Here is a 181,494-nt window from a genome sequence, read left to right as displayed (position 1 = left end):
TAGGTCCTGGATGGTGCGAAGATCTGGTAACCGGTTAGGTCTTAGAGGGTGCAACGATCTGGTGATTCAGATATTGGTGGAAGCGGATTAATCCTGAGCTTTTACAACTCTGCGCCAAGCCGATGCCGCTCCTCTGCGCTCCGGAATTGGTTCTAATAGACCGCTATTTTTTAGTCTTAGGAAGACGTTTTTCATAGAGTTTTCACTCTTAATACCTGTTAACTCTCTTGCGGTAGAGTTAGTGATTTCTTCGTTATGGTTCATATACTCCATTACAATTTCTTCAGGCGAACCGAGAGATTCGTGTCGAATAATTACCAATACAGAGTTTTCAGATTCATGAATAACAGGTTTTTTCAACCTTAGCAGCTCCATTGCTCTGAAGGCTGTATTCAGACCCTCGCCAACGTCTTTATTTGGTGGGTCAGGAAATTTATTAATTAGCCTTACAAGTGATGGGTTGCGGGCACTTTGCGTATGAAGAATATTTTTAGTTGTAACATGGCCGGGAAGTTTCCCCGGGCTTTCAACTTCTACTCGGTTGTCAAATATGCGGATTTGTACATCTGCAACGATACTATAATCTCTATGCAGTACCGCGTTTGTTATTACTTCGTGAAGGGTTTCATCTGGATACTTGATTGATTCCAATCCGTTTTCGGTAAGTTTTTGTATTCCTTCAAGAATGTCTTTTGTCTTTGATACGGAGTTGAAAATAAGATTGTATACGTCGCCTTCAATTGTTAAAGGGTTTCCATCTAAAAATTCTCTTCCGATGTCGTCCTCTTTTGTGCGGTACCGCATTATTTTTATGCTGCTACGTTTGGGAAGATAAATAGCTGGTTCGTCGCAGAATAACAAAACTCCACAGACCTTCGCATGGTTCGGTTTTATCAGCTCTTGGTTTTCAAGATAAGTCTTTGGCTCACCACTAGGAATAATATTCAATAAAAAATTAAGGATGGAAAGGCTGTTGTTAATTCGTCCTTCGCTAACTTCAACCCATTCATTTTCGAATGTGATGATTCCTTTGTCGAGTTCTAATCTTTTTAGAGCGTCTTCTGAATCGATTTTCTGCTTTCCAGCATTTATGCGTATAAAAATTTCTTTAGAGGAAGATCTGACTAATTCCTTCACTTTTTTGACGGTGATATGTAGTACTAGTCCTGGGAGCCCATCACAATGAAGATATTCAAATAATAAGTGATTTCCAAAAGGGTGCGCTTGCAGTAAAACCTGGGGAATATCGTTTGCTTCCTCTGGCTCAAAGAAACCGTTCCATACCTTCGTGTTATTAGTCTTATTTTCCGCTATTCCTATATATAGGTCTCCGCCCGCAGCATTTGCAAATGCTGAGACTGTTTCGGAAAGTTTTGAGGGTTTTATTTCTTTGGCTTTTACATCGTTTAGAAAATCTTCTCTCAAGGTCAAGAGTTTTGCGGCTTGATCTGGTGTGATTTCATATATTGGATACATGCTAAATCCTTTAGATATCTCTTGTTTTGGCCAGACCAAGTCGAGGAGTATTTGGCCGTTTCCTTGCATAGAGTCAACCACTAGCCTTGTTCCTTATAGAGATAGAGGCAAGCATGATTAGGTGCTAGCTCATGCTCAGTTAACTGTAGTGCATTCTTTCGTATCGCCACCAAATACAGGGCACCGTATTGCATAGCCTAAAACTTCTGTAGCGCCCTAACGACTACACCAACGATACGACAATTTTCATCCACTTGCTCAATTGGGTAGCCCGGATTCAGCGGTTTTAGGAAAAGCCGACCTCCGTCGCCTACCAGCTTCTTGAAGGTGGCTTCATTGCTGTCCGGCAGCTTGGCCACGACCAGCTTACCGGGTGCAACCTCAGCTTCAGTGTCCACCAAGATCAGCGTGCCTTCGGTGATGCTTTGTCCGGCGGGCGCTGTCATCGAGTCACCTTTGACTGTCAGCCAAAACGCCGGGCCTTTGGCGTCGTACTCCGAAAACTCGTAGGTGTCCGAAATTCCGGCCGGGTAGGGCTCCACTGCTTCCGCCCAGGCGCCAGCGGCCACCCAGCTCACTACCGGGTAGCGGAATGATTTGGTGGGTTGGGCGGCAGGGGAGACATTCGATTCACCAGAGCCGGACGTTAACCCAAGAACCAGCATTGGCCCGATCTCGTCTGAGAGCCATTTGGCGCTCACCCCACACGCGTCGGCGATCTTCACGACGTGTGCGGTGGCTTTCGATTTTCCACGCTCAAGGTCAGAAATCGACGTCTGCGTGATACCAGCTTTAGCGGCCAGTTCGCCCTGATTGAGCTTGGCGTGTCGGCGCGCTGCCTTTAAACGATCTTTGAATTCCATCCGGCGAGTATTACGGGTGCTCCCATATCCTTGCAAATCGGTATTCCCGTAACCTACTATATGGGTATTCCCGTATGGAGGGGCAGCATGAACACTATTTATAAGGACCTCGTTGCCTTCTTCGGCACGCAGGAGGTCACGGCTGAAAAGCTCAAGGTTGATCAAAGCACCGTTTCCGGTTGGGTTCGCGAGAAGCACGGCATGTCTCCAGTGGTTGCCAAGCGAGCGGAGGCGTTGACCGGAGGTGCTTTCAAAAAAGAATCCCTTTGTCCGTCGTTTCCGTGGGCCGAGATGGCCGCCTAAGCGACATCCCTGTCCGCCATTCCATTGAAGCAATTCTGACCGCAACCGACCCAAGGAAAAACTAGGACATGAAAACGCCCGTACTAGAGACCCGCCGCCAAGTAATGGCGGCCGTGTCCAACGCTTTCCCTGGCGGGATGGATTGCGCAGCTGCTCGCCTTGGCATCAAGGACAAGCGCCTGGAGAACCAGATCTATGAAACCGCCGGGTGCAAGCCGCTGAGCGATGCCGAGATCTTCGTGCTTGAAAGCGAAACGAAGACCGAGCACCTGCCGGACTACATCTGCGCGATGTACGGCGGCGTGTTCGTGAAGATTCCGGAAGCGGGGGAGTTGGACAACGTCGATCTGTATCAGCGCTCGCTGGCGGCATCCGCACAGCGTGGCGCTCTTGACCAGATGGTGGCTTCCGCCTTGGAAGACGGCGAGATCGACTCGAACGAAGCAAAGAAGATCCGCGCCCTGCACGCCAAGTACATGTCGGCGAGCCTTGAAGCTATCGGGGCGGTAATTGAGTTGCACAAAGCCCGCACATAAACCGCAGGCACAAAAAAGCCAGGTTCGTGGCCTGGCTCATTGCTACTTCAGCGAGGCAATAATGAATACACAATCCATCCCCGTCAATACCCCCAACAATCTCGCGCCACGTTTTTCGCAATCTGAAAACGTGGCGCGGACTATGTCTTCGCGTGAAATCGCCGACCTTACCGGCAAGCGGCACGACAACGTCAAGGCAGACATTCGCAACATGCTTGCTGACCTCAAAGAAGATGTCCTGACTTTTCAGGGTATCTATTTGGACGGGATGAACCGGCAGCAAACCGAATATCTGCTAGACCGGGAACACACTGACTGCCTGCTGACCGGCTACAGCGCAGCAATGCGTATGGCGGTGATAAAGCGCTGGCGTGAGCTTGAAGGTGGTCGTGTCATTGTAACGCTCCCTGACTTCTCCAATCCGGCAGCAGCCGCGCGCGCCTGGGCTGATGAGGTGGAGCAGAAACAAGCGGCTGAGCAGGCTCGCCTGCAACTCTCGGTGGAGGTTCGGGCCCAGGCCACCAAGATTCACTCCTTGGAGAACCTGTTCAAGGAAGGCATGACCCATACCCAGTTCTGCAAGGGCCTCAATGGGGTCAACGTCATGCAGGTGGGCAAGTACCTGGAGGCGCGCAATTGGCTCTACAACGAGAGCAAGTCCGGCACCCGCCACCGTGTTGGCTCATACGCCCGCGACAAGTACATGACCGAGCACCAGCACGAAGTCACCCCGCACGGGAAAGACCCATTTATCTCCTATACGCCGATCCTGCTCAAGAAGGGCGCCGTACGCCTATACGACCCATACCTGGCTGGCGAGCTGCCAATGAAGAAGACTTGGGACGGCCGGTTCACTCACGACAAAGCAACGCGAGGTGCCGCGTGAGCATGGGCCTTATGGTCGCCGCGATGAAGCTTCGTGTCGGCAATCCATTGCGCAAGCTTGTCCTGATCAAACTGGCCGATAACGCTAGCGATGTAGGCGAATGCTGGCCGTCCTACCAGCACATCGCCGATCAGTGCGAGATCAGCAAGCGCTCCGTCATGAACCACATAGCAGCCCTATGTGACTCGGGGCTGCTGCGTAAGGAAATCCGTAAGGGTGGTCCGAAAGGAAACTCGTCAAACGTTTACTTCCTCACTCTCGATGGTGGTGGTGCACCTCCTGCACCAGGGGTAGTGCAGCAGGTTCACCAGGGTAGTGCAGCAGGTTCACCCCCTAGTGAATCTCCTGCACCAGGGGGTAGTGCAGCAGTTGCACCCAGAATCAGTAACTCTCTTGAATCAGTCAATGAACCGGTCATTGAACCGATTACGCCCCAGGCTTCCGCCAAGGTCGTGACCGGTCAGGTCGTGCCTTTCGCCCCCCAGCTGCCACGGGTTGAGATACCCGCTGACATGCCAGGCCCCAAAGACCAGACGTGCAAAACCTTCAAGGTTTGGGCGAACTACGCCATGGCCTACCGCAAGCGCTATGGCGCCTGGCCTGTTTGGAACGCTAAGGCCGGCAAGCAGATGGCTCTACTCGTCGACAGGCTCGGCGCCGATGTCGCCCACCACGTCGCTGCCCACTTCCTGAAAACCAGCGATGCCGCTGTGCTGCGCAAGTGCCACAGCCTCAACGAACTGCTGGCGAATGCCGAGAGTTACCACACCCAATGGGTGACCGGGCAGCGCATCAACGGCACAACCGCCCGCCAGATGGAACGGACCGAGGCAAACCACTCCGCAGCCGAGCAGGCCGCGCAGATGGTTCTCGCCAAGCGCCAAGCAGGTGACCGCAATGAATACCTTTGAAATGAACGACCAGCAGGTCGCCGGGCTGGCCTCTGCCATCTGTGCGACGGCCGAGGCGATGGGTCAGGAAATGAATCCAGGGACTGCCGCCATGATGGCCGAAGATCTCTGCGCCTATCCGGTGCCTGTCGTGAAAGCCGCGCTGAAGGCCTGCCGCTTCGAGGTGAAGGGCAAGCTGGCGATGGCTGACATCTTGCAGCGTGTTCAATCCTCTGACGGCCGACCAGGCAAGGACGAGGCATGGGCCATCGCGATGACCACCAACGATGAATTTGAAACCGTTGTGCTTACCGACGAGATCCAGCTGGCCCTGGCGGCTGCCAAGCCCGTCCTCGACGCCGGCGACAAGGTGGGCGCTCGTATGGCCTTCATCAGCGCCTACGAGCGGTTCGTTGGTCAGGCGCGCGAAGACGCAAAGCCGGTGAGCTGGCATGTCTCTGTTGGATTCGACGCAAACCGCCGTGTCCAGGCCGTCACCAAGGCCATGGAGCTGAAACGCATCCCCCGCGAGCACGCCCAGAAGTATCTGGCCGACCTGAGCGTCGAGCCAATCTCGGAGGATGGCCGCGCCATCGCGGGTCTGCTCACCGGCACGGTTACCCGCCCAGAGCCTGCACTTCGCCAGAAACTGGAACTCGTGAAGATATCAATGCTGGAGATGCGGAAAGCCAGCGCAGTGCAGAAAGACGAGATACGGATTGCGGCCGCCAATGATCTGGCCGATCGCCGCGCGTTGCTGATCCAGCAGGCGCAGGACTTGGAAGAGAAGAGGGCAGCGCAATGACCAAGCCAGTCAAACCCCGACCAATGCCCGTGTACCTGGTGCTGCGCCGATTGGTAGATCCAGCCACCGGCAAGGAGGTGGCCGCATTTGTGCCGTCCTCCGACGCTGATCGGTCGATCCTTCGCGAGCGGGATTTCCGGATCAACACCAAAATCCGCGCCGACCTCAAGCAGCCCCGCAACCCGCGGTTCAATGGCCTGGTCCACGGCCTTGGCCGGGTGCTGAGCCAGAACATCGACCGGTTCTCCGGCAAGCAGTCCCACGACGCGATCAAGGCCCTGCAACTGGAGTCGGGCGTGTACTGCGACGAAGAGGCGTTCGATATTCCCGGCCTGGGCCAGCTCACCCGCAAGACACCCCGCAGCCTCTCCTACGACTCGATGGGGGAGGAGACATTTCAAGACTTTTGGCGCCAGTGCTGCGCGTACCTAGTGCTGCATGACTGGCCGACGCTCACTGAAGAGCGTCTTACCGAAATGGCGGAGTTTGAAGCGTTTAAGGAGGCCGCATGAGCCACGACAACGGATATGGAAAGCCTTGCCCTGACTGCGGCGAACCGATGACAAACCTACCTAGCATCAACCTGCGCCAGTGTGCGACAGGCTGCAAGGAGAAGTTCAACTGGAAGCTGGCCAAGGGGCAGGCACCGTTGTTCGGCAACAACCGACAAAAAGCCAAGGAGGCAATATGAAACGGACTCCAATACAGAGGAAAACTCCACTGGTCTCAAGCGGGCCGCGGCGCAAGCGCTGCCCATCATGCCGAGTGATGTTCAAGCCTGAACGTACCTCGCAAGCCGTGTGCGGTGAGATTGAGTGCGCCATCGCTCATGGTAAGTCAGAAAAGGGGCAGGCAAGCGCTCGCAAGGCCCTGGCGGATTTGGGGCGCCGCGAAATCAAGCTCAGAAAGGAGGCGCTTAAAAGTCGCAGCGACCACCTCAAGGATGCCGAGAAGGCCATGCGCGACTACCGTCGTACCTATGAATTGAGCATTGGCAGCGGCTGCATCAGTTGCGGTGAATCGCAGGAATCGATCCTGGCTGCCCAGGGCTGGAAGACAGGCGGCGCGTTCGATGCCGGCCACTTCCTCGGTAAGGGCGCCCGGCCAGAGTTAAGGCTAGTGCCGCACAACATCTGGTTGCAGTGTAAAAGCTGCAATGCCGGATCTTCCAAGTACGCTCGCAAGGGCCTGACGGTTTCGCAGGGATTCCGCGAAGGGCTGATTGCCAGGATTGGCCTGGAGGCTGTAGAGACGCTGGAGGCCGATCACGAGCCGCGCAAATACACCGTGGAAGAACTCAAAGCGATCACCGCCGAATACCGGGCAAGGACAAGAGAACTGAAGAGGGCTGCGGCATGAAGATTAATTCAGCGCGCCAAGCGTGGCATGACTGCAACTACAACCCAGCACCCGGGCAGTCATCAGATGCCGCGGAACTTGGGGTGGTGGTGCAGAGCAGTGAGCGGGGGCCTACGGCAAATCATGCGGTGCACGGTGCTTTGGCCGGCCATATCCAGTCGGCGATAGCGCGTCTCCACTACCAGTTACGAGCCTTCGGCAACGCCATGTACGCGGCAGAGCCGACCGATGATGATCGGGAGGAGGCGGAAGATGCGGTTTTCAACCTGGCGTGCTCTCGGGTAGAGCGCATGACTGCCAGTAAGCGTGAACGTGCTGCGTACGTAGCGAAGGGGGTGTTTCGCCGCTATCGGTATATGCACCAGGGAGGGCAGTCTTCCAACCCTGATCCGCTCATCAAGCCGGAGATCTTTCGTGCCTGGGTGGAAGGGGAGTACGGCATCAAGCTCCCGTCGGCAGCTTGGGCGAGGGATTGGGAGCCTTTCGTGCAGCTATGTTTCGATGCCTGCTATGACATCGATGCCAAAGCACTGAGTCCAATTGGCGGGATAATTTACAAGATGAAAGAGGCCGCTTGACTTCCCGCACGGCTGAGGGCATTATTTCCCCACAGTTAGTATTTTGCCTTCGGCAACTTGCACTGGAAATTCAAGAAAACCCGGCCATTGCGTCGGGTTTTTTATTGCCCAAGGAAAGGGCGATTCAGCAAAAGGAATTTGCAGATGTTGAAAGAATTCAGATGCGGTAACTGCAAACGACTTCTCGCCCGCACGGGTGGGTTTACAGAGCTCCAGATCAAATGTTCCCGATGCGGGACGTTGAATCATGTGAAGGCCACGAGCCTCGAGCAATCGCCTTTGAGCGACATGAAAGCGGAATCCTCCGCGACAAATCATTCGACTCAATAGGTGAAAAAATGGAACCAGTACAAATCGGCAGCCGTTTCAAATCGATCGCAACCAGCTACGCAGAGGCAGTTTTCACTCCGGCGCAGAACGTCAATGGCGCGGTAGTTCGAACAGCTACCATGATCAGCCCAGTCGGGAACGGATTTATTAGTACCGGCACGACCATTCCGGAAGGGCGCTGGGTGACCAACGTGCCCGTTATCTTGTCCGCCGTTAGCGGTTCTTCCACTCTTCCGTTCTCTGTGACCATTCCTGCGGGTCAGGGCCTGTGGGTAGCAATGACTCAGAACGGCGGCGGTACGGCCTACGTGACCTACGACCTGTTGCCGTAAGTAGTAGTTTCTCGGACCCAACAACCAGAAGGTCATGAGCCTCTCCCCATCGCCTTTGAGCGACATGAAAGCGGATCTCCGCAAATAATCATTTGACTCAATAGGTGACAATATGACTGTACGTACACTCGGTAAAAAATTTCAAAACATCACTATCAACGGCAACGCGGTCTTTATCGCAACATTGATCGCGCCGCAAGACAACCCGCATGGTCTAATTCTGCGATCCTGTTCTAACGGCCGCGAAATTACCTATGGCACAAGTCGCCCAACCGGCGACCGGTTTGACTTGACCCAAATTCGAATTCCGACTGCGTATTTGCTTACGAACGATGTATTTGTTCCCGCAGGAAATGGTGTATTCATGAATACAAGTGCGGATTTCGTGATCCCAGTCCAAATGTCTTGGGATGTACTGAACGCCGACGGTACTGTTGCATAAGTTACGACGAAGGACGAGCCCTGCAGCGGTATAGCGATGCAGGGCTTTCAAGCAATACCGCGCAGCTAAGGTCGCGCACCCATTCAAGGCCCAGCCGTCGTGCTGGGCTTTTTCGTTTTCGGCCCCACCACACCCTTCGCACTTAGCAGGGAGTGCCGACGGGGCCGACCTATTTCAAACATGCCCCACGGAGTCGAGCGCATGGAGTATCTACAGCGCCTGCTCGACAAGATCGACAGGTTCGAACTACTGATTGCGGGCCTCGTCGGCGCCGTAATCGCCAGTTGGTGGCACAAGGACGACTTGAACGACTGGCGTGCCTGGATGATCTTCCTCATCACCGGCATGGCCTGCTCGATCTACCTCACCAGCATGGTCAGCACCTACCTGGGCGTTACCGAGCCGAAGATCGTCGCCGGGATTGGGTTCCTTCTGGGGGCATTCGGCGGCTCGCTCCTGGCGGCCATCAACAGAGCTATTAAATCCGCTGACCTCTGGGCGCTCATTCGCCAGCGGTTTGGGGGAGGCAATCCACCATGAATCTTGAATTGATAAATTCCATCGCCTGCGGCCTTATCGCGCTGTGGGCAGCCTGGTGCGTACTGAGCGGTAAGGTGAGGGACGGCATTCTCGGGAAGCTGATCTACTCGGCCATCGCCATCAGCGGTTTCGTCGTTATGGTGCGCAGCCAGAACATCTTCTTCGGCCCGACCACTGCTGGCCTAACGTTTCACCTCGCTCTGGCTCTGGCTGGCGTCCGCCACATCTTCATGGTCACGTACTGGCAGCGGGTGAAGGCCTGGCTGTGCCGGACTCTGAACTGCGAGCACTGCCTGCAATGTGACAAGGCGCCTGGGGGTATGGAGCGCCGAGCCAAGTAATCCGCGCCACGTTTTCGAAAGCGCCAAATCGTGTTGAAAGATGGCTGAAGTCAGTGGCTTTTACTCTCTATACTTTTGAAAAGTGACTTGAGATTGGAAGGGTCTAGGCAGTCAGGTGCTATCGTCTGCGACTGCTTGAAATAGGCCTGAACTTTCGGGTTCGCGAAATCGCCCATAACGGCCAACAGGTAATACCCGTCGGCGCGAAACTGTTCCAAGCTCAGAGACACTGGTTCGAAGAAGTCCCTCATAGTGGTCAACGGTAGTTGACGGTTGGCTTCCGTTTTCAGTGAATCTTTGAAGCAGTACGAGCGTATTGCAGGCAATGGATAATGGTCAGAGTACAGATCTGGTCGCTCTAGGGCATTGGCTAGCTGGCTATACTTGCGAAGAAACTCGGGGTCATCGAACTTGAATCGCAGGAACGCCTCGTCACAGTCGCGCAACAGCATTATCGCTCCGGCAACCAAGCCTTGATCCGCAGCGGTCTGGTAAAGCGAGCAGGCTTCTACATGCATAGCCTTATAGCCATTTAGAAAGGTTGCCGCTTTACTCTCTTGCATATTCGCCAACATGAAAGTCGCTACACCGTGCCCTCCGGCGCTAGCTTTACGCAGCTCGTCCTCATAGGTCTCAAGTCCTTTAGTAGCCTCCTGTATGGACTGGCTCAGTGTGAGCTTGTCAGTTTTGCCCTGCTGTTCTTTTTCAACCAGCTGATTAGCTCGTTGCTGTATTTCATCAGCTAAAAGCATTGCGTGTTGAAAGACAGCTTCGGCTTCGGAGGATGGCGCAGTCTGCACCTCAGCACACAGAGCGATGCTGGAAAGTAGGACTAAAAGACGAAGTTTCAAAGGCGTTTCTTCCGTGATTGCAGTTGTTCGAGTCTCCATTACTGTAATGGATTCAATCAGGGTGGGGTATTTCACGTGCTTGACCGTCACTCCAGTATGAGTCGGAGTTAGGGCGAGGTTTCCGATTGGTGCAGAGTTTCATTGCAGAGGGTCATACATGACCAACGGCACCCGCCTGAGGCACATGCTGCCAATGAGCCCAGAAATCAACGCTGCGGTAGTCGCTCTCGACAAGGCCATTGTCGATGCTGTGGGCGCTGCCAAGTCTGCCGGATTGCCGCAGGGCCTGATCGTTGGATTGCTCCAGGGCCGCGCCCATGCACAAACCCATCTGATGGTGAACGAATGACAGTCAAGGTTCTTGAGTTCAAGCGGGAAGAATGGCGCGATGCAGCCAAGACCCTGCGCAAGATTGCCGACGACCTCGATGCCGGTGAGCATCCCGAGTGCACGGTAGGCGCATTGACGCTGATCGGAGCAAAAGGAGAGGTAACTGTGTTCGGCCTTGGCCCTAAGTGCGATGACCTGCAATGTCTGGGCGCCATGCGCCTGGGCGAGCAGAAGTTGATTGATGTGCTGCTGGATATCGGGGAAGGGTAGGTGTGCCGCAGGTGAGTGCGGCACGGGTGTGTCACTTCACCTTCAGCGCTTCCTGAATCTCGTCTGCATAACCTGAAAGTCGGCTTAATTCGCCCTCTAGATCGGTAGATGCGCCAGCAGAAAGTTTTGCAGAGATTAGCTCTAGTGCTATTCCGACTGCGAATGCGCGTCGATCCTCGGCATTGTATCCGGGGTTGTTGGTATTAAGCGTGGCTGCGTGAATATTGGCGGACATATAAATTTCCTTGCGGTTGATTGATCACCACCAATACCGGCAACGCGCCACTATTTCAATCCCGCCTTTAGGCTTACCTGAGACAATTTATGACAACCAAGCAACCCGACTGGGAGGCAATCGAACGCGCCTACCGGGCAGGTTCGCTTTCCATCAGGACCATCGCAGAGCGCCAAGGCGTGAGCGACACCGCGATACGGAAGAAAGCCAAGGTTCAAGGATGGGCGAGAGACCTTTCCGACCAGGTGCGCAAAGAGGTTCGCAGCAAGTTGGTTCGCGGAGAGGTTCGCAACGACCAAGGCGCGAACTGCGAACTTGACGCCGAAATCATCGCAGAGGCCGCAGAAGAAGGCGCTCGGGTGGTTCGCAGCCATCGGCGAGACATTCGGAAGGCGACGAACCTTGCGAACCTGCTGATGGATGACTTGCTCAATACCATCCAGCGCCGCGAAGAGATCGAAGACGCGATCATCGACGAGACTGACGAGGACAATAACGGCATGCGCCGGGCCTCGATGCTCGCTGCTGTCGCGCTACCCAGCAATTCCAAAACCTTGTTTCAGCTTTCCTCTGCAATGAAGAACCTGCAGGTTCTGGAGCGTCAGGCATTCAGCCTGGACGAGAAGGAGAAGACGGACGACGCCGACGAGATCTCGAAGATGATGGACGAATTATCACAGGACGCCTGAAATGAAACCCGAGCACATGAAACTGCTTCGGGATCGGTTCTGGCGACTGAATAATCTCTACTTCATCACCGACAAGCAGGGCAAGAAGGTTCGCTTCCGCATGACGCAGGAGCAGATCGATTACTTCCAGGGGATGCATACCCGGAACATCATCCTGAAAGCACGCCAGCTGGGCTTTACGACGTTGGTGTGCATCGTCCAGTTGGATGCAGCGTTGTTCGAGGCTGCCAAGTGCGCCTTGATCGCTCACACACTGAACGATGCGAAGCGCCTGTTTCGTGAAAAGGTCAAGTACGCCTACGACAACTTGCCGAAGGAGCTGCGCGCTGCTAACCCGGCGAGAAACGACGCTGCCGGCGAACTGGTGTTCAGCAAGGGCGGCTCGCTTTACGTCTCCACCTCGTTCCGGGGCGGCACGCTGCGCTATCTGCACGTGTCCGAGTTCGGGAAGATCTGTGCCAAGTTCCCGCACAAGGCGCGGGAGATCGTCACCGGTGCTTTCGAGGCTGTCGCTGCTGAGTGTTTCGTCACGATTGAATCGACAGCGGAGGGCAGGGCCGGCTACTTTTTCGACTACTCGCAGAGTGCGGAACGGCAGCAACTTGCCGGCGTGGCTCTGGGCCTGCTGGATTGGAAGTTTTTCTTCTTCTCATGGTGGAAGAACAAGGCCTACTGGCTTGAGCCGACTGATGTGGTCATCCCACAGCGCCTGACCCACTACTTCAACGAACTGTTCGCCAAGCACGGCATCGACACGAACCCTGGCCAGCGCGCCTGGTACGCAGCCAAAGAGAAGACACTCGGCGACGACATGAAACGGGAATACCCGTCGATTCCCGTCGAGGCCTTCCAGCAGTCGGTCGAGGGCGCCTATTACTCGAAGCAGTTCACCAAGCTGTACGGTGCACAGCGCATTGGTCCGCTGCCGGACAACAGCCACCTTCCGATGCACACGATTTGGGACATCGGTGTGGGCGACTCCACGGCGATCTGGTTCGTCCGGATCGTTGGCGAGGAGTATCACGTCATCGACTTCTACGAGAACAGCGGGGAAGGCCTTCGGCACTACATGAAGGTGCTCAAGGATCGCAAATACACGTACGGCGATCACTGGGGCCCGCACGACATCGACAACCGCGAATTCGGCAGCGACGGCAAGACCCGGCGCGAACTGGCCCGGGAGGGCTACGAGATCGACGGGCAAAAATACAGCCTCAAATTCAGCGTTGTTCCAAAGCTCGGCATCGACGAGGGCATTGAGCAGGTTCGGGAGATCCTTCCGGCCTGCTCCTTCGATGAGTCCAAGTGCGAATTGGGTATTTCCTGCCTGGAGAACTACCGAAAGGAGTGGGACGACAAGCGGGGCTGCTGGAAAGACAAACCACTTCACGACTGGTCATCGCACGGCGCGGATGCCTTCCGCTACTTCGCCGTCTCGATGGGCCGACGCAAACGCACAGGCGGAACACGCCGAATTGGAGGCTTGGCCTGATGCCAGTGCAATCGACAAACCCCGACTACGACGCGCATATCGCTGAGTGGGAGATGATGGACGACGCGCTCGAGGGTGAGTGCGCCGTAAAGCGCAACGAGCGCAACCTGCCCAAGCCGAGTGGCATGGTCGAGGCCGAGAAGATCGACGCCACCGGCAACAAGTACCTCTACGAGAACTACACGAACCGGGCTCAATACGAGCACTGGGTGCGCGACTCGCTACGTTCGATGATGGGCCTAGTGTCTCGGTTGATCCCGGAGATCGAGCTGCCTGGCGGCCTGAAAGGGCTGGAGGATAACGCCACTGCCGACGGCTTCGGCCTGAAGCAGTTGTTCTTCCGTATGGTGCGCCAGGCTATTTCGCACGGCCGGGTGCCGCTGGTGGTGAACATCGATGAAAGCGGCGAGCCGTACTTCTCGACGTATGCCACCCGCAACGCCATCAACTGGGACACTGCTGATCAAGGTGGTCGGCAGGATCTCGTTCTCTCGGTGTTCCGTGAGTTTCGCAAGAAGGGCGGCGATCGCTACAGCCACGACTGCGATACGGTCTTCCGTGAGTTCTTCATGCTCAACGAGGTCTGCTACACCGCCGTGCGGAATGAAGGCGGTGAGCTGGTGGAGGACGAGAAGCCGCTTGGCACCACTGGCACTGATAACCGCTTGGTTAAAGGCCTGGCCTATTTGCCCGTCATCTACTGCGGCTCGACTGACAACTCGCCGGACGTCGATGAGGTGCCACTGCTGACCATGGCGCGGGCCGCGCTGAAGTCCTACCAGTTGAGCGCTGACTACTTCACATCACTGCACCAGACCAGCCACCCGCAGCCGTGGGTTTCTGGCCTGGATGAGGCGGTGGAGTTGAGCGTCACCGGCCCTTCGGCGGCATGGGATCTTGGGCCTTCCGGTTCCTGCGGCTACCTGGAATTCCAGGGCGCCGGTATCGAAGCAGTGCGCAAGGCCATGGACGACCAGAAGAACGCCGCGCTTGAGGCCGGTGCCAAGGTCATGGACGTGGCCGGCACCGAGTCGGGCGAGGCGCGCAAAACACGCCAGAACGATCAGCACGCCACGCTGCACAGCATTGTCATCACGGTGGCCGAGGCGGTGGAGCAGGGCTTGCGATACGCCGCCGAGTGGAAGGGCTACGACCCCAAGCAGGTCAAGTTCAAGGTGAACCCAGAATTCGTGACCCCGGTGGTCGATGCCCAAGTGCTTGCCGAGCTGCTCAAGGGCGTAATGGCTGGGACGATCAGCGCCGACACCTACTGGCAGTATCTCACCACCGGCAAGCTGCCGGAACGCCCTTACGAAGACGAAGCCGAACTGATCAGCGATGAGCGCGAGTCGGCCGGCATCAACTTGGACAAAGACGATGCCATCGACAAACCAGGTACAGGCGGACAGCCAACTGCTGGAGCAGACGACCCGACACTCGGTAATGCTGGAGCGGCTTAAGGCCGGCGAGGTCAAAAAGTTCGAGAAGTACCTGCGCCAGATCGACAAGCTGGTGCGGGAGCAACTCACCCGCAAGGAGCTGACCACCTACAGCCGGGACCGCCTCGAGCAGTTCCTGGCCCGGGTGGACGGTAAGCTGCTGGATATCTACAAGGCCTACGGTGACCTGGTACAGGCCGATCTGGTCGACATCGCGCTGTATGAGTCGAGCTTTGAGGCCAAAAGCCTGAGCAATGCACTCTCCATCGACGCGGTGGTGCCGACCAACACGGTGATCCGTGCGGCGGTGTTCTCCTATCCGCTGCAGGTGAAGGGCATCGATGGCGGGAAGCTGCTGAAGAGCTTCGTCAGCGGCTGGACGCGGACCGAGACAATGCGTGTGACGAACACTATCCGGCTCGGCTTCGGCCAGGGCCAGACCAATGCCCAGATCATCCAGGCGATTCGCGGGACCGCGGCGCAGAACTTCACTGACGGCGTCCTGGCGGTGAGCAACCGCAACGCTGCCGCCGTGGTGCAGACGGCAATCCAGCACGTAGCCACCACGGCACGAATGGAGACTCTGAAGGCCAACAGCGACGTGGTGCTGGGCTATCGCTGGGTGTCGACGCTCGACCGCAAGACCTCGCAGCAATGCAAGGGCCTGGACGGCATGCGCTTTGACCTGGGCAAAGGTCCGCTGCCGCCGGCGCACATCAACTGCCGGTCCACCACGGTGCCGACCACCAGGCTTTCGGAAATGTTCGCCAAGGACGCCACGCGCGCTTCGGTAGGCGATAACGGCGGGGCCCAAGTCGACGCCGGCCTAAATTATTACGAGTGGCTGGCAACGCAACCGGCGAGCTTCCAAGACCATGCTCTTGGGCCGGTCCGGGGCAAGTTGTTCCGCGATGGCGGGCTGACGCCGGAGAAGTTTGCCAAGCTGCAGCTCGATAAGTCATTCAAGCCGCTGACCCTGGCGCAACTGAAGGATGCAGAGCCTGACATGTTCACCCGAGCAGGCGTTACACTCGGCGCTCAACCAGGTTGAGATAGCACATGCAGATCATTGTTGAGGATGGGAAGGGCAGGCCAGACGCGAATAGCTTCGTGCCGCTGGAGAAGCTGACCTTCTACCGCGACTACTACGGGTTCCGGATACCTGAAGCTGAGGCTGAGCAGGTCGAACTGCTACTGCGCGCTGCGGCCGACATCAACGGTCGCCAGTGGAAGGGCCGCAAGGCCAAGCCTGAGCAGGCAATGGCCTGGCCCCGACGTGACTGCAAGATCGAATACCAAACTCTTTCCGAGACATTCGTGCCCTTTGAGCTTGAATGGGGCCAGGTACGGCTGGCGGTCGAGCTATACGCTTCCGAGCAGGGCTTCCAGATCGAAGATCCAACCCACTGTACCGAGCCAAACGGGCGGCGGACTCGATTGAATCGAGATACGCCAGGCCTACGTATGCGACCGCCGCCATATGCGCCGAGCAGGACGCAGTTCGCGGATTACCTGGTCATGCGCGGGCTTTCGATAGTCCGATAAACCACAGAATTCACACCAAACCGCCCAATGGGCGGTTTTTTTATGCCCGTCAGGCGGGCCAACCAAGTCCCCAGGGGATACCCATGCCATTTGAATTTGACCCGGCCGCCGCTGGCCTCACCCTCGACGCAACTCAGACCGCAGCCCTTCAGGAGGCGCTAGGCGGAAAGGTTCAGGAGTATCTGGATAAGGAAGTAACCGGCCTCAAGTCCAAGAACCAGGAGTTGCTGGGCTCGAACCGGACCATCAAAACCGAACTGGACAAGCTGAAGGGGCAGTTCGAAGGCCTGGACATCGAAGCGGTCAAGGGGCTGCTTGCGAAGGTTGGCCAGGACGAAGAAACCAAGCTGATCGCTGAAGGCAAGCTGGACGAGGTGATCACCCGCCGCACCGAGCGCCTACGCAGCGACTACGACACCAAGCTGAGCGCCGAGAAGACCCGCGCCGACAAGGCCGAGCAATTCGCCGCCAAGTACAGCGACAAAGTGCTGGCCGATTCCATCCGCGCTGCTGCCATCAAGGCCGGCGCGCTCCCTGAGGCTGCCGAGGACATCATCCTGCGCGCCCGGGGCACTTTCAAACTCAGTGAAGACGGCGAGGCAATTGCCACCGACCGTGACGGCGAGGTCGTTTACGGGAAGGACGGGAAAACCCCGCTGTCCCCGCTCGAATGGGCGGAATCGCTGCGTGAAACAGCAACACACCTGTGGCCAAGGGCTCAGGGTGCCGGGCAGACCGGCGACAACGGTGGCAAGGCCACGAAAAAGTGGGGTGAGTACACGGAAACCGAGCGCGCTGCGATCGCCCGTGACAACCCCGAGCTATTCAAGAAAATCCAGGCCACCAAAGGAACCTAATCCATGGCAACTACCCAACTGACCGACATCTTCGTCGGGGATTACTACGCCACCCTGGCGCCGGTTAACAGCCCGGAAAAGACCGCTGTATATGAGTCGGGCATCGTGACTCGCTCGCCTGTGCTGGATGAGATCGCCTCCGGCAGCCAGGGCACTGCAGAGATCAGCTACTGGCAGGATCTCAACGCTGATGAAGCGCCGAACATCAGCAACGACGACCCGAACGACCAGGGCGAGGTCGGTAAAGTCACCCAGGACAGCATGCGCGCCCGGGTTCTGTATCTCAACAAAGGCTACGGCGTCGCCGACCTGACCGCTGAGCTGGCGAACACCGAACCTCAGCAGCAAATCCGCAACCGCTTCGGTACCTACTGGACCCGCCAGTGGCAGCGTTACACCTTGGGCGCAGCTCGCGGCATCATCGCCTCGAACATTGCGAACAACGGTGGTGACATGGTCATCGACGCGGGTGCGACCATCAGCGCGAATGCCTTCCAGGATGCTGCGTTCACCGCCGGCGATGCCGCTGACCAGTTTGGCGCGATCGGCGTGCACTCGGTGGTGATGAACCAGATGGTCAAGCAGGACCTCATCGAGTACCTGCGTGACTCTGACGGCAAGATCATCCTGGCCACTTATCTCGGCAAGCCAGTGTTCATGGACGATGCCCTGGTGTATGGCGCAGGCAAGTACCTGTCCGTGTTCTTCGGCCAAGGCGCTTTCGGCTACGGCGAGGGCACGCCGAAGGTACCGGTAGAGCTGGAGCGCAAGCCGGGCGGCGGTAACGGTGGCGGTGCCGAAGTGCTGTGGGAGCGGAAGACCTACATCCTCCAACCTGCCGGCTTCAGCTGGAAGGGTTCCGAGGCTCAGAACCTCAGCCCAACCGCCACTCAGTACGCCGCGGCTGCGAACTGGCAGCGTGTCTTCAACCGTAAGCAGGTCCCGTTCGCCGCTGTGATCAGCGGTACCACCACGCCGTAATCCGGCCCACACAGCCTGGCGCCCTTATGGCGCCGGGATGCTTTTGAGGTGACTCATGAAAGTGATCTACACGAACAAGCCGGGCAAAGAGCGCGGCGTGTGCTACCGCCTGCTGAGCGAATTCTTCGGTGTCATCGGTTCCGCCACTGAGGTGGTCGTCGATGGCGATGCGCCGGATATCTTCGATGCTTACCAGGCCGCCGGCATCAAGGTTTCCGACGGCAAGGATCAGGAAACCCCGGAAACCGACCCTCTGAAAATGAAGGTCCCTGAGCTGAAAGAGTGGCTGACCGTGAAGGGCATTACCTTCGACGCGACCGCCAAGAAAGAAGACCTGCAGGCCCTGGTGCCAGCGGAATAAGGACAAGCACATGACCGACTTCATCATCGTTGCCGATGTTGACGCCCAGCTCGGTCCTGACTGGGCTGGCACCGGTGATCCGGTCCTTGCTGTGACCATGGCCAATGCCTGGCTCACGGCCAAGATTAAGCGGGCTGTTCCCGATCCGGTCCCGACCGAGATCAAAACAGCCGGCGCCCAGGTTGCCAAAGAAGCGGTGGCGGGCAAGCTGTACACGGCCACGCAGAAGGAAGTGCAGAGCAAGACGGTATCGGCTCAGTCCGGCACATCGGTGAGCAAGACCTATGTGGCAGGCTCTACCGATCAGTCGGCGGGCGTGAACTTCGCCCTGGCCTTACTGGAGCCGTGGATCAAGCGCTCCGGCGTGATGATGCTGAAAAGGATCTGATCATGGGAATGCGCGAAGAGATCCAGGCCGAGCTGGCTGAAGCGTTCGACGATCCTGATGGCCTGGCCGACGCGGTGAAACCGATGACAGGCGTGCGCAAGGTCGCGGGCGAGTACGATCCAGACTTGGGTGGCGAAACGCCGGAGACCACCGTGATGTACTCGGGGCGCGGCGTTCTTGGCAGCTACTTGTCCAAGGAAATCGACGGCTCTCTGATCCAGACGACCGACAAGAAGCTGCTTGTGCTGCAAAACGAGCTGTTCGTGTCACAGGGCGGCGTGCCAACGGCTGTGCCGGCAGCTCCTGCCATTGGCGATATCGTCAATGGGCTGCGGGTGATGAACGTGTCTGCGGACCCTGCTGATGCGACGTGGACGGCGCAACTGAGGAAATGATATGGCGATCCAATCCGGCAGCTTCGCGCTGAGCCTGGCAGAGTTCGCCGCCCAGACGGGTGAAGCCATCGATGCCAGCGTGCGCGAAATCATCATCGAGGTCGGCAGCAGCCTGATCCGCATGTCTCCCGTGGGTCACCCGGAGATCTGGGCGCAGAACGCAGTGGCCACCCAGTACAACAAGGCCGTCGACGATCACAACAGCGCGCTGCGCAGTGACCCGGCGAACCTCACGAAGGGCGGTAGGCTTAAGAAAGGCCGCAAGCTCAACGACGGCATGGACATCAAGGCCCCTGAAGGCTACGTCGGCGGCCGGTTCCGTGCGAACTGGCACATATCGCTCGGCGTGGTCGAGAGCGTCACGTTCGATGAGGTAGACCCGAGCGGCACCGAGACAGTAGCTGCCCTGGTCGCCGCGATGAGCGATTTCACCGCCGGCCAGATGGCCTACATCATCAACAACTTGCCCTATGCGATTCCGCTGGAGTTCGGCCATTCCACTCAGGCCCCCGGGGGCATGGTCCGGGTAACTGTGGCTCGCTTCCAGCAGATCGTGCTGGAGGCCATCAGGAACAACCAGGTATGAGTCACGCAATTATCGCCTCGATCTACGAGGCCAAGCTGATCGCCTGGAATGCTGCCAGGTCGGAGAAGCTGAAGATCGTCTTCGAGAACACGGCCTACACGCCGGCGGCGGGCGAGACCTACTTGCGAGCCTTCACTATCCCGGGCGACACCGCGAGCAACACGCTCGGCGGTGATCACCGGCTGTTCACCGGAGTCTTCCAGGTGAGCATCATCGCGCCGGCGGGCACGGGTAAGACCAAGACGAACCCTGTAGCAGCTGAGCTGACCGATCTGTTCCCGCTATACGCCCGAGACACGAAGGGGGCGGTCACCGTGGTGACCATGTCGCCGGTCGACCCAGGCCCTGGCATCACCGGCGATTCCACCTACACCGTCCCGGTTTCGTTCTTATACCGAGCCGACACGAACTGATCCCGCCCACTGGGCAAACCCACGAACCCGCCATTGAGCGGGTTTTTTCATATTTGCAAAGAGGAAATACCCATGGGCTACAAAATTCCGGACGGCGGCACCTTCCAGCACGGTGCCACCTATGGCCCGGACATCCCGTTTTCGGCACTGAGCAACGCGGCTGAGGCTGTGGCCACTGTGACTGGCGGCACACTGTCGGCTGGCGACATCGTGATTGTCACCTCTGGCTGGACTCGCTTGGGTAATCGGGTTGTGCGTGTGAAAGCTGCCACTGCCACCGCCATCACCCTCGAAGGCATCGATACCACCGACGTGCAGGTCTACCCGGCCGGCTCCGGCATCGGCTCGCTGAAGAAGGTGCTGACCTGGGTGCAGATTCCGCAAATCACTGACGTGGCTTTCGCCGGCGGCACCCAGAACTATCTGGACGTGGTGTTCCTGGAAGACAAACAGGGCCGCCAGATGCCAACCGACAAAGCGGCGGCCAGCTTGGCGCTGACCATTGCGGATGACCCGGCCCAGGCGTTCAACGCCATCCTGCGTGCGGCGGATGCCAGCCAGACCATTCAGGCTGCGCGTCTGAACCTGCCGGGGAACGACACGCTGTTCTACGGCGCTTTCACCTCGTTCTCCAATCAGCCGACTGTGTCCCGCAGCAACTTGCTGACCCGCACCGTCAATCTGGCGCTGCAGGGCGAACCGACCCGTTACCTGACGGTGGCGTAACCCATGGCAAAGATCAGAATCGCCCAAAACCCGACGTTCAAGGCCTTCGTGTCGATCCCTATCGTTGGGGGTGAGCCCGAGAAAATCGAGTTCACCTTTAAGTATCGGGATCGCCCGGGGCTTGCCGCTCTGTTTGATGAGTGGAACTTGAAGCGCGATGAAGCTCGGACCGCCCTGGGCGAAAGCCCAACGCTTTCCGAAATCGTTGCTGCTGACACTGAGCAGCAGTCGCAGCAGATCAAGGACCTGGTAGTCGGCTGGGGCTTCGACGACAAATTTGACGACAAGAGCATTCGGGCGTTGGTGACGTCCTGCCAGGGCGCTGCTGAGGCGGTCGTGAATGCCTACCAGAGCGCATTCAATCAGGCCCGCTTGGGAAACTGACGGACGCCGCCCGCGCACTCTACGCGCCGGCGGCACCTGCTGAGTTGATGGGCCTGTTCGGGCTCACCCCGGGTGACCTTGAAGATGTGACCGAGGTCTGGCCCTGCAACTGGCCGGCGTTCTTCCTGTTCAACCGGATGTCGACTCAGTGGCGGGCGGGCGCCGGTGGCGCGATCGGTCTCGACTACACCTGCATCCGCGACGTGGCCGGATTCCTCGGCATCAAGAAAAAGAAACTCGCTGAAATCTTTCCTGACCTTCAGGTGCTGGAAGGCGAAGCCCTGCGCGTCATGGCGGAGGAAAGGGAAAACAGCCCGTAACCACGGGCACTTATTCAAGGTGAGTCGATGAATATCGCAGAGCTCGGCGTCAAGATCGACTCGGCCGATGCAATCCAGGCAAAAACGAGCCTGGATGAGATGGCGAAGGCCGGTGGCCGGGCCGAGCAATCCGCCGTTTCGCTGATGAACGAAATGCAGGCGCTGGAGAAATCGCTTTCCACTAGCGCCAAGACCACGCAGGACCTGGCAAAGCAGCGGGACGCGCTCGCCAAGCTGACGAAGACCGGCGCCTATGGCGAGGCCGAGGCCGCGAAGATCTCGGCGCAGCTCGACAAGCAGCAGGTGGCCTTGGCCAAGTCGGCCATGGATGAGCAGAAGGCCCTCAACAGTCTGTTGGGTGCCATCGACCCGGCTCGCGCGGCCCTGGCCAAGCTGGATACCCAGGTAGAGCAACTGGGCAAACATCTGGATGCTGGGCGCTTGAGCCAGGAGGATTACAACAAAGCTCTGAGCAATATCGATAAGGATTACGCAAAGCTCGAAAAAACCAATACCGGTTTCGACAAGCTGCGCCTGGGCACCCGGCAAGCTCAGGAAAACGTTGTTCAGTTGGGCAATGCATTGTCTTCGGGCGACTGGGGTAGTGGTGTTCGCGCCGTGGCTCAATTGGGCGCTGGCGCGGGTGCAGGGGCTGTTGGCTTGCTTGCCATCCTGACACCGCTGGCTTTGGCTACCGCCGCCGTAGGCGGTCTTGCATACGCCTACCATCAAGGCAGTGAGGAGCAAGATAACTACAACAAGGCGCTGATCCTCACAGGCAATTACGCCGGTGTGAGTGCGGGCCAACTGAGCGATATGGCGCGTCAGATCAGCGCAACGGTCGGCACTACTGGCCAGGCCGCAGAGGTGCTGTCGACGCTGGCAGGCAATGGAAAGATTGCGGGTGCGAGCTTCGTTGAAATTTCAGAAGCCGCCTTGGCGATGGAGAAAGCGACGGGGAGGTCTGTTGATGCGACGGTAGCGGAGTTCGTAAAGATTGCTGAGGACCCAGTTGCTGCTGCGAAGTCTCTGAATGATCAGTATCATTTCCTGACCGCCTCGGTTTACTCACAGATTGTTGCGCTTAAGGAGCAGGGCGACACCATCGGTGCAGCGAAGCTCTTGACCGACACTTACGCCGACACCGTAAAGGGCAGGGCTGGTGAGATCACTCAGAATCTCGGCACTATCGAAAGGGCGTGGAAAGGCATTACGGATGAGGCCAAGAAGTCCCTCGACGCGATAAAAAATATTGGTCGCGATGAAGGGCCGGCCAAAAGGATCGCTGAACTTACCCAAAGTGCGGCTTACGCTCGAAGCGCGCTCAAAGCTGACCCGGATGACACTGACGCCCAGAAGAAACTCGCGGCTTCTGAGAAGGAGCTGTATCAGCTCCAGCTTATGGTCTTTGTTGGTGGTCAGCGAACCAAAGCCCAAGAGGATCAGGTGCGTGTTCAGCAGGAAGGGATTGAGGCCGAGCAGAAGCTCAAGGCAATCAGCGATTCAAACCTGACCAATGCAGAGAAGCGCAATAAGCTGATCAAAGATTACCAGCGGTCAGTCGAAAATCTCCGCAAAGCAAACCCGGACAGTCCGCTCGTCCAGCCAGACTATGTGGCTAAGACGATCCAAAACATTAAAGACAAGAACAAAGACCCCACGGTTGCTGCCGGCAGCGTGGATCTGACCGGCTTCAATGACGCGAAGAACAACCTAGCGGCCATCGCTACCGACTACAAAAACTACCAGAAGCAGTTGGACGCAGCGCAAAAGGCTGGGCTTATTTCAGAGGCAGACTACCTGTTGCGGCGCCAAGCCCTGATCGGTAATGAGCGCGACCAGGTAACGGCAGCCTACGAGGCCGAGATATCCACTCTGGAGGCCGCCAAGGGCAAGAAGTCCGCCACTGCCGCGCAAAGTATCCAGCTCGACCAGAAGATCGCTGACGCGCGTGCGGGGATGGTCAAGGCGCAGAAGGATGCCGACAGCCAGCTTGAAGTGCTGGCAACCAACGAGACCGGGCGCCTGGCGAAGCAGGAGCGGGCGATCAGTACCTACGTGCAGGCACTGGGGCAGCAACAGCGAGCCCTGGAGCTTGCCGGGCAGCGCGCGGTTCTTGGCGTGGGGCAGGGTGACCGCCAAAACGCACTCAGCAGCGAGCTGAACAGCCAGCAAGACCGGTTTGCTCAGCAGTCGCTGGAGCTGGCCAACCAGAAGTCCGATCCGTCGCGCAATATGTCGGAGGAAGAATTCAAGCGTAAGTCGCAGGCGCTCGCCGACGCGAACAAGGCCGCTACTGACCAGATCCGGCAGAACTACGCGGACGTGGAGAACGCCCAGGGCGATTGGACCAAAGGCGCGACAGCGGCTTGGGACAACTACCTGGACTCGGCACGAAACGTCGCCGGGCAGACGAAAAGCCTGTTCGGCAACGCCTTCAGTTCGATGGAGGACGCGGTCGTTAACTTCGCCACGACAGGGAAGTTCTCGTTTGCTGACTTCACGAAGTCGGTTCTCGCAGACATGGCACGCATTGCAACACGGCAGGCCAGTTCGGCATTGCTGAGCAGCCTGGTGGGCTCGGCAGCGAGTTACCTCGGTGGTAGCGCGGCCGGCGGCAACGGACTGGCGGCCGGGTCTGCAGGTGCCGCGTCGTCAAACCTTGGCGCCTCGGCTGGCGGCTATTCCGGCACCTACTTCCCGCAAGCTTTGGGCGGCGCCTGGTCGGGCGGTGTGCAGATGTTCGCCGACGGCGGCGCCTTCACCAATTCGGTCGTCAGCAAGCCCACAGCATTTGGAATGGCCAACGGCAAAACCGGAGTCATGGGGGAGGCTGGAGCAGAGGCGATCATGCCACTGACTCGCACATCCAGCGGCAAGCTGGGTGTTATGGCCATGGGCGGTGGCGGGGCGGGTGCAACGCAGATCAACGTCGAGGTGCATATCGACGGAGACGGCAACGCATCATCCTCCGCCGACGCGCCTGGCTACGACCTGTTCGGCAAGGAGCTGGCGGCTTTTGTGGAGCAGAAGTACCAGCAGATGCGCAACAAGGACATGGGCCAGGGCGGCGTCATCAACAAAGCAATCAAGGGGCGCTGATGGCAATCGAACGATTTACATGGGCAACGGAGAAGGGCGCGGAAGGGGAGATTACCCAGCGCGTCCGGACCAAAAAGTTCGGCGATGGCTATGAGCAGTCGGTCGAGGACGGACTGAACAATCAGTCGGAATCCTGGCCGGTGACGTTTACCGGTATGGCCGCGCGAATCCTGGAGATCAGGAAGTTCCTCGACAAGCACAAAGGGGCAAAGGCGTTTCTCTGGACGCCACCACTCGGCGTGCTTGGGCTCTACAAGTGCAACGGCTACAAGCCTGTTCATCGTGGCGGCCAGGTCTACGCCATCACCGCCACCTTCCAGCAAACCTTTCACCCCTGAGATAACCGCCCATGGCACTGATCACGGACATCCAGAAACTGGAGCCCGGCGGCGAGATTCGCCTGTTCGAAATTGACGGGACCGAGTACGGCGCGGATTACCTACGCTTCCACGGTCATGCCATCCCGCACACGCCAGAGGAATTGCTGGCCTACGAAGGTTCCGAAGAGGATCTGCCTGCCAAGGCGATTATCTGGCAGGGCCAGGAGTACGCGGCGTGGCCGGTGCAGATTGAGGGTATTTCCTCGAGCAGTGACGGCACCGCTTCTCGGCCGACCTTCGCCGCGGGCAACGTGAATGGACGGGTTACAGCTTTGTGCCTGGCCTTCGAGGACATGCTCAAGTTCAAGCTAACAGTCCGCGAGACTCTGGCCCAGTACCTCGATGCGGCCAACTTCCCCGACGGCAACCCAGCCGCAGACCCGACTCAAGAGGCGCTGGAGATCTGGTACATCGACCAGAAAACCAGCGAGGACGGGGAAGCCGTGGTCTGGGAGCTTTCCTCCCCGGGAGAGATCGACAACCACGGATTGCCCGGCCGCCAGATGACAACGTTTTGCCACTGGGCCATGACAGGGGGATACAGGGGCCCTGACTGTAACTACACGGGGACAGCGATGTTTGATGACGAAGACAACCCCACGGATGCCCCCTCGAAGGATCAGTGCAAGGGCTGTCTGTCGTCCTGCAAGCTCAGATTCGGCGAAAACGAAGAGCTAAATTTCGGTGGATTTCCCGCTGTGAACTTGATTAGCAGGAGTTGACTATGCGCAAGCACATCATCGCGGCGATCCAGGCGCACGCTGCAACCGAGTACCCGAAAGAGTGTTGCGGCCTGCTGCTGGCAGTCGGCCGGGCGCAGAAGTATTTCCCGTGCAGGAACATCGCGACCGAGCCGAACGAAGAGTTCCGGCTGGATCCAGAGGACTACGCGTCAGCGGAAGACCTGGGCGAGGTGATCGGCATCGTTCACTCTCACCCGGACGCCACCAGCAGGCCGTCACCCCATGACTTGGCCATGTGCGAGGCCACGGCCTTGCCCTGGCATATCCTGTCCTGGCCGGAGGGCGACATGCGCACGATTACGCCAACTGGCAGCACTCCATTGCTCAATCGCCCCTTCGTACACGGCGCCTGGGACTGCTGGCAGGTCTGTGCTGACTGGTACCTGCGCGAGTGGGGGCTGGAGTTCGAAGCCTTTCAGCGCGTCGATGGCTGGTGGGAGAGCTCGGAGAACGTCAGCCTGTACGAGCAGCACTACGAGGCAGCGGGCTTTGTGCGCGTCGACCGCCCGCAGCGGGGCGACCTGATCGTCATGCACGTAGGTCGGACGGTTCACCCGAACCATGCAGGGATTTACTTAGGCACCGACCCGACGTTACCAGGGGAAGAGTCGGGCACCTTCGGGCCTGGCCCCTTTCTGCTGCACCACCTGTACGGCAGGCCGTCCGAGATCATCGTCTACGGCGGGCCCTGGCATGACAGAACGCGCCTTGTGTTGCGTCATCGGGACGTGAAGTGAAGTTGAAGGCGGTGTGCCATATTGGCGTCCGCTAACCCGAATTTATCCACGTCATTTTTCGCAAATGACGATCTTCTCGAGCTGCCCGCCTTATATTCGCAGGTCTGAATCCAAGTCAAGTACTGAGCGAGGGAGAATCAAACTTACATAAAGGTAGTGGGCATTGCCCTAAAAACTCTCCCACTAATCCGAATCTATTTAATCTTTATGCTGTTATTCGCGAGCTTTTCTATAAAATTTCGGAATGTTCCAAATACTTTTTTGGAGATTGGGCGGGGCTTCAAGGCACTAACGCCAATTCGAAAAACATCGCCATCTAGTTGTTCTGTGAATCCTTCACCCGACGCGAGCTCTTCGTCGTGCTTGAGAACTTTTTCTGCGAATTCTCTGGCAAAAGGTAGAACATGTTCGTCGAGGTAAGTGCTCAGGTAGTCTTCGTGAACTACATCAATGGCCCAAAAGCGGCTCTTGTTGCGATCGTAATTGTCGCCATCATATTCGTGGCGAGTAACTCTTACCCAAGGAGTGAACTGAGTTTCTCCGTCTGACCTTGCAATCACCATTGGAGCACTCAATACGGCAACAGGGAGGGTCAGGTTGGCTTGAAAGTATCTATATGTCGGCTTGGGGTATTCCGAAATCTCATAATGAGTTGCCGCTTTTATTAGAGGCATGACTACGCTGTTGTATGCGTCCTCTCCTGAAAGCTCCAGTGAACTTCCGCGACGACCGCACTTGCTAAAAGTGTTGGAAAAAGGAGGGCGCGTTATGAAGTCGTGATTGCTAAGTCCCAGAGCTGTTAGGATGGAAAGAATGTATACGGAATGGTCTTCGTTAGTTGCAACTTCAATGCTATGGCTTTTCAGTCCTGCTATTGGAGGGAAGCCAGTTAGTCTGGCGGGGTGTTCAGTTTCAAAGAATATGAATGGTAGTTCTGACTGTTTGCATTCCAATAAAATGCTTAGGTGAGGCGAAGTGCGTGGTTGGGGGGCGCTATAATCGACTAGCGGCATATTGGCGAAGATATCGAGTGCGCGTAAAGTGCCGCTGTCCCTGTCTTTGAATGACCATTCTTCATGGAGGTTGAAGCGGTCGCTTAATTTTTTTGCTACTCTCGTCTGTAGTGGGTATCCAGATTTTTTTATTGCTTCTAGTAAATCCGCCTCTTTGATTCCCTGGGGTAGGTTGTTTTGAATAGGGTTGTTCGGTGTGGCATCCATGAATTAAGTTCCATATTTCTTTATTGCTAAGGAGGCACAGAGCAAGTGGGTGAAAGCGCCGAACGCTTGAAATTTGGTGGTTAACAAACGAGCGGCTCTAGAGGGGAGATCACAGGTCGTCAAACCAGATGGAGAGATGCTCCGAACCATCCCATTCAATTCGGTATCCGGCTGTTTCCAACCAGTTCGTGAAGGCTTCCATGATGCCGTTCATGTCTGCCTCAGGCATCGCCTCAATCTCTAAGTCCTTCAAGTCAACATGGGCAGAAGCATGGCCCATCGCAACAGCCTGGTTGATACCGTCCAGCACGCGCTTCTTCACGACGCTAGGAACGCTCTGTCGTGCAATCGTCGCCATCTCCTTGGCTCTTGATGCTGGAATCAGCTCTTGCTGAGGCGCCTCACCAATAAAGCTCAGCTCAAGCCGAGCAAGTATTTCGGCAGTCGCAGAGCGGCCTTTCTCTTTCGCGGCAGCCATAACCTGATCACGCAGGGCTTCTGGGATTCGGAGATTGAATTGTGGATCGGTGCGGCTCACGAATACCTCGAAACAAAAAGTTTACAGTCATTCGTCAAGAATGCATCACGGTGGTATTGACGACAATGCATCACCGTTATACATTTGAGTTGTGAACAACGGTGATGCACAAGGTGAGATATGAAAGTCAGAGAAATGCAGCAGGTGATTTTTCGTGCGGAGCCAGAAATTAAGGCTTGGCTGGAAAGGAAATCGCAGCAAGAGGAGCGCAGCCAGAACTGGCTGGTGGGGAAGGCGCTAAGGGAGGCGATGCAACGAGATGAACAAATCAAGCAGGCATAAAAAAACCCCAGCGCTGGCCGGCGCTGAGGTTGGGGTTAACGAGATCAACTTCGAGGAAGAAATCGTCATGGGCGATATTAGCACAGCTACATCCAATGTCATCCCTTTCAAATTTGGCGAGCAACAGGTACGGACGCTGCTGATTAATGATCAGCCGTGGTTCGTTGCCGCCGATGTGTCGTCTGCACTGGAATACCGTATTGCTGGTGACATGACTCGAAACTTGGACGAAGACGAAAAGGGTACGCAGATTGTGCGTACCCCTGGCGGCGACCAAGAAATGCTGGTCATAAACGAATCCGGCCTTTATTCGGCAATCCTGCGCAGTCGTAAGGCGGAAGCCAAACGCTTCAAAAAATGGGTGACCGCTGAGGTTCTTCCTGCGATCCGTAAGCACGGCCGGTATGAAGACACCCAGAGCGTTATGACGCCTATGGTTGATGAACTTCTCGGCAAGGTCGGAGCCCTTCGGCTTGGCAACGTCATGCGATGCCGTGTTGCCAAACTTGATGCTGAGCATCAGCGCAGCGCTACTGCCAAGCTGGCATCCGCACTTCACGCTCGCTTCGATGTTCCGCGCATGGAGCTGATCCCCGCTGACCAAATGGATGCAGCCTGCAATTTTGTCGCGAGCTACGCGATCGAGGGCGAATACTTACCGAAGGGCGATGGTCAGTCCCTCGACATCCCAATCGATCTTTCTGAAACCCAGCGTTACTTGGTTTTCACTGACGGCTCTGGCAAGCGTCAGGTGCAGCCTGTTCCGTTCGATGCGTGCGTGATGTCGCCAACTCAGTTCCTGGCGGCAGTCACTGGATCGAACGGACTTCATATTTCGCCTACTGCGCTGTTCGACTTTGCCCTAGCGGCGATGGAGAAAGTGAAGTGGAGGGTGGCAGCATGAACTTCACCCTCAAAGCAGGTGGTCGCGCCTTGCTACTGATGCCGGAGCGGCCAAATCTGGTCGGCCGCTCCGGCCAGCTGATCCGCAAGACCGAAGAACACTGGTTGATGCTGGTCGAGGGCAAGCGCTACTCGGTCAGCGAGAAGAGCCAGATGCCGCTGGACGGCTTCAATCCTGGTGCAGCAGCCTCGGTCGAGTGGAGGAAAACAGTATGAGCAATATCGTTCCGTTTGATTACGAAGGCCATCCGGTGCAGCTCAGCGCGGATGGCTGGCTGAATGCGACAGCGATATCAAAGAAATTTGGCAAAAGGCCAAGTCACTGGCTCGCGCTACCGACCACGTCGGAATACCTGGAGGCTCTGGCCAAACGACTATGTGTCGGATCCTCCGACACATTAATTCGTAGGAAGATGGGGCGGAACGGCGGGGTATGGCTGCACCCTAAGTTGGCTGTCGCATTTGCGCGGTGGTTGTCCGCCGACTTCTCGGTGTGGTGCGACCTACAAATCGACGCTCTTCTCCATGGCGACGTAGATGTTCGTAAGCGCTTCGATTCCGCATGTCTTGCACTTGAGCGCGGCCAGAAACTCGCAAGCCTAAGCGGAAAAGAGCTTTCGGGGTGGCGCTGGTCAAAGCCAGGACTAGAGCACAACGTAGATTATTGGCGCGAGCAGCTACAGTTGACTCTTGCTCTTGATGCGGCCTAGCCTCATTGCAACACGAAGATCCCCGTTAATTCGGGGCTTTCGTGCAACCGCAAGATATTCAAGGAGCGAAAAATGAACCCGGTCAGTCGCAGAGAAAAAGCGCGAGACGCTAAAGGGAACGAAGTTTTGAAGGTTGAGTATCTCGGAAAGGTAATGAGAGCCAACGTCATTCTTGGATCTAATCAGGCTGAAATTGATAATTCCAAGATCCCTGAAGGCGCGGAAATGCAGCTCAACATGATTTTGGACCGTGCAGTGGTCGCCAAGGAAGTTCGCGAGATGCTCGATGAGGCCAAAAACGGCAATCACATGCTGTTCATGTGCAGGACGTTCAACATCAGAAAGGACGTGTTGAGCGCTCTCGGTTTTGTCGAAGGCGCGCTCACCGCGTAGGAAGGCCGAGTTTGTAGTGATACGCTCCCTCCTTTAACAAGGAGGGATGTCATGCGTATTTTATTGACTGCGGCTATGGCCGGCGTTGTGATGCTGTCCGGATGCACTACGTCAGGAATGCAAAAGGATAAGCCCGCGTTTTCTGCGTCGTCACAGAAGACACCGCAGCAGTTTGCTCGATGCCTTGGCCCAAAGTGGCAGGAGTTCAACCCATCGACCACATCCATCGAAACAGATAGCGGCTACAAAATCTCGGCATCCTCGACATTTTCCGGGGTAGTGGCGCTAGCGGTCGTGGACAAATCAAATAGCGGATCACTGGTAAAGGTGTTTCTACCCATGGATTGGGCTGGAACAAGCGGGTGGAAGGATGCCGCCAAAACCTGCATCTGAATATCGGTATATACCGAACCGCCTAAGGGCGGTTTTTTTGCATCTGGAGATATCAATGGCAGTCGTCTCGATTGAATACACCCCGTTAGAAACCGTACGTCTCGGCGGTCTACTACGTGAATTTGGGAAGGAATATAAATTCTCTGTCAGGAGTCCGGCGGAGGCAATCAAAGCTCTTTGCGTGCAGATCCCTGGGTTCGAAAGGTTTCTGTCCAATGCCAAATCGAGGGGTCTGGAGTTTGCAGTGTTTCGCGGCAAGAAAAATATAGGAGAGGGAGAGCTGGGCTTCCAAGGTAGGGGTGAAATCAGAATAGTGCCCGTCATCACCGGATCCAAACGGGCCGGGCTACTGCAAACAATCGTGGGTGCGGTGATGGTTGTTGCCGGTATCGTTGTTAGTGGTATGTCTTTTGGCCTCGCATCGCCTATTGGTGCAGCCCTTATCGCTGGCGGCATCGGAATGGTCGCCGGCGGCGTTATACAGATGCTCAGCCCCCAGGCCGGCGGACTCAAGACGAGCGCGGCGCCGGAAAACCAGCCGTCTTACGCATTCGGATCGGCTCGAAATACCACTGCGTCCGGTAATCCCGTGCCACTTTGTGCGGGTAGGCGACGCTGGGGTGGTGCGGTTGTCAGCGCCTCCATTTACGCCGAAGACCAAATGTAGCAAAATTCTCATCTTTTAAGGATTGAAGCTTATGGATTTTTTTCGAAGGATTACCTTTTTTTATTGGCTTGAATCCATGGTCAAGCCAGGCGAAAAAATCAACATAAAGCCACTTCATAACTTGCTGGTTTTTGCAATTTTTTTCGTTCTTACAGTACTCTTTATAGATGTTTATCTGACCTTTAGTGTTGCGGGGGACAAGGCAGGGCATGGAGAGTTTGGAGATTTTTTTGGAGGGGTCGTCAATCCAGTGCTGACCTTCCTAACCTTCATGGGGTTGTTGATGACAATTGTCATTCAGCGGGTAGAGTTGAAGGAGACGCGAGATGAACTACAGCGTTCAGCAAATGCGCTTGTAAGTCAAGTTGATAGCTCTAGGCAGAAAAACTTTGAAGACATTTTTTTACGGATGCTTGCTCAAGTTTCGGAGATAGTTTCCTCTTTCAATTTAACATCATTACAACGGCAACTTCATGGGCAGGCTTGTTTTAGTAAGTATCTGCGGTTGTTGCTGGCAAATTTTACAGGGTTAGATAGAGCTGATGATGAGCTCGAGCAAAATCAAGCGAATATTACTCAAGGGTGGTCGGACTTCTGGGATCAGAATTCACAAGAGTTATCCAGATATTTCTCTATATTGTTTGTTCTGATGAAATATGTTGATGATAAAGGTTACTTGGTTGATCCGTACATTTCGTTATTGAAGGCTAGTATTTCTCCTGATGAATTAGTTTTGATCTATTATTATTGTGTGTCGTTCAAGCATACAAATGAAAAGCTTGATCTTGCTAATCGGTTTGGCATTTTTGATGATATAGATATAAATAGAATGTATATACCTGAGCACCATATATTAATGTCAAGACAGATTTCTTAAGGGTTTAAACCGCCAACGGCGGTTTTTTTTCGTCTGGAGAAAAGCATGGGCGTAGCAAGTAAGATTGATATCCACGGCGCCAAGGGCGGCGAAGACAAGCCAAAGACGCCGACCGAGGCGCCGGACAGCCTGCGCTCTGTCGCAATTGCCAAGATGCTGATCGCCGTGGGCGAGGGTGAGTTTGAAGGCACGCCAACTGCTCGCGATATTTGCCTCGACAACACTCCACTGCAAGATCCTCAGGGCAATATGAACTTCCCGAACGTGAAGTGGGAGTGGCGTACCGGGGCCGTGGATCAAACCTCGATTGGCGGAATTCCTTCAGTCGAAAACGAGACGACGATCAGCACAGAATTGCGCAGCGGAACACCCTGGGTGCGCGCCATAACCAACACTCAGCTTTCTGCTGTTCGTGTGCGTTTTGCGTGGCCAGCCCTTCAATCCGTTGACTCTGGCGGCAATATTAATGGCTACCGCATCGAGTACAAGGTCGAACTGGCTACCGACGGCGGCGCCTACCAGCAAGTTCTGAGCGAGGCTGTCGACGGCAAGACCACCAGCACCTACGAGCGCACACGCCGCATTGACTTGCCAAGAGCGACAACTGGTTGGTTGATGCGCATCACCCGCCTGACGATCAACCAAAACAACAACAAAATCTCCGACATCATGCAGATCGCCGGATTTACCGAGGTGATTGACGCAAAGATTCGTTACCCGAACACGGCCCTGCTCTACATCGAGTTCTCGGCCGAGCAGTTCCGCAATATCCCGGCTGTCACCGTTGAATGTGATGGTCGAAAGTGGCAGGTGCCAAGCAACTACGATCCGCGCTCCCGCAGCTACACCGGAATTTGGGATGGTACGTTCAAGGAGGCGTGGACGGATAATCCCGTCTGGCACACCTACGGCATCACCACAAACGATCGGTTCGGCCTTGGACGCCGCATCAAGCCGTGGATGGTGGACAAGTGGGAGTTGTACCGGATCTCGCAGTACTGCGACCAGCTGGTGCCGGACGGGAAGGGTGGGCAGGAGCCGCGCTTTATCTGCAATTTGAATCTGCAGAGCAAGGCTGATGCCTGGTCGCTGCTGCGCGACATCTCGGCGATCTACCGAGGGATGACCTACTGGGCCCAGGGCCAGGTATTCACCCTTTCGGATATGCCGCGCGCCACTGACTACGACTTCGCCTATAGCGGTGCGAACGTCATCACTGAGGGGCGTCAGCCATTCACCTATTCGAGCGCATCGGAGCGCACTCGCTACAGTCGGGCGCTGGTCAGTTACGACAATCCGGCGAACAACTACGACACCGACGTCACGGCGGTGACCGATCAGAAGCTGCAGCGGCGCTACGGCGATAACCCGCTGGAGATCAGCGCGATCGGCTGCACGCGTGAGTCTGAGGCGCAGCGCCGCGGCAAGTGGGCGTTGCTCACCAACTCCAAGGACCGGGCGGTAACGTTTCGTGTCGGCCTGGACGGACGTATCCCTCTGCCTGGCTACGTCGTTCCGATCGCTGACGAACTGCTGGCCGGTCGGCCCGTGGGCGGGCGCATCTCAGCCGTAAATGGCAAAGTCATCACCCTGGACCGCGACACCCAGGCCAAGCCCGGTGACCGGCTGATCCTCAACCTGCCCGACGGCAAGTGCGAGGGGCGCACCGTGCAACTGGTCAGTGGTCGCCAGGTCACGGTCACCACAGCATACTCCGTGGCGCCTGAGCGGGAACTGGTGTGGGCGCTCGATGCTGACGACCTGGCCATCCCGCTCTACCGGGTGACCAGCGTTTCCCGGCCAGAGCCTGGCGTGTTCGAAATCTCGGCCGTGCAGTACGACCCGAGCAAGTTCGCGCACATCGACACCGGTGCACGGCTGGAGGAGCGCCCCATCAGCGTGATCCCGATCACCGTGGTACCGGCTCCGGCCAGCGTTACGCTGACATCCAGCTACGCCGTGAACCAGGGCATAGCGATCAGCACCATGAACATCTCGTGGCCTGCCGTGACCGGCGCAGTCGCCTATGACGTGGAGTGGCGCAAGGATAACGGCAACTGGATCAAGGTGCAGCGCACCGGTTCGACCAGCGTGGATGTCACCGGCATCTACTCAGGCGCTTACCTGGCTCGAGTGCGTGCTGTGAGCGCCTTCGAGATCTCGTCGATATGGAAAAGCTCAATCCTGACCAACCTTGAGGGCAAGACAGGCCTACCGCCGGCCGTGTCGTTCCTGACCACCACCAGCCTGATATATGGCATTGGTATCCAGTGGGGGTTTCCACCTGGTGCTGAAGACACCCAGCGGACAGAGATTTGGTACAGCCAGTCTGCTGATCTGACGACGGCGGCCAAGCTGAGCGACTTCAGCTACCCGCAGGCCTCCCACGAGATGCATAGCCTTTTGGCTGGGGCCAGTCTGTTCTTTTGGGCCAGGCTGGTGGACCGGACTGGCAATGTCGGCCCGTTCTTCCCGGTGCCTGGGGCCGTCAACGGCCAAGCCAGCACCAAGCAGAGCGATTATGAGGCGTACTACGCGGAGAAGATTGGCAAGGGCGCTCTGTACCAGAGCTTACGTCAGGAGATCGAGCTGATCACCGGCGATGGGCCAGGCTCAGTAAATGAGCGCCTTGAGGAGGCCAAGCAGGAACTGGAGGACCTGATCAAGCAGGTGAACGACGCTCTGGCCTACGCCCCGGCGAAGCCATATTTGAAGGGTGACATTGTCCGGCTTGATCAGCGCCTCTACCAAGCCAAAGGGCCGGTGCCGGTGGGGGCCGCGCCGCCCAACGCTGATTACTGGATCGATATCGGCACCATTCTTGAGACCACCGATGCACTGGTGTCCCAAGTTCAGATCATTGAGACCAAGATCGAAGAGATCGACGGAAAGGTATTAGCGACTGCCACCTCGGTCGAGGCGTTGCGCTCAGCCGCTCGTGGAAATGACGGTGCTGGCGATCTTGCGGACGCAATCAAGGGGTGGACGTCCACGGCCGATCTTGCCGTGGAACGTAAAACCCGGGCAACCGAGACCGATGCGCTGGCTCAGCAACTTCTCACCCTGGGTGCCCAGGTAGGTGACAACAAGTCGTCGCTGACCGTTCTGGAGCAGGTGGTTGCCAGCAACCGCGAGACGTCCGCGGCGCAGATCACGCAGCTGAAAAGCGATCTATCGGAAGTCGATCAAAAAGCGAACGGCAATGCCCAGGCCATCACAAGCCTGGACACCAAGGTCACCAACCTGGACGGGAAGATCACATCGCAAGCTTCGAGCAATGAGGCGCTGCGAGCATCCGTCCGCGGGGATGATGGGTCCGGCGACCTGGCTGGCGCTATCAAAGCTTGGGACTCCACGGCAGCTATCAGCACCGAGAAACGGGTGCGAGCATCTGAAACCGAGGCTCAGGCCAAGGTTTCGGAAACGCTGCAGTCGAGCATCGGCCAGACAAGTGCATCCGTGCAGGCCGTCAGCGAGACTGTGGTGCAGCTCAACGGCAAGGTGCTGGCTCAGACGACCATGAAGGCGCAGACCATCGTTGACGGCCGGAAGGTTGTATCTGGTTTGGCCTTTGGTTCGAACGGTGATCAGTCGGAGTTTCTGATCTTTGCCCAACGGTTCGGCGTAGTGAATGAGGTCAACGGCAAGGTTGATCCGATGTTCGTCATTGAGAACGGCCAGGCCGTATTCAACACAGCCATCATCAGCAAGGCGATCATTCAGGAAATCATCCTGGGAATGGTACTGCGCTCGCCGGCTGTGGATGCAAAAGGTCGGCCGCTGCTGGAGATCAACATCCCTGCAGGTACGTTCACCCTCCGTAGCGCGGGCACGGGTGGTTCGTCGCTGCTCAATAACGATGGCCTGACCGTGTTTGATGGAAATGAAGATAAGCGCGTAATGGTGGGGAGACAATCCTGATGGAAGAGTACGGTATGTGGACTTGGGGGCCTGGAAACGTTCCTGAAATCACACCAAGTTCCTTCACCATGAGAGTCGTGTATACCGCGGTTCTCACACCTTCGACATGGGGGAATGTCAAATACCTGGATATTGCCGTTACGGGCGTCACCCCTGATAACGCGTCAGCGTTTTGTGTCCTTGCTCAAGCTGCGTCACCTCTGAATGACAAACAGCTTGAACCCGAGGTGCTAAATGGGGTTGTAAGGGTCTGGAAGACTTTGAGGGGAGATCCCTGGGGGAACTCAGGGAGATCCTCAACGGTTATGCGATTGTTTGTAGTGAGGTTTAAATAATGGCTGACTCGTATGGTCTTTCTTTCACCGCACCGCCAGATGATCGTGTAATTATTGACTCGGAATTTTTCCGGTTAATGGTTATTCACAAAGGTAGATATACCGGGACTGAGGAAAGCGGAAATTCTTCTATGACCTATTTCCCGACTCCATTTACAACCCAGGAACAACCTCTAATTTTTATACGCCCGGACAGTGCCGCTGGAAATATCGGTATGGCGAATATAGAGGTGTACGGCAGTCCGGGTAACTGGACAGGATTCCGCATCCGGATATTCAACAACTACACAATCAAACCAGTTGGGCGATGGTTTGCTGGCATATTTGGCAGTGCCCCAGTTGCAGAGTTTGGGGCTCGAATCTGGGGGGCGGGGAAGAAATTGGTCTTCGACAGCGGCACCCCCGCGGCGCTTTTCGTAAGGGCGACCAATAACTGGGCGTACACGGGCAGTGGACAGACTGGGCAAGGTCAAACCATTACGTACTTTCAGGCACCTTTTACTATGGCCGAGGAAGAATATGTGTTGATAAATAATATGGGAGTAGGGGTTAATACGGTTGGGATTGAGAACAACAGACAAATAAGTTTTATTTGGGATTATCCTAATCGGACTATAACCGTTGCGGCTATAGGTATCTCAGGTTACAACGCGACATTCATAGGGATAACTATTCTTGTTGCCCGTATGACATCTTGATCAATTTTTTGATAACGCTGGCCCGTCATGCACGGGCTTTTTTATTGCTCGGAGAATCTCATGGCTTCTTGGTTTACAGAAGGGACCGTAACCGTTGCAAATGGCAGTACTTCCGTTACTGGGTCAGGTACGAAGTTTTCTAATTGCCGATCAGGCGATATGTTTGTTGGTCCGGATAACGGTATCTACCAGATAATTAACCCTTCCAGCGATACGTTGGTATCTATCTCGCCCGCGTACCGCGGAGCCAACACCGCTGGCGCTGTTTACGGCATCGTACCGGTGAACGGCTATCCAAAGGCTTTGGCCGATGCGGTAAACGTGCTGGTTCAGCAGTGGGGGGCAACGCTTGCCGGACTTGGGCCGGTGGCGAGCATGACTACCGTTCCTGTTGCAAATGGTGGCACTGGGGCAACCTCAGCCGCGACCGCGCGCGCTAATCTTGGATTGGGAACGGCGGCGCTGAAGGCAGTGGGTAGTGCTGCGGGGAACATCCAGGACGTGAGCTCACCAGCACCCATGGTGGGTAACTCCGCATTTATCGAGCAAGGCAGTCACTTCATTAACTACGGGGACAGCACGACGGTGGTACCCGCAGGCGGTGCTTACTGGGCGGGTATTCGCGCTCAGTACCCTTTCCAAAACTGCGCTATGGATCTTGTTGCACAAGTGGTTACGGGAAACAGCATGAACTTGATGTTCCGGACCGTCGCACCAAGTGGGGCGGGCGACCCGTGGCGCAAGATCTACCACGACGGCAACACCACCCGTGCCCAAGACGGCACCCTCAAGGCGATTTAATCATGGCAAGAGCAGCAATAAACGTCGTGGGCGCTACTGGCGCGATGTACGACCTGACCTCGCTCGGCGGGATTGAAGTGGGCAGCTACCGTAAGGATGTGGGTGTGTACTGCGTGACCGGTGCGCTGGGCATGGTTCCATTCCCGCCTTTGGATCAGGGCTGGGGCTTCTCGCTGCACCCTTCGGAAAGCCAGGCGCGCGTTGATACATCATTTGCCGACGGGCTGTTGACCGTAACCGTCACGATGGATGACCAGCCGTATGACCTGAAAACAATGATCACGCTGCACATCCTGGTCCCGGACCTGGAGGCAATCGTCGTTCCGCCTCCGATTGCTGACCCTCTGATAGACGCGCAGAACGAAATCAGTCGCTTGCGTGCTGCAGCCGACTACGCGATAGCTCCACTTCAGGATGCGATTGATGTTGATGAAGCCACCGATGCAGGGCTCGCCGCTCTAAAAGCGTGGAAGAAGTACCGAGTGGCGCTCAGCCGCGTTCCTGACCAACCGGATTACCCACGAGCGATTGAATGGCCTGACATTCCCGCGTAACTGCCGACGCAGATCACCATCCGCCATGTGCGGTTTTTTTTCGCCTGGAGAAAAGCATGCCTATCGCTGAGCAGCAATTGCTGCAGATACTTCCGAACGCCGGCCGCCAAGCCGGCGTTTTTGTTCCTGTGCTGAATGCGGCCATGAGCCGCTATGGAATCGTCGGCACGGCGCGGGCCGCCGCATTTATCGCCCAAGTCGGGCATGAGTCGGGCCAGCTGCGGTACGTTCGTGAGATTTGGGGGCCGACGGCGCAGCAGGCCGGTTACGAAGACCGCGCCGACCTGGGCAACACCGTGAAGGGTGACGGCTCTAAATACCGCGGGCGCGGCCTCATCCAGATTACCGGCCGTGCGAACTATGCGGCGTGCGGTGAGGCCCTGGGCCTAGATCTGATCAACAACCCTCAGCTGCTGGAGCTGCCACAGCACGCGGCTATGTCGGCTGCTTGGTTCTGGTCGACCCGCGGGCTGAACACCCTCGCAGACCAAGGAAAGTTCGCGATGATCACCCGGCGTATCAATGGTGGGCTCACCGGACAGAAAGATCGCCAGGCGCTGTACGAAAAAGCGCTGAAGGTGCTGGCATGACGCCGGTGCAAAAGCTGGGACTGGTCCTGCTGGCCATGGTCGTGAGTTTTGGCGCTGCCTGGCAGGTGCAGGACTGGCGCATGGGCAAGAAGCTCGCCGAGCAGGCCGGCCTGCACAAGGATGACCTGGCTGCGATCAACAATGCAGCCGCCGCCCAGGCCCGCGCCGAGCAGAGCAAACGCCTGGACCTTGAGCAACAGCTCGCAGGCCAGGACCAACAATACACACGAGAACTGTCCGATGCCAAACGCACCCAGGCTGCTCTGCGCGATCGCCTTGCCACTGCTGATGTCCGGCTGTCAGTCCTCCTTGACGAGGATTCAGCCAGTAACTGCAACGTGCCTTCCACCCCCGGCGCCGCCGGCGTGGTTCATGCAGCCCGTCGAGCCCAACTTGACCCAGCGCATGCTCAAAGAATTGTCGCCATCACCGACGATGGGGATAACGCCGTGATAGCGCTGCGGGCGTGCCAGGCGTATGTCAGAGCTATTGCTCACTGAGTGGTCTGATCAGCTCAGGCCCTTTGTTGCGTACGTTGCCCACGGCTTTATCGACCTTTTATGCGGTCAGTCCCATCCAGCCATGAATGCCCACGTAGAGGCCCACGCCGATGATCAAAACACTGGACAGATAAGGTGCACGACGAGCAACCGTGCCCAACCACGGCCAGCGATTAGAAGCTTGCTTGGCGCCAATGGCCGCAGCAGCACCAACAGCCACCAGCGTGATCGCCAGGCCAATGCTGAAGCACAGAACGAGCAAGCCTCCCAGCGCGACCTCTTTAACCTGAAGGCACAGCAGCAGGACAGTGATGGCGGCAGGGCAAGGAATCAAACCGCCAGTCAAACCGAACATGACGATCTGGCCCGTGGTCACCTCGCGGTTGGTGAAGCGTTTACGGATATCATTGGCATGTGCACGTTCGTGAGCATCCTGATAGCCATCAATCGACAATTCCAGGCCTTCCAGTTCGGAATGCGCGTGCCCGTGATCATGCTCCTGGTATTCCAAATCATAATCATGGGAGTGACCCGCATGGCCCAGACTCAAGCGGGCACTGAACTCATGAGGCTCCGGGATATCGACTACCGACTCCAGGTAGCCTTCGCGCTCTACGAAAGAGAATGATTGAGTGCTGCCGTCCGGACGAGTAGTCACTAGACAAACATCTGATGCAGCCCAAGTGTGTCCGGTCAATGTTTTCAGGCGCCAATGCGGTGGCATGCCTTCTTCGAAGATCGACAGTTCGACGCGGCCATGGCCGGTATCGATTCGGTGGGTCTCATCATGATGGCCGTGCTCATGCTCGCCATGGTGGTGATCATCACCTTGTTCGAACTTGAACATCTGCTCACCGCGCCAAGTACGCCACAGCATCCACAGCGCAATTACGATAATCAGGGCGGAGGATGCGAGCTGGAAGTATGGCTCAGTGGTTTGAGCGTCCAGGCCTTTGCCCAGATACATGCCGCCGATGGCGACCAGCCACACTACGGCGGTGTGCGATAGCGTTGCAGCCAGCCCCAGCAATACGGCTTGTTTTACCGAGCCACGGATGGCCACGATGAAAGCCGCCATCATAGTTTTTGAGTGGCCAGGTTCCAGGCCATGCAAAGCACCGAGCAAGATAGCGCTTGGGAAGTAGAGCCAGGCGTGAGCCCCGCCTTGTTGCAACAGTTCAGCAAAGTTGGGCATGTCAGACCTAGAGATACTTGGTGATTTGTTTGAAGGCTTCCAGCGGTGCGCGCTCGCCATTACCCAATGCCGAAACGGTGTCCTCCAGGCAGTGATCGATGTGATCCTGGATGAGCGTGCGCTTGGCTTGACACACTGCTTTTTCGACAGCGTGCAACTGCTGAGCAATGTCCACGCACTCACGACCCTCTTCGATCATGGTGATGATGCCGCGTAAATGGCCGTCCGCCCGTTTGAGACGTTTGATGATCGCTTCATGGCTTTGGTGGGTGTGTTCGTGTTCGTGCTCACTCATGACTTGAGCCTCAGGCCTCAATGAATTACATCGGCATCCTATCCCCCAGGGGGGGATATAGTCAAACCGATGAGTACCTCAAAAACAGTGCTATTTAGCCAAGCAGGTGGACAGAAACGAGCCCGACCCACCCAAGCAGGAAATCTGCTGTAGCCGGATGTTTGGAAAGCGCCTTACCGAGCTGCCGCCGATCAAGGAGGCGGTGGCCACCTACATGATGCGTGCCTCTGAAAAGCTGCGAGCCCAAAACTCGCTGTGCAAAAAGGTCCGTGTCTGCATCCGCACAGGCATGTTTAACCCTGAAGAAGCCAAGTATGCCAATGGGGTAGTGGTGGATATGCCGTACCCGACCGACGACGTGCGCCTGCTGACCAAAGCCGCCGTCGATGCGCTCGACCACATCTACCGCCCAGGCTTCAAATACAGCAAGGCCGAGGTGATGTTGCTCAACCTGTGCCAGCCAGGCGAATACACTGACGATCTATTCGCGGTGTCTCAGCCGGCCGAGGCCACGCGAGTGATGACCGTGCTGGACCAGATCAACGACAGGTGGGGAAGAGGGACGCTGCGGTCGGCCAGTGTGCCGACGAACCCCGACTGGGGAATGCGCCGGGAAATGATGAGCCAGAGCTACACCACGAAGCTCGATCAGCTGTGGTCGGTTGCTTGCAAGTAGTGATGCGCTCAGCGCCAGATCAACTTCACTCGGGCGACATGAGGACCGCCAGAGTGAGCTTGATGAACTCCTCGTTCTCATCGATGGTGTGCAGAGCGCCGCGCACGTTCTCGGCTACATCGGCGGAGCCACGCTGCTCGACCCAGTTCGATATCTCCATGATGGAGGCCTCAAGGGCCAGCTGGTTTTCGTAGAGCTTGGACAGAAGGGAGGGGAGTAGGTCTGAGTTGGGCATCGGCGTTCCTCTGGTGGAGTGAACAGCTTAGCAGCGGTGCTTTGGGTTGGTTTGTGTTCGTCGGCAGGACGCCGGGGAGGGTAGGAATCTCGTACCAATTTTTGTACCAATGTCCGCGTTTTGCTATCGAGCGGCGAGTATCACAAAGTAGGCAACCCCCCGATTTTGCTAGGGATTGCCACTTTGCACAACCTTGCAATACTCAAAATTAATATTAGGAGTATGGATGAAGAACTGTCGAATGTTCTTCTGAAACCGGACGAAAGTGCTTAAAAACAAACAATAAAAGGTTTTATTACGTGCATTAAAAAACCCCGCGATAAGGCGGGGCTTTTTCAGTGCGGCAGGTTATTAGCCATGCAGGGTTTCGGCTGCGTACAGGGTATTTTCCAGCAGACAGGCCCGTGTCATCGGGCCGACGCCGCCCGGCACCGGAGTGATCCAGCCGGCACGGGGCAGGGCGGTCTCGTAGACCACGTCACCTACCAGCTTGCCATCTTCCTGACGGTTGATGCCCACGTCGATCACGATGGCGCCTTCCTTGATCCACTCACCCTTGACCAGGCCCGGCTTGCCGGCCGCGACGACTACCAGGTCGGCGCGGCCGACGTGGCCGGCGAGGTCCTTGGTGAAGCGATGGGTGACGGTCACGGTGCAGCCGGCCAGCAGCAGCTCCATGGCCATCGGGCGGCCGACGATGTTGGAAGCGCCGACGACCACGGCGTCGAGGCCATACAAGTCGACACCGGTGCTTTCCAGCAGGGTCATGATGCCTTTCGGAGTGCAGGGGCGCAGCAGCGGGATACGCTGGGCCAGGCGGCCGACGTTATAAGGGTGGAAACCGTCGACGTCTTTGTCCGGGCGGATGCGTTCGAGCAATTTGGAGGCGTCCAGGTGCTCGGGCAGCGGCAGTTGCAGCAGGATGCCGTCGATGCACGAGTCATCGTTGAGGCTGTCGATCAGGTCGGTAAGGGCCTGCTGGGTGGTGTCGGAAGGTAAGTCGTAGGCCTTGGAAATAAAGCCGACCTCTTCACAGTCTTTACGCTTGTGCGAGACATAAACCTGAGAGGCAGGATCGCTGCCGACCAGGATCACCGCAAGGCCCGGCGTGCGCAGGCCTTGCTGGCTACGCTCGCTGACGCGTTTGGCGATCTGCTGGCGCAGGCTGGCGGCGATTGATTTGCCGTCGATAAGTTGTGCAGTCATTACGCGTGATTAACCATCGAGAGGGGGAAGAAAAGTGCGCGCATTCTCGCACGCCAGGGCGTGAGGGCAAAGGCGCTTGGTCTGCAAATTGCCCTAACTCCTTAAATAAAATGAATTTTTTTCAAAAAAGATTTGACGAGTTTTCGGCGCCTCTATACTATTCGTCGCACTTGTCGGGCACAGCCTAGCACTGGTTAAGAAGGTCAAGCAGAATAGTTGTTCTGCAAGGCTGGAAGCACTTAGTTTGTAATCCTCCAAGAGTACAGATTAATAAGGCGCCCGTAGCTCAGCTGGATAGAGCATCCGCCTTCTAAGCGGATGGTCGCAGGTTCGAGTCCTGCCGGGTGCGCCATTAGGCAGCTTTGGCACAAGTAGCGCAATATGGTGGGCGTAGCTCAGTTGGTAGAGCACGGGATTGTGACTCCCGTTGTCGAGGGTTCGATCCCCTTCGTCCACCCCATATTTAGAAAAGGCGCCAGATTAATCGTCTGGCGCCTTTGCTTTAAGAGCTTCAAGCGCGGATGTGGTGGAATTGGTAGACACACTGGATTTAGGTTCCAGCGCCGCGAGGCGTAAGAGTTCGAGTCTCTTCATCCGCACCAATTTCCAGGCGTCGCCCTGCCGCAAGGCGAGGTGAGGTTAAACAAAGAAGATGTTCGGGTTCTTTGTTGATGCAATATGGTGGGCGTAGCTCAGTTGGTAGAGCACGGGATTGTGACTCCCGTTGTCGAGGGTTCGATCCCCTTCGTCCACCCCATATTCGAAAGGCGCCAGATTTAACAGTCTGGCGCCTTTTTTGGTTTTAGCGCTTCGAATATTCACCGGCTGCAGGTAGTGGGTCGCAACGGCAGGGCGTTTCGTCGTATTTATGTATCTCGATGATGCCGCACTGCCTGTCGGCCTTCAGGGTCGGCCGTCAGGGCGATGAACTGCCACTTCTATATATAGAAGGGTTGGCGCAGGGCCTTGGCGTGATGGGATGAATTTGTCACCGGGGCGAGGTCGTTCAGTGCCTTCGTGCCGATAAATTGCCGGCTGTTTTCGGGCGTATTTCCAGTAGGGTGACTTCTTGAGTTTGACCCACTAGAATGCATGCCCTTGATTGGGGTCGGAAATGGCCGGCTAACGTCTGTGCAACGAGGAATATCCATGCAAGTTTCTGTTGAAAATACTACTGCTATCGAGCGTCGCCTGAGCATCACCGTGCCGGCTGAGCGTATCGAGACTGCGGTCAACAAGCGTCTGCAGCAGACTGCCCAAAAGGCCAAGATCGCTGGTTTCCGTCCAGGCAAAGTGCCAATGAGCGAAATCAAGCGTCGTTTTGGTGCTGATGCGCGTCAGGAGGCTGTGGGTGACGTGATCCAGGCTTCTTTCTACGAAGCAGTGGTTGAGCACAAGCTGAACCCGGCTGGCTCGCCATCGATCGAGCCTAAGTCCCTGGAAGCTGGCAAGGACCTAGAATACGTTGCCGTATTCGAAGTGTTCCCAGAATTCACCGTTGCCGGCTTTGAAGATATCGCCGTTGAGCGCCTGAGCGCTGACGTAGCTGATTCCGACCTGGACAACATGCTGGAAATCCTGCGCAAGCAGAACACCCGTTTCGAAGTGGCCGACCGTGCCGCCCAGAACGAAGACCAGTTGAATATCGATTTCGTGGGCAAGGTTGACGGCGAAGCTTTCGCCGGCGGCTCCGCCAAGGGTACTCAGTTGGTGCTGGGCTCCAACCGCATGATCCCTGGTTTCGAAGATGGCCTGGTTGGCGCAAAAGCCGGCGAAGAACGCGTTCTGAACCTGACTTTCCCTGCTGACTACCAGAACCTGGACCTGGCCGGTAAAGCCGCCGAGTTCACCGTTACCGTCAACACCGTATCCGAGCCTAAGCTGCCAGAGCTGAACGAAGAGTTCTTCGCTCAATTCGGCATCAAGGAAACCGGTATCGAAGGCTTCCGCACCGAAGTTCGCAAGAACATGGAGCGCGAGCTGCGTCAGGCCATCAAGTCCAAGGTCAAGAACCAGGTCATGGACGGTCTGCTGGCTGCCAACCCGATCGAAGTGCCTAAGGCGCTGCTGTCCAACGAAGTGGATCGCCTGCGCGTTCAAGCGGTTCAGCAGTTCGGTGGCAACATCAAGCCTGACCAACTGCCGGCCGAACTGTTCGAAGAGCAAGCCAAGCGCCGCGTTGTGCTGGGTCTGGTCGTGGCTGAAGTGGTCAAGCAGCACGACCTCAAGCCTGACGAAGATCGCGTTCGCGAAATGATCCAGGAAATGGCTTCGGCCTACCAGGAGCCTGAGCAGGTCGTGGCTTGGTACTACAAGAACGACCAGCAACTGAACGAAGTACGTTCGGTTGTGCTGGAAGAACAAGTTGTGGATACTGTTCTGCAGAAGGCTAAGGTGACCGATAAAGCGGTCTCTTACGAAGAAGCAGTCAAGCCGGCGGAAGCAGCACAAGCCGACTGATTGTCCAACTCGTTGGAAATACAACCATAAGCCAGCCTCGCGCTGGCTTATGCGTTTTCAAGACATGACTATTTGGGAGTAACTGCAGAGCATGTTCCGTAATTCCTATATTCAGCAGAACTCTGATATCCAGGCCGCTGGCGGCCTGGTCCCGATGGTTGTCGAGCAATCTGCTCGTGGCGAACGCGCCTACGACATCTACTCGCGCCTGCTCAAAGAGCGAGTGATCTTTCTGGTTGGTCCCGTAGAGGACTACATGGCCAACCTGATCTGTGCGCAACTGCTGTTCCTTGAAGCGGAAAACCCGGACAAGGACATCCATCTCTACATCAACTCTCCAGGCGGTTCGGTGACGGCTGGTATGTCGATCTACGACACCATGCAGTTCATCAAGCCGAACGTGTCGACCACGTGCATCGGCCAGGCGTGCAGCATGGGCGCATTCCTGCTGACAGCCGGTGCCGAGGGCAAGCGTTTCTGCCTGCCTAACTCCCGCGTGATGATTCACCAGCCGCTGGGCGGCTTCCAGGGCCAAGCGTCGGACATCGAAATCCACGCCAAGGAAATCCTGTTTATTCGTGAGCGTCTCAACACGCTGATGGCCAAGCACAGCGGGCGCACCCTGGAAGAAATCGAGCGCGATACCAATCGCGACAACTTCATGAGTGCCGAGGCCGCGCGTGAATACGGGCTGATCGACGCAGTGATCGACAAGCGCCCCGCTTAATATAAGCCGCTCAAAATAGGGCTGGTCGGCATGTCCGACCACCGGCGGGCTTGAAAAAGCCCGCATAAGCCTTCATCTTGTGTTGCAAGCCTATCGGATTTGGATCGAACGAATGACTGACACCCGCAACGGCGAGGACAACGGCAAGCTGCTCTATTGCTCCTTCTGTGGCAAAAGCCAGCATGAAGTACGCAAATTGATTGCCGGCCCCTCGGTGTTTATCTGCGACGAGTGCGTCGACCTGTGCAATGACATCATCCGCGAGGAGGTGCAGGAAGCCCAGGCCGAGAGCAGTGCGCATAAATTGCCTTCGCCTAAAGAAATCAGCGGCATCCTTGACCAGTACGTGATTGGTCAAGAGCGTGCAAAGAAGGTTCTGGCCGTAGCGGTGTACAACCACTACAAGCGCTTGAACCAGCGTGACAAGAAAGGTGACGAAGTTGAACTCGGCAAGAGCAACATCTTGCTGATCGGCCCTACAGGCTCGGGTAAAACCCTGCTTGCAGAAACCCTCGCTCGCCTGCTGAACGTTCCGTTCACCATCGCCGACGCCACCACCCTCACCGAGGCTGGCTACGTGGGTGAAGACGTCGAGAACATCATTCAAAAGCTGCTGCAGAAGTGCGACTACGACGTAGAGAAGGCCCAGATGGGTATTGTCTACATCGACGAAATCGACAAGATTTCGCGTAAGTCGGACAACCCCTCCATCACCCGGGATGTTTCCGGTGAAGGCGTGCAGCAGGCCCTGTTGAAACTGATCGAAGGCACGGTTGCTTCCGTTCCGCCCCAAGGTGGTCGCAAGCATCCGCAGCAGGAATTCCTTCAGGTTGATACGCGCAATATCCTGTTCATCTGTGGCGGTGCGTTCTCCGGTCTGGAGAAAGTTATCCAGCAGCGTTCCACCCGTGGTGGCATCGGCTTCAGTGCCGAAGTGCGCAGCAAGGAAGAAGGCAAGAAGGTGGGCGAGTCCCTGCGTGAAGTCGAACCTGACGATTTGGTCAAGTTCGGTCTGATCCCGGAATTCGTTGGCCGTCTGCCGGTCCTGGCCACGTTGGACGAGTTGGATGAGGCGGCTCTGATTCAGATCCTCACCGAGCCGAAAAACGCCCTGACCAAGCAATACGCCAAGCTGTTCGAGATGGAAGGTGTGGACCTCGAGTTCCGTACCGACGCGCTCAAATCAGTGGCCAAGCGCGCATTGGAGCGCAAGACCGGTGCACGTGGTCTGCGTTCGATCCTTGAAGGCGTGTTGCTCGACACCATGTACGAAATCCCCTCGCAGTCCGAGGTGAGTAAAGTGGTGATCGACGAAAGCGTTATCGAAGGCAAGTCCAAGCCACTGTATATCTACGAAAACAGTGAGCCGACTGCCAAGGCTGCGCCGGACGCGTAAGCGTTTTGCAGTTGCAGTACAAGCAAGGGGCCTTTCGGGGCCCCTTTGTTTTTTGGGGGTGGTTTTTCAGGACGGCTTTTAAATTCATGTCTATTCATGCGTTTAACTGCAGGCATTGAGCTTGTTTTTTTTGCAAGCAGCCCCCATCTTGGCTTCAAGCTTATTTTTCAACTGTCATAGAGGCGAAATCATGAAGACAACCATCGAATTGCCTCTCCTGCCGTTGCGTGATGTCGTCGTCTATCCGCACATGGTTATCCCGCTGTTCGTGGGGCGCGAGAAGTCTATCGAAGCCCTCGAGGCTGCGATGACGGGCGACAAGCAGATCCTGCTGTTGGCCCAGAAGAATCCTGCTGATGATGATCCAGGCGAAGATGCCCTGTATCGCGTCGGTACTGTTGCTACCGTGCTGCAATTGCTCAAGCTGCCTGATGGCACCGTCAAGGTGCTGGTGGAGGGCGAACAGCGTGGTGCTGTCGAGCGTTTCATGGAGGTGGACGGCCACCTGCGTGCCGAAGTCGCGTTGATCGACGAAGTCGAAGCGCCTGAACGCGAATCCGAAGTCTTTGTTCGCAGCCTGCTCTCCCAGTTCGAGCAGTATGTGCAGTTGGGCAAGAAAGTCCCGGCTGAAGTCCTGTCCTCTCTCAACAGCATTGATGAGCCAAGCCGCCTGGTCGACACCATGGCTGCGCACATGGCGCTGAAAATCGAGCAGAAGCAGGACATTCTAGAAATCATCGACCTGCCGGCCCGTGTTGAACATGTACTGGCACTGCTGGATGGCGAAATCGACCTGTTGCAGGTTGAGAAGCGCATCCGTGGGCGCGTGAAGAAACAAATGGAGCGCAGTCAGCGCGAGTACTATCTGAATGAGCAGATGAAGGCCATTCAGAAGGAGCTTGGCGACAGCGAGGAAGGCCACAACGAAATCGAAGAGCTGAAAAAGCGCATCGATGCCGCCGGTCTGCCTAAAGACGCCCTGGCCAAAGCCACCGCCGAGCTGAACAAGCTCAAGCAAATGTCGCCGATGTCGGCCGAAGCCACCGTGGTTCGCTCTTACATCGATTGGCTGGTGCAAGTGCCGTGGAAGGCCCAGACCAAGGTGCGCCTGGACTTGGCGCGTGCTGAAGATATCCTCGACGCCGACCACTACGGCCTCGAAGAAGTCAAAGAACGCATCCTTGAATACCTCGCCGTGCAAAAGCGCGTGAAGAAGATTCGGGGTCCGGTGTTGTGCCTGGTCGGCCCTCCTGGCGTGGGTAAAACCTCCCTGGCCGAGTCCATCGCCAATGCCACCAACCGCAAATTCGTACGCATGGCCCTCGGCGGTGTGCGTGATGAAGCGGAGATCCGTGGTCATCGTCGGACTTACATCGGTTCGATGCCAGGAAGATTGATTCAAAAGATGACAAAGGTGGGTGTGCGCAACCCGCTGTTCCTGCTCGATGAAATCGACAAAATGGGCAGCGACATGCGTGGCGATCCGGCGTCGGCTTTGCTGGAAGTGCTCGACCCTGAGCAGAACCATAATTTCAACGACCATTACCTGGAAGTCGATTACGACCTGTCCGATGTAATGTTCCTGTGCACCTCCAACTCCATGAACATCCCGCCGGCCTTGCTGGACCGGATGGAAGTGATTCGTCTGCCGGGCTACACCGAAGACGAGAAGATCAACATCGCTGTCAAATACCTCGCGCCCAAGCAGATTTCGGCCAACGGCCTGAAAAAGGGTGAGATTGAATTTGAGGTCGAGACGATCCGCGACATCGTCCGCTATTACACCCGCGAGGCCGGTGTGCGGGGGCTTGAGCGCCAGATTGCGAAGATCTGCCGCAAAGCCGTGAAGGAACATGCGCTGGAAAAACGCTTCTCCGTGAAGGTGACTCCGGACTCCCTGGAACATTTCCTGGGCGTGCGTAAATTCCGTTACGGCCTGGCTGAGCAGCAGGACCAGGTAGGGCAGGTGACTGGCCTGGCGTGGACCCAGGTGGGCGGCGAATTGCTGACCATCGAAGCGGTGGTAATCCCCGGCAAAGGCCAGTTGATCAAGACCGGTTCGCTGGGTGATGTGATGCTCGAGTCCATCACCGCCGCGCAAACCGTGGTGCGCAGCCGCGCCAAGAGCCTGGGCATCCCCCTGGACTTCCACGAGAAGCACGACACTCATATCCATATGCCGGAAGGGGCGACTCCGAAAGACGGCCCTAGCGCCGGCGTAGGCATGTGCACGGCGTTGGTCTCGGCATTGACCGGCATTCCTGTGCGAGCGGATGTGGCCATGACCGGAGAAATTACTCTGCGTGGTCAGGTATTGGCCATCGGTGGTTTGAAAGAGAAGTTGCTGGCCGCGCACCGAGGCGGTATCAAGACAGTCATCATTCCTGAAGAGAATGTTCGCGACTTGAAGGAAATTCCTGACAACATTAAGCAGGATCTTCAGATTAAACCGGTTAAATGGATTGACGAGGTCCTGCAAATTGCGCTGCAATACGCGCCGGAGCCCTTGCCGGATGTGGCTCCGGAGATCGTCGCTAAGGATGAAAAGCGCGAGTCTGATTCCAAGGAAAGAATTAGCACGCATTAACGCGATTAAGCCTGGGGGCTTCCTTGACAGCTTTTTAGAGCCCTTGTTATAAAGCGGCTCTTAAGTGTCTGTAGGCCATTCAGCACTGGTTTTTGCTTTCACCAAAAAACTTAGAATCATACTCAATAGATATATAAGGGGACTTAGAGTGAACAAGTCGGAACTGATTGATGCTATCGCCGCATCCGCTGATATCCCGAAAGCTGCTGCTGGCCGTGCGCTGGACGCAGTAATCGAATCCGTCACTGGCGCTCTGAAGGCCGGCGACTCCGTGGTACTGGTAGGCTTCGGTACTTTCTCTGTGACTGACCGCCCAGCTCGCACTGGCCGTAACCCACAGACCGGCAAAGCACTGCAAATCGCTGCTGCCAAGAAACCAGGTTTCAAAGCCGGTAAAGCCCTGAAAGAAGCCGTTAACTAAGCTTCGCTCAAGCCTTACCTACCCGGGCCAGACGCAGGTCTGACCTGGCAGCGGAGCGGCAGCTGACCCAAGTATCCACCGGGTCGCCACGCCGGGGGTGTGGGTTCAAACCCCCGTCCGCTCCGCCAGTTACGAGAAGGCGCATCCTCGGATGCGCCTTTCTTCTATCCGGACTCTACCCACGCTCCACGGTTGCCTAATCTTGAAGTTCAACCGTTTCTGGGGGACGCATGCTGCAAAATATCAGGGACAATTCACAAGGCTGGATTGCCAAGACCATTATCGGGATCATCGTCGCATTGATGGCGTTCACCGGTATCGAGGCCATTTTTCAGGCTTCGACCAACAACAAGCAGGACGTGGCCAAGGTCAACGGTGAAGAAATCACCCAGACCGAATTGAGCCAGGCCGTCGATATGCAACGTCGCCAGCTGATGCAACAGCTGGGCAAGGATTTCGATGCTTCCCTGCTGGACGAGAAATTGCTGCGCGACGCCGCCCTCAAAGGGCTGATCGATCGCAAGCTGTTGCTGCAAGGTGCTGCGGATTCCAAGTTCGGTTTCTCCGAAGCGGCCTTGGACCAAGTGATCCTGCAGACGCCGGAATTCCAGGTGGACGGCAAGTTCAGTGCCGAACGTTTTGATCAGGTAATCCGCCAGCTGGGCTACAGCCGTATGCAATTCCGGCAGATGCTGACCCAGGAAATGTTGATCGGCCAGGTTCGCGCAGGTATTGCCGGCAGCGGTTTCGTCACCGACGCTGAAGTGCTCGCATTTGCCCGTCTGGAAAAACAGACCCGCGATTTCGCTACCGTCAACATCAAGGCCGACCCTGCGGCGGTGAAGCTCACCGACGACGAGGTCAAGGCTTACTACGACCAGCACGCCAAAGAGTTCATGACCCCGGACCAGGTCGTCATCGACTATCTGGAACTGAAGAAGTCTTCCTTCTTCGACCAGGTCACCGTCAAGGACGATGAACTGCAGGCTGCCTATCAGAAAGAAACCGCCAACCTCGCTGAACAGCGTCGTGCCGCGCATATCCTGATTGAAGTCAACGACAAGACCACCGACGCGCAAGCCAAGGCCAAGATCGAAGAGATCCAGGCACGCCTGGCCAAGGGTGAGAAGTTCGAAGCCCTGGCCAAGGAGTTCTCCCAGGATCCAGGTTCGGCCAACAATGGCGGTGACCTCGGTTTCGCCGGTCCTGGCGTTTACGATCCGGATTTCGAAACCGCCCTGTATGCCCTGAACAAGGACCAGGTGTCGGCACCGGTGCGCACTACCTTCGGTTGGCACTTGATCAAATTGTTGGGCGTTGAAGCACCGCAGGTGCCATCGTTTGCCAGCCTGAAAGACAAGCTGACCCGCGAGCTCAAGACCCAACAGGTTGAGCAGCGCTTTGTCGAAGCCACCAAGCAATTGGAAGATGCGGCTTTCGAAGCCTCCGACCTGGCCCAGCCGGCGTCTGACCTGAAGCTGACCGTGCATACCTCCGCGCCGTTTGGCCGTGAAGGTGGTGAAGGTATCGCGGCCAACCGCGCCGTGGTCACTGCTGCGTTCAGCCCGGAAGTGCTGGATGAGGGCGCCAACAGTACCGCCATCGAACTGGACCCGGAAACCATCGTCGTGTTGCGTGCCAAAGAGCACCTCAAGCCTGCGCAACTGCCCCTGGAAAAGGTCTCTGCGGCGATCCGTGCCCAGATGACCAAGGAGCGCGCCATCGCGGCTGCCAAGGCTCATGCTGACGAGCTGATCGCCAGTTTGCGTGACGGCAAGACCTCGTTGAGCCAGCCGGTCGACGGCCAGGCCTGGAAGGTTACTGAAGCGGCTACCCGTAACGCGGAAGCGATTGATCCAGCGGTGCTGCAAGCTGTGTTCCGTATGCCCAAGCCTGCAAGCAAGGACAAGCCGACGTTCACCACCGTGACCCTGGCTGATGGCAGCCTGATGCTGGTGCGCTTGAACGGCGTCAACGAAGCGGCTGCCCCGTCGGACGAAGAAAAGGCGCAATACCGCCGCTTCCTCGCTTCGCGTGTTGGCCAGCAAGACTTCGCGGCGTACCGCAAGCAGTTGGAAGCCAAGGCTGACATCAAGAAGTTCTGATGGTGGTCTGAATGAGAAGCCCCCGGCCTGAAAAGACCCGGGGGTTTTTTATGTGCGCCAGGAAACCATGGGTGGGTAATGCGGCCTGCGAATAGGGTGGTGATATTCGACGAGGTGTGGTTTCCCATGGGGTGGGTTCGTGCAGGTGCGTTTTCAGGGGGCCTGAGCAGATGAGCGCACCTCAGTTTTTGGCGTGGACGGCTGGCCGGGGCAGCTGTTGGGGCGCAGCCTGTGCGGCACCGGCCAGCGCCAGCAGCATCAACAGAACCACTGCCCACGGAAATGCCATGACTCCCCAGCCTTCAAGCAGCACGCCACCGGCCAACCCACCGCCGGCTATTCCCAGGTTCCACACGGTTACCAGCATCGACTGCGCGGCATCCGCCGATGCTCCGGCTGACTTGGCCAGCGCAGTCTGTAATAGCGCCGGCAGCCCACCGAACGACAGGCCCCATAAAGCGACCGCGAGGTAGATCACCGTCGGTGCGCTGATCCAGAACGCCAGTGCCACGGCGATCAAGCCGAACAGCGCGCAACTGAGCACCAGCAGCCTGTGTAGCCAGCGATCAATCAACACCCCTGTCAGCCAAATGCTCATCAGTGCCGCGAGACCGAACACCAGCAGCACTTGGTCGATGTCGGTTATCAGCCCCGCAGGGACTAGCAGGGGAGCGATGTAGGTATAGAGAATGTTGTGGGCCAGCACGTAGGTAAACGTCACCCAGAGCACCGGACGAATACCCGGCAAACTGAGCACTTGGCGTAAGCCCAGGCGTTTACCCGCGGGTTCGCCAGCGAAGTCCGGCAGTTGCCAGCGTGCCCACCCCAAGAGCAACAGCGTCAGGCCGGTCATGATCACGAAGCTCAGGCGCCAGCCAACTGCGGTGCCGAGGAACGTGCCTGCGGGTACACCGAGCGACAACGCCAAGGGCGCTCCGAGCATGGCCACGGCAATCGCCCGGCCTTGCAGGTGCGGTGCAACCATCCGGCTTGCGTAACCGGCCAGCAGCGCCCAGAGCAATCCGGCGAACACCCCGGCGAAAAAACGCGCTATCAGGGTCAGCCCATAATGGCTGGAAAACGCGGTGACGCTGTTGACCAGGGCAAAACCGCCGATGGCTACCAGCAGCAATGGCCGACGTCGCCAACCACGGGTCCAGAGCGTCAGCGGAATAGCGGCCAGTAATGAACCCAGCGCATACAAGGTTACCAGTTGGCCGACCAGTGCTGGCGAGACGCCAAGCCCTTCGCTCATCTGCGGTAGCAGCCCGGCGGGCATGGCTTCGGTGAGGATGGTGATAAACCCGGCGCAGGCCAGGACCAGCAAGCCCGTAAGGGGTAACGCAACACCTTGATGGGTGGCAGTTGAAGGGCAGTCGCTCATGATCCGTCTCCATGCAAAGGGCAAGGATGCAGAGTAGGGGGCTGCCAGCTGCGGAAAAACAGGCTAAGGTTCCGAACTTATCGGACGATAGTGTCCGTAATCTTCCGGGTGCGGCGATGGACAGTCTGGGCAGTCTTTCAGTGTTTGTGCAGGTCGCGGAAACCCGCAGTTTCACCGCTGCGGGCCGCCTGTTGGGGATTTCGTCTTCCGCCGTGGGCAAGAGCATCGCACGCACTGAAGAGCGGCTGGGCGTGCGCTTGTTTCATCGCAGCACCCGTAGCATCACGTTGACCAGTGAAGGGGCGCTGTTCCTGGAGCGTTCGCGCAGGATTCTTGCGGAGGTGGAGGCTGCCGAGCAGGAGTTGACCTCGGCCAGTGCCACTCCGCGCGGCAAGCTGCGCATCAGCTTGCCGCAGGTGCGTGGCCTGATGATGCCGGTGCTCAACGATTTTATGCGTGCCTATCAGGATATCGAGTTGGATGTGGATTTTTCCGATCGCATGGTGGATGTGATCGAGGAAGGCTTTGACGCGGTGATCCGCACCGGCAAGCCGGAAGACTCCCGCTTGATGGCGCGCCATTTGGGGCATTACCAACTGGTGCTGGTCGGCACGCCTGGATACTTCGATCAATTCGGTACCCCGCAAAGTCCACAGGACTTGAACCACCACGCCTGCCTGCGCCATAAGTTCTGTGCCACCGGGAAACTGGAGCCCTGGCCGTTGCGCCCGGTTGTGGGCGTCGCCGAGCCCACATTGCGCACGCCTCTGGTGAGCACCACCATCGAATCTCTCAAGCATGTGGTTCTCGAAGGCTTGGGCATCGCCTGCCTGCCGGACTTCATGGTCAATGACGCGGTGCGGCAAGGACGTTTGCGACGGGTGCTCGACGACCACCTCGAACACCGCGGCAGTTTCTGGTTGTTATGGCCATCAAGCCGTCATGCGTCAGCCAAACTGCGTGTATTTATCGACCACATGTACGCCGGGCTTTTCCCTGTGGGGACTGCTCCGTAGATCTGTGACGTTTTACCGACAGGAATACGCGCGCCAAGGTCTCGTTCTGTTGCACAATACCGCCCTGACTGTTTTCCTCAGGATTTTCGATGTCGACATCATTTCACGTGCGTAGCCTCGGGTTGGCGCTTGTGTTGGCGGGCGCCGCGGGCTGCTCGTCGCCCAAGACCGCTATTTATGAACATGAGAACTTCGACGATTCCGGTACGTTTTCCCGTGATTATCCGGTCAGCGCTACTGCGTCCTGCGAGGCGGCGCGTCGAGCACTGCTGAGCCAGGGCTACATCATCACCAGCAGCGATCCTAAACTGGTCGTGGGCAACAAGAGCTTCCAGCAAACCGGCGAAACCCACATGCAGATCAGTTTCAATGTGGTGTGCGCCAATGATGGCAAGGGCAACAATCATTCGACGATGTTTGCCAACGCCTTGCAGGATCGGTATGCGCTGAAGAAGGTCAACAATTCCGCGAGCCTGGGTGTAGGCGTACTGGGCTCCGTGTCGATGCCCATCGGTTCCACCGACGACTCGATGGTGAAGGTGGCGAGTGAGACCGTATCGGCACCGAAGTTCTACGAGCGTTACTTCGCGCTGGTGGATGTGTTCCTGCCGCAGGAAGCCAAACCGGCCGAGCAGGCCGCCGAGCAGCCTAAAGCTGAGCTGGGGATCCCGGAGCCTAAAGCTGCACCCGCTGCGGAGAAGATTGAACCACCGAAGGACGTGCCTGCCACCTCGTCGCCAGCCGCTTCGTCGCCTGCCGTTTCGACGCCTGCCGTTTCGTCGCCAGCCGTTTCACAGCCAGTCACGCCGCCCGCCGAGGCAGCGCCGATTGTGCCGCAAGCGGAACCCGCACCGGCAGCCACGCGCACCGATTTGCCGCCGCCGACAGAGGCGATCCCGCCCCTGCCGACGCCTGCGCAGTAAATCAGGCTGCACCCCGCGCAGGCTTGAGCCACTGCCCGTCAGTTGCACCTGAGCCTGCTTGCCGCCTCGCACTCCTCATCTTCCGCGCCTTCGGGGCCGCGGGATGCGGGCAGTTTTCGTCGATTGAGTGGTCAATAACGTTTAACGCTTGAATGCAGGAACATCATGACGCAGACATTTTTTCGTCATCACGGCACTTTAGGCTGTCTATGCAGGTCATTTATTTGCAACGACATTAAACACAGTGAGGATTGACCATGGACGATTACCAGGAAGAACTGCTGGAGTACCAGGCGTTTGAATTGGACCCGCTGGATCCGGTTGACGACGCTACCGAGCTGTAACCCCGACTTCAGGCGGAATGCCGCTGGCTGCGGCGAAATTCCCCTGGGGTCTGGTTGTTCCACCGCCTGAACGCCCGCTGAAACGCCTGGGCTGAGGCAAAACCGAGCAAGTAGGCGATTTCGCCGAACGCCAGTTCCGTGTCGCGAATGTAGGTCATGGCCAAGTCGCGGCGGGTATCGTTGAGAATCGCGCGAAACTGAGTGCCTTCTTCGGCCAGTTTGCGGCGCAGTGTCCAGGTTGGCAGCTTCAAGCGTGCCGCCACTTCTTCCAGGTCGGGTTCCCGGCCGCCATTGAGCATCGGCCCGAGCAAACGGGTAATGCGCTCGCGCAGACTGCGGGTGCGGGTCAGCTGTTCCAACTCCCTTTCACACAACTGCAGCAACAGATGCCAAGTGCTCGGGCAGTGCTGTGGGTTGCGCAGGGCCAGGGTCTCCTGGCCAAGACGCAGTTGGTTGGCGTCGGCGCCGAAGTGGATGTCTCCGAGCGCACTGTAGTGTTCGCTGTATTCGGGCGCTTCGAACTCGATGTCGATACGCTGCGCACGCATGGGTTGCTGGGCCAGGCTCGACAATTGGTGCAGCCAGCCAGCGATGATCGAGTCCACCACAAAACGGTTGTAAGCGTTGTAGGGGCTGATGGAATAGAAGCGCAGCCAGGCGCCTTCAGCATCCTCATGAAAGCTCGACTGCCCGCGATAGTTGGAGCCGTACAAGGCTTCGAAGCGCGTCAGCGTACGTGCGGCTTCGCGCACGTTGGGCGCCTGGGCGGCGGTGACGCCTGCCAGTCCGGCCTGGCTCAAGCGGCTGAGCTCGCCCATACGCAGGCCCAGGCTTGGGTCTCCGGTCAGTTGGATAGCAGCGTGGCCCAGGCGCATATAGCGCGGGATCGACAGGCGTGCGCCAGCCTCGGCCAGGCGTGCCGGGTCCAGGCCGTATTGCAGCAGCAGCGGTTGCGGGTCAAGGCCGTGGCTGTGGACGGCGTCGGCCAGGGTGTGCACGAAACCCACCGACAGATCCCCAAGGCGCACCGGCTTCAAGGGGCTACAACCAGATATTCAACAGGCGTGCGCCACGGGCGTCGCTGTCGGCGGTGATCTGCCCGTTGTTGCTCAAAAAACTGTGCCCGGCGGTGCCCAGGTCCCAGAACTGCCCACGCAGAAACACGCTCATGCCCGCCGTGGCCTGGCTGATGGGCTGCTGGCTGATCAGGGTGAGGCGGCGCCAGGCTTCGCCTTCGCTGAGTTCTTCGGGCTTGAGGCTGATTTCGGACGGTGTAGACACGCTTTTGAAGCCGCGCCACGGCCGGTCCCACGTGTCGCGGCCGATTACAAAGGCCGGCACCGCGACCAGTTGCGCGCCTTGTTCATTGAGCTTGCGGTAGTTGTCCGGGTACCAGCTGTCGCTGCCGATCAGGATGCCCAGGCGTCCGGCCGGCGTGTCGACCACACTGACGAGGTCTTCAGCGCCCGGTTGGATAAAACCGCGCTCGTCATAAATGGGGTAGAGCTGGCGCTGGGGCTGGCCCAAGGGCGAACCGTCGGCGCCGAACACCAGGCTGGCGTTGTACAGCGCGCCATGGCCGATCTGCAGTTGCCCCTGGCTCACGTTCGGATCGGGCAGGGCGATGGAGCCGGCCACCAAGGTGACGCCGAACTCTTTGGCCAGGCCGCCGAAAAGCGCTTGATAGTCGCGGGCCATCGCCGGCGCTTTCATGCGCAGGTAGGCGTCGTCCATGCGATTCTCGCCGGTGGCGCCGAGCCAGGCGCGGGCAAACAGGAATGGGTTACTGGCCGACAGCCAGTTCATCGCGTCCTTGAGGTGGATGGCCTGGTACAGCTCGTTTTTCTCGCCACCCAACATCAGCCAGGTACCGATATGTTCCGGCAGCACCACGATGGTCTTGCTGTTGATCAACCCCTGGTCCCGGGCCTTTTGCAGGTAGGCCGCGAGTTTCAGGTGCAGGCGTTCCGGGCTCTGGTAGTCGGCGGGGAACAGCTCCGGCTGGATGCCCAACAGGTTGCCGCGATCAGCTGGCACACCTTCGTTGACGGCCAGGGTGATGCGCAGGTCCGACAGGTAATGCGCCACGGGGCGCTCCTGGGTCCAGACCAGATACGCGGCGACGGCGGCAATCAGGGCCAGGGTGACGGTGAAGGCTAAAAGTTTACGCATGGGGCAACAGACAACAGACCGGGTGCAGGGTTCGCGACTAGGGTAGGGCCCAGGGGGCGCCTTGCCAAGGGGCGCTGTACATTTGGATCAATAACTTGTCAGTTTCAGTCATTGAGCGCGGGTCCACCGGCTCTTAGTCTGTGGGACATAAACCGATGGGGTGTCATACGAATGCCCCACGTCCCGTGATGATCTGTTGTGGAGCTTGACCATGACCGCTGCTGCCTACCCGCATCTGCTGGCCCCGTTGGACCTGGGTTTTACCACCTTGCGCAACCGTACCCTGATGGGCTCGATGCACACCGGCCTGGAAGAAAAACCCGGCGGATTCGAGCGCATGGCGGCTTATTTTGCCGAACGCGCCCGGGGCGGTGTGGGCCTGATGGTCACCGGCGGCATTGGCCCGAATGATGAGGGTGGGGTGTACGCCGGTGCGGCCAAGCTGACCACCGACGCAGAAGCCCAGAAGCACAAGGTCGTGACCAAGGCGGTGCATGAAGCGGGCGGCAAGATCTGTATGCAGATCCTCCATGCCGGCCGTTATGCCTACAGCCCCAAGCAGGTGGCGCCGAGCGCGATTCAAGCGCCGATCAACCCGTTCAAGCCCAAAGAGCTGGACGAAGAGGGCATCGAAAAACAGATTCAGGATTTCGTTACCTGTTCATTGCTGGCTCAGGTCGCCGAATACGACGGCGTGGAAATCATGGGCTCCGAAGGCTACTTCATTAACCAGTTCCTCGCGGCCCACACCAACCACCGTACCGACCGTTGGGGCGGCAGCTACGAAAACCGCATGCGCCTGGCGGTAGAAATCGTGCGCCGTGTGCGCGATGCCGTCGGACCGAACTTCATCATCATCTTCCGCCTGTCGATGCTTGACCTGGTCGAAGGCGGCAGCACCTGGGAAGAGATCGTGCAGTTGGCCAAGGCTATCGAGCAAGCCGGTGCGACCCTTATCAACACCGGTATCGGCTGGCACGAAGCGCGTATCCCGACGATCGCCACCAAGGTACCGCGTGGCGCATTCAGCAAAGTCACCGCCAAGCTGCGCGGTGCGGTGCAGATCCCGCTGATCACCACCAACCGCATCAACACGCCGGAAATCGCCGAGCAGATTCTCGCAGAAGGCGATGCCGACATGGTCTCGATGGCGCGGCCGTTTCTCGCCGATCCGGAGTTCGTCAACAAAGCTGCGGCCGGGCGTGCCGATGAAATCAACACCTGCATCGGCTGCAACCAGGCCTGCCTGGATCACACCTTCGGCGGCAAACTGACCACCTGCCTGGTCAACCCTCGAGCGTGCTACGAGACCGAGCTCAACTACCTGCCGGTCAAACAGATCAAGAAAATCGCCGTGGTCGGCGCCGGCCCGGCCGGCCTGGCAGCGGCAACGGTGGCTGCCGAGCGCGGCCATCAAGTGACGCTGTTCGATTCGGCCAGTGAAATCGGCGGCCAGTTCAACATCGCCAAGCGCGTGCCGGGCAAGGAAGAATTTTATGAAACCCTGCGCTACTTCAAGCGCAAACTGCAGACCACCCATGTCGAGGTGTGCCTCAACAGCCGTGTGGATGTGGCGCAACTGGCGGCAGGCGGTTATGACGAGATCATCCTGGCCACTGGTATTGCACCGCGCACCCCGGCGATCCCGGGTATTGATAATGCCAAGGTGCTCAGTTACCTGGACGTGATCTTGGAGCGCAAGCCGGTGGGCAAGCGTGTGGCGGTGATTGGCGCCGGCGGTATCGGTTTCGACGTCTCGGAGTTCCTCGTGCACCAGGGGGTGTCCACCAGCCTGGACCGTGAAGCGTTCTGGAAGGAGTGGGGCATCGACACTCACCTGCAAGCCCGTGGCGGCGTGGCCGGGATCAAGCCCCAGCCCCATGCGCCGGCACGTGAAGTGTTCCTGCTGCAACGCAAGACCTCCAAGGTCGGTGACGGTTTGGGCAAGACCACCGGCTGGATTCATCGCACCGGTTTGAAGAACAAACAGGTACAGATGCTTAACAGTGTCGAGTATTTGAAGATCGACGATGAGGGCTTGCATATCCGCATCGGCGCCGAGGGCGAGCCTCAGGTGCTGGCGGTGGATAATATTGTGATCTGCGCGGGCCAGGACCCGCTACGCGAGTTGCACGACGGCCTGGTCGCGGCGGGCCAGAACGTGCACCTGATCGGCGGCGCCGATGTGGCGGCCGAGCTGGATGCCAAGCGTGCGATCAACCAGGGCTCCCGTCTCGCTGCAGAGCTGTAAGGTCCGAAGCGGGGCGGTGTTAGACTACCGCCCCGTTTTTTATGCAGATCCCCCGATGGGTCCCTTCGACTGGCTTCCCCAAGCTCCCCTTGAACCCTTGCACCTGGGCTGGTTGAAGGGCGTCGAGTTGGCGGTATTGCGCCTGGATCGCATCGACCCGCTGATCAGCGGCAACAAGTGGTTCAAGCTCACCGGGCATCTGGCACAGGCGCAAGCGCTGGCCGCCAGCGGCATCATCAGCCTGGGCGGCGCTTACTCCAACCATTTGCATGCCTTGGCGGCGGCCGGGCAACGTCTGGGGTTCCCCACCGTTGGCCTGTTGCGCGGCCACCCTCAAGACACGCCTACCGTCCTCGACCTCAAAGCCTTCGGCATGCAGCTGCATTGGCTGGGCTATGGCGGCTATCGTGCGCGGCATGCGCCGGACTTCTGGTTACCCTGGCGCGAGCAATACCCGCACCTGCATCCGGTGCCCGAAGGCGGTGGCGGAAGGGCCGGCGCAACGGGCTGTGGGGTACTGGTGGAGCAGGCTCGCGCACAATTGCCCACGTTGGGCTGGTCGGGTTATGACGGTTGGTGGTTGGCGGTGGGTACCGGTACGACGCTGGCGGGGCTGGTGATGGCTGAAGCGGGGGCGCATCCGGTGTACGGCGCCATGGCCGTGCCGGATGACCACGGTGTTGCGCAGAACGTCGAGGCTATCGTGCAGGGCGGTTATGAACTGCTGGACGCCAGCCGGGGCGGCTTCGCCAAGGTCGACCTGGTGTTGCTCGACTTTATCGAGGCCACCGAACAGGAATGTGGCTTGCCGCTGGAGCCGCTCTACACCGGTAAAGCATTGCTTGCGTTGAAACAGCGGATCGAGGCCGGACGCTTCACGCCTGGCACCCGGTTGATCTTCATCCATACCGGCGGCCTGCAAGGCCGCCGAGGGTTCACGGGGTAGCGCGCTTGCCCGGCATCATGCGCAGCGCCGTGTTATCGCGCACGATGTAGTGGTGGTAGATCCCCGCCAATGCATGCAGCCCGATCAGCCAATAACCGACGGTGCCGCTCAGTTCATGCCACTCCTTGATCTGCTTGGCCAAGTCTTTGTTTTCGCCGATCAAGGGCGGCAATTCTATCCCGTAGAACATCACGGAATGCCCTTGGGCACTGACGATCAGCCAGCCCAGAATCGGCGTGCCGATCATGAATACGTACAGCGCCACATGCATCAGTGTCGCCAGTGCCGCCTGCCAGGGCGGCGGTGCCGGGAGGATTTTCGGCGCGACGCCCAATGCGCGTGCGAACAGACGCAGCCAAACCAGTACAAACACGGTCAGGCCGAACATGAAGTGCATTTCCACAATCAATGCCCGACCGCCACTGCCTTTGGGAAAGACCCCACGAAACTCAATGCAGGCGTAAACCACCGCCAGCAGCACCACCATCAACCAATGCAGCGCAATTGACATGGTGCTGTAACGCGTATCGGAATTTTTCCACGGCATCGCTGGGTTCCTCACTCATCAGGGCAAACCTCCGTTCTTTGGTGACGGAGTACTTTAACTGTAAGCCTGTTTTGAGGGTTTTGCCCGGTGTAAGTGCGGTTGTTTTGATCTCTATCAGTTGTTGCGGGACCGTGCCTGGGCAGGCGCTCGTCGTTCTGGTTTGTAGGATAGAGGCCACTCGGATGTGTGGCATATATATAGATTGAGTAAGGCGGCTATTTGCGAGTGCGTCGGAAAGTTGGCTTAAGATAAATAAAGTAATAGACATAAGTTGTTCGAAGTTGGTGCTTGTAGTTGTCGGGCGTGGGCTGGCAGGATGCGTGTGCTTCAAGGTTGTTTCTGTTTTTACTCCTATGAAAACTCAATTAACGGATAAGGCTGTTGTATGATTAATGGTTTTTCGGCTAACTCAAACGCTATGCATTATAAGGGCGATCAGTTTGAACCCCGCGTGGTTAAAAATGCCGGGCAACAGCAGATGGCACTTGCCGATTCTGTAACTGCGTCGTCAACCCCTTCTGCTCCTTCCTCCAATGAAATCGCGGCGTTAATGCAAGCCTTGGCCACGCTTATCCAGATGCTTAATCGGCTTTTCAGTCGCAAAGAGGTCGTGAATGAACAACCGGTGAAGCCACATACAGTCGCACCGGCGGCAATAAAAAAACAGAGTCATGAAGTTTCCATACAATCCGAGCCACAGAAGCTTGCGCATATTTCCTCGACGAAAAAGGGCGAAATGCCCGCCTGTGTCTGGGTCGAGCTTAATCGTAATAAAAGATACACCGATAATGAGTCCGCGATTAAAGCGGCGATGATGAAGTATGGTCAGAGTCCTCTGGGAATTTACTCCGATATAAAAAATCATGGCGATGGTTATCACATTGAAATGCGTGACGGTTTCAAACTTACGCTGTCTCCACAAGAGATCGAAAAGGCACAAAAAAGGACCGGCATATGGTCGCCGTCGCACCCCGATATGGCCATGGATGTCAACTTCATGCATGCCGCCAGTATCAAGCGGGTCCAACTCGAAACAGGCCTGGACAGCTTCGATCACGCCCTCGACGTTGTTCAGAGTGGCAAGGATGTAGGCAACGGTTTTAAACGGCTGGGCCTGGAAGCTTATGTTCGGCGCACCACTTGGCCGGAGCTGCGCGCCTCAGGGGGGAAAGGTGTGGTATTTGCACCGGGAGGCGTTCAATTCGGCTATGACGGCAACGTAGACTGCTGCAGTCGACGTTCTGGGATCGGGATTATCCGCACGAAGGGTGGTCCTAAGGAACCCTATCCCTGCGATGCGCTCGAGTTGACCTGAAAAGTTCGCGTCGGCCCTCACCACGCATGCCGAGGTGAGGGCTGCATCTGGTCGGTACTCGACCTGTTCAACTGCTTTGGGGCATCTCCCCGTTAGCCATACGCTGGTTGATTGCGGTAATCACCGCGGGCAAGTCGCTGATGGTGTCGATCAGGTAATGCGGACGCGAGGCTTTGAACAGTTTTTCGATGCGCGTGCGTTCGCCGGCCAGGGTCGGTTCGTCCAAGGCGCGGAACTGTTCGTAGGTCAGGCCAAGGGCATTGCCGGAACAGGTCAGGGCCACGGTCCACATGCCGGCACGGCGGCCTTCAAGGATGCCCGGCACGGTGTCGTCGACCTTCACACAGGCCGCTACATCGTCGATGCCCAGTGCGATCACGTTGGCCAGGGCCTGGGCCGGCCATGGTCGGCCGTTGGGCACTTCGTCGGTGGCAACCACATGGTCGGCGATGTAGCCATTGGTGGCAGCCAGGGCAACCACCTTGTCCATCACCTGCTTGGGGTAGCCTGAGCAGGAGCCGATCTTGATGCCCTGCACACGCAGACGGGCAATGGTGTCGAGGGCGCCGGGGATCAGCGCCGAGTGCTCGCCGATCTTCTCGATCTGTAGCGGCATGAAGCGCTGGTAGATGGCGGTGACGTCATCGTCGGTAGGCGTGCGGCCGAACACCTTGCGATAACGTTCGGCCACCTGCGACTGATCGCACAGGGTGCGGATATGCTCCCATTTACCCATGCCCATCGGGCCACGGGCTTCTTCGATGGAGACTTGCACTCCGAATTCGGCGAAGGCTTCGACAAAGATCTGCGTGGGCGCGAAGGAGCCGAAATCGACCACGGTGCCGGCCCAATCGAGGATCACGGCCTGCAGGGTAGTAGGGTTCTGATAGTTCATACGGGTGATCCAGGCAAAGAAAGGTTGATGTGCATGGCGTGCAGCGCTTCGGCGATGGCGGTGACGGCGGCGCGGATGTCGGTGGCATCGATATGACCGATGCAGCCGATGCGGAAGGTTTCCACTTGGGTCAATTTGCCGGGATACAGGATGAAGCCCTTGGCCTTGACCCGTTCATAAAACGCCTTGAATTGGTAATGCGGGTCTTGCGGAGCGTGGAACGTGACGATGATCGGCGCCTGGAATGCGGCCGGCAGAAAGCTGCGCAAGCCCAGTTCGGCCATGCCCTCCAGCAGCGCCTGGCAATTGTTGGCGTAGCGTTGATGGCGCGACGGCTGCCCGCCTTCCTCGGCGTATTGCACCAGCGCTTCGTGCAGGGCAGCGACCACATGGGTCGGCGGCGTGAAGCGCCATTGGCCGGTCCTGGCCATGTAGCTGTGTTGATCGAACAGGTCCAGCGCCAGGGAATGACAATTGCCTTGAGAGGCGGCCAGTGCGTGTTTTTCCGCGAAAACGAAACCCATGCCCGGTACACCTTCCAGGCACTTGCCCGAGGCGGCGATCAGGGCATCGAAAGGCACCTCGCAGGCATCGATCGCAATGGCGCCGAACGAACTCATGGCGTCGATGATCAGGCGCTTGCCGTGGTTTTTCACCACCTGGGCGATCGACGCCAGTGGGTTGAGAATGCCAGTGCTGGTTTCGCAGTGAATCAATGTGACGTGGGTGATGCTTTCGTCCGCCTGGAGCAGGCGGTCCACGTCAGCGGCGGTGATCGGTTCGTTCTCGGCGGTTTCAAAGGCGGTGAATGAACGGCCGAGCACTTCGCAGATCGTCGCCAGGCGCTTGCCGTAGGCGCCGTTGATCAACACCAGCACGTTGCCGTTGCGTGGTACCAGGGTACCGATGGCGGCCTCGACGGCAAAGGTGCCGCTGCCTTGCAACGGTACGCAATGATGGCTGGCGGCGCCGTTGATGATCGCCAGTAACTGCTCGCAGACACCCGCGGTAAGTTGGTTGAAACGCTCATCCCATGAGCCCCAGTCCTCCCTCATCGCGTGGCGGGTGCGAGCGGAAGTGGTCAGCGGGCCGGGCGTCAGCAGAATCGGCGGGGTCATTGCAGCTCCTCATGAAGCGGTCGAGTCAATCTACGGCGCCTAAATTGCAGTTTGGGTTGTCATCAATCAAATTGTTTGTTGTTATGCGAGCTATCAGTGAGGCCGATAGCTATGAATTTATTCCAACTGCGCGCATTCGATGCCGTGGCCCGCGAGGGCAGCTTTACCCGGGCGGCGGCACGATTGTTTATCAGCCAGCCGGCAGTGACCGGGCATATCAAGGCGCTGGAGGAGCACTACCAGATCCCGCTGCTGCGTCGTACGGCACGGCGGGTGGAGCTGACTGAGGAAGGGACGCGCCTGGCCGCCATCACTCGGGCGATCTTCGGCCTGGTGGATGAGGCGCAGACGCTGCTGGAGGCCAACCGGCAACTGTTGAGCGGGCGCTTGGAAGTGGCGGCGGATGGCCCGCACCTGGTGATGCCGATGATTGCCAGCCTGCGTGCGCGTTACCCGGGCATCACCGTCAACCTGCGCCTGGGTAATGCTCAGGAAACCCTGGCGGCGTTGCTGTCCGAACATGCGGATGTGGCGGTGCTGACCGAGGTGGAACCGCGCCATGGCCTGCATTTGCAGCCCTTGAGTGAGTCGCGGATCTGCGCGCTGGTGCCTTCGGGCCATGCCTGGGCCAGGCAGTCCGGGGGGATCGCCCTGGAGCAGCTCAACGAGGTGATCATGGTGCTGCGTGAGCCCGGTTCCATCACCCGGCGCACCTTTGATGACGCCTGCCAGGCGCGCGGTGTACAGCCCAAAGTGCTGCTGGAGCTGGATAGCCGCGAAGCGGTAACCGAAGCGGTCGCCGCTGAATTGGGCGTGGGCGTTGTGTCGTCAATGGAGGTCAGCCCCGACCCTCGAGTGCAGGCGATTGCCTTGCGAGGTGATGGGCTGGTCAACCGGCACATGCTCGGTTGCGTGGAGCGGCGTCGCTCATTACGCCTGATCCAGGCGTTTTTCGAGTTGGCCTCTTGACGGTTTTTTGGTGGATTGGAGCGTTTTTGCCCTATAAACTCTGCCCCCAAAGCGCCGGCCAGTAGACGTTTCGGTGCGATGGACGAGAAGAGAGTGAGTCATGGGCGCACAGTGGAAAGTCAAACATAAAGAAGCGGCAGCCAATGCCAAGGGCAAGATCTTCGGCAAGCTGGTGAAAGAAATCACCATCGCCGCCCGTAACGGTGCCGACACCGCGACCAACGCCCACCTGCGTCTGGTGGTGGAGCAGGCCAAAAAGGCTTCGATGCCCAAGGAAACCCTCGACCGCGCCATCAAGAAAGGCGCCGGCCTGCTGGGTGAAACCGTGCAGTACCACCGCGTGACCTATGAAGGGTTCGCCCCGCACCAGGTACCGTTGATCGTCGAATGCGTGACCGACAACATCAACCGCACCGTGGCGGAAATCCGCGTGGCGTTCCGCAAGGGCCAACTAGGGGCCTCGGGCTCCGTAGCCTGGGACTTCAATCACGTCGGCCTGATTGAGGCGTCGCCGGATACGCCGGACGCCGATCCGGAAATGGCCGCCATTGAAGCTGGTGCCCAGGATTTCGAAGAGGGCGAGGAAGAAGGCACCACCCTGTTCATCACCGAAACCACCGACCTCGACGCTGTGCAGAAAGCCCTGCCTGAGCAGGGGTTCACCGTGCTGTCGGCCAAACTGGGCTATATCTCGAAGAACCCGGTCAGCGGTTTGACCGATGAGCAGATGGCCGAAGTCGAAGCCTTTCTGGAAGGCCTGGACAACCATGATGACGTGCAGGACATGTTCGTCGGTCTGGCCGGCTGAGGTGTGAGAGGGGCGGGCGACGATTCGACTGGCCCCTCCTACATGTGTTCAGCGCTGTTGAATAGACTGCAGCAGCGCTTCGATCTCCTGGAAGCCTGGCCGCTTCGACACATCGGGCTGGCAGCAGATTTGCTGCAGCGCCACCAGCCTTTCATCGATCGAACCGTCAATTCGCTCCAACAACTCCCCCAGCAGCACCCCGAACGCTCGCACCTCAATACGTTGCAATGCCCTGGTTTCCAGGGTGTCCGTCGTCGCATGGAACGAGGCCGCGCCAAAATCTCCCAGCAGGCAATCGCCCACGGCGTTCCACAAGATGTTGTGGGCGTACAGGTCGCCATGGGTGATGCCTTGGCGGTGCAGGTGCGCCGCCACCGACGCTACGCCCCGGATCATGCGTAACGCCACCTCAGGGCTGAAGCGAGTACCGGCTTCGTAGATATCCCGGGTGCAAGAGTCCAGGCTGGGCAGGGCTGCCAGGTTGCGGTAACTCGGGTCGATCAGGTCCATGACCAGCGCGGCCTGGTCGTCGGGGTGGCCGACCACGCGGCCTTCCACTTTGATCAGGTTCGGGTGCAGGCCCGCAGCGATACAGGCTTGCATTTCGTGCAGGGGCGAGCCGTCGCTGGTGATGGTGCCTTTGTACAGTTTGACGGCGACAGGTTTGGCCAACGGCTTCCACAGGGCTTTGCGGATGATTCCAGAGGCGCCTTCTCCGAGCACTTCGGCCAGTTCCAGTTCGGGCCAGGGAATATTCGCTGTGGTGGGGTCATCGGCCACCACCGTCGCTGTTTCCACCGGGTTGCCGGCATAGGCCAGCCAGGTCAGGCTGGGCAGGTTCAGCAGCCATTCGGGCAGTTGCGTGAAGCGGTTGGAGGCGATGCGGATCAACTCCAGGTTGTGGCAATGGGTCAGGCTTTGCGGCAAGTGCTCCAGTTGATTACCGGCCAGCATCAGCTTTTGCAGCAACGGCCGTTCACCCAGTTCGTCGGGTAATTGGCGGATGCAGTTGTCGGTGAGGATCAGCCAGCGCAACAGCGGCGGCAGGGCGGCGGCGGGCACGTGGCTGATCTGGTTGGACTTGAAGCCGATCATGCTCAGCTTGGCGCACTGGCCCAGGCATTCCGGCAACTCGGTAAAGGCGTTGTTCGAGCAGAACAGGATGCGCAAGTGGGTCAGGCGGTGAAGATCGTCGGGCAGGCTGCTCAGGGCATTGCCGGTGAGGTTGAGGATCTCCAGGGAATCGGCCAGTTCAAAGATTTCCGGCGGGAATTCGGTCAGCCCGCAGGACAGGTCCAGGCGTTGGGCGCCGGCCAATTGGCCGGCCTTGAGTTGGGCGAGGGTATTCATGAACGACGCGATCACTCGGCAAGGTAGGCGTAAATGGCGCTCATGATACCGGGTCGGATGCCCGTTGCGGGCAGACCGTCTGTAATTGGCTCAGGCGGCTCGCCGTGCGGGCAAGGTCGATGGCCTGACCTTCCAGGGCGTGCGACAGCGGCTGATGGCCGATCAGGGTCAGGCGCTTATCGCGGTCGTAGAGCACGTCTACCAGGTTGATAAAACGCTGTTGCACGGCAATTGGGCACTCTGCCAGTTGGGGCAGGCCGTCGATGATCCAGTGATCGTAGTCCTGGCACAGCAGCAGGTAATCCATCACCGCCGTGAGTTGCTCGCACAGGTCGTTGAAGGTAAAGGCGATGGTGCGCGCCTGCCGCTGGCGGTACGTCAACTGTCGGGTGCCGACGCTCAAGCGTTGGGGCGGGGAGTCGGCGGCGGGCAACCCGAGGTCTTGGCGCTGTTGCGCGGTGCCGGGCCACACGTATTGCCCTTCGGTAAAGCGTTGTTCGGCGTGGGCCTGGGGCAGGCTGCGGAAATCCTGCGGCGAACTGACCTCCATTACGTCCATGCGCGTGGCGATCAGGTCGATCACCGGCTTGAAACGTTCGTGGTAAAGAGGGTTGGGCAGCAACCCATCGGGTGGGTAATTGGAGGTCGCCAGCACCCATACGCCACGCTGGAACAACGCCTTGAACAAGCGGCTGATGAGCATGGCATCGCCGATGTCGTGCACATGGAACTCGTCGAAACACAATACGCGACAGCCCGCCAGCAGCTCATCAAGGGTGACGGCCAGGGCGTCGGTGTGTTCGCGGTGCTGGAACATGCCCTGGTGCAGGCGGGCGAAAAAATCGTGGAAGTGCACGCGCTGCTTCTCGACTATCGGCAGCGCCTGGAAAAAACCATCGAGCAGCCAGCTTTTACCACGCCCCACCGGGCCATGCAGGTACAGGCTGCGTGTGCGTTGACCGGTGAGCAGGTGCCGGGTTTCACGGGCCAGGGCGGCAATCGCCTGGGTCTGGCCGTCACTGAGGGTATAGCCCTGTTGCGCGGCTTTTTGTTGAAAAAACGTCGTGATAGGCGAGGTGTCCGAGACGTCGGTTTTTTTACCCAGCAGGCGTTGGATCAGGGAAGGCACGGCCAATGCGAGTCGCTCTGTGTTTCGGTGGTCGCCTACTTTAGGCGGCCGGGCGCGATTTGACCAATAGAGAAGGGTGCCCACCGTTATCTCAAAAAGGCATGGCGCGTGCGTGGCGCCGCGCAAACTGGCGGATTCTCTTTAAATGTCTAACCTCATACAAAGTTTGTATCCCTGTATAAGGAATTGGGGCTGTGAAGGGACACACAGTATTGGCAGTCATGGGTGCCATGCTCGGCAGTACGGTTTACGGTGCGCAATTGCAGGTGGTGGTGCAGATCAACGTGCAGCGTGGCTGCCAGTTGGTGGGCGCCACCCGCAGTGCCGGTATCGAACAGCTGGGGGTGCTGGACTTCGGCAGTGGCCCGCGTCTGGACGACCCGGCCGGCCCCTTGAGCGCCGCGCTGATCAGTCAGCGCCAACCGCGCCTGGAATGTAACCCCGATACACCCTACCAAGTGCGCGTGGATGGCGGCTTGCATGGTGGTATCGGTGAAGTGCGTTACCTCACCACGGCTGCACCTTCGTCCCGACCCATTCCCTATCGCCTGTACGCTGACGCCGCGCGACGTATCCCCTTGCCCGTGAATGAGCCGTTGAGCGGGCGCGTGCCGGAGTCCGGCAGCATCGACCTGCCGCTGTATGGCCGTATCGAACCGTTGAAGGATATCCCCGCCGTCGGCCGCTATTCCGACCTGCTCAAGGTCACCGTCACATGGTAAGCCGGGGTTGGGCCCTTGTGGCCATGGGCAGCTTGTTGCTGCTGGCCGATGACGCCGAAGCGGCGGTCAGCGGGCAGGTTCAGGCGCGTCTGGTGATCATTGCCAGTTGCGAGGTGAGTACAGGCGGCGTGACGACGCCGCTCAGCTCGACAGGCGGCACCGCAATGCTCGATTTCGGCAGCAAGGGCCCAACCTGGACCAACCCTGTGGGCGCGGTCGTTACTAACGTCACCAAGGCACCGCTGTCGGTGTCCTGCAACCCGTCGGTGGTGAGCAGTTTTAAAGTGACCATCGACGGTGGCACCAATGGTGACGGAACTACGCGGCGCCTGAGCAATGGTCGTCAGAGCATTCCGTATCAGTTGTCGGCCGATCCGCTGGGGAGAATCTCCTACAGCATCGGTAAGCAACACCATTTCGTCATGACCGAGGGCACACGAGTACCGATCCTGTTATTCGGCTCGGTGGTGGCGAATACCAAGGCCTTACCGGCCGGCATCTACACAGACACCCTGACGGTGACTCTGGATTGGTAAACCATGAGGATGAATATCATGCATGCACTTGTCTCCAAAGCAGTTTTTCCCTTGATGGCACTGGCGTGGGTGTCGGGTGCGCAGGCGGCCACGGTGGCCGGCACGGTGACTTCCACCCTGGTGTTGACCAGCAGTTGCCTGGTCAACGGTGCGGCGGCGACCGGCGGGATGAGTTTCGGTACGTTGAACTTCGGCACCGCCAATAGCCTGTTTACCCAAGCTACCGGCCAGGTGCTGGGTGGTGGCGGCGGGGCGTTGTCGATCTTGTGTTCGGCGGGTACCTCACCCTCGTTGACGGTGTCCGCAGGCGCCAACGATGGCAAGTCCGCCGGTGGTGGACGTGCTCTGTACGACGGCGTGGCCAATTACGTGCCTTACGACCTCTACACCGACAGTGGCCATTCGAACCTGCTGGCCATCGGTGGGGTGATCAACCTGGCGCCGAGCACGGGGGTCGCCCAGGCCGTGAATATCTACGGTAAGGCTAGCGGCAAGGCGGGGCTGCCGGCCGGCACCTATACAGACACCGTTGCCGTGACCCTGACCTTCTAAACGCATGAACCGCGTTGGGTGGGCGGCGTTGGCGGTTTGCCTGGGCTGGGGCATGCCGGTGTCGCTGTTGGCCGTGACCAGCCAGTCGTTCCAGGTCAGTGCGACGATCACCCCGGGGTGCCTGGTGGTTGGCGGCGGTACGGATTACGGCAGCCTGGCGTTCGGCACCTATTCAGCGTTGGCGACCAGCACGGCATCCGTTGCGCTCACCGGCGGCGTGACCCTGCAATGCACGCCGGGGGTCGCGCTGAGCATGAGCGTCGATGGCGGTTTGCATAACAACAGCGGTCGGCGGATGCAGCTCAATAGCGGCACTGCCCAAGTGGCTTACCAGTTGTTTCGGGACGCAGCCTTCAGCCAGAGCCTGGGGATCAGCCAGAGCGTCAGCGTGACCTACAGCAACGCCAACAGCATCACCTTGCCGATTTATGGGCGAGTGCAGTTACCGGGTAATCAGCCTGGGGGGACGTACAGCGACACGCTGCAGGTGCAGCTGTCGTGGTAAAGCGATCGGCACAAGGAGTGGGATTTATGTATGCAGCTTCCCGGCGAGGATGGATCGCGGGTGTTATCGGCTTGATGATCGCGGGTGTTGGGCATGTGCAGGCCGCCAGTTCGGTATTGATCTGGCCGATCGACCCAGTGCTGGAGGCCGATCAACAGGCCAGCGCGCTGTGGCTGGAGAACCGTGGCACCGAGACGGCCAACCTGCAGGTCCGTGTGTTTGGCTGGACCCAGAGTGGCTTTGACGAGCAGTACCAGAACCAGCGCGACGTCATCGGTAGCCCGCCCGTGGCGAAGATCGAGCCGGGGCAGAAGCAACTGGTGCGCCTGACCCGTACCAAGGCGGTGCCGCCGGGCCAGGAACTGGCGTATCGCATCATCATCGATGAAATCCCATCGGCCACACCTATTGTTACGCCTGCCGATGGCAAGACCGCTGCCGCGATCCGCTTCCAGATGCGTTATTCGGTGCCTTTGTTCGCCTATGGCCCAGGCTTGTGGAGTAAGGACGACGGTACCCGTGATCGCGACCCGAAGAGCGCAGGCAAACCTGACTTGAGTTGGAAGAAAGTCACGGTGGGGGGGCGCAGCTACGTCGAAATGCGCAACAAGGGCGCCGTGCATGCGCGATTGACCGATGCCGCGTTCAAGCAGGGCGGCCAGTCCAGGCCGCTGGTGGAGGGGTTGTTGGGCTACGTGTTGCCGGGTGCGACCATGCGCTGGCCGGCACCGGATGGGTTACCCGCCGATCAACCGCTACAGGTACGCATCAATGGCGCGACGCAATTGGAGAGCCTTGCGCCGGGGCGGTAGAGCAATGCGGTAGGGCATGGAACAGCCCCAGGTGTTAACGGATGGAGATGTCCATTGATGGACACAAAGCCTTGGTGAGCCCGGATCGGGCTCGATGTCTATGGCGAACGGTGCGGGTGGTGAGTGGCCTGTCCGGCCTGGTGCTTGCGCCGCTGGGCGTGGCCGCACCGTTGCCGCCGCCGCCCAGCAGCATGGAGGCTGTTGCCGATGCACAGTTGTTCCTGGAATTGGTGGTCAACCAGCGGGACACCGACCGTGTGGTCGCGGTCAATCAGCGCGCCGGGCAATTGTTCCTGCCGGCGTCGGTGCTACAAGAGGTGGGTATGAAACTGCCCGGGGACGTCGGCAGCGAAATCGCGCTGGATAACCTGCCGGGCCTGCACAGCGACTACGACAGCCAGGCCCAGCGCCTGATGCTCACGGTGCCGCCCGCGTGGTTGCCGGAGCAGTTTATCGGCAATCGCAACAACTACCCGCGCACTCCCGCGTTGACCAGCTTTGGCGCGATGCTCAACTACGATGCCTATCTGAACAACACCGATGACGCGGGCACCTACCTCGGCATCTTTAACGAAGTGCGGCTGTTCGATACCTGGGGAACCTTCTCCAACACCGGGCAGTACCGCACCACCATTGGCCGCGAGACTGCCGGCAGCACCCTGGACAATGCTTACCGACGGTATGACAGCACCTGGCGGTTTTCCGATGACGAACGCCTGCTGACCTACGAAGCGGGGGATGTGATCAGCGGCGCGCTGCCCTGGAGCACCTCGGTGCGCCTGGGCGGGGTGCAGGTGTCGCGGGACTTCGCGGTACGCCCGGACCTGGTGACCTACCCATTGCCGCAGTTCGCCGGCGAGGCTGCGGTGCCGTCGTCGGTGGACCTGTTTATCAACGGCTATAAATCCAGCAGTGCCGATCTGCAGCCTGGTCCCTACACCCTGACCAACGTCCCTTTTATCAATGGTGCGGGGGAAGCGGTGGTGGTGACTACCGATACCCTGGGCCGGCAGGTGTCGACCACGGTGCCGTTCTATGTCACCAGTACGCTGTTGCAACAGGGTTTGTCGGACTTTTCGGTGACAGCGGGTAATCTGCGTCGTGATTACACCGTGCGTGATTTCGGTTATGGCCCCGGGCTGGTCAGCGGTACGTTTCGCTATGGGCTGTCGGATGCGTTCACTTTGGAAAGCCACGCCGAAGCCTCCAACGACCTGAACCTGGGCGGCGTCGGTGGCAACCTGCGAATGGGCACCTTCGGTGTGCTCAACACGGCTATCAGCCAAAGCCGGTACGACGGCCGGACCGGCCAGCAATTCAGCCTGGGTTACCAATACAGCAACCCGTTCTACAGCCTGTCGTACCAGCGGGTAGAGCGTCGTGATCAATACGCCGACCTGAGCCTGATCGACACGCCTTATGCCAGCCTGAGCAAACGAAGCCAGCAGGCGACCTTGAGCCTGAACCTCAACGATTTCGGCAGCCTGGGCGTCGGTTATTTTGATGTGCAGGCGGCCGATGATTCACGTACGCGCCTGGTGAACCTGACCTGGAGCAAGCCGTTGTGGCGCAACAGCAGTTTTTACCTGTCGGCCAACCGTGAGGTCGGCGACAGCAATTGGGCAGTGCAAGCGCAGGTGGTTATTCCTTTCGATGTCTACGGCAGCCTCAGCGTCGGCAGCGAACGCAGCAAAACCGGGCAAAGTCTGCAGCGCGTCAACTACAGCCGTGCCGTACCGGCCGAAGGCGGGGTGGGCTTTGACTTGGGTTACGCCAGTGGTGATGGGCCGGCGTATCGCCAGGCCGACCTGACCTGGCGCTTGCAGTCGGTGCAGTTGCAGGCGGGCGTGTATGGCAGCAGCGACGCCGAAACCCGTTGGGCGGACGCCAGCGGATCGCTGGTGTGGATGGACAGTCAAGTGTTCGCCGCCAACCGCGTCAATGATGCGTTTGTGGTGGTGAGCACCGAGGGCTTCAGCGGTATACCGGTGCGCTACGAAAACCAGGTGGTGGGTGAGACCGACCGCAGCGGGCACCTGCTGGTGCCGTGGACCAGCGCCTATTACCGCGCCAAATATGAAATTGACCCGCTGAACCTGCCGGCCAACGTGCAGGTGCCCAATGTCGAGCAACGCGTGGCCGTGCGCCGAGGCAGCGGCTATCTGCTGGAGTTTCCGATGCGTCGGGTGCTCTCGGCGAGCGTCACGCTGGTCGATACCCGGCATGAGGAACTGCCTCTGGGCAGCCAGGTACGCCACGAGCAAAGCGGTGCCTTGGCGGTGGTGGGCTGGGATGGCTTGGTGTACCTGGAAAACCTGGCGGCCCATAACACCTTGCAAGTCACCCTCGGCGACGGCCAGACGTGCCAGGCCACGTTCGAGCTGGATATCACGCAGGAGCAGCAAGTGCCATTGATTGGGCCACTGGTGTGCCAATGACATAAGGAGTGTGCAAGTGCGGGGCAAGCAATGGCTAGGGGTGATGGCGAGCGTGGGCGTGTCGTTACAGGTGCAGGCCGCCTGCTCGGCGGTGGCCTCGGTGCCGGCCAGCTTCGGTACGGCGGTAAGCTCGATGACGGTACGCACCACGTCCCAGCCCAGTTCGACCACCAACAGCGGTATCAGCTGCACACCGGCGTTGCTGTCGGTACTGACTTCCAGTGATCATTTCTACGCAACCATTACCGGTTCGGCGCAAGGCGGCATGGTCGGGCCGACAGGTGATGTCATCAGCTATACGCTCTACGGCAATAACACCGCGTCGTTTCCCATTACGCGGGGCACGGCGTTTGACTTCGGCGGCAGTGGCGGCATTGCCGCGAACCTGGGACTGGTGTTCGGCCCCGGTACAAAAACCTTGCCGCTGTACTTCGCTACCACCGTTGGCAGTAACGTGGCGGCGGGCTTGTACAGCGAGACATTGAGCATTTTATGGAGCTGGAACTATTGCGCGGGCATCGGCATTGGCGGCATCTGTGCGGGGCGGGATACCGGCAGCGGCACCACGACGCTGAACGTCAGCATGACCGTGGCCAATGACTGCCAGATCACCACGCCGGCAATCGCGTTCGGCAGCGCGCCGGTGGTCAGTGCCTTCACGACTGTCACCGGCCAGGCCAGTGTGGCCTGCACCAAGGGCAGCGCTTATACCGTCGGCCTCGGCGACGGGCAGAACCCGGTGAGTGTGGGCGGGCGGCGGCAGATGATTTCCGGCAGTTATTTTTTGGCCTACGACATCTTCCAAGGCGCCGGCAGCACCCGTTGGGGGAGCGTGGGCGCAACACGCCGCGCCAGTTCCTCGGCGGAAATCAACCCCGGCAACGGCCTGGGCACCGGCAGCCAGGTGTTCAACTACAACGCCAGGATCTACACCGACCAGGCCACGCCACCGGGCGGAACCTACCTCGATAACGTGGTGCTGGATGTGGGGTTCTAGAACTTCAGCAGCGGTGTGCCCGGCTGATCCGCCGGGCTGACCATGGCGTAGTTGTACCCGCCGCCGGACCAGTACTGCGCCTCTAAACCGTCGGCGCTGCGGCTGCCACGGGGCAGGAACCCGTTGTTCGGGCCGGGTGGCCGGATGTAGAAGCTGAGGCGGTGACCTTGTGCATCTTCGTACAGCACCATGGCGGCCGCGCCTTGCTCAGTGGTGAGCAGGCGTCCGCTGACCGGTTTGAAGCCCGCCGGGCTCAGGTCGGGCAGGCGATGGGCCCGGTTGAAATAGCGGTCCAGCCAAGCCTGCATCGCAGCGCCGTCCTGGGTTTGGTAATCGGCCGGCATGATGCCGTCCTGGGCGAACAGGCGGAACGCTTGCATCGCATCGGCCATCGGTAAAAGAGGCGTTTGCGTGGCTTCGCGGGCATGCCAGCCGCCCAGGCCGCCGAGGCTGACGGCGATCAACAGCACGGCGGCGCTGGCGAAGTGGCGGCGCGTTTGATGCTTGAGGCGTCGGCGAATCAGCGCCGGGTCCAGTTCGGGGTTGGCCGGGGATTGCAAGGCGCCGCTCAGGGACGCGCGCAGCAACTGCGCATCCCGTTGCCATGCTTCCACTTGAGCCGTGACGTCGGGGTGGGCGGCCAGCCAGGTTTCGAGCACGCGGCGGTCGCTCTCCGACAACTGGTGGTCAACGTAGGCATGCAAATCGCGTTCGCTGGGGGGCAGGCTGATCATTTGAGTATCCGCAGGGAAGGGCTGGCAATTTCGCCATCACTGAGTTGACGCAAGGCTTGGCGTGCCCGGGACAGGCGCGACATCACCGTGCCGACAGGTACGTCGAGAATCTCGGCGACTTCCTTGTAACTCAAGCCTTCGACGCTGACCCAGAGCAGCAGGGCGCGTTGTTCGGTGTTGAGCTGGTCGAAGGCTTGCAGGGTCGATTGGGCCATCACCGTACGTTCTACCGAAGGGTGTGTGTCGTCACGGCCGGTGAAGAATTCGAGCATGCGTGCATACCGACGGCTGCGGCGGTGGGCGTCGAGGAACTGCCGGTAGAGAATCGAGAACAGCCATGCGCGCAGGTCGCCTTCGGCGCGTTTGTCGCCCCAGCGGGTGATTGCCCGTTCCAGGGTGGTTTGCACCAGGTCGTCGGCACTGCTGGTGTTACGCGTCAGGGACACGGCAAAACGCCGCAACCTGGGGATGAGTTCACGTAACTGTTCGTCGAGTTCATGCATGGGCATCTGGCTGGTTACTACGCTGGGACTAGAGAGACGTCCGGCGTTGAAGGTTATTCCCTGTCCTGAGAAATAAATCCAAGGCGAGGGAATAGAGGGTATCGGCGTTCGTCTTAATGCTCCGACCTTATGTTTCACCCTTAGGCCTCTGGCCCTGGAGTCACTTCATGGTAGATCACTCATCACCGCCCCGTCCTCCGTTGAGCACGGCGAGCCTGATCGCACGGCTCGCCGGTATCGGCGTCGTGGTTGCTGTCGTTGCCGGTGCTTTTGCCTACGTTAATGGCACCCTGGACCCACAGCGTCTACGCCCCAAGACCCTTGTCAACGCACTGGAAACCAATAATGGCCTGCACCCGGGCTTCCGGCGCAATCATGCCAAGGGCGTGTGTGTAGCCGGTTATTTCGAGAGCAGTCCCGAGGCGCGTGCATACTCCACCGCACAAGTATTCAGTGCGGCGAAAACCCCGGTGGTGGGCCGATTTGCCTTGCCCAGTGGTAACCCTTATGCGCCGGACAGCAGTGTGCCCATCCGCAGTTTTGCCGTGCAGTTCAGCCAGGCCAACGGCCAGCAATGGCGTACGGGGATGAACAGCATGCCGGTGTTCCCGGTGGGCACGCCCGAGGCGTTCTACCAGATGCTCAAGGCTGGCGCGCCGGACCCGGCCACCGGCAAGCCGAACCCTGCGAACATGCCGGCGTTTTTTGCCGCGCACCCGGAGACGGCGCCGTTCCTGGCGTGGGTCAAGACAGCCAGGCCGTCGGCCAGCTATGCCACCGAAACCTATAACGGCATCAATGCGTTTTACCTGGTGGGCAATGACGGCAAGCGCCAGGCCGTACGTTGGGGCGTTGTGCCACAGGGCCAGGACGCAACGGGTGACAGTGCGCCGCCGGGCAGCGACTTTCTGGAAAAAGACCTGGTGCAGCGCTTGGCTGCCGGGCCGCTGCGTTGGCAGTTGAACATGACCCTGGCCAACCCTGGCGACCCAGTGGACGACGCCAGCAAGCCCTGGACCGGTGAACACAAGGTGCTCAACGCCGGCACCCTGGTGCTGCAAAGCAGCCAGCCACAAGCGGATGGTGATTGCCGCGATATCAACTTCGACCCGTTGGTTCTGCCCAGTGGCATCGAAGCCTCCAGCGACCCATTGCTGGCCGCGCGTTCCGCCGCTTATTCCAGTTCATACCTGCGCCGAGCGGGTGAAGTCAGCCCCCTGCATAGCACCCCACAGGAGTCGAAGCCATGAATGCTCAACCCAGGTTTTTCGCGCCGCTGGCGCGCCTGCTGCATTGGCTGATGGCACTGATGATCATCGCCATGTTGTTTATCGGTGCGGGGATGGTGGCATCCGTGTCGGAGCGTCATGAGTGGCTGATTCACCTGCATAAGCCACTGGGTATCGCGATTCTGGCGCTGGTGATCGTGCGCTTGGTGGTGCGCTTCTGCACCCGGCAACCGCCGTTACCTGTCGATTTGCCACTGTGGCAAGTGTTGGCGGCCAAGGCGTCCCATCTGGTGTTGTACGCGTTGATGCTGGTGTTGCCGCTATTGGGCTGGGCGATGATTTCGGCGGCCGGCGATCCGGTGATGCTCAGCAGTTCGGTGCAGCTGCCGGCGTTGGTCGGGGCGAACGCGCCGTTGTTTGCGCTGTTGCGCAAAGCCCACGGCTATCTCGCCTACCTGTTGTTCCTGACGGTGTTGTTGCACCTGGCCGCGGCATTGTTCCACGGGCTGATCCGGCGTGACGGCGTACTGCAGAGCATGACCGGCACCAAGCACTGATGCCGGGGGCAGGGGGGTTAGCGCAGTGCCGTGACGATATCGGCCACGGTGCTCAAGACGTCCTTGCCCAGTTGCTTGGAGCGTTCACCTGACCAGCCGGTTTTCGGGTTGGGGGCGTCGTCGTTGTCCTTGAAGGGCATCTCCAGGGTCAGCGAGAGACAGTCGTATTTCTCTCCGACGGCGTTGCAGGCCAGCGTCATATTGGCTTCGCCCGGCAGGTCGCGGGTGTAGCCGTGGGTGGTCTGGAAATCGCGGGTCAGGCCACTCAAGTGGCGGCGGAAGTGTTTTTCGAGTTTCTCGATGCGCGGGGTGTAACCGGGGTTGCCTTCGCAGGCTGCGGTGAAGACGTAGGGGATTTCCTCGTCGCCGTGTACATCGATGAACAGGTCGACGCCGTACTTTTCCATCTGCTGCTGGGCGAACAACACTTCAGGGCTGGTTTCCGGGGTGGCGCTCTGCCAGGCACGGTTGAGGTCCTGGCCCATGGCGTTGGTGCGCAAATGACCGTGGAAGGCGCCGTCGGGGTTCATGTTCGGTATCAGGTACAGGTCGGCGACCGACAGGAGTTTTTTCAGCTCGGTATCGCCGTCCTGCTGCAGGCGCTCGATGATGCCTTCCATAAACCATTCGGCCATGTGCTCGCCGGGGTGTTGCTGGGCGATGATCCAGACCTTGCGCCGGCCATCGCCGCCTTTGCCGCGACGCAGCAATTGGATATCACGGCCCTCGGCACTTTTGCCGGTGGCGAGCAGTTCGGTGCCGGCGCGATTCAGGGCCTGATCGATCAGCCAGTCATGGCGCTCACGGCTATAGGGTTCGAAGTAGGCCAGCCACGCCTGTTTTTCCCGTGTTTCAAGACTGATGTGCAGGATTTCGCCATCAAAGCGCGTGGGCACGCGGAACCAGTTGATATGGTCGTACGAAGCCACGGCGTTGTAGCCGCTCCAGGCATGTTTGTAAGAGGAGCGTCCCGCGTTGCTCAGGCGGAAGGTGTGGGTGTGGCCCACGTGCATGCCTTCGGCCTTGAAGTGGAACCATTGGAAATGAGGGCTGTGGGTGTCGGGTTTGATCGCCAGCAACAATTGATAAGCATCGCTCGCATCCAGGACCTGGATGTTGCCGCTGTCGAAGTTGCTGCTGATCTTGATGGAGGTCAAGGCCACGGTCATAGTCTGGCTGCCTGATTATGAGTGTTGTGGCGGATATCTTACACAGGAGCGAGGAAAAATCTGGATGCAAAATTGTTGCAGGGGGAGGGGGCGTCATCCTTGACGCCTTGGCAGCTTAGAATCTATGAGATTGATTCTCAAGCGCTATTTCTCAAAGATAAGGGCTAGAGCGTTCGTTCGACTTTCTTTGCTTGATGCTCTTTTGCTACCATGCGCGCCATCAAGCAACACACAGTCTTCATTAGCCTGAAGCCATGCCAGGGTAACTGGCAAAAAAAAGACCCGGCCAAAGAGCCGGGTCAAAAACCGTGATTAGCCTGATGAGGAGATATTCCAAGAGTCCGACCTAAGGTCCCTTGGTCTATCGACTGATCTCGCGATCAGCTGAGTCCAATAATAATCATTATCATTTGCAAGTCAAATGTTTTTATCCGTGGGATAGAAATATTTTTCTCTCGTGCCCGTCATGCCTGTGACTGAGGCACTGACGCTTGCAACGATCGCTCCACCATCGCTTTCGCCATATCAATCAAATACACCACTGAAAATGCCAGGTCCCGCTGGTTGCCCTGATGGTTGCTCGCCGATTCGTAGGCCGTGGCGGCAGCACTGCGCAACAGGTCCGAGGCGTGTACCAGGGCTTCCTCCTGGCTGAGGCCCGGGTTGATGGCGAATAAGGCCCCCTCCGGGACCGACGCAGACATATCTTCTTTCAAGTAGAAGTCCAATGCGCGCTGGGCGGCACCGCTGCTGCGCATGCCATGCAGTTCATCGTATTCAAGCGTTTCGGGCAGTAAAGACGGGCTCGTCATCATAAGGGGCGCTACTCTGGGTGGGTGTCGAAAACCTTATGTCCGATGATAGTACGTATCGTATTTATGTCGTTTTATGGATTACTACAAACTGTTTATTGCCCTGGAAAATACGCAACGTATTGTCAGGCACCATGGATAACTGGATAGCGTTGGTCAGAGCCAACATGAAAGATCGCAAGGTCACGCAGGATCAGTTGGCGGAGCGCCTGGGCATGTCACAGGGAGGCGTTGGCCATTGGCTGAATAAACGCCGTGTGCCGAGCCTGGCGGACATGAATCGGGTGCTCGAGGAGCTCGGCCTGGGGTATCTGGAAGTCGTGCTGGAGATTCGCGAGCGAATCGATGCGGTGGCGGTGCCCCACGAGAAGCACTACAACCCGTACTTTCGCTACCCGGTCAGCGATTGGAAAGGCGTGTGCGAAATGCGCGAAGAACGCGGCACTTACGCGACGGCGCGCTTCGAACTGACTGACTATCACGCCCAGGGCGAGGCATTCTGGCTACCTGTGATGGGGGACGCCATGACGGCGCCCAGCGGTCTGAGCATCAGCGCCGGCATGATGATCCTGGTGGACCCGGCCATTGACGCCGCACCTGGCAAGCTGGTGCTTGCCCAATGGGCCGACAGCGCTCAGGCGACCTTTCGCCAACTGCAGGAAGAGAGCGGCCAGCTTTACCTGGTACCGCTCAATCCGACCTACCCCAAACAGGTGTTCAGCGACGGCTGCCGAATCCTCGGCGTGGTGGTGCAGGCCACCGCGAAGTTTTAGTCCGCCGTTTCCAGCTCTACCAAGGCACTGCCTTCGGCCACCATTTCGCCTTCCTGGCAAAACAACGCCTTGACCACCCCGGCCTGAGGGGCACGGATGCTGTGCTCCATCTTCATCGCTTCCAGCACCACCAACTGGGCGCCGGCTTCCACGGCCTGTCCAACCTCCACCAGCACTCGCACAATGCTGCCGTTCATCGGCGCCGTGAGGCCGCCTTGATGTGACTGGTTGGCCTCGACCGCCGCAATCGGGTCAAACAGGCTGACCGCGTGCATTTCGCCGTCCCAGCGCAGGTACAGCACCGCCCCGTTGCGCACTGCCAGATGGGAGCGGCGCACGCCCTGTTGCTCGGTAAGCAACTGCTCAGCGCACCATTGCGACGTGTTATCTGCCAGCGTCACCAGCCGGTCCTGGCCGCCACTGCTCAAATGCAGGGACACTTCGGCTGGCAACCCGACGCGAAACCCGCGCCTGCCCGCCCAAGGGCCATCGGCTGGCGGCAAACTCTGCATGAAGGCCACGCCTGCCGTCTGCCAGAACGCGTCGCTCAAGGCTCCCGATGGCGGCAACAGCTCATCCTGATAACGTGGAATAAACCCGGTATCCAACTCGGCGGCCGCAAACGCCGGATGCCCGATGATTCGCCGCAAAAAGCCCAGGTTGGTCTTGAGCCCGCCAACGGCGAACTCATCGAGCATGCTCAACAACCGCAGCCGCGCCTGCTCGCGGTCTTCGCCCCAGGCAATCAGCTTGCCCAGCATCGGGTCGTAGAATGGCGAGACACTGTCCCCTTGGGCAACGCCGCTGTCGACGCGGCGCCCGGGGCCAGGCGCAGACTCGCGGTACAGCGCCAGATTCCCGGTGGCCGGTAGAAAATCATTGGCTGGGTCTTCGGCATACAGGCGCACTTCAATCGCATGCCCGATCAGCGGCACCTGCTCCTGGGTGATCGGCAGCGGCTCGCCTTGGGCGACGCGGATCTGCCAGGCCACCAAGTCAAGGCCGGTAATCGCTTCAGTGACCGGGTGTTCCACCTGCAGCCGTGTGTTCATCTCCATGAAGAAAAACTCGCCGCGCGCGTCCAGCAGGAATTCCACTGTGCCCGCGCCCACATAACCGATGGCCTGCGCTGCACGCACGGCGGCTTCGCCCATGGCTTTGCGCTGTTCCACACTCAAGCCGGGTGCCGGCGCTTCTTCCACGACTTTTTGATGGCGACGCTGAATCGAGCAGTCGCGCTCGTTGAGGTACAGACAGTGACCCTGCTGATCGGCAAATACCTGGATTTCCACATGCCGTGGCTTGAGCAGGTATTTTTCCACCAGCATTTGCCCATTGCCGAATGACGACAGCGCCTCGCGCTGGGCGGAGGCCAGGGCTTCGGCCAGTTGGCTGACGTCCTCGACCACCTTCATGCCCTTGCCGCCGCCGCCGGCCGTGGCCTTGAGCAGCACCGGGTAGCCGATGCGTTCACAGGCGCTGCGGAAGGTTTCCAGGTCCTGCGCTTCGCCGTGATAACCCGGCACCAGCGGTACGCCAGCGGTTTCCATCAGTGCCTTGGCCGCCGATTTACTGCCCATGGCGTCGATGGCCGAGGCGGGGGGGCCGAGGAAGATCAAACCAGCCGCTTCAATCGCACGGGCAAAGTCGGCGTTTTCCGACAGAAAGCCGTAACCCGGATGGATCGCCTGGGCGCCGCTGGCCTGGGCGGCGGCGATCAATTTGTCGATTTGCAGGTAGCTGTCGGTCGCTTTGCTGCCGCCCAAGTCAACGCGAATATCCGCCTCGCGCGTATGGCGCGCATCGCGATCGATAGCGCTGTGCACAGCCACGGTGGTCAACCCCATGGCCTTGGCCGTGCGCATTACGCGACAGGCGATTTCGCCACGGTTGGCGACCAATAGGGTGGTCAGGTTGCTCATGAACGTGACTCCTGCGCCTGCCAGCCGGGTGAGCGTTTTTGCAGGAAAGATCGCAAGCCTTCCTGGCCCTCGGCGCTGACGCGAATCCGCGCGATGGCATTTTCGCAATAGCGGCGCAGGGCCGGAGTGAGAGCACCGTTGCCCACTTCGCGAAGCAAATCCTTGCTGGCACGCATCGCGGCCGGGCTGTTTTGCAGCAGGTTGGCGACCCACTGTTCGACCTGTTGGTCGAGTTCGCCGGCGGGGTAGCTTTCCGCCAACAAGCCGATATCGCGTGCGCGCCGGCCGTCGAAACGCTCGGCAGTCAAGGCATAACGCCGCGTCGCACGTTCGCCGATGGCTTGCACCACAAACGGACTGATCACGGCCGGGGCCAGGCCAATGCGCACTTCCGACAAGCAGAACTGCGCGTCATCGGCGCCAATTGCCATGTCGCAGCAACTGATCAGGCCCAATGCGCCGCCATAAGCCGCGCCCTGTACCACCGCCAGGGTCGGGATCTTCAGCTTGGCCAGGTTGTACATCAACTCGGCCAGTTCGCGAGCGTCGTCCAGGTTGGTGTGGTAATCCAGTTCGGCCGACTGTTGCATCCAGGCCAGATCGGCACCGGCGCTGAAGTGTTTGCCGCGCCCGCGCAATACCAGAAAGCGCAGGGAAGGGTCGCCCTGTACCTGGTCGAGGGCGATGATCAGTTCGCGGATCATCTCGGCGTTGAACGCGTTGTTCTTGGTTTCACGACTGAGCCACAGGGTGGCAAAACCACGTGGGTCGGTGACCAGTTCGAGGGTGTTGAAATCGCTCATGGGGTTCAGCTCCATTTACATGCGGAACACGCCGAAGCGGCTCGGCTCGATGGGGGCATTCAGTGCGGCGGACAAGGCCAGGGCCAGCACTTCACGGGTCTGCAACGGGTCGATGACACCGTCGTCCCACAGGCGTGCGCTGGAATAATAGGGATGACCCTGGGTCTCGTACTGGTCGAGGATCGGCTGCTTGATCGCCGCTTCTTCCTCGGCGCTGAACCCGCTGCCCGCACGTTCGGCTTGTTCGCGCTTGACCTGCACCAGCACGCCGGCCGCCTGTTCGGCACCCATCACGCCAATGCGCGCGTTCGGCCACATCCACAAAAAGCGTGGGTCGTAGGCACGGCCGCACATGCCGTAGTTACCCGCGCCAAAACTGCCGCCGATGATCACCGTGAACTTCGGCACCTTGGCGCAGGCCACCGCTGTAACCAGCTTGGCGCCATGTTTGGCGATACCACCGGCTTCATACTTCTGGCCGACCATGAACCCGGTGATGTTCTGCAGGAACACCAGAGGAATCCCGCGCTGGCAGGCCAGTTCGATAAAGTGCGCGCCTTTTTGCGCGGCTTCGGCGAACAAGATGCCGTTATTGGCCAGGATCGCAACCGGGTAGCCGTGCAGGTGTGCAAAACCGCACACCAGAGTGGTGCCGAACAGCGCTTTGAACTCATCGAACACCGAGCCGTCCACCAGCCGCGCGATCACTTCGCGTACATCGAACGGCTGCTTGGGGTCGGCCGGGATCACGCCGTAGAGTTCTTCGCCGCTGTACAACGGCGCCACGGGCGGGCGTTGCCGCAACTCACCCTGTTTGCGCCAGTTGAGGTTGGCCACACTGCGGCGGGCCAGTGCCAGGGCGTGTTCATCGCTGTCGGCATAGTGGTCGGCCACGCCGGAGACTTTGCAGTGCACATCTGCGCCGCCCAGGTCTTCGGCACTGACCACTTCGCCGGTAGCGGCTTTCACCAGCGGTGGGCCGGCGAGGAAAATGGTGGCTTGCTGGCGCACCATGATCGCTTCGTCCGCCATGGCTGGCACATAGGCACCACCGGCGGTGCAGGAGCCCATGACCACGGCGATCTGCGGGATGCCCTGGGCGCTCATGTTCGCCTGGTTGAAGAAGATTCGCCCGAAGTGCTCACGGTCAGGGAACACTTCATCCTGGCGCGGCAGGTTGGCGCCACCGGAGTCCACCAGGTAGATGCACGGCAGGCGGTTCTGCTCGGCGATGGTCTGGGCACGCAAGTGTTTTTTTACGGTGAGCGGGTAGTAGGAGCCGCCTTTCACCGTGGCGTCATTGGCGACAATCATGCACTCGACGCCTTCCACGCGACCGATGCCGGCAATCACCCCTGCGGCCGGCACGTCTTCGCCGTACACCTGGTGCGCGGCCAGTTGGCTGAGTTCGAGGAACGGCGAGCCGGGGTCAAGCAGGCGGTTGATGCGCTCGCGGGGCAGCAGTTTGCCGCGTGAGGTGTGTCGCTCCTGGGCCTTGGCGCCACCGCCTTGCTGTACTTGAGCCAGCAAGGTGTGCAGAGCGTCGACCTGTTCGCGCATCGCCGCACTGTTGGCGACGAACTCCGCCGAGCGCGGGTTGAGCTGAGTGTGTAAAAGCATGGCTTACTCCCTAAGCGCGGCAAGCTTCAAGCTATAAGCTGCAAGACAACGCTGCGCTTGCTTGTAGCTTGAGCATTGCCGCTGCGAAATTCATTTCGTCTCATTGAAGAGTTCACGGCCAATCAGCATCCTGCGAATTTCGCTGGTGCCGGCGCCGATTTCATACAGCTTGGCGTCACGCAGCAGGCGCCCGGCGGGGAACTCATTGATGTAGCCGTTGCCGCCGAGAATCTGGATGGCGTCGAGGGCCATCTGTGTAGCGCGTTCGGAACTGAACAGGATCACCCCGGCGGCGTCCTTGCGCGTGGTCTCGCCACGCTCGCAGGCCTGGGCGACCGCATACAGATACGCGCGGCAGGCATTGAGTTGGGTGTACATGTCGGCGACCTTGCCCTGGATCAGCTGGAACTCGCCGATGCTCTGGCCGAACTGCTTGCGGTCGTGGATATAGGGCACGATCAGGTCCATGCAGGCTTGCATGATGCCGATGGGGCCGCCGGCCAGTACCACTCGCTCGTAGTCCAGGCCGCTCATCAGCACTTTGACTCCGCCGTTGAGTGTGCCGAGGATATTCTCTTCGGGCACCGCGACGTCGTCGAAGAACAGCTCGCAGGTGTTGGAGCCGCGCATGCCCAATTTGTCGAACTTGGTGCTGCGGCTGAAGCCTTTCCAGTCGCGTTCGACAATAAACGCGGTGATGCCATGCGGGCCTTTTTCCAGCTCGGTCTTGGCATAGATCACGTAGGTGTGGGCGTCGGGACCGTTGGTGATCCAGGTCTTGCTGCCGTTGAGGATGTAGTGATCGCCGCGTTTGTCGGCGCGCAGCTTCATCGAGACCACGTCGGAGCCGGCATTCGGTTCGCTCATGGCCAGGGCGCCGATGTGTTCGCCGCTGATCAACTTGGGCAGGTACTTGAGTTTCTGTTCGTGGTTGCCGTTGCGGTTGATCTGGTTGACGCAGAGATTGGAGTGGGCGCCGTAGGACAAGCCGACCGAAGCCGAACCGCGGCTGATTTCTTCAATGGCCACCACATGGGCCAGATAGCCCAGGCCGGCGCCGCCATATTCTTCCGCTACGGTGATGCCCAGCAGGCCCATGTCACCGAACTTGCGCCACATGTCGACGGGGAACAGGTTGTCGCTGTCGATCTGTGCCGCACGGGGTGCCAGTTCCTTGGCCACGAAGGACTGCACTTGGTCGCGCAGCATGTCGATGGTTTCGCCGAGGGCGAAGTTCAGGGACGGGTAACTCATGGACAGGCACCTTAATGTGAGCTTTGTTGTTGTGTGGGTCGAGTGCCAGGGGAGGGCGCTGACCTTTACGTTAACGTAAGCTTGCCTTGCGACGCTGTCAATCGTAGTTTACGTTTACGTCAACCTACAAAAAAGACAACAGGGGTCGTTATGGATCAATCGCACCAGAGCTACAGCCGTGGCTCCCAGGACAAGACCTTGCTGGCCATGACCATAGGCCAGGCTTTCGATCGCACCGTGGCGCAGCATCCGGATGGCGAAGCCCTGGTGGTGCGCCACCAGCAACGTCGCTACACCTGGCGGCAGTTGTCCGAGGCGGTGGAGCTGCACGCCCGCGCATTCCTGGCCCTGGGCATGCAAACCGGCGACCGCCTGGGTATCTGGGCGCCCAACTGCGCCCAGTGGTGCATCAGTCAGATCGCCAGCGCCAAGATCGGCGTGATTCTGGTCAACATCAACCCGGCGTATCGCAGCAGCGAGTTGGAGTATGTGCTCAAGCAGGCCGGCTGCCAGTGGCTGGTATGTGCCGGGTCGTTCAAGACCTCCGATTACCACGCCATGCTCCTGGAATTGAAACCCGACCTGCGCGGTATCATCAGCCTCGACCCCGCCCCGCCTGCGGGGTTCTTGCCCTGGGCGCAACTGGCGGCGCTCGGTGCAGGCGTCCCGCCCGAGCACCTGCACACCCGTCAAGCCAGCCTGCACTTCGATCAAGCCGTCAACATCCAGTACACCTCAGGCACTACCGGCTTTCCCAAGGGTGCCACCCTCAGCCATCACAACATCCTCAATAACGGTTACATGGTCGGCGAGAGCCTGGGGCTGACGGCGCAGGATCGGCTGGTGATCCCGGTGCCGCTGTATCACTGTTTTGGCATGGTCATGGGCAATCTGGGCTGCATCACCCACGGCACCACCATGATTTATCCAAATGACGGTTTCGATCCGCTGCTGACCCTCAGCGCCGTCGCCGAAGAGCGTGCGACCGGCCTGTACGGTGTGCCTACCATGTTTATCGCGGTTCTGGACCACCCCCGTCGCAGCGAATTCGATCTATCGACCTTGCGCACCGGCATCATGGCCGGTGCCACGTGTCCCATCGAAGTGATGCGCCGGGTGATCAGTGAACTGCACATGGGGGAAGTGCAGATCGCCTACGGCATGACCGAAACCAGCCCGGTGTCGTTGCAGACTGGCCCGGATGATGACCTGGAACGCCGCGTCACCACCGTTGGCCGCACCCAGCCGCAGCTGGAAAACAAGATCATCGACGCCGCCGGTAACACCGTCGCCCGGGGCGAGATTGGCGAGCTGTGCACCCGTGGCTATAGCGTGATGCTCGGCTACTGGAACAACCCGCAGGCCACCCGCGAGGCCATTGACGATGCCGGCTGGATGCATACCGGCGACCTGGCGAGCATGGATGAGCAAGGGTATGTGTGCATTGCCGGACGCAACAAGGACATGATCATCCGCGGTGGCGAGAATGTGTACCCGCGTGAGCTGGAGGAATTTTTCTTCACCCACCCGGCGATCGCGGATGTGCAAGTCATCGGTATCCCGGACGAGCGCTACGGTGAAGAGATCGTCGCCTGGGTCAAGTTCCATCCCGGCCATGGCGCCAGTGAGCTGGAACTGCAAACCTGGTGCAAGGGCCGTATCGCCCACTTCAAGACACCCCGGTATTTCAAGTTCGTGGATGAGTTTCCGATGACGGTGACGGGCAAAGTCCAGAAATTCCGCATGCGTGAGATTTCGCTCGAAGCGTTGCGCAAAGGGCGGGAATAAACGCTGGAAAGCACAAAGGGGACCCGAAGGTCCCCTTTAATTTGTCGTTGCGTGCTCTTTTTTTATTATTGAGGGGCGGTCTATTGTTGTTTTTGGCAACCGTTACCCTTTACCGCTGTTTTTTGCGACCCCCATCCGGGGTCAAGAGCAAACGTATTTTTTTGAACGCTGATCTGCTTCTTCGTCTACGATCCAACCAGTGGGTAGCTACCTGAAAGTAGTTTTATTTTTCTCTATCCGGTTGCGGGTTTCGGCATGCCGTACCCTGCGAAGCACATCTTCTCCAAAAAAATCTGTTAGCTGCGTCTCTGCCGTGTTGTTTTTGTTATGTCAGAGTCGTTTCGTCTTATTTTTATTAGGTTTGGCGCTTTTTATTCTTGTTATGCCATAGAGATAGCAGAAGCCGTGCCAACTTTTAAAAAGCCTTTAAAATCAACGGCTTGTTTTTTTGTCGGAAACCACCTACGGCAAATACGACAAAACATGTTCCCGTGTTACTCGATATGTAGCTGTGCGGTAACACATTGTCACGGCCGCGCTACTCACTTGGCGTTACGCGCCTTGGCCACGCGCGCACCGCTGGGACGACCCAGCACCGTGCTGATCTGTTGGCCCGCACGTATCAATGCGTCCAGGTCGGTACCGGTCTCGATCCCCAGGCCGTTGAGCAGGTACAGCACGTCTTCGCTGGCGACGTTACCGCTGGCACCCTTGGCATAGGGGCAGCCGCCGAGGCCCGCGATAGAGCTGTCGAACACGCTGATCCCTTCCAGCAGGCTTGCGTAGATATTGGCGATCGCCTGGCCATAGGTGTCGTGAAAGTGGCCCGCCAACTTGTCGCGGGGCACCTGGGCTCCCACCACCTCGAACAATCGCCGGGTGGCGCCTGCGGTGCCGGTGCCGATGGTGTCGCCCAGGGACACCTCATAGCAGCCCATGGCATACAACTCCCGCGCGACAGCCGCCACTTGTTCCGGTGCGATTTCGCCTTCATAAGGGCAGCCCAGCACACAGGACACATAGCCGCGCACGCTGACGCCATGCTGCTTGGCGGCGCTCATGATCGGCGCGAAGCGCTCCAGGCTTTCGCTGATGGAGCAGTTGATATTGCGTTGGGAAAACGCCTGCGACGCCGCCGCAAACACCGCCACCTCCTTCACGCCCGCGGCCAACGCATCTTCAAACCCGCGCAGGTTCGGCGCCAGTGCACCGTAGGTCACCCCGGGCTTGCGTTGGATCTGCGCAAAAACCTCAGCCGACCCGGCCATCTGCGGCACCCACTTGGGTGAGACAAAGCTGCCGACTTCGATATAACTCACGCCCGCAGCGCTGAGCGCGTCCACCAATTGGACCTTGTCGGCCACGCTGATGGGCTGGGCTTCGTTCTGCAAACCGTCGCGTGGGCCGACTTCGACCAGGCGGACATGGGAGGGGAGGGACATGGCAGTTACCTTCTGATCAATGGCCAGCCTGGCTCATGGTGTGCGCCAGGGCCTGGGTGCAGCGCTCTTCGGCGGTGTCCAGTTCCAGCTTCATCTGTTCGATATCCAGCAACTGTTGCTCAAGCTGCGCACGGCGTTCGGCGATCTTGGCCAGCATGCTGTTGAGTTGGACGTGGTTACCGCTGGTGGGGTCGTAGAGTTCGATCAATTCGCGGCACTCGGCCAGGGAGAAACCGATGCGCTTGCCACGCAGGATCAACTTGAGGCTGACCTTGTCCCGCGCCGAGTAGATGCGCTCCTGGCCCCGGCGTTCCGGGGCCAGCAGGCCTTGTTCTTCGTAGAAGCGAATGGCGCGGGTGGTGATGTCGAGCTCGCGGGCGAGATCGGAAATGCTGTAGGTCGTGCTCATGGGAGTGCCCAGGAAAAAGTCATGGGCGCTAAGCTAATGGTTGCTTGACGTTAACGTCAAGGTGCGTCGATTATCGGGCCTGTTGCGCAGCCCGGCGCGGGTAAGCCCGCTCATCACCGGTCACGCCTGTTTGCCGTCGAGTTTCTTTTCCTGGGCCATGACCTGTTGGCACAACTCAATCATTTGCTCACGCATCCAGCGGTTCGCTGGATCCTGGTCGGTGCTCTCATGCCAGTACAAATGGGTTTCCACCGGCGGCACGTCGTTGACCGGCAGGTTGAACCAGTGCAGTTCGTGGCGGCGGGCGAAGCGTTCGGGCACGGTCATCACCATGTCGGTCTGTTGCAACACCTGTGAGGCCATCAGGTAATGCTGGGAGCGCAGGGCGATCTTGCGCTGGATGCCCATCTTGCCCAGAGCCAGGTCGACATGGCCCAGGCCGTTACGACGGCTGGAGATATGAATATGGGTCAGCGACAGGTAGTCATCCAGGGTGAACTTATCCTTGCCCGCCAGCGGATGGCCTTTGCGCATCGCGCACACGTAGCGGTCCTCCATCAACTTGACGTGGCGCACCTGCGGGTCGGTGTTCAGCGGCGCATCCACGGCAAAGTCCAGGCGCCCGGCCGCCAGCTCTTTAGTGGTCTCGCGACGTTTGGACAGGAAGCTCTCGATCGCCACTGTGGGCGCCAGGCGGCGCAGGCGTTGGAACAGCAGTGGCAGGATCACCGCCTCGGTGAGGTCGGTCATGCTGATGCGGTAGGTCTTGGCCGCCTGCTGCGGGTTGAAAATCCGGCTTTCCTGCACCGACACGCGCAGCAACGACAACGCATTGCGCACCGGGCCAATGATGTTCTGTGCCATGGGCGTGGGCACCATGCCTTGGGCGGTGCGCACGAACAGCGGGTCGTTGAAGGTTTCGCGCAGGCGCGCCAATGCGTTGGACACCGCCGGCTGGGTAATGCCGACAATCTGCCCGGCGCGGGTCAGGTTGGCTTCGGTGTAGATCGCGTCAAAGACGATAAACAGGTTGAGATCGACCTTGCTCAGATTCATTTCGTTGCGCTCTTATTGTTAGGTGTCCATGCGCCGATCATATATCGGTGATGAATGTTAATACACGCCGAGAATAGGCTAGGTAAATTATCAGCGCTGTTCTAGCATCAATTCCATGCCCTAAACAACCTCTCAAAGAAGGGAGCTGCCCATGGATTTCGCCTATTCGCCCAAGGTTCAGGAACTGCGTGAACGCGTCACCGCGTTCATGGACGCTTATGTCTACCCGGCCGAGCCGGTGTTTGAACGCCAGGTCAGCGAAGGTGATCGCTGGCAGCCAACAGCCATCATGGAAGAGTTGAAGGCCAAGGCCAAAGCCGAGGGCCTGTGGAACCTGTTCCTGCCCGAATCCGAACTGGGCGCCGGCTTGACCAACCTCGAATATGCGCCGCTGGCCGAAATCATGGGCCGCTCCTTGCTCGGCCCGGAGCCGTTCAATTGCTCGGCCCCCGATACCGGGAATATGGAAGTGCTGGTGCGCTACGCCAACAGCGAGCAGAAGCAGCGCTGGCTCGAACCTTTGCTGCGTGGCGAAATCCGTTCCGCCTTCGCCATGACCGAACCGGACGTGGCGTCTTCAGACGCCACCAACATGGCCGCCCGCGCCGAGCGCCAGGGTGACGAATGGGTGATCAACGGTAAAAAGTGGTGGACTTCCGGCGCGTGCGATCCGCGCTGCAAGATCCTGATCTTCATGGGCCTGAGCAATCCGGACGCGCCGCGCCACCAGCAGCATTCGATGATCCTGGTGCCGGTGGACACACCTGGCGTGAAAATCCTGCGCCCACTGCCGGTATTCGGCTACGACGATGCACCCCACGGCCACGCCGAGGTATTGTTCGATAACGTACGGGTGCCCTACGAAAACGTGCTGCTCGGCGAAGGCCGTGGCTTTGAAATTGCCCAGGGACGCCTGGGGCCAGGCCGTATTCACCACTGCATGCGCTCAATCGGCATGGCCGAGCGCGCACTGGAATTGATGTGCAAACGCTCCGTCAGCCGTACCGCATTCGGCAAGCCGTTGGCCCGTTTGGGCGGTAATATCGACAAGATCGCCGACTCGCGCATGGAAATCGACATGGCGCGCCTGCTGACCTTGAAAGCGGCGTACATGATGGACACAGTGGGCAATAAAGTGGCGAAAAGCGAAATTGCCCAGATCAAGGTGGTGGCGCCGAACGTCGCGCTGAAGGTCATTGATCGGGCGATCCAGATCCATGGTGGCGCGGGCGTGTCCAACGACTTCCCGTTGGCCTACATGTACGCCATGCAACGCACCCTGCGCCTGGCCGACGGCCCGGATGAAGTGCACCGTGCGGCGATCGGCAAGTTCGAGATCGGCAAGTATGTACCTCGGGAACTGATGCGCAGCGGGCAATAAAACCGCGTCGCCTGCAATCGGGAACAAGCCCGCTCCCACCATTGGACTGCATTGCTTCTGTAGACCTGTGTGGGAAGGGGCTTGCCCGGTATGAGGCCTGTATCAACGGCGCAAATCCCCAGGGGTTCAGTACACCCACACCTCCACCCGCCGGTTTTTGATCCTGCCTTCATCCGCGGAATTCGTCGCCACCGGCATCTGCGCGCCGAAGCCACGGATATCGCGCAGTACCACGCCGCTCTTGACCAGTTCCCGCCGCACAGCCATCGCCCGCAGCTTCGACAGCAGCGCTGCCCGTTGCGGATCGTTCTTCATATCGCCGAACCCCACCAGCATGACCTTCTTGTCGAGCTTGCCGTGGCCTTTCAGGTACGCCACCACCCGCTGCAAATCCTGGCGCGCCTTGCTGTCCAGGCTGGCGCTGCCTTCCTCGAAGCGGAAATTTACGGTCAGGCGCTGGGCGTCACGCGCGATGGCTTGATAGTCCTCGGGCATCGAGGGGCGTGGCTCCACTCCGATCGCCTGCACCTGCTGGGCAATAAACCCGTTGGCCGCCACCATCGCCTGGCCTTTGCCGCTCTGGGTAAAGTCCACCAGGGCTTTGGCCCACGGGTTGCGGTTGGACGGCGGCAGGTAAAAGAACAGCCGGCGAGACAACGGGTAGTCTTCGGTAGCAATCAGGCTGGCCAGCGGCAACATGGGTTGGGAGTCGCCGTCGACAATCGCCACGGCCTTGGCCTGGCGCACATAGGGCAGGCCGATAAAACCGATGCCTTGGGGATCATGGCTCACTGCATCCGACAGTGCTTCGCTGGACTCGAAGCGCTGGGCGCTTGGCGCCAGGGGCTTGCCGCGCCGGCTCAATACCAGCTCCTTGAACGTGTCATAGGTGCCGGACTGATCATCCCGCGCATACAAATGAATGGTGCCACCGACCCCGCCCAGTGCTTCCCAGGTGCTGATATCCCCGTTGAAAACCTGCGCCAACTGCTCGGTGTTCAAAGTGTTGAGCGGGTTGCGCGGGTTGAGGATGATAGCCAGGCCATCGATGGCGATCACTTGCTCGGCGTCAGGGCTTTTCAGGTCGCCCAGAGGCTCAAGGTCGACCAATTCGCTGTCCTTGATTGGGCGCGAAGACGCAGCCACGTCGGCATTGGCCCTTTTCAGCGCGGCAAACCCGGTGCTCGAGCCGTGTGCCGCCACCTCGATAGTCACCGTTTTACCTTGGCGAGTACTGCCGACTATGCGTTGTTCATTGGCGCCTTCAGCCGGTTCGATGTGTACACCCTGCAGGCCCTGTTGCACCATCAAGCCTTTGACCAGCGCCGGCCCCAGTGCCGCACCGATGGTGTTGGAGCCCTGAATGCGCAACGCAGGGCCTTGGTCAGGAACGGGCAGGGCAGCGGCAACAGCGAAGAAGGGGAAGAGGGTCAACAGGAACAGAACGCGCAGCCTCATGCCGGCACCTTCTCAAGCCAAAGGGAGTGCCGCGAGATTAAGTCAGGCAGGTTGCATAAATATGACGGGTAGGCGATAGGCAAAGGTGGGAGGGGGTTGCCCCCTCCCACAGGGTTGATCAGCTCAATTCGAGCCAGATCGGCGCATGATCCGATGGTTTTTCCAAACCGCGCAGCTCGTAATCCACGCCCGCATCCTTGACCCGCGACAGCAAGCCGTTGGACGCCAGGATCACGTCGATGCGCAACCCACGCTTGGGCTCGTCTTCAAAACCGCGGCTGCGATAATCGAACCAACTGAAACGGTCGGCCACCTCCGGGTTCAGGTGACGGAAACTGTCCACCAGGCCCCAGTTCTTCAGGCGCGCCATCCACTCGCGTTCTTCCGGCAGGAAGCTGCACTTGCCGGTTTTCAGCCAGCGCTTGGCGTTGTCGGCACCGATGCCGATATCGCAATCTTCCGGGGAAATGTTCACGTCGCCCATTACTACCAGCGCTTGTTCATTGCTGAACTGGCTTTCCAGCAACTGTTGCAGGTCTTCGTAGAAGCGCTGCTTGGCCGGGAACTTGGTAGGGTGGTCGCGGCTTTCGCCCTGGGGGAAATAGCCGTTCATGATGGTGACCGGTTGGCCATTTTCATCCGCGAAGGTGCCCCAGATAAAACGGCGCTGGGCGTCTTCTTCATCCGTGGCAAAGCCTTTGTGCACGCTCAGGGCTTCCTTGCGGGAAAGCAGCGCCACGCCGTAATGGCCTTTTTGCCCGTGGTAGTAAACGTGATAGCCCAAGGCTTGTACTTCGGCCAAGGGGAACTGGTCATCGTGGACTTTGGTTTCCTGCAGGCCGATCACGTCGGGTTGGTGTTTCTCGATCAACGCCGCCAGCTGATGAGGGCGGGCGCGCAGCCCGTTGATATTGAAGGAGACGATTTTCATGGTCGGCAGTCCAGTCTGGCAAAACGGCGATGCTAGCCGACAAGTCGGACGGGGGCCAGCGTGGCGGCAGGGTGGATGCACTGCTAATGTCTGGGAACGACTCGCGCCGTACAAGTTCGTACCCATAAGAACGCCATCTTTCAATGGCGCCCAGGGAGATTGAACGTATGCCTGACACCATGGCCCAGATTCACCTGCTCGACAGCGGTTATTCCCGCGAAGCCCGTTCATTGTTGTACCAGGCCTATCGCCATGAACCGACCTTTGCCTACATCTTCGAAGCCGAGCGCCCGGGCTACGAGCAACGTGTGCGGGCCACGGTGCGCGAGCTGGTCAAGCAGCATTTCTTCCAGAACTTGCCCGCCATCGGCTTATTGGTGAACGACCGCTTGATCGGCGTCGCCCTGATCGCGCCACCGCAACGGCGCCTGGGGATCACCGAGAGCTGGGCCTGGCAACTGCGTATGTGGCTGAGCACCGGCGTGCGCGGTACGCGCCGTTACCTGGAATACCATCACGCGGTGCTGGCGTGCCTGCCGGGGGATGCGGTGCACGTGTTGCCACTGTTGGGCATTCACCCGCAATTCCAGGGCAAACACTACGGCGAGCAACTGCTTGAGGCGGTGCACAACTGGTGCGCCGAAGACCCGCACTCCTCGGGCGTGGTGCTCGACACCGGCAACTCCCGTTACCTGGAGTTCTACAAACGCCAGGGCTATGAGGAAATTGGTGAAGTCGCCGTGGGACCGGTGCTGGAGCATGTGTTTTTTCACCCCAATCCCCAGGCGTTACATGCTGCAACGGCTTAAGACAGAATTATTCAGACAATTCCGAGTTCAAAGTGTCTCCCCAGCTCGTGTAGCATCCGCGCCTATGAAGTTTCCAGGAAGATTTACCAGCGGCTTGGTTCTGCTGTTCACAAGCTGCGGCGCGTTGGCGCAAAGCGAATTGGACGTGCGGGTCAACCCCTCAAACGACGCGTTGAAAGCCAACATCGAAGGCTATATCGGCGGGGTTGGCGACCGTGATGAAGAAGCGTTGCTGCGGTTCAGCCGTGGCGCCGAGGAGCAGGCGCGTAAAGCGGCGCAGGCTCTGGGTTTCTATCAGCCACAGATCGCCAGCGATGTGAAGGGCGGCAAGAATCCGCGCCTGATCCTCACCATCGACCCCGGCGAACCGGTGCATTTGCGCAACGTGACCATTCGGGTCGACGGCCCGGCCGCGAGCCTCAAGGCGTTTCGCGTGCCGGCCGGCGACGACCTCAAGCCCGGCGCCGCGCTCAACCATGGCCATTACGAAGACGCCAAGCGTCTGATCCAGAACCAGGCCTCACGCTACGGCTTTTTCAGCGGGCGCTTTACCAGCCAGAAACTGTCGGTGGACCCCAAGGCGGGCGTGGCCGATATCGAACTCATTTACGACAGCGGCAACCGCTACAGCATGGGCAAGGTCAACTTCACCGGCGACACGCCGTTCGATGCCGACCTGCTGCAACGCATGGTGCCGTTCAAAAGCGGCACCCCCTACGACTCCGAATTGATCGCCGAACTCAACCAGAACCTGCAGGCAAGCGGGTTCTTCGAAGGTGTGCGCGTCGACGCCGCGCCTGCTGCGGCTACCGACGACGTGATCCCGGTGGCCGTGCAACTGGAAACCCGCAAGCCCCGCACCATGGGCCTGGGCCTTGGTTACTCGACCGACGTCGGCCCGCGCGGCAAGGCCAACTGGACCCGCCATTGGGTCAACTCCCAAGGCCATAGCTACGGCTGGGAAGCTGAATTGTCGGCGCCGCGCCAGAACGTCGGCCTGTGGTACGACGTGCCGCTCGACCCGCCGCTGACCGACAAGTTGCGCTTTGCTGGCGGCTACCAGAACGAAGAACTGGCCGGCACCGACACCCTGAGTAAATTGCTCACTGTCGGTCCCGAATGGCACAGCAAGTTGCCCAGCGGCTGGACCCGTATCATCTCGCTCAAGTACCAGCGCGAAGAATATCGCCTGGGCAATGATTCCGGCTTGAGTAACCTGGTGATGCCGGGCATCAGTTATTCCTACCTGCGCAGCGACAACCGCATCGACCCCCATAACGGCTACCGCTTGATGTTCGATACCAAGGTCGCCAAGGAAGGCTTCGGTTCCGACACCAACCTGCTTTACGGCACGGCGACCATCAAGGGCTTGACCACGCTGTGGGACAACCATCGCTTCCTGGGTCGTGCACAGTTCGGCGGCAGTGCCACCAACGGCTACAAATCCGTGCCGCCCTCGCTGCGTTTCTTTGCCGGTGGTGATCAGAGCGTGCGCGGCTACGAGTACCAGACGTTGTCGCCAGAGAACGACCTTGGCGACCGTATCGGCGGCCGCTACATGGTGGCCCTGAGCGCTGAGTATCAATATTCCATCGCCGAGAAATGGCGGATCGCGACCTTTATCGACCAGGGCAACTCGTTCAACACCCTGGACATGCCCAGCCTGAAAACCGGTGTCGGCGTCGGTATCCGCTGGGTCTCGCCGGTGGGGCCGATCCGCCTCGACCTGGCCCATGCCCTCGAAGATCCGGGCGGCATTCGATTGCACTTTTCCATGGGGCCTGAGCTGTGATGCGTGGTTTGAAAATAGCGGGGCTGGCCGTGGCGGCGGTCCTCGCTTTAGTGCTCCTGGCGTCGTGGACGCTGCTCGGCACCCAGGCGGGCAGTCGTTGGGCGCTGGGCCAGGTGCCGGGTTTGAGCGTCGAGAATTTCCAGGGCCATTTGGGTGGCCAGTGGAGTGCCGATCACCTGCTGTGGCAACAGGGCACCAGCCGCGTCGAGCTCAATGCGCCGAAATTCGATTGGTCGCCGGCCTGCCTGTTGCGCATGACCGTGTGTATCAATCAGCTGGACGTGGAGCAGGTCAGCCTGCAATTTCCCCCCAGTACGCAAGAAAGCAGCGGGCCGATCCAATTGCCTGAGTTGAAGTTGCCGCTTGCCATCCAATTGGGCGAGGTTCGCGTCGGTAGCCTGTTATTTAACGGCAGCGAAGAACTCAAGGGCCTGCAATTGGCGGCGCATTGGACGGCGGCCGGCCTGCAGATCGATTCGGTGCACCTGCAGCGCGACGGTCTGGTGCTGGACCTCAATGGCCTGCTGCAACCTGCGGGCGACTGGCCTTTGACCGCCTCCGGTAACCTGAGCCTGCCGTACGCCCCGGGCGGCGCGCCGTGGAAGGTTGCGCTCAAGGTTGATGGCGACTTGCTCAAGACCCTCAAGCTCGACGCCGACAGCAGCGGCTACCTGCCCGCCAAGCTCAGCGGCGAACTGCAACCCCTGGTGGAAAACCTCCCCGCGCAATTGCATATCACCGCCGACAGCTTCAAGGCCAGCGCCGACCTGCCTGACACCCTGCAACTCAATCAACTGGACCTCACCGCCAAGGGTGATTTGCACAACGGTTACCAATTGCTTGGCAAGGCTGTGTTGCCGGCGGAAAAAGCTCCGGTGGACCTGTTGCTGCAAGGCAAGGTCGACGCCAAGGGCGCGCAGATTGCCGGGCTGGACCTGACTGCCGGCGACAAGCAAAGCCTCAAGCTCAGCGCCAATCTGGACTGGCAACAAGGCTTCAGCGCCGACGCCAAGGTCGACTGGCTGGATTTCCCGTGGCATCGCCTCTACCCAGTGATCGAAGAGCCGCAGGTTGCAGTGCGTACCTTCAAGGGTGAAGTCTCCTACAAAGACGGCAACTACCTCGGCAACCTCAAGGCCGACCTCGATGGCCCGGCCGGTACGTTCAATGTGGTCACGCCGTTCAGCGGTGACCTCAAGCAAATCTTCCTGCCTGAGCTGAAACTCACCGCCGGCCAAGGCAAGGCCGAGGGCCACCTGAACCTGCAATTTGCCGACGGCATCGCCTGGGACACGGCGTTGGACCTGTCGGCGCTGAACCCGGCGTATTGGGTCGCTGAATTGCCGGGGACCCTGGCAGGCCCACTGCGCAGCAAGGGCGAGTTCAAAAACGAACAGCTCAAACTGAACGCCGACCTGGACCTCAAGGGCCGCCTGCGTGGGCAAACCGCCGTGCTGGCGGCCAAGGCCGAAGGCGTGGGCGAACAATGGACCCTGGCCAACCTGGATATCCGCCTGGGCGACAACCGCATCAACGGCAGTGGCAGCCTGCAACAACGCCTGGCCGGGCAGATCGATATCAAGCTGGCGCGGCTGGCCCAGTTGTGGCCGCAATTGCGCGGCCAGATCGATGGGCGGATCAACGTCGCCGGCAGCCTGAAGGCGCCCCAAGGCAAGCTCGACCTCAAAGGCCAGCAACTGGCATTCGCCGACAACCGCCTGCAAAGCCTGAACCTCGATGCCACGCTGGACAGCGCCCAGCGCGCCAAAGTCGATCTCAAGGGCAGCGGCATCCAGGCCGGCGAGACCCAGGTCGGCACCCTGACCGCCAGCGCCCAAGGCGATATCAAGAACCAGAAAGTCCAACTGGATCTGGTCGGCCCGTTGGTCAAGCTGGCCCTGGCCCTGGACGGCAATCTCGACAAAGGCAACTGGCGCGGACGCTTGGCCAGTGGCGATGTGCAAGCCGGTGGCCAGGACTGGAAGCTGCAAGCCCCGGCAAAGATCGAACGCCTGGCGGACGGCAAACTGACCTTCGCGGCGCATTGCTGGGTGTCCGGCGCCGCCAGCCTGTGCGGTGAAGATCAACGCCTGATGCCCGAACCCAAGTTGCGTTACCACCTCAAGCAATTCCCGATTGACAGCCTGGCGGCATTCTTGCCGAAAGACTTTGCCTGGCAGGGCAAGCTCAACGCCGACGTGCAGCTCGACCTGCCCGCCAGCGGCCCTAAGGGTGTGGTCGCAGTGGATGCCAGTGGCGGTACGTTGCGCGTCAAGGACAAGAACCAGTGGCTGGATTTCCCCTACGACACCCTGAAACTGGAGACCACCCTCAACCCCAAGCGCATCGACACCCAGCTCAACTTCCGTGGCGGCAAGCTCGGCGAGTTGCTGTTACAAGCGCAGATCAACCCGTTGCCGAAGAACAAACCGATCACCGGCAATTTCAGCTTGACCGGTCTGGACCTTGCGGTGGCGCGACCCTTTGTGCCGATGGTGGAAAAGCTCAACGGCAAGCTCAATGGCAGCGGCCGCATCTCCGGTGGATTGCTCGCGCCGCAGGTCAACGGCAACGTAGACCTGGTGGGCGGCGAGATTTCCGGGCCTGAATTGCCGGTGAGCCTGGAGAACCTGAATGTGCAGGCGCTGATCGCCGGTGAGAACGTGCAGCTCAACGGCGCTTGGCGCAGCGGCAAGGCTGGCCAGGGCAGCCTCAAGGGCCATATCGGTTGGGGCCAGGCCCTGGCGGTGGACCTCAATTTGCAGGGGGCGCAACTGCCGGTGACGGTGGAGCCATACGCCGTGCTGGAAGTGGCGCCCGACCTGAAGATCAGCCTCAAGGGCGACAAGCTGGCCATCGCCGGCAAGGTGCACATCCCGCGCGGCGATATCACCGTGCGTGAATTGCCGCCGTCGACCGTCAAGGTCTCGGATGACACGGTCATCGTCGGCAGCCAGACCGAAGAAGGCAAACCGCCGATGGCGATGGCCATGGATATCGACGTGGTGGTGGGCGAAGATCAGCTCAATTTCGCCGGCTTCGGTCTTACCGCCAAAGTGCAGGGCCAGGTGCATATCGGCGACAACATGGACACCCGAGGCGAGCTGTGGCTCAACGACGGTCGCTACCGTGCCTATGGTCAGAAACTCGATGTGCGACGCGCTCGGCTATTGTTTGCCGGGCCGCTCGACCAGCCCTACCTGGACATCGAAGCCATTCGCAAGACCGGTGACGTCACCGCCGGTATCCGTCTGAGTGGCAGCGCCGAGCAGCCCACCACGCAGATCTTCTCGGAGCCGGCCATGAGCCAGGAGCAGGCGCTGTCCTACCTGGTGCTGGGGCGTCCGCTGAGTACCACTGGCGAAGACAACAACGTGCTCGCCCAAGCGGCATTGGGCCTGGGTCTGATGGGCAGCGCCGGGGTGACCTCGGACATCGCCAAGAACCTGGGTATCCAGGACTTCGAACTCGACACCCAGGGCAGTGGCAACACCACCGCCGTGGTGGCCAGCGGCAAGATCACCGAGAAGCTCAGCCTGCGTTACGGGGTAGGGGTGTTCGAGCCGGCCAACACCATCGCGCTGCGCTATCTGCTCAGCAAGAAGGTGTATCTGGAAGTGGCCAGTGGTGTGGCCAGTTCGCTGGATATCTTCTACAAAAGGGATTTCTAAGTCTTACTCGCTCAAGAAATAGGCTGGTTGATGCCAGCCAGCCAAAGCTTTTTGTAGGGGCGAGCTTGCTCGCGAAGAACTCACAGGCGCCGCGTTGATTCAGGCAACGCGCGTTATCGTTGACGTTTTTCGCGAGCAAGCTCGCGCCTACAGACGGTACTTTTTGGGGGGGCTTGCTGCCGATAGCGGTGTAACAGTCACAGATAAACTGGCTGATTCATTGCTATCGGCAGCAAGCCCCCCCTTTCACATTACCAAGCAAGCTAATAATTCCATTTGACATTCGCTGCCTAAGCAGTAACATCTTGTCATACATTCACTGCCTAGGCAGTAATAAGGTGACTTCCGATGGCCCACTTCACCCCTGACAGTTTCCGCAACTGTCACCTCGGTCTCCTGTTGGGCCGAGCCGCGTTGCTCAAGGACCGCATTATCGACACCCATATGGAACCTCACGGCGTGACTGCCGCGCAGTTCAAGGTGTTGATCATCATTGCCCAATTCGACGTCGACACCCCGGCCGAGCTGTGTCGCAACCTGTCCCTGGACAGCGGCTCCATGACGCGCATGCTCGACCGCCTGGAACAAAAGGGCCTGCTGGCGCGCAAGCGTTCCGAGCAAGACCGGCGCCAGGTGCAACTGGTGCTCACGGAGGACGGCCAGCGCCTGGCGGACATGCTGCCTTATATCGGCGCCCAGTCGATGAACGAACTGGCCGGTGCCCTGGAGCCCGGCGAATTGCAGACCCTCGAACGCATTCTCAAGAAAATTCTGGTAGCTGCCGGTGACGCTATCGTCATCCAGCGGGTAGGTGATCAATGAACACACGCACACTCAGCCTGGTGCTGGTGGCGATGACCCTGGCCGGTTGCGCTAACTACAGCGGCCTCGACACCCAAGGCAAACGCCTCGACGCGAACACACTGCAAGCCGGCAAATCTCTCAGCGGCGTGACCCTCTCGACGGCCGCCTGGCCCACCGCCGATTGGTGGAAAAGCCTGGGCGACCCGCAACTCGACGGCCTGATCCGCGAGGCCCTGCAAAACAGCCCCGATATGCAAGTGGCCAGTGCCCGCGCTCATCAGGCCGAAGCCGCTGCCTTTGCCGCCGACGCCGCACGCCTGCCAACCCTGGATGCCAGCGCCGGTGTCAGCCGCTCGCGGTTGGCCAAGGATCAGGACCCGCGAGGGCAGGGCGATGCCTACGCCACCGTGCGTAACATCAGTGCCGGCTTCAATTACAACTTCGACCTCTGGGGTGGCCAGCGCGCCGCCTGGGAAGCCGCGTTGGGCCAGGCCCGCGCCGCCGAAGTCGACCAGCAGGCCGCGCGCCTGACCCTGGCCGCCAACGTCGCCAAGGCCTACAGCGACCTGGGCCAGGCGCACATCGTGCGTGACCTGGCCGATGATGACCTCAAGCGCACTCGCCAGATGCTCGACCTGAGCAAGCGCCGCCTGAGTTCGGGTATCGACAGCGAGTACCAGTACCAACAGACCGAAAGCCTGGAAGCCAGCTCCGAATCGCAACTGATCGATGCGGAAAAACAACTGCAAAGCGCCAAGATCGCCCTCGCCGTATTGCTCGGTAAAGGCCCCGATCGTGGCAACGAACTGGCCCGCCCGAGTGTGTTGAAAGCCAGCGCCGTGGCGGTGCCGTCGGTGCTGCCGGCCGAGCTGCTGGGCCGGCGCCCGGACCTGATCGCAGCGCGCTGGCGCGTAGAGGCGGCGAGCAAAAATATCGACGCAAGCAAAACCCGCTTTTACCCCAACCTCAACCTGAGCGCGAGCGCCGGTGCCGAGTCGTTGCTGGGGGATGCGATGTTCGGGTCGGCCAGCCGTTTCTTCAGCATTGCGCCGACGATTTCCTTGCCGATCTTCGATGGTGGCCGCCTGCGTGCCGACCTCGATGCTCGCGACGCCGATTACGACCTGGCGGTCGCTCAGTACAACAAAACCCTGGTTCAAGCCTTGGGCGATATCGGTACCACCCTTTCCCAGCTGCGCGACACCGCACGGCAGATTCAGGCCCAGCAGCACGCCGCGGACATTGCCAAGCAGTCTTTTGACACCGGTATGCAACGCTACAGCTCCGGGATCGGTAGCTACCTGGATGTGCTCAGCATCGAACAGCAATTGCTGCAGGCCCAGCGCCAGCTGGCGACCCTGAATGCGGCACAGATCGATTTGTCGATTCAACTGATGCAGGCCCTGGGTGGCGGGTTCAACGCCAATAACGTGGCCGCAACCACCCCAGCCACACGCACGGAATAATTTGAGGTATTTGTCATGGCCACTGCCGACAGCAACAACGCAAACGAACAAACCAACGACAGCAACCCTCGCAAACGCAAGGTGATGCTGCTGCTCCTGGCGCTGATCGTCATCCTCGGTGCCGTGGGCGTGTGGGGCTGGTATGAGTTCTACGGTCGCTTCAGCGAAAGCACCGACGACGCTTATGTGAACGGCAACGTGGTGGAAATCACCCCGCTGGTCACCGGCACCGTGGTCAGCATCGGCGCCGACGATGGCGACCTGGTCCACGAAGGCCAGGTGCTGGTGAACTTCGACCCGAATGATGCCGCCGTCGGCCTGCAAAGTGCCCAGGCCAACCTCGCGCGCACCGTGCGCCAGGTGCGCGGTTTGTACAGCAACGTCGACGGTATGAAAGCCCAGGTCAATGCCCAGAAAGCTGATGTGCAGACAGCCCAGGATAACTACAACCGTCGTAAGACCCTCGCCCAGGGCGGGGCGATTTCCCAGGAAGAACTGTCCCATGCCCGTGACAGCCTGACCGCCGCGAAGAACGCGCTGACCAACCTTGAGCAGCAACTCAAGACCAGCAACGCGCTGGTGGACGACACCGTGATCAGCTCTCATCCCGACGTACAAGCCGCCGCCGCGCAACTGCGTCAGGCTTACCTGACCAACGCCCGCAGCACGTTGATCGCGCCGGTTACCGGTTATGTGGCCAAGCGCACCGTGCAACTGGGCCAACGCGTGCAGCCGGGCACCGCCTTGATGGCCGTGATCCCGCTGGACCAGCTGTGGATCGACGCCAATTTCAAGGAAACCCAGCTGCGCAATATGCGCATCGGCCAGCCGGTGGACATTGAAGCGGATATCTACGGCAGCGACGTGAAATTCAGCGGTACTGTCGACAGCCTCGGCGCCGGTACCGGCAGCGCATTTGCCCTGCTGCCGGCGCAGAACGCCACCGGTAACTGGATCAAGATCGTGCAGCGGGTACCGGTGCGCATCCACATCAACGCCGAAGAACTGGCCAAGAACCCGTTGCGGGTGGGCCTGAGCACCCTGGTCAATGTAGACCTGCACGACCAAAGCGGCCCGGTACTGGCGCAACAGGCGCCACAAAAGGCCTCGTTCACCACCAATGTGTATGACCGTCAATTGGCCGAAGCCGACGCCATGATCACCCAGTTGATCCATGACAACAGCGTCGCCGCTCCCAAGGCTGTGCAACGCTGATGAGCAATAACGCCTCCTTCACGCCACCCAGCCTGTTGATGGCCACTATTGGCCTATCGCTGGCGACCTTTATGCAGGTGCTCGACACCACTATCGCCAACGTGGCGTTGCCGACCATTTCCGGCAACCTGGGGGTGAGTTCGGAGCAGGGTACCTGGGTCATCACCTCGTTTGCGGTGAGCAACGCAATTGCGTTGCCGCTCACCGGCTGGTTGAGCCGGCGCTTCGGCGAGGTGAAGCTGTTTTTATGGGCGACGATCCTGTTCGTGCTGGCATCGTTTCTATGCGGTGTGTCCACCTCGATGCCCGAGCTGATCGGCTTTCGCGTGCTGCAAGGCTTGGTGGCGGGGCCGTTGTACCCGATGACCCAGACGTTGCTGATCGCGGTTTATCCGCCGGCAAAACGGGGTATGGCCCTGGCGCTGCTGGCGATGGTCACGGTGGTGGCGCCGATCGCCGGGCCTATCCTCGGCGGCTGGATCACCGACAGCTACAGCTGGCCGTGGATCTTCTTTATCAACGTGCCCATCGGCATCTTTGCGGTGATGGTGGTGCGTTCGCAGCTGAAGAAACGTCCGGTGGTCACCAGCCATCAGCCGATGGACTATGTCGGGCTGTTGAGCCTGATCGTCGGGGTCGGCGCCTTGCAGATCATCCTCGATAAGGGCAACGACCTGGACTGGTTCGAATCCAACTTCATCATCATGGGCGCCGTCATCTCGGCCATTGCCCTGGCGGTGTTCGTGATCTGGGAAATGACCGACAAGCACCCGGTGGTCAACCTGCGGCTGTTCGCCTACCGCAACTTCCGGATCGGCACCATCGTGTTGATCCTGGGATACGCGGGTTTCTTCGGCATCAACCTGATCCTGCCGCAATGGTTGCAGACCCAGATGGGCTACACCGCAACCTGGGCCGGGCTGGCGGTGGCGCCGATCGGTATTTTGCCGGTGCTGATGTCGCCATTCGTAGGCAAGTACGCGCACAAGTTCGACCTGCGCCTGCTGGCGGGCCTGGCGTTCCTGGCGATTGGCTTGAGCTGCTTCATGCGCGCCGGGTTCACCAACCAAGTGGACTTCCAGCACGTCGCCCTGGTGCAATTGTTCATGGGCATCGGTGTGGCGCTGTTCTTTATGCCGACCTTGAGCATCCTGATGTCCGACCTGCCGCCGCAACAGATTGCCGACGGCGCGGGGCTGGCGACTTTCCTGCGTACCCTGGGCGGCAGCTTCGCGGCATCGCTGACCACCTGGATCTGGATTCGCCGGGCGGACCAGCACCACGCGTACATGAGCGAGAACATGACCACCTACGACTCGGCCACCCGCGACGCCTTGAATGCGCTGGGTGGGGCAGGGCAAAAGGCCTACACCCAGTTGGACCAGATCCTCACCAGCCAGGCGTACATGATGTCCACCGTGGATTACTTCACGTTGTTGGGGTGGATGTTCATGGGCCTGATTTTGCTGGTGTGGCTGGCCAAGCCGCCGTTTGGGGCGAAGGCGGGGCCGGAGGCCTCCGGCCACTGATACCCGGTGTATGCGGTCAAAAAATGTAGTAGCGGGCTTGCTCGCGATGGCGGTGGTTCAGTCGACCAATGAGCTGACTGGCACACCGTCTTCGCGAGCAAGCCCGCTCGCACATTTGGATCTTTGTTCAAAAAGGGATTCGGGGTGTCCGAGGCTCACGCCCCAGGCAACGCCAATTGCGGATTGACGAAGTCAAACGCCGCCAGTTGAAACCCTTGCTCATCGACCTGCAACGCCCACCCTTGTTTATCCCAGTCCCCCAGCACAATGCGCTTGGCCGCCTGATCACCGATCTGCAGCTTGTGAATGGCGGGACGGTGCGTGTGGCCATGGACCAGGGTGCGCACACCGAAATGCTGCATCACCCGTGGTACTTCTTCGGGGGTGACATCGACAATGTCGTTGGCCTTCATGCGCGTTTGCGCACGGCTTTCGCTGCGCAGCTTGCGCGCCAGCTTGTGCCGGGTGCTCAGGGGCAGGTGGCGCAGGATAAACAGCACAATCGGGTTACGCAGGATGCGCCGCAGCTTCATGTAGCCGACATCGCGGGTGCAGAGGCTGTCGCCGTGCATCAAGAGCACCGGCTCGCCGTAAAACTGCACGACACTCGGGTCCTTGAGCAAGGTGGCGCCTGCGGCTTTGCAGAACGCCTTGCCGATCAGGAAATCGCGATTGCCGTGCATGATGAAAATCGGGGTGCCGCTGTCGCTCAGTTCGCGCAGAGCTTCGCAGATGGAACGCTGGAAAGGGGTCATGCCATCGTCGCCAATCCAGGCTTCGAAGAAGTCCCCCAGAATGTACAACGCCTGGGCGCCACGGGCGCGGCCTTGGAGCAGATCCAGAAACGCCCGGGTAATGTCCGGGCGTTCCTCTTCCAGATGCAAGTCTGAAATAAGCACTATCACGCTTAGATGATCTCGGCTTTCTCGACGATAACGTCTTCTACCGGAACGTCCTGGTGACCGGCTTTACCGGTGGTCTGCACGCCTTTGATCTTGTCGACGACGTCCTGGCCTTCGGTCACTTTACCGAATACTGCGTAGCCCCAGCCCTGCACGTTCTTGCCGCTGTGGTTCAGGAAGGCGTTGTCGGCGACGTTGATGAAGAACTGCGCGGAGGCCGAATGCGGCTCCATGGTACGGGCCATGGCGACGGTGTACTTGTCGTTGGAAAGGCCGTTGTCCGCTTCGTTCTGGATGCTTGGACGCTTGTCTTTCTTTTCTTTCATGCCAGGCTCGAAACCGCCGCCCTGGATCATGAAGTTGCCGATGACACGGTGGAAAACGGTGTTTTCGTAGTGGCCGGCGTTCACGTACTCGATGAAGTTGGCGACGGTGATCGGCGCTTTCTCGGCGTTCAGCTCGATGACGATGTCACCGTGGTTGGTGGTCAGTTTGACTTGAGTCATGTTCACTACTCTTTTCAGGGAATTCGTGGGTTTGGGTGCCTGGGCACCACGACCGGTATGGCGAAACTGCGGCCAAGGCGCGCAGTTTAGCGTGCCCGGCAGGAATTTCGAGGTGGTTTTTTATCGCCCTGGTCATTAAAAGAGTAATTAAACAGCAGTTTTTGGTCCCAGCCTGTCAGTGTCTTGACAGCATCAGCTATGATAACGGCTTTGTTTTATCTGGCCCCAACCGGCCACGTACCTGTCTGTTCAAGGATCCTATGAGCAAGCCCACTGTCGACCCTACCTCGAACTCCAAGGCCGGACCTGCCGTCCCGGTCAATTTCCTGCGCCCGATCATCCAGGCGGACCTGGATTCGGGCAAGCACACGCAGATCGTCACCCGCTTTCCGCCAGAGCCCAACGGCTACCTGCACATCGGTCACGCCAAGTCGATCTGTGTGAACTTCGGCCTGGCCCAGGAGTTCGGTGGCGTCACGCACTTGCGTTTCGACGACACCAACCCGGCCAAGGAAGACCAGGAATACATCGACGCCATCGAAAGCGACGTGAAGTGGCTGGGTTTCGAATGGTCCGGTGAAGTGCGCTATGCCTCGCAATACTTCGACCAGTTGCACGACTGGGCCGTCGAGCTGATCAAGGCCGGCAAGGCCTACGTCGACGACCTGACCCCCGAGCAGGCCAAGGAATACCGTGGCAGCCTGACCGAACCCGGCAAGAACAGCCCGTTCCGCGACCGTTCGGTGGAAGAGAACCTGGACTGGTTCGCGCGTATGCGCGCCGGCGAATTCCCGGACGGCGCCCGTGTACTGCGTGCCAAGATCGACATGGCCTCGCCGAACATGAACCTGCGCGATCCGATCATGTACCGCATCCGCCATGCCCACCACCACCAGACCGGTGACAAGTGGTGCATCTACCCGAACTACGACTTCACCCACGGTCAGTCGGACGCCATCGAAGGCATCACCCACTCCATCTGCACCCTGGAATTCGAAAGCCACCGCCCGCTGTACGAATGGTTCCTCGACAGCCTGCCGGTACCGGCGCACCCGCGTCAGTACGAGTTCAGCCGCCTGAACCTGAACTACACCATCACCAGCAAGCGCAAGCTCAAGCAACTGGTGGACGAAAAGCACGTCAACGGCTGGGACGACCCACGTATGTCGACGCTGTCGGGCTTCCGTCGCCGTGGCTACACGCCGGCTTCGATCCGCAACTTCTGCGAAATGGTCGGCACCAACCGTTCCGACGGCGTGGTCGACTACGGCATGCTTGAATTCAGCATCCGCCAGGACCTCGACGCCAACGCCCCGCGCGCCATGTGCGTGTTGCGTCCGCTGAAGGTCGTTATCACCAACTACCCGCAAGACAAGGTCGATAACCTCGAACTGCCGCGTCACCCGCAGAAAGAAGAACTCGGTGTGCGCAAGCTGCCGTTCGCCCGTGAAATCTACATCGACCGCGATGACTTCATGGAAGAGCCGCCAAAGGGCTACAAGCGCCTGGAACCGAACGGCGAAGTGCGCCTGCGTGGCAGCTATGTGATCCGTGCTGACGAGGCGATCAAGGACGCCGAGGGCAATATCGTCGAGCTGCGTTGCTCGTATGACCCGGACACCCTGGGCAAGAACCCTGAAGGCCGCAAGGTCAAGGGCGTGATCCACTGGGTGCCGGCCGCGGCCAGCATCGAGTGCGAAGTGCGCCTGTACGACCGCCTGTTCCGCTCGCCGAACCCTGAAAAGGCCGAAGACAGCGCCAGTTTCCTCGACAACATCAACCCTGATTCCCTGCAAGTACTCACTGGTTGTCGTGCCGAACCCTCTTTGGGCGAAGCACAGCCGGAAGACCGTTTCCAGTTCGAGCGCGAAGGTTACTTCTGCGCGGATATCAAGGACTCGAAACCAGGTGCTCCGGTATTCAACCGTACCGTGACCTTGCGCGATTCGTGGGGCCAGTGATCAAGTCTTAAGGGATTCATCGTGCTAACGATCTACAACACACTCAGCAAGACCAAAGAAGTCTTCAAGCCGCTGGATGGCAACAAGGTGCGCATGTACGTGTGCGGCATGACCGTGTACGACTACTGCCACATTGGCCATGGCCGCAGCATGGTTGCCTTCGACCTGGTCACCCGCTGGCTGCGTTTCAGCGGGTATGACCTGACCTATGTGCGCAACATCACCGACATTGACGACAAGATCATCAACCGCGCCAACGAAAACGGCGAGTCGTTCGACGCGCTGACCGAGCGCATGATTGCCGCCATGCATGAGGACGAGGCACGCCTCAACATCCTCAAGCCGGACATGGAACCCCGTGCCACGGACCATATCCCTGGCATGCACGCGATGATCCAGACCTTGATCGACAAGGGCTACGCCTATGCCCCAGGCAACGGCGACGTGTACTACCGCGTCGCCAAGTTCATGGGCTACGGCAAGCTGTCGCGCAAGAAAATCGAAGACCTGCGCATCGGCGCGCGTATCGAAGTCGACGAAGCCAAGCAAGACCCGCTCGATTTCGTGCTGTGGAAAGGCACCAAGCCGGGCGAGCCGAGCTGGCAGTCGCCTTGGGGGCCAGGCCGACCAGGCTGGCACATTGAATGCTCGGTGATGTCCACCTGCTGCCTGGGCGAGACCTTCGACATTCATGGCGGCGGCAGTGACCTCGAGTTCCCGCACCACGAAAACGAAATCGCCCAGAGCGAAGCCGCCACCGGCAAGACCTACGCCAATGCCTGGATGCACTGCGGCATGATCCGCATCAATGGCGAGAAGATGTCCAAGTCCTTGAACAACTTCTTCACCATCCGCGACGTGCTGGCAAAGTACCACCCGGAAGTGGTGCGTTACCTGCTGGTGTCCAGCCACTATCGCAGTGCGATCAATTACTCGGAAGACAACCTCAAGGACGCCAAAGGCGCCCTGGAGCGGTTCTACCACGCGTTGAAAGGCTTGCCTGCCGTGGCGCCTGCCGGCGGCGAAGCGTTCGTGGCACGGTTTACCGAGGTGATGAACGACGACTTCGGCACCCCGGAAGCCTGCGCCGTATTGTTCGAGATGGTGCGTGAGATCAACCGCCTGCGTGAGAGCGATCTCGACGCAGCGGCGGGCCTTGCTGCTCGCTTGAAAGAACTGGCCAGTGTGTTGGGCGTGTTGCAGATGGAGGCTGATGACTTCCTGCAAGCCGGCGCCGAAGGGCGTGTGGATGCGGCGCAAGTGGATGCACTGATCCAGGCGCGTCTGACCGCGCGTGCCAACAAAGACTGGGCGGAATCCGACCGTATCCGTGACCAACTGACCGCGATGGGTGTGGTGTTGGAAGACGGGAAGGGTGGGACGACCTGGCGGTTGGCTGATCAGGCCTGATTGGTAAACGCTGAATGAAAACGCCCCGACTGGTTCGGGGCGTTTTTTTGCACGCCGTTTAACGGCTCACTCGATCCCGCGTTTTGACCGTGCCCACTTTGCGAATTCTTCGGTTTCAGATTTATCTATGAACTGGTTCGTCTTTGAGATTTAGTGCTTTATCTACCATCAGCTGAATCCCCTCCAGCATCCGACAAATTCTCAGGCCACGCTACGCGGATTGCCTTCGATCTCAAAAGCCAAATGGCTCGCCAGCGCTTGAGCTGACGCCAGGTTCTCCGATGCGTTGACCAGCAGCGTCTCGACGTCTAATCCTTCACGCACGCAAAAGACACCATGGTCTCCAACAAGCGGACCTGGTTTCTCAGAAGGGTTTAGATAATGGTTTATTGCAGCGGTGTAAAACGAGGTTGAAGCCGACGGCGGATTCGGACTGTCTTTAATCATGGCGAAGCTCCTGGCGTATTGGAGTCGCCACCCATCGCTGCGAAACGATACCCGGGTGGCGGCTGTACGCAGGTTCGCAGACCGGGACTCTAGGCACCCGGCATACCCGAAGGTATCCCGCGCACTGCCGCCATAACATCAGGCATAGAAAAGCGCCCGCTATCTTGTGGTGGACGCTGTGCGTCTAGAGTTTAACCGGGCTGCGAAACCCGGTCGCTGAATTTGCAGCGATCGCCGAAGATTAGGCAGTCATCTTCCGAGCGACAACCCTAAAAAGCTGTCGGAAACTTCTGCTGAGCTCAGAGCTTGCCACCCACCTCATACCGACTCTGCACAAAACCATTGTCCGACACATGCGTGCTGACGTGGTGAAGTTCGTGCTCACGGCCAACCTGGCTGAACAGTGGAATGCCTTGCCCCAGCAGAACCGGGATACGGGTGATGATCAGCTCGTCAATCAAGCCCGCTTCAAGAAACGCCTGGATCGTCTGGCCGCCGTCGATATACAGATGTTTCATGCCGCGCTTGGCCAATTGGTCCACCACGGCGGGCGCATCGGCGGCCATGATCTCTACCTTGCCCTCCAAATGGGCGGGCAGCTCAAACGGTCGATGCGAAAGCGCGATGACCGGCGTGCCCTCATAAAACCACTTGGGGAAGGACGCTACTTTCTCCAGGGTGTTGCGGCCCATCACCAGCGCATCAACGCTGGCGATATAGCTTTCAAACGTCATACCGTTCAAGGCCGCGCGTTCATATTCCGGCCGAAGAAGCCATTCGATATCGCCATCGGGTCGTGCGATAAACCCGTCGATGCTGGCGGCGATAAAGACAGAACATTTGATCTCCATGGCATTGCATTCCTTTTGTGCGGTTGGAGTAAAAGTGCTAATGGTCATTTAATCTTTACGTGTAACAACCGAGCGTAGCCAAAACAACTGGGTGTCTGGCGGAGTGCCAACGCCCCTTTCTGCACTGCGAGGATGTATGCGTCGTTGGTTGAGCCGTTACCGTTATGCAATCATTTTCTGGCTGTGCTTCGGCATTTTCCGTACGTCCCTGGCCGATTGGAACCCTATTCCGTCCGGCTCCATGCGCCCGACGTTGCTGGAGGGAGACGTGGTGCTGGTCAATCGCGTGGCGTATGACCTCAAGGTGCCGCTCACGGATATTTCCCTGGCTAAGCTCGATAACCCCCAGCGCGGCGATGTGGTGACGTTTTCGTCGCCCAAGGATGGCATGCGCTTGATCAAGCGGATCGTGGGTATTCCCGGTGACACGCTGGAAATGAAAGATGAGGTGCTGTGGGTCAACGGCGTGCCGGCTACCTACAGTGATGCCCAGGACATCAGTGAGCCCATCGTCCCAGGACATACAGTGCCGGGGATCAAGTTGAACGAGCTGGCAGCCAACCGTCAGCGCACGGTGCAATTCATGCCGACGGTGCGGGCGTTGCGCGATTTCGGGCCTGTGGTGGTGCCGGCCGACAGCTATTTCATGCTGGGGGACAACCGCGATAACAGCGACGACTCCCGGTATATCGGCTTCGTACCGCGTCGGCTGTTGATTGGGCGAGCGCATCATATCGTTGCGTCAGCCGAGATCCTGGATCACTGGATGCCACGCGTTAGCCGGTTTGGCGCACCGATTTTGTAATCGGATTCATGCTATTGGAAGAGCATCTCGATCAACTGTCGGTGATTCACATGGATTGTATTTTCTGCAGCATTGTTCAAAAGACCTCTCCGGCGCACATCCTGTGGGAAGACGATCAGCATATGGCCTTCCTTTCGATTTTCCCCAATACGCCGGGTTTCAGTGTGGTGATCCCCAAGCAGCATTACGGCAGTTATGCCTTCGCGCAGCCGGATGAGGTGCTGGCGGCGCTTGCGGTGGCGGCGAAAAGGACCGCGCTGCAGATCGACCGGGCGTTTGCGGATGTGGCGCGTACGGGGATGATGTTGGAAGGGTACGGAGTGGATCATCTGCATGCGAAGTTGTTTCCCATGCATGGGACGGGGGGCGACAGTACCTTCAAGCCGATCAGCTCCAAGGTGGATAAGTTCTTCGACGCCTATGAAGGCTATATTTCGTCCCATGATCATGTGCGGGCGGATGACGCCGAGTTGGCGGCGTTGGCGGCACACATTCGCTCCTTCGCCTAGCCCCATCCAGATCGCCGTCTGTAGGAGCGAGCTTGCTCGCGAAAAACCTCAACGATAACGCGGGCTTCCTGAATGAGCGCGGCGCCTGTGAATTTTTCGCAAGCAAGCTCGCGCCTGCAAAAAATTCTGCCTTCAGCGACGGCTGCTGACCTCGGCCGGTACGTCATCACCGGCCATGCGCTTGCGGAACAGGGCCGTGCGGGCGATTAGCAGCGTGGTCACCGGCACGGTGATCGACAGCAGGATCGGGATCAACCAGCCATGCAACACCGGCCCGGATTTGAGCACCGAAAAATAGATAATCGATGCCAGCGCCACACACCATGCCCCCAGCGTCGAAGCCAGTGCCGGTGGGTGCATGCGTTGGAAAAAGTCCTTCAACCGCAACAATCCGATCGCGCCAATCAGCGCAAACACACTGCTGAGCACCAGCAGCACTGCGACGACGATTTCTGTCCATAGCGGCATCATTCAATCACCTCCCCACGCAGCAGGAATTTCGCCAGGGCAAACGAACCGACGAAGCCGAACAGCGCGATCAGCAGCGCTGCTTCAAAGTAAGTGTCACTGGCATAACGAATACCCAGCACCAGCATCATCAGCATCGCCAGGATATACAGATAGTCCAGCGCCAGTACCCGGTCCTGGGCCGAGGGGCCTTTGAACAGGCGCACCAGGGTCAACACCATGGCCAGCGAGAACAGGAACAGGCTGCACAGGATCGCATTGGAGAGCAGGGCGCTCATTCGAAGATCTCCATCAAAGGCCGTTCGTAGGTGGTCTTGAAGTGCTCGATAAATGGCGCTTCATCCTCCAGGTCGAACACATGCAACAGCAGCACGCTGCGGTCCAGTGCCAGCTCCGACCAGATGGTGCCGGGCACCACCGTGGTGATCATCGACAGCGCGGCGAGGCCGTTGGGGTCGCGCAGGTCCAGGGGGATCTTGATGAAGCGCGAGCGCGGCGGGCGTGAGCCGCAGGTCAGCACGCCCCAGGCCACTTGCAGGTTGGAGATGATCACATCGCGACCTACCAGGAAGAACAGGCGAATGATCACCCCGGGACGGCGGATACTGATCGGCAGTGGGCGCAGGGGCGCCATCATCAACGGCGCCAGGAAGCCTAGTAGAGCGCCCAGCAGCAGGTTGCCGGGGCTGGTCGACAGGTTCAGCACCAGCCACAACAGCCACAGTGCCAGCGACAACCACGGGGCAGGGAGCAGGCGCTTCATGGTTGCACCTCCAGGGCGGCAGCCTTGGCTTCAGGGCTCGGCACCGGACGCGTTGCCATCACCGCCATCACGTAGTGCTCCGGGTTGTTCAGGCTGACGGCAGTGTCTTGGGTGTAGCGCATCAACGGTTCGGCCTTGAAGGTCAACAGGATGCTCAAGCCGAGCAGCAGAAAGATCGGTATGCACTCGTAGCGACGCAGAAGCGGCGAGGGGCGCTCTTCCGGGGTCCAGAAGCGTTGGATGCCCAAGCGTGCGAAGGCGATCAACGACGCCAGGCCGGAGAGGATCAGCAGCGCTACGAGGCCCCAGGCAGCCGGGCGGATCGGTTCGTCTACGCTGACGCCCAATCCGAGCGGGTTGACCAGCGCGCTGAGCAAACTGAGCTTACCGATAAATCCGGACAGCGGCGGCATGCCGATGATCAACAGGGCGCAGGCAATAAAGCTGAGGCCGAGGAACGCCATGGTCCAGGGGATCACCTGGCCGACCACCGCCTGTTGTTCATCGTCGAGGTTTACGCCGGGACGTGGGTGCAGGGACTCCATGGGCTTGGGCAGTGCATCAATTTCTTCATCCAGCGGCAAGTCGTTGGCTGAGCGTGAACGCTCGATCAATTCAGCCAGCAGGAACAGCGCGCTCAACGCCAACGTCGAGCTGACCAGGTAGAACAGCGCACCCGCGGTCAGGCTCGGCTGAGCAAAACCGACCGCAGACAGCAAAATCCCTGCCGACACCAGAATGCTCAAGCTCGCCATGCGCTCCAGCCGCTGTGCGGCCAGCATCGCCAGTGCCGCGCAGAGGATGGTGGCCATGCCGCCATATACCAGCCAGTCTCCACCAAACAACGCCGAGGCACCGGCCTGGCCGGAAAACAGCAGTGTCCACAGGCGTAGCACGGTGTACACACCGACCTTGGTCATGATCGCAAACATTGCCGCCACCGGCGCACTGGCCGAGGAGTAGGCGGGAGCCAGCCAGAAATTCAGCGGCCACATGCCGGCCTTGGCCAGGAATGCCGTGGCGAGGATTGCCGCGCCGGCATGCAACAGGCCGCGATCGGCCTCCGGCACCAGCGGGATTTTCAGCGCCAGGTCAGCAAAATTCAGGGTGCCGGTAACGCCGTAGATCATCGCCGCGCCGATCAGGAACAGCGACGACGCCAACAGGTTGATAGAGATGTAATGCAGCCCCGCCGAGACCCGCGCACGACCCGAGCCGTGCAGCATCAAGCCGTAGGAAGCCGCCAGCAGTACCTCGAAAAACACGAACAGGTTAAACAGGTCAGCGGTCAGGAAGGCGCCATAGAGGCCCATCATCTGGATCTGGAACAGCGCATGGAAACTGGTGCCCGCACGGTCCCAGCGGGCCATCGCGAACAGCAGTGCACTGACGCCGATGATTCCGGTAAGCACCAGCATCAACGCCGACAGTTGATCCACCACGAGCACGATACCGAACGGCACCTGCCAGTTGCCCGGCAGGTACACGCCAATCGAGCCGGGGCCGCCTTTTTGTGTCCAGTACAGCAGCAAGATCGCGATGCCCAGGCCGACCATGCTGGAGACCAGATTGATCCTGGCTTTGAGAGGACGGCGTTTTTCGCCGAGCATCAGCATCAGCGCGGCGGTCAGTAATGGCAGCAGGATCGGTGCGATGATCAGTTGGTTCATCCACATCATTCCTTGGGCTCCCGGCCGTCCACATGGTCGGTTCCGGTCAAGCCCCGGGAAGCCAGCAGCACCACCAGGAACAACGCAGTCATGGCAAAACTGATCACGATCGCTGTCAGCACCAGCGCCTGGGGCAGGGGATCGGTGTAGTTGAGCAGGTCTTGCGGTACGCCGTCCTTGATGATCGGCTCCTTGCCGATAAACAGGCTGCCCATGCTGAAAATGAACAGGTTCACCCCGTAGGACAACAGGCACAGGCCCATCACCACCTGGAACGTCCGGGGTCGCAGGATCAACCACACACCGGAGGCCGCCAGGACCCCAATGGCAATTGCGATGACTTCTTCCATCAGGCGGCTCCTTCAGTTGCGGCAACCACTTTGGCCTGGTTGCTCGGTTTATGCGCGCGCACCGACTGGTGGCCGAGGGCGGTGAGCATCAGCAGCGTGGAACCGACGACCATGGCGTACACGCCGACGTCGAAGAACAACGCGCTGGCCACGTGAATATCGCCCAGCAGCGGCAGGCTGAAATGCCAGGTATGGGTGGTGAGGAACGGGTAACCGGCAAACAGGGCACCGAGCCCGGTCAGTGTCGCTGAGAGCAGGCCGAAGCCCATCCAGCGCATCGGCCGCAGGCTCATCTGCGCCTCGACCCACTGGGTGCCGGCCACCATGTATTGCAGAATGAACGCCACCGACATCACCAGGCCGGCGACAAAGCCACCACCGGGCTGGTTGTGACCGCGCATGAACAGGTAGAACGACACCACCAGCGCAATCGGCAACAGCAGGCGCACCAGCACCGCCGGCACCATCATGAAGCCCAGGGCGGTATCGCTGGCCTGGCGTGGGTTGACCAGGTCGGTGGCCACGTCCGGTGCCAGTTGGCGTTGTTGCGGTGGCAACTCCATGCTTTCTTTCGAAGGCCGGAAACGGCGCAGCAGGGCGTACACCGTCAATGCCACGGCGCCGAGCACGGTGATTTCACCGAGGGTGTCGAAGCCGCGGAAATCGACGAGCATCACGTTCACCACATTGCTGCCGCCGCCTTCGGGCAGTGCGCGACTGAGGTAGAACGAGGAAATATCGTTGGGCGTCTGGCGGGTCAACATGGCGTAGGACAGCAGTGCCATGCCGCCACCGACCACGGTGGACAGCAGGAAGTCCCGCAGGCGGCGGATGCGTGCCTTGCGCAGCGAGCTGGGCAGGGGCGAGACTTCTTCGATCCGCCGCGGCAGCCAGCGCAGGCCCAGCAGGATCAGCACGGTGGTGACCACCTCGACGACCAGTTGCGTCAGCGCCAGGTCCGGCGCCGAGAACCACACGAAGGTGATGCACGTCACCATGCCGCACACGCTGACCATCGTCAGGGCCGCCAACCGGTGGTACTTGGCTTGCCAGGCGGCGCCCAGGGCGCAGGCGATCGCCAGCAGCCACAGGGTAACGAACACGATGGAACCGGGGATCTTCGGCCGGTCGCCCCAACTGAGGCCACTGTTGAGCATCGGGATCATGCCGCCGATCACCGCCACCAGCACCAACAGGAACAACTGGGTCTGCAGGCGCTTGGTGCTGATGCGCTTCTCGATCTTGCGCACGCTGCGCATCATCACCACCAGGCAGCGTTCGAACATGCGCTTGCCGTTGAAGTAGCTGATGATCGGCGGGTACTTGAAGCGGCCGCGCTTGAGCTGCTTGCGCAGCAGCAGGTACAGCACCACGCCGCCGGACATGGCGACCAGGCTCATGATCATCGGCGTGTTCCAGCCGTGCCAGATCGCCAGGCTGTACTGCGGCAGCTCGCCGCCTACAACAGGCAAGGCGGCAGCGGCAAGGATCGAACCGACGACCTGAGCCGGGAAAATCCCCACCAGCAGGCAGGTAAACACCAGCAGTTCAACCGGCGCACGCATCCAGCGCGGTGGCTCGTGGGGCGTGTGAGGCAGGTCTGTGGCGGGCGGGCCGAAGAACACATCGACGGTAAAGCGCAGGGCGTAGGCCACGCTGAAGGTGCCGGCAATGGTCGCGATCAAGGGCAGGGCGATTTCCACCCATTGGGTCGCCGAGATAAACACCGTTTCGGCGAAGAACATTTCTTTGGACAGGAAGCCATTGAGCAACGGCACGCCGGCCATGGAGGCACTGGCCACCATCGCCAGGGTTGCGGTAAACGGGATCAGGCGGACCAAACCACTGAGCTTGCGAATGTCACGGGTGCCGCTCTCGTGGTCAATGATCCCTGCCGCCATGAACAGCGAAGCCTTGAACGTCGCATGGTTGAGGATATGGAACACCGCGGCGACGGCGGCCAATGGGCTGTTGAGTCCCAGCAGCAAGGTGATCAGCCCGAGGTGGCTGATGGTGGAATAGGCCAGCAGGCCCTTGAGGTCATTCTGGAACATGGCGCAGTACGCGCCAAGGAGGAGGGTGAGCGCGCCGGCACCGCCGACGATCCAGAACCATTCTTCGCTGCCGGACAGCGACGGCCACAGGCGGGCCAGCAGGAACACGCCGGCCTTCACCATCGTCGCCGAGTGCAGGTAGGCCGATACCGGCGTGGGGGCTGCCATTGCGTGGGGCAGCCAGAAATGGAAGGGGAATTGCGCGCTTTTGCTCAACGCGCCGATCAGCACCAGCACCAGCATGACCGGGTACAGCGAATGCGCGCGAATCTGATCGCCTGCCGCCAGCACCTGGTCCAGGTCATAGCTGCCGACGATATGCCCCAGCAACATCACGCCCGCCAACAGGCACAAGCCGCCCGCGCCGGTGACCATCAACGCCATATAGGCACCACGACGCGCATCTGCGCGGTGGTGCCAGTAGCCGATCAACAGAAACGAGAACAGGCTGGTCAGTTCCCAGAAAAACACGATCTGGATCAGGTTGCCGGAGATCACCAGCCCGAGCATGGCGCCCATGAACGCCAGGAAAAACGCGAAGAAGCGCGGCACCGGGTCATCCGGCGACATGTAGTAGCGCGCATAGAGCGACACCAGCGTGCCGATGCCCAGCACCAGCATCGAGAACAGCCAGGCAAACCCATCCATGCGCAATACAAAGTTCATCCCGAGGCTGGGCAACCACATGAATTCTTCACGGATCACGCCGCCATGGGCGATTGCGGGGTAGAGCAGGGCCACTTGAACAGTGCCGACCAAGGCCACGAGGCCGGCCAGCAGAGATTCGGTATTACGTGCATTGTGCGGCAGCAAAGCCGCCAGACAGCTGCCAATGAATGGCAGAAGCAGTAGAACTATCAGGGACATAGGCTTCTAATCTGCGGGAGTTTGGGATGCATCATACGTGCCGCTTTCACGATCACCAAACGGCAAGGTGTGGCAGGATCCTACAGAAGCAGTGGGAAACAGCTACAAGCGGCAAGCTGCAAGTGCAAGAGAATAGCCGCACGCTTACTTCTTGTAGCTTGTAGCTTGTAGCTTGTAGCTTGTAGCTTGTAGCTTGTAGCTTGTAGCTTGTAGCTTGTAGCTCAAAGCATCAACCCAGGTTTTCGGGTTCAACTGTGCTTTCTTCAGCATCGCCAACTTTCGAGCTGCTCCTCTTCATCTCACTGACGATCACCGCCACCACAATCAACGCCGCCCCCAGCATTGCAATCGGCGGGAAGCGCTCCCCGGCGATTCGCCCGATCACGCCTGCCCATACCGGTTCACCGGCATAGATCAAGGTGGCGCGGGTTGGTGAAACACTCTGCTGCGCCCAGTTCATCGCCACCTGGATGATCGCACTGGTGAGGCCCAGGCCGACTGCGCTGAACAGCAGCAGCCACGAGAATTGGGGCAGCGCCTCACCCATCGGCACTACCATCAGGAACGACAACAGCGACGCAGTCGCGAGTTGCACCACGGTGACGCGGCGCACATCCACCTGACCGGCATAGGCGCCGATGAGGATGATCTCCGCCGCGACTGCGATTGCGCAGATCAGCGTGGCGATCTCGCCGGGGCTGAAATTCAGAGAAGCACCGGTCGGGCCTGTGAGCAGCATCAACCCGGTAAACGCCAGCATGATGCCAATGCTCGGCATCAGCCCTGGGCGACGGCCGAGCACCAGCCATTGCAACAGCGGCACGCACGGAACATACAACGCCGTGATGAATGCTGACTGGCTGCTGGGGATCGTCTGCAAACCGATGGTCTGCATGCCATAGCCGAACATGATCGACGTGCCGATGAAGGCGCCGGCCCTCAATTCGAACAGGGTCAGGTCGCGCAGCGTGCGTAATGAGAAAAAACCTACCACGATTGCCGCCGCCGCAAATCGCAGACCCACGAAAAACATCGGCCCGCTGACCGTCATCGCATGTTGCACCAGCAAGAAGGTGCCGCCCCAGATCATGGTGATCATCACCAGGATGCATTCGGCTTTGCTGAAACGGTTGAAACGTGGGGAAACGTTCGAGGAGGTCATGGCGGCTCGGTCTTGCAAGGGAAAGGCACGGACCGCACAATGCGCCGCACGCTGGGCAGTATACTGCGCACACCCACTCTATGAGCAATATAGTGCACAAAGAAAATCCGCAAAGGGCTTCGGTCCTGCAGCACGTCAGCCAAAACGTCCGTCGCCTGCGTCACGCGGCCGACCTGAGCCAAACCGCGCTCTCGGAAAAGTCCGGGGTCAGCCGGCGCATGCTGGTGGCCATCGAGGCGGGCGAGAAGAACGTCAGCCTGTCGACCCTGGACCGCGTGGCCGAAGCGTTGGAGGTGGCGTTCAGCGACCTGATCCAGGCGCCGGATGCGGGTGACCACAGCCGCATCAACGAGTTGGCCTGGGCCGGTGATATCCCCGGTAGCAAGGCCGTGCTGCTGGCAAGAGCCAACGCCCGGCGCGAAGTCGAATTGTGGGAGATGCGCCTGGAACCCGGTGATCGCTACAGCCCCGAACCCGACCCGGAAGGCTGGAGCGTGCAATTGTTTGTGTATGAAGGGGCACTGACCCTGATTCTCGACGACGAAGAAAAGCACATCGCGGCGGGTGAGTTCTTCATGTTTGCCAGCCGCCAGTCCCACCGCTATCGCAATGATGGTGGCGTGGCCGTGTGTTTCGTGCGGACCGTAGTGATTTAAGGAGTGACCTAACTGTTCGCCAGGCAACAGTACCCGGGCACTTTGCTGGTTTGAAACACGCTCCACCGCGCTGAATCAGCAGCAATCCCCTGATTTTATTGACGATTAAATTCAGGCACGACTCCTGCAATCGCACAGGTCATCCCCTCGGAGCCTGGAGTCGGCCCATGTCAGCCCATCCTCAACACCCTGCCCATATCATCCGCTCGGATGCGGAAGCCATCGAAGTGGCCACGCGCCTGGCCGCACGTTTTGCCGTCGAAGCCAGCGTGCGCGACCGTGAGCGTCGCTTGCCGGTGGCCGAGCTCGACGAGTTCTCCGCCAGCGGCCTGTGGGGCATCACTGTGCCTAAAGCCTACGGCGGTGCCGAGGTGTCGTATGTGACCGTGGCCGAGGTGATCAAGTTGATCTCCGCCGCCGACCCGTCACTGGGACAGATCCCGCAGAACCACCTGGGCGTGGTGGACATCCTCCTGCAAACGGCCACTGAGGAGCAAAAACAGTATTACTTCGGCAAGGTCCTGGCAGGCTACCGTTTCGGCAACGCCTTCTCCGAAGCCAAGAGTAAGAACGCCGGCACCTTCGACACGCAGATTCGCTTCCATGGTGATACCGCGCAAATCAACGGTGAGAAGTTCTACTGCACCGGTGCCTTGTTCGCCCACATAGTGCCTGCGGTCGGCAACAACGAACACGGTCAGGCGTTTATCGCCTTTGTTGAACGCGATGCCCAGGGTTTGACGGTGATCGACAGCTGGGACGGCTTCGGCCAGCGCACCACCGCCAGTGGCGGCGTGACCCTTGATGGCGTGACCGTACCCGTCAGCGCGGTAATCCCAGCCCACCTGGCTTTCGATCAGCCCACGGCCAGCGGCCCGATCTCGCAGATCATCCAGGCGGCGGTCGATACCGGTATCGCCCTCGGAGCCCTCGAACAGGCGAAGATCTACGCACGCCAGGCGCGGCCCTGGATCGACAGCCAACAGGATCACGGCTGGCAAGACCCGTTCACTATCGCCGCCATCGGCGACCTGCAATGGCGTGTACACGGCACTGAAGCCATCCTCGCCAAGGCGGGTGTCGCCGTCGACCTGGCCCTGGCCGAACCCAATGAAGACACCGTGGCCAATGCCTCGCTGGTGGTCGCCCAGGCCAAGGTCCTGTCCGCCGAAACCGCGTTGCTCGCCAGCAGCAAGCTCTTCGAACTGGCCGGCACCCGTTCGGTCACCGGCAAGCACAACCTCGACCGCTTCTGGCGCAACGCACGCACCCACACCCTGCACGACCCGGCCCGCTGGAAATACCACCTGATCGGCAACTTCGTGCTCAACGGCGTGAAACCTGCGCGCCACGCCTGGAACTGAGGAGCCTTCCATGACTGCACTGAACCCTGTTCTGAATCAGGCGCGCCAACTACTGGACAGTACCCGCCGCCACGTCGATAAAAGCGACGACCCCTACGTGATCAGCCGCTTCGGCGATCTGCAGATCCGCGTTGACGTGGCCGCGGCCTTGCTCGAACGCGCCGAAACCCACCCCAGCCCGGTCGCTTTGACCGAAGCGCAAATCGCCGCTGCCGAAGCCCTGATTGCCGCCAGCAACGCCGAATTCGAACTGACCGGCCAGCGCACCGCCTTGCCGTCGACCCTTGATGACCCCCTGCGCTGGAAATACCAGGTCGTCGGCAATTTCCATCTCAACGGAGTGCTTTGATGGCCCGTGAAATTCGCTTGAATGCCTTCGACATGAACTGCGTGGGCCACCAGTCGCCTGGCCTGTGGGCGCATCCGCGGGACCGTTCGTGGCAGTACAAGGACCTGGAGTACTGGACCGATCTGGCGAAAATCCTCGAGCGTGGCAAATTCGACGGCCTGTTTATCGCTGATGTGCTGGGTATCTACGACGTTTACAACGGCAACGGTGACGCGGCGATCCGCCAGGCTGCACAGGTGCCGGTCAATGACCCGTTGTCACTGATCGCGCCGATGGCACTGGTCACCGAACACCTGGGTTTTGGCCTGACCGCTTCGCTGTCTTTCGAGCACCCCTACCCGTTTGCCCGTCGGCTCTCGACCCTTGATCATCTGACCAAGGGCCGCATCGGCTGGAACATCGTCACCTCCTACCTGGAGAGCGGCGCCAAGAACCTCGGCCAGAAAGCCCAGACCGAGCACGATGCGCGCTACGACTACGCCGAGGAATACCTGCAGGTTTGCTACAAACTTTGGGAAGGCAGCTGGGAGGAGGGGGCCGTACTGCGTGATCGCGAGCGCCGGATTTTCAGCGACCCGAGCAAAATCCACGAGATCCGGCATGTCGGCAAGCACTTCCAAGTGCCCGGTATCCACTTGTGCGAACCCTCGCCGCAGCGCACCCCCGTGCTGTATCAGGCCGGTGCGTCCAGCCGTGGCAAGCAGTTCGCCGCCGAGCATGCCGAGTGCGTATTCGTTGCCGCGCCGTCCAAGGTACTGCTGAAAAAGACCGTCGCCGACATCCGCCGTCGCGCCGCCGAGGCCGGGCGCGATCCGAAGAAAATCCTGATTTTCAATTTGCAGACGGTGATCGTCGGTGAGACCGACGCCAAGGCCAAAGCCAAGTTCGACGAATACAAGGCCTACGTCAGCTACGAGGGCGCAATGGCGCTGATTTCTGGTTGGACGGGCATCGACTTCAGCCAATTCAAGCCGGACGAGCCGCTCAAACATGTGCACACCAACGCCATTCAATCGGCGGTGGAAGCGTTTTCCACGGCCGATCCGAACAAGGTCTGGACGCCCAATGAACTGGCGGACTGGGTCGGCATCGGCGGTTTTGGCCCCCTGTTCGTCGGTGGCCCGCAAACCGTCGCCGACCTGCTGCAGGAGTGGGTGGAAGAGACCGACGTGGACGGTTTCAACCTGGCCTATGCGCTGACCCACGAAACCTTTATCGACGCCGTCGAGTTGCTCGTGCCCGAATTGCAGAAGCGTGGCGTGTACAAGGCCGACTATGCCCAGGGCACGTTGCGCGAGAAGTTGTTCAGTGAGGGCGCGCGGTTGGCGCCGAACCATCCCGGCGCCGGCTACCGCAAGTTATCTGAAGTACACAAAACCAAAGTGGAAGGGGACTTGCTCCCGATGGCGGGAGTTCAGTCAGAAACCTGCAACTGATACACCGCCATCGGGAGCAAACCCCTCTTCCAGATGTGCCGGATGTCGATCCAAATTCAGCCAGCGGACCACCGCACGCTTAAACACAAATAGGAGTACTCCCTATGAGCGTGCACGAACTCACACGTCCGCTGACCCTGGAATGGCCCGCCGAATCGCTCGGTAATTTGCCCCTGGCCCTGGAACAACTGCACCACTGGGCGCAGATCACCCCATTGCAGACCGCTCTGCGCCACAAGCGCCAGGGCCAGTGGTACGCCTGGCGCTGGATCGACGCTTTGCGCGACGTCGAGCGCCTGGCCGATGGCTTGCGTCAGCAGGGCTTCGATGAGCAGTCGCGGCTGGCCCTCAGCGGCGCTTTTGAGCCCAACCTGTTGCTGCTTGCCCTGGCTGCCCAGTCTGTCGGCGCGCCGGTGCTGACCCTGGCCGATGACCTGCCGCTCGAGGCGTTGCAGCAGCAACTGTGGCGCATTCGTCCCACCCACGGCTATGTGCAAAGTCGCCAGCAGGCGCGACATTGGCAGTCCATCCAGCGGTTGGATTTCGCCCAATTGCTCGGCCCGATCGACCCGGCGCAGCACGTGCAGCGTTGGTGGCGACCGACGGGTGACACCGCGCTGTGGAGCGAGGAGGGCACCCACTGGCAAGGTGGCCTCGCCGTAGTGTTGGAACAATGGCTAAGCAGCGGCCATGGCCTGGCTTTCCCGGAAAGCCCGGCGTCGGCCCGCCGTGATCGCAGCGAAGTGGCGCCGACTGGCTTGCTGTTGTCGCCATCGCGTTTGCAACACCTGGCCGACGATATCGAAAGCCGTCTGGCTCCCCTCGGCACCTGGCGCCGTCGCCTGTGCGACTGGGCGATCGCGCATCCGCAAAGCGGCCTGCGCCGTGTGTTGAAAAACCGCGTGCGCAGGCTGCTGGGTTTCCAGCGCCTGGCCTATATCTGGCAACCCCTCAAAACCAGCGCCGAGCCGACATGGCTGGCTGAATTCAAGCGGGACATTGCATGAGCCAGGCCATTTTGCAGGTACGGGATATCTCGCTTTCGTTCAAAGGGGTCAAGGCCATCAACGCCTTGTCCTTTGATGTGCGGCGCGGCGAGATCTGCGCGCTGATCGGGCCCAATGGTGCCGGCAAGAGTTCGTTGCTCAATGTGCTCAACGGCGTGTATCGCTTCGATGCCGGTGAGATCGTATTCGACCAAGAACGCTTCCAGCGCATCGATCCCCTGGGCGCTGCCCGTCGCGGCATTGGTCGCACTTTTCAGAACAACGCGCTGTTCAAGAAGATGAGCGTGCTCGACAACCTCCTCACCGGCCTGTCGCGGTATATGAGCACGACCTTTATCGAACAAGCCCTGCACCTGCCGCGCGCGCGACGGGAGGCCGAAGCGTTCCGTGCACGCGCCCAGGGCATCCTCGAATTCCTTGACCTGCAAGCCCATCGCGAGGTGCTGGTAGGCAACCTGTCCTACGGCCTGCAAAAGCGCGTGGAACTGGGCCGGGCGCTGATCGCCGGGCCCAGCCTGCTGTTGCTCGACGAACCCATGGCCGGCATGAACGCCGACGAAAAACGCGAGATGGCGCGTTTCGTTGCCGATGTGAACCGTGACCTCGGCACCACCGTGGTGTTGATCGAACATGACATGGGCGTGGTCATGGGCCTGTCCGACCATGTGGTGGTGCTCGACTACGGGCGCAAGGTCGGCGACGGCACGCCGGCAGAGGTACAGGCCAACCCTGACGTGATCGCGGCCTACCTGGGAGTTGCACACGGATGACGTTCTTCTTCGAAACCCTGCTCGGCGGCCTGCTCGCCGGCACCATGTACTCGCTGGTCGCCATTGGTTTTGTGCTGATCTACAAGGCCAGCGGCGTGTTCAATTTTGCCCAGGGCTCGATGCTGCTGTTCGCCGCGTTGACCTTCGTCAGCCTGCATGACCAGGGCATGCCGTTTGCCCTGGCACTGCTGTTGACGGTGCTCGTGATGAGCGTCGGCGCCTTGTTGATCGAGCGCCTGGTGTTACGGCCGCTGGTGAACCGTTCGCCGATCACCCTGTTCATGGCCACGCTGGGCCTGTCGTTCATCATCGAGGGGCTGGCCCAAGGTTTGATGGGGGCGCAGGTGCGTGCCCTCGACCTGGGTATCGACGACGTGCCGCTGTTCGTCGGGCCGCTGATGCTCAGCCAGTTCGACCTGGTCGCGGCCGCCGCCGCCGTGGTGCTGGTGACGGTGCTGGCGCTGCTGTTCAACAAAACCCGCATCGGCGTGTCGCTGCGCGCAGTGGCGGATGACACCACGGCGGCGCTGTCCATAGGCATCAACCTCAACCGCATCTGGCAGATCGTCTGGGCGGTGGCGGGCGTTGTCGGGCTGGTCGCCGGGTTGCTCTGGGGAGCGCGCCAGGGCGTGCAGTTTTCCTTGTCGCTGGTGGTGCTCAAGGCGCTGCCGGTGCTGATCATCGGCGGCTTTACCTCGATTGGTGGGGCGATTGTCGGCGGGTTGATTGTCGGCGCGGCGGAGAACCTGGCCGAGGTGTACATCGGCCCGTTGATCGGTGGCGGTATCACACCGTGGTTTGCCTACGTATTGGCCCTGGCCTTCCTGTATATCCGCCCCGCCGGCCTGTTCGGCGAGCGCGCCATCGAGCGAGTCTGAACCCATGTCGACACCTGTCGTTCAAGAAACCGCGCCACTGCTGCTGACCGAGCGACGCATCCCGTGGGGCCTGATTGGCCTGTTGACGCTGGCCTTTGTCGTGGTGCCGTTGTGGGGCAATGACTATTGGCTCAATGCGATTCTGATTCCCTTTCTGGTGCTGTCCCTGGCCGGACTGGGCCTGAACCTGCTGACCGGCTACACCGGGCAGACCTCGGTCGGCGCAGCCGGTTTCATGGCCGTCGGCGCGTTTGCCACCTACGGATTTCTGTTGCGCCTGCCCGAGCTTGGCTTGCCGGTGGCCCTGTTGGGCGGGGGGGTGATCAGTGCGTTGACCGGGCTGTTGTTTGGTTTGCCCAGCTCGCGGATCAAGGGCTTCTACCTGATGGTCACCACCCTGGCCGCGCAGTTTTTCCTGGAGTGGCTGTTCGTCAAGTTCCCGTGGTTCTACAACTACGGTTCATCCGGGACCATTTCCGCGCCGAAGCTGGCGCTGTTCGGCCATGACCTCAACACGCCGCTGGGCCGCTACCTGCTGGCGCTGGTGACGGTGCTGCTGTTGACCTGGGCCGCCGTCAACTTGGTACGTAGCCAGATCGGCCGCAACTGGATGGCGATCCGCGACATGGACACTGCCGCTGCCGTGGTGGGTATTCCGGTGGCGCGCTACAAGCGCCTGGCGTTTGCCGTCAGCTCGTTCTACCTGGGCATCGCCGGTGCCTTGTGGGCCTTTGCCTACCTGGGCACGGCCAGTGCCGGCAGCTTCGATATCAACCGCTCGTTCCAGATCCTGTTCATCATCATTATCGGTGGCATGGGCAGCATCGCCGGCAATTTTGTCGGCGCGGCCTTTATCAGTCTGCTGCCGATTTTCCTCAGCCATGCCGGGCAGGCGTTGTTCGGCGGCGCGATAGATGCGGGGCAGTTGCAGAACCTGCAGAAAATCATTTTTGGCGTGTTGATCATCGTGTTCCTGATCAAGGAGCCCGAAGGCTTGATTCGCCTGCTGAGCAACCTTCGCGACCGGCTGCGTCAGTGGCCTCTACGTTTCTGAACCGATAAGAGAATCCCAATGCGTGCAACCTTGAAACGTTCCCTGGCCGGCGCTGCCTTTGCGCTTGCCACCTTGACTGGCGCCGTCCCCCAGGCGATGGCCGCGCCTGACCAGCAATTCATTCCCCTGGCGACCTATCGCGTCGGGGCCTATGCCTCCAGCGGCGTGCAAGTGTGGGCCGGGATGATCGACTACCTGCGTTATATCAACGAGGTCGAAGGCGGCATCAACGGTGTGAAACTGGTGTGGCAGGAGTGCGAGACCGAATGGACGGCGGAGAAGGGCATCGAGTGCTACGAGCGCTTCAAACATGGCCTGGACGGGGCGCCGGTGGCGGTGTACCAGCCCAACGGCGCACCGGCGGCGTACGCTTTGAGCGAGCGCGCCGAGGTGGACAAGATCCCGCTGATCACCCTGGGTTACGGCCGCACCGAGGCCACCGACGGCACGGTGTTCCCCTACAACTTCCCGGTGATGCTGACCTTCTACAGCGAGGCGTCGACCCTGGTGAACTACATCGCCCAGCGCGAAGGCGGTTTCGACAAGCTCAAGGGCAAGAAGATTGCCACGGTCTACCACGACTCGGCCTATGGGCGCGAAACCCTCGGCCCGTTGAAGTTGCTGGCCGAGAAGTACGGCTTTGAAAATATCCAGATCCCGGTAGCCGATCCGGGCAACGAACAGTCGGCGCAATGGCGCCAGGTACGCCAGGCCAACCCGGACTGGGTGTTCCTGCGTACCTGGGGGGTGTCCACGCCGGTGGCGGTCAAGACGGCGGCGCGTTTCGGCTTCCCGGTAGACCATATCATCGGCGACATCTGGGCCAGTTCCAGCGAAGACGTGCTGCCTGCCGGCGCTGCCGCCAAGGGCTACCTGGCGCTCACGCCGTACCCGGCCGGTGCTGATTTCGAGATTCACAAACGCCTCAAGCAGTACGTCCTCGACAAGGGCCACAGCGACCTCAAGGACCTGGGCAATTTCGGCAGCGTCTACTACAACTCCGGCCTGGTGAACGCCGCCGTGGCGGTGGAAGCGATCCGCACCGCCCAGGCCAAGTTCGGCAAGCGCCCGCTCAATGGCGAAGAAGGCCGCTGGGGCCTGGAACACCTGAACATCGATGATGCACGCTTGAAAGACATGGGCTACCTGGGCCTGATGCAGAACCTCAAGCTGTCGTGCCGCGACCACGAAGGCGGCGGCTCGGCGCGGGTGCAGCAATGGGACGGTGCCCACTGGACGCTGATCAGCGACTGGATCGCCGCTGACCGTGCGCTGCTGCGCCCGTTGATCGATGAAAAATCCGCTGCGTTCGCCAAGGAAAAAGGCCTGACGCCGCGCACCTGCACCGGGGATGAATAAACCATGAGCCAGACCGCCGCTGAACCTGCGAGCCCGACACTGTTAAGCGTCAATGATATTGAGGTGATCTACGATGGCGCGATCCTGGCGGTGGCCGGGGTGTCGCTTCAAGTACCCAAGGGCGCCATCGTTGCCTTGCTCGGCGCCAATGGTGCGGGCAAGAGCACCACGCTCAAGGCTATCTCGGGGCTGGTGCGGGCCGAGCGCGCCGAGGTCAGCCGTGGGAGCGTCGAATACGCCGGGCATGACCTGGCCGGTATCGACCCCAGCCAGCGGGTGCGCCAGGGCATGGTGCATGTGTTGGAAGGCCGCCATGTGTTCGGCCAACTGACGGTGGAAGACAACCTGCGCAGCGGCGGCTTTGTGCGGCGCCTGAGCCGCCAGGATATGGCGCGGGACCTGGAGCGTCTGTATGCCTGGTTTCCGCGGCTCAAGACCAAGCGCCACACCCGCGCCGGGCTCACCTCGGGCGGCGAGCAGCAGATGGTCGCCATCGGCCGGGCGTTGATGACCCGTCCTACTTTGGTACTGCTCGACGAGCCATCCATGGGTTTGGCGCCTATGATCGTGCAAGAGATCTTCGAGATCATCGCGCAGCTCAATCGCGAGCAGCAGGTGAGTTTCCTGATCGCCGAGCAGAACATCAACGTCGCGCTCAACTATGCGTCCCAGGGTTACGTGCTGGATACTGGGCGGGTAGCCTTGAGTGGCAGCGCCGCCGAGTTACTGGCGCGGGGTGACTTGCAGGATATTTATCTGGGCAAACAGTAAGGGCTTATGTGCATGAGTGAATCCCTCCGCAACGCCGATGTGCTGATCATCGGCGGCGGCCTGAGCGGTACGATGCTGGCGGTGCAACTGTTGCGCCTGCCTGGGCAGCGGCAGATACGCGTGATCGAGCCACGCGCCGAACTGGGCCGTGGCGAGGCCTACAGTGCGGTCGAGCTGGGCCACACGTTGAACGGCAACGCCGCGCGCATGAGCGTCGACCCGGACAATGCCGATGACCTGACCCAGTGGCTCACAGACTACATTGGCGCCGGTGGTTGGCCGGAGTCGGCCGAGCAACACGTACCGATCAGCGAACTCTTCCCGCCACGCGGGCTTTTTGGTGTGTACGCGCAACAGCGACTGGCCGAAGCCAAGGCGCTGTCCGCGTCCACGGTGGAGCATGTGCGTGCCGAAGTGGTCGACCTGCAAGTCGAGGACGCCTCCACCCTGGTCATCCTCGATAACGGCGAGCAACTGCGCGGCAGGTTCGCGGTACTCGCCACCGGCATGTTCCCGGCGGCGCGCACGCCACAAACCGAGTCCAGTGGCTTGAACGCCGCGGCGGTGGACCCGTGGGACGTGCAGGCCATGACCCACATCGACCCGCAAGCGGCAGTGCTGATCATCGGTTCCGGGCTGACCATGGTGGATGCGGTAGTGTCCTTGGAACAGGCCGGCCATCGTGGGCCGATCGAGATCTTCTCGCGCCACGGGCTGCTGCCCCATGTGCGTCGGCAGCCGCCGGGTTGGGTGGACTTCCTGGCGGCCGACCCGGGCTTGCGCAGCCCCCGGCAACTGCTGCGCGAGGTGCGCAGGCAATGCCGGCTCGCGCAGCATGAGGGCATCGATTGGCAGGCGCCATTGGACACCGTGCGTGCGCATATCGGCCGGTTGTGGAGCCAGGCCAGCGAGCGCGAGAAACGCCAGTTCGTGCGGCATGTGCGACCTTGGTGGGAGAGTCACCATCACCGTTCACCGCCGTTGAGTGCGCAGTTGGTGGCGCGCCTGCAAGAGGAAGGACGGCTGCGCATCCAGGCGGCGTCGTTCAAGGGGCTGCTGGCTTCGGAAAAGGGCCTGACCATTGGTGTGCGCCGACGAGGTGAGCAGGTCGTCACTCAGGTCTCGGGGGCTGCGTTGATCAATTCCAGTGGCATCGAATACGACTGGCGCCGCGTGGCCCGGCCGTTGCCGCAGCAGTTGCTCAAGCGTGGGTTGATCCGGCCTGGGCCGTTGGCCCTGGGGATTGCGGCGCACGCTTCGGGTGCGGTACTGGATGCCCAGGGCCAGGTCAGCCGGCGGTTATTCGCCATGGGGCCACCGTTGCGCGGGATGTGGTGGGAGAGCACGGCGGTGACGGATGTGGCGATTCAGGCCAAGGCATTGGCTGCCAAATTGGCGCAGATCTGAAGGGGGGCAGGGCGCGATTCAGCCTGCTCCTGCATTCGCGCCTTCATTTATCGCGCGATCTTCACAAATCCGGGCTTGAGGCCGAACACTTCTACCCCTTGCGCCGTCGACTGCCCTGTCTTCACCGTCACCCGCTCCACCGGTTTATCCATGGCGGCCCGATACTCCACCGTCATGTCCGGCTGGATCGCCTGGCTTGGAATCACCATCGCCTGATCATTGTTGTACGTCACGATAGTCAACCGCGCGCTCATGCCCAATCGCACACGTTGCAGTTGCTTCGGCGTGAGCTTGGGAATCGACAAGGTCACCGGAAACTGCGCGCTGCCCTGGCTATCACTGGCAATCGCCAAGCCGCTGACCACGCTGACGGAGCCCGTCAACCGCTCGCCATCGAAGCCATCGCCCATCACTTCCACCGCCTGGCCCTGATGCAGCTGGTTGATGTCCAGTTCGGATACCTTGGCGACGATTTTCAGTCGTTCGATATTGGCCAGGCCGAATAGCACCTGGCCCTGGTTTACCTTGCTGCCGGCCTGCACGGGAGGCGTGTTGGCGTTACCGCCCGAGGATGAGTTGTTGTTGCCGGGGGCGGGCACCACGATGCCGGAGAACGGTGCCTTGACCTCCTTGCCATCGAGCAGCGTGTGCAGGGCGTCGTATTTCACTGTGGCGTTGGTCAACTCCATGTCCGCGATCTGGCGGTAGGCACCTCTGCCTTGATCCTGCGCTTGTTGCAATTCGCTGCGTGCGGCGACCAGGTCCAGCTGTTGCTGTTGGGCCTGTTGCTTGAGGTCATCGAGTTCGTTGCGCGGGATGATGCCGCGTTTGAACAGGTTCTCGCTTTCGGTGAGTTTGCGCTGGGTATTACCCGCCGTCATTTCGGCGGTGCGCAGGCTGCGACGGGCGCGGCTGACGGCCGGGCTGCTGTCCCAATCCTGCATTTCCTGCACGGTGCGCCGCGCCTTGAGCTGGAGAGAGAGGGCATCGCGCAGTTGCACTTCGAGGGTGGCCGGGTCCATGCGCAGCAACACTTGGCCTGCCTCGACGCGCTGGCCTTGCTCGACCAGATTGGCCAGGACATTGCCGTCGAATGGCGCCGTGAGGGTCACGGTGGTGTCGGGTTCGATCTTGCCCACCAGGCCGATCTGGTGCACCAGCGCGTCCGGCTTTACCGCCAGCCACTGCTCGGTGGGAGCGGGCGAGTCGGCGCCCGGGCTGCGCAGTGCCACCCCGGCACCGGCCAGAAGCAGCACCGACAGGGCACCGATCAGGTATTTTTTATTAATAGTCATTGAGGGCGATTTCCCAACTTTCCAGCGTCATGCCCAGGGTCAAGTCGAGTTGGGTCTGGGCGTTCAAATAAGCGATCAGCGCGTTGAGCTGCGCGTTTTCGGCGTTGCGCAGGTCCGTCTCGAAACTCAGCACCTGGAAGTTGGTGGAGCGCCCGGCGCTGAGTTTTTCGCGTTCGATCTCGATCTTGCGGCGCGACAGCTCCACGGCACGTTGGGAGATTTCATATTGGCGCCAGCGGGTACCCAGGTCGCGCACCACGTCGTTGACACTGCGTTCCAGTTCCTGGCGGGCGTCGGTGATACGAATCTCCTGGTCTTCCACGTTGACCCGTGCACGCACCTCGGCCTGCCGCGTGCTGATGTCGCCGATGGGGATCTGCACCTGCACGCCGGCGTAGCTGTCCCACGTGCGATTATTGGTGTTGCCGTTGTCGTTATTATTGTAGGCGTCGCGTATCTGGTTGGCCCCGGCCACCAGGTCGACCTGCCAGCGCCCTGAGTCTTTGGCGATGACCAGGTTCAGATCCGCCTGCTGGCTGCCCAGTAGGGCGGCGAGGTATTCCGGTTGTTGGGTTTGCGCCAGGTTGAACGCCTGGCGCCGGTCGATGCTCATCGGTTTGGCTTCCAGGGCTTCACTGGCACGGATCGGCGTAGACAGATCCAGTGCCAGCAAGCGCAGCAAGGCGAGGCGGCTGGTGTCGAGTTGGTTCTGTGCTTCCTCCACGCCCAGTTGTTGGGTGGCGATGTCGGCTTCGGTCTGCACTATTTCGAACTCGGCCATGCGCCCGGCGCTGATCAACGCCTTGTTCACTTCCAGCAGCGTGCCGGAACGCTTGAGCGCGTCCTGCACGATGCTCAACTGCTCCTGGGCGCGCAACAGCTCACGGTACGTGGCGATGATCTGGCTGATGGTCTGCGCCACGGTGGCCTTGAGGTTCAGGCGGTTGGCCTGTTCCGCCAGGCGCGACAGGCGCAGCGGCGCAGTGGTGGCGTCCCAGCCGGCGCCGCGCATCAGCGGTTGAATAATCGACAGGTCAAGCCCATCACGGCGGTAGCGGCCGGCGCGATCGGCGTTGTTCAGCTGTTGGGTCCAGTTCATGCTCAGCCGGGTGCCGTACTCACCGAGCAAGGTCGCGTTGGGGGCCAGGTTGGCGTTGCGCGCATTGTCCGCCGAACCCCGGGTGGCGCGGTAATAGCTGTTGAGGGTGAGCTTGGGGTTGAAGGTGTCTTCGGCCACGCGCAAGTCGAACTTCTGCGCTACCCGTTGCAGGTAGGCGCTGCGGATCGCCGGGTTGTTGCGCAGGCCCAGGTACACCGCATCGCCCAGGGTGATGTCGGTGACCTGGGCCTTGAGTGATACGCCCCGGTCGTAGCCGCTGCGGGTCGTACTGGGGGCCGAAGGGTTGATCACCACGTCGGCGGCTATCACCGGCAGGCTCACCAGCGCCAGCAACCATAGCCACTTACTCATCGCGCAAGGCCTCCACTGGCTGCAGCCGTGAAGCCGAGACCGCGGGGTAGATGCCAAAGAACAACCCCACCAACAAGGTGCTGCCGACCCCCAGTGGCAGGGCGGCAACCGCCATGGAAAACGCCCAGCCCGACAGCCAGGCGTAGAGCCAGGCGGCTGTCATGCCCAGCACCGCACCGCAGAGCGCACCGACGGCCGTCAGGGTCACGGCTTCCAGCAGGAACAGGTTGCGGATGTCGCGCTGCCGCGCCCCCAGGGCCATGCGGATGCCGATCTCGCGGCGGCGCTCCGACACATTCATCAGCATCACGTTCATCACACCCACACCGCCACCTACCAGGGAGATGGCCCCCAGCGCCAGCAACAGATAAGCAAAGGTGCGGCTTTGGCGAGTCATGCCATCGATCATTTGCTGGGGCACCTGAATGTCAACGTCGTGGTCGGTCAACTGGGCTTTCAGAGCAACGGCGGCGTCCCTCGCGATACGGTCCATGTCCTGGCCGGGCATGGCGCGGATGATCACGTTGCCGATCTGCGGGCTGGCGTAGATGCGGCGCATGCCTTCGGCGGGGATGAACAGGGATTCGTTGGTTTGTACCGGAATCAGTAGGGAACGGGGTTGGCTGTTCAGGATGCCTATGATCAGGAACAGGTAGTCGTTGATGCGCACCCGGTCGCCCAGGTTCAACGAATCGCCCGGTTGGCTCAGGGCCTGGGCGAGTTGGTCGCCAATGACCGCGTAGGTTTCATGGGTGTCGAAGCCCGACAGGAAACGGCCGCCCCGCAGGGTCAGGCGCATGGCATCCTTGAGGTCCGGCGTGCTGCCGACGAAGTTGGCATTGACGGTGCGCCCGTGAAACACCATCGGGCCGCTGAACAGTGTGATCGCGCCGATATGGGCAATGCCTGGCACCGCCTGGCGCACCGCTTCAAGATCGAGGCTGGCCCGCATGGTTGCGCTGCTGTTGCCTTTGGGCGGGAATTGGGCGACCAGGGTGTCGGTGCCCATGTCCTTGAAAATCATTGCCGCGTCGGTGGCGGCGTTATGGCCGATGTTGATCAGCGCCACCACCGATGAACTGCCGATGATGATGCCCAGCAAGGCCAGGATCGAGCGTTTGCCCAGGGTACGCAGGCTGACGAATGCTTCATGCAGCAGTTGGCTCAGGCTCTGTTCGACCCGCAGGCTCATAGGCGCCCGGCCTCATGCACCACGCCGTTGCGCACCAGGATCTTGCGCTCCAGGCGCTCGGCGATGTGGGCGTCGTGGGTGACGATGACCAGCGTCACCTGCTGCTCGCGGTTTAGTGCCAGGAGCAGGTCCATGATCTCTTGGGCGGTAGTGCTGTCGAGGTTGCCGGTGGGCTCATCGGCCAGGATCACTGAAGGTTTGCCGACCAGGGCACGGGCAATCGCCACCCGTTGGCGCTGGCCGCCGGAGAGGTCGGCGGGGCGATGGTGGGCGCGTTCGGCCAGGCCGACTTGTTCCAGCATGTGCAGGGCATGTTCCACCGACTCATGCCGTGATACGCCACGGTAACTCAGGGGCAGGGCGACGTTGTCGAGGGCGCTGAGGCGCGGCAGCAGGTTGAAACTCTGGAACACGAAACCGATTTGCTGGTTGCGGATGGCGGCCAGTTCATCGGGCGAGGCGCTGAAGATATCGTGCCCGGCAAAGTGGTATTGCCCGCCGTTGGGCAGATCGAGCAGGCCGAGGATATTGAGCAGGGTGCTTTTGCCGGAGCCGGAGGCGCCGAGGATGCCGCAGCTGTCACCGCGGGCGATGGACAGGCACACGTCATTGAGAATGGACAGTTCCTGCCCGGCGAGCTGATAGCGTTTGCCGATGCCTTGCAGGGAGATCAAGCCTGGGTGCGCGGGGGTATCTGTCATTATGACTACGCCTGCAGTCTCGACGGTGCCAGCCTGCGCCCGTAAATCTTTGTAACAAGTTCGGGAGCTGCCTGGTACGCGTCACGGACTGTTTTTATTTCTTGTTTTTAAAATATTGTTTGAATAGTAACCGCGTTCCCTTCGCTTCGCCAGCCATGGATGTAGAGCGGTTTAACGCTTTGAAACGATTTGGCGGGGGGCCGCTACAGGCCGTCGAAAAAACCTTGAAACCGCCTCCATAGCCCCATTTATACAGGCTTTTGTTAGCATGGCGCAGTCTCACTACTTGCTTTCGATGGGCCGCACCGGTATAAAAAATCAAATTATTTTTTAAAACAATATTTCCCCTGTGGAACTCTTATGGTCGCGAAGAAACTCAGCGCTCCAAACGTTACCAAGACTCGATTGCTGGATGCGACAGAGGCTCTCTTCATCAAATACGGTTATGACGCGGTCTTGTTGCGGCAGATTACCGAGCGTGCCCAGGTCAACCTGGCTGCCGTGAACTACCACTTCGGGGACAAGGATTCCCTGATGCAGACCTTGCTCAAGCAACGCCTGGAGCCGCTCAACGAGCAGCGCCTGGAATTGCTGGCGCGCTGCGAGGCCGAATCCGACGGCCCGCTGGACTGCGACACCTTGCTCGGCGTGCTGTTCGCGCCGGCCATGGGCCTGGAGCGCAGCGATCCGGCCAGCGGGGAAGGGCGCTCGTTCATTCGTTTCCTGGGCCGGGTCTACAGCGACACCTCACCGTTTATCCAGGAATACCTCAAGGTGCATTACCAGCCGGTGTTCCAGCGCTTCTTCGAAGCCTTCGCCCTGGCCTTGCCGGACCTGCCGCGCAACGAACTGGGCGTGCGCCTGCAATTTGCGCTCAAGGCGATTTCCGGGGTGATGGCCGGCACTGAACTGCGCCTGCTGATGAACTCCATGAGCCTGGGTCGCCCGGCCACGGATGCGGAAGTGATGGCTAAGTTGATCACCCTGGTGTCGGCGGCGATTCGCGTGCCGCAGCAGAGCCCGGAAGCGGAAACCGCGCTGGCCAAGGTGCTGGATACCCAACGGGCCATCCGCGAACAAGCGGCAACCCCCACCGCCAAGGCATCGGGCTAGGTCAAATCCCAGGCAAAAAAAACCCGCTGGGGCGGCGGGTTTGATGTGCAACGTTTGTAACGGATGAGGCTTCACACTACGGCTGGAGATGTGAATAAAACGTGAAAAAAATGTAAGAAAAGGTGTGAAGTTTGCGCATGACCGAACACTCGCAATAAGCGGGCTTAGGACCACTTGTCGGGACTGTCATTTCTCACAGGTTACCGAGGGTCGTCCCAAGGTGTTTGATTTCTCCTGGTGATTCCCTGCCCAGGAGAACGACGATGACGACCAAACCCACCCGCGTTAAAAAAAACGCTGTAACACAATCAGCGGAAGAAACAGCCGGCACTGATACCATCAAGGAAGCGGCAGAAAAACCGCTTGCCTCGGCGAAAAAAAAGCGCGGCCCAGGTACTCCGCCGAATTCCCCCAGCGTCGTTGAGGACTTGGACTCTCCCTATTCAATCCCTATGTCGGTCATCCCTGTGTTGGGAGCGGCTTACGGTCTTGGCCGTCGCCATATCAAGGATGGCTTGACTTACGCCTTCGAGCGTTGGACTCAGTGCCGTGCAGGGGACGAATTTATAATTTGGATGAACGGCATTCGGATGGCCGAGGACAGAGTCACCCCGGCCAATGAAAGCGATCCACGATTCTTTCTGGTCATTCCCAGGACGAGCTTGTTACTGCAATTTGTCGACGACGTCCATGGAGAGGTGCGGCGGGTCGGCGCTGGTACGGTCAGTACTTCAGAGCACCAACGCATTCTGATACTGAACACACTGCCAGGTGGGGAAGGGAATTGTGATGGCGCTTATCACACGGGCCTCACCTTTACGCTTTCCCACACGATTATTGACAGCGTCGTTGCCTCACGGGGTGTGGATGTCACTATTCGTGCGTGGGCCAATATGCGTGTCAATGATCTGGTGATGTTTTACTGGGGCAATCACCGTTTTGAACTCCCACCCATCCTGCCAAGCGAAGTCGGGCGTGACCTGAGCTTTCTCATAACCCCCGATTTTCTGAGCGCCGTCGGGGACGGCCATTTTGTTGTGCAGTTTTATTTGTATGACGAAGTGCTCGATGAATCCGGACCCTGCCATCGCTGGAGCAAGCCGGTCCCGGTCGAGGTCGTCCTCAATACTACCCTTCTGGAGGAGCCAGAGATTATCGAGGCGGACCCTGATTTACTGATTCTGGACGCCGACTCATTGCATGGGTTGCCGGCTACCGGATCTGTATTCATTCGTAGAAATCATCCGGCCTTCGTCGCGGGGGATCACCTTATCTGGACGGTGATGGGCAACACGCCAGAGGGTGAAGAGGTCAGCTACAGTTTTCGCCTGCCCGTGATGCTGGCCAGCTACAACGATTTCTCAATTAGCAATGCAATTGTCCGGTCATTGATCCAGAGTACGCTGAGAATTTCCTACGTCAGGGAAAGAGAGATGTTGGCTTCACGGCCAACTGTCTATGCGGTCGCGGGCATTCGCTACACGTTGCCCGAGCCTGAGGTGCTTCAACGTCACGGGCCATTTGTAGAACCGGACCTGCCTTTTATCACGGCGGCAATGCCTGACTATGACCCACCAGGCAATTCGGGAGACGATCTGCAGGTCAATATTCTGGGTGAACACCTGGATGGTAGCGTGGAGCGTGTGTTCAGCCACCGGGCGGCGGGTGTCCATCCCCGCTTCCGCGATTTCGTAAACGCGCAATATGCGCGATTTGAAGGCCTGCTCCGGACTCGCGTTTATTACCTGGTCACTGGCCCGGTCACTGTACGTGAATCCGAACGTCGATATATCCAGATCGGCCGGCCGGCGCGTACGCTGGTTGCGCCGAGTATCCAGGAGGCGGATGTCACGAACAATATTGATCCCGCCACGGTGGGCAGTGTCGCCACCTTTGAGGCTCGCGCGGAATTCAGGGCGGGTGATGAAGTCATCATCAAATATGTGGGCTCGGTGACTGCAAGCTCCACGATTGAGTATTTGCTGGCAGTTGATTCCAACCCTTTTCTGGCTGATGTCCCCAAAAAGCTGATTGACGACAACCTGGATGGCACACTCCGTGTCAGCTATGTGCGCAGGCGATTTGGTGTTGATGAGTTGTCCGAAGAGCAGACCTACACCATAGGTCGGGCGTTGGGCGAGTTGTTTCCACCTGAAGTGGTGGAGGCTACAACAGGGCCGGATGAACTCGACCCCCGTTTGGTTGCTATTTCGGGGGCGACCGTTCGGTGTCGCTACGACCAACCCAAGGACGGCGATCAGGTCGAGGTCTGCTGGCGTGGTCTGTCGGGTGCCGGGACGTACTTTGAAAGCAAGGACGCCAACCGGGGAGACACGTTTGTCGAGGTAGTCGTTCCGCCTTCTGCAATTGGTTTTAATATCCACCCTCAGGGACGAGATATCGACGTCTCGTTCAAAGTTATCCGCAATGGCGTTCCCACCGACTCGCCGGTGCTTACGTTGAACCTGCTCACTCTGAGTCATTTGCCTGGAGCGACAATCGACAGCATCGGTGAGAGTGCCATTCTCGAGATACCCAAGTTGGATGACCTTGACCAGACCCGCGTTGCTCCCTGGCCATACATTGAGATTGGTCAGCGTATGTGGTTGCGTAATGAAGGCACTCTGGATACCGACGCCGTCTATTTGGAGGAAACTTATGTAGGCCGCGAGGTCTCGGTAGCGGATGCCAACAATGGGCCTGCTCCCTTTACGCCGGTAAGCCGGCTGCGCCGTTTGAAAGAGTGGACGCCCTTCACGATTGACTTCGGGGTAACCTTCAATCACACCAACAATCCTGCCGATATCGTGTGGTTTGAAACCCGCCACCATCTGGTCCAGACGGAGCCTAACGTATTCCCCCATCCGGAAATCCGGTATTCGTCGCCGCCCAGTGGGCCGGAAGTCGTTATCAGCCCGATCACCGTCGAGAACAAATGCCAGGTGCTGGTGACCTACCCCAATATGAACCAGGGTGGGACGGACATGATGACGTTGTACTGGATCGGTGCGGATGGTGTGCCGATTGAAGTTGGGACGCAGCCAGGCCTGGACGGTGGCACGGTGACGTTCAACATCAGTAATGAGTTGGTGGGCGTGAGTATCAACACCACGATCCAGTTGCAGTATGAAGTGATATTGGGGCGGGGCGGGGAAGGTTCGTCGGAAGTGCAGATGGTGCATGTTCAGGCAATTCCACAGGCCAGTTTGCCTAGGGCTTTGATCAACAATGTGGCGAATGGGGGATCCATAAACCCGGCGACTTTAACGGGCGATGCGATGCTGAGGATGATCAAGTGGCCTTACAGCGCTAAAGATCAAGTTGCCTGGCTAACCCTGTCGGCGTCAGGCGCGGTGACGCAGAATCTCCTGGTGGAACATCTGGTTTCCGAGAATGAAGCCAGCAACGGTTTCGCCGATATCAAGGTGCTACGCAGTTGGCTGATGTCCGTGCCGAACAATGGCACGGTGACGATCGACCCCCGTATTAATTTTAATCAACAGAATGATAAGGGAATGGCGGTCGTTTTTCCGCCGACTCAGTACAGGATTGCCCACACCACGGCCCTGGTCTTTGATTCGGGGGCTGTTTACTTCAATAGGAAAACCTTCTTTTTGGACGGTTACCCTAACGTCTTGCCCATTTTCGGCTCCGGGAATTCGATTCAGCGCGTGGCAAACGGGGGAACTCGGCCTTATCTGTACTCAACCTCCAATGCTGGCGTCGCGCACGTTGACGCCACTACGGGCTATGTCACCATGCGCGGCAATGGCAGTGCGGTAATCAGCGTGCGTGACTCGTCGGTGCCTGCACAAGTCCGTAGTTACCCCGTGTATGCAAGCAATGCAGTGCGTTGTGTCGGTTTGGGACGCAGTACGCTTGGCAACATCCGATCCTCCGCGAATAACGCCGGGGCACGGTTGCCGAGCCTTGATGAAGCCCGCGAGTTGCATCAGGTTTTCGGCTATTTGTGGCCGATGGGCAATGCGCTCTATTGGACGTCGACCTTCTCCCACAGTTTTTTCTTTACCAACTACTACTACGGCTTGAATATCAATACCGGAGAAATATTGGCAGGTAAGGACTATGTCATTGGAGACCACTTCAATGGTGTCGGGCTAAGGTAGCGGGATAAGGCGTTAAAGGGACGCAAGAGGGAGGGTCACGATAAGTCGTGAACCTCTCTTTTTTGCTTGTGGATGTGCAAAGTTGTCAGATGTTCCAGCGTTTTGCGCATTGCCCTAAACGTGAACGCATCGCGTCTACATTCGCCGCCAATTGCAGGGTCAACAACCGATAACCATCCAGACCCAAGTAAATCGGCGTATCCAGAGTGGGCTCGGCGACCGCGATATTCCCCTCCCGCTCCAACCGCTCCGTCACCCCGGATTTCAACGCACGCGCCATCCCCACCAGTTGCACGCGGATCTGCCGGTGTTCGGCCTTCAACATCATTCGCATCCGCGCCATCGCCGGTTCATCCTGCGGGTTCGGCCGCGTATTGCCCAAGATTTCCAACGTGCTGATGCACATGCGCAGGTGCCGCTGGATCGCGTCCAGTTCGGTCATCGAAATGCGCACTTCCTTGGACACCGATGGCATCAGCGAGCGCAGTTGCACCATCGCGGCATTCAAGCGATTGAGCAGTTTGAGGTGCTCATCATCGGTGACCGACTGGCCATTGATGATCCGGCTGTAAATAGCCGCGCAGTCGCGTAATGCACTGGCCAGGTTGTAGCGCCAGGAGTACACGGCATACAGCGGCAGGGCGAAGGAGAAGGCCAGCGCCAATACAATGCCGATCAGAATGTCGACAGTGCGCCACAAACCATCGGAGATCGGGTTGTCCCCGTGGCCGGCAACGATAAACACCGTGATCGCCGACAGCAGCGCGATATAACCGCCCTTGCCGATGGCGTGATAGGAAAAGAACCCGCACACCACCGACATCAGCAGATAGGTGAGCAGCGGCTGGCCCAGCCAAGCCTGTTGCACCACCAAGGCCAAGCCGACACTGGCGCCGATCAAGGTGCCATAAGCGCGCTCCACGGCTTTTTTGCCGATATTGCCGTGGTGCTGCAACCCGCCGATCACGATCAGCATGGTCACCGACGCCCACTCACCGTGGGGCAGGTTGATGCCCGTGGTGAGCAGGATGGTTGCCAGCAAGCCGATGGACACGCGCACGGCGTGGATCAGCTTGGCATGGCGATAGCGCCGATACGGGTCGAGCAACGGGCGCAGCAGGCGTCGGGCAAAGAGGGGCAGGTTCATCAGGACTAAAATCGCCTCGGTTCTAAAGATGTGCACACTCTAAATGTGAGAACGGGCTGGGTGTGGCCACACCCAACCCGCTCCCACATTTTTGATTGGCATCCACTCAAAAAATGTAGTCAGTGGTCAGGAAACTCGAATCGCGGTTACGCAGAATGTCGCTGACCAGCGCCTTGTTGCTCTCCTGGAACTTGGTCGCCACCAGGGTACGGATCGAGAACACGCGCAACGCGTCATGCACTGACAGCGTGCCCTCGGCCGAGTTCTTGCGGCCGTTGAACGGGAACGTATCCGGCCCACGCTGGCACTGGGCGTTGATATTGATACGACCGACCTGATTGGCGAAGGTATCCACCAGGCGCCCGACTTCCTCGGGGTTGGTGCCGAAAATACTCAACTGCTGGCCGAAGTCCGACTCCAGCACGTAGTCAATCACCGTGTCCACGTCACGGTAAGGCACGATCGGCACCACCGGGCCGAACTGTTCCTCGTGGTACACGCGCATCTGCGGGTTTACCGGGTACAGCACCGCCGGGTAGAAGAACGAACCGCGACTGGCACCGCCATTGGCATTCACCACCTGGGCGCCGTGTTGCGCTGCATCGGCTACCAGACCGTTGAGGTAATCCACCTTGCCGACTTCCGGTAATGGGGTCAGCGACACGCCGTCTTCCCATGGCATGCCGGGCTTGAGCGTCGCCAGTTTGGCGTTGAATTTCTCGATAAATGCCTCGACCACGTCTTCATGCACGAACAGGATTTTCAGCGCGGTGCAGCGCTGGCCGTTGAACGACAAGGAACCGGTGATGGCTTCACTGACGGCATTGTCCAGGTCCACTTCGGGCAGCACGATGCCGGGGTTTTTCGCATCCAGGCCCAGTGCGGCACGCAAGCGGTGTGGCTTGGGGTGGAGTTTCTTCAAGTCACTGGCGGCTTTATTGGTGCCGATAAACGCAAAGATATCGATCTTGCCGCTGGCCATCAGCGCGCTGACGGTTTCGCGACCGCTGCCGTAGATCACGTTGATCACCCCGGCCGGGAAGCTGTCGCGGAAAGCCTCCAGCAGCGGACGGATCAACAGCACGCCGAGCTTGGCCGGCTTGAACACCACGGTGTTGCCCATGATCAGCGCCGGGATCAGCGTGGTGAACGTTTCGTTGAGCGGGTAGTTATAAGGCCCCATGCACAGCGCCACGCCCAGCGGTACGCGGCGGATCTGCCCGAGGGTGTCCTGTTCCAGCTCGAAGCGGCTGCTGCGACGGTCCAGCTCCTTGAGCGCATTGATCGTGTCGGTGATGTAGTCGCAGGTACGGTCGAACTCTTTCTGCGAGTCCTTGAGGTTCTTGCCGATCTCCCACATCAACAGCTTGACCACCGCATCGCGCTGTTCACGCATGCGCCGTAAAAAGGCTTCGACGTGCTGGATACGCTCAGCGACGCGCATCGTCGGCCATGCGCCCTGGCCCCGGTCATACGCACGTACGGCGGCATCCAGGGCGGTGAGGGCGGTGTCGGCGTCCAGCAGCGGCGTGCTGCCGATATGCACGCGCTCATCACCCAATTGCACGGGGCTTTGCACCCGGGCCAGCGGGCCGTTCCAAACCCGCAATGTGCCGTCAACCAGGTAATCACGCTGTTCAATGGGAGCCGCCAGGCGGAATTGCTCGGGCACGTCTTGGGCGGTGAGAGGAAACAGCTGGGCGAGCAGGTTGCTGGTGGTCATGTCGCTACCCCTGGAATAGTTGCAAAACATGACTAGAGAGTCACCCAACACCGGGCTCTATGGCAAGGCTTGTGCGCATTGCTGTACGCACAAAGGCGTGCGCCGGGTAAACTCTGCGCCTTTCTTGAAGGAGTTCACATGAGTCAGTACCAGCCGGGCATTCTTGCCGCACCGGTGCCGTTGCAGGCACGCCATCTGTTTTTTGCCGTGGACGCCCTGGGCGCCGTACCTGCTGCGCTGGACGCACTGGTGCAATTGGCCGATTCGGCGGCGGTGGTCGGTTTGGGTGAACCGCTGGCAGCCGCGCTGGGTGCCCACATTGAAGGGCTGCGCACATTCCCCGCCATCAGCGGCCCGGGTGCGCACAACCCATCGACCCAACAGGCGTTGTGGGTGTGGTTGCACGGTGAGGATCGTGGTGAGTTGCTGTTACGCAGCCGCGCCTTCGAAAAAGCCCTGGCCCCGGCGTTTCGCCTGGTACAGATGATCGAAGGTTTCCGCTACAAGACCGGCTTCGACCTCACCGACTATGAAGACGGCACCGAAAACCCCCACGCTGACGCGGCGGTCGAAGCCGCACTGACCGCCAGTGGCGCCAGCTTCGCCGCGCTCCAGCAATGGCAACACGACCTCGACGGCTTCGCCGCCTTGCCTGCCCAGGAACGCGACCACATCATCGGCCGCCGTCATGGCGACAACGAAGAGCTGGACGACGCCCCCGCGTCCGCCCACACCAAGCGCACCGCCCAGGAAAGCTTCACCCCGGAAGCCTTCGTGGTACGCCGCTCAATGCCGTGGGCCGAGAACGGCCAGGCCGGGTTGATGTTCCTCGCGTTTGGCCATTCCTTCGATGCGTTCGAAGCGCAACTGCGGCGCATGAGCGGCCTGGAAGACGGGATTGTCGATGGCCTGTATCGCATCAGCACGCCGTTGACCGGCGGCTACTACTGGTGCCCGCCGATCAGTAACGGGCATCTGGACCTGAGTGCCCTGGCACGCTGATTGACCGCGCGCACCGCAGCCTGAAACGCGCCCTGACCTGAACGGTCAGGGCGTTTTTTTGTGGCTGTGTATCACGTTGTATCTGAACACCCTCCTGATACACCCGCATGACGTTCTATCGCGTTCGCGACACAGAGCGGATACACGCCTGGCTTTAACTCTGTTCACCAGCTGGCGCAGGCGGTCATCGACCCCAAGGCGCCCTGGTCACACTCAGTCAAACCAGGAGAGTCACCCCCATGAAGCGTCCTTATGCAGCCCTTGCGGCAACCCTCGCCTTGTCCCTCAGCGCCTTTGCGGCCGTGGCCCATGCCGACGAACCCAAGCCCCAGGAAAAATGCTTCGGCGTGTCTCTCGCAGGGGCCAATGACTGCGCCGCGGGCAAAGGCACCTCGTGTGCAGGCACCGCCACCGCCGACTACCAGGGCAACGCCTGGGTACTGGTGGACAAAGGCACCTGCACCCAGATCAAGACCCCTAAAGGCTACGGCAGCCTGACGGAGCAGCCATGAGCCGAGCGGCCCCGGCGCTCATGACCCGGCGGCTGTTGCCCGAGGCCCTGCTGTTGCTGGTGGCGCGTGTGGGCATTGCGGCGGTGTTTTTCCTGTCGGGGCGGACCAAGGTCAGCGGTTTTCTTCAACTCAAGCCGTCGACCTACACGCTGTTCCGCTCGGAATACGCCTTGCCCCTGATTCCACCGGACTGGGCCGCGCACCTGGCGACCTACGCCGAGCACCTGTTCCCGCTGTTGCTGGTGCTGGGCCTGCTGACCCGTCCGGCTGCCGTCGCACTGTTGGGCATGACCCTGGTGATCGAGGTGTTTGTGTACCCCGATGCCTGGCCGGTGCACCTGACCTGGGTGGGGCTGCTGCTGCCGCTGCTGGCGTATGGCGCTGGAGCCTGGTCGCTGGACCGCCTGCTGTTCGCCAAACGTGGCTGACCTTTCGATACCTGAATGGAGATTTCCAATGCGTATGCTTTCTTCTCTGGCCATTGCCATGGCCTTGACTGTTCCAGCACTGGCCCAGGCGGCGGATGCCCCACAACCCGGCGCCGGCAAGAGCGTGGTGATCGTGCCGGGCTCGTTTGTCGACGGTTCCGGTTGGCGGGTGGTGCACGACATCCTGATTCACAAGGGCTACAAGGTCACGGTGGTGCATCAGGGCCACGAAAACCTCGCCGCTGATGTGGCAGAGGCCCGCGAGGTGCTGGAGCAACAGGTCGGCCCGGTGGTGCTGGTAGGGCACAGTTCCGCTGGCGGGGTGATCTCGATTGCGGGGGACCGTGACAAGGTCAAGTCGCTGGTCTATGTCTCGGCGTTGCAGCCGGAGGTGGGCGAGAACATGGCCCAGTTGATCGGCTCCATGCCGGCCCCCAGCGATGATGTCCAGCAGAAACGCGATGGCCACCTGTTCTTTGATCGCACCCGATTCAACGCGGACTTTGCCGCCGACCTGAGCACCAACCGCACCGACTTCATGGCCGCCTCCCAAGTACCGGCCACCACCGCACTGTTCGGCGGCACGGTGTGGGCCGCGGCCTGGCACAAGAAGCCGAGCTACGCGGTGGTGTCCACCGAAGACCGCGCCCTGAGCCCCGACCTGCAGCGCTGGATGTACAAGCGCGCCGGTTCCAAGGTCACCGAAATCAAAGCCAGCCATGCGGTGTACATCTCCCAGCCTGAGGCTGTGGCGAAGGTCATCGAAGACGCTGCATCCGTTATCCAATAACCCACGACACCCTGGAGAAACACCATGAACACTGCACTCAAATCCCGCTTGAGCCTGGCTGCCGCTGCCGCGCTGATTGCCCTGTCTTCGGCTTCGTTCGCCACTGCCGCCGGCGCTGCCGACCAGCAGGAAAAGCCCGGCCGCTGCTACGGCGTCAATACCTGCAAGGGCACCAGCCTGTGCGCCACCGCCAAGAACGACTGCAAGGGCCTCAACAGCTGCAAAGGCGAAGGCGTGATCGTCAAGACACCGTCCGAATGCCTCAAGGCCGGTGGCACCTTGACTGAACCGAAATAACCACCCCTGGCAGGCGCGAACTGACTGCGGCGAGGGAGCAAGCTTGCTCGTCACAGCCAGTTCGCGCTTGCAGGCCAAGGAGAACCCGGCATGCCGACACACAATCCTCACTTTTCAGGCTACGGCCTGGGGCTGCGCAAGGAGCATTACTGCGACTTTCTGGAGACCTCGGTGCCCGTGGATTTTGTCGAAGTGATCTCCGAGAATTTTATGGTCGCGGGCGGCCAGCCCCGGCACGTCCTGCGCCAGATCCGCGAGCGGCACCCGGTGGCGCTGCATGGGGTGTCGATGTCGATCGGCACTGCCGAAGGGCTCGACACCCACTACCTGCGGCGTCTCAAGTCGCTGGTTGATGAGATCGAGCCGCTGTTTGTCTCCGACCATCTGAGCTGGTCACGCAGCGGTCACTTCAATGCCCACGATCTACTGCCGGTGCCCTACACCGAAGAGGCGCTGGACATTGTGTGCGCCAATATCCACCAGGCCCAGGAGACGCTGGGCCGCACGATGCTGTTCGAAAACCCGTCGAGTTACCTGGCCTTTGATGGCGCGGTCATGAGCGAATGGGCATTTATCGACGCCATGGCCAAGCGCACCGGCTGCGAGCTGTTGCTGGACGTCAATAATGTGTTTGTCAGCGCCAGCAATCACGGTTTCGATGCCGAGGCGTTCCTGGAGGGCATTCCCGCCGACCGGGTACGCCAGGTTCACTTGGCCGGCCATAGCCGTGGCCGCGAATTGTTGATCGACAGCCATGACAGCCCGGTGTGTGCCGGGGTGTGGGCGTTGTATGCCAAGGCCATGGCCAAACTGGGCCCGGTGGCGACTATGATCGAGCGTGACGATGAGATTCCGCCGTTGGCTGAATTGCTGCAGGAATTATCGATGGCCCGGACGCTGGGAGCGCAGCCATGAACCTGGTCGAGTGGCAGCAAACCTTTCGCACCTGGCTGGTGAGCGCGTCGGATGACGCGGCGCTTCGGCTGGGTAATCACCACGCCGGCCTGGCGGTGTACCAGAACAACTACCGCGCGCAATTGGTGGGGTGCCTGGAGCAGGCATTTCCCAACCTGCGCCGTTGGCTCGGCGAGGAGGCGTTTCTGTCGGCCAGCGTTAGCTATATCGACCAGCAACCACCACACGCCTGGACGCTGGATGCCTATCCCGAGGGTTTCTACCACTGCTTGAAGCGCGTGTTTCCCCACAACCCCGATGTGCACGAACTGGCCTGGATCGAGTCCGCCTTGAACGAGGCCTTTGTGGCCGCCGATGCTCAGCCCGTACCGCCGGCGGCGCTGGCCGCGGTGGATTGGGACACTGCCCACTTGCAGTTGACGCCGTCGTTGCGGTGCCATGGCCTGACCACCAATGCCGAGGCCATCTGGTCGGCGCTGTGGCAAGACACCCCGCCACCCGAGGCGGCGATGCTTGAAGCGGCGGGCGGTTTGCTGGTGTGGCGGCGGCAGTTCACCTCGCGCTTGCGCCAGGTGGATGAACTGGAACTGCACGCCTTGTTGCAGGTGCAGGCCGACGGCAGTTTTGCCGGGTTATGTGAGTATCTGGTGCAGCGCCTGGGGGAAGAAGCCGGTGTGATGCAGGCCGGTGAGTACCTGGCCGGCTGGCTGGGCAGTGAGTTGATTGTGGGGGTTGGCCATGTTTGAGCGTCGTGATAGTCGCCTGCGGGCGGCAGTCACCGGTCTGCAAACATGAAAATGCTGACAGCCGCGCAATCGACCACTGAAAAAAATCCCCCCAGCCCGTAATCTAGCGGTCTTGTCACCTGTGTGGATTGTTCATGTCTTCTGTCGCCGATGGGTTGCCCTCCAATAAACGCTGGCCGGCGGTGATCGCCCTGTCTCTGGGGATCGGCATGGCGACCCTGGACACGGCCATCGTCAATACCGCGTTGCCGACTCTGGCCGAAGGTATCGGTACCGATTCGGCCTCGGTGATCTGGGTGGTCAATGCCTACCAGTTGGCGATTATCGCCACGGTGCTGCCCTTTGCCTCCTTGAGTGATGTGCTGGGACACCGTCGGGTGTATCTGGGGGGCTTGCTGCTGTTCATTGTCTCGTCGCTGTTCTGCGGGTTGGCCGGCTCACTGTTGACCTTGACGGCCGCGCGGGTGGCGCAAGGGCTCGGCGCCGCCGCATTGATGAGTGTGAACACCGCGTTGCTGCGGCATATCTACCCATCAAAAATGCTCGGGCGCGGCCTGGGCTACAACTCATTGGTCGTGGGGCTGGCGTTTACCCTCGGACCGACCGCCGCGTCGGCGATTCTGTCGGTGGCGACCTGGCATTGGCTGTACCTGATCAACGTGCCGCTGGGGCTGTTGGCGCTGGGGCTGGGGTTGCGCGCTCTGCCGGTACTGCCATTGACCGGGCATGCGTTCGACCGTCTTGCCGCGCTGCTGTGTGCCGGGTTGTTTGCCTTGCTGGTGCTGGGGCTGGGCACCGCCGTGCACGGTGCGCAGGGCGCATTGACCCTGGGCCTGTTGGCCTTGGCGCTGGTGTGCGGCGCATTGCTGTTGCGCCGCGAGGTCGGTCATCCGGCACCGATGTTGGCGGTGGACCTGTTCAAGCGTCCGGTGTTTGCCTTGTCGTCCCTGACGGCCATCTGTGCATTCAGCGCACAGGGGCTGGCCTTCGTTTCGCTGCCATTTCTGCTGCAGGCGGTGCTGGGGCACAGCCAGGTGGAAACCGGGTTTCTGATGACGCCGTGGCCGGCAGTCGTAGCCGTGATGGCGCTGGTGGCGGGGCGCCTTGCGGATCGGGTGTCGCTGGGCGTGTTGTGCGGCGTCGGGCTGCTGATGCTCAGTGTGGGCATGGCCGCGTTGGCAACGTTGGGCAGTGACGCCTCGGCCTTTGATATTGGCTGGCGCATGGCGCTGTGCGGCGCCGGTTTCGGTTTTTTCCAATCCCCCAACCTCAAGGCCATCATGACCAGCGCTCCGTTGGCCCGCAGCGGCGGCGCCAGCGGCATCGTGGCGATTTCGCGGTTACTGGGGCAGACGCTGGGGGCGTCGTTGGTGGCGTTCTGTTTCCATCTGTCTCAGGGCAGTGGCCCTGAGTACGCGCTGTGGCTGGGGTGCGCGTTTGCCCTGGTGGGCGCCGTGGCCAGTGGCTTGCGTCTGCTGCCTTATGACAAAAAGACCGGATAAGGCGTTGTAAAACACCGGTCGGGAACGCTACCGTGGCCACCTGAATATTTCGGGATGTTTCAGAATTATGTCAGCCCAGGCCCAACGTACTGCTGATGTATCCTCTCGCCGCGCCGCGCTGACCCTTGCTTTATGCCTGCCCAGCGATGTGTTGCTGTACCTGCTGCTGCCCATGGAATCCCAGGCCTTCGGCATCACCTTGGCGCAGGCTGGCGTGTTGCTGGCGGCGAACCGCCTGGTGCGGATTTTCGGCTATCGCCATGTGTTGAATTTCTACGCGCGCCATGGCGACCGGTTGACCTGCATGATCGCGGCGGGGGCGGCCACGGTCTGTGCCCTGGGCAACTCGATGCTGTCGGGGTTCGCCGCGCTGCTGGGCTTGCGGTTGATCTGGGGCCTGTGTTTCGCCGCGCTGAACCTCTCGACCCAGGTGCTGGCGACCTCGGAGCCCGCCGGTGCGGCCCGCCGGGCCGGGCGCTCCCGGGCGATGATCGCCCTCGGGCCGATGCTGGCCTTGCCCCTGGGCGGCTGGTTGACCTTATGGGCCGGGCCACGTCCGATCTTTCTGATTCTTGCCGGCAGTTGCTTGTTGGGCTTGTGGGCGGCGCACGGCCTGCCCAGGGTCGGCCATGACTTGCACAGCTCGGGCCGTCGTTTCAAATGGCCCGACAGCGTGGCGACCTGGTCGTTTGTCGAAGGTGTGGCGCTGGATGGGTTGTTTATCTTCGGCCTGTCGATCCAGGCGCAGAAGTTGCTGGGGGGCAATGCGGTGCTGATCGCAGGCGGGTTGATGGCCCTGCGGTATGCCTCCGAGATGCTCCTGAGCCCGCTGGGCGGTCGCGCGGCGCAGCGCTTTGGCGCGACCTCGATGTTGCTGCTGTTTTCGTTTCTGAGCGCTTTAGCCCTGGCTGCATTCGGCAGCTATTGGGTGATCGTCGGCGCGGCGGCGGTGCTGGTGCTGCGCGCATTGCAACTGCCGCTGGTGACCACCTTGGTCGCGGAGCGCAATCCGGGCTCGATGCGCGTGTCGGCACTGGCTTCCAACGCCGTATGGCGGGATATCGGCGCGGGTCTTGGGCCGTTGCTGGCGGGCCTGTTACTGCCGGTGGCCGCGGCACCCTGGGTGTTCGGCCTGGCCGGCGCGGCGATTGCGCTGAGCGCGGTGTTCTGCTGGCGGGCAAAGACTCCCGGCTCGGCTTAAGCGCGCTTGAGTGCGTCCAGCCAGTTAGGGTCGAACTGCGTCTGTTCGGTGTTGATGCCCAGCGCCTGCATCTTCGCTTTATGCGTTTCGACTTCACCGACCAGTTGTGCCTGGGCGCTGGAGTTGGCGTCCAGAGCATGCATTTGCGTCAGTCCCAGGTGGTAGAAACGCAGCACCTTGATCGCGGTCGGGTCGTTGTCCTGCACGCGTGCGGTGATCGTGTGCATAACATTGGTCACGCTCATCAGGCAACGCTTGAGCTGCCAACCGTACACCGCCGCTGCCAGCCAGGGCTGGCGCCAGAACGGCCCGCGCACCAGGGCGACGGTGATCAACACACCGGCGAAGACGCCGCCGACATTGAAACGGAAATTGTCACCTCCGGGCTCACCGAACAGCATCACCGCCAGGCTCGACAGCAACATGGCCAGGGCTACGAACAGCACCGCGACGATCAGGGTGCTGCGGCGGGTCTGTTGACGGAAGGTGGCGGGGTCGCAGGGTTTGAGTTCGAACATAGGGTTCATGCCTCCAAGAGGGGCCGGCATCATCTCACGCTTGGGCAAACAAGTTGAACGATGACGCACGGCGGTTTCTCTAAACCTGCGTAGACCTTTTGAGGTGAACCATCATGTCCGAATATAAGCAGCCACCGCCCGGCACCCCGAATCCTGACCGCACACCCGGTGAAGAGGAGCGCGACAACGATGCGTTGCGCCCCAACGATCCGGCGGAGCGCCAGGACGATGATGATGTGGAACGTGTCGAACAAGACCTGGAAAACCTCCACGACAAAGCCCGCCCGCTTTAAGCAAGGAGATCGCCGTGAGTAATACGCCCCAAGGCCCGCGTTCGAGCGAGCATTCCAGCGGTAAGGACGAGTTGGGTTTTGACCCGGATTCGCCCGACGTGACGGACCCGCAGGTGGATCCTGTCGGTCCGGCTATTGCACCGTTGGATAAGGACAAGAAAGACAAGGATGGAAAGAAGCCGCCCTATGATCCGTTGGGCAACCTGAAGACTTGAACAAGGCGTTGAACGCGGTCCTCACAGCGAGGCTGTCAGACGACCAGCCTCGTCGTGTGGATCCGACAAAGAGCCTGAACATCTGATCTGCAATGACATCACAAGAAAGGCCAGCGATCTGTAAAAAGCCCCACTCTATACGGCGGGGCTTTTGCTTTTTTACTTCGGTGCGATCCACATGACGTCGGTGATCCCGAACTTTTCAGCCCAGGGCCGCGTGGTTTTCTTCACCTGCTCGTGACCCACGCGGCCGATGCGGCTGACGTGGGCTATATCGGCGTCTACCGCCGCCCAGTGCCAGGCCTCGGCGTTGTTCATCACTTCGGCGCGCACTACAAAGGACTTCGGTTGACCGTGCAGCTGATAGCGGATGGTGTAAATTTTTGCGGTACTCATGTTGCCTCCCTGTCTTGTTATAGATGGATAGGCAGGCGTCAAAAAAGGTTCATTCAAAATGACAAGTTGTTGGAAGGCGCGGCATAGTGGTGCCTTCGCCACGTGCTCAAGGATCGCGCCATGTCCCATCCCTCTGACAGCCGCCTGACTCACAGCCCGCTTTATCTGCAACGCCTGGGCTTCGACTCGCCTCCACCGCCGACCCTTGAAACCCTGCAGACCCTGCAACTGCGTCATGTGTGCACCTTTGCCTTCGAGAACGTGTCGACCTTATTGCATAGGCCGGTGCCCATCGACCTGCCCAGCGTCGAGCAAAAACTGCTGTTCGACGGGCGCGGCGGGTATTGCTATGAATTGAACCAGATGTTCCTGGCCCTGTTGCAGGAGCTCGGCTTCGACGCACGGGGCATTACCGGCCGCGTGGTGTTGGGCGGGCCGGCGGATGCGCACACCGCACGTACCCATCGCTTGAGCCTGGTGACGCTGGATGGCGTGCGCTATATCACCGATGTCGGCTTTGGCGGCATGGTGCCCAGCAGCCCGTTGCTACTGGACACCGAGGCGCAGCAGGCCACGGCACACGAACCTTATCGCCTGACGTTTGACGGGCAGGGCAGTTACACCCTGTGGGCGCTGGTCGCCGAGGAGTGGCGCGGCTTGTATGTGTTCGACCTGCAAGTGCAGGCGGCTATCGACTACGAGATCGGCAACTGGTACGTCTCCACACACCCGGACTCGGTCTTCCGCGGCCAGTTGAAAGCGGCGCGGTTGGCGCCGGGCAAGCGCTATACCCTGGCCAACGCCCACTATGCGGTGCATTGCCTGGACGGGCCCAGCGAAAAGCGCGTGATCGACAGTACGGATGAACTGCTGGCACTCCTGCACGGAACCTTTGGTATTCACCTGCCACCTGATCGCACGCTTCGTGAAACACTTGATGGCTTGATAATGGCCAATTCCGCAGACTATTGAGCTAGAGCGTTCGCTGAACCGTTTTATCTCCAAATGGGTGCAAATTAATTCGAACCTTTGGCCTCGGCCGAGGTTCGAAGCGGTTGCTGAATAATTTGCTCACCACACAAGGAGATGTAAAACGATGTCCAAGCTATTCGGAAAAATTCTCAAGGGTTCCTCGTTGTTGGCGCTGGTCGCTGCGCCTGCCGTGGTGCTCGCCGCACCGCCTACCGGGCCTATTTCCACCTTCGGCATCCTGGGCAGCTACAACGATTTCAAATTCGAAGGCGGCAGCGAAAGCGACAAGAGCCACATGCCTGAAGCCGGTTTGTTCTACAACTTCGGCAATAAGCTGACTGCCGAATCCGGGTTCATCTATCAAGCCGGTATCGAAGCCAAATACGGCGAAAAGAGTGACGACAAGCTCAAGGAAGGCCAGGCTGACCTGGACCTCGGCTGGCGCGCCGCGCTTGATGCACGCAACTTCGTCGACGTGATTGTGGGCGGTGGCTACACCTGGACCCGCTATGAGCCCGACACCAACGGCTATGACGTCAAGCTCACCAACAAGTCGCCATTCGCCAAGTTGGCCCTGGGCTACAACCACCAGTTCGATGACATGACCCTGCGCGTTGAAGCCGGCGCCCGTCGTACCATCGACGGCCGCGCGAAACTCAAAGTGGATGGCGTGGGCAGCGACACTGTCGACCTCAAGGACCGCACCAACCCTTACGCTGAAGTCAGCCTGCTGATGAACCAGAATGGTAATCTGCCGGTGATGGCGGGCTTGTACTACACCCGTACCGAATACAAGCTCGACGAAGACTCCTTTACCGCCGACAACACCAAGCTCAAGCGTGATGAGTACGGGTTCAAGGTAGGTATCGCGTTCTAAGGCTGTGATTCAAATGCCTATGTTTACTTGAACAAAAAACGCCCCGAAGTGATTCGGGGCGTTTTTTTTTGCGCCGTTTATCTGTTCAGCGTGGCCAGCGGCGCCGGATTTTCCGGAACGCAAGGTAGGGCAACACGTCCTGCAAGCAGCTGCGGGTGAGGGAAGTCATCCGGTCAAACGGTTAGTCGAAGTAGGGTTCCAATACATGCTCAATCCAGGCCATGAAGGCCCGGACGCGTTGCGATAGGTTGCGCCGATGCGCGACCACGAGCGATGCAGCCAGCGGCTCGGGCCGTAGATCGGGCAGGATCTCCACCAGGTCGCCGCTTTTAATATGATGTGCGAGGGCCAGGTATCCGGCCTGGATCAGTCCAATCCCCGCCAGGCCGGCAGCATGATAGGTCTGCACGTTATTCACCTGCATCGCCTCCGGCAGCGCAAGCGATGCATAGCCATCCCCCTCCGGATATTCCCATCCCGCCATTCGGGCGCCGAGTGTCGGCGTGTAGTGCACCATCTGGTGGCCCTGGATAAGAAGGTCGTCGAGTGTTTGCGGCATGCCGTGCTTTGCCAGATAGCCTGGGCTTGCCGCGTTCATCATGCGCAACTTGCCCAGCGGGCGGGCGATCAGCCTGTCGTCGATGATCGGCCCGAGACGGATTACGCAATCGAAGCCTTCCTGAACGAGGTCGACCCGACGATCTGTGCTGGACAGTTCAAGCTGCAACTCAGGGTTCGCATTGAGCAGTTGGGGCAGGGCGGGAATCACGACGGTCTTGGCCAATTCAGTCGGCATGTCGACGCGCAATTTTCCCCTCAAAGGTGCGTCGTTGTTTGCGAACATGGACTGCATGTCCTGCGCTTCAGTCAGCAGGTCACATGCGCGTGTATAGAAAGCGCGTCCGTCTTCGGTCAATTGCACGCTGCGTGTCGTTCTGTGCAGCAGGGTCGCGCCCACCTCTCGCTCCAGCCCACGAATCACCGTCGACACCCGTCCCTTCTGGATTCCCAGGCTTTCAGCGGCACGCGTGAAACTCATCATTTCTGCAACGCGGGCGAAAATCATAAGTGCCTGGAAATTTGGCATTGTTCACCCAATAGATAACAGAGCGTTCAGATTAGCGTGGTTTATAGCGTATTTTTGACTCAGTAGAGTATCTCTCAGGTTGTCCATAACTCCACCACCTGTAGGGAACCCTCATGAACGCCAATTCCATCCCTGTCCGAACAGTCATCGTTTATCACTCCGGCTATGGCCACACCACGCGCATGGCGGCGGCAGTCGCCGAAGGCGCCGGCGCCGGTGCCGTACTGGTGGCCATCGACCCAGAGGGCAATATTTCCGACGACGCCTGGCAATCCCTCGCTGACGCAGACGCAATCGTCTTCGGCTCGCCGACCTATATGGGCGGGCCTAGCTGGCAGTTCAAGAAATTCGCAGATGCTTCCTCCAAGCCCTGGTTCGAAGGCACATGGCAAAACAAGATCTTTGGCGGCTTCACCAACAGCGCGAGCATCAACGGCGACAAACTCAACACGCTCGAGTATTTTTTCCTGCTTTGCGGGCAGCACGCCGGGATATGGGTGGGCCTGGATATCAAGCCGGCGAACCTCAAGGCATCGAAACGCGATGACCCGAATCGCATGGGTTCCTATATCGCACCCATGGCGCAAACGCCTGCCGATGCGTCTCCTGAAGAGATGTCGCCGGGGGATCTGGAGACTGCTCGTCTGTACGGTGTGCGCGTCGCAACGATTGCCGGGCAGTTCCGCTCAGGCAAATCTCAGCCCATCTGAGATCCATCCGCACCCGTGATCAGGGCGCAGCCAACCGGTTGATCGCCCACGTTTTCGCTCCCAGTAACGCAAAACGGCGCCCTAAGGCGCCGTTTTGTTGACTGCATGTCGCTAAGCGATCAAACGCCCAACACCGCGTGCTGCACCAGGGTGAGCAACGGTTGTGGGTACACGCCCAGGAAGAACGCGAGCAGGGCGATGGCCAGCAGCATTACACCACCGGCTTTCTGTTCCCAGTGCAGCTCGGCGTCCACACGACGCAGGTTTGGCTCGATCAGGTACAGGGTGACCATCACGCGCAGGTAGTAGAACACGCCGATGGCGCTGCCCAGTACGAGCGATGCAACCAACCACCATTCGTGAGCTTCAACGCCGGTGGCGACGATGTAGAACTTGCCGATAAAGCCCGCAGTCAGCGGAATGCCGGCCAGGGACAGCATCATCACGGTCAGCACGGCGGTCAGGTACGGACGGCGCCAGAACAGGCCGCGGTATTCGTACAGGGCGTCGGCGTCACGGCCTTTGAACGGCGAAGACATCAGGGTGATTACGCCGAATGCGCCGAGGCTGGTGATCACGTAGGTGACCAGGTACACACCCATGGCTTCCACGGCCAGGCCTTTGCTCGCCACCAGGGCGATCAGCAGGTAGCCGAAGTGAGCGATGGACGAGTAACCCAGCAGACGCTTGAGGTTGTTCTGGGTCAGTGCCAGCAGGTTACCGAACAGGATCGACGCGATGGCGATCACGGTCAGTACGGTGCTCAGCACGCCGGTGTTGGCGGCAGGCGAGATCTGGAACAGACGCACCATCACCGCAAACACCGCCACTTTCGACGCAGTGGCCAGGAACGCGGCCACCGGCGCCGGGGCGCCTTCGTACACGTCCGGGGTCCACAGGTGGAACGGTACCAGCGACAGCTTGAACGCCAGGCCGATCAGCATCATCGCCAGGCCCAGTTGGGCAATCGGCGCAGGCATGCTGGTGGTGGCCAGGGCGTGGCCGATCCCGGTGAAGCTCAGGCTGCCGGCTTCGGCGTAGAGCAGGGCCATACCGAACAACAGGAACGCGGAACCGGCTGCCGACAGCACCATGTACTTGATGCCGGCTTCCAGGGAGCGCTTGTTGAAGAAGGCGTACGCCACCAGGCCGTAGGTCGGGATCGACAGCAGTTCCAGGCCGATGAACAGGCCGGCCAGGTGCTGTGCGCTGACCAGCACGATACCGCCGGCCGCAGCCAGCAGGATCAGCAGGTACAGCTCTTCCTTGTTGCCCGGGTAGCCGGTGCCGCCTTCGCCGAGGTAGGCGTGGGCGAGGGTGACACAGGCCAGGGTTGCGACGAGGATCAACGCGATGTACAGCAGCGCGAAGTCATCGACCATCATCAACGGCGTGACCGCCAGTGGCGCGACCTTGAGGGCCGGAATGATCGACAGCAAGGCCAGGTTCAGACCGGCACAGGACAGCAGGAACGTTTGCGAGTGATTGCGGCGCCAGGCGATCGCCAGCATCACCACCACGATGGTGAGGCTGGTGATCAGCAGCGGCGCAAGCGCGATAAAGTGTTGGATCGTGAATTCCATAGCGCTCTTACCGGGCCGAAGCGAGTTGAGAGAAGGCGGTGCCGAACCACTGCTGCACGCCATGCATCGTCGCGGCAGAAGTGTCCAGGAACGGTTGCGGGTACACGCCGATGTAGATCAGCAGCACCGCAAGGCCGAGCACCATGATCAGTTCGCGAGCATCCATCCCTTGCAGGACGGTGTCGGACTTGGCCGGGCCGAAGTAGGCGCGGTGGATCATGATCAGCGAATAGACCGAGCCGAATACCAGGCCGGATGTCGCGATGGCGCTGATCCACGGTGTCTGCACGAACGAGCCCATCAGGATCAGGAACTCGCCGATGAAGTTACCGGTGCCCGGCAAGCCCAGGGACGCGGCGGCGAAGAACAGGCTGATCGCCGGCAGGTAAGCGATGCGCGACCACACGCCACCCATTTCACGCATGTCACGGGTGTGCAGGCGCTCGTACAGCTGGCCACTCAGGATAAAGAGGGCGGCGGCCGAGACACCGTGGGCCAACATCTGGATCACCGCGCCTTGCAACGCCAGCTGGCTGCCGGAGTAGATGCCGATCAGTACGAAACCCATGTGGGAAACGGACGAGAAGGCAATCAGACGCTTGATGTCGGTTTGCGCGAACGCCAGGAACGCACCGTAGAAGATCCCGATCAGACCCAGGGTCATGGCGATCGGCGCGAACTCGGCCGAGGCATTCGGGAACAGCGGCAGGGCGAAACGCAGCAGGCCGTAGGCCGCCGTCTTCAGCAGGATACCGGCCAGGTCCACGGAACCGGCAGTCGGTGCCTGGGCGTGAGCGTCAGGCAGCCAGGAGTGGAACGGCACCACCGGCAGCTTCACCGCGAACGCGATGAAGAAGCCCAGCATCAGGATGTACTCGGTGGTCAGGGACATCTTGGTTTTCAACAGGTCGGCGTAGTTGAAGGTAATCACGCCGGTGTTGTTGAAGTTGACCAGTACCAGGCCCAGGATCGCCACCAACATGATCAGGCCGGAAGCCTGGGTGAAGATGAAGAACTTGGTCGCCGCGTAGATCCGGGTTTTCTTGCCGTCCGAAGAACTGTGACCCCAGAGCGCGATGAGGAAGTACATCGGCACCAGCATCATTTCCCAGAAGAAGAAGAACATGAACAGGTCCAGCGCCAGGAACACGCCGACAACGCCGCCCAGAATCCACATCAGGTTCAGGTGGAAGAAGCCCACGTGACGCTGAATTTCTTTCCAGGAGCAGAGTACCGAGAGGATACCCAGCAGGCCGGTCAGCAGGATCATCAACAGCGACAGGCCGTCGAGGGCCAGGTGCACGTTGATGCCGAAGCGCTGGATCCATACGTGCTTGAACTCAAGCGCGAAGGTTGGATCGACACCCGGTGCCGGAGCGAATGAATAGTCACCATGGGCCCACAGCCAGAGGCCGAGTGCGAGTTCCAGGGACATGGTCAGCAACGCAATCCAGCGGGGGAGGGTGGCGCCGAAGCGTTCACCCATCCAGCAGAGCAGGCCGCCGATAAAGGGGATCAGGATTAGCCAGGGCAGAATCATGACGGGCTCGTTTCCTTTCGCAAGTTCGCAAAGTTCATATCAGACCGCTACCACAACGATGGCGCCGATCACCAACACGGCGCCGGCCGCCATGGAAGCTGCATACCAACGCAATTGGCCAGTCTCGCTGCGGCTCAGGGCGGTGTGACCGGCCTTGGCGGCGCGCGGGATCAAACCAATGGTCTGGTCGAGCGGGTCTTTGCGCAGTACATGGCTGATCGCAAGGTAAGGCTTGACGAACAGTTTGTCGTAGATCCAGTCGAAGCCCCAGGCAGCGAACCACCAGGCCGAGAGGAAGCGACCGATGCCACTGTTGGCAACGGCAGTGACGAAGCGACGCTTGCCGAGGAACAGCAGGGCCGCCAGCAGGATACCGGCAATGGCGATGGCGCCCGAGACGATTTCCAGGCTGTGCTGGGCTTCGCCGCCGGCATGCCCGACGCTTTGTGGCAGTACGCCGTGCAGTGGCGGAGTGATCATGGCGCCGACGAAGGTCGACAGCACGATCAGTACCGACAATGGCAACCAGTGCGAGATACCGTGGCCTGCATGGGCTTCGGTCTTGGCTTCACCGTGGAAGGTGATGAAGATCAGGCGGAAGGTGTACAGCGAGGTCATGAACGCACCTACCAGGCCTGCGTACAGCAGGTTCTGGTTACCGCTGGCAAAGGCTTCCCAGAGGATTTCGTCCTTCGAGTAGAAACCGGCGGTCACCAACGGCAGGGCGGCCAGGGCGGCGCCACCGACGATGAAGCTGGCGTACGCCAGCGGCAGTTTCTTCCAGAGGCCGCCCATCTTGAAGATGTTCTGCTCGTGGTGGCAGGCAACGATCACCGCACCGGAAGCGAGGAACAGCAGGGCCTTGAAGAAGGCGTGGGTCATCAGGTGGAAGATCGCCGCGTCCCAGGCGCCCACGCCCAGGGCCAGGAACATGTAGCCGATCTGGCTCATGGTCGAGTAGGCGAGGATACGCTTGATGTCGGTCTGCACCAGCGCGGCGAAGCCGGCCAGTACCAGGGTCACGCCGCCGACCAGGCCCACAAGGTGCAGGATTTCCGGTGCCAGGGTGAACAGGCCGTGGGTACGGGCAATCAGGTAGACACCGGCGGTTACCATGGTGGCGGCGTGGATCAGTGCCGAAACCGGGGTAGGGCCGGCCATCGCATCCGCCAACCAGGTCTGCAGCGGCAGTTGCGCGGATTTACCTACGGCACCGCCCAGCAGCATCAGGGTCGCCAGGGTGATCCAGAAGTCGCCGACCTGGAATTTCTGCGGTGCCAGCACCAGCAGTTCCTGGATGTTCAGCGTGCCCACCTGTTGGAACAGGATGAACAGGCCGATGGCCATGAACACGTCGCCGATACGGGTGACGATAAAGGCCTTGAGTGCCGCGTTACCGTTGTTGCGGTTGCTGTAGTAGAAACCGATCAACAGGTACGAGCACAGGCCCACGCCTTCCCAGCCGAAGTACAGGAACAACAGGTTATCGCCCAGCACCAGGAACAGCATGCTGGCGATAAACAGGTTGGTGTACGAGAAGAAGCGCGAGTAGCCCGCTTCACCGCGCATGTACCAGGATGCGAACAGGTGGATCAGGAAGCCTACACCCACCACCACGCCGAGCATGGTGATCGACAGGCCGTCGACATAGAGGGCGAAGTTGGGCTTGAAGCCTTCCACCGACATCCACTGCCACAGCACCAGGGTGTAGTGACCGCCTTCCGGCGGGGCCACGTTGAATTGCCAGATGACGTAGGCGGCAACGATTGCCGACAGGCCAATGGACCCCACGCCCACCAGGGCCGAGAGGTTTTCCGACCAGCGTCCACGGGAGAACGACAGCAGCAGGAAACCGATCAGGGGGAATACGAAAGTCAGAAAGATCATGTTCATCCGCGCATCTCACTGGCAGCGTCGATATCAAGCGTGTGGAAGCGACGATACAGTTGCAGCAGGATCGCCAGGCCGATACTGGCCTCGGCGGCTGCCAGGCTGATCACCAGGATGAACATGACTTGTCCATCCGGCTGGCCCCAACGTGCACCCGCGACGATGAAGGCCAGTGCCGCGGCGTTCATCATGATTTCCAGGCTCATCAACACGAACAGAATGTTACGGCGGACCATCAGGCCGACCAGGCCAAGGCAGAACAGGATGCCGGCGACCGCCAGACCATGCTCCAAGGGGATAGCAGGCATCGTCATTGCTCCTTGGCTTCGTTGCGGCCCAAGTGGTAGGCGGTGACGGCTGCGGCGAGCAGCAGCATCGACGCCAGTTCGACCACCAGCAGGTACGGGCCGAACAGGCTGACGCCCACGGCTTTTGCATCCACGGTGGTGTGGCCGATGGCCTGGCCGCTCTGGTGAGCGAACAGCACATACAGCAGTTCACCCAGCAGCAGGGCGGCGAGGATGACCGGGCCGAGCCAGATGCCGGGTTTGAGCCAGACGCGCTCCTGGGCGACCGAAGCCGGCCCCAGGTTGAGCATCATCACCACAAACACGAACAGCACCATGATGGCACCGGCGTAGGCGATCACTTCGAGCACACCGGCGAACGGTGCGCCGAGGCTGAAGAAGGTCATGGCCACGGCGATCAGCGAAATGATCAGGTAGAGCAGGGCGTGCACAGGGTTGGTGTTGGTGATCACGCGAAGCGTGGACACAACCGCGATACCCGATGCGAAATAGAAAGCGAATTCCATCTTTCTTCCTTAAGGCAGCAAGCTCTTCACGTTGATCGGCTCGGCTTCGTTTTGGGCGGCGCCTTTCGGCTTACCGGCAACGGCCATACCTGCAACACGATAGAAGTTGTAATCAGGGTTTTTACCGGGACCGGAGATCAACAGATCTTCTTTCTCGTACACCAGGTCCTGACGTTTGAACTCGGCCATCTCGAAATCCGGGGTGAGCTGGATCGCGGTGGTCGGGCAAGCTTCCTCGCAGAGGCCGCAGAAAATGCAACGCGAGAAGTTGATGCGGAAGAAGTCCGGGTACCAGCGACCGTCTTCGGTTTCAGCTTTCTGCAGGGAGATGCAACCCACCGGGCACGCCACGGCGCACAGGTTGCAGGCTACGCAACGCTCTTCGCCGTCGGGGTCGCGGGTCAGTACGATGCGGCCGCGATAGCGTGGCGGCAGGTACACCGCCTCTTCCGGGTATTGCAGGGTGTCGCGCTTGCGAAAGCCGTGACCGAACACCATCACCAGGCTTCGCAACTGGGTACCGGTACCCTTAACGATGTCGCCAATATATTTGAACATGGGTCAAATCCTCACTGAACCGCGCCGGCTGGCGTGTTCAACAACACAACGGCAGCCGTCACCAGCAAATTGATCAGGGTCAGCGGCAGGCAGAAGCGCCAGCTGAAATCCATCACCTGGTCATAGCGTGGACGCGGAATGGAAGCGCGCAGCAGGATGAACAACATGATGAAGAACGCCGTCTTCAAGAAAAACCAGAAGAACGCCAGTTGCGGCAGGATGTTGAAAGGACCGTGCCAGCCGCCGAAGAACAGCGTGACCAGCAGGGCCGAGATCAAGATGATGCCGATGTACTCGCCAACGAAGAACATGCCCCATTTCATGCCGGCGTATTCAATGTGGTAACCGTCGGCCAGTTCCTGTTCCGCTTCCGGCTGGTCGAATGGGTGACGGTGAGTCACGGCAACGCCGGCGATGAAGAAGGTACAGAAGCCGAAGAACTGCGGAATGATGAACCACAGGTTCTGCGCCTGGTACTCGACGATGTCGCGCATGTTGAACGAGCCGACCTGCACCACGATGCCCATCAGCGCGAGGCCCATGAACACTTCGTAGGATACGGTCTGGGCCGAAGCCCGCAGGCTGCCCAGCAGGGCGAACTTGTTGTTGCTCGACCAACCGGCGAACAGCACCGCGTAGACCGACAGGCCGGCCATGGCGAAGAAGAACAGCAAGCCGATGTTCAGGTCCGCCACGCCCCAGGTCGGGGTGATCGGGATGATCGCGAAGGCGATCAGCAAGGCGCTCATGGCCACGACCGGTGCCAGGGTGAAAATCACCTTGTCGGCAAACGGCGGGGTCCAGTCTTCCTTGAAGAACATTTTCAGCATGTCGGCAGCGATCTGGAACATGCCGAACGGGCCAACGCGGTTCGGACCGTAACGGTCTTGCCACCAGCCCAGCAGGCGGCGTTCGACGAAGCTGAGCAGGGCGCCCGCCACGACCACGGCCAACAGGATCACGATGGCCTTGACGACCGCGATGATCACGTCGATCACTTCAGGAGTGAACCAAGTCATTGCGCTGCCTCCTGCAGACCGTCAACGGTTTTGCCAAAGATTGCCGCTGGAATGCCGGCGAGGCCTTTTGGCAGTGCAACCAGGCCAGCACCCAGCTCATCATTGATGCGCAGCGGCAGACGCAGGGTCTGGCCGGCCACGTTCAGGCTGAGCAGGGCACCGTCGTTGACGCCAAGGCGATCGGCTTCGGACTTGGCCACGGATACGTAGGCGGCTGGAATGCGCTCTTGAACCGGAGCGGCTTTGGAAGAGTTCTCTTCGCTGCCGAACAGGTGGAAGAACGGTACAACCTGCCAGGTGCCCTGGGCCGGGTTGAACGGGCGCGGTACCGCAGTGAACCAGTTCAGCGAATCACCTGCGCTTTCGATCAGGCGGGTGCCCGGGTCGCCGGCGCGGATATGCCCACCGACTTCATCCTGGAACTTGTTCCAGGCCTGCGGCGAGTTCCAGCCCGGAGACCAGGCGAACGGCACTTGCTGACGTGGCTCGGCAGAGCCCGAGTAACCTTCCATGGAGAAGTTGAACGCGGTGTCCGGGTCTTGCGGGGTACGCGGTTCGTGCACGCTGATGTTGGCGCGCATGGCGGTACGACCGGAGTAACGCAGCGGTTCGCGAGCCAGTTTCAAGCCCTTGATGCGGAACGCAGCGGACGGCGCAGCGTCGACGATACGTGCCAGCTGCGGCGCGCTCGCGGCGGTGGCGGCGGTGACGTGGTCGAGCTGGGTCCAGTCGATCGGCTGGTTCAGCAAGGTGGCGCGCAGGGCATGCAGCCAGCGCCAGCCTTCGTGAACCAGGATGCTGGCGTCCATGTACTTTGGATCGAACACCTGGAAGAAGCGCTGGGCGCGGCCTTCCTGGCTGACCAGGGTACCGTCGCCTTCGGCGAACGTGGCGGCCGGCAGCACCAGGTCGGCACGGTCACTGGTAGCGGTCTTCTGGTGGTCGGCAACGATCAGCACTTTTGCCGCATTCAGCGCAGCTTCAACCTTGGCGGCATCGGTGCGGGTGAACAGGTCGTTCTCCAGCACCACGATGGCGTCGGCGTTGCCGTCGATGACCGCCTGCAGACCGGCGTCCACGGACTCGCCACCGAGCATGGCCAGGCCAAGGCTGTTGGCTTCCGGCACGACCAGGCTGATGGAGCCGTTCTTGTCACGCAGCTTCAGGGCCTTGGCAATGTTGGCGGCGGCTTCGATCAGTGCCTTGGAACCCAGTGAGGTACCGGCAATGATCAATGGGCGCTTGGCCGCCAGCAGGGCGTCGGCGATACGCTGGGCCAATTCGACGGCTTCGCTGTCCAGGCCTTCGACGGCAGGCGCGCCGGCATCCAGGGCGTGGGCCACGGCAAAACCGATGCGGGCCAGGTCGTCCGGTGCTGCGTGGACGCATTCTTCGGCGATGTCGTCGAGCTTGGTTTCAGCCAGGCTGGCGATAAACAGCGGGTTCAGCGCGTGCTGGCCGATGTTTTTCACCGCGGCGTCGAGCCAAGGCTGCACGCGCATGGCGTCGGCCATTGCTTCGGCCTTGCCCTTGACCGACTGGCGCAGGGACAGGGCGATACGTGCAGCAGTCTGGGTCAGGTCTTCACCGAGGACGAAGATCGCGTCGTGGTCTTCGATGTCGCGCATGTTCGGCACCGGCAGCGGGCTGTCGTTCAGCACCTGCAGGACCAGACGGATGCGCTCCAGTTCACCGGCTTCGATACCGGAGTAGAAGTGCTCGGCGCCGACCAGCTCGCGCAACGCGTAGTTGCTTTCGAGGCTGGCGCGGGGCGAACCGATACCGACGATGTTGCGACCGCGCAGCAGGTCGGCGGCTTTATCCAGCGCCTCGTCCAGGCTCAGCTTGGCGCCGCCGGCCAACAATGGCTGACGCGGACGGTCTTCGCGGTTGACGTAGCCGTAGCCGAAACGGCCACGGTCGCACAGGAAGTACTGGTTGACCGAACCGTTGAAGCGGTTTTCGATGCGACGCAGTTCGCCGTAGCGCTCGCCCGGGGAGATGTTGCAACCGCTGGAGCAGCCATGGCAGATGCTCGGTGCGAACTGCATGTCCCACTTACGGTTGTAGCGCTCGGAGTGGGTCTTGTCGGTGAACACACCGGTCGGGCAGACCTCGGTGAGGTTGCCGGAGAATTCGCTCTCGAGCACGCCGTCTTCAACGCGACCGAAGTACACGTTGTCGTGAGCGCCGAATACGCCCAGGTCGGTGCCGCCAGCGTAGTCTTTATAGAAGCGCACGCAGCGGTAGCAGGCGATGCAGCGGTTCATTTCGTGGGAAATGAACGGGCCGAGGTCCTGGTTCTGGTGGGTACGCTTGGTGAAGCGATAACGGCGCTCGTTGTGGCCGGTCATCACCGTCATGTCTTGCAGGTGGCAGTGACCGCCTTCCTCACAGACCGGGCAGTCGTGGGGGTGGTTGGTCATCAGCCATTCGACGACGCTGGCGCGGAACGCCTTAGATTCTTCATCGTCGATGGAGATCCAGGTGTTGTCGGTGGCTGGGGTCATGCAGGACATGACGATACGACCACGGGTGTCGTTTTCGTCGGTGTACTGCTTGACCGCACACTGGCGACAGGCACCGACGCTACCGAGTGCGGGGTGCCAGCAGAAATACGGGATATCGAGACCGAGTGACAGACAGGCCTGTAACAGGTTGTCCGCCCCATCGACTTCGAGCGCTTTGCCGTCTACGTGGATAGTGGCCATGGTTCAAAGTTCTTCGTTGGCCCGTTGTCAGCGGGCGTGGCTAATGGAATCTTGTTATTCATGTGCATCTACACAGCCATCAAGGCGTCAGCACATGAGAAAGCGAAGGGCACGGACCCTTCGCTTCTTTGAAGCGTTACGCGCCGACCATGGTCGGTGATACCACCTGAGTGAGCTCGCCCGCGCGGGTTGGCGCGATGCCGGCCTCGAATTCAGGGCGGAAGTATTTGATTGCGCTGCCCAATGGCTCCACGGCGCCCGGTGCGTGAGCACAGAAGGTCTTGCCAGGGCCGAGGAAACCGACCAGACCCAGCAGAGTCTCGATGTCTCCCTCGCGGCCTTCGCCTTTTTCCAGGGCCATCAGCAGCTTGACGCTCCACGGCAGACCATCGCGGCATGGGGTGCAGAAACCGCAGGATTCACGGGCAAAGAACTGCTCCATGTTGCGCAGCAGCGAGACCATGTTCACGGTGTTGTCCACCGCCATCGCCAGGCCGGTGCCCATCCGGGTACCTACCTTGCCGATGCCGCCGGCATACATCTGTGCGTCCAGGTGCTCGGGCAGCAGGAAACCGGTGCCGGCACCGCCTGGCTGCCAGGCCTTGAGGGTGTAGCCGTCGCGCATGCCGCCGGCGTAGTCCTCGAACAGCTCGCGCGCGGTCACGCCAAATGGCAGTTCCCACAGGCCAGGGTTCTTGACCTTGCCGGAGAAGCCCATGAGCTTGGTGCCCATGTCTTCGCTGCCTTCGCGGGCCAGGGATTTGTACCAGTCCACGCCGTCGGCGATGATCGCCGGCACGTTGCACAGGGTCTCGACGTTGTTCACGCAAGTCGGCTTGCCCCACACGCCAACGGCGGCAGGGAAGGGCGGCTTGGAGCGTGGGTTGGCGCGGCGGCCTTCGAGGGAGTTGATCAGTGCGGTTTCTTCACCGCAGATATAACGCCCGGCGCCGGTGTGCACGAACAGTTCGAAGTCAAAACCGGAACCGAGGATGTTCTTGCCCAGCAGGCCGGCAGCCTTGGCTTCTTCCACGGCACGGTTGAGGTGCTTGGCGGCGGTGGTGTACTCGCCACGCAGGAAGATGTAGCCACGGTAGGTTTTCAATGCGCGGGCGCTGATCAGCATGCCCTCGATCAGCAGATGGGGCAGTTGCTCCATCAGCATGCGGTCTTTCCAGGTGTTCGGTTCCATCTCATCCGCGTTGCACAGCAGGTAACGGATGTTGATGGACTCGTCCTTGGGCATCAGCCCCCACTTCACCCCCGTGGGGAAGCCTGCACCGCCGCGGCCTTTGAGGCCGGCGTCTTTCACGGTCTGGACGATATCGTCCTGGGCCATGTCGGCGAAGGCTTTGCGCGCGGCGGCGTAGCCGTTCTTGGCCTGGTACTCGTCGAACCATACCGGCTCGGCATCGTCACGCAGGCGCCAGGTCAGCGGGTGAGTCTCGGGCGAACGCTTGATCAGGTTGGCCGGGCCGAAAGATGTAAGGGTCATGGGTAGCCCTCAAGCAATTGGGTCACGCCAGCGGGCTGCACGTCACCGAATGTGTCGTCGTCGATCATCAACGCCGGCGCCTTGTCGCAGTTGCCCAGGCAGCACACCGGCAGCAGCGTGAAGCGGCCGTCCGGAGTGGTCTGGCCCAGGCCGATGCCCAGCTTGTTCTGGATCTCGCTGACCACGGATTCGTGGCCACCGATGTAGCAGACCATGCTGTCGCATACGCGGATGATGTGGCGGCCCACCGGCTGGCGGAAGATCTGGCTGTAGAACGTGGCCACGCCTTCGACGTCGCTGGCAGGAATGCCGAGGATTTCGCCGATGGCGTACAGTGCGCCGTCCGGCACCCAGCCGCGTTCCTTCTGGACGATCTTCAAGGCTTCGATCGACGCCGCGCGCGGGTCTTCGTAGTGATGCAGCTCGTGCTCGATGGCCGAGCGCTCGGTTTCACTCAAGGTGAAACGGTCTGTCTGGATAAGCGTGCTGTTCATGCTTAGCGGTCCACGTCGGCCATAACGAAATCGATACTACCCAGGTACGCAATCAAGTCCGCGACCATCTCGCCTTTGATCACCGAAGGGATCTGCTGCAAGTGGGCAAAGCTTGGGGTGCGAATCCGGGTGCGGTAGCTCATGGTGCCGCCATCGCTCGTCAGGTAATAACTGTTGATACCCTTGGTCGCTTCGATCATCTGGAAGGACTCGTTGGCCGGCATCACCGGGCCCCACGAAACCTGCAGGAAGTGCGTGATCAGGGTTTCGATGTGCTGCAGCGTGCGCTCTTTCGGCGGTGGCGTGGTCAGCGGGTGGTCCGCCTTGTACGGACCGGCCGGCATGTTGCGCATGCACTGCTCGATGATTTTCAGGCTCTGGCGCATTTCTTCCACGCGCACGATGCAACGGTCGTAGGCATCGCCATTGGCCGCCAGCGGTACTTCGAATTCGAAGTTCTCGTAGCCGGAGTACGGGCGTGCTTTACGCAGGTCGAAATCGCAGCCGGTGGAACGCAGGCCGGCACCGGTGACGCCCCATTCCAGGGCCTCTTTGGTGTTGTACTGCGCGACACCGATGGTGCGGCCCTTGAGGATGCTGTTGTCCAGCGCAGCCTTTTGGTATTCGTCCAGACGCTTGGGCATCCAGTCGATGAACTCCTTGACCAGGCGCTCCCAGCCGTTCGGCAGGTCGTGGGCCACGCCGCCGATGCGGTACCAGGCCGGGTGCAGGCGGAAACCGGTGATGGCTTCGATGACCTTATAGGCGCGCTGACGGTCGGTGAAGGTGAAGAACACCGGGGTCATGGCGCCGACGTCCTGGATATACGTACCCAGGAACAGCAGGTGGCTGGTGATCCGGAAGAACTCGGCCATCATGATGCGGATGGTGTCGACGCGGTCCGGCACCTTGATACCGGCCAGCTTCTCGACCGAGAGCACGTACGGCAGGTTGTTCATCACGCCGCCGAGGTAGTCGATACGGTCGGTGTACGGGATGAAACTGTGCCACGACTGGCGCTCGGCCATCTTCTCGGCACCACGGTGGTGATAGCCGATGTCCGGCACGCAGTCGACGATTTCTTCGCCGTCCAGTTGCAGGATGATACGGAATGCACCGTGCGCCGAAGGGTGGTTCGGACCGAGGTTGAGGAACATATAGTCCTCGTTGGTGCCGGAACGCTTCATGCCCCAGTCTTCCGGGCGGAAGCGGGCAGCCTCTTCTTCAAGCTGTTGCTTGGCCAGGTTGAGGCTGAACGGGTCGAATTCGGTGGCGCGGGCAGGGAAGTCCTTGCGCAGCGGGTGACCTTCCCAGGTCGGCGGCATCATGATGCGCGACAGGTGCGGGTGGCCCGGGAAGTCGATGCCGAACATGTCCCAGACTTCACGCTCGTACCAGTTGGCGTTCGGCCAGATACCGGTCACGGTCGGGAGGCTCAGGTCGTTTTCGGACAGGGCGACCTTGATCATCACATCGCTGTTACGTTCCAGCGACATCAGGTGGTAGAACACGGTGAAATCGGCGCCGCTCGGCAATCCCTGGCGCTTGGTGCGCAGGCGTTCGTCCACGCCATGCAGGTCATAGAGCATGACGTATGGCTTGGGCAGGTTGCGCAGGAAGGTCAGGACTTCCACGAGCTTGGCACGCGCCACCCACAGCACCGGCATACCGGTGCGCGTGGCCTGGGCGGTGAAGGCGTCAGGGCCAAAACGGTTATTGAGTTCGACGACCACATCCTGGTCGTCTGCCTTATAAGGCGGGATGCGTCGAGCACTGCCTGTAGTCATGGTTTTTTATCGCTTTCGGTCAACGTAAAGAATGAAGCCAGGTTTTCGTTCTATAAAAGAAGCGGTGCTGGATCAGACTTCGTCGGGGCTGCGCAGGTTGGTGACCTGAATACGCTGTTCGCGGCGCTGTTCCTTTTGTGACGGCATCTCGGCGCGATACACGCCTTGTTCACCGACAACCCAGGAAAGTGGACGACGCTCCTTGCCAATCGATTCCTGCAACAGCATCAAGCCTTGCAGAAATGCTTCAGGGCGAGGCGGGCAGCCAGGCACGTAGACGTCCACGGGCAGGAACTTGTCCACCCCTTGAACGACGGAGTAGATGTCGTACATGCCACCGGAGTTGGCGCACGAACCCATGGAGATAACCCACTTCGGCTCAAGCATCTGCTCGTAGAGACGCTGGATGATCGGGGCCATCTTGATGAAGCAGGTACCGGCGATAACCATGAAATCCGCCTGGCGCGGCGATGCCCGGATAACTTCGGCACCAAAGCGCGCGATGTCATGGGGCGCCGTGAAGGCGGTGGTCATTTCCACGTAGCAGCAGGACAGACCAAAGTTGTACGGCCACAGGGAATTCTTGCGCCCCCAGTTGACCGCGCCACTCAGCACGTCTTCCAGCTTGCCCATGTAGATGTTTTTGTGGACTTGGTCTTCTAACGGGTCGGAAACGGTTTCCCGCTCGCCGATGGGGTACTGCTCGTTAGGAGCATCCGGGTCGATCCTGGTGAGATTGTATTGCATCGCCAAAGCCTCATTGTTTCAGCTTCGCTTGCCGCTTACGACGAGCTTCCGGAGCCCAATCAAGGGCGCCCACTCGGAATAGGTAGACAAGGCCTGCCAACAGAATTGCTATGAAAACGAGGGCTTCGACGAATCCGGTCCAGCCGCTTTCGCGGACGGACACAGACCAGGCAAAGAGAAAGAGGGCTTCGATATCGAAGATCACGAACAGCATCGCGACCAGATAGAATTTGGCTGAGAGCCGCAAGCGGGCGCCACCTGTAGGCAGCATGCCGGACTCGAACGGTTCATTCTTGCTGCGGCCCCAGGCTTTTGACCCGAGTAGGCTGGAAACACCGAGCATGAAGGCGCAAAGGCCGACGACACCGAGGAGGAAAATGGCAAAGCCCCAGTTGTGGGCCATGAGTCCTGTCGCTTCGGTCATGCTGGAAATCCTTAACAGAGAGCAAAGGTCTCTGAGCTCGAAAAAGTAACGATGCAGTGACGATATGTCGCACTGCAATCAATCGCGGTGATTTTATGGCTAAACACCGGGCAAGTAAAATTCCGATAGCGAAATTATTCGATGGAATAAGCACATAGTGCACCTTTGTGGGGCTGTAACCCTTGTGGGGCGGGCATTAGCTGGCTTTTCACCAATTATGTTTTGTTTTAGCTGTAAAGAAGTTCTCATGCTCTAAATGATAATGAATATTGTTTGGGTGGGTTTTAAACAACTGTTTGGGGTTTAGCGCGGGAAGTTGCTGTTACTTGTGAGGGTGAGGCTAGTTGGTAAAGCGGATCTTTTAACTGGTTTTGCAGAGTGGGATACCGCCCTGGATCAATGTTTTGCTCGAAATCTGGTAGTGGGGGGCTTGGGGGCCGTGTACATATCCGTCCCTGCGGCAACTCAAAAGCAGAGCAGCTTTTCTGTAGGAGCGTATGTTCTTGATTTTGCTATTGCTTCACCCCACTCAAGCCGGCCTGTAGGCCGCTGTGCTCTTGATCTTGATCTTAGGCGCCCCGTTAAACCACGCTGGCCGAACGCAGGCTTTGGAGCGTGGGTAACCCGGCAGGACGCCGGGTTAGCCGTCCTGGGCCAAGGATGGCCCATGACGGCGGCCCACGGTCCAAAGCCGGAGTGAGGGCACACCGAGCCTGAGCGAGGTGCCGAGTGGTGGGGCAAGAGCGTTTTGCTTACTTTTGCGCTCTTCAAAAGTGAGCCGCTGTAAGAGCGGAACCAATAGAAGCCGTTACAAAAATAACGGATATGCACACAACCACCCGCACCCACAGCGCTTAAAAAAATCCAAAAAAAACGCCCCGAACCAGTCGGGGCGTCAGATCATGCGGCATTGCGGTTAGGTCTTCCGTGGGGCCGCAATGGCCGTGTACTCAGTCACTCAGTGGAACTGCTCTTCTTCAGTCGACCCCGTCAGCGCAGTCACCGACGAGGTGCCGCCCTGAATCACCGTGGTCATGTCGTCAAAGTACCCAGTGCCCACTTCCTGCTGGTGCGCCACAAAGGTGTACCCCTTGGCAGCATCAGCGAACTCTTGCTCCTGCAGCTTCACGTAGGCAGTCATGTCATTGCGGGCATAGTCGTGCGCCAGGTTGAACATGCTGTGCCACATGTTGTGAATGCCCGCCAGCGTGATGAACTGGTGCTTGTAGCCCATGGCCGACAGTTCGCGCTGGAACTTGGCGATGGTCGCGTCGTCCAGGTTCTTCTTCCAGTTGAAAGAAGGCGAGCAGTTGTAGGACAGCAGTTGGTCCGGGTATTCCTTCTTGATCGCTTCGGCGAAACGACGGGCTTCTTCCAGGTCCGGCTTGGCGGTTTCGCACCAGATCAGGTCGGCGTATGGCGCATAGGCCAGGCCGCGGGCAATGGCCTGGTCGAGGCCGGCGCGCACTTTATAGAAGCCTTCCTGGGTACGTTCGCCAGTGACGAACGGCTTGTCGTACGGGTCGCAGTCCGAGGTCAGCAAGTCAGCGGCGTTGGCATCGGTACGCGCCAGGATGATGGTTGGCGTGCCGGCAACGTCAGCAGCGAGTCGAGCCGCGGTCAGTTTCTGCACGGCTTCCTGGGTCGGTACCAATACCTTGCCACCCATGTGGCCGCATTTTTTCACCGAAGCCAGCTGATCTTCGAAGTGCACGCCGGCAGCGCCGGCCTCGATCATGCTCTTCATCAGCTCGTAGGCGTTCAGCACGCCGCCGAAACCGGCTTCAGCGTCGGCCACGATCGGTGCGAAGTAGTCGATGTAACCTTCGTCGCCCGGGTTCTTGCCGGCTTTCCACTGGATCTGGTCGGCGCGACGGAACGAGTTGTTGATGCGCTTGACCACGGTCGGCACCGAGTCCACCGGGTACAGCGATTGGTCGGGGTACATGGATTCAGCGGAGTTGTTGTCCGCTGCCACTTGCCAGCCGGACAGGTAGATCGCCTGGATACCGGCTTTTACCTGTTGGACTGCCTGGCCGCCAGTGAGGGCGCCCATGCAGTTGACGAAATCTTTGTCGGGACGGAAGGAAGGCTTGGCACCCTGGGTGACCAGCTTCCACAGCTTCTCGGCGCCGAGTTTTGCAAAGGTGTGCTCGGGTTGGACCGAGCCACGCAGGCGGACGACGTCAGCAGCGGAATAAGCGCGGGTTACGCCTTTCCAGCGTGGGTTTTCAGCCCAGTCTTTTTCAAGGGCTGCAATTTGCTGTTCGCGTGTCAGTGCCATGGGGAAAAACCTCGTCGCATAGGTCTAGGTGGAAAATTCCATTTGCCAGCCACGTAGTAAGTGCGTGGTTTTGGCTGCTCGCTGACCAGAAGCTCGGGTGGTCAAGCGTGGCTTGGCGGGGAAGGCGACGGGATGAACGATGGGCTCAAGGGGGGAGTTGAGCAGGTAAGGGCAAACTGCGAACGGTCTTCGGGCGTCGTGGGCCTTTGTACGATCCATCAGTGTGTAGCCGGGTTACCTGGTTGGCTTCCGTCCCTCGGGACAACTTCGTTCCAGTCGCAACCTCGTCAAACACACCTTGTGGGCGGTACAGACACGAATCGGCTCAGGTGGGTAGCTTAGAGCGGCGATCCGAAGGCCCTTGCCAGGGCCCCTGATTAGCGGGAGCGAGGCCATCATGCACAGGCTTTTTTCGATCGTCAAATGATTTGTAGTGCTTTTTTTAAGGCACTACATCTTTGGTCTAATACGACTCATCAGTCAGTTTCCGGTGCTTCAGTTCAGGGTGTCGACCTTGACCCGTAAAGTCAGGTCATCGCGGCCCTGAGTAGAGTAGCTGCGGGTTGTGGAGGATTTATCGGCCTGGGTGTCGCGATTGATGCCGGCCAGGGGAATCCATTCGCCCAGGCGCCCGCTGACGGTTGTGTCGGTACTCTGAACGTTCACTACATCAGGACGTTCCTGGCTCATACGGTCACGGTTGGTACTGATGGCAAGGTGCACGGTCTCGCCGGTGACGCTCGCCGTGACGTAAAAGCCCTGGGTGACGTTGCGATACTGGGTCTGGTTTTGCAGGCGACCGTAGCTGTCTTGCTGGGTGGTGGTCAGCGGTACGCTCTGGCCGATCTGGATCAGTGCGGGCACGCCTTCGCTGGCCTGGACCTGCTGGATACCGCCGTCGCGGCTGGCAGTGCCGTAGCTGATGATGCGGGTCTGGCTGTCACCGGTGTTTTGCTGATTGTTTTCGTTGGTGTCGACAGTGATCAGCAGGCGTTTGGCGGGTGTGTCCAATTGCGAAAGGAGCGCGCGCAGGTCCTGGATCTTGCCGGGGTCCGCTTTGACGATAAGCTGGTTGCCGTAGGCGCTGACGCTGCCGTCCTTGCCAATGAAATTCTGTGCCACGGGCAGCAGGTCGGCGCTGGTGCGATTGTTCAGGTTGACGACTTCAGTGTCGGCCATGGCCGAGGTGCTGGCGGTCAGCAAGAGGGCGGTAAGCAGGGTGCGTAGGGACATGTCCGTTATCTCTGCGAGTCATTTAGGCTTGATAGTGCCAGTTTGTCGGCCTGGCAGGCTGCAAATTGAATCGTAGACAGCAAAATGCCCTGCATGGCAGGGCATTTTGAGATGTTGCTGAATGGCTGTCGCGACGCGCTCTCGGGCTAGCCCTCACGCACCATATCGACATGGGGAATTCCAACTTCCAGGAATTCCTCGCTGACGATTTTGAAGCCCAGTCGCTCATAAAACGGCGCAGCGTACACCTGCGCGCTGAGGAACTGCCTGCTCTGGCCGCGTTGCTCCGCGGCACCGATCACAGCTTCCATCAGCTTGTCGCCGACTTTAAGCCCGCGCCAGTCCTTGAGCACCGATACGCGCCCGATTTCGCCGCTGGGCAGCAAGCGGGCGGTGCCGATCGGAAAGTCGCCTTCGAAGGCCAGGAAATGCAACGCGCCGGCGTCGTCTGCGTCCCATTCAAGCTCGGGTGGAACCGATTGTTCGGCGATAAATACCGCTTCACGAATGCGCCGAATCTCAGCGATATCCTTTTGCCAGTCCGCGACACTTACGTGAATCTTATTCATCGGCAAACCCCAGGCTTCCTTGCTTGACCAGTTCACACAGCAGGTCGCGACCGTCTTCGTCCGCGAGCCATTCGCCGAGGTTTTCGCTGTGCAACGCGTCAGCCGAGCACACCAGCTTCAGCAGTTCGCGCAGTTTACCTGGCAGGTAACGGCTCTGGCCGCTGGCGAACAGCAGCACATCGTCGTCGACTTCGGACCAGGCCAGGCGCGCACTCGGGTTACGCACCAATATCGCGCCGTCTTCAAGGGCGCTGATGAAGTCGTCCTCGCCCAATTCTTCACCGGCCACCAGTTCCGGGTAGCGTGGCTCGGTCATGAACTGGCCGAACCAGGTCAGCAGCATGCGCTCATCGCTCATGTGCTCGGCCAGCAGGCTTTTCAGGCGGTCGAGAGCGTCGCCCTGGATCTGGTGCGGGTCGCTGACCGGCTGTGCGTCAGCATCAGTGTAGCGCTCCTCGTCCGTCAGGTACTGGCTGAGGAAGTCGGTGAAGTGGGTCAGTACTTCGGCGGCGCTCGGGGCGCGGAAGCCTACGGAGTAGGTCATGCAGTCATCTTCGGCGATGCCGAAGTGCGCCAGGCGTGGCGGCAGGTAGAGCATGTCGCCCGGCTCCAGTACCCATTCGGCGCTCTCTTCGAATTCGGCGAGGATGCGCAGGTCGGCGTGCTGCAGCAGTGGACTTTCGGAGTTGCACATCTGGCCGATCTTCCAGTTGCGCTTGCCTTGGGCCTGCAGCAGGAACACGTCGTAGTTATCGAAGTGCGGGCCTACGCTGCCACCGGGGGCGGCAAAGCTGATCATCACATCGTCGATGCGCCAGCTTGGCAGGAAGCGGAATTGCTCCAGCAGCTCGGCCACTTCGGGTACGAATTGGTCAACGGCCTGCACCAGCAGGGTCCATTCGCGCTCGGGCAGCGTGCTGAAGGCGTCTTCGGCGAACGGGCCGCGGCGCAGTTCCCAAGGGCGTTCGCCGTGCTCGATCACCAGGCGCGACTCGACTTCTTCTTCCAGGGCTAGGCCGGCCAGTTCGTCGGCGTCGATAGGGCTTTCGAAGTCAGGGATGGCCTGGCGGATCAGCAGCGGTTTTTTCTGCCAGTAGTCGCGCAGGAATTCCCGTGCCGTGATGCCGCCCAGAAGTTGAAGAGGGATATCAGGATTCATGTGTAACCTATTGAAAAAAAGCACTTTTAAGACTGGAATAAAAACGCCCGGCGCGGCCGGGCGTCTCAAGGGTCTTGCGTGGATCAGATGCGCTTGGCTTGGGCTACGGCGTTGCCGATGTAGTTGGCCGGGGTGAGCAGTTTCAGCTCGGCCTTGGCAGCGGCTGGCATGTCCAGGCCGTCGATGAAAGTTTGCAGTGCTTCAGGGCTGATGCCCTTGCCGCGCGTCAACTCTTTCAGCTTCTCGTAAGGGTTTTCGATGTTGTAGCGGCGCATCACGGTTTGGATCGGCTCGGCCAGGACTTCCCAGCAGGCGTCCAGGTCGGCAGCAATTTTCTGCTCGTTGAGCTCCAGCTTGCTGATGCCTTTGAGGCTGGCTTCGTACGCGATCACGCTGTGGGCGAAACCCACGCCGAGGTTGCGCAGCACGGTGGAGTCGGTCAGGTCACGCTGCCAGCGGGAGATCGGCAACTTGCTGGCCAGGTGCTGGAACAGGGCGTTGGCGATGCCGAGGTTGCCTTCGGAGTTTTCGAAGTCGATCGGGTTGACCTTGTGCGGCATGGTCGACGAACCGATTTCACCGGCAATGGTGCGCTGCTTGAAGTAGCCCAGGGAGATATAGCCCCAGATATCGCGATCGAAGTCGATCAGGATGGTGTTGAAGCGTGCAATGGCGTCGAACAGCTCGGCGATGTAGTCGTGCGGTTCGATCTGCGTGGTGTACGGGTTGAAGCCCAGGCCCAGCTCGTCTTCGATGAAGGCGCGGGCGTTGGCTTCCCAGTCGATCTCAGGATAGGCCGACAGGTGGGCGTTGTAGTTGCCCACGGCGCCGTTGATCTTGCCCAGCAGCGGTACGGCGGCGACTTGTGCGATCTGACGCTCCAGGCGGTACACGACGTTGGCCAGTTCTTTGCCCAGGGTGGTCGGCGATGCCGGCTGGCCGTGGGTGCGCGACAGCATGGGGACGTCGGCGAAACGGATGGCCAGTTCGCGGATGGCATTGGCGGTCTGGCGCATCAGCGGCAGCATGACGTCATCGCGGCCTTCGCGCAGCATCAGGGCGTGGGACAGGTTGTTGATGTCCTCGCTGGTGCAGGCAAAGTGGATGAATTCGCTGACCTTGGCCAGTTCCGGCAGCTTGGCCGCTTGCTCCTTGAGCAAGTACTCGATGGCTTTTACGTCGTGGTTGGTGGTGCGCTCGATCTCTTTCACACGCTCGGCGTGCTCCAGGGAGAAGTTTTCCGCCAGGGTGTTCAATACAGCGTTGGCTTCGGCGGAAAATGCCGGCACTTCGCTGATGGCGGGGTGAGCGGCCAGACGCTGGAGCCAGCGCACTTCAACCAGAACACGAGCACGGATCAAGCCGTATTCGCTGAAAATAGGGCGCAGGGCCTGGGTTTTGCCGGCGTAGCGGCCGTCAACAGGGGAAACCGCAGTGAGCGAAGAAAGCTGCATGGGGTGTTCTCGGACAGTCGGGCAACGAAATGGGGCGCGTATCATACATGAAAAAATCCGCCGGTCCGTCGCCAACTGACCGGCGTATTACGCGTGATGCTTGAAAACAGTGGTTGCTGCGACTTAGTCGTTACGCATCAACGGGTAAAGCTCTTTGAGCAATTTGCGACGGCTGATCACCAGTTGCCAACGATGGCCACCCAACTGACGCCACAACCGCGCCGAACGAATACCCGCCAGGAGCAGGGCGCGGATCTTCGAGGCATTGTTCGGTTGCTGCA

182 protein-coding genes, 4 tRNA genes and 1 pseudogene (1 of these 187 cut by a window edge) are annotated in these 181,494 nt (G+C 59.8%); 117 read left to right on the top strand and 70 right to left on the bottom strand.

Features of this window, described 5'->3' with window-relative positions:
• Nucleotides 1-87: 87 nt before the first annotated feature.
• Together M5B97_RS14335 and M5B97_RS14330 are read right to left on the bottom strand one after the other, a co-directional pair.
• Nucleotides 88-1,557 carry an ATP-binding protein gene (locus tag M5B97_RS14335; RefSeq protein ID WP_248731807.1) on the bottom strand — a complete coding sequence of 490 codons (1,470 nt, stop codon included), beginning with the start codon at nucleotides 1,555-1,557 and terminating at the stop codon, nucleotides 88-90.
• A gap of 116 nt (nucleotides 1,558-1,673) precedes the next feature.
• Complete coding sequence (locus M5B97_RS14330; RefSeq protein ID WP_248731806.1) at nucleotides 1,674-2,339, bottom strand: XRE family transcriptional regulator; 666 nt, start codon at nucleotides 2,337-2,339, stop codon at nucleotides 1,674-1,676.
• Between the two features lie 87 nt (nucleotides 2,340-2,426).
• On the opposite strand from M5B97_RS14330, the gene M5B97_RS14325 reads away from it, so the two are divergent.
• From M5B97_RS14325 to M5B97_RS14260, 14 genes are all read left to right on the top strand, one after another.
• Nucleotides 2,427-2,642 carry a YdaS family helix-turn-helix protein gene (locus tag M5B97_RS14325; protein ID WP_003218319.1) on the top strand — a complete coding sequence of 72 codons (216 nt, stop codon included), beginning with the start codon at nucleotides 2,427-2,429 and terminating at the stop codon, nucleotides 2,640-2,642.
• Between the two features lie 68 nt (nucleotides 2,643-2,710).
• Entirely contained in the window at nucleotides 2,711-3,178 is a 468-nt protein-coding gene (locus M5B97_RS14320; RefSeq protein ID WP_179677599.1) for a YmfL family putative regulatory protein, read from the top strand.
• Nucleotides 3,179-3,239: 61 nt separating this feature from the next.
• Nucleotides 3,240-4,064, top strand: a complete 825-nt coding sequence (locus M5B97_RS14315; RefSeq protein WP_248731805.1) for a Rha family transcriptional regulator — start codon at nucleotides 3,240-3,242, stop codon at nucleotides 4,062-4,064.
• Nucleotides 4,061-4,975, top strand: a complete 915-nt coding sequence (locus M5B97_RS14310; RefSeq protein ID WP_248731804.1) for a helix-turn-helix domain-containing protein — start codon at nucleotides 4,061-4,063, stop codon at nucleotides 4,973-4,975. Before M5B97_RS14315 ends, M5B97_RS14310 begins: the two co-directional genes overlap by 4 nt.
• A complete protein-coding gene (locus tag M5B97_RS14305; RefSeq protein WP_248731803.1) occupies nucleotides 4,962-5,759 on the top strand; it encodes a hypothetical protein in 798 nt (265 codons plus the stop codon). Before M5B97_RS14310 ends, M5B97_RS14305 begins: the two co-directional genes overlap by 14 nt.
• On the top strand, nucleotides 5,756-6,271 hold the full coding sequence (locus M5B97_RS14300; protein WP_248731802.1) for a hypothetical protein: 516 nt from the start codon (nucleotides 5,756-5,758) through the stop codon (nucleotides 6,269-6,271). Before M5B97_RS14305 ends, M5B97_RS14300 begins: the two co-directional genes overlap by 4 nt.
• Complete coding sequence (locus M5B97_RS14295) at nucleotides 6,268-6,450, top strand: hypothetical protein (protein ID WP_248731801.1); 183 nt, start codon at nucleotides 6,268-6,270, stop codon at nucleotides 6,448-6,450. Before M5B97_RS14300 ends, M5B97_RS14295 begins: the two co-directional genes overlap by 4 nt.
• On the top strand, nucleotides 6,447-7,118 hold the full coding sequence (locus M5B97_RS14290; RefSeq protein ID WP_248731800.1) for a recombination protein NinG: 672 nt from the start codon (nucleotides 6,447-6,449) through the stop codon (nucleotides 7,116-7,118). The genes M5B97_RS14295 and M5B97_RS14290 overlap by 4 nt, the downstream gene beginning before the upstream one ends.
• Entirely contained in the window at nucleotides 7,115-7,696 is a 582-nt protein-coding gene (locus M5B97_RS14285; protein ID WP_248731799.1) for a hypothetical protein, read from the top strand. The genes M5B97_RS14290 and M5B97_RS14285 overlap by 4 nt, the downstream gene beginning before the upstream one ends.
• A gap of 144 nt (nucleotides 7,697-7,840) precedes the next feature.
• On the top strand, nucleotides 7,841-8,026 hold the full coding sequence (locus tag M5B97_RS14280) for a Com family DNA-binding transcriptional regulator (RefSeq protein WP_081044268.1): 186 nt from the start codon (nucleotides 7,841-7,843) through the stop codon (nucleotides 8,024-8,026).
• An 8-nt stretch (nucleotides 8,027-8,034) separates the two neighbouring features.
• Nucleotides 8,035-8,358 carry a hypothetical protein gene (locus tag M5B97_RS14275; RefSeq protein WP_222539697.1) on the top strand — a complete coding sequence of 108 codons (324 nt, stop codon included), beginning with the start codon at nucleotides 8,035-8,037 and terminating at the stop codon, nucleotides 8,356-8,358.
• 112 nt (nucleotides 8,359-8,470) lie between these two features.
• On the top strand, nucleotides 8,471-8,800 hold the full coding sequence (locus M5B97_RS14270) for a 3-methyladenine DNA glycosylase (protein ID WP_248731798.1): 330 nt from the start codon (nucleotides 8,471-8,473) through the stop codon (nucleotides 8,798-8,800).
• Between the two features lie 201 nt (nucleotides 8,801-9,001).
• Nucleotides 9,002-9,340, top strand: a complete 339-nt coding sequence (locus M5B97_RS14265; RefSeq protein WP_003218335.1) for a hypothetical protein — start codon at nucleotides 9,002-9,004, stop codon at nucleotides 9,338-9,340.
• On the top strand, nucleotides 9,337-9,681 hold the full coding sequence (locus M5B97_RS14260) for a hypothetical protein (RefSeq protein WP_248731797.1): 345 nt from the start codon (nucleotides 9,337-9,339) through the stop codon (nucleotides 9,679-9,681). Before M5B97_RS14265 ends, M5B97_RS14260 begins: the two co-directional genes overlap by 4 nt.
• 50 nt (nucleotides 9,682-9,731) lie before the next feature.
• On the opposite strand, the gene M5B97_RS14255 is transcribed toward M5B97_RS14260, so the two are convergent.
• Entirely contained in the window at nucleotides 9,732-10,607 is an 876-nt protein-coding gene (locus M5B97_RS14255; RefSeq protein WP_248731796.1) for a hypothetical protein, read from the bottom strand.
• An 82-nt stretch (nucleotides 10,608-10,689) separates the two neighbouring features.
• On the opposite strand from M5B97_RS14255, the gene M5B97_RS14250 reads away from it, so the two are divergent.
• Nucleotides 10,690-10,881 (top strand): hypothetical protein, encoded by a 192-nt coding sequence (locus M5B97_RS14250; protein ID WP_248731795.1) that lies wholly within the window; start codon nucleotides 10,690-10,692, stop codon nucleotides 10,879-10,881.
• On the top strand, nucleotides 10,878-11,132 hold the full coding sequence (locus M5B97_RS14245; RefSeq protein ID WP_248731794.1) for a hypothetical protein: 255 nt from the start codon (nucleotides 10,878-10,880) through the stop codon (nucleotides 11,130-11,132). The genes M5B97_RS14250 and M5B97_RS14245 overlap by 4 nt, the downstream gene beginning before the upstream one ends.
• 31 nt (nucleotides 11,133-11,163) lie before the next feature.
• Here the strand turns inward: M5B97_RS14245 and M5B97_RS14240 are convergent, their stop codons facing one another.
• Complete coding sequence (locus M5B97_RS14240; RefSeq protein WP_248731793.1) at nucleotides 11,164-11,367, bottom strand: hypothetical protein; 204 nt, start codon at nucleotides 11,365-11,367, stop codon at nucleotides 11,164-11,166.
• 89 nt (nucleotides 11,368-11,456) lie between these two features.
• On the opposite strand from M5B97_RS14240, the gene M5B97_RS14235 reads away from it, so the two are divergent.
• The 19 genes from M5B97_RS14235 (at nucleotide 11,457) to M5B97_RS14145 (ending at nucleotide 26,905) form a co-directional block, all read left to right on the top strand.
• On the top strand, nucleotides 11,457-12,056 hold the full coding sequence (locus tag M5B97_RS14235) for a hypothetical protein (RefSeq protein WP_248731792.1): 600 nt from the start codon (nucleotides 11,457-11,459) through the stop codon (nucleotides 12,054-12,056).
• Between the two features lies 1 nt (nucleotide 12,057).
• Nucleotides 12,058-13,548, top strand: coding sequence for a terminase (locus M5B97_RS14230; RefSeq protein WP_248731791.1), 1,491 nt, complete (start codon nucleotides 12,058-12,060; stop codon nucleotides 13,546-13,548).
• Nucleotides 13,548-15,008: a DUF4055 domain-containing protein gene (locus tag M5B97_RS14225; RefSeq protein WP_248731790.1), complete on the top strand. Its 1,461-nt coding sequence runs from the start codon at nucleotides 13,548-13,550 to the stop codon at nucleotides 15,006-15,008. Before M5B97_RS14230 ends, M5B97_RS14225 begins: the two co-directional genes overlap by 1 nt.
• Nucleotides 14,926-16,038 (top strand): minor capsid protein, encoded by a 1,113-nt coding sequence (locus tag M5B97_RS14220; RefSeq protein ID WP_248731789.1) that lies wholly within the window; start codon nucleotides 14,926-14,928, stop codon nucleotides 16,036-16,038. Before M5B97_RS14225 ends, M5B97_RS14220 begins: the two co-directional genes overlap by 83 nt.
• An 8-nt stretch (nucleotides 16,039-16,046) precedes the next feature.
• Nucleotides 16,047-16,532, top strand: a complete 486-nt coding sequence (locus M5B97_RS14215; RefSeq protein WP_248731788.1) for a DnaT-like ssDNA-binding protein — start codon at nucleotides 16,047-16,049, stop codon at nucleotides 16,530-16,532.
• A gap of 83 nt (nucleotides 16,533-16,615) precedes the next feature.
• Entirely contained in the window at nucleotides 16,616-17,389 is a 774-nt protein-coding gene (locus M5B97_RS14210) for a hypothetical protein (RefSeq protein WP_183703379.1), read from the top strand.
• 3 nt (nucleotides 17,390-17,392) lie between these two features.
• Nucleotides 17,393-18,370 (top strand): major capsid protein, encoded by a 978-nt coding sequence (locus tag M5B97_RS14205; RefSeq protein WP_248731787.1) that lies wholly within the window; start codon nucleotides 17,393-17,395, stop codon nucleotides 18,368-18,370.
• A 55-nt stretch (nucleotides 18,371-18,425) separates the two neighbouring features.
• A complete protein-coding gene (locus M5B97_RS14200; RefSeq protein ID WP_248731786.1) occupies nucleotides 18,426-18,731 on the top strand; it encodes a HeH/LEM domain-containing protein in 306 nt (101 codons plus the stop codon).
• Nucleotides 18,732-18,741: 10 nt separating this feature from the next.
• Entirely contained in the window at nucleotides 18,742-19,119 is a 378-nt protein-coding gene (locus M5B97_RS14195; RefSeq protein ID WP_248731785.1) for a hypothetical protein, read from the top strand.
• A 2-nt stretch (nucleotides 19,120-19,121) separates the two neighbouring features.
• Complete coding sequence (locus M5B97_RS14190) at nucleotides 19,122-19,514, top strand: hypothetical protein (protein WP_248731784.1); 393 nt, start codon at nucleotides 19,122-19,124, stop codon at nucleotides 19,512-19,514.
• A 1-nt stretch (nucleotide 19,515) separates the two neighbouring features.
• The gene (locus M5B97_RS14185; RefSeq protein WP_248731783.1) at nucleotides 19,516-20,100 is read left to right on the top strand and encodes a hypothetical protein; all 585 of its coding nucleotides are present in this window, start codon (nucleotides 19,516-19,518) and stop codon (nucleotides 20,098-20,100) included.
• The gene (locus M5B97_RS14180) at nucleotides 20,097-20,513 is read left to right on the top strand and encodes a phage tail terminator-like protein (RefSeq protein ID WP_134326534.1); all 417 of its coding nucleotides are present in this window, start codon (nucleotides 20,097-20,099) and stop codon (nucleotides 20,511-20,513) included. The genes M5B97_RS14185 and M5B97_RS14180 overlap by 4 nt, the downstream gene beginning before the upstream one ends.
• A 72-nt stretch (nucleotides 20,514-20,585) precedes the next feature.
• On the top strand, nucleotides 20,586-21,239 hold the full coding sequence (locus tag M5B97_RS14175) for a phage tail protein (protein ID WP_248731782.1): 654 nt from the start codon (nucleotides 20,586-20,588) through the stop codon (nucleotides 21,237-21,239).
• A gap of 3 nt (nucleotides 21,240-21,242) precedes the next feature.
• Nucleotides 21,243-21,623: a phage tail assembly chaperone gene (locus M5B97_RS14170; protein ID WP_169366786.1), complete on the top strand. Its 381-nt coding sequence runs from the start codon at nucleotides 21,243-21,245 to the stop codon at nucleotides 21,621-21,623.
• A gap of 47 nt (nucleotides 21,624-21,670) precedes the next feature.
• Entirely contained in the window at nucleotides 21,671-21,943 is a 273-nt protein-coding gene (locus M5B97_RS14165) for a DUF1799 domain-containing protein (RefSeq protein ID WP_248731781.1), read from the top strand.
• A 27-nt stretch (nucleotides 21,944-21,970) separates the two neighbouring features.
• Entirely contained in the window at nucleotides 21,971-25,045 is a 3,075-nt protein-coding gene (locus M5B97_RS14160; RefSeq protein WP_248731780.1) for a phage tail tape measure protein, read from the top strand.
• Nucleotides 25,045-25,383 carry a phage tail protein gene (locus M5B97_RS14155; protein ID WP_106578040.1) on the top strand — a complete coding sequence of 113 codons (339 nt, stop codon included), beginning with the start codon at nucleotides 25,045-25,047 and terminating at the stop codon, nucleotides 25,381-25,383. The genes M5B97_RS14160 and M5B97_RS14155 overlap by 1 nt, the downstream gene beginning before the upstream one ends.
• A gap of 11 nt (nucleotides 25,384-25,394) precedes the next feature.
• Entirely contained in the window at nucleotides 25,395-26,147 is a 753-nt protein-coding gene (locus tag M5B97_RS14150; RefSeq protein WP_248731779.1) for a phage minor tail protein L, read from the top strand.
• Between the two features lie 2 nt (nucleotides 26,148-26,149).
• Complete coding sequence (locus M5B97_RS14145; RefSeq protein ID WP_248731778.1) at nucleotides 26,150-26,905, top strand: C40 family peptidase; 756 nt, start codon at nucleotides 26,150-26,152, stop codon at nucleotides 26,903-26,905.
• A 194-nt stretch (nucleotides 26,906-27,099) separates the two neighbouring features.
• On the opposite strand, the gene M5B97_RS14140 is transcribed toward M5B97_RS14145, so the two are convergent.
• Together M5B97_RS14140 and M5B97_RS14135 are read right to left on the bottom strand one after the other, a co-directional pair.
• The gene (locus M5B97_RS14140) at nucleotides 27,100-28,125 is read right to left on the bottom strand and encodes a hypothetical protein (RefSeq protein ID WP_248731777.1); all 1,026 of its coding nucleotides are present in this window, start codon (nucleotides 28,123-28,125) and stop codon (nucleotides 27,100-27,102) included.
• Nucleotides 28,126-28,234: 109 nt separating this feature from the next.
• Entirely contained in the window at nucleotides 28,235-28,663 is a 429-nt protein-coding gene (locus tag M5B97_RS14135) for an Arc family DNA-binding protein (RefSeq protein ID WP_201228842.1), read from the bottom strand.
• 120 nt (nucleotides 28,664-28,783) lie between these two features.
• On the opposite strand from M5B97_RS14135, the gene M5B97_RS14130 reads away from it, so the two are divergent.
• From M5B97_RS14130 to M5B97_RS14065, 14 genes are all read left to right on the top strand, one after another.
• Nucleotides 28,784-28,945, top strand: a complete 162-nt coding sequence (locus M5B97_RS14130) for a hypothetical protein (RefSeq protein WP_201228843.1) — start codon at nucleotides 28,784-28,786, stop codon at nucleotides 28,943-28,945.
• Nucleotides 28,923-29,849, top strand: a complete 927-nt coding sequence (locus M5B97_RS14125; RefSeq protein ID WP_248731776.1) for a Bro-N domain-containing protein — start codon at nucleotides 28,923-28,925, stop codon at nucleotides 29,847-29,849. The genes M5B97_RS14130 and M5B97_RS14125 overlap by 23 nt, the downstream gene beginning before the upstream one ends.
• Nucleotides 29,846-30,064, top strand: a complete 219-nt coding sequence (locus M5B97_RS14120) for a hypothetical protein (RefSeq protein WP_248731775.1) — start codon at nucleotides 29,846-29,848, stop codon at nucleotides 30,062-30,064. Before M5B97_RS14125 ends, M5B97_RS14120 begins: the two co-directional genes overlap by 4 nt.
• Nucleotides 30,061-30,558, top strand: coding sequence for a KilA-N domain-containing protein (locus tag M5B97_RS14115; RefSeq protein WP_248731774.1), 498 nt, complete (start codon nucleotides 30,061-30,063; stop codon nucleotides 30,556-30,558). Before M5B97_RS14120 ends, M5B97_RS14115 begins: the two co-directional genes overlap by 4 nt.
• A gap of 72 nt (nucleotides 30,559-30,630) precedes the next feature.
• A complete protein-coding gene (locus M5B97_RS14110) occupies nucleotides 30,631-30,951 on the top strand; it encodes a hypothetical protein (protein ID WP_248731773.1) in 321 nt (106 codons plus the stop codon).
• A gap of 51 nt (nucleotides 30,952-31,002) precedes the next feature.
• Nucleotides 31,003-31,344, top strand: a complete 342-nt coding sequence (locus tag M5B97_RS14105; RefSeq protein WP_248731772.1) for a hypothetical protein — start codon at nucleotides 31,003-31,005, stop codon at nucleotides 31,342-31,344.
• A gap of 55 nt (nucleotides 31,345-31,399) precedes the next feature.
• A complete protein-coding gene (locus M5B97_RS14100) occupies nucleotides 31,400-32,011 on the top strand; it encodes a tail assembly protein (RefSeq protein WP_248731771.1) in 612 nt (203 codons plus the stop codon).
• 31 nt (nucleotides 32,012-32,042) lie between these two features.
• The gene (locus M5B97_RS14095) at nucleotides 32,043-32,888 is read left to right on the top strand and encodes a putative phage abortive infection protein (RefSeq protein ID WP_248731770.1); all 846 of its coding nucleotides are present in this window, start codon (nucleotides 32,043-32,045) and stop codon (nucleotides 32,886-32,888) included.
• Between the two features lie 45 nt (nucleotides 32,889-32,933).
• On the top strand, nucleotides 32,934-36,809 hold the full coding sequence (locus tag M5B97_RS14090; protein WP_248731769.1) for a phage tail protein: 3,876 nt from the start codon (nucleotides 32,934-32,936) through the stop codon (nucleotides 36,807-36,809).
• A gap of 334 nt (nucleotides 36,810-37,143) precedes the next feature.
• Entirely contained in the window at nucleotides 37,144-37,842 is a 699-nt protein-coding gene (locus tag M5B97_RS14085) for a hypothetical protein (protein WP_248731768.1), read from the top strand.
• 60 nt (nucleotides 37,843-37,902) lie between these two features.
• Nucleotides 37,903-38,643 (top strand): hypothetical protein, encoded by a 741-nt coding sequence (locus M5B97_RS14080; protein WP_248731767.1) that lies wholly within the window; start codon nucleotides 37,903-37,905, stop codon nucleotides 38,641-38,643.
• Between the two features lie 2 nt (nucleotides 38,644-38,645).
• The gene (locus M5B97_RS14075) at nucleotides 38,646-39,197 is read left to right on the top strand and encodes a tail fiber assembly protein (protein ID WP_248731766.1); all 552 of its coding nucleotides are present in this window, start codon (nucleotides 38,646-38,648) and stop codon (nucleotides 39,195-39,197) included.
• 56 nt (nucleotides 39,198-39,253) lie between these two features.
• Nucleotides 39,254-39,787 (top strand): glycoside hydrolase family 19 protein, encoded by a 534-nt coding sequence (locus tag M5B97_RS14070; protein WP_248731765.1) that lies wholly within the window; start codon nucleotides 39,254-39,256, stop codon nucleotides 39,785-39,787.
• The gene (locus tag M5B97_RS14065; protein WP_248731764.1) at nucleotides 39,784-40,287 is read left to right on the top strand and encodes a lysis system i-spanin subunit Rz; all 504 of its coding nucleotides are present in this window, start codon (nucleotides 39,784-39,786) and stop codon (nucleotides 40,285-40,287) included. The genes M5B97_RS14070 and M5B97_RS14065 overlap by 4 nt, the downstream gene beginning before the upstream one ends.
• Nucleotides 40,288-40,345: 58 nt before the next feature.
• Here M5B97_RS14065 and M5B97_RS14060 read toward each other — a convergent pair whose 3' ends face one another.
• The gene (locus tag M5B97_RS14060; protein ID WP_248731763.1) at nucleotides 40,346-41,482 is read right to left on the bottom strand and encodes a nickel/cobalt efflux protein RcnA; all 1,137 of its coding nucleotides are present in this window, start codon (nucleotides 41,480-41,482) and stop codon (nucleotides 40,346-40,348) included.
• A 7-nt stretch (nucleotides 41,483-41,489) separates the two neighbouring features.
• Nucleotides 41,490-41,777: a metal-sensing transcriptional repressor gene (locus M5B97_RS14055; protein WP_248731762.1), complete on the bottom strand. Its 288-nt coding sequence runs from the start codon at nucleotides 41,775-41,777 to the stop codon at nucleotides 41,490-41,492.
• Between the two features lie 106 nt (nucleotides 41,778-41,883).
• Here M5B97_RS14055 and M5B97_RS14050 point away from each other — a divergent pair.
• Nucleotides 41,884-42,453 (top strand): annotated as a pseudogene (locus M5B97_RS14050) (DUF4113 domain-containing protein); the annotation flags it as partial.
• A gap of 25 nt (nucleotides 42,454-42,478) precedes the next feature.
• Here the strand turns inward: M5B97_RS14050 and M5B97_RS14045 are convergent.
• Complete coding sequence (locus M5B97_RS14045; RefSeq protein WP_248731761.1) at nucleotides 42,479-42,688, bottom strand: hypothetical protein; 210 nt, start codon at nucleotides 42,686-42,688, stop codon at nucleotides 42,479-42,481.
• A 351-nt stretch (nucleotides 42,689-43,039) separates the two neighbouring features.
• On the bottom strand, nucleotides 43,040-43,894 hold the full coding sequence (gene folD / locus M5B97_RS14040; RefSeq protein WP_123717885.1) for a bifunctional methylenetetrahydrofolate dehydrogenase/methenyltetrahydrofolate cyclohydrolase FolD: 855 nt from the start codon (nucleotides 43,892-43,894) through the stop codon (nucleotides 43,040-43,042).
• 275 nt (nucleotides 43,895-44,169) lie between these two features.
• On the opposite strand from folD, the gene M5B97_RS14035 reads away from it, so the two are divergent.
• From M5B97_RS14035 to M5B97_RS13990, 10 genes are all read left to right on the top strand, one after another.
• A tRNA-Arg gene (locus tag M5B97_RS14035) sits at nucleotides 44,170-44,246 on the top strand.
• Nucleotides 44,247-44,278: 32 nt separating this feature from the next.
• Nucleotides 44,279-44,354, top strand: a tRNA-His gene (locus tag M5B97_RS14030).
• Nucleotides 44,355-44,411: 57 nt separating this feature from the next.
• Nucleotides 44,412-44,496 (top strand) — tRNA-Leu (locus M5B97_RS14025).
• Between the two features lie 79 nt (nucleotides 44,497-44,575).
• A tRNA-His gene (locus M5B97_RS14020) sits at nucleotides 44,576-44,651 on the top strand.
• A gap of 392 nt (nucleotides 44,652-45,043) precedes the next feature.
• Complete coding sequence (tig, locus tag M5B97_RS14015; RefSeq protein WP_134657748.1) at nucleotides 45,044-46,354, top strand: trigger factor; 1,311 nt, start codon at nucleotides 45,044-45,046, stop codon at nucleotides 46,352-46,354.
• A gap of 91 nt (nucleotides 46,355-46,445) precedes the next feature.
• Nucleotides 46,446-47,081 (top strand): ATP-dependent Clp endopeptidase proteolytic subunit ClpP, encoded by a 636-nt coding sequence (gene clpP, locus M5B97_RS14010; protein WP_016974096.1) that lies wholly within the window; start codon nucleotides 46,446-46,448, stop codon nucleotides 47,079-47,081.
• Nucleotides 47,082-47,193: 112 nt separating this feature from the next.
• Complete coding sequence (gene clpX / locus M5B97_RS14005; protein WP_003238279.1) at nucleotides 47,194-48,477, top strand: ATP-dependent Clp protease ATP-binding subunit ClpX; 1,284 nt, start codon at nucleotides 47,194-47,196, stop codon at nucleotides 48,475-48,477.
• A gap of 190 nt (nucleotides 48,478-48,667) precedes the next feature.
• Nucleotides 48,668-51,064, top strand: a complete 2,397-nt coding sequence (lon, locus tag M5B97_RS14000) for an endopeptidase La (protein WP_134657747.1) — start codon at nucleotides 48,668-48,670, stop codon at nucleotides 51,062-51,064.
• 148 nt (nucleotides 51,065-51,212) lie between these two features.
• A complete protein-coding gene (locus M5B97_RS13995; protein ID WP_003174819.1) occupies nucleotides 51,213-51,485 on the top strand; it encodes an HU family DNA-binding protein in 273 nt (90 codons plus the stop codon).
• A 230-nt stretch (nucleotides 51,486-51,715) separates the two neighbouring features.
• Nucleotides 51,716-53,590: a SurA N-terminal domain-containing protein gene (locus M5B97_RS13990; RefSeq protein ID WP_248731760.1), complete on the top strand. Its 1,875-nt coding sequence runs from the start codon at nucleotides 51,716-51,718 to the stop codon at nucleotides 53,588-53,590.
• Between the two features lie 181 nt (nucleotides 53,591-53,771).
• Here the strand turns inward: M5B97_RS13990 and M5B97_RS13985 are convergent, their stop codons facing one another.
• Nucleotides 53,772-54,974: an MFS transporter gene (locus M5B97_RS13985; protein WP_248731759.1), complete on the bottom strand. Its 1,203-nt coding sequence runs from the start codon at nucleotides 54,972-54,974 to the stop codon at nucleotides 53,772-53,774.
• Nucleotides 54,975-55,090: 116 nt separating this feature from the next.
• On the opposite strand from M5B97_RS13985, the gene M5B97_RS13980 reads away from it, so the two are divergent.
• The gene (locus M5B97_RS13980; RefSeq protein WP_248731758.1) at nucleotides 55,091-55,990 is read left to right on the top strand and encodes a LysR family transcriptional regulator; all 900 of its coding nucleotides are present in this window, start codon (nucleotides 55,091-55,093) and stop codon (nucleotides 55,988-55,990) included.
• 89 nt (nucleotides 55,991-56,079) lie between these two features.
• Nucleotides 56,080-56,913: a DUF2242 domain-containing protein gene (locus M5B97_RS13975; RefSeq protein WP_248731757.1), complete on the top strand. Its 834-nt coding sequence runs from the start codon at nucleotides 56,080-56,082 to the stop codon at nucleotides 56,911-56,913.
• 352 nt (nucleotides 56,914-57,265) lie between these two features.
• Here the strand turns inward: M5B97_RS13975 and M5B97_RS13970 are convergent, their stop codons facing one another.
• Together M5B97_RS13970 and M5B97_RS13965 are read right to left on the bottom strand one after the other, a co-directional pair.
• Nucleotides 57,266-58,294 (bottom strand): AraC family transcriptional regulator, encoded by a 1,029-nt coding sequence (locus M5B97_RS13970; RefSeq protein ID WP_248731756.1) that lies wholly within the window; start codon nucleotides 58,292-58,294, stop codon nucleotides 57,266-57,268.
• Nucleotides 58,295-58,298: 4 nt separating this feature from the next.
• Nucleotides 58,299-59,429, bottom strand: a complete 1,131-nt coding sequence (locus M5B97_RS13965) for a nitrilase-related carbon-nitrogen hydrolase (RefSeq protein ID WP_248731755.1) — start codon at nucleotides 59,427-59,429, stop codon at nucleotides 58,299-58,301.
• 211 nt (nucleotides 59,430-59,640) lie between these two features.
• On the opposite strand from M5B97_RS13965, the gene M5B97_RS13960 reads away from it, so the two are divergent.
• Both M5B97_RS13960 and M5B97_RS13955 read left to right on the top strand, forming a co-directional pair.
• Nucleotides 59,641-61,680 carry an NADPH-dependent 2,4-dienoyl-CoA reductase gene (locus M5B97_RS13960; RefSeq protein ID WP_248731754.1) on the top strand — a complete coding sequence of 680 codons (2,040 nt, stop codon included), beginning with the start codon at nucleotides 59,641-59,643 and terminating at the stop codon, nucleotides 61,678-61,680.
• Nucleotides 61,681-61,735: 55 nt separating this feature from the next.
• Nucleotides 61,736-62,626 carry a 1-aminocyclopropane-1-carboxylate deaminase gene (locus M5B97_RS13955; protein WP_248731753.1) on the top strand — a complete coding sequence of 297 codons (891 nt, stop codon included), beginning with the start codon at nucleotides 61,736-61,738 and terminating at the stop codon, nucleotides 62,624-62,626.
• Here M5B97_RS13955 and M5B97_RS13950 read toward each other — a convergent pair.
• Nucleotides 62,616-63,173, bottom strand: coding sequence for a cytochrome b (locus tag M5B97_RS13950; RefSeq protein ID WP_134657740.1), 558 nt, complete (start codon nucleotides 63,171-63,173; stop codon nucleotides 62,616-62,618). The two genes, M5B97_RS13955 and M5B97_RS13950, sit on opposite strands and share 11 nt — an antisense overlap.
• Nucleotides 63,174-63,558: 385 nt before the next feature.
• Here M5B97_RS13950 and M5B97_RS13945 point away from each other — a divergent pair, with 385 nt between their 5' ends.
• On the top strand, nucleotides 63,559-64,488 hold the full coding sequence (locus tag M5B97_RS13945; protein ID WP_248731752.1) for a hypothetical protein: 930 nt from the start codon (nucleotides 63,559-63,561) through the stop codon (nucleotides 64,486-64,488).
• Between the two features lie 67 nt (nucleotides 64,489-64,555).
• Here the strand turns inward: M5B97_RS13945 and phnX are convergent, their stop codons facing one another.
• Nucleotides 64,556-65,383 (bottom strand): phosphonoacetaldehyde hydrolase, encoded by an 828-nt coding sequence (gene phnX, locus M5B97_RS13940; RefSeq protein ID WP_248731751.1) that lies wholly within the window; start codon nucleotides 65,381-65,383, stop codon nucleotides 64,556-64,558.
• Nucleotides 65,380-66,501, bottom strand: coding sequence for a 2-aminoethylphosphonate--pyruvate transaminase (locus M5B97_RS13935; protein ID WP_248731750.1), 1,122 nt, complete (start codon nucleotides 66,499-66,501; stop codon nucleotides 65,380-65,382). Before M5B97_RS13935 ends, phnX begins: the two co-directional genes overlap by 4 nt.
• A gap of 111 nt (nucleotides 66,502-66,612) precedes the next feature.
• Between M5B97_RS13935 and M5B97_RS13930 the strand changes: the two genes are divergently transcribed.
• Together M5B97_RS13930 and M5B97_RS13925 are read left to right on the top strand one after the other, a co-directional pair.
• On the top strand, nucleotides 66,613-67,470 hold the full coding sequence (locus M5B97_RS13930) for a LysR substrate-binding domain-containing protein (protein WP_248731749.1): 858 nt from the start codon (nucleotides 66,613-66,615) through the stop codon (nucleotides 67,468-67,470).
• Between the two features lie 100 nt (nucleotides 67,471-67,570).
• Complete coding sequence (locus M5B97_RS13925; protein ID WP_123717872.1) at nucleotides 67,571-68,278, top strand: YebC/PmpR family DNA-binding transcriptional regulator; 708 nt, start codon at nucleotides 67,571-67,573, stop codon at nucleotides 68,276-68,278.
• 48 nt (nucleotides 68,279-68,326) lie between these two features.
• Here the strand turns inward: M5B97_RS13925 and M5B97_RS13920 are convergent, their stop codons facing one another.
• Together M5B97_RS13920 and zapE are read right to left on the bottom strand one after the other, a co-directional pair.
• Nucleotides 68,327-69,628 (bottom strand): protein kinase, encoded by a 1,302-nt coding sequence (locus M5B97_RS13920; RefSeq protein ID WP_248731748.1) that lies wholly within the window; start codon nucleotides 69,626-69,628, stop codon nucleotides 68,327-68,329.
• 40 nt (nucleotides 69,629-69,668) lie between these two features.
• A complete protein-coding gene (gene zapE / locus M5B97_RS13915) occupies nucleotides 69,669-70,763 on the bottom strand; it encodes a cell division protein ZapE (RefSeq protein ID WP_248731747.1) in 1,095 nt (364 codons plus the stop codon).
• A 188-nt stretch (nucleotides 70,764-70,951) separates the two neighbouring features.
• Here zapE and M5B97_RS13910 point away from each other — a divergent pair, with 188 nt between their 5' ends.
• From M5B97_RS13910 to M5B97_RS13880, 7 genes are all read left to right on the top strand, one after another.
• Entirely contained in the window at nucleotides 70,952-71,479 is a 528-nt protein-coding gene (locus M5B97_RS13910) for a spore coat U domain-containing protein (protein ID WP_123717870.1), read from the top strand.
• Entirely contained in the window at nucleotides 71,473-72,015 is a 543-nt protein-coding gene (locus M5B97_RS13905) for a spore coat protein U domain-containing protein (protein WP_134657732.1), read from the top strand. Before M5B97_RS13910 ends, M5B97_RS13905 begins: the two co-directional genes overlap by 7 nt.
• Nucleotides 72,016-72,033: 18 nt before the next feature.
• On the top strand, nucleotides 72,034-72,567 hold the full coding sequence (locus M5B97_RS13900; protein WP_123718727.1) for a spore coat U domain-containing protein: 534 nt from the start codon (nucleotides 72,034-72,036) through the stop codon (nucleotides 72,565-72,567).
• Between the two features lie 4 nt (nucleotides 72,568-72,571).
• Nucleotides 72,572-73,072, top strand: a complete 501-nt coding sequence (locus tag M5B97_RS13895) for a spore coat U domain-containing protein (RefSeq protein ID WP_123717868.1) — start codon at nucleotides 72,572-72,574, stop codon at nucleotides 73,070-73,072.
• Between the two features lie 74 nt (nucleotides 73,073-73,146).
• Nucleotides 73,147-73,884, top strand: coding sequence for a molecular chaperone (locus tag M5B97_RS13890; protein ID WP_248731810.1), 738 nt, complete (start codon nucleotides 73,147-73,149; stop codon nucleotides 73,882-73,884).
• A gap of 41 nt (nucleotides 73,885-73,925) precedes the next feature.
• Nucleotides 73,926-76,322 (top strand): fimbria/pilus outer membrane usher protein, encoded by a 2,397-nt coding sequence (locus M5B97_RS13885; RefSeq protein WP_248731746.1) that lies wholly within the window; start codon nucleotides 73,926-73,928, stop codon nucleotides 76,320-76,322.
• 43 nt (nucleotides 76,323-76,365) lie between these two features.
• Nucleotides 76,366-77,319 carry a spore coat U domain-containing protein gene (locus M5B97_RS13880; RefSeq protein WP_248731809.1) on the top strand — a complete coding sequence of 318 codons (954 nt, stop codon included), beginning with the start codon at nucleotides 76,366-76,368 and terminating at the stop codon, nucleotides 77,317-77,319.
• On the opposite strand, the gene M5B97_RS13875 is transcribed toward M5B97_RS13880, so the two are convergent.
• The gene (locus M5B97_RS13875; RefSeq protein ID WP_123717864.1) at nucleotides 77,316-78,053 is read right to left on the bottom strand and encodes an anti-sigma factor; all 738 of its coding nucleotides are present in this window, start codon (nucleotides 78,051-78,053) and stop codon (nucleotides 77,316-77,318) included. The two genes, M5B97_RS13880 and M5B97_RS13875, sit on opposite strands and share 4 nt — an antisense overlap.
• Nucleotides 78,050-78,556 (bottom strand): sigma-70 family RNA polymerase sigma factor, encoded by a 507-nt coding sequence (locus M5B97_RS13870; protein WP_248731808.1) that lies wholly within the window; start codon nucleotides 78,554-78,556, stop codon nucleotides 78,050-78,052. Before M5B97_RS13870 ends, M5B97_RS13875 begins: the two co-directional genes overlap by 4 nt.
• Before the next feature lie 167 nt (nucleotides 78,557-78,723).
• Here M5B97_RS13870 and M5B97_RS13865 point away from each other — a divergent pair, with 167 nt between their 5' ends.
• Both M5B97_RS13865 and M5B97_RS13860 read left to right on the top strand, forming a co-directional pair.
• Nucleotides 78,724-79,806 carry a catalase family peroxidase gene (locus M5B97_RS13865; RefSeq protein WP_248731745.1) on the top strand — a complete coding sequence of 361 codons (1,083 nt, stop codon included), beginning with the start codon at nucleotides 78,724-78,726 and terminating at the stop codon, nucleotides 79,804-79,806.
• Nucleotides 79,803-80,342 carry a cytochrome b gene (locus M5B97_RS13860; RefSeq protein WP_248731744.1) on the top strand — a complete coding sequence of 180 codons (540 nt, stop codon included), beginning with the start codon at nucleotides 79,803-79,805 and terminating at the stop codon, nucleotides 80,340-80,342. The genes M5B97_RS13865 and M5B97_RS13860 overlap by 4 nt, the downstream gene beginning before the upstream one ends.
• Before the next feature lie 17 nt (nucleotides 80,343-80,359).
• Here M5B97_RS13860 and M5B97_RS13855 read toward each other — a convergent pair whose 3' ends face one another.
• Nucleotides 80,360-81,511 carry a M14-type cytosolic carboxypeptidase gene (locus M5B97_RS13855; protein ID WP_248731743.1) on the bottom strand — a complete coding sequence of 384 codons (1,152 nt, stop codon included), beginning with the start codon at nucleotides 81,509-81,511 and terminating at the stop codon, nucleotides 80,360-80,362.
• A gap of 464 nt (nucleotides 81,512-81,975) precedes the next feature.
• A complete protein-coding gene (locus M5B97_RS13850) occupies nucleotides 81,976-82,326 on the bottom strand; it encodes a DUF3077 domain-containing protein (RefSeq protein WP_134657726.1) in 351 nt (116 codons plus the stop codon).
• Between the two features lie 131 nt (nucleotides 82,327-82,457).
• On the opposite strand from M5B97_RS13850, the gene M5B97_RS13845 reads away from it, so the two are divergent.
• Complete coding sequence (locus M5B97_RS13845; RefSeq protein WP_248731742.1) at nucleotides 82,458-83,096, top strand: XRE family transcriptional regulator; 639 nt, start codon at nucleotides 82,458-82,460, stop codon at nucleotides 83,094-83,096.
• On the opposite strand, the gene M5B97_RS13840 is transcribed toward M5B97_RS13845, so the two are convergent.
• The 4 genes from M5B97_RS13840 to M5B97_RS13825 form a co-directional block, all read right to left on the bottom strand.
• Entirely contained in the window at nucleotides 83,093-85,018 is a 1,926-nt protein-coding gene (locus tag M5B97_RS13840) for an acetyl/propionyl/methylcrotonyl-CoA carboxylase subunit alpha (protein WP_248731741.1), read from the bottom strand. The two genes, M5B97_RS13845 and M5B97_RS13840, sit on opposite strands and share 4 nt — an antisense overlap.
• The gene (locus M5B97_RS13835) at nucleotides 85,015-85,821 is read right to left on the bottom strand and encodes a gamma-carboxygeranoyl-CoA hydratase (RefSeq protein ID WP_248731740.1); all 807 of its coding nucleotides are present in this window, start codon (nucleotides 85,819-85,821) and stop codon (nucleotides 85,015-85,017) included. Before M5B97_RS13835 ends, M5B97_RS13840 begins: the two co-directional genes overlap by 4 nt.
• Nucleotides 85,822-85,836: 15 nt before the next feature.
• Nucleotides 85,837-87,441 (bottom strand): carboxyl transferase domain-containing protein, encoded by a 1,605-nt coding sequence (locus tag M5B97_RS13830; RefSeq protein ID WP_248731739.1) that lies wholly within the window; start codon nucleotides 87,439-87,441, stop codon nucleotides 85,837-85,839.
• Between the two features lie 90 nt (nucleotides 87,442-87,531).
• Nucleotides 87,532-88,695: an isovaleryl-CoA dehydrogenase gene (locus M5B97_RS13825; RefSeq protein ID WP_134657721.1), complete on the bottom strand. Its 1,164-nt coding sequence runs from the start codon at nucleotides 88,693-88,695 to the stop codon at nucleotides 87,532-87,534.
• Between the two features lie 150 nt (nucleotides 88,696-88,845).
• Here M5B97_RS13825 and M5B97_RS13820 point away from each other — a divergent pair, with 150 nt between their 5' ends.
• Complete coding sequence (locus M5B97_RS13820) at nucleotides 88,846-90,483, top strand: AMP-binding protein (protein WP_248731738.1); 1,638 nt, start codon at nucleotides 88,846-88,848, stop codon at nucleotides 90,481-90,483.
• Between the two features lie 542 nt (nucleotides 90,484-91,025).
• Here the strand turns inward: M5B97_RS13820 and M5B97_RS13815 are convergent.
• The 3 genes from M5B97_RS13815 to M5B97_RS13805 form a co-directional block, all read right to left on the bottom strand.
• A complete protein-coding gene (locus M5B97_RS13815) occupies nucleotides 91,026-91,925 on the bottom strand; it encodes a hydroxymethylglutaryl-CoA lyase (RefSeq protein WP_248731737.1) in 900 nt (299 codons plus the stop codon).
• Between the two features lie 16 nt (nucleotides 91,926-91,941).
• The gene (locus M5B97_RS13810; RefSeq protein ID WP_060756723.1) at nucleotides 91,942-92,334 is read right to left on the bottom strand and encodes a MerR family DNA-binding transcriptional regulator; all 393 of its coding nucleotides are present in this window, start codon (nucleotides 92,332-92,334) and stop codon (nucleotides 91,942-91,944) included.
• Between the two features lie 120 nt (nucleotides 92,335-92,454).
• Nucleotides 92,455-93,390, bottom strand: a complete 936-nt coding sequence (locus M5B97_RS13805; protein ID WP_123717853.1) for a LysR family transcriptional regulator — start codon at nucleotides 93,388-93,390, stop codon at nucleotides 92,455-92,457.
• A gap of 151 nt (nucleotides 93,391-93,541) precedes the next feature.
• Here M5B97_RS13805 and M5B97_RS13800 point away from each other — a divergent pair, with 151 nt between their 5' ends.
• Entirely contained in the window at nucleotides 93,542-94,771 is a 1,230-nt protein-coding gene (locus M5B97_RS13800; protein WP_123717852.1) for an acyl-CoA dehydrogenase, read from the top strand.
• Between the two features lie 126 nt (nucleotides 94,772-94,897).
• Here M5B97_RS13800 and M5B97_RS13795 read toward each other — a convergent pair whose 3' ends face one another.
• Both M5B97_RS13795 and xthA read right to left on the bottom strand, forming a co-directional pair.
• Nucleotides 94,898-96,229: a phosphate ABC transporter substrate-binding/OmpA family protein gene (locus tag M5B97_RS13795; protein WP_248731736.1), complete on the bottom strand. Its 1,332-nt coding sequence runs from the start codon at nucleotides 96,227-96,229 to the stop codon at nucleotides 94,898-94,900.
• 118 nt (nucleotides 96,230-96,347) lie between these two features.
• Nucleotides 96,348-97,160, bottom strand: a complete 813-nt coding sequence (gene xthA / locus M5B97_RS13790; RefSeq protein WP_123717850.1) for an exodeoxyribonuclease III — start codon at nucleotides 97,158-97,160, stop codon at nucleotides 96,348-96,350.
• 167 nt (nucleotides 97,161-97,327) lie between these two features.
• On the opposite strand from xthA, the gene M5B97_RS13785 reads away from it, so the two are divergent.
• The 7 genes from M5B97_RS13785 to M5B97_RS13755 all read left to right on the top strand — a co-directional run bounded on the left by M5B97_RS13785 (nucleotide 97,328) and on the right by M5B97_RS13755 (nucleotide 108,446).
• Nucleotides 97,328-97,969 (top strand): GNAT family N-acetyltransferase, encoded by a 642-nt coding sequence (locus M5B97_RS13785; RefSeq protein WP_248731735.1) that lies wholly within the window; start codon nucleotides 97,328-97,330, stop codon nucleotides 97,967-97,969.
• 64 nt (nucleotides 97,970-98,033) lie between these two features.
• Complete coding sequence (locus M5B97_RS13780; RefSeq protein ID WP_248731734.1) at nucleotides 98,034-99,761, top strand: autotransporter assembly complex family protein; 1,728 nt, start codon at nucleotides 98,034-98,036, stop codon at nucleotides 99,759-99,761.
• The gene (locus M5B97_RS13775) at nucleotides 99,761-103,432 is read left to right on the top strand and encodes a translocation/assembly module TamB domain-containing protein (protein ID WP_248731733.1); all 3,672 of its coding nucleotides are present in this window, start codon (nucleotides 99,761-99,763) and stop codon (nucleotides 103,430-103,432) included. Before M5B97_RS13780 ends, M5B97_RS13775 begins: the two co-directional genes overlap by 1 nt.
• A 348-nt stretch (nucleotides 103,433-103,780) precedes the next feature.
• Nucleotides 103,781-104,254, top strand: a complete 474-nt coding sequence (locus tag M5B97_RS13770; protein ID WP_123717845.1) for a MarR family transcriptional regulator — start codon at nucleotides 103,781-103,783, stop codon at nucleotides 104,252-104,254.
• Nucleotides 104,251-105,702 carry an efflux transporter outer membrane subunit gene (locus M5B97_RS13765; protein WP_134657713.1) on the top strand — a complete coding sequence of 484 codons (1,452 nt, stop codon included), beginning with the start codon at nucleotides 104,251-104,253 and terminating at the stop codon, nucleotides 105,700-105,702. The genes M5B97_RS13770 and M5B97_RS13765 overlap by 4 nt, the downstream gene beginning before the upstream one ends.
• Before the next feature lie 15 nt (nucleotides 105,703-105,717).
• Nucleotides 105,718-106,917 (top strand): efflux RND transporter periplasmic adaptor subunit, encoded by a 1,200-nt coding sequence (locus tag M5B97_RS13760; RefSeq protein ID WP_248731732.1) that lies wholly within the window; start codon nucleotides 105,718-105,720, stop codon nucleotides 106,915-106,917.
• Nucleotides 106,917-108,446, top strand: a complete 1,530-nt coding sequence (locus tag M5B97_RS13755) for a DHA2 family efflux MFS transporter permease subunit (RefSeq protein ID WP_248731731.1) — start codon at nucleotides 106,917-106,919, stop codon at nucleotides 108,444-108,446. Before M5B97_RS13760 ends, M5B97_RS13755 begins: the two co-directional genes overlap by 1 nt.
• Before the next feature lie 155 nt (nucleotides 108,447-108,601).
• On the opposite strand, the gene lpxH is transcribed toward M5B97_RS13755, so the two are convergent.
• Entirely contained in the window at nucleotides 108,602-109,351 is a 750-nt protein-coding gene (gene lpxH / locus M5B97_RS13750) for a UDP-2,3-diacylglucosamine diphosphatase (protein ID WP_134657710.1), read from the bottom strand.
• A 2-nt stretch (nucleotides 109,352-109,353) separates the two neighbouring features.
• Nucleotides 109,354-109,854 (bottom strand): peptidylprolyl isomerase, encoded by a 501-nt coding sequence (locus M5B97_RS13745; RefSeq protein ID WP_123717841.1) that lies wholly within the window; start codon nucleotides 109,852-109,854, stop codon nucleotides 109,354-109,356.
• A gap of 260 nt (nucleotides 109,855-110,114) precedes the next feature.
• Here M5B97_RS13745 and M5B97_RS13740 point away from each other — a divergent pair, with 260 nt between their 5' ends.
• Both M5B97_RS13740 and cysS read left to right on the top strand, forming a co-directional pair.
• A complete protein-coding gene (locus M5B97_RS13740) occupies nucleotides 110,115-111,815 on the top strand; it encodes a glutamine--tRNA ligase/YqeY domain fusion protein (protein WP_134657709.1) in 1,701 nt (566 codons plus the stop codon).
• Nucleotides 111,816-111,836: 21 nt separating this feature from the next.
• Nucleotides 111,837-113,225: a cysteine--tRNA ligase gene (gene cysS / locus M5B97_RS13735; protein WP_248731730.1), complete on the top strand. Its 1,389-nt coding sequence runs from the start codon at nucleotides 111,837-111,839 to the stop codon at nucleotides 113,223-113,225.
• A gap of 201 nt (nucleotides 113,226-113,426) precedes the next feature.
• On the opposite strand, the gene M5B97_RS13730 is transcribed toward cysS, so the two are convergent.
• Entirely contained in the window at nucleotides 113,427-113,672 is a 246-nt protein-coding gene (locus M5B97_RS13730; protein WP_349292529.1) for a hypothetical protein, read from the bottom strand.
• A gap of 299 nt (nucleotides 113,673-113,971) precedes the next feature.
• Nucleotides 113,972-114,523 carry a dihydrofolate reductase family protein gene (locus M5B97_RS13725; RefSeq protein WP_248731729.1) on the bottom strand — a complete coding sequence of 184 codons (552 nt, stop codon included), beginning with the start codon at nucleotides 114,521-114,523 and terminating at the stop codon, nucleotides 113,972-113,974.
• Between the two features lie 136 nt (nucleotides 114,524-114,659).
• Here M5B97_RS13725 and lepB point away from each other — a divergent pair, with 136 nt between their 5' ends.
• Entirely contained in the window at nucleotides 114,660-115,328 is a 669-nt protein-coding gene (gene lepB, locus M5B97_RS13720; RefSeq protein WP_248731728.1) for a signal peptidase I, read from the top strand.
• 50 nt (nucleotides 115,329-115,378) lie between these two features.
• On the top strand, nucleotides 115,379-115,837 hold the full coding sequence (locus M5B97_RS13715; protein WP_248731727.1) for an HIT family protein: 459 nt from the start codon (nucleotides 115,379-115,381) through the stop codon (nucleotides 115,835-115,837).
• 132 nt (nucleotides 115,838-115,969) lie between these two features.
• Here M5B97_RS13715 and M5B97_RS13710 read toward each other — a convergent pair whose 3' ends face one another.
• The 7 genes from M5B97_RS13710 to M5B97_RS13680 form a co-directional block, all read right to left on the bottom strand.
• Nucleotides 115,970-116,308, bottom strand: a complete 339-nt coding sequence (locus M5B97_RS13710) for a Na+/H+ antiporter subunit G (RefSeq protein WP_123717833.1) — start codon at nucleotides 116,306-116,308, stop codon at nucleotides 115,970-115,972.
• On the bottom strand, nucleotides 116,305-116,583 hold the full coding sequence (locus tag M5B97_RS13705; RefSeq protein WP_123717832.1) for a K+/H+ antiporter subunit F: 279 nt from the start codon (nucleotides 116,581-116,583) through the stop codon (nucleotides 116,305-116,307). Before M5B97_RS13705 ends, M5B97_RS13710 begins: the two co-directional genes overlap by 4 nt.
• A complete protein-coding gene (locus tag M5B97_RS13700; protein WP_248731726.1) occupies nucleotides 116,580-117,068 on the bottom strand; it encodes a Na+/H+ antiporter subunit E in 489 nt (162 codons plus the stop codon). The genes M5B97_RS13705 and M5B97_RS13700 overlap by 4 nt, the downstream gene beginning before the upstream one ends.
• Nucleotides 117,065-118,747, bottom strand: coding sequence for a monovalent cation/H+ antiporter subunit D (locus M5B97_RS13695; RefSeq protein ID WP_248731725.1), 1,683 nt, complete (start codon nucleotides 118,745-118,747; stop codon nucleotides 117,065-117,067). The genes M5B97_RS13700 and M5B97_RS13695 overlap by 4 nt, the downstream gene beginning before the upstream one ends.
• Nucleotides 118,744-119,088 (bottom strand): Na+/H+ antiporter subunit C, encoded by a 345-nt coding sequence (locus M5B97_RS13690; protein ID WP_003192163.1) that lies wholly within the window; start codon nucleotides 119,086-119,088, stop codon nucleotides 118,744-118,746. The genes M5B97_RS13695 and M5B97_RS13690 overlap by 4 nt, the downstream gene beginning before the upstream one ends.
• Nucleotides 119,088-122,009, bottom strand: a complete 2,922-nt coding sequence (locus M5B97_RS13685) for a monovalent cation/H+ antiporter subunit A (RefSeq protein ID WP_248731724.1) — start codon at nucleotides 122,007-122,009, stop codon at nucleotides 119,088-119,090. Before M5B97_RS13685 ends, M5B97_RS13690 begins: the two co-directional genes overlap by 1 nt.
• 229 nt (nucleotides 122,010-122,238) lie before the next feature.
• Nucleotides 122,239-123,171: a DMT family transporter gene (locus tag M5B97_RS13680; RefSeq protein WP_123717828.1), complete on the bottom strand. Its 933-nt coding sequence runs from the start codon at nucleotides 123,169-123,171 to the stop codon at nucleotides 122,239-122,241.
• Nucleotides 123,172-123,263: 92 nt separating this feature from the next.
• On the opposite strand from M5B97_RS13680, the gene M5B97_RS13675 reads away from it, so the two are divergent.
• The 11 genes from M5B97_RS13675 to M5B97_RS13625 all read left to right on the top strand — a co-directional run bounded on the left by M5B97_RS13675 (nucleotide 123,264) and on the right by M5B97_RS13625 (nucleotide 134,222).
• On the top strand, nucleotides 123,264-123,827 hold the full coding sequence (locus M5B97_RS13675; protein ID WP_134657699.1) for an XRE family transcriptional regulator: 564 nt from the start codon (nucleotides 123,264-123,266) through the stop codon (nucleotides 123,825-123,827).
• A gap of 167 nt (nucleotides 123,828-123,994) precedes the next feature.
• On the top strand, nucleotides 123,995-125,191 hold the full coding sequence (locus tag M5B97_RS13670; RefSeq protein ID WP_248731723.1) for an SfnB family sulfur acquisition oxidoreductase: 1,197 nt from the start codon (nucleotides 123,995-123,997) through the stop codon (nucleotides 125,189-125,191).
• A 10-nt stretch (nucleotides 125,192-125,201) separates the two neighbouring features.
• Nucleotides 125,202-125,540 (top strand): acyl-CoA dehydrogenase, encoded by a 339-nt coding sequence (locus tag M5B97_RS13665; RefSeq protein ID WP_248731722.1) that lies wholly within the window; start codon nucleotides 125,202-125,204, stop codon nucleotides 125,538-125,540.
• The gene (locus M5B97_RS13660; RefSeq protein ID WP_248731721.1) at nucleotides 125,540-126,976 is read left to right on the top strand and encodes an LLM class flavin-dependent oxidoreductase; all 1,437 of its coding nucleotides are present in this window, start codon (nucleotides 125,540-125,542) and stop codon (nucleotides 126,974-126,976) included. Before M5B97_RS13665 ends, M5B97_RS13660 begins: the two co-directional genes overlap by 1 nt.
• A gap of 104 nt (nucleotides 126,977-127,080) precedes the next feature.
• A complete protein-coding gene (locus M5B97_RS13655; RefSeq protein WP_248731720.1) occupies nucleotides 127,081-127,983 on the top strand; it encodes an AMP-binding protein in 903 nt (300 codons plus the stop codon).
• Nucleotides 127,980-128,753 carry an ABC transporter ATP-binding protein gene (locus tag M5B97_RS13650; protein ID WP_248731719.1) on the top strand — a complete coding sequence of 258 codons (774 nt, stop codon included), beginning with the start codon at nucleotides 127,980-127,982 and terminating at the stop codon, nucleotides 128,751-128,753. The genes M5B97_RS13655 and M5B97_RS13650 overlap by 4 nt, the downstream gene beginning before the upstream one ends.
• The gene (locus tag M5B97_RS13645; protein ID WP_248731718.1) at nucleotides 128,750-129,631 is read left to right on the top strand and encodes a branched-chain amino acid ABC transporter permease; all 882 of its coding nucleotides are present in this window, start codon (nucleotides 128,750-128,752) and stop codon (nucleotides 129,629-129,631) included. Before M5B97_RS13650 ends, M5B97_RS13645 begins: the two co-directional genes overlap by 4 nt.
• Before the next feature lie 4 nt (nucleotides 129,632-129,635).
• Complete coding sequence (locus M5B97_RS13640) at nucleotides 129,636-130,685, top strand: branched-chain amino acid ABC transporter permease (protein WP_248731717.1); 1,050 nt, start codon at nucleotides 129,636-129,638, stop codon at nucleotides 130,683-130,685.
• Between the two features lie 18 nt (nucleotides 130,686-130,703).
• A complete protein-coding gene (locus M5B97_RS13635) occupies nucleotides 130,704-132,044 on the top strand; it encodes an ABC transporter substrate-binding protein (RefSeq protein ID WP_248731716.1) in 1,341 nt (446 codons plus the stop codon).
• A 3-nt stretch (nucleotides 132,045-132,047) separates the two neighbouring features.
• Complete coding sequence (locus tag M5B97_RS13630) at nucleotides 132,048-132,815, top strand: ABC transporter ATP-binding protein (RefSeq protein WP_248731715.1); 768 nt, start codon at nucleotides 132,048-132,050, stop codon at nucleotides 132,813-132,815.
• A 12-nt stretch (nucleotides 132,816-132,827) separates the two neighbouring features.
• Complete coding sequence (locus tag M5B97_RS13625) at nucleotides 132,828-134,222, top strand: FAD/NAD(P)-binding protein (protein WP_248731714.1); 1,395 nt, start codon at nucleotides 132,828-132,830, stop codon at nucleotides 134,220-134,222.
• Nucleotides 134,223-134,269: 47 nt separating this feature from the next.
• On the opposite strand, the gene M5B97_RS13620 is transcribed toward M5B97_RS13625, so the two are convergent.
• From M5B97_RS13620 to M5B97_RS13605, 4 genes are read right to left on the bottom strand one after another with little or no spacing between them, the layout of a single operon-like run.
• The gene (locus tag M5B97_RS13620; protein ID WP_134657690.1) at nucleotides 134,270-135,517 is read right to left on the bottom strand and encodes an HlyD family efflux transporter periplasmic adaptor subunit; all 1,248 of its coding nucleotides are present in this window, start codon (nucleotides 135,515-135,517) and stop codon (nucleotides 134,270-134,272) included.
• Nucleotides 135,507-136,988: a TolC family protein gene (locus M5B97_RS13615; RefSeq protein ID WP_248731713.1), complete on the bottom strand. Its 1,482-nt coding sequence runs from the start codon at nucleotides 136,986-136,988 to the stop codon at nucleotides 135,507-135,509. Before M5B97_RS13615 ends, M5B97_RS13620 begins: the two co-directional genes overlap by 11 nt.
• The gene (locus tag M5B97_RS13610) at nucleotides 136,981-138,180 is read right to left on the bottom strand and encodes an ABC transporter permease (protein WP_248731712.1); all 1,200 of its coding nucleotides are present in this window, start codon (nucleotides 138,178-138,180) and stop codon (nucleotides 136,981-136,983) included. Before M5B97_RS13610 ends, M5B97_RS13615 begins: the two co-directional genes overlap by 8 nt.
• The gene (locus tag M5B97_RS13605; RefSeq protein WP_248731711.1) at nucleotides 138,177-138,881 is read right to left on the bottom strand and encodes an ABC transporter ATP-binding protein; all 705 of its coding nucleotides are present in this window, start codon (nucleotides 138,879-138,881) and stop codon (nucleotides 138,177-138,179) included. The genes M5B97_RS13610 and M5B97_RS13605 overlap by 4 nt, the downstream gene beginning before the upstream one ends.
• A 360-nt stretch (nucleotides 138,882-139,241) precedes the next feature.
• On the opposite strand from M5B97_RS13605, the gene M5B97_RS13600 reads away from it, so the two are divergent.
• Complete coding sequence (locus M5B97_RS13600; protein ID WP_248731710.1) at nucleotides 139,242-139,994, top strand: TetR/AcrR family transcriptional regulator; 753 nt, start codon at nucleotides 139,242-139,244, stop codon at nucleotides 139,992-139,994.
• A 263-nt stretch (nucleotides 139,995-140,257) separates the two neighbouring features.
• Nucleotides 140,258-144,121: a hypothetical protein gene (locus tag M5B97_RS13595; protein ID WP_248731709.1), complete on the top strand. Its 3,864-nt coding sequence runs from the start codon at nucleotides 140,258-140,260 to the stop codon at nucleotides 144,119-144,121.
• 85 nt (nucleotides 144,122-144,206) lie between these two features.
• Here M5B97_RS13595 and M5B97_RS13590 read toward each other — a convergent pair whose 3' ends face one another.
• Both M5B97_RS13590 and M5B97_RS13585 read right to left on the bottom strand, forming a co-directional pair.
• Nucleotides 144,207-145,268, bottom strand: coding sequence for an FUSC family protein (locus M5B97_RS13590; protein WP_248731708.1), 1,062 nt, complete (start codon nucleotides 145,266-145,268; stop codon nucleotides 144,207-144,209).
• A 106-nt stretch (nucleotides 145,269-145,374) separates the two neighbouring features.
• The gene (locus M5B97_RS13585; RefSeq protein ID WP_134657686.1) at nucleotides 145,375-146,991 is read right to left on the bottom strand and encodes an NADP-dependent glyceraldehyde-3-phosphate dehydrogenase; all 1,617 of its coding nucleotides are present in this window, start codon (nucleotides 146,989-146,991) and stop codon (nucleotides 145,375-145,377) included.
• 138 nt (nucleotides 146,992-147,129) lie between these two features.
• Here M5B97_RS13585 and M5B97_RS13580 point away from each other — a divergent pair, with 138 nt between their 5' ends.
• From M5B97_RS13580 to M5B97_RS13540, 9 genes are all read left to right on the top strand, one after another.
• The gene (locus tag M5B97_RS13580) at nucleotides 147,130-147,993 is read left to right on the top strand and encodes a Dyp-type peroxidase (RefSeq protein WP_248731707.1); all 864 of its coding nucleotides are present in this window, start codon (nucleotides 147,130-147,132) and stop codon (nucleotides 147,991-147,993) included.
• Nucleotides 147,994-148,232: 239 nt separating this feature from the next.
• Nucleotides 148,233-148,505, top strand: coding sequence for a DUF2282 domain-containing protein (locus M5B97_RS13575; protein WP_106579920.1), 273 nt, complete (start codon nucleotides 148,233-148,235; stop codon nucleotides 148,503-148,505).
• A complete protein-coding gene (locus M5B97_RS13570) occupies nucleotides 148,502-148,933 on the top strand; it encodes a DoxX family protein (protein ID WP_248731706.1) in 432 nt (143 codons plus the stop codon). The genes M5B97_RS13575 and M5B97_RS13570 overlap by 4 nt, the downstream gene beginning before the upstream one ends.
• Before the next feature lie 28 nt (nucleotides 148,934-148,961).
• The gene (locus M5B97_RS13565; RefSeq protein ID WP_134657683.1) at nucleotides 148,962-149,723 is read left to right on the top strand and encodes an alpha/beta hydrolase; all 762 of its coding nucleotides are present in this window, start codon (nucleotides 148,962-148,964) and stop codon (nucleotides 149,721-149,723) included.
• Nucleotides 149,724-149,747: 24 nt separating this feature from the next.
• A complete protein-coding gene (locus tag M5B97_RS13560) occupies nucleotides 149,748-150,020 on the top strand; it encodes a hypothetical protein (protein WP_123717806.1) in 273 nt (90 codons plus the stop codon).
• A gap of 90 nt (nucleotides 150,021-150,110) precedes the next feature.
• Nucleotides 150,111-150,935, top strand: coding sequence for a DUF692 domain-containing protein (locus tag M5B97_RS13555; RefSeq protein WP_248731705.1), 825 nt, complete (start codon nucleotides 150,111-150,113; stop codon nucleotides 150,933-150,935).
• Nucleotides 150,932-151,681 (top strand): DNA-binding domain-containing protein, encoded by a 750-nt coding sequence (locus M5B97_RS13550; protein WP_248731704.1) that lies wholly within the window; start codon nucleotides 150,932-150,934, stop codon nucleotides 151,679-151,681. The genes M5B97_RS13555 and M5B97_RS13550 overlap by 4 nt, the downstream gene beginning before the upstream one ends.
• A 134-nt stretch (nucleotides 151,682-151,815) precedes the next feature.
• Entirely contained in the window at nucleotides 151,816-153,183 is a 1,368-nt protein-coding gene (locus tag M5B97_RS13545) for an MFS transporter (protein ID WP_134657680.1), read from the top strand.
• A gap of 67 nt (nucleotides 153,184-153,250) precedes the next feature.
• Nucleotides 153,251-154,384: an MFS transporter gene (locus tag M5B97_RS13540; RefSeq protein WP_134657679.1), complete on the top strand. Its 1,134-nt coding sequence runs from the start codon at nucleotides 153,251-153,253 to the stop codon at nucleotides 154,382-154,384.
• Here M5B97_RS13540 and M5B97_RS13535 read toward each other — a convergent pair.
• Nucleotides 154,381-154,902, bottom strand: coding sequence for a DUF3087 family protein (locus tag M5B97_RS13535; protein ID WP_248731703.1), 522 nt, complete (start codon nucleotides 154,900-154,902; stop codon nucleotides 154,381-154,383). The two genes, M5B97_RS13540 and M5B97_RS13535, sit on opposite strands and share 4 nt — an antisense overlap.
• A gap of 113 nt (nucleotides 154,903-155,015) precedes the next feature.
• On the opposite strand from M5B97_RS13535, the gene M5B97_RS13530 reads away from it, so the two are divergent.
• The gene (locus M5B97_RS13530; protein ID WP_123717802.1) at nucleotides 155,016-155,195 is read left to right on the top strand and encodes a hypothetical protein; all 180 of its coding nucleotides are present in this window, start codon (nucleotides 155,016-155,018) and stop codon (nucleotides 155,193-155,195) included.
• 14 nt (nucleotides 155,196-155,209) lie between these two features.
• A complete protein-coding gene (locus M5B97_RS13525) occupies nucleotides 155,210-155,410 on the top strand; it encodes a DUF6021 family protein (RefSeq protein ID WP_248731702.1) in 201 nt (66 codons plus the stop codon).
• Nucleotides 155,411-155,569: 159 nt separating this feature from the next.
• Here M5B97_RS13525 and M5B97_RS13520 read toward each other — a convergent pair whose 3' ends face one another.
• Nucleotides 155,570-155,806 carry a DUF6555 family protein gene (locus M5B97_RS13520; protein WP_123717800.1) on the bottom strand — a complete coding sequence of 79 codons (237 nt, stop codon included), beginning with the start codon at nucleotides 155,804-155,806 and terminating at the stop codon, nucleotides 155,570-155,572.
• A 120-nt stretch (nucleotides 155,807-155,926) separates the two neighbouring features.
• Between M5B97_RS13520 and M5B97_RS13515 the strand changes: the two genes are divergently transcribed.
• On the top strand, nucleotides 155,927-156,778 hold the full coding sequence (locus tag M5B97_RS13515; protein ID WP_248731701.1) for an arylamine N-acetyltransferase: 852 nt from the start codon (nucleotides 155,927-155,929) through the stop codon (nucleotides 156,776-156,778).
• A gap of 124 nt (nucleotides 156,779-156,902) precedes the next feature.
• Nucleotides 156,903-157,655, top strand: coding sequence for an outer membrane beta-barrel protein (locus M5B97_RS13510; RefSeq protein ID WP_123717798.1), 753 nt, complete (start codon nucleotides 156,903-156,905; stop codon nucleotides 157,653-157,655).
• A gap of 181 nt (nucleotides 157,656-157,836) precedes the next feature.
• Here M5B97_RS13510 and M5B97_RS13505 read toward each other — a convergent pair whose 3' ends face one another.
• Nucleotides 157,837-158,721 carry a LysR family transcriptional regulator gene (locus tag M5B97_RS13505; RefSeq protein ID WP_248731700.1) on the bottom strand — a complete coding sequence of 295 codons (885 nt, stop codon included), beginning with the start codon at nucleotides 158,719-158,721 and terminating at the stop codon, nucleotides 157,837-157,839.
• 134 nt (nucleotides 158,722-158,855) lie between these two features.
• On the opposite strand from M5B97_RS13505, the gene M5B97_RS13500 reads away from it, so the two are divergent.
• Nucleotides 158,856-159,452 carry a flavodoxin family protein gene (locus M5B97_RS13500; protein WP_248731699.1) on the top strand — a complete coding sequence of 199 codons (597 nt, stop codon included), beginning with the start codon at nucleotides 158,856-158,858 and terminating at the stop codon, nucleotides 159,450-159,452.
• A gap of 119 nt (nucleotides 159,453-159,571) precedes the next feature.
• On the opposite strand, the gene nuoN is transcribed toward M5B97_RS13500, so the two are convergent.
• The 19 genes from nuoN to hflD all read right to left on the bottom strand — a co-directional run.
• Entirely contained in the window at nucleotides 159,572-161,035 is a 1,464-nt protein-coding gene (gene nuoN, locus M5B97_RS13495) for an NADH-quinone oxidoreductase subunit NuoN (RefSeq protein WP_123717795.1), read from the bottom strand.
• A 7-nt stretch (nucleotides 161,036-161,042) separates the two neighbouring features.
• Complete coding sequence (gene nuoM / locus M5B97_RS13490) at nucleotides 161,043-162,575, bottom strand: NADH-quinone oxidoreductase subunit M (RefSeq protein WP_016974046.1); 1,533 nt, start codon at nucleotides 162,573-162,575, stop codon at nucleotides 161,043-161,045.
• A 39-nt stretch (nucleotides 162,576-162,614) separates the two neighbouring features.
• A complete protein-coding gene (nuoL, locus tag M5B97_RS13485) occupies nucleotides 162,615-164,468 on the bottom strand; it encodes an NADH-quinone oxidoreductase subunit L (protein WP_123717794.1) in 1,854 nt (617 codons plus the stop codon).
• Nucleotides 164,465-164,773: an NADH-quinone oxidoreductase subunit NuoK gene (nuoK, locus tag M5B97_RS13480; RefSeq protein WP_003174727.1), complete on the bottom strand. Its 309-nt coding sequence runs from the start codon at nucleotides 164,771-164,773 to the stop codon at nucleotides 164,465-164,467. Before nuoK ends, nuoL begins: the two co-directional genes overlap by 4 nt.
• A gap of 2 nt (nucleotides 164,774-164,775) precedes the next feature.
• On the bottom strand, nucleotides 164,776-165,279 hold the full coding sequence (nuoJ, locus tag M5B97_RS13475; RefSeq protein WP_134657674.1) for an NADH-quinone oxidoreductase subunit J: 504 nt from the start codon (nucleotides 165,277-165,279) through the stop codon (nucleotides 164,776-164,778).
• A 9-nt stretch (nucleotides 165,280-165,288) separates the two neighbouring features.
• The gene (gene nuoI / locus M5B97_RS13470) at nucleotides 165,289-165,837 is read right to left on the bottom strand and encodes an NADH-quinone oxidoreductase subunit NuoI (RefSeq protein WP_003174725.1); all 549 of its coding nucleotides are present in this window, start codon (nucleotides 165,835-165,837) and stop codon (nucleotides 165,289-165,291) included.
• An 11-nt stretch (nucleotides 165,838-165,848) separates the two neighbouring features.
• Nucleotides 165,849-166,856: an NADH-quinone oxidoreductase subunit NuoH gene (gene nuoH / locus M5B97_RS13465; RefSeq protein WP_123717792.1), complete on the bottom strand. Its 1,008-nt coding sequence runs from the start codon at nucleotides 166,854-166,856 to the stop codon at nucleotides 165,849-165,851.
• Complete coding sequence (gene nuoG / locus M5B97_RS13460) at nucleotides 166,853-169,567, bottom strand: NADH-quinone oxidoreductase subunit NuoG (protein ID WP_248731698.1); 2,715 nt, start codon at nucleotides 169,565-169,567, stop codon at nucleotides 166,853-166,855. The genes nuoH and nuoG overlap by 4 nt, the downstream gene beginning before the upstream one ends.
• Before the next feature lie 136 nt (nucleotides 169,568-169,703).
• A complete protein-coding gene (nuoF, locus tag M5B97_RS13455; protein WP_123717790.1) occupies nucleotides 169,704-171,062 on the bottom strand; it encodes an NADH-quinone oxidoreductase subunit NuoF in 1,359 nt (452 codons plus the stop codon).
• Nucleotides 171,059-171,556 (bottom strand): NADH-quinone oxidoreductase subunit NuoE, encoded by a 498-nt coding sequence (nuoE, locus tag M5B97_RS13450; RefSeq protein WP_003174721.1) that lies wholly within the window; start codon nucleotides 171,554-171,556, stop codon nucleotides 171,059-171,061. The genes nuoF and nuoE overlap by 4 nt, the downstream gene beginning before the upstream one ends.
• Nucleotides 171,557-171,558: 2 nt before the next feature.
• Nucleotides 171,559-173,343: an NADH-quinone oxidoreductase subunit C/D gene (gene nuoC / locus M5B97_RS13445; protein ID WP_123717789.1), complete on the bottom strand. Its 1,785-nt coding sequence runs from the start codon at nucleotides 173,341-173,343 to the stop codon at nucleotides 171,559-171,561.
• 72 nt (nucleotides 173,344-173,415) lie between these two features.
• Nucleotides 173,416-174,090 (bottom strand): NADH-quinone oxidoreductase subunit B, encoded by a 675-nt coding sequence (locus tag M5B97_RS13440; RefSeq protein ID WP_123717788.1) that lies wholly within the window; start codon nucleotides 174,088-174,090, stop codon nucleotides 173,416-173,418.
• 10 nt (nucleotides 174,091-174,100) lie between these two features.
• Nucleotides 174,101-174,514, bottom strand: a complete 414-nt coding sequence (locus M5B97_RS13435) for an NADH-quinone oxidoreductase subunit A (protein WP_003219575.1) — start codon at nucleotides 174,512-174,514, stop codon at nucleotides 174,101-174,103.
• A gap of 958 nt (nucleotides 174,515-175,472) precedes the next feature.
• Nucleotides 175,473-176,798: an isocitrate lyase gene (gene aceA / locus M5B97_RS13430; RefSeq protein WP_060755664.1), complete on the bottom strand. Its 1,326-nt coding sequence runs from the start codon at nucleotides 176,796-176,798 to the stop codon at nucleotides 175,473-175,475.
• A 495-nt stretch (nucleotides 176,799-177,293) separates the two neighbouring features.
• Nucleotides 177,294-178,031: a secretin N-terminal domain-containing protein gene (locus M5B97_RS13425; protein ID WP_248731697.1), complete on the bottom strand. Its 738-nt coding sequence runs from the start codon at nucleotides 178,029-178,031 to the stop codon at nucleotides 177,294-177,296.
• Between the two features lie 146 nt (nucleotides 178,032-178,177).
• Nucleotides 178,178-178,600 (bottom strand): GNAT family N-acetyltransferase, encoded by a 423-nt coding sequence (locus tag M5B97_RS13420; RefSeq protein ID WP_248731696.1) that lies wholly within the window; start codon nucleotides 178,598-178,600, stop codon nucleotides 178,178-178,180.
• Nucleotides 178,593-179,759: a cupin domain-containing protein gene (locus tag M5B97_RS13415; RefSeq protein ID WP_123717784.1), complete on the bottom strand. Its 1,167-nt coding sequence runs from the start codon at nucleotides 179,757-179,759 to the stop codon at nucleotides 178,593-178,595. The genes M5B97_RS13420 and M5B97_RS13415 overlap by 8 nt, the downstream gene beginning before the upstream one ends.
• A gap of 83 nt (nucleotides 179,760-179,842) precedes the next feature.
• A complete protein-coding gene (purB, locus tag M5B97_RS13410) occupies nucleotides 179,843-181,213 on the bottom strand; it encodes an adenylosuccinate lyase (protein WP_007940861.1) in 1,371 nt (456 codons plus the stop codon).
• A gap of 123 nt (nucleotides 181,214-181,336) precedes the next feature.
• Nucleotides 181,337-181,494 carry the 3' portion of a high frequency lysogenization protein HflD gene (gene hflD / locus M5B97_RS13405; protein WP_123717782.1) on the bottom strand. Its footprint extends 466 nt past the window's final position, so only the last 158 of its 624 coding nucleotides appear in the window; the start codon falls outside the window, past its right edge — the gene reads right to left on this strand; it ends in the stop codon at nucleotides 181,337-181,339.

This window comes from Pseudomonas sp. MWU13-2517 (genome assembly GCF_023242545.1).
Taxonomy (GTDB): Bacteria; Pseudomonadota; Gammaproteobacteria; order Pseudomonadales; family Pseudomonadaceae; genus Aquipseudomonas.
This window is presented reverse-complemented; position numbering and strand designations above follow the sequence as displayed.

What these genes read in the sequence shown, in the direction of transcription:
- M5B97_RS14330 (WP_248731806.1), bottom strand. Translation starts at nt 2,339, where the DNA reads ATGGAATTCAAAGATCGTTTAAAGGCAGCGCGCCGACACGCCAAGCTC.
- M5B97_RS14325 (WP_003218319.1), top strand. Translation starts at nt 2,427, where the DNA reads ATGAACACTATTTATAAGGACCTCGTTGCCTTCTTCGGCACGCAGGAG.
- M5B97_RS14320 (WP_179677599.1), top strand. Translation starts at nt 2,711, where the DNA reads ATGAAAACGCCCGTACTAGAGACCCGCCGCCAAGTAATGGCGGCCGTG.
- M5B97_RS14315 (WP_248731805.1), top strand. Translation starts at nt 3,240, where the DNA reads ATGAATACACAATCCATCCCCGTCAATACCCCCAACAATCTCGCGCCA.
- M5B97_RS14305 (WP_248731803.1), top strand. Translation starts at nt 4,962, where the DNA reads ATGAATACCTTTGAAATGAACGACCAGCAGGTCGCCGGGCTGGCCTCT.
- M5B97_RS14300 (WP_248731802.1), top strand. Translation starts at nt 5,756, where the DNA reads ATGACCAAGCCAGTCAAACCCCGACCAATGCCCGTGTACCTGGTGCTG.
- M5B97_RS14295 (WP_248731801.1), top strand. Translation starts at nt 6,268, where the DNA reads ATGAGCCACGACAACGGATATGGAAAGCCTTGCCCTGACTGCGGCGAA.
- M5B97_RS14290 (WP_248731800.1), top strand. Translation starts at nt 6,447, where the DNA reads ATGAAACGGACTCCAATACAGAGGAAAACTCCACTGGTCTCAAGCGGG.
- M5B97_RS14285 (WP_248731799.1), top strand. Translation starts at nt 7,115, where the DNA reads ATGAAGATTAATTCAGCGCGCCAAGCGTGGCATGACTGCAACTACAAC.
- M5B97_RS14280 (WP_081044268.1), top strand. Translation starts at nt 7,841, where the DNA reads ATGTTGAAAGAATTCAGATGCGGTAACTGCAAACGACTTCTCGCCCGC.
- M5B97_RS14275 (WP_222539697.1), top strand. Translation starts at nt 8,035, where the DNA reads ATGGAACCAGTACAAATCGGCAGCCGTTTCAAATCGATCGCAACCAGC.
- M5B97_RS14270 (WP_248731798.1), top strand. Translation starts at nt 8,471, where the DNA reads ATGACTGTACGTACACTCGGTAAAAAATTTCAAAACATCACTATCAAC.
- M5B97_RS14265 (WP_003218335.1), top strand. Translation starts at nt 9,002, where the DNA reads ATGGAGTATCTACAGCGCCTGCTCGACAAGATCGACAGGTTCGAACTA.
- M5B97_RS14260 (WP_248731797.1), top strand. Translation starts at nt 9,337, where the DNA reads ATGAATCTTGAATTGATAAATTCCATCGCCTGCGGCCTTATCGCGCTG.
- M5B97_RS14250 (WP_248731795.1), top strand. Translation starts at nt 10,690, where the DNA reads ATGACCAACGGCACCCGCCTGAGGCACATGCTGCCAATGAGCCCAGAA.
- M5B97_RS14245 (WP_248731794.1), top strand. Translation starts at nt 10,878, where the DNA reads ATGACAGTCAAGGTTCTTGAGTTCAAGCGGGAAGAATGGCGCGATGCA.
- M5B97_RS14240 (WP_248731793.1), bottom strand. Translation starts at nt 11,367, where the DNA reads ATGTCCGCCAATATTCACGCAGCCACGCTTAATACCAACAACCCCGGA.
- M5B97_RS14235 (WP_248731792.1), top strand. Translation starts at nt 11,457, where the DNA reads ATGACAACCAAGCAACCCGACTGGGAGGCAATCGAACGCGCCTACCGG.
- M5B97_RS14230 (WP_248731791.1), top strand. Translation starts at nt 12,058, where the DNA reads ATGAAACCCGAGCACATGAAACTGCTTCGGGATCGGTTCTGGCGACTG.
- M5B97_RS14225 (WP_248731790.1), top strand. Translation starts at nt 13,548, where the DNA reads ATGCCAGTGCAATCGACAAACCCCGACTACGACGCGCATATCGCTGAG.
- M5B97_RS14220 (WP_248731789.1), top strand. Translation starts at nt 14,926, where the DNA reads ATGCCATCGACAAACCAGGTACAGGCGGACAGCCAACTGCTGGAGCAG.
- M5B97_RS14215 (WP_248731788.1), top strand. Translation starts at nt 16,047, where the DNA reads ATGCAGATCATTGTTGAGGATGGGAAGGGCAGGCCAGACGCGAATAGC.
- M5B97_RS14210 (WP_183703379.1), top strand. Translation starts at nt 16,616, where the DNA reads ATGCCATTTGAATTTGACCCGGCCGCCGCTGGCCTCACCCTCGACGCA.
- M5B97_RS14205 (WP_248731787.1), top strand. Translation starts at nt 17,393, where the DNA reads ATGGCAACTACCCAACTGACCGACATCTTCGTCGGGGATTACTACGCC.
- M5B97_RS14200 (WP_248731786.1), top strand. Translation starts at nt 18,426, where the DNA reads ATGAAAGTGATCTACACGAACAAGCCGGGCAAAGAGCGCGGCGTGTGC.
- M5B97_RS14195 (WP_248731785.1), top strand. Translation starts at nt 18,742, where the DNA reads ATGACCGACTTCATCATCGTTGCCGATGTTGACGCCCAGCTCGGTCCT.
- M5B97_RS14190 (WP_248731784.1), top strand. Translation starts at nt 19,122, where the DNA reads ATGGGAATGCGCGAAGAGATCCAGGCCGAGCTGGCTGAAGCGTTCGAC.
- M5B97_RS14185 (WP_248731783.1), top strand. Translation starts at nt 19,516, where the DNA reads ATGGCGATCCAATCCGGCAGCTTCGCGCTGAGCCTGGCAGAGTTCGCC.
- M5B97_RS14180 (WP_134326534.1), top strand. Translation starts at nt 20,097, where the DNA reads ATGAGTCACGCAATTATCGCCTCGATCTACGAGGCCAAGCTGATCGCC.
- M5B97_RS14175 (WP_248731782.1), top strand. Translation starts at nt 20,586, where the DNA reads ATGGGCTACAAAATTCCGGACGGCGGCACCTTCCAGCACGGTGCCACC.
- M5B97_RS14170 (WP_169366786.1), top strand. Translation starts at nt 21,243, where the DNA reads ATGGCAAAGATCAGAATCGCCCAAAACCCGACGTTCAAGGCCTTCGTG.
- M5B97_RS14165 (WP_248731781.1), top strand. Translation starts at nt 21,671, where the DNA reads ATGGGCCTGTTCGGGCTCACCCCGGGTGACCTTGAAGATGTGACCGAG.
- M5B97_RS14160 (WP_248731780.1), top strand. Translation starts at nt 21,971, where the DNA reads ATGAATATCGCAGAGCTCGGCGTCAAGATCGACTCGGCCGATGCAATC.
- M5B97_RS14155 (WP_106578040.1), top strand. Translation starts at nt 25,045, where the DNA reads ATGGCAATCGAACGATTTACATGGGCAACGGAGAAGGGCGCGGAAGGG.
- M5B97_RS14150 (WP_248731779.1), top strand. Translation starts at nt 25,395, where the DNA reads ATGGCACTGATCACGGACATCCAGAAACTGGAGCCCGGCGGCGAGATT.
- M5B97_RS14145 (WP_248731778.1), top strand. Translation starts at nt 26,150, where the DNA reads ATGCGCAAGCACATCATCGCGGCGATCCAGGCGCACGCTGCAACCGAG.
- M5B97_RS14140 (WP_248731777.1), bottom strand. Translation starts at nt 28,125, where the DNA reads ATGGATGCCACACCGAACAACCCTATTCAAAACAACCTACCCCAGGGA.
- M5B97_RS14130 (WP_201228843.1), top strand. Translation starts at nt 28,784, where the DNA reads ATGAAAGTCAGAGAAATGCAGCAGGTGATTTTTCGTGCGGAGCCAGAA.
- M5B97_RS14125 (WP_248731776.1), top strand. Translation starts at nt 28,923, where the DNA reads ATGAACAAATCAAGCAGGCATAAAAAAACCCCAGCGCTGGCCGGCGCT.
- M5B97_RS14120 (WP_248731775.1), top strand. Translation starts at nt 29,846, where the DNA reads ATGAACTTCACCCTCAAAGCAGGTGGTCGCGCCTTGCTACTGATGCCG.
- M5B97_RS14115 (WP_248731774.1), top strand. Translation starts at nt 30,061, where the DNA reads ATGAGCAATATCGTTCCGTTTGATTACGAAGGCCATCCGGTGCAGCTC.
- M5B97_RS14110 (WP_248731773.1), top strand. Translation starts at nt 30,631, where the DNA reads ATGAACCCGGTCAGTCGCAGAGAAAAAGCGCGAGACGCTAAAGGGAAC.
- M5B97_RS14105 (WP_248731772.1), top strand. Translation starts at nt 31,003, where the DNA reads ATGCGTATTTTATTGACTGCGGCTATGGCCGGCGTTGTGATGCTGTCC.
- M5B97_RS14100 (WP_248731771.1), top strand. Translation starts at nt 31,400, where the DNA reads ATGGCAGTCGTCTCGATTGAATACACCCCGTTAGAAACCGTACGTCTC.
- M5B97_RS14095 (WP_248731770.1), top strand. Translation starts at nt 32,043, where the DNA reads ATGGATTTTTTTCGAAGGATTACCTTTTTTTATTGGCTTGAATCCATG.
- M5B97_RS14090 (WP_248731769.1), top strand. Translation starts at nt 32,934, where the DNA reads ATGGGCGTAGCAAGTAAGATTGATATCCACGGCGCCAAGGGCGGCGAA.
- M5B97_RS14085 (WP_248731768.1), top strand. Translation starts at nt 37,144, where the DNA reads ATGGCTGACTCGTATGGTCTTTCTTTCACCGCACCGCCAGATGATCGT.
- M5B97_RS14080 (WP_248731767.1), top strand. Translation starts at nt 37,903, where the DNA reads ATGGCTTCTTGGTTTACAGAAGGGACCGTAACCGTTGCAAATGGCAGT.
- M5B97_RS14075 (WP_248731766.1), top strand. Translation starts at nt 38,646, where the DNA reads ATGGCAAGAGCAGCAATAAACGTCGTGGGCGCTACTGGCGCGATGTAC.
- M5B97_RS14070 (WP_248731765.1), top strand. Translation starts at nt 39,254, where the DNA reads ATGCCTATCGCTGAGCAGCAATTGCTGCAGATACTTCCGAACGCCGGC.
- M5B97_RS14065 (WP_248731764.1), top strand. Translation starts at nt 39,784, where the DNA reads ATGACGCCGGTGCAAAAGCTGGGACTGGTCCTGCTGGCCATGGTCGTG.
- M5B97_RS14060 (WP_248731763.1), bottom strand. Translation starts at nt 41,482, where the DNA reads ATGCCCAACTTTGCTGAACTGTTGCAACAAGGCGGGGCTCACGCCTGG.
- M5B97_RS14055 (WP_248731762.1), bottom strand. Translation starts at nt 41,777, where the DNA reads ATGAGTGAGCACGAACACGAACACACCCACCAAAGCCATGAAGCGATC.
- M5B97_RS14045 (WP_248731761.1), bottom strand. Translation starts at nt 42,688, where the DNA reads ATGCCCAACTCAGACCTACTCCCCTCCCTTCTGTCCAAGCTCTACGAA.
- folD (WP_123717885.1), bottom strand. Translation starts at nt 43,894, where the DNA reads ATGACTGCACAACTTATCGACGGCAAATCAATCGCCGCCAGCCTGCGC.
- tig (WP_134657748.1), top strand. Translation starts at nt 45,044, where the DNA reads ATGCAAGTTTCTGTTGAAAATACTACTGCTATCGAGCGTCGCCTGAGC.
- clpP (WP_016974096.1), top strand. Translation starts at nt 46,446, where the DNA reads ATGTTCCGTAATTCCTATATTCAGCAGAACTCTGATATCCAGGCCGCT.
- clpX (WP_003238279.1), top strand. Translation starts at nt 47,194, where the DNA reads ATGACTGACACCCGCAACGGCGAGGACAACGGCAAGCTGCTCTATTGC.
- lon (WP_134657747.1), top strand. Translation starts at nt 48,668, where the DNA reads ATGAAGACAACCATCGAATTGCCTCTCCTGCCGTTGCGTGATGTCGTC.
- M5B97_RS13990 (WP_248731760.1), top strand. Translation starts at nt 51,716, where the DNA reads ATGCTGCAAAATATCAGGGACAATTCACAAGGCTGGATTGCCAAGACC.
- M5B97_RS13985 (WP_248731759.1), bottom strand. Translation starts at nt 54,974, where the DNA reads ATGAGCGACTGCCCTTCAACTGCCACCCATCAAGGTGTTGCGTTACCC.
- M5B97_RS13980 (WP_248731758.1), top strand. Translation starts at nt 55,091, where the DNA reads ATGGACAGTCTGGGCAGTCTTTCAGTGTTTGTGCAGGTCGCGGAAACC.
- M5B97_RS13975 (WP_248731757.1), top strand. Translation starts at nt 56,080, where the DNA reads ATGTCGACATCATTTCACGTGCGTAGCCTCGGGTTGGCGCTTGTGTTG.
- M5B97_RS13965 (WP_248731755.1), bottom strand. Translation starts at nt 59,429, where the DNA reads ATGCGTAAACTTTTAGCCTTCACCGTCACCCTGGCCCTGATTGCCGCC.
- M5B97_RS13960 (WP_248731754.1), top strand. Translation starts at nt 59,641, where the DNA reads ATGACCGCTGCTGCCTACCCGCATCTGCTGGCCCCGTTGGACCTGGGT.
- M5B97_RS13955 (WP_248731753.1), top strand. Translation starts at nt 61,736, where the DNA reads ATGGGTCCCTTCGACTGGCTTCCCCAAGCTCCCCTTGAACCCTTGCAC.
- M5B97_RS13950 (WP_134657740.1), bottom strand. Translation starts at nt 63,173, where the DNA reads ATGCCGTGGAAAAATTCCGATACGCGTTACAGCACCATGTCAATTGCG.
- M5B97_RS13945 (WP_248731752.1), top strand. Translation starts at nt 63,559, where the DNA reads ATGATTAATGGTTTTTCGGCTAACTCAAACGCTATGCATTATAAGGGC.
- phnX (WP_248731751.1), bottom strand. Translation starts at nt 65,383, where the DNA reads ATGAACTATCAGAACCCTACTACCCTGCAGGCCGTGATCCTCGATTGG.
- M5B97_RS13935 (WP_248731750.1), bottom strand. Translation starts at nt 66,501, where the DNA reads ATGACCCCGCCGATTCTGCTGACGCCCGGCCCGCTGACCACTTCCGCT.
- M5B97_RS13930 (WP_248731749.1), top strand. Translation starts at nt 66,613, where the DNA reads ATGAATTTATTCCAACTGCGCGCATTCGATGCCGTGGCCCGCGAGGGC.
- M5B97_RS13925 (WP_123717872.1), top strand. Translation starts at nt 67,571, where the DNA reads ATGGGCGCACAGTGGAAAGTCAAACATAAAGAAGCGGCAGCCAATGCC.
- M5B97_RS13920 (WP_248731748.1), bottom strand. Translation starts at nt 69,628, where the DNA reads ATGAATACCCTCGCCCAACTCAAGGCCGGCCAATTGGCCGGCGCCCAA.
- M5B97_RS13905 (WP_134657732.1), top strand. Translation starts at nt 71,473, where the DNA reads ATGGTAAGCCGGGGTTGGGCCCTTGTGGCCATGGGCAGCTTGTTGCTG.
- M5B97_RS13900 (WP_123718727.1), top strand. Translation starts at nt 72,034, where the DNA reads ATGCATGCACTTGTCTCCAAAGCAGTTTTTCCCTTGATGGCACTGGCG.
- M5B97_RS13895 (WP_123717868.1), top strand. Translation starts at nt 72,572, where the DNA reads ATGAACCGCGTTGGGTGGGCGGCGTTGGCGGTTTGCCTGGGCTGGGGC.
- M5B97_RS13890 (WP_248731810.1), top strand. Translation starts at nt 73,147, where the DNA reads ATGATCGCGGGTGTTGGGCATGTGCAGGCCGCCAGTTCGGTATTGATC.
- M5B97_RS13885 (WP_248731746.1), top strand. Translation starts at nt 73,926, where the DNA reads ATGGAGATGTCCATTGATGGACACAAAGCCTTGGTGAGCCCGGATCGG.
- M5B97_RS13880 (WP_248731809.1), top strand. Translation starts at nt 76,366, where the DNA reads ATGGCGAGCGTGGGCGTGTCGTTACAGGTGCAGGCCGCCTGCTCGGCG.
- M5B97_RS13875 (WP_123717864.1), bottom strand. Translation starts at nt 78,053, where the DNA reads ATGATCAGCCTGCCCCCCAGCGAACGCGATTTGCATGCCTACGTTGAC.
- M5B97_RS13870 (WP_248731808.1), bottom strand. Translation starts at nt 78,556, where the DNA reads ATGCATGAACTCGACGAACAGTTACGTGAACTCATCCCCAGGTTGCGG.
- M5B97_RS13865 (WP_248731745.1), top strand. Translation starts at nt 78,724, where the DNA reads ATGGTAGATCACTCATCACCGCCCCGTCCTCCGTTGAGCACGGCGAGC.
- M5B97_RS13860 (WP_248731744.1), top strand. Translation starts at nt 79,803, where the DNA reads ATGAATGCTCAACCCAGGTTTTTCGCGCCGCTGGCGCGCCTGCTGCAT.
- M5B97_RS13855 (WP_248731743.1), bottom strand. Translation starts at nt 81,511, where the DNA reads ATGACCGTGGCCTTGACCTCCATCAAGATCAGCAGCAACTTCGACAGC.
- M5B97_RS13850 (WP_134657726.1), bottom strand. Translation starts at nt 82,326, where the DNA reads ATGATGACGAGCCCGTCTTTACTGCCCGAAACGCTTGAATACGATGAA.
- M5B97_RS13845 (WP_248731742.1), top strand. Translation starts at nt 82,458, where the DNA reads ATGGATAACTGGATAGCGTTGGTCAGAGCCAACATGAAAGATCGCAAG.
- M5B97_RS13840 (WP_248731741.1), bottom strand. Translation starts at nt 85,018, where the DNA reads ATGAGCAACCTGACCACCCTATTGGTCGCCAACCGTGGCGAAATCGCC.
- M5B97_RS13835 (WP_248731740.1), bottom strand. Translation starts at nt 85,821, where the DNA reads ATGAGCGATTTCAACACCCTCGAACTGGTCACCGACCCACGTGGTTTT.
- M5B97_RS13830 (WP_248731739.1), bottom strand. Translation starts at nt 87,441, where the DNA reads ATGCTTTTACACACTCAGCTCAACCCGCGCTCGGCGGAGTTCGTCGCC.
- M5B97_RS13825 (WP_134657721.1), bottom strand. Translation starts at nt 88,695, where the DNA reads ATGAGTTACCCGTCCCTGAACTTCGCCCTCGGCGAAACCATCGACATG.
- M5B97_RS13820 (WP_248731738.1), top strand. Translation starts at nt 88,846, where the DNA reads ATGGATCAATCGCACCAGAGCTACAGCCGTGGCTCCCAGGACAAGACC.
- M5B97_RS13815 (WP_248731737.1), bottom strand. Translation starts at nt 91,925, where the DNA reads ATGTCCCTCCCCTCCCATGTCCGCCTGGTCGAAGTCGGCCCACGCGAC.
- M5B97_RS13810 (WP_060756723.1), bottom strand. Translation starts at nt 92,334, where the DNA reads ATGAGCACGACCTACAGCATTTCCGATCTCGCCCGCGAGCTCGACATC.
- M5B97_RS13805 (WP_123717853.1), bottom strand. Translation starts at nt 93,390, where the DNA reads ATGAATCTGAGCAAGGTCGATCTCAACCTGTTTATCGTCTTTGACGCG.
- M5B97_RS13800 (WP_123717852.1), top strand. Translation starts at nt 93,542, where the DNA reads ATGGATTTCGCCTATTCGCCCAAGGTTCAGGAACTGCGTGAACGCGTC.
- M5B97_RS13795 (WP_248731736.1), bottom strand. Translation starts at nt 96,229, where the DNA reads ATGAGGCTGCGCGTTCTGTTCCTGTTGACCCTCTTCCCCTTCTTCGCT.
- xthA (WP_123717850.1), bottom strand. Translation starts at nt 97,160, where the DNA reads ATGAAAATCGTCTCCTTCAATATCAACGGGCTGCGCGCCCGCCCTCAT.
- M5B97_RS13785 (WP_248731735.1), top strand. Translation starts at nt 97,328, where the DNA reads ATGCCTGACACCATGGCCCAGATTCACCTGCTCGACAGCGGTTATTCC.
- M5B97_RS13780 (WP_248731734.1), top strand. Translation starts at nt 98,034, where the DNA reads ATGAAGTTTCCAGGAAGATTTACCAGCGGCTTGGTTCTGCTGTTCACA.
- M5B97_RS13775 (WP_248731733.1), top strand. Translation starts at nt 99,761, where the DNA reads ATGCGTGGTTTGAAAATAGCGGGGCTGGCCGTGGCGGCGGTCCTCGCT.
- M5B97_RS13770 (WP_123717845.1), top strand. Translation starts at nt 103,781, where the DNA reads ATGGCCCACTTCACCCCTGACAGTTTCCGCAACTGTCACCTCGGTCTC.
- M5B97_RS13765 (WP_134657713.1), top strand. Translation starts at nt 104,251, where the DNA reads ATGAACACACGCACACTCAGCCTGGTGCTGGTGGCGATGACCCTGGCC.
- M5B97_RS13760 (WP_248731732.1), top strand. Translation starts at nt 105,718, where the DNA reads ATGGCCACTGCCGACAGCAACAACGCAAACGAACAAACCAACGACAGC.
- M5B97_RS13755 (WP_248731731.1), top strand. Translation starts at nt 106,917, where the DNA reads ATGAGCAATAACGCCTCCTTCACGCCACCCAGCCTGTTGATGGCCACT.
- M5B97_RS13745 (WP_123717841.1), bottom strand. Translation starts at nt 109,854, where the DNA reads ATGACTCAAGTCAAACTGACCACCAACCACGGTGACATCGTCATCGAG.
- M5B97_RS13740 (WP_134657709.1), top strand. Translation starts at nt 110,115, where the DNA reads ATGAGCAAGCCCACTGTCGACCCTACCTCGAACTCCAAGGCCGGACCT.
- M5B97_RS13730 (WP_349292529.1), bottom strand. Translation starts at nt 113,672, where the DNA reads ATGATTAAAGACAGTCCGAATCCGCCGTCGGCTTCAACCTCGTTTTAC.
- M5B97_RS13725 (WP_248731729.1), bottom strand. Translation starts at nt 114,523, where the DNA reads ATGGAGATCAAATGTTCTGTCTTTATCGCCGCCAGCATCGACGGGTTT.
- lepB (WP_248731728.1), top strand. Translation starts at nt 114,660, where the DNA reads ATGCGTCGTTGGTTGAGCCGTTACCGTTATGCAATCATTTTCTGGCTG.
- M5B97_RS13715 (WP_248731727.1), top strand. Translation starts at nt 115,379, where the DNA reads ATGGATTGTATTTTCTGCAGCATTGTTCAAAAGACCTCTCCGGCGCAC.
- M5B97_RS13710 (WP_123717833.1), bottom strand. Translation starts at nt 116,308, where the DNA reads ATGATGCCGCTATGGACAGAAATCGTCGTCGCAGTGCTGCTGGTGCTC.
- M5B97_RS13705 (WP_123717832.1), bottom strand. Translation starts at nt 116,583, where the DNA reads ATGAGCGCCCTGCTCTCCAATGCGATCCTGTGCAGCCTGTTCCTGTTC.
- M5B97_RS13700 (WP_248731726.1), bottom strand. Translation starts at nt 117,068, where the DNA reads ATGAAGCGCCTGCTCCCTGCCCCGTGGTTGTCGCTGGCACTGTGGCTG.
- M5B97_RS13695 (WP_248731725.1), bottom strand. Translation starts at nt 118,747, where the DNA reads ATGATGTGGATGAACCAACTGATCATCGCACCGATCCTGCTGCCATTA.
- M5B97_RS13690 (WP_003192163.1), bottom strand. Translation starts at nt 119,088, where the DNA reads ATGGAAGAAGTCATCGCAATTGCCATTGGGGTCCTGGCGGCCTCCGGT.
- M5B97_RS13685 (WP_248731724.1), bottom strand. Translation starts at nt 122,009, where the DNA reads ATGTCCCTGATAGTTCTACTGCTTCTGCCATTCATTGGCAGCTGTCTG.
- M5B97_RS13680 (WP_123717828.1), bottom strand. Translation starts at nt 123,171, where the DNA reads ATGACCTCCTCGAACGTTTCCCCACGTTTCAACCGTTTCAGCAAAGCC.
- M5B97_RS13670 (WP_248731723.1), top strand. Translation starts at nt 123,995, where the DNA reads ATGTCAGCCCATCCTCAACACCCTGCCCATATCATCCGCTCGGATGCG.
- M5B97_RS13665 (WP_248731722.1), top strand. Translation starts at nt 125,202, where the DNA reads ATGACTGCACTGAACCCTGTTCTGAATCAGGCGCGCCAACTACTGGAC.
- M5B97_RS13660 (WP_248731721.1), top strand. Translation starts at nt 125,540, where the DNA reads ATGGCCCGTGAAATTCGCTTGAATGCCTTCGACATGAACTGCGTGGGC.
- M5B97_RS13655 (WP_248731720.1), top strand. Translation starts at nt 127,081, where the DNA reads ATGAGCGTGCACGAACTCACACGTCCGCTGACCCTGGAATGGCCCGCC.
- M5B97_RS13650 (WP_248731719.1), top strand. Translation starts at nt 127,980, where the DNA reads ATGAGCCAGGCCATTTTGCAGGTACGGGATATCTCGCTTTCGTTCAAA.
- M5B97_RS13645 (WP_248731718.1), top strand. Translation starts at nt 128,750, where the DNA reads ATGACGTTCTTCTTCGAAACCCTGCTCGGCGGCCTGCTCGCCGGCACC.
- M5B97_RS13640 (WP_248731717.1), top strand. Translation starts at nt 129,636, where the DNA reads ATGTCGACACCTGTCGTTCAAGAAACCGCGCCACTGCTGCTGACCGAG.
- M5B97_RS13635 (WP_248731716.1), top strand. Translation starts at nt 130,704, where the DNA reads ATGCGTGCAACCTTGAAACGTTCCCTGGCCGGCGCTGCCTTTGCGCTT.
- M5B97_RS13630 (WP_248731715.1), top strand. Translation starts at nt 132,048, where the DNA reads ATGAGCCAGACCGCCGCTGAACCTGCGAGCCCGACACTGTTAAGCGTC.
- M5B97_RS13625 (WP_248731714.1), top strand. Translation starts at nt 132,828, where the DNA reads ATGAGTGAATCCCTCCGCAACGCCGATGTGCTGATCATCGGCGGCGGC.
- M5B97_RS13620 (WP_134657690.1), bottom strand. Translation starts at nt 135,517, where the DNA reads ATGACTATTAATAAAAAATACCTGATCGGTGCCCTGTCGGTGCTGCTT.
- M5B97_RS13615 (WP_248731713.1), bottom strand. Translation starts at nt 136,988, where the DNA reads ATGAGTAAGTGGCTATGGTTGCTGGCGCTGGTGAGCCTGCCGGTGATA.
- M5B97_RS13610 (WP_248731712.1), bottom strand. Translation starts at nt 138,180, where the DNA reads ATGAGCCTGCGGGTCGAACAGAGCCTGAGCCAACTGCTGCATGAAGCA.
- M5B97_RS13605 (WP_248731711.1), bottom strand. Translation starts at nt 138,881, where the DNA reads ATGACAGATACCCCCGCGCACCCAGGCTTGATCTCCCTGCAAGGCATC.
- M5B97_RS13600 (WP_248731710.1), top strand. Translation starts at nt 139,242, where the DNA reads ATGGTCGCGAAGAAACTCAGCGCTCCAAACGTTACCAAGACTCGATTG.
- M5B97_RS13595 (WP_248731709.1), top strand. Translation starts at nt 140,258, where the DNA reads ATGACGACCAAACCCACCCGCGTTAAAAAAAACGCTGTAACACAATCA.
- M5B97_RS13590 (WP_248731708.1), bottom strand. Translation starts at nt 145,268, where the DNA reads ATGAACCTGCCCCTCTTTGCCCGACGCCTGCTGCGCCCGTTGCTCGAC.
- M5B97_RS13585 (WP_134657686.1), bottom strand. Translation starts at nt 146,991, where the DNA reads ATGACCACCAGCAACCTGCTCGCCCAGCTGTTTCCTCTCACCGCCCAA.
- M5B97_RS13580 (WP_248731707.1), top strand. Translation starts at nt 147,130, where the DNA reads ATGAGTCAGTACCAGCCGGGCATTCTTGCCGCACCGGTGCCGTTGCAG.
- M5B97_RS13575 (WP_106579920.1), top strand. Translation starts at nt 148,233, where the DNA reads ATGAAGCGTCCTTATGCAGCCCTTGCGGCAACCCTCGCCTTGTCCCTC.
- M5B97_RS13570 (WP_248731706.1), top strand. Translation starts at nt 148,502, where the DNA reads ATGAGCCGAGCGGCCCCGGCGCTCATGACCCGGCGGCTGTTGCCCGAG.
- M5B97_RS13565 (WP_134657683.1), top strand. Translation starts at nt 148,962, where the DNA reads ATGCGTATGCTTTCTTCTCTGGCCATTGCCATGGCCTTGACTGTTCCA.
- M5B97_RS13560 (WP_123717806.1), top strand. Translation starts at nt 149,748, where the DNA reads ATGAACACTGCACTCAAATCCCGCTTGAGCCTGGCTGCCGCTGCCGCG.
- M5B97_RS13555 (WP_248731705.1), top strand. Translation starts at nt 150,111, where the DNA reads ATGCCGACACACAATCCTCACTTTTCAGGCTACGGCCTGGGGCTGCGC.
- M5B97_RS13550 (WP_248731704.1), top strand. Translation starts at nt 150,932, where the DNA reads ATGAACCTGGTCGAGTGGCAGCAAACCTTTCGCACCTGGCTGGTGAGC.
- M5B97_RS13545 (WP_134657680.1), top strand. Translation starts at nt 151,816, where the DNA reads ATGTCTTCTGTCGCCGATGGGTTGCCCTCCAATAAACGCTGGCCGGCG.
- M5B97_RS13540 (WP_134657679.1), top strand. Translation starts at nt 153,251, where the DNA reads ATGTCAGCCCAGGCCCAACGTACTGCTGATGTATCCTCTCGCCGCGCC.
- M5B97_RS13535 (WP_248731703.1), bottom strand. Translation starts at nt 154,902, where the DNA reads ATGTTCGAACTCAAACCCTGCGACCCCGCCACCTTCCGTCAACAGACC.
- M5B97_RS13530 (WP_123717802.1), top strand. Translation starts at nt 155,016, where the DNA reads ATGTCCGAATATAAGCAGCCACCGCCCGGCACCCCGAATCCTGACCGC.
- M5B97_RS13520 (WP_123717800.1), bottom strand. Translation starts at nt 155,806, where the DNA reads ATGAGTACCGCAAAAATTTACACCATCCGCTATCAGCTGCACGGTCAA.
- M5B97_RS13515 (WP_248731701.1), top strand. Translation starts at nt 155,927, where the DNA reads ATGTCCCATCCCTCTGACAGCCGCCTGACTCACAGCCCGCTTTATCTG.
- M5B97_RS13510 (WP_123717798.1), top strand. Translation starts at nt 156,903, where the DNA reads ATGTCCAAGCTATTCGGAAAAATTCTCAAGGGTTCCTCGTTGTTGGCG.
- M5B97_RS13505 (WP_248731700.1), bottom strand. Translation starts at nt 158,721, where the DNA reads ATGATTTTCGCCCGCGTTGCAGAAATGATGAGTTTCACGCGTGCCGCT.
- M5B97_RS13500 (WP_248731699.1), top strand. Translation starts at nt 158,856, where the DNA reads ATGAACGCCAATTCCATCCCTGTCCGAACAGTCATCGTTTATCACTCC.
- nuoN (WP_123717795.1), bottom strand. Translation starts at nt 161,035, where the DNA reads ATGGAATTCACGATCCAACACTTTATCGCGCTTGCGCCGCTGCTGATC.
- nuoM (WP_016974046.1), bottom strand. Translation starts at nt 162,575, where the DNA reads ATGATTCTGCCCTGGCTAATCCTGATCCCCTTTATCGGCGGCCTGCTC.
- nuoL (WP_123717794.1), bottom strand. Translation starts at nt 164,468, where the DNA reads ATGAACATGATCTTTCTGACTTTCGTATTCCCCCTGATCGGTTTCCTG.
- nuoK (WP_003174727.1), bottom strand. Translation starts at nt 164,773, where the DNA reads ATGCCTGCTATCCCCTTGGAGCATGGTCTGGCGGTCGCCGGCATCCTG.
- nuoJ (WP_134657674.1), bottom strand. Translation starts at nt 165,279, where the DNA reads ATGGAATTCGCTTTCTATTTCGCATCGGGTATCGCGGTTGTGTCCACG.
- nuoI (WP_003174725.1), bottom strand. Translation starts at nt 165,837, where the DNA reads ATGTTCAAATATATTGGCGACATCGTTAAGGGTACCGGTACCCAGTTG.
- nuoH (WP_123717792.1), bottom strand. Translation starts at nt 166,856, where the DNA reads ATGACTTGGTTCACTCCTGAAGTGATCGACGTGATCATCGCGGTCGTC.
- nuoG (WP_248731698.1), bottom strand. Translation starts at nt 169,567, where the DNA reads ATGGCCACTATCCACGTAGACGGCAAAGCGCTCGAAGTCGATGGGGCG.
- nuoF (WP_123717790.1), bottom strand. Translation starts at nt 171,062, where the DNA reads ATGACCCTTACATCTTTCGGCCCGGCCAACCTGATCAAGCGTTCGCCC.
- nuoE (WP_003174721.1), bottom strand. Translation starts at nt 171,556, where the DNA reads ATGAACAGCACGCTTATCCAGACAGACCGTTTCACCTTGAGTGAAACC.
- nuoC (WP_123717789.1), bottom strand. Translation starts at nt 173,343, where the DNA reads ATGACTACAGGCAGTGCTCGACGCATCCCGCCTTATAAGGCAGACGAC.
- M5B97_RS13440 (WP_123717788.1), bottom strand. Translation starts at nt 174,090, where the DNA reads ATGCAATACAATCTCACCAGGATCGACCCGGATGCTCCTAACGAGCAG.
- M5B97_RS13435 (WP_003219575.1), bottom strand. Translation starts at nt 174,514, where the DNA reads ATGACCGAAGCGACAGGACTCATGGCCCACAACTGGGGCTTTGCCATT.
- aceA (WP_060755664.1), bottom strand. Translation starts at nt 176,798, where the DNA reads ATGGCACTGACACGCGAACAGCAAATTGCAGCCCTTGAAAAAGACTGG.
- M5B97_RS13425 (WP_248731697.1), bottom strand. Translation starts at nt 178,031, where the DNA reads ATGTCCCTACGCACCCTGCTTACCGCCCTCTTGCTGACCGCCAGCACC.
- M5B97_RS13420 (WP_248731696.1), bottom strand. Translation starts at nt 178,600, where the DNA reads ATGAATAAGATTCACGTAAGTGTCGCGGACTGGCAAAAGGATATCGCT.
- M5B97_RS13415 (WP_123717784.1), bottom strand. Translation starts at nt 179,759, where the DNA reads ATGAATCCTGATATCCCTCTTCAACTTCTGGGCGGCATCACGGCACGG.
- purB (WP_007940861.1), bottom strand. Translation starts at nt 181,213, where the DNA reads ATGCAGCTTTCTTCGCTCACTGCGGTTTCCCCTGTTGACGGCCGCTAC.